The organism is Photobacterium sp. HL06 (genome assembly GCF_059552575.1).
This window is the reverse complement of the sequence record NZ_JCANWL010000003.1, coordinates 115343-280207: the sequence shown is the minus strand read 5'-3', so window position 1 is coordinate 280207 and position 164865 is coordinate 115343. Positions and strand designations below refer to the sequence as shown.

Below are 164865 nucleotides of genomic sequence, written 5' to 3'. Positions count from 1 at the left end.
GAATCTAGCTACTCAATGACCAACCCCGAATATAAATGGAAACACTTCGCATCGGAGATCATTCTTTGGTGCCTTCGTTGGTATGGTTCGACATCAATGAGTTACGCAAACCTCAGTGACATGCTGGCAGAGCAGGGGATCTCGGTAAATCGTTCGACTATTTATCGTTGGTTCATTGAATATGCCCCGGCATTACGCAAGAAGTTTCGTTGCCATCAATTCATCCGGACAGACTCTTCGTGGCAGCTTGATGAACCTTTACCTTTTTACTGTCTCCCAACGAATACCTAAATGTTGAGAGACCGCATGAATGCTCATATATCGGCATAACTTTGCGACAGAAACCCAAATGGAGAGAAGTGGCTGGTTTCCATAAGGTTGTTTGCCAGTCCCATGGTTTCAGCTTTTGTAAAAGAGTCGGAAATAACCAGTTTTTTACACTCGGTGAGCTTTTCGGTAAGGTCAAACCAAATGGTCTGGATGCTTTCATTACTGATGAAGTAGTAGCGCAGGTTTTTTGAATCGCTAACGTTAGTCCACAAAGTGTAAGAGTTGAGTGAATAATCGTATTTCTTCTTAACTCTATCCACAAGACTTAATGGATGCATTTCTTCAAAGGATGGTGGCACATTACAGGTTGCAACCATTGATCGTACCTGGGCAACAGGATCAGTTCCCTCAGCCAGCGGGTTTTGCATATATCGATAGAAGCAACCTCGCTCAAATCGTTGCACCGGATCATAACCACCAGGAACAGTAAATGCTGGATGAAAATTTGTAACTTCCGATTTATTCCACTGATAAAACCAGTAGTCCATTAATTTAAGTTGGGTGTTGTAATCTGGCTGGTTTGTCATAACAGTGAAGTTTTGACTGCTGTGGACCTTAACTAAGCCATCTTCTACTTCCAATATTGCTGACATTCCTTTCTTATCAGAGACAGATACATGTAGTACAGCATCGGAGTTGACGTCTCCTGGAATATCTCCACCATACAGGCGAATGTTGTTATCAGAGAAGTGACGGACCACATCAGCAACATCTGTAAAGCAATCGAGCAGGTACTGGCCCCATCTTAAAACGCTGAGAGCTTTTTGACCTTTACTAAGAGGCAATTCACTGAAAGAGCAGCTTGTATCATAAAGTGCATTAACAACTAAACCATGATTATTGATACCATCACAAAAACCATAGCCAAGTATCTCATCACCAATCATTGTGGAAATTGACGAATACTTTACATCCCATGTAAGAGCTTCAGATACATCTAAATTTTCGTCCTTACAGTCATTTTTGCTCATTCCAATGCGAAGACCTTCTGCAGGGTTCATAAAGATAGTTGCTTCAAGTGAAAACTCCCAATCCATATTACGACCAACAGTAACGTGTTCCTTGTTGATGTTATTCAAAATACGTGTACACATGACGTTACCCTTTTTGTGTTGCAAAGATTAAGTTGTATTACGATGCAAGCCATTCAATATTCAACATTCTTTTGATTATTAAAACAATGTTCATTGTGTTAATATTGACTGGTAACAAAAGTCCGCTTATACACCTAAAATTTTAATGGAATTATTCTGAGAAAAAAACTTCTATATAAAAATATTTCCATAAAGTATTTCTCACACAAGATTTATCAATTTCATGTTTCTTCCTGATACAAGAAGTACGATGCGTTAAAATTTTCATTATGCGCACCAAATCTTATATCAAGAGTGCAAGGTTCAAAACTTCACCTTGCCTTTTTTTTCATATATTCTGGTTTGGTATCAAACAGCTGTATGAAAAAATCCTTTATAACACCATAACAGTATACCGTATATCCAGGTGAAATTATTAACATATCATCTTTGCCCAGTGTTAATTTTGAATGATTTTCAATATAAACTCTGAGTTCTTTGTTGTTTGGATTAATAACTCCGTCATCATGCAGAATTCTATTTCTTATTTGTTGGATAACTTTAATTTCCCGCCACAATACATTAGTTGAAAATTCGAAACCAACGACTTTTGTAAGATATTTACGCGATTTTTCAACGTGACCTGAAGAAGATAAATCTTTGATTTTGATAGGACTATTAATTATATTTTCGTAAGTATCACACAATGACTTCAGCCCTTGTTCTAAAATCATGTATGAGTTAACAATCTCAGTTTTTCGATAAATATTAAAAAAAGACTCATAAAGTTCCCAATATTCGTCTATTAGTGTGTTTGAATGCTTCTTGTTGTCGATTCTTTTTAACGATTTTGACTTTTTTAACGACTTTTCTATTTCACTAAAACTGGCCTCGAAACTTTTTTGCTCCTCATTCAAATCCTGTTCAGACTTAATAGCTAGACGTTCACAACTGTTTAAAGTTTCTAATGTCTTTTTTTGAATAATTTCAAATCTTAAACCTTGACTAAGTTCCATATAACTCCCTTAAAACATCACTTTAGACTTAAGGTGCACCCCAACAAATACACCAAGTCTCTTCCAAAATACACAGAGTTTAGAATGCCACCTTGATTGTTTTTTACTAATTTTGCAGAAACATGCTTTCAAATGACTTATTCAAGTCATTTACAAGTTTTAACGTTTTTTCCTTTTCATTATCAGAGATATTAATTATAATATTACACTTACTACACTCAATTTTTGTCCCTGAATGCAATTTTTTTACTTTCACAGTAAAATTTGCTTTACAATTCGAACAACTAATAGGAGCTTCAAACATTATTTTGCTTTTCCATTAACAGTTTATGTTTATTATTAATATAGGAATGTTTTTGGACCAATCAAAAACAACTCTAAATCATTAGTTTAACCACTAAATAATAACAAACCAAGAGTGTAGATATACTAAATCAAGATGATAGCTTTCCTATAACGTTTGTGCACCAAGGAACGAAAAACCAGCTATTAATATAAAAAACAACCATTGGAATAATTTTGTCAGTGGTTTCTTGATTGATGAACTAAGAGCTATCACTATTTGCCATACTGCAAATAAAGAGTAATTAGAGGCAATAAACAGACATAATGTTTTAGCACTTTCATCATTGAGATACCCAAAGCCGGATGCTAACAGCCCTAAAGCCGATAAAGTCAAAAATACTGATGCATAATGGAAAACACTATGCATAACCTTCTTAGCCACAAGATCAAATTCAGCTGCTAGAGTAGGGGAGAGAAACTGTTTCTGACCAACAGTACAATGACCAATCACTGCAATTGAAGCTAAAATTCCTGAAATTATTAAAAAAGTATTCATTTATCATTCTATTCAATTGTTGCGCCATAACACTGAGCATAAGATGCATCATGATATTCTAACCATTTTCATCAAAATCAATATCGATCTGGTCGTACATAAGGTATCACTATGATATTTGATTTTAGTCTTTTCTGTGAACAGTAAAATCCGTTACCAGCTTTGCCGTTTTATCAGATAGACTAATTGTAGTCTTATCGAATGGAAAGTTATTAACATATTCAGTATTGACTGGTGGTCTGTGCCTATTAATTATCGCAGCTTTACATCGAACACGATTCTCTGAAGGTACTTTTGCAACCGTATAACACAACATTTCACCTTCTTTAAGATGCTTTTCCCATTTAGGTTGCTTTTCATGATCAGATAAACGTTTTCTAACATTTTCAGATTCACCAGTATAAACGTGTTGTTTCAATCTCACGGCTTGCTTATATGCATTATAAACACAGGTATAAACACAATAAATTCCTGATTCGTCAGGTACGCCTTGTTTGTAAAACTCTCGCCAATAACCATCAAATTTGATATTAAATATTTCTACTTCCACTTGTATCTTCCTATACACAAGAAAAAATAACTCCTGCAAGTGGGTGTGACATGATGAACACCCCAAGCATATTGAACTCCATACCAAAAGTATCGAGTGTAAAACATCACCTTGGTGCTATGCATGCCTTGTGATATTAATCATCCTGAACGGTAAAGCTAAAATCATCAATTATTTCTATTCCATCTGGCGAATGAATACATTGCCAGTCATTAATATCCATACCGGTTAATCCTAGAGATACATCCACAACCCATTTAAAGGAACCATACTCTGTTTCTGCAAAAAAATAGTATAATTATGTAGTTTCATCACCTTTAAATGATGGTTCGGAATTTACATGCGTGCGTTCCTCATGAACAAAGGTCATTCAACAATATTTTCTTCTGATAAATTAACTGTACCAACCACTATTCTTAAAACTTGGCAGCATTTTCATGCCCTTCATTTAACACGGCTACGGCTTGCTTAAACTCATAGCAGGTCGCACTCCAATCAAATTTCTTCAGATCATTCTGGTACATCTGTTTTTGAAGTGGTCTTAAGTATGCTTATGCTAAGTTAATAACCATCATTCACTTAACAGTCTCATTGTGATGCTTAGGTAATGAGATAGTGTATACATTTACTCTAATTGCTAAATATAGAAGCTGTCCACAACTCGTGGGGTATTAGAGCACTTAATGTTTTATTAATCTACGAACATCTCTCCTACGCAAGGAAACATATAAAGGATATAAACCAACATAGAGCAAATGCTCATACTGCTGCAAATATAGCCTTTCTGTTAGCGCCTAAAAAACATACACCCAACATATATAATCACCATTCATGTACATGTTTAAATATACTACCAATAACATTTTGTTATGCAAATACAATTAGTGATAAGAATACTCAAAATGTGTATATGAAACTACGAGTTATGAGTTGGTGCGCGTACCTATCAGCTTATTTTGATCTGAAGTAGAGGTTCTGTCGCAAGCTGGAGCAGTAAGTTATGATCTCCGTCACCACTCACTACTTCTCTCACAATGACGCTCAATTTTTCAGGCTGCCACTTTCCTTCCGACATCATCCTCCAGGTTGTTCGTTATTACGTTTCTTATAAACTCAGCTTCAGTGAAATTGAAGAAATCTATGCAGAACGAGGCATCAATGTCAATCACTCAACATTAAACCGTTGGGTGATTAAGTATGTGCCATTACTGGAGCATCGAGCTCGCAAAAAGAAGAAGCCCACTAGCTTCTTCGTGGCGGATGGACTTCACCTATATCAACGTAAAAGGCCAATGGAAATACTACTACCGAGCCGTTGAAAAATATGGTGATGTGATTGATTATCTCCTGCGTGATAAGCGAGATGAAAAGGCAGCCAGAGCCTTTTTCAAAAAGCCATCGGCCAACATGGATTACCTGAAAAGGTGGTAATTGATGGCAGTCATTCCAACGCATTAGCATTGCACAATATCAATGTTAAGCTTTGGCATAGCGGGCACATGCTGAGTCTAATTGAAACCCTTTCAATTAAGTATCTGAACAATATTGTTAAGCAAAGCCACTGCAGAGTGAAAGGTAAAATGAACCAGGCACTGGGGTGGAAATCTGACGAAGGAGCAAAGGCCACATGAGCTGGTATAGAACTGTGGTCGATGATTAAAAATGGGCAGCTCGACAACCCTGAAGGCTCATCTGTTTGGGAGCAATTTTACGCGCTAGCAACCTAATTGTATCTGAAAATCAGTACATTTGTACTTCAACATAACTTTGCGACGCAACTGAAAATTCAAGCTCTGTAGATTTGGACGGGGCGGGATTTTTCGGAAGGCAATTGAGGGGGGAGGAAGTGAACTTAGATTTCTTATTCATATCAGCTCCTTATATTACTAAGTACTGATTTAATATATGGTTTAAGTTCACTTTTTTGCGGACAATACCTCTTCAACAAATAGAGGAAAGTTAGTTCAACAGCTCATCAATACTTAGCAGAAACAAAATCCCCGAGATCGTATTGATCTATTTGAAGTTCAAGAGATACCGACATTTGAGTTAGCGCCTCAACTTTTTCTTCTAGCTGAACAACACTATCAGCAGTCTTATAAGATTGCATACTAATTGAAGTGACATTCTGATTCATCTCCTCCGCGACACTGGATTGTTCTTCAGCCGCAGTTGCTATCTGCATATTCATGTCATTCACATCTACTACTGAATCAACAATTTCTGTAAACGCATCTTCTGTACTCTGGATCTGACTGACAGACGCAGAGACCTTTTCCATTCCTTCCTCTACAGCTTTCACGGCATTGCTACTTCCCTGTTGCAACTTTTCAATCATTGTATCAATTTCAACCGTTGACTCTTGCGTCCTTGATGCAAGTATTCTGACTTCATCAGCTACAACAGCAAACCCCCGACCAGCTTCACCTGCTCTAGCCGCTTCAATAGCAGCGTTCAGAGCCAGCAGATTTGTTTGATCGGAAATACCACTAATGGAATCCGTAATATCCCTTATTTGCTGACACTCGTTGGCAAGCTCCATGATTGAATTAGAGATCAAGTTAAGGGTCTCTGATAGTTCAAGAATGGTATTTCTAGTTGATGAAACTATTACTTTCCCATTTTGAGCAGCAGAATTAGCAGTCGCAGCAAGCTCTGAAGTCCTGGACGTATTTTGAGCAATCTCAGTTACCGTTGAACTCATCTCATTCATCGCTGTTGCTACCAGTTCGGTTTCAGTGTGTTGCAGGTTCATGCTTTCTTTGGTAGTACGGCTTGTATCCGCAAGTACATTGGTAGCAAGCACTAAATCCCGTGATGATTCGCCAAACCGCCCAATTACCGCCTTCAGCCTACCCTGAAGCATTTTGGCTGACATCACGGTCTCACCAATCTCATCATGCCTGATGATCTCAATTCTTTCAGTTAGATCACCCGCCGACAATTTCTTAAGAATGCGTGTCAGGTTGTTAATACGTTTTACTACATCCAAATTAATGACATACATCAGCAAAGCAAAAAGAAAAAGTATCCATAGATTACTGACAATATGAAAAAGGTCAGAACTAATTAATTGTCCCTCATTCCACTGCATCGATAGAAAGGTAACAAAAGCTAGGCCAACGATAGCATTCACCTTTGACGCTAGTGTCATTTTTGCGTAGAAGCTAGGCTTTGGTACTTTCTTATGAAGATTGTTGTTTAAGTCTCTGTACAATAATTGAGCATCATCAATTTGCTTTCTGGTTGGGCTGCTTCTTATCGACTGATATCCTACCTTCTTACCGTTTTCAAACACAGGGGTAACATAGGCATCAACCCAGTAATAATCACCGTTTTTACACCGATTCTTTACCATACCTTTCCATGGTTTATCGGACTTTACCGTAGTCCATAAATCTGCAAATGCGGCTTTTGGCATATCTTCATGGCGGACAATGTTGTGGTTTGAACCAATAAGCTCTTCTTCTGTATATCCACTGATTTCAATGAAGTCACGGTTGCAATATTTGATAACTCCATTTAAGTCCGTTACCGAAACCAGTGTTGCATTTTCACCAAATCTTCTTTCTTTGTCCGACATCAAGTTTTACCTTCCGGTTTTAAAAATTCGCGCTAATCAACCATTTTATAACGATAGAGTGTAAAACCTTAAGAACAGTCTGTTACACCTAATACCACTACAGTCCAACGCATTAGCACTGCACAATATCAACGTTAAGCTTTGGCATAGCGGACGCATGCTGAGCCTTATTGAGTCCGTTGAACCGTTGAAGGATTCACGCCAACCTCTTCGGCTACCTTACGAACGCTCAAGCCTAAAGTTAGTAACTCGATAATTTTCACGGTCTTTTCTTCATCACGTTTGCGACCTGTAAATTTCTTCGCCCATTCTTCAGGATTTTTGCGTTCTGCCGCAGCCATGGCGGTGATCATGGTCACCTGAATAAAATCACCTAATTAATTTAGGTGATACCAATGGAGAATATTTAAATTAAAACATGAAATCTAAAGCCTTCGTGGCATAATTAAAGAAAGCTACCAAAAGTAAAGGTTTTATAATTTTACTTACAAATATCACGGTAAAAAACATAACCATTTAATATTGCTTTTTGTTAATCTATTTAAATGATTAGGCTTACTTATCTGTTTTTAACAATTCAGAAAAACAATACCAAGCTGCTGAAAACACGATCAGGCTATAAGCTAGTAGTTCAACACCTTCCTCTGCCAAGTTTTTTACTGAACGCATATAACCTTCCTTCATAATTCCTTGCCATACATCGCCCATTCCATAAATACGAGAAAAAACCAATAGTATCAATATACCAGCCAACATCAGACCATAGCTTTCATGATTGACGTATTTAGTTAGTGGTTCAATTGACGTTTTCTTGTTTAAGAACGCATACCCAATAGCACTCGTTGCTAACAGCCATGCCGGGTACTTCCAAAAGCCATGGTTGATTTGATCGAGTAAACCGTCAAGTTCTCGAATTAACATAATGTAAAACAATGTACTGGCTAGAAATGCAAACCCCCGTTGTTCACTGCGTATGATAGCCACTGCAGTGAAAAGACTCCCGGCAATGAAGAGATAGCTTTCCTGTAAATATTCCACTAGTGAATTTTCACCAATATTTCCACTGAGCTGGGTAACTTCAAAACGAATAACCAGGGCTGAAGCTGCCAGTAGCAATGCCAGCCCCCAAAAGTATACCGTTGAAATAATAAGTGGGTGTAATGATCGCACCTTAATTTGAGTGTTCTTACTTTTAATAAGAGTAATTTGCATAATATAAACAAACCAGTAAAAAATTAATGGACATACAAAAATTACAAAAAATGAACTTGAAACACTGCTATTTATTAATCATCGGTGATTGCGATAGTGACCATTTGCATCATAGATTGAAGCATTATGAGAAAAGTCATAACCACCCGTTTGCCCTAATCGAGCCAAATCAAAAGAACTATCTTTAAAAGCTCTTAAGCGTAACTCCGTGGCACGCAGCGTTGATACTGACAGTCGTGAATAAACTTTTGCTTGATAGCTAGGTTCACCTTCAAAAGCTTTTAGCCGAAGTGCTTTCGTATGGCGATCGCTGATGTTGTCATCACGGTCATGTTTGAGATCAGCCATCGCAGTTGAAGCCGTAACCAGTAGAATTGTAGATAGTACAGCTGTTCGAATAGACATATAACACCTCACAAGTAAACTGAACGTTTTAGTTTTGATGTAGATCAATCATAACGGAAAAAAACCATGCGTCAACACTTTTAATACGAAACCGTTTAGTTTACATTTGGGGTGTTAAATGTCGGAGGATGACGCATGAACAACAAGCAGGATAAGAAGCTGAAAATCATCGAGGTGACAGCAGAACACTGCATTAGAAACGGTTACCAAGGTACCAGTATGGATGAAATTACTGCGGCAACAGGGATGTCTAAAGCGACAATTTATCGGTATTTTAAGTCAAAAGAGCACCTGATATCCGAGACACTTAATCATTATGCCAATACATACACCGATTCACTGACTGAGATAGTGAATGACAAAAAACTGTCTTTAATACAAAAAGTAGAAGCCCGATTTGAAGGACTTCGTCAGTTGGTGATCAATGACCAATTTAATGGCTGCTACTTCCAGCAGGCCTATAGTGAGTTCTGTAATAAGGATAAAGATATAACTTCAATTTGTACTCAGCAGAGCCAGGACAAAGTTGATTTGATCACCGACCTGTTAATCAGACACCAGGTTGATGATGCCCCGGCAAAAGCTATGAAAGCAGAGCTGATTTTCAGTGGCCTGATCGCTGCGTTACATATAACCAAGAACGCAGCGCTCATCGACATCACTAAAGAGATGTATTTAAAAGAGATCTTGGATAGCAACCACCAGTGACATACCTAGCAGGTTCAAATATCACATTTAAATCCAGCCTCTGGTGCGTTGAGCACCCATTACATTAAAGCAGGTATAGGGCCTGCGTGATGTTAGGGCAAAAAAGCCGCTATAAGAAACGGCCTGATCAAAAACATCAATGAAAGAAATGATGGTTGACTAACCATCGTGGCTAAAACAGTCGAAGACACATCAAATAATGCATCAGTAAGCGGCTTTCCTTATAAGGCAATTTCCAACTGCTCAAAGTACATCTGCTGGGCAAGATCAATGAGTGAACGATCAGAGTTCACAAGCAGCGAAGCCAATAGTCCATTGAAGACCAGCTCAGCCCTTTTTGCTTTTTCCTTTGCATTGACAATATCATGTGCGAGCAACAGCTCCGCGATCATCTGAGTCCGTTCAATCTTGTATAGAGAACAAACCCCAGAAATAGCTGGATCCTCATTACAATATTCATTATGTGCTTTTTGAAAGTAGCAACCTTGAAACTCCTGGCTATCAAATGACTCTTTTAGCATAACAAATCGGGCTGACAGCTTTTCCTGTAATGATAAAGCTGGATCCTGGAACAATGTCGTTAAAACTTCAGTCGATTGCTGGCGATAAAACTCCAAGGCTTCAGCAATGAGCTTTTCTTTGGAATCAAAATGCCGATAAATCGTTGCTTTAGACATCCCTGTTGCCGCAGTAATGGAGTCCATACTGGTACCGTGAAAGCTGTGTTTCAGACACAAAGCTAATGTCGCATCAATGGCTTTTTGCCTATTAACCTCTTTACGGCTCATGTTAGCCCCCTGACTTAAGTATTACCCTTCCTCAATAATAATCGAAACTAATTAGTTTTAAAAGCTTGACAGCGCCAGTTTGGCTGCTATCATTCAAAATATCAAAACGAAACAGTTTCGTTTAGTTGGCGCGAAAAAGGATATCTCCATGATGATTAAGACTATTGCTCTATCCACACTGCTTCTTGTTGCTTCTTTGCCTACAATGGCTGGCGTTCAACTAAAATTGATCGACTCGGCAAATGGAGTGTATGTTAAAGCGACCGAGCTCTCACGCCCTGTGTCAGGCCTCGATATTAAGGTTAAAAATGTACCACAGCTCAATGGGGTATCATTTTCTACAGATAAACGTGGTCGTGTTTTCATTCCACTGTCACTCAACGCAAGCCGTAGTGTAAAAGTTGAGGCCATTGATATGGGCGAAAAGGTTGTATCACGTAATATTTTCCTTTCACATAGCCACTAAAAAAATTAACATTTTGGGCTAGGAATAAAGGTCAAATTTGTCCCGATAAGATATGGAAAGGGCCATCTAAACGATGGCCTTTTCTTTGTTTGCCCAGCAAAGCTGGCAAACCCGTCAGGTTGAAAGAAACCTGAATCGCCCCGACTAAGGGGAAGATAATCCGAATGGCAAGGGCGCTGCTGGCCAACAGCAGGGTCTGAAGGAAGCCATAGGAAGTAAGGTGTACACAACTAACCGTAACCTGTTTCGGCACTGTTGGTGGGTAAGCGTGCAAAATATCGCGAAGCCCGATACTTAGTCAGACTAATGGTGTGCTTGAGGGTGGAATACCTTACAGGGAGCCAGTGCAATAACTGGGGAAGCCTGGCACCAAGTCCAAGGTAACTTGGAAGCATCATCTCAAGAAGTGATTCAAGAATGATGTTGGTGTGAGGTGGCAGATGAATCCGTAGTAGTGAGTAAAGCCCGGCCAGTGAAGCCCAGTAATGGTGTGGAGGACAAAACCAGGCTGACCATCAGCATCATGTCTGGTGGAACGCAGCGTTGCCAAAAGCGCACTGCGTTGCGAAGGGAGGAAGTACATTTTAAGTCTGTGATGAACAGATGTTTTTTTTTCATGGTACACAAGCCGGCTAGCTACCGGGGTATTCCCATTTGGTAAATTGGGAACAGGGCACTGAGTTGTGAAACCGTACAAGGGAGTAATCAGGCTTACAGTAGTAGATTGCCGCTGAGCTAGAACGCTACAACACCTGATGAAACAGACCGACATGAAAACGAAGCATACTGTCCCCACACAGCACACGACCCAAGGGGAAAAGTTGAGAGTTTATTACAGTCTGTATGGTCACCTGCTCAGCAAAGAGCGACTGTACAATGGATTTAAAAAGGTGAAGAAAGCAAAAGGCGCGGCAGGAACAGATATGCAGAGCCTGAGCGACTTCGCCTTAAATCTGAGTAATAACCTTGACCAACTCCTTCTCGAACTGAAAACCCGTCAATACCGGCCTCAGCCAGTCAAGAGGGTAGAAATCCCGAAAGACGATGGTGGAGTCAGACTGCTGGGCGTCCCGAGTGTTCGGGACAGAGTAGTCCAACAAACCCTGAATGACCTATTAACCCCCATCTTCGAAGAGCAGTTCCATCCATCAAGTTTTGGATACCGACCTCAGAGAAGTTGTCACGACGCTATCAACAAAGCGACCATGTTCATCCGCAGGTACGGCCTGCAACATGTCGTCGATATGGACTTGTCCAAGTGCTTCGATAAGCTCGACCACGAGCTCATCCTGACAAGCATACGAAAACGGGTCACAGATAGCAGTGTGCTGGAACTGATAAAACAGTTCCTGAAAAGTGGGGTAATGGAGAATGGGCATTGGCATGAGACAGAGATAGGGAGCCCACAAGGCGGCGTGATCAGCCCCTTGATAGCGAATATCTATCTGGATGCGTTCGATCAGGAAATGAGAAGGCGTGGCCACCGGATAGTGCGCTATGCGGATGACATCCTGATCCTCTGTCGAAGCCGGTCAGGAGCGGAAAATGCGCTCAGGCAGGCAACTAAGATACTGGAAAAAGATCTGAAACTAACGGTGAACCAGAGCAAATCCCATATCGCTCACAGTGACGAAGGGGTGAAGTTCTTGGGTGTGGAAATAGGGAGTCAATACACCCGACTCCAGGCCAAGAAAGTGCAAAAGTTCAAAGAAAAGCTCAAAAAGCTGACAAAACGCAACGGAGGGAAACCTCTGTGTAGAGTCATCAAAGAGCTGAATCCGGTAGTGAGGGGCTATAGCCAGTACTTCAGGATAGCGAATGCCAGCAGGGAGTTCAGAAGAATAGCCGCTTGGCTGCGAAGGAGGCTGCGAAGTCTTCAACTCAAACTCTGGAAGAAGCCGAAAAGGCTCCATAGGAGGCTGAAACAGCTGGGGTATAAACCTCCGTTCAGCCACATCCGGATGGCATGTTGGAGAAGTTCAGCCAGCCCGTTAGCCAGCTATGCTATGCCGAACCAATGGTTCAACGATCTTGGTCTGGTGAATCTTGAACATGTAAGGACAGGGTATGTGTTCAGCAATTACGCTGAATGGAAACGTGCATGAGCCGTATACGAGGTCCGTACGTACGGTTCTGTAAGAGGGATGAGGCGGCAACGCCTCACCCTACTTTATGTTTTTTTACTGCCGTTTATTTATCTCACTTTTAAAAGTCCAGCCATTTTGCCAGTAAGAAGTGTCACATCGGCACCAAAAACGCAGTATAATCTGAACCAGCAGTTTTAGACACCTCGTTAAGCGAGTAAAATCACTTAACGGGGTAAACAATGACAAACACTAAAACACGTATCAAGCATACCGAAGAGTTTAAAGATCAGGCGCTTAAGCTTGCTGGAAGAACATCGGTTTCAGAGGCAGCACGATAACCCAATCTACATGCATCCCAAATATACGGCTGGCGTAAGAACGCAAGGAAGGACTCCGCCAGTGAACGCGAGGCTGATCTTGCAGCCAAAAACGCTCGTCTGAAGCGCCTCCTCGCCGAGCAAGTGGAGGTGTTTGAATTAGTTAAAATAGCCGCCATCTACTTCGCAAAGCATCTAAAATAGCGAGCTTTGAGTTCATGCAAGTGCACCTTGAGCAGTTCTACGTAATGAGAATGGCCATGATTCTTGCTGCATCGCGTAGTGGGTTTTACTATTGGTTAAAGCATCGTCAAGAAATTAGTCGACGGGATAAAGCACGTACGCTGCGTGACATAACGGTCAAAAAGGCGTTCGATGCTAGCAAAGGTCGTGACGGTGGTGAGCTTACGGCAGCATAGCTCAACTTAACCAAACTACTCTGGTTTACTTAGTGCATACCCAATATGAGGAAGAGCACTATGCAGAACCAGGAAAAGCTGAACCAAGTCAACTCCTCTTTCGAGAACTGGCGACAAACCCGCACCTGTAAACACGTCAACATCCCTGATAAACTACGCCAGCAGGCTGTTAAGCTACTTGAGGATTATCGAATCGGTCAGATCACCAAGGCATTACGGATCTGTACCTCTCAACTCAATACTTGGCGCAAGCAATTTCCAGTCGAACAGGCCACCACACCAGACTTTATACCATTGCAGGTTGAGCCTGATTTACAACACAAGCCAGGCCTGAACCTGCAGCTGATCTTGCCCAATTCAAGTCAAATCCGTATTTGTGGGAATATGTGCCCAGACTTACTGCGGGTCTTGATACAGGAAGCCGGAGTGCGGCCATGATCCACCTGACCGCTGATACCAAAATTCTGCTTGCCACTAAACCAGCTGATTTCCGTTGTGGCATTGATGGATTTACCGCCTTGTGTCGTCAGCAGCTAAAACAGGAGCCACGTAACGGAACCTTGTTTGTGTTTACCAACCGCCGTCGAACTATGCTGAGAGCGCTTTGTTACGACGGCTCCGGCTTCTGGCTAATGAGTAAGCGCCTGTCCAAAGGTCGCTCGTCATCATCAGGATGTGGTTTCTCCTTTGGCCGCTAAGCAACTCAAAACCCTGCTGACGGGTCGGTCTGGATGGCAAAGACTATGACCATGTGCACACTCTTCTTAATCGGGTTATCGATCCTCACGATCAATTTGACCGGTCATGTGGAGCTGGAATAATGAACGCATCAACAAGTCACTCTACAGGAAATGAGATGACTCAAGAGTTTACCGATATCGACGGCGAGGAGCTGGATGGTCTGAGTAAAGGTGACCTCTGCCCCGAATGTCAGCAAGGTAAGCTATATAAGTATGAGTCTGCAACCATGCTGCGGATCTCCGGCCAAAGTCCGTTCGTGCCAGAGCAACATGTCATGGAGCGGTTGCGCTGCAACGCTTGTGGCCAGTACTTCACTGCCAAGCTGCCTTCAGAGGTGCTTGAGGATGGTGAGCCGGGGCAGAAGTATGGCTACAGTGCCCGTAGCCTGATGGCACTGCACAAGTTTTTTGCCGGCGCTCCTTACTATCGCCAGGAGAGTATCCAGGCATTGATGGGAGTAAAGCTGACAGCCTCCACCGTATTCGACCAGACAGAGCTGGTTGCCAATAGTCTGCAACCGGTCTACAAAGTGTTGGCACAAAATGCGGCTAACGCTGTGCACTATTATCTGGATGACACTGGTAACCGGATTTTAGACCTAGTTCCGGTTGAAAAGCCCCAGCGTAACAGCGATAAGCACCGCCTGCGAAGCGGTGTCTACAGCTCAGGCCCTGGTTGCCAGCCTGGCTGATGGCCACAATATCATGCTGTATCAAACTAATATCGGGCATGCCGGAGAGTTTATTGATGAAACCCTGAGTCAACGAGGATCCTGTCATCCGCCTCCGTTGCTGATGAGTGATGTGTTATCCAGTAATCGTCCGTCACTTGGGTATGAGGTGCAGCACTGCTTGTGTAATAGTCATGGCCGACGCCAGTTCGCAGAAATTCTGAACCAGTTCCCGGAGGAAGTGGAGCTGGTATTAAAGTGGTACGGGGAAATCTGGCGGTACGATGATGAAGCCAGAAAGCTTAGACTGAACGCAGAACAGAGACTAGCCAGGCATGAAAAACACTCACTTCCGATGATGAAGCAGATCCGTGACTGGGGTGAGGCTGAGCTGGCAAATGGTAACGAGGAAGAAAACAGCGGTCTTGGTAAAGCGGTTAGTTACTTCAATAAGCACTATGAAGGGCTGATGGCGTTCTGCCGTATTGAAGGCGCACAGTTGGACAATAACCGGGCGGAGCAGGCGCTTAAACTGGTTGCGCGAAACCGTAAAAATGCCATGTTCCACAAGACGCAGGTAGGAGCGAGCATTGCTGATGTAGTGATGTCGATGATAGCGACTTCAGCCGAAGCAGGCATCAATGTGCTGGATTACTTTAATACATTGCAGCGGCTGCAAAGCGAAGCCAGGGCCGCCCCCGAACGCTTCCTCCCCTGGAACTACCAATCTCATATCTGATCAACAGGTTCCGGCTGGAACCGCCCATACCTCTAAATCAAGCTACCTTCCCGTAAGCTCACTGACGGTGCAAGACGTATCCAGGTAGAACTCGCAGAGCAAGGGAACAAGAACAACTTAAAGACGATATCAGACAGCATGAAAGGGCAGAGCCTAGTTGCAAAAGCTGCACGTAAATTTAAGGTCACAACAGATAGTAAGCATTCCTTACCCGTTGCGCCTAACCTTCTGGAACAAGATTTTACTGCTGATGCACCGAATCAGAAGTGGGCTGGCAATATCACCTACTTGATGATAAGTGAGGACTGGCTTTATCTTGCTGTAATTATTGACTTGTACTCTCGACAGGTAGTCGGCTGGTCGATGGATAACCGTATGACAGCAAACTTAGTCGGAGATGCGTTGAAGATGGTACTGTTCCGTCGTGGACTGTCAAAAGAGGTCATCGTTCACAGTGATCGTGGCAGCCAATACTGCTCAAAAAGTTACCGCGAGATAATCAACTCTCATAATTTAGAACAAAGCATGAGTCGAAAAGGAAATTGCTGGGATACTTGTGTAGAAAGCTTCTTCCGCTCGCTAAAAGTTGAAGCTATCCAATACGAACCGATTATGACCAAAGAAATGATGCGGCAAACGGTATTTGAACAGAAGAATGTCGCTTAACTTGATGTCCAATCTTGTTGGGGTAGATCAGTGCACCTTTCGCCAGCTGCGTTTTGCATTAACCTTATGTATTTCCTGGTGCCACTCATCCATACCGAACGGCTTGAGTCCCGTTGGAACAATTGCTATCGCTGCAATGTTGTCGTCTTATTTATCATATTTTCTAAAGCGTGGTGCCGTGAGATTGAAGTGCTTCAGCCGCTTTGATAATAACGTATAATCAGGGCATTGAAGGTTGTCCACGCCGAGCTTCATCAGTAGATTTTCAATCAACCCCTGAGCTTGTCGTAGAGGAAGTTTATACACCAATTGGATGTAATGGCAGGCTTCGATGATGCTGTCAGGATACTTAACGGAAGAGCAGGTACCGTCATAAACGCGATCGTCATGTTGCCAGTTATTCAATATATCTTCGGATATCCAAATGTCGAACCGGCCACGTTGTCTGAGATCCAGATTGTACTCACTATAGTTATTTAATGCGTAGGTATGCTTCTTAAAATGATGCCGTTTGGCGTCATTGTGTTTGTAAGGCATGTGTTAAATAGCCAACCTGTATAATAGGTTAGCCATGATAACTGAACTCAGTGTTAATGGAATAATTGAGCACTATATGAGCGCTTCAACATAGCCGTGGTTAAGTGAAATAAGGAAATACGAACCTGCTGAGCCGGTCATGCTTAACCCAGAGAAACCAGATACAAACGAGCAGTTGGAACAAGCTTCTTAGACATGATTAGACGACAACTACCTTGAAAAACGCCGGAATTCAACTGCCGAAAAGTCCATGGTAAATAAGTGGGTATTTTACTCTAGTGCGATTTGATATTTCTCTGGCCAATCGTTGAAGCTCAAACTTTTGTTTTTTACTCATTTTATAATTATTAGCCATGGTTAGAAGGTACGCTCTCTTTTCTCAAAAATACACATATTCATATGCTATCATAATGTCCTTTTTAGTGTTAATCATAGTTGAAAGTGCCTTATTACTGCTATCAGAAGAAAAATAATATTCTCACTTGGTTTGGTTACACCAACGTTTCCATTAATCATCATTGCTGAAGCTTCTGACCACAGAAAATGTATCTTCACGACTAATTAATACACTCAGTGCGTTAATTAAGTGCCTGTTACGTTAAATTTTCCACGAACAAACATGACCGTGTAACAAAAGAAGTCAAAAAGGCCTGGGACGACCTTCCTTATATTCGGTTTACGAACATTACGTTCAATTAACAAAGTTGTTTTTATGCAGATAGTTCCATCTTTCATAAACATTAACTGCAATTTCGTCAACGCTGTCAGAGCGTAACCACCTAATACCTTGAAGGTATTCAACAGCTGCTGCATAGATTTTATTACTATGACTAAATGCATACTCTTTAGCCTCCAAGTAAAGGCGCATTTGCTCATTAGGGGTAGGTTTGCGTTTCAATATCCCTTTCGACATTTTCGCTCCTTGTGTTTACGAATCTATTTTCTGATTATTAGACCTTAAAGCCCGCCTTTTGAAGATCAGCGGTGATTGCGGTAGCAGTCATTCGCATCATAAATTGAAGAATGTTGAGAAAAATCATAACCACCCGTTTGACCTAATCGAGCCAAATCAAAGGAACTATCTTTAAAGGCTATTAAGCGTAACTCTGTGGCACGCAGCGTTGATACTGGCTCGTCACGATCCCGTTGTACGAGTATCTCAACATTATTACGTACAGACTCACCCAATGCTTGCTTACGTAATTCAGTGGCATGATATGGTTCAATCATAACCCAAAGAAATCGCATGTCAACATTTTTGAAACAAAACCGTTTAGTTTATATTTGGGCGTTGAATGTCGGAGGATGACGTATGAACAAAAAACAGGATAAGAAGCTAAAAACTATCGAGTTGACAGCGGAGCACTGCATTAGAAATGGTTACCAGGGTACCAGTATGGATGAAATTACTGTAGCAACAGGAATGTCTAAAGCGACAATTTATCGATATTTCAAGTCAAAAGAGCACTTGATATCTGAAACACTTAACCATTATGCCAATACATACACCGATTCACTGGCTGAAATAGTGAATGACAAAAAACTGTCTTTAATACAAAAAGTGGAAGCCAGATTTAAAAGGCTCCGTCAGCTGGTGATCAAGAGTCAGTTTAATGGCTGTTACTTTCAGTTGGCTTATAGTGAATTTTGTAATAAAAATATTACTTCAATTTGTACTCAGCAGAGCCAGGACAAAGTTGATTTGCTCACCGACCTGTGGCATTGATTAGCAATACTAAACCCACGTGGTCTTTTGATACGGTTAGGCGGCCCGGTCGCTATTGGGCATACCGAGGTGAGTGAAGCGATTTAGAATGGAACAACCGATTAACATTTCCTGGCGCTGATTTTTAAAATCTCTACTGTGTAACTTGTTTCCGATGATTTTTTTATAACGCAGCATCGCTGTTTCTGAGACATTCCGCCGTCCGTACTGACGTTGCTTCTGCCACCCGAGATCTCCCAGGGCAAAGAACGCAACCAGGTTGCTCATCCGCTTAGGGTGATGTACCTCATCGGCAAAGGTATTGTCTTTGGGCGGGATCACGATATCGGCGTCCGGGAAGTGGTCCTCAATCGTTTGAAACACCGCATTGGTATCATACATCTTATCGGCCGTGATATGGGTGACACGTTCTGTGATCTGGTCGCAAATAGCGTCGACAACCTGATCATCCATGGTGTTTTTGTCGTAAGCGCGCAGTTAACCAGTGAGGCCTTATTCGGCCTCGCTAAAGTCAACATTCCACGGCAGTAGATCTGATAGGTCTGCGCCAGGTACTCTCGTTGGCAGTACTCGGAACAGCTGCAAGAAGTAGTAGTAAGGATTGATGTCGTTGGCTCTGCATGTCATCACGATGCTATATAAATTCGCACTCGCCTCTGCGCCAGCAACTGATTTTGAGAACAACCAGTTTTTCCGGCCAGTGGTGAACGGCCTGATATCTCGCTCTGTCACATTGTTGTCGATGCTAATATTGCCATCTTCAAGGTAAGTGGTCAGCTTATCCCATTGGTTAAGCGTGTAGTTGATGGCTTTGCCTATCAGACTTTTTGGTAGCACTTTTTCTTGGCTCTCTTTCAGCCAAGTATGGAACTCAGCCAATATCGGTTTGGCCTTTTCTTGTCTATGTTGATGACGCTTATCTGCGCCCTGTGTTTTGCTCTGACTCTCCACGCCGTACAGTTTGCCGATGTACCCTAGGGCTTTTTCAGCACGCCCTGATTTCCCTTTCGGTTGTGCCTTTTGGGCATCTGTGAACTTGCGTCTGGCATGGGCCATACAGCCTGCCAAGGTGACTTGCTTTAGCCCTTCGTAAGCTTTATAGCCATCACATAATAAGTAGCCAGAGTAATCACCAAGAAAGCCTTTTGGACAAGTTTGAGCTCGACTCGGTTGGTAGTCATAGATAACCACTGGATTTGATGCGAACTCGCCACTGCGATAAACCCACATATACGATTTGCTTGTCGCTGCTCGATCTGGCTCATCAAGTACCTGTACGGTGGTTTCGTCGGCGCAGACAAGTGATTCATCCAGGAGATGCTGTTTCATCGCATCGACCAACACATTCACTTTGGCACCGAGCTGTACGCACCAGTTAGCGAGTGTTCCTCGGCTAATATCGATATCGGCACGTTTAAGAATATCGACCTGACGATAGAGTGGCAGTGCATCCACATATTTGGCGGTTGCCACTGCGGCCAGGGTTTCCGGGCTAGCGATACTTCTCGGTATCATACTGGCGGGTTTAGGCGCGGTGATTATCTGGCTTTGTAACGCTGTTTTCTCACATGTTCGACAGGCATATTTTGTCCGCTGATGACTGATCACACTGACTTTCTGTGGAATGATTTTCAGCTCTTCTGAAGTCTCGCTACCACTTTCATGCATAGCACCACCGCAACAGTCACAGTGCGGTGCATTCAGGGTATGAACGCGCGTTTCTCGCTCTAGTGTATCCGGCAGGGGTTTTCTGCCCTTTTTGTGGTGCTTGGGAGCTGGGTTGTTTTGTTGCTCCGCCTCATTGAAGGTGCCTTTGGGGTACTTCTCACTTTGAGATGCAAAGCGTTTGGATTTGCTAAGGTTGAGTTGTTCCGTGAGCAGTTGAACGGTGCTTTTTAGCTCAATGATTTCTTCAGCCTGCGCTTGTTTTTCTTGCTGAAGCTGTAGCAACATGGCTTTCAGTTGTTCTACATCATCAGGAAGTTCAGTCATTTTTCGTCACACTTATTTCAGTTGATGACGATAGAATGCCAGCTTTAAAAGATCACTCAACAGCAATGAGGCGATCAGTGACGATCACCTCACTTGTTTGCCGATTATCGGTTGGTGTGCCTTGGGGTTTTCAATGGTTAAGCCTGATAACAACCAGTTAAGTTGCTGTCGGGAGAGTTGAATATGGCCAGCGTAATTCGGTTTTGGCCATTTAAATCGCCCCTTTTCCAAGCGACGATAGTAGAGCCAGAACCCGTTGGTATCCCAGAATAAGATTTTGAGTTTGTCACGACCACGATTACAGAAAATGAACCAGGCTTCACTGAGCGGATCCATTTCCAGTACATCAGCGACAATGATTGAGAGGCCATCGATAGACTTGCGCATATCTGTAACGCCCGAGACGAGATAAATAGCGCCGCTGGGGATCATTGCAGTACCTGCAACCAGGTTTTGATTTGTGTCTGGGTTAGGTTCGCAGGCAGCTCCGCCTTAATACCATTAGGGAAATGCAAAGCGACAGTATCAGTGCCTATATCATCATTAATCACAATGGTGTGCGCGTGTTGCGATTCGTCGTTTTGTTCTGTTAGCTTCTTCAGCCAGTAATGAAAAGTCGGATAGCTAAGGTCGTTCACCTTGCAAAAAGCAGGAATAGAAAGTCCGCTTGCTGTTTGTTTTTCAATGACGCTCGTCCAATATTGTCGTTTTTCAGGTTGGTTCATAGTTCCTCCTTTGTTGTTGAGAAAACTATGAACGAGATCTAGTGATGTGGGAATGTGGGTTTAATTCGACGCTTACTTTTTGTCGGTTAATACGGCGCTCTGAATCAGGTGGCGGCTATCGACAGCAAAATGCGCCTTTCTCCAGCTCCGTTTAGCATTAACCTTATGTTTCTCCTGATGCCATTCATCCTTACCAAACCGTTTCAGCCCCGTGGAATCAATAGCGATAGCCACGACGTCAGTATCGGGTTTAGCACCTTTTTTAAATCGTGGCGTTGAAAAACCAAGCTGACTGAGCCGCTTTGACTGCAAGGTATAATCCGGGCATTGGAGATGCGTCATACCTAACATTTCTAGCAGATTCTCGATGAACCCCTGCGCTTGTCGCAGGGGCAACTGAAACACCATTCTTAGATAGTGGCAGGCTTCAATCGTGCTGTCAGGATATTTTACCGTCGAGCCTGCACCATCGTGGATCCGCTCTTCATCCTGCCAGTTATCTAGGATGTCATCGGTCAGCCAGACATCAATTCGCCCCCCGGTTTTTGAGGGCCTGGTTGTAGTCAGAATGGTTGGTCAGCCGATAGGTATGCTTCTTAAAATGATGGCGTTTGGGGTCGTTGTGTTTGTAAGGCATTTGTTATCAGGCCAACCAATTTCAATAGGATGGCCATGATAACGGAATTCGGAAGCAATACCATAATTGAGCATTATTTGCGCGCTTCAACAAAGTCGCAACAAGCCGTGGAACACTGCCCGCAAAATACCATATAAAGAACTACTGATTAGGTAGTACCGGCGGTCATTACCTTTGGTATTGTTTCAATAACTGTAATTGTCTTTTTCTAATTTGACCTATTATTTCTGATGATGATTAACATAACATCTATGAGTGAGAGGTCTTGGAAGCTGCTGTATCCATCAAAAGCCTCTCGTTCTTAATTTACACTATTCGAGATAGTTCATGTTATAGAAGGAAGAACCTATGTCCGATCAAGAGCATAAAGATGGTTGTTGCGTAACGAAGGAACAAGTTGACCAGGCGCGCCGACGGTTGCTGAAAACGTCCGGTGCAGTGGCCGCCGTTGGTGTTGCCGGTGCCACATTTGCATCGCAAGCCACCGCTGCAACTGATGACGCCAAAAATAAGTATGCAGATCCGAAAAAACCAGGCCTTCCCCAGCTGGACATGGAAATCGATTTCGACCGTACTGCACTTGTCGTCACCGACCCGCAGATTGATTTTCTGTCGGAAAAAGGGGTGACCTGGGGTGTTGTCGGTGAAAGTGTAACCGAACAGGGTACTGTTGATAATATTGAACGATTGTTTAAGGCCGCCAAAGCGGCGGACCTTCCGGTCTTCATATCACCACACTATTACTACCCGCACGATCACCAATGGAAGTTTGAGGGGGTGCTAGAAAAAACCATGCATAACATTGGTATGTTCGACCGTCCTGGCGCCCTGACGCTCGAAGGCTTCGAAGGCTCCGGCGCCGACTGGATGCCGCAGTACAAGAAGTACATCAACGATGGCAAGACCGTCGTTTGTTCCCCACACAAGGTCTATAGCCCGGCCCAAAACGATCTCAACCTGCAGCTCAGAAAGCGTGGTATTGACAAGGTGATCCTGGCCGGCATGTCGGCAAACCTATGTACCCAGGCGCATCTTTATGAGCTACTCGAGCTTGGCTATGAAGTTGCTGTCGTCCGCGACGCGACTGCCGGTGCCAAGGTTCCCGAAGGGGATGGTTACCAGGCTGCGATTATCAACTTCCGCATGGTTGCCAATGCTGTTTGGTGGACCGATGATGCCGTCAAACGAATGACTGTAAAGGCGTAAAAGATCTGGTGGGCTCCGTCGTTATTTAAAAGGATTTCGGAGCTGCGGACAGCGCATCCAATACAAACCAGAATAGTAGGTGGGGCCGAATGATCGTTCGGTCCCATGTTTTTCTGAACTGTTATTAGAAAGCGACGATGGCCCGCATTGAAATTAATTCAAACCCTAAACCTGAAGCACTTGCTCATCTTTCTACATACTCTTTTACTAATTGTCAGATGGATGGTTTGCTAGCCTGGATGGAAGATAATCAGGCCGATGGTGAAATAGCAACGAAGGAGTTTCTGATTAAGAATGAAGTGGCTTGATTGAAATGGGTTACCCTTGAAACCGTTCAGAAAATGAAGAAGGCGTTATCTGAACTGTAAACCTATTTAATGTCCAACAATTGTACGTTTTTTGCATTATTAGGATAGAAAATTGTTATGTCAGATCAATCATGGTTAATGGAAATTCCACAGCTTGATCGTCACCAGTTATTAGAAATTCGAAAAACACTTGATGGTGCATACCGAAGTTTCTCTCGTGAATTCGGAGACAACATTGAAGCGTTTTTTGAACCGTTACTTTCATTTCTTATCTGGTTTGAAAAACTATTATTGGGTACACCCTGGTGGCTGGTACTCGGCGTGCTGGCAGCACTTGCTTACATTGCCACTCGTTCATGGAAGTTAACAGCCGGTGTTGTTATTACATTTACGCTGATTGGAGTGTTCGGCATGTGGGATGATACTATGCGAACCATGAGTATTATTCTGGTTTCAACTATGGGTGCAATTGGATTGGGGGTGCCGATAGGGATTGCGATGGCCCGTTCAAATTGGGTGCAATCAATTGTGACTCCAATGTTGGATGTGATGCAAACTATGCCGGCGTTTGTATACCTTATTCCCGTCGTGATGTTATTAGGCATTGGTAAAATAGCTGGGGTGATTGCCGTGGTTATTTATGCGATCCCACCTGCTATTCGCCTTACTAATCTCGGGATCCGGCTAGTTGATAAAGAAGTGCTAGAAGCAGCTACCGCCTATGGAGCCAGCCCGGTGCAACGACTTTTCGGTGTTCAGATCCCGTTAGCAATGCCAAATATTATGGCTGGCATAAACCAGACTATTATGATGGCACTGGCGATGGTGGTGATTGCGTCAATGATTGGTGTAAAAGGTTTAGGTCAACCTGTATTAAAGTCGATTACTAATCAATATTTCACTTTAGGATTACTCAATGGTCTAGCAATTGTCTCCCTGGCAATTATTTTTGACCGAATTTCACAAGGCTATGCGAAGCGTACTCTGCAGCATCTTGGAGGCCGAGATAATGGCTAACAAACGAAAAAAGAAGCCATTGATCCAAGTGAAAAATTTGTACAAGGTGTTTGGTCCCAATGCCAGAAAGGTACTTGAACAGGTTAAAACCGGTAAATCGAAAGATGAGATCCTTGCTGAAACCAACCACACTGTGGGTTTAAGTAATATTAGTATTGATATTTATCCGGGTGAAATATTTGTAATAATGGGTTTGTCTGGCTCGGGTAAATCAACACTCATTCGTCACTTTAACCGACTCATTGACCCTACCGAAGGAGTGATTGAAGTTGACGGAACCGATGTTATACGTCTCAATCCAAAAAGGTTGCAGGACTTTCGTCGCCATAAAATGTCAATGGTTTTTCAGCATTTTGGTTTGATGCCTCACCGAACAGTAATACAAAACATTGGCTATGGTTTGCAAGTTCAAGGGATCAGTACTCAAGAACGTGAAAAGCGGGCGTGTCACTGGTTAGAGACAGTTGGCCTTGATGGTTACGAGAAGCAATATCCATCTCAACTGTCTGGTGGGCAACAGCAACGTGTCGGACTGGCTAGGGCCTTGTGTACTGATGCTGACATTTTGTTAATGGATGAAGCTTTTTCCGCACTGGATCCTCTGAACCGTAGAGAAATGCAGGATCAATTGATAAGGCTGCAGGATAAATTACAAAAAACCATTATTTTTATCACTCATGATTTAGATGAAGCTTTACGACTAGGTAACAGAATTGCCATCTTACGTGACGGCGTATTGGTTCAGCAGGGAGAACCTGTTGATATATTGCTCAATCCAGCAGATGACTATGTTGAATCTTTCGTTAAAGATGTCAACCGAGCCCGTGTGTTGAAGGTGGAAACAGTAATGAAACCTCAAGTATTCCGCATTTCATCAGAGACCATTGGTGAAGCGGCAACAGCAATGAGAGAAGCTCAAAACAATTACGGCTACTACATCAACGATGACGGTTATCAGGGAGTTATTACCCTGAAAACCCTGGAAAATATCGAAAAAACGAATTATAGCAAAGCCATTGTTCCTTCTTTAATAGAAAACGTACCAGCGGTTCAAAGCGATGCGTTACTTGAAGCGGTTATTTCTGAAACGCTTGATAGCGAACACCCACTCGCAGTGCTTAACGCTGACGGTGATGTCGAAGGTCGATTATCCCGCTCAACACTGGCTAAAGTACTGAGTGTTCAGTCTTCTTTCTTGGTGGATAATGAGAGATAAAAAAGGATTTGGCCGCAAAATTACTCAATGCTTTATGATTACAGAGCTTTTTCTAATTGTGTCGCAAACTCGGGTGCTGAGTGATGACTTTTTCAGCACTCATTACCTTTAGCACTATGACCATCCATTTTTCAGCCCAACATTTTCCATCAGAAATCATTCTCCTGTCCGTTCGATACTACCTTGTTTATAGAGTTAGTTATCGTGAAATCGAAGCCCTTTCAATTAAGTATCTGAACAATATTGTCGGGCAAAGCCACCGCAGAGTGAAAAGCAATATGTATCAGTGCCTGGGTGAAAATCGGAAAAAGGAGCCCAAGCTAAAATCGCTGGCGTGGAGTTGTGGTCGATAATTAAAAATGAACAACTCAACAACGCTGATGGTTTATCTGATTGGGATGAATTCTACGCGCTTGCAGCCTAATTGTACCCGGGGATCAGTACGTTTGTACTTCTGCATTACTTAGCGACAAATCCGGTTGAAGTTTAATGTAAAGCAAAAGTACATTGCTACCTTTGATGAGGCAAAAATGAAACTCGCACCCAATAAATACCATTGATGAAATCTTTCAACCTATTGTTCAATTACCAGGCACACATGCAACATGCAAAAATATGTACTTATATGTTGCGCAAGTGTGATTTTAGTACGTTGTAATCTCAAACCATAGTTGCCTGACAAGGGTATTGCCTTGTCCTGCGTATTTACCAAGGACTCATAACTGGACACCTCTCTATTTTCCAGTCATTACAAATTTGCATACATAGATATTCTTGCTAAACAAGTGTCTCAAAGCTAGACGGATACCATGAACTTTCAAACCACAACAAGGGAAACAAGTCACATGAAAATGACACCTTCCATACCTTCTGTTTTACTGTTGTCTGCTTTTTCCGCGCATTCGAGTGCTAACGAATGCGGAGAATTTACCATTGCAGATATGAACTGGAACTCGGCCAGTTTAATCGCTCATATTGACCAATTCATTCTCAACTATGGGTACGAGTGTGATGCGGAATTGATACCAGGTGTTAGTATGCCAACCGTCACCTCAATGATCGAAAAAGGACAGCCTGATGTTGCCCCAGAACTATGGGATAATGGCATTAAGGAAGCCTTAAACAAAGGTGTGACAGACAAGCGTATTCGTATTGGGGGTAAATCACTGATCGATGGTGGGGAAGAAGGGTTCTGGGTTCCTGCTTACCTGGTTGAGCAATATCCCGAAATGGCCACGATCGAAGGGGTTATCAAACACGTCAAATTGTTTGAACACCCTGAAGATGATGAAGTATCTGCCTTTTATAGCTGTCCCGCTGGCTGGATGTGTCAAATCACAGCAGGACATCTTTTTGATGCAATGCAGCTTAAATTGCATGGTTTTGAAGTAATTGACCCAGGTTCTGGCGCATCGCTGGCAGCGAGCATTTCCAAAGCCTATGAGCGCAAAGATGCTTGGTTTGGCTACTACTGGTCTCCAACACCGGTACTGGGTAAATATGAAATGGTTAAGGTTGATTTTGGCAGTGATTCTGATATCGATGAATTTCGCAATTGCACCACTCAGCCCGATTGTGATTCACCTAAGGTAACCATGTATCCACCTTCTCCTGTGCACACCGTCACCACTGAGTCTTTTGCCCAAAACGAGCCTCAGGCCTTCACTTACTTTCAAAGACGTGGCTATACCAACCAGCAAATGAGTGAGTTGCTCGCATGGATGGAAGACAATCAAGCGGATGCTGAAGAGACTATGTATTACTTCTTAGATGCCTATCCTCAACTTTGGAAATCATGGGTTCCCGTTGACATTGCAGTAAAAGTCGAAAAAGCAATCTAATTATTGGGATATGTAGACATGCGCGGCGCAGTTAACGCTGCCCGCGTTTTACTTATAAAGGATATTTTTGTAGAAAACTTGAGTTGTGAGGTGTGATTTTTAGATTGTGTCGTAAACTCGGGGGGCTTAGTTATGATTTTCTCAACACTCATTACCTCTAGCTCTGGAGGATCCCCACAAAATCTATGCACGATAACTCCTCCTTGCCATCATGATGAGCTCTTGTTGTGCCCAGCGTATTGTTGATTCACTGATGTGATATTCCAGCCTACGAAATACCTCTTTTTCAAGTCTGACAAAGGATAGAACGCGGTGCTTTTTTATTGTATTTGCCTGGAAGTGCCGGTGCCAACCATTGTGTTCAGCAGCAATACCGAACCACCAATAAATTAAGAATGTCAGTAGACCAATGACTAAGAGTATGTCGAGTCGCTTAGGGTCATGAGTACAGCTTTGGCGTAAGCCAAAGCCGTATTGAGGGCTCTTCAAGTCACGGAAGGTTTCTTCAATCTGCATACGTTTGGTATATAGCCGTACAATACAACGTGGTGAGAAGATCTTAGTTGGAATGTTTGTTGCCAAGATCCAGGGCTCACTTTCTGACTTTTTATGGACAGCTTGCGCACTAAAATGCTTACGTCCCTTGGGACGGTCATGTCGCTTTTTGGATGTATTCTTTTTATAAAGGTGTAAGTGGCAAGAGAGAGGCTTCCGTTTGGCTAATTGTGTATAGCCGATGTATTTAGGTTTAGAGGTTGCCGTATTAAACAATGATTTAATGTGAGTCCATTGTTTTCTATCTAAGAAATTAACATTTCCTCGAACCCGTCCAATATAGCACCATTCCATAGCTTCAATCTGTCGAAACCAGGTATTACGAAAACCGGTATCGGTAACTAAGATAGGTAAGACGTGAGAAGGTAAAACGGCTTTAAAGTTATCGAGAAATTGTTGGTGACTTCGAGGTGAGTTGTACTCACTGAAAGCGAATGTTTGCTCATAGAGTGCCACCGAACGACCGTCCACTGCCACCGATGCTCTGAGTACCATGATGCGTTCATATTCACGGACATCGGCCCAGTCAACAAGTACAATGGGCTGTGGGTTAACGGAGCATATTTGATGGTAGTGCCACCGATAAATATCGAGCCTGTCACGGTGTAAGTGGGTGTTACCTAATAAACGGTCAATGCGCTTAATACAATGCTTAGTTTTTGCCTTTGAAAGGAGCGTTCGGCCAAGCGAGGTAAGCGTCAATGCGTCTTCCTTAAGTAGTGCCTGTACCGCATTTAAGTCGCTTTTTATGAATGTTAGAGCACTGATTATCAAGCGACTCGTGTAGTATTTTAATATTACGCATCTTGTTTTCATTCATTTGTTTTTGTGGTGAATCCATTAGATCAGAAGGCAGGGTGCGTGTCTACTTATTGAACAGTAAAGGAGTTTTGTGGGGATTCCTTAGCCTCTAGCATTATAACCATCCATTTTTCAGCCCGACATTTTCCATCAGAAGTCATTAACATGTCCGCTCGCTACTACCTTGCTTATAAACTTAGCTATCGTGAAATCGAAGAGATCATGGCAGAGCGAAGTATCCATGTTGATCGCTCAACCATCAATCGGTGGGTCATCAAATACGCTTCCTTACTGGAGCATCGAGCATGTCGAAGAAAGCCGCCGCAGAGTGAAAGGCAAAATGCATCGGTGCCTGGGGTGGAAATCGAAGGAAGGAGCCCAAGCCATACTCGCTGGCGTGGAGCTGTGATTGATGATTAAACATAAACAGCTCGACAACCCTGATGGTTTATCGGATTGGAATGAATTCTACGCACTTACAGCCTAATTGTATCCTGAAATCAGTACGCTTGTACTCCTGCATTACTTTGCGACAAATCCGAAAGATCAGCCTACGTAAACAGTTTGTTCCATGTTGAGGTTGTTTACTGGTAATCATTGAGCCCATCTGGGTAGTTCGGCCTTATCTGATTATTTGCCTCCCCTTAGAAGGAAAGTATCGGCCTGAAAATCAATATCTATTGTACGATAAATGGTAAGTTGTGACGGTGAGCATAACTTATTACTACTGCTTGTGACAGAACCAAATATATGATTGGTAATTTTCGGAATAATCAATTAAAAGATAGTAATAATGGAGCTGGCAATGCTGGTAGGAAAAGAATGGATAAACTAGAAACGATGCGAGTTTTCATAGAAGCGGCAGAATGCCAGAGCTTTGTGGAAGCCGGCCACAAGCTCAATTTGTCAGCGCCCACGGTGACCCGCTCGATAGCTCAGCTCGAACACACACTGGGTGTTCGCCTTTTCAACCGGACCACCCGTCGCGTTCGCCTGACTGACTCCGGTGCACGCTACTATGGCGATGCTAAACGAATCCTGGAAGAGGTCGAGCAGGCTGAGGCGACAGCTGCAGGCATCTACACCGAGCCCAAAGGGGTTTTATCTGTGACCGCACCGGTACTGTTTGGACAAAAGTACATTATGCCCATCATGGATGAATATCTGCAGCAAAACCCATCCGTGAATGTGAAGGCAATATTTTACGATCGGGTGGGGAACCTGCTCGATGAAGGATTGGACGTCGCCATACGCATCGGCCACTTGAAAGATTCGAGTCTATTTGCAACCCAGGTCGGCAGCATTCGACGGGTCGTCTGTGGTTCACCCGATTATTTCGACAAATACGGTACACCGAAATCTCCATCTGAACTTGCTAATCATAAAATCATTTTGGCCTCCACGGTTGAGCCCTCGACAACTTGGCGATTTAGATCACCAAACGGCAAATTGACCGTTAAGGTTTCTCCGCGCCTGTATTGCAATCAGAACGGTGCTGCCATTTGTGCTGCCAAGGGCGGGTTGGGTATTACATGTCTGCTGTCCTACCAGGCTAGTGAAGAATTTCAGGACGGGTCATTAATGCGTATCTTACAGGACTACGAAACCAAACCGCTACCGGTCAATATTATCCACCAGGAAGGACGACAGGCCAATGCCAAGATCCGAACCTTTATCGATCTGGCGGTCAAACGACTAAGGGCCAACCCTTTTATCAATCACTAAATAGGGGGGGTGCGTCGCAGAGTTATGTTGAAGTACAAATACATTGATTTTCAGATACAATTAGACTGCTAGTGCGTAAAACTGATCCCAAACAAACAACCCTGATGGTTTAACTGTCTGGGATGAATTCTATGCGCTTGCAGCTTAATTACGTCAGGAAATAAGTATGTATACACTTCAGCCTAACTTTGCGACAAATCCCAGGATGCCCAATAGCTACCGGGGCGCCTAACCGTATCAAAATATCAGGTAGCTTTAGTGTTGCAACAAAGCCGTACGTTATGGAGTGGGATGGTTTATTACATTAGAACTCAGAATTTTACTGGCACCTTCATCGAGCAGTAAATACAATTCGTCAGCTTCTTCCAGTAATATTTCAGGATCAAATACATTGACATCTTCAACCTGCATATACGGTTGTTCAGACCAATTTTCACGTTTAAGTTCCGGTTCAGGTATAGAGTCAGCCCAAATCGCGCGATCTTCTTCTGATATAACAATATTGGCATCCATCTTGTCATTATAATCGATAGGCTCTTCAAGCAATAAATATTCACGTTCACTTAAGTTTAAACCTTGCTCATCGGGCAGACGTAAGCCCTCTTTAACATCAGGTTCCGATACTTGCGTTTTAGTTTCAAACATTGAGTTAGGTTCAGTCAACAAAGTCACCATGTCCAGCCCCGCAAACTCCACTAGGGTTTCATCGAACATGTCAGCTGGCACTGGCTGTGGTTGAGCTACTTGCGGTTGGACGGAGTACTGTTCTTTCAGCCCTTGTTCAAGCACATACTGTTCCAGCTTATGTTGTTCTTTAAAGGAAGCTTGCAGCGCTTCATCTTCACTGAACTCTGGCAAGGTTGCTGGATCGATGGGTGTAAACTCAAATTTCGGTACATTTAACACTTCAGGCTCAGTCGTTTTTTCTATGACAAGATCTATAACGGGCTTATCGAAGGCCGGATTGTTTACGGTTTCAAGCAGTTCATCAACATTGTGCTCTAAATCCTGAATATCATCACTCTCAGGCTCATCAAGCGAGCTATCAACATCAGCAACCAGAAAATCGATACTCTTTTTCTCTTCAGACATAAAGCCAAGCTCAGGGGGGGGGGCCACTGATTGCACATCAGGTTCATCGACGCCTATAGATTCTGTATTTTGTGCTTTTTGTTCTGAATTTAATGGTTGCTGTGTCAACTCATCATAATGTTGAGTTTCTAGTGTTTCACTGATAATAGTGTCGAAGGTTGCCGCAGGATCCTCTTGCAAGGGATAATCAATATCCATTTCATTGGCGCTGCTTTCTTTTTCGTCAACTACAGTTTCTAGGTTGTTCTTTGTACTATTTAGAACTGCACATCTTACTACATGGCGTTCTTCAAGAATATCGTCGAGCAAATTAGTATTTTTTTTATTAATCACCAGAGCATCTATGTCTTTGTTATTACCTACCATACGGCTTAGTTCATTATCGAGCTCTGTTGCAACATTTAGCTCTGACACTTCATCATCAAAAGCACTGCTAGCCTCATTAGATGAGAGAACCAGACCGTGGGCACCATTTGCTGCGTACCCTATTTTCATTCCTAAACTCGAAGCAAATAAACTATCTTCCGCATCACAAAACAAGGAGCTATCATCACTGGTAAATAAATCGTCAATGTCGTTATCTTTACTCAGTGTCAGATCCGGGGTTTCATCCCAACCAGCTTCTTTTTTCTTACGGCTAAACCTAGAAAATGTAATGGCTCCGGAAATTAGTACTAATGCCGCTAAAATCGATGGGTTAGCGATCACACTATCAACCCAGGATGGCTTTTCAATCACAGGTTGTTGCTGCCGTTTTTTTTGCTGTTCAAGGAAACCAATGATTTTACCTTGTAACTCTTTATCATCGGCAATATGACCTTTTAGTGTGGTTATCTCATGTCGTATTTTTGCCAAACGACCCCGTAGCAAGTGATTGCTTTCCAGTAACTTCGCCACCTGAATGTCATACGCATCTGGTTGCAATAATGACTCTGTTGGAATTAATTTCAACGGATTAGCCGGAATAATTCCCTTTGGTGTCGCTGTAACCTCATCTGAAATAGCCGTCCTCTCAACTGGTGTGACTGTTTCTTCATTCGATTTCTTTGGTTTTACTAACGGAGTTACAACAATCGGAGATTTCGTTTTCGCTAACTTTGGGGGTGACTGATTCACTGAAACCTTTGGAGATAGCAGTGAGGGTACGGGACTCCGACGGGTCTGACGACGTTGATCGATCTCCAAACGACGCTTAACACTCGTAATGTTTTCTCGCTGAATTTGTGCCATGGTCGGCATTCTCAGCTGGCTTCCCGGGATCAAGCCATGAATATTATTATTCTCAAACGCTCGTGTGTTAGCTCGATGAATTGCACCGATAACCTGATAAACAGAGACCGATTGATTAGGGCGATAACGGGATGAAATTGACCACAAGGTTTCATTTTTTCCGGTTGGGCCATATTGACTAACTGAACCTATGTTGGATACAGCCTCGACTTGGTTAGTATCTCTGTAGCGGTCAGAAATGGCAAAATGCTGATAATCAGCCGGTCCGGCAGTATTAGCATGAACCAGCATTGATACCAGGAAGGTTGCAGACGTGAAAATCACTGATAAAATTAAATCTTTCATTATATTTTAACACCTTGAAAGCGCTTTCTAATCAGGGTGTGAATTAAACATAAGATTGTCAAGGCTTTGTTGCAACACTAAAGTGATCCGCATCAGCAGTTTTGGACACCGAGTTAAGTGAGTAAAATCACTAGTGAGGTGAACCATGATAAACAAGAAAAAACGTATTATCCATTCCCCTGAATTTAAAGCGGAAACCCTGAAGTTGGCCGAGAATGTTGGTGTTGCTGCCGCTGCAAGACAACTCTATGCAAGTATGAAGCGGCAGATCTTGGTAGCAAAAGCTGCCCGTAAATTAAAGTGCACAACGGACAGCAACCATAAAATGTCTGTTGCCCCTAATTTGCTGGCTCAGGACTTTACTGCTAGCGCTCCGAACCAGAAGTGGGCGGGTGATATCACCTGCATCGCGACAAGTGATTGGCTGGTCGATGGGAAAGCGGATGACAGCGACTCTGGTTTGTGATGCTCTGTCGATGGCCTTATTCCGTCGCAGGTTCCCAGAGGATGTCATTATTCACAGTGACCGAGGTAGCCAATATTTCTCAAAGGATTACCGAAAACTCATAACAGCCTATAAGTTACAGCAAAGTATGAGTCGGAAAGGAAATTGCTGGGACAACGCTTGTGTTGAAAGCTTCTTCCACCCAATGAAAGTTGAAGCTACCCAATATGAGTCGATCATGACGAGGGATGCAATGCGTCAAGCGCTCTTTGAATATATCGAGGTTGATTATAATCGTATGAGAAGGCACAGTGCTCTTGGGTATTTAAGTCCTGTTAACTTTGAACAACAAAATGTCGCTTAATCGCGTGTCCAGTCTTGCTGGAGCAGATCAGATGTCTGAACCGACCAGCCACCACTATCGAGCTCCTCCTAGAGGAAGCAAAACACTATATTACTATCAAAAACACTAAATTCACTAATGTTAAGTTATGTTTTACTATATTCGTGGGTATAAAATTAATGTTTTGACTGTTTGAAGTACTAGAAATTAGTATAATTTCAGAAAATATAATGAAATCTGCTAGGGCGGTGCGATGAAAGAGAATCCGATTGGTTATGAGTGGTTGCGCGAACACTATAAGTTAGCTGTTGTAGAGCTACATCTGAAATCGTACACCGGCGGGTTGATAGGAACACGCGGTGCAGATATTCGCATAACTCACAATACCGTATTGCAAAACTTCAAAGTTGAAAGACCTAAAGATGAGTCTCCAGCTTTACATGCGTTTTTTGCACTTAAGAAAGAAGGAGTCTCAACTACCTACTTTCGAGCATTGAGCAACATTGATGACTTCAGGAAGAGCGTAGAGCAAGCTGTTAACGAAAAGCCCACCTCGAAATGGCTCCGTATCATTTGGTTCTTATGTGAGTGGTTATCTGGTCAACAACTTAATTTGGAAGACTGTAAACCTGTTCCATATGTTGAAATTTTAAATGACGACGAATACTACACTTGCCCTTCTGTTAACAGCACTCGTCATCGCCTTAAAAACAACATCATAGGTACAAGTAACTACACTGTGATCGTTCGTAAAACTCCGGAGCTAATCGCGACAACTCCAGAGTTACTGATTGAAAAAACGAATGCAGTAATTAACACATGGGATGCAGAAACCATAGCTCGAGCCTCTCGATACCTTGTTTCTCGAGAGACGCGAGCCTCAGGCGAGATTGAAAAAGAGTCATTCTCCAAAAGTAAGTTTATTCGATTTAATGAAGCGTTGTTGCGAGCAGGTAAGTCATCTCTTACGAAAGATAATTTAGTGGCTATGCAAGCCATTATTAAAGAACGTCGACCTGAAACAAACTATCGATTAGAGCAAAATTGGATCGGAGGCAGTCAGGCAAGTGTTGAATTACCAACAGCTCGTCCAGAATTTGTACAAGATTTGATGGATGGTTGGTTTGAGATATATGGTCGCATATCCGAATCAGATTTACCTGCAACTGTCCAAGCTGGAATTTTAAGTTCTTCGTTCGTCTATATACACCCATTCATGGATGGTAACGGCCGCTTGTCTCGCTACATCATTCAAGAATCGTTAGCCAGAAACAAAATTTTACCAGAAGGTTTGGTTTTACCTGTTTCAAATGGCATTCTTACTGAGATCAGTAGCTATTACGACACCTTAAACCTAATCTCATCAAAAATTGAAAGTATTACTGAGTACATAATTGAAAATCATCAGTTGTATATAGAAACTGATAATATGGACTTCTTTCGAGATCTTGATGTTACAGAGTACACCGCCTGGCTTACCAACATTATCAATCGTGTCACAACTGACATACTGCCTAAAGAGATCGACACACTCCAACTAGCAGACAAGTTATACAAATGTCTTGATGAAGACCTTGATTTAAGCTCGAATGAGTTGCGGTCAATAGTCACATTCATTTTCCAAAATAACGGTGTATTAAGCAAACGAAAAGGTAAGAAGCTCGAGTTAACAAGTGATGAGATAGAATGCATTAATGAAATCGCTGAAGAGGTTCTTGATGAGAGTTCGAAATAATTCAATCAAGTTGGAACATTAAAGCCGAAAAAGGGGGGTTGCAACCAATCAGAGAATGCAGAACTACCCAGTAATGGGCTTAACGATTACTGGTAAACCACCTCAACATTGAATAGACGATTCATGAAGACGGATCTTTCCCGCACAAGGGTTTTACGTTCATCATGACGTAATCAGAAATCACACTGGCCTTTGTTGGTTTTGTCGCAAGCTGGAGTGGTAAGTTATGATCTCCATCAACACTCATCACTTCCAACATTATGACCATTAAATTCACAGGCCGTCATTCCAACTTGAATACACCTACAATGCCTATCATCCTGGTGTGAAAAAACAAATTGTAGATATGGCCATGAACAACGCTGGGCTACGTGATACTGCCAGAGTACTTAAAGTTGGATTTAATACCGTTCTGAGAACACTAAAAAACTCCAACCAAGACAAGTAACTTCAGTCCCATTCGATAATGCTGAAATCGAGCTTATCTGTGAAGTCGATGAGCAATGGTCATTTGTTCAGAACAAAAAGAACCAACGTTGGCTTTGGTATGCTTGGGAGCCAAGGTTTAAGAGGATCATCCCCATACTTTTGGACGTCGCAGTGAAGAAACATTTAAGGCTCTATTGAAGCTCCTTAAACCATTTTCAATCAATTTCTTCTGTACTGATGACTTCAGAGTTTACTCATCAAACCTTCCAGCAGAAAAGCACATTACAGGGAAGCGATTTACCCAACGTATAGAACGGCAGAACCTCACATTGGTAAGCGCCCATTTCCACCCGCATTCTCTTTAAGATAAAAGCTTGATATTGATATAGCTCCTCAACAATGGAGCTAAATCATGACACGCGAAGACAAGTGGAACTTATGGAATGAACGCTTGCAACAACAGGCTGAAAGCGGACAGACAGTAACAATCTGGTGCGAGGAAAATTAGATTGCTCAATCGCAATTTTATTACTGGCAAAAGAAAATCACTAATCCGCCACAAGAAGCCGATAATGTCATCATTCCTATTTCAATGTCGTCACCTTCTGTTGCTGTTGTCATCGAGACGCCAAGTGGTTACCGGATCTCCGTCAATGACACATCGGCAATGGCACTTTTGCCGCAAATTATGAAAGCCTTACCATGATCCCGGCACCCTCTGGTAACGTCTATCTGGCGACGGGAGTGACCGACATGCGTAAGTCGATTAATACGCTCGGCTTACTGGTTGAAGACGTCTTAGAACTCAACCCGGTAAGCCCTCATTGGTTTGTGTTCTGCAACCGCAATCGTGACAAACTCAAAATCTTGCAGTGGGATACCAACGGATTTTGGCTTCATTACCGCCGCCTAGAGAAAGGAAAATTCAGTTGGCCCAGACACCCGCAAGATACCATGGCGATGGAAATTACTGCTCGCCAGCTACGGTGGTTACTCGATGGCTTGAACTGGCAAAATGCAGTGGCACACCAACCATTATCAAGCCTAAAAATGTCATAAAAACAGCCAATTTAATTGGTTAAGGTGCTGTTTTACTATACTTTTTGTATGCAAAAGGAACTTGAAAAGCCCACGGGCATCACCCCAGAAATCCAAGCCTACATCGATAGTTTGGTTCAAAACTACGAAACCCGCATTGCTGAAATGTGGGAGTAATTTTGGCTGACTCAAGCCAAGCGTTTCTTGCCACAAAGCGAGAAGTTCCCAGCTCAAGGCTGTCTGTTCAACGAAGCGGAATCGCTGATAGATAACGAGCAACTTGACGATAAGCCGGAAATGGAAACCGTCACCTACACGCGTAAACGCGGTCGCAAGTCCATTAACCCAGATTTACCACGAGAGGTTATCGAATACGATTTACTTGAGGATGAGAAAACCTGCCCATGCTGCCAGGGTGAACTTCATAGCATCGGTGTCGAGACCTCAGAGCAACTCGACATCATCCCCAAGCAAGTGAAAGTTCTGCGCCACGAACGTAAGAAATATGCGTGCCGTCACTGTGAAAATCTCGGGGAAGGCAGCAAAATTATCACCGCGACCATGCCTCGACAACCCCTTCCCGGCAGTATCGCCACGGCGGGAACCTTAGCAACCGTCGCGGTCAGTAAGTATGCTGATGGTCTGCCGCTGTATCGTATTGAAAAAGAGCTGGCACGTGTGGGCGTTGATATCCAACGTACAACATTGGCAAACTGGATGATAAAGACCGCCAAACTGCTCTCACCGATTTACAAAGCTATGCACAAAACGCTGCACAAAGAGCCGGTTGTTCATGGTGACGAGACAACACTTCAAGTCCTGAAAGAGCCAGGGAAAAAAGCCCAAAGTAAATCTTATCTTTGGGCATATTCCAGCCCAGAGCAGAGTCAAACACCGGTGGTACTGTTCGAGTACCAACCGGGCCGTGCGCATACTTATCCCAAAAAGTTTCTTGAGGGGTATGATGGTACTGTCATGACCGATGGCTATGCCGCGTGGCGCATGCTTGATAAGGTGACACACCTTGGATGTTGGGCGCATGCCGGGCGTAAGTTCAATGATGCTCTCAACTTAAGTCCCAAGAAGGCGGGTCGCCCTAAACAAGCGCTGAGTTATATCCAAAAGCTGTATGGCATCGAAAAAAAGGCTGAAAGACAAGCCATCGTCAGAAAAATACACGGTACGTCAAAAAGAAAGTATCCCCATACTTAATGCGTTCAAAGCCTGGCTTGAAAAAGCCGCTTCACAACTACTTCCTGAAAGTCCGATGGGAAAAGCTGTCAGTTATACGCTTAAGCAATGGTGTTACCTTGAAAAGTATGTCGATGATGGTGCTTACCCGATAGATAACAATCGTGTTGAGCGAGATATCCGTCCGGTTGCGACCGGTCGAAAAGCCTGGTTGTTCGCGGATACCCAAAGTGGGGCGAATGCGAGTGCGACCTTGTTCAGTATTATGCTGAGTTGCCGGGCAAATGGCGTTGAACCCTACGCCTATCTGCGCCATGTACTGACAGAACTACCACAGCGAGAAGAAGGCAATGATCTCTTGCCCTATAGCAATACGCCCGTTCAATAGCTAGATGGGTGAAAACACCCGCTTACTCACATTGAGAACGCGATTAAAGCGGCTCAATCGCAAAACCATTGGTTTCTCTAAATCAGAAGATATGCATGACAAGGTAATAGGCACATTCATTGAACGTGAGTTCTACAGATGCTAGCTCAACAAGTTGGCGTCACGACCCGAAATATTAACCATTTTACAATATTGGTATTAGCAAGCGCTCCATAGAAAGCTTCATCATCAGGCGATATATATCTTGAGCACTGGTTATCAATAGTGTCGCTCAAAGAGCAAACCCAATTTTAAAGCTCTTCAATACGGCCAGTATTTTAACCATTACTGGACTATTATCACAGATTTTCCCCTAATGGTCTCTATTTTTACAAAAAAAACTGGTAATTTAAATTGTGACAATATAGCTTCTATATTAGTAGTGCCACGCTAGCAGCAAAGTAACTTCTGCTTACTTATTGTCATTATTTGCTTTAACAAAACTGAATAACAATTTGCACGAACCCACTCATATATCGTTCAATTGTTTTTTCAACAGTGAAACATTCTAGCTTCTTGATTGTTTCTGTTTACTTATAACAATGAACAGTCATAAACAAACAGAATATAACATATGGTATATGTCTGACTAATTATTGGTGAAGAAAAGTTAAACCTTGTTCGAGTTCCTACTCATACACAAAGAGGGAATGAAAGTTCTGTACATTTTTATATCCCCATGATTACAATTGTGGATTACGTAACGTTCGAGATATTAATTAGTATGAACGTCAGCATTTTGGTGCGTGATGATGACCTTTTGTATGTAATGTTGTATGTTATTCATAACGTCAATAGATACTTATGAGACTGCTAAGTTGTTAAAACGTGAAATGGAAAAATGGCTCAATCAAAGTCATTCAAATAAAGGGTTCAGGGATAACTCTTTCGTATTTATTTCACTGACAGTTTTGACAGTGACACTCTCATTTTTTCTTTACTACAACATTTATGTTGTCCCTATACCTATACTTGTTTTAATCCACTCTGTTGGCATTTTATCCTGTTTAGTTGGTTATTTTTTTCTAATGAACAGTAGAAATCCTTGTGCTGCGGCCATTATTATGGTCTCTGTGATGTCTGTTATATCTTTGCTGTTTATTAGTGGTACAGAAAACCGTGAATTTGCCTTGGCTTTCGTTTTTTTAACCCCGGTAATTTCTGTTTTTGTTCTTGGCTTTAAAATAGGCTCACTTTTTAGTGTAATCAATATTGTCTCTGTTGCATATTATTGTTTAATGAATATGCACAGCTGGAAACCAGCTCCGTTTGAAACTATTAGCTTAATACATATAACCATAATCTATATGTTTATATTTTTAGTATCGTTTTTCTACGATGTCGACCGGAGGCGAACTCTGAAGCAATTAAAAGAGTCTAATAAACAGTTAAGAGTTCTCTCAACTACAGATACACTTACCTTGTTATCAAATCGTAGACATATAGAAAATTTACTACTTAACTCAGACAAAGTTAAATGGGTAGTACTGATCGATGTTGATGATTTTAAAAGTATAAATGATAACTTTGGGCACAATGTTGGAGATCAAGTGCTAATTACCATAGCCCAAATATTAAAAGACTCTGTTGATAATGACGGGTTGGTAGGGCGTTGGGGGGGGGAAGAGTTTATGATTGCGTGTTACTTATTTGATTTTGATATGGTTCAGAGGAAAATCAGTGAGTTTCAAAAAAAAATAGAGAACTATGACTTCGGGTTAAATCGAAAGGTTACAGTTAGTTGTGGTGGAGCGCTTCATCAGAAAGACGCACACAAAATGTCATTTCAGAAGGCAGATAAAGCGCTGTATCAGGCTAAAACATCAGGAAAGAATTGCTATAAATTAGAGACTTCATAACTAAATGGCGTTGTTGAAGCGCTCAGATAATACTCAATAATGGCATTGGTCCAGTATTCCGTTATCATGGCCAGCCTATTGAAACTGGTTGGTCTGATAACAAGTGCCTTACAAATATAACCACGCCAAACGCCATCATTTTAAGAAGCATACCTACCGGATGACCAACTATTCAGAATACAACCAGGCCCTGAAAAATCGAGGAAGAATCGATGTCTGGCTGTCCGATGACATCCTCGACAACTGACAACATGAAGACCGGATCTACGATGGTACAGGATCTTCTGTTAAGTATCCTGACAGCACTATCGAAGCCTGTCATTACCTGAGAATGGTGTTTAAGTTGCCCCTGCGGCAAACGCAGGGGTTCATCGAGAATCTGCTAGAAATGTTGGGCATGAAGCACCTTCAATGCCCGGATTATACCTTGCAGTCAAAGCGGCTCAGTCAGCTTGGCTTTTCAACGCCACGATTTAAAAAGAATGAAAAACTCGATGACAGCATCGTGGCCATCGCCATTGACTCCACGGGATTGAAGCGGTTTGGTAAGGATGAATGGCACCAGAAAAAACATAAGGTTAATGCCAAGCGTAGCTGGCGAAAAGCGCATTTTGCGGTCGATAGCTGCCATCTTATTCAAAGCGCCGTATTAACGGACAAAAACACTATGGATGATCAGGTTGGCGAAGACATTTGCGACCAAATCACAGAGCGTGTCATGCATGTCACGGCAGATAAGATGTATGATACCAATGCGGTGTTTCAGACGGTTGAAGATCACTTTCCGGACACCGATATCGTGATCCCGCCGAAAGACAATACCTTTACCGACGAGGTCCATCACCCGAAGAGGATGAGCAACCTGGTTGCGTTCTTTGCCCTGGGAGATATCGGGTGGAAAAGCATCGGCACTACGGTCGGCGAAATGTTTCAGAAACGGCGATGCAACGGTATAAAAAGATCATTGGCAATAAATTACACAGTAGAAAGTGTACCAATCAGCGCCAGGAAATGTTAGTCGGTTGTTCCATTCTAAATCGATTCACCCTGCTCGGGATGCCCAATAGCTACCGAGTCGCCTAACCGTATCAAAAGACCACGTAGCTTTAGTGCTGCAACATAGCCCCATGATAACGGAATACTGGACCAATGCCATTATTGAGTATTAACTGAGCGCTTCAACAACGCCTTGTCTAACTGATAACCGTCAATATAGTACTCATCAAACCATGCCTTAAACTCGCTCAATCTATGCCAACATGGATCCATTGAATAACCCATATTCACATGTTTTTGTTGGTGTTTTTTTCTCTATAACAACGCTCTATCATACTTCGCCATGATAGATAAAATCTTTTTTTCAGATACTTGCCTTCGGAGTTTTGATAACTACACTGGCCTCTCATATCATTAATTCCGATACCAAGTACTAAATTAATCATGGCTAAGTTTCCTTCTGACCCTCTTTTCGCTCATATCATCAACAGTGCATGAAACTTGTTATCTTGCCTGCTTACGTACTACCTTTTCAGTCAAACCATTATCTTTCAGTTCTTGAAAGAACGATCTGCCGTATTTAAGGTGCTCACATAGCAATATAATGAAGTCATCTTCCATCAGCACCTCAGACTCACATGGTCATTAAGAAGCAAGAGGCTCCCTTCCTAATTGCGAGCAGCGTCGCATTTATTATCATTTGTTTACAACCACAATGAAAGCGCTTTCTTGCTGACGGTGTATAAAGATAGTGTTCAAATGAATACGCCACAACTTTTGTGTCTATTTTTCAATACCCTAAGTTACAGTAACGTTTGGTTTACAGTATCTGAAATGCGGGGTAGATAAGTTCTTTAAAGAGGCAATCTTATTAACAAAAAGAGTCAAAATAGATTGAATTAGCTAACTTGCAAACAATATGTAACAATAGTATAAGAAAGCGCTTTCACAGCGCGAAGTATAGCAAGATAAATCGGTATTCATCTTGTTTCTGGTTGTCGAATAATTGGAGTTGGAGCGCTAAGTAGTTACATTCTCTATGTCAGAACAACAACTACTGTGTGTTTAGTGCTTGTATTGTCAAATCAATACAGAACGGACGTGATAATGTACAGCACAGAGACGAGAAAGACGGCCCTGATACGACTGACACTTAGCGATGTTAACATATTGAAGAAACCATTTTACTCATATACCATCCATGTTAAGAAAATACGCACTCTTTGTTCAAAAACACACAAATGCACACAGGTGCATAACTTCACTTCTAATATTACTCATAATAACAAGTGCCTTTTTACTACTGTCTGAAGAAAAACTAATATTCTCACTTGGTTTAGTCCTACCAATATTCCCACTCATCTTTGTCGCAAAAGCTTCTGATTACAGAAAAAAGTACCTTCATGGCTAGCCTCAAAATTAAGCTTACAAAACTTGTTTAATCTCATGAGCATGATAATGCCATGATCAAAATATCTAGGATATGTTAATGAAAAGCAAAGCGAATCAGTCCCAAGGGATGCTTCTGTTTAAGTTGTCACTTCAGCAACAGAGTTTTGCTATTGGAACGCTCAAAGTGCGTGAAATCGTACCTTACATGCCAACCACGCAAATTCCATATTCTCACCATCATGTTATTGGCGTAGTTACGTTTCGTGATTTAACAGTCCCTGTTATTGACATGGCGGCGACGATTGGATTTAGACCGATAGCTGAAGAAGAGTATGAAAGCTGTTACCTTATCGTAACTGACTGCCTGCGCACCGTGGTCGCCTTTATGGTTCGCACCATAGATAGAATCATTGAATGTGACTGGCATTCAATTGAAGCATCACCAGAAACAGCGGGGAGAAATGTATTTGTTACAGGTATCACTCGTCATGAAGACGACATTGTGCAGATGTTAGATGTCGAGTTACTCCTTTCTAAGATTTACCCTCAAGCTGCATCAGCCAAATTCCCTATTCTTACAGACGTAGAGCGCGAGTGTTTAAAACCATTGAATATTTTGTTGGTTGATGATTCCAGCGTTGCTAGAAAACAACTCTCTGATGCATTAGATAGTATTAACATCCCATATTCGGTCTGTAAAAACGGGCTAGATGCACTGGAAACAATGCGGAATTTTACCGCTGAAGGAAAACCTGTCGATATTTTAGTTAGTGACATAGAAATGCCAGGGCTAGATGGATATGAGCTAGCGTTTGAAGTACAAAATGACTCCAATCTTAGCCATGCCTACCGAATCCTACATACCTCATTATCCAGCGAAATGAGTGCTGACAAAGCCCATCAAGTAGGGGCGCATGAAGCATTGACTAAGTTCGATGCAACTCAACTAGTGCAGGCAATGCTACGCGGTGCTGAGAAAATTCAATCAGTACAACTAAGCAACTAAACAACTAAATTATTTCAAGTTCCTTAATGCAAAAACAGCCCTGAGCAGATGCCCAGGGCCGTTACCTGTTCCGTAATATCCTGTGTTCCAAGCAGGATTTAACCAAGCTTCATTCGCCGCTTGGTTAAACTAACCTTAGGGTTGGCCTAGACATATTACGCGTGCAGTAACGCCATAGATTGGCTTTAATGCCATTAGGGAAATGCAAAGCGACAGTATCAGTGCCTATATCATCATTAATCACAATGGAGTGCGCGTGTTGCGATTCGTCATTTTGCTCTGTTAGCTTCTTCAGCCAGTAATGAAAAGTCGGATAGCTAAGGTCGTTCGCCTTGAAAAAACAGGAATAGAAAGTCCGCTTATTGTTTGCTTTTCAATGACGCTTGTCCAATATTGCCGTTTTTCAGGTTGGTTCATAGTTCCTCCTTTGTTGTTGAGAAACTATGAACGAGATCTAGTGATAGGGATATGTGGGTTTAATTCGACGCTTAGTACGCTAGGCAAATGTTGAAACTGATCATTAAGTGGCTGAAAGTAGGCTTCTTGAATGAAGACGGGCAACGAGTCAGGTCGCAAATAGGTACACCCCAAGGCGCAGTGATCTCACCGCTACTTGCAAATATTTATCTGCACTATTCATTTGACCTGTGGGTAAATCAACAAAGAAACAGAGTGGCTGCTGGTGATGTCACTGTTGTTCGTTTTGCTGACGATGCGGTATTAGGTTTCCAATATAGGAGTGATGCAGAAGCTTTTCTGGCGGGTATGATAAGTAGACTTGAGAAGTTTGGCCTAACTGTCCACCCAGAAAAGACAAAGGTTTTGCTTTCGAAGACTACCAACGAGGTAAGTCCCGCAAACCTAAAACGTTTGATTTTCTAGGCTTTACCCATTATTGGGATCTTACTAGAAACCGTAAGAGCATAATTTTAAAGCGGAAAACCATTAAGAAAAGACTATTAAGTAAATTGAAATGGATCAGAGCAGAGTTGCGTAAGAGGCTTCATGATAAGCCATACAACGTTGGTAGATGGCTGAGGAGAATCATCCAAGGGCACTTTAACTACTACGGTGTACCAATGAACTCAAAATCACTTAATACCTTCGTTAAAGAAGTCACGGATGCGTGGCTAAAACAACTTCGGAGACGAAGTCAAAGACACGCAATGACATGGCAAAAGTTTCGACGCTTGGTTAATTATTGGATCCTGAAAGTTCAAATTACACACCCTTATCCAGAGAAACGTTTTGACGCTCGACCCAAGGTAGGAGCCGTATGCGTTAGTAGCGCACGTACGGATCTGTGCGGGGGGTAACCGCTATTCCTACCGCGACCTGATCAAAACATCAATGAAAGAAATGATGGTCACTAACCATCGTGGCTGAAACAATCGACGACACATCAAATAATGCATCAGTAAGCGGCTTTCCTTATAAGGCGATTTCCAACTGCTCAAAGTACATCTGCTGGGCAAGATCAATGAGTGAACGATCAGAATTCACCAGGAGCGAAGCCAATAGTCCATTGAAGACCAGCTCAGCCCTTTTTGCTTTTTCCTTTGCATTGATAATATCATGTGCGAGCAACAGCTCCGCGATCATCTGAGTCCGTTCAATCTTGTATTGAGAACAAACCCCAGTAATAGCTGGCTCCTCATTACAATATTCATTATGTGCTTTTTGAAAGTAGCAACCTTGAAACTCCTGGCTATCAAATGACTCTTTTAGCATAACAAATCGGGCTGACAGTTTTTCTTGTAATGATAAAGCTGGATCCTGGAACAATGTTGTTAATACTTCAGTCGATTGCTGGCGATAAAACTCCAAGGCTTCAGCTATGAGCTTTTCTTTGGAATCAAAATGCCGATAAATCGTCGCTTTAGACATCCCTGTTGCCGCAGTAATGGAGTCCATACTGGTACCGTGAAAGCTGTGTTTCAGACACAAAGCTAATGTCGCATCAATGGCTTTTTGCCTATTAACCTCTTTACGGCTCATGTTAGCCCCCTGACTTAAGTATTACCCTTCCTCAATAATAATCGAAACTAATTAGTTTTAAAAGCTTGACAGCGCCAGTTTGGCTGCTATCATTCAAAATATCAAAACGAAACAGTTTCGTTCAGTTGGCGCAAAAAAAGGATATTCTCATGATGATTAAGACTATTGCTCTATCCACACTGCTTCTTGCTTCTCTGTCTGCAATGGCTGGCGTTCAACTAAAATTGATCGACTCGGCAAATGGAGTGTATGTTAAAGCGACCGAGCTCTCACGCCCTGTGTCAGGCCTCGATATTAAGGTTAAAAATGTACCACAGCTCAATGGGGCATCATTTACTACAGACAAACGTGGTCGTGTTTTCATTCCACTGTCACTCAACGCAAGCCGTAGTGTAAAAGTTGAAGCCATTGATATGGGCGAAAAGATTGCATCGCGAAATATTTTCCTTTCACATAGCCACTAGAAAAACCAACTTTTTGAGCTGGGCATAAAGGTCAAGTTTTTCCGATGAAGTCTGGCTTTCCTACACAAATCCTTCGATGAAAATCGAGGGATTTTTTGAACCTTTGCCCGCCTGATTGATCATTAATAAGAAATGGCGAATGGTTATGTCGCAAACTGAAGTACTGAGTTATGATCTCCATCAATATAACGGTGGTCTGACGCCAAATGAGTCAGAACGATTGTTCTGGAATGACTTTTAATCCGTGGCTAATTTAACTTGACCATATCTGGGTGCCTCTACGTAATTTTAATGCACTATAACTTAATATTTAACAAAAAAATCAACAAATATTTATACATAATCTATATGCTTTATAGCGTGTTATTATCATAATGCACATAGCGGCTATGATTTATTTTCGATAGTTGATATAACAAACTTCTTTTCTTAGCTACAGTTTCTCCTAACAATGGTGCGTCGCAATGCTTCTTCACCACGCTGATCATAGCGTTGAGTCGTGGACAGCGAACTATGACCTAGCACCGTGCTGACTGACAATAAATCATATTGCTGGCTAAGCAAGTTGGTTGCTAGGGAATGGCGGAAGTCATGAGGCGATATTGGCCGATGAAATCCCTTTTGCATCACCCATTTACAAATATCGTTAAGCGTCTGGGTACTAATTGATAGACCAGTCGGTACCCTGGATTTTGAGATCCTGCAAAATAACGGCTCTTTGGCCAGGTTAGTGTCTTTCGAAATGATACTGTGACGTACCGATAACCAAGCCTGTAGTTTTCCAATCATTTCACCAACTGGGTCAAAATACACATTACGCTGTTTGTTACCTTTACCAATAATGTTGAAACAACATTCCCCCCAATCGATGTCGGCCAGCGACAATGAGACGATTTCGGATCGGCGAAGACCGCAGTTGTATAACAGGGTAAAAATAGCCTGGTCGCGAATCCGACGAAGTGAGTTGGGGTGGGTGTTGGCAATGGCAAGGATATTATCGAGTTCTTGGTAGCTGATATACCTTCCCGCAGATTTTCGTGACCCATGAGGAAGCTTAATGGCCTTGATCCGCTGCAGTCGCTCAACACTGATATTCTCTGCTAGCCAGTGATGTTCGGCGACACCTCGGATCATTCGGTACAAATTATCTGCCGTTGCAGGACTGTAGCCTCGTTCTTTTTCTCCATTTAAAACAACCCCTTGAGCAAGGTATTCACTCATTGTTGCCTTCACGACAGGTGCAGTTAATAGGCTATTCCAGTCAAATCGGTGGATACAAGATTTGATACAAAATGCACTAAATCCTTCTAAGGCTTGGCGAGCCGTAAGACTGATTTCATTATCGGGAATGGACGGTATAAAAGCTGGCAGTGACTCTTTGAGCCAGCCATATTCCAGAGGGGGAACATTGGCCAGCTCTGATTTTGATAGCCGACTTAGCCATAAATTTTTTTGAATTTCACTTATATGTCCGGCCTCAACCGCGACTCTCGCTACTCCTGAAATTCCCTCAATAATGGGAGTCAGGTGCATATTTAAGTAAGGTTGATTTGGATCAACCTTGGTGCCCTTATAGTAGGCTTTCTGTTGGGCCTTGTAGTTTAGGAAGCCGGACAGAGCGCGCTCGGTTAGTTCCGAGTTAGACAACAATAACAACCAGTCAACTTTACTCATTGAGTCACCGATCAGGAACCGACAAAACCTTTCAAGCATAAACCGGGCATTTGCACGGCCACCGGTAGTATTTGTCGCAGACAGTGAGTTGATATAGCCAAGCGCCGGATTAGTTACATTGTCACGAATGCGATTTGCTTGGTGACTGATGCCTGTCATTCTTGAATTTAGCAATGCTGGAAGATGAGAACCTTTATCAATAGCTGACATAGCACCTTGAATTTCCGTTTTTATCTGTTATAAGAGCTATTATATAAGATAATATTTGTTAAGAACAGAGTGCCTGTGTGACACTGTAACAGTTTATTTCTTGTTGCATTGGTGGTGATGATTACTTCTTCGATAACCCTAGGAAATTTAGTACGTTCTAACTTTAGCTTGCCGCGACTCTACCACGTTTATACGCTTGGTAAACATTGCAGCGTTAACAATAACGTTCCAGACAATCTTCACTTGATCGAATCAGATTTTTCTTCAGCCGCATTACAAATAGCCACTAGGTCAATGTGATGGAAAGCCAAACGAATTACGATCTAGCCTTTCGGCGATTTCATTCTTTGCATGCCATTCACGCACTAGTCGGTAGATCTTTTCACCTCTCATGGGTTTACAACGACTAGTTTTCAAAAGGGACTCATGAATAATCTAAAAGGGGGCGCGAGGGAAAACGGAAAATATTGCACGTTAGTATAAATCACCATTGTGAATTAGCGAGCGTCGTCAGATTTACAATGACAGATTACTACATGCAAAAATGACGACTGCTTATGCACTTCCACACTACCACCAATGGCTCTAAGTTGCTTATAGACAAAAGTTTGCCAGCGCCTTTTTTAATTAGCAAATGATGAATTAGTACAAGATAGGACACCTAGGGTGTCAGCATTCACGCTGTAACCTCATAATTTACATAAAGAATAGTGAGCGCTATAATTCCTCACCATGTACACTCCTCGTACCTTAAAACTGCTCTACCTAAGAAACAAAGCCTAGTACCAATAACAATATCGGGGTGTCGTCATGGGAAACGTCACGAAGATGCTAGCGTGTGGCACGCTGGTCATGGGAAGTCGTACTTACCCCCGCAGCAATGGTCGCTGTTTGCACACAAAAACACGGGGTAACACGACGATTTGGAAAATATTGTACGCTAAGGTAGTAATCTATTGATTGTATTAATGTTATGTAAACTTTGTTTAGAAGTTAATTGTAATAAAAGGAGTGAGTTGAAAATACTGCAATGACCACTAGGGTACTTTTTGTCCCCTCGGTAGTTAATGTAATGACAAAGTCGCTTGGTAATTAAGGTACGACAGAATCGCTTGGTGATCACAGCAAAACTTGGGGCCTTGTAACACGTTTCTGGACATTTTTGTGTTAGATCATTAGCTCCATTTTTTGCCTTCAGATAAGTTATTGTATTGCAAAGTACCAGAACTCGTTGCTGAGACTGAGATCTTTTTCTCGCTATTTCGAACATGGAATTTCTTGTCCTCCTATGCTCGCAAACAGGAATAAGTTCTATGCTAAAGCCTTAAGACTACCTGATTACCATCGAGCCTCAGCTAACTTGAGAAGACGTTGAGGCATCGGTGCCGTTTGAATACTTGAAAATATTAACTGTTCAAGCATCTTCTCTAAATTAAACCGCCTATTAAACTTAAAACAGAACTCTGCCAGATAGCGCGGCAGGTGCTTTTTGTTGATTGAATGATATGTTCCATGCATTGCGTTTTTTACATTACCGATCATTGTGTTAACCCATTTAAAATACGGCAACTCTACACAATCAGCACCCCCGCCGGTCACTATTGAATGGTGAAAACGTTCTGCATCCTCAACACCACGAAAACAAGCAAGGCCATCAGATATAACCAGTGATTTAGGGCATAAATGAGCTTTTGCCCAACGAGTAAGTTCTTCTTTTTTAAAGCCTTTAACTGCGCTGAAACGCATTCTTATTGGATGACCTTCTTTATTCATCGAGACAGCTGCAACAAAAGGACGCTTTCCCTTAGCACCGCGTCCTCGAACACCACGGTGGACACCGCCCCAGTAAACATCGTCTAGTTGTACATAACCATCCAAAGGTGTTTCATCATCACGCTCTTTCATCGCTTGCATTAGCTTTTGTTTCACTCGCCAAGCCGTGTTGTATGAGACACCGAGCTGCCTTGAAAGCTCAAGAGCAGAGATGCCATTCTTTTCTTGTGTGATTAGATAAATAGCTAGAAACCAGATAGTTAAAGGTAGTTTAGAATGGGCAAAAAGAGTGCCTGATATCAATGAAGCTTGATGATGACACTGGTTACATTGATATAAGGCGCGTGACTTTAGCTGACAATATTTTTCATGATGACAGTTAGGGCAGCGATAACACGATGGCCAGCGCATATTAAACAAGCGTTTTTGGCATTGTTCTTCAGTTCCATACTCTTCAATAAAGCGATGAATAGAAATGCCTTTTTGGAATTGAACCTAATTTTTAGCCATGCTCATATCCTCATTATCCACCTAATCTAAATGTAGTTTATGATAGCTGAGCATTAGTGGTAATCAGATAAGACTATGTTTATTTAACTTCTTCTTTCCTTGATTAGCGCCCCGCCTATTGTCTTCAACACCATAAAAAGTACGTCTGATGTTATTCATAATGCACTTAACCCGTTACCTGAAATGTTGGCCAGACTTATCATTGCGGTAACGATTCCGAATACTGTTCAAATTTCTTAATGATCCAATTTTTAAACGCTAATATACTATTGCTCTGAACATTATGTTCAGGAACTAACAAATAATAACTCAATCCTTTAGCTTCATGATTCACCGCAACTGTTTTGTAATCAACTAGCCAGTGTTGAGTGATTGCATTTTCAACAAGAAGCGAACTAACTAAAGCAATTCCCTGTCCAGCTAAAGCAGCCTGGATTACATGGTGTTCCTGATCAAATTGTCGTACGTTTAATGTTTCAGTAGCACCAAGTTTACCACTTACAAAGGTTTCCCACGAAATTGAAGGAAGTTTTTCGTTATGCCATCTTGTTTCTAATAGGTGAGCGTCGGCTATAGAGTTGATACTTTCAATATAGTTGGGTGTAGCGTACATACCTACTTTTTCAGTGACTAATTTTGTTGAGTTCTTTTGCGAATCATCATGGACACCATATCTTATAGCTAAATCAATCCTCCTATCTTTTTCAATATCATCAACTTGTTCTCCAGTTTTAACAGCGACTTCAATACCTGGGTGCAGTTTATAAAATTCATCCAGATTTGGTACCAACCACATTGCTGCAAAAGATGACGTTGTACTAATGGTGATGATATTTTTGGTATTAGATATTTCATTGATCACATTTGTTAATTGCTGCAAAACGCTATAAGCAGTTTCAGCAAGCAGTTCGCCATCCCTAGTTAATTGAACCGCACGAGTTTTTCTTTCGAACAATAATGTATCGAGAGCTTCTTCAAGGACCTTAATTTGATGTGAAACGGCTGTTGGTGTTACGTGAAGTTCCTCCGCAGCCTTTTTAAAGCTTTTTAGTCTTGCTGCTGCATCAAAAACCTTGATGCTATTCAGAGGCGGTAGTTTCGAGTACATAACTAAACTCTATAGATAACTTTAATTCATCTATAGGTTAGTATTGATCGTTTGTCTATGCAATAGAAAAGTAACAAAATAGATTATGAACATTAAATGAAACAACTGAGGGATTGACATGAAAACCATACTCCACATTGATAGTAGCGCTAGAAGAACTGATAACGAGGTTCAAGAATACAATTCAATTTCAAAAACACTTGCAGCAACCTTTATGGATAAATGGATGACAGTGAACAATGAAGATAAAGTTATCTATAGGGATTTAGGATTAAACCCTCCAGAGTTTATTAGTCGAGATTGGATAGCTGCTGTTTTTACTCCTGATGATAAGAAGACAAATGAACAAAAACAACTTCTAACTTTGTCTGACACCTTAATCGAAGAGTTGGATCAGGCTGATATTATTCTGATTTCTTCGCCAATGTATAACTACGGTATGCCAGCGGTACTTAAAGCATGGTTCGATCAAGTGATACGAATTAATAAGACATTCTCTTTTGATTTGGCACGAGGCGATTTTCCTTTAGAACCCATAATGTCGGAAAAAACACTTGTTCTGATTTCATCAAGTGGTGAGTTTGGGTTTGAAATTGGTGGAATTAGAGAAAAAATGAATCACCTAGGAACACACATTGAAGTGTTAGGAAGATACCTAGGGGTAGAGAAGTTCTATGAAATTAAATCAGAATATCAAGAGTTTGGGGATGAAAGACATGAAAAGTCTTTTAGAGATGCTCTCGTCGCTATTGAAGAACTTGTAACACAGCTTTTATAATTTTTATGTCTAGCCACTAGGAGATAAGCGATGACTTTACAGCAAGTAAAAAGGTTCTGTTGCAAATTGGAGTGCTGAGTTATGATCTCCTCTGCACTCATTACCTTTAGCATTATGACTATCAACTTTTCTGGTCGCCACTTTCCTTCCAACATCATCCTCCAGATTGTTCGCTATTACGTTTCTTATAAGCTTAGCTACCGTGAAATCGAAGAGATCATGGCTGAGCGGAGTATCAATGTTGATCACTCAACCATCAATCGGTGGGTCATCAAATACGTCCCCCTTATTGGAACATCGAGCTCGACAAATGAAAAAACCAGTTGCTTCTTCGTGGCGGATGGACGAGACCTATCTCAACGTAAAAGGTCAGTGGAAATATTACTACCGGGCCGTTGATAAACACGGTTGCGTCATTGATTTTTTACTGTGTGATCTCCGTAACGAAAAAGCAGCTCGCGCCTTCTTTAACAAGGTGATAGGTCATAACGGCTTACCTGAAAAGGTGGTGATCGATAAGAGTGGTGCGAATGCGTTAGCGCTACACAATATCAATGTCTAACTCTGGTTGATGGGGAAGATGCTCAACCTCATTGAAGTCCTTCAAGTGAAATACCTGAACAATATTGTCGAGCAAAGCCACCGCAGAGTGAAAGGTAAGATGCACCAGTGCCTGGGATGGAGGAGCCAAAGCCACACTCGCAGGCGTGGAGCTGTGGTCGATGATTAAAAATGGACAGCTCGACAACCCTGGCGGTTCATCTGTTTGGGATGAATTTTACGCGCTTGCAGCCTAATTGTATCTGAAAATCAGTACGCTTGTACTTCTACAGAACTTTGCGACAGAGCCCTATTTAGTGGGTTAAGCTCAGTTTTACGCTTTTAGTTCACGATTCTGAGTATAACCATTAGAGAGGTATTTCTACTTTGCTTCGGCTATTGCATGAATATCAAAAACAATATCTTGTCTCAATTACAAGTTCACAAGAACAAACTGTCAATTGTTCAAAGGGTGAGATGGTTGGTGACTCAAGGTTAGCTATGCTTATAAACATAAAAAATAACAATAAAGCACAATAATCTATTGGTGGAGCGCTAAAAAATGAACAAGCATACGTTGAATTTGACTATCGTAATTACAAGCGTACTAGTCTCTTCATCCGTCACGGCAGACGTTGATTTTCACGGTTATATGCGTGCAGGTATTGGGGTTAGTGGTGAAAACGGCCAGCAGGTGCGTTTCCAATCAAATAAAGTCGGCCGCCTCGGCAACGAAGATGATCTCTATGCCGAAATCTTATTGGGCAAAGAGCTTTACAACCAAAATGGAAAATCCTTTTATGTCGACTCAATGGTCGCCTTGCTCTCTGATGGAAGCAACGACTTCGAAGGCACAAATACATCATGTGAGTTGATCAATAATTCGACGGGTGACGATGAAGTTTCCTGTAACAATGATGCACAGTTTGCTCTTCGCCAGTTCAATATTCAGTCTAAAGGGCTCATTCCGCGCGATCCGGAGGCGGTGGCCTGGGCTGGCAAGCGTTACTATCAGCGCCATGATATTCATATTTCTGATTTTTACTACTGGGATACATCAGGATCCGGCGCAGGGGTGGAGAACTTATCTGCCGGTACAGGAAAACTATCGTTAGCAGTACTCCGCCAAGACAGTGGTGACGTCAATGTGAATAATTTCGATATCCGCTACGCTGAAATCAAGCTTTGGCAAGAGGCCAATCTAGAACTTGGCTTTAACTATGGTCTCATCAACGAAACAGATGCACAGAAAGCAGGCATTGGCGACGATCCGCTCATGCTGACCGCCGAAATAACCATGGCTAATGTTATCGGGGGCTTGAACAAAACTATATTCCAATATGCGACTGAAAGTTACGGAGAACAAATGGCTGGACTGGGGGCAGGTAACAACCCCGATGCAACCTCTAAAGATGGTGTCGAGGGCTACCGAATCATTAATTGGGGGGTCATGGCTCCAGCAAAAAATTGGGAAATCGGATATCAGCTCGTATATGCCAACTCAAGTTTTGACAGTAAGGACGATCACTCTATTTTTAATATAGTTGCCCGCCCAATGTATAAGTGGGATGAGAACATGCGAACCGTGTTTGAGGCTGGCTGGTTTACAGAAGAGGATGATAACGTCGATAGCTCCGGAAGTAAGCTAACTTTGGCGCAAGCTTGGGCTGCCGGCACCAGCTTCTGGGCCCGCCCTGAACTTCGAGTATATGCCAGTTACCTGAGTGATTATGAAAATGATGATGCTTTTGGGACCGGAAACGACTCAGAATACAACCTGGGTATCCAGGTAGAAGCATGGTGGTAAACCAGATAGAGATCAGGGAATGATAAAGTCAAAAATCAGATCATTATGCCTATCGGTCGTTTTTGCTGCAGGCTGTATATCAACAGCTAAAGTAAGCACTCAAGCAAAGAATCCTGCCAGTAGTAACGTCGCTGCTCCGGCAGGGCTTTGTTGAAGTGCTCAGATAATACCCAGTTATTCCATTAGCACTGAGTTCAGTTATCATGACCAACCTATTGAAACTGGCTGGCCTGATAACAAATACAATAATGGTAAACGTCATCACTTTAAGCCTCACACCTATCGACTGACTAACCACTCACAATACAATCAGGCACTCAAAAAGCGAGGAAGAATTGATATCTGGCTGTCCGATGACATCCTGGGTAGTTGGCAAGATGAAGAGCGTATTAATGATGGTACCGGCTCTACGGCTAAGTATCCTGACAGCACTATCGAAGCCTGTCATTACCTGAGAGCGGTGTTTAAGTTGCCCCTGTGGCAAGCCCAAGGATTCATTGAAAATCTGCTTGAAATGTTAGGTATGGCGCATCTCCAATGCCCGGATTATACGCTGCTGTCAAAGCGGCTAAGTCAGCTTAGGTTGTTAACGCCACGATTTAAGCAAAGCGACAAACTCGATGGCGACGTCGCTGCCATCGCTATTGACTCCACGGGTCTGAAACGGTTTGGCAAGGATGAATGGCATCAAGAGAAACATAAAGTTAATGCTAAACGGAGCTGGCGAAAGGCGCACTTTGCGGTGGATAGCAATCACCTTATACAGGGCGCCGAACTCACTGGCAAAGACATCATGGATGATCAGGTCGTTGAAGCCATTTGTGACCAGGTAACTGAGAATATCACGCATGTTACCGCCGACAAGATGTATGATACAAATGCGGTATTTCAAACCGTCGAGAACCACTTTCCGGACGCCGATATCGTGATCCCGCCCAAAGGCAACACATTACACAGCAGAGTGTTTAAAAATCAGCGCCAGGAAATGTTAATCGGTTGTTCTATTTTAAATCGCTTCAACCACCTCGGGATGCCCAATAGCTACCGGGTCACTTAGCCGTATCAAAAGACCACGTAGCTTTAGTGCTGCAACATAGCCCGTCGCACGCCCCAAGGTTTATATGGGCTCCACGTTTTTACAAATTGACGAAACATTTTTTGGTTAAGATGCGTGCTTATATTCGGCTTCTCATGAGATAGCTACTCTCTAGCCTTCGATGTTTGCGCACCCACTTTCCTTTGCTTGTTATCAGCTTTTACGTTCAAGCTTCAACTTTGGTCAGGTTTTAAATGGGTTGGTCTTACCGTTTATGCATCATCATTTTGTAAATCAGTTATTCTAAATATTAAACAGTTAACGGTGTTTTTATGTATTCCTTATTATAGCGGAGCATTGCCCATGCCGTACGAACGGTCTTATTAGCAAAGGCAATACACGCTTTTTTAAAACCTACACGTTTAACTAAACCAATCATCCAAGCCTGTTTTTGATCTTGGGGAGACTCTGGAAGTCGGCCTATATAGGACATTGCTCCTAGGTAGAGTAATGACCGCAAATCTTTGACCCCTCCAAATTTGTCTATTCCCATCATCACGGTTTTTCCTCCAGAACTGTGCTGTTTCGGGGTTAACCCTACAAATGCTGAAGCTTGTTGCCCGTTTTTGAATTGTTGACCATTCCCTAAAGTGACATAAAGCATAGCTGCTGTTTTCTCTGCTACTCCTTCAATTTCCATAAGCTTTCGGCAAGGCTCAATTTGTTGAGTTAAAGAGTCTTTGGTTTTTTCGATTTGTTTTAGATCATCACTTAACTTGTTGTACTGATCCCATAGTGTCGAGATTGTAAGATGTAAATGCTCTGGAAGGATTTTGTTGTCGAAAGCAATAGCTACAGATTGGCGCAGTCCTTTTATACCTTTGGCTTGAACGACACCGTATTCAAAAAGAGTTGAGCGAATATGGTTCCCTAACGACACTAGCATTCGAGATAAGAATTGCCGACTAGTTTCAAGAGAATGCATGGATTGGCGTTCCATGCTTTTCGGTCGACTGAATTTTAAACCGATTTGCATAGATGCATTGGCAACAGCTAAAGCGTCATTGGCATCCGTTTTATGTCCAGCCAAGTATGCTTTCACTTTCTTCGCTCCAATTATTCGAACGTCATGGCCATGTCGTTCAGCATACCTTCCCCAATAGTGGCAGCTGGCACAGCCTTCCATAGCGACTACTGATGGCTTGGCTTTAGCTATGAGCTCTTTCAGTTTTTCACGGCTAACGGCTTTGTTGCTTAGCAATTCACCATGCTTGCTGATATGACAGGCTTGGAGAGTATTCTTGGCTAAATCAATCCCGATGATATTAGATTTCAACATGGTTGTGGCCTCTTCACTTAACTGAAATACCTTTACTGAAGGTTATCTCAGGAGAGTGGAGCCCACACATCTTGTTAGTGAGTTTAAGTCTAAGTTGCATCAATGGCATTTTTGACTTAGCTTTACTAATGGCTGTACCAAAACGCAAATTAAAGAGTATTCATACAGGGGTATACTATTGTTAGCAAACCAACGAAAGCATTAAGAAAGACGAAGTGCTTTTTATATAAGGCTTCTGTGACCTTTTAATTTAACTCGATTGTTTTATAGCACCTATCAACAGATTCAACTCATCCTGCACATCTTTCGTTAGCTCAAATCCGATATTTATCCTTAAACAGTTATTGTAGAGTGACAAAGTACTAAATAGCTGGCCCAAACGAATATCGAGATTATTATTTTCGATAAGCGCAGTGAACTTGGCTAAATTGAGCTCAGGAACCTGCAGCCAGAGAACCATCCCTCCCTGTGGATGGCTAATGTTGACTTTATCAGGCAAGCGTTCAGATAAAAAACTGAGATATGATTGCCTTAAGTTAAGCAACTTGTTGCGACGGCGTTTCAGTTGCTTGGCATAGTTACCTGATTCAATAAAATCAGCCACTGCTAGCTGAATAGGGAGTGAAACACCAAAGCAAGAAGCCGTATGTTGTTGACGATAGCGTTCTGTGTATCGACCCGGCAAACACCACCCCAGACGATAGCTGGGTGATAAGCTTTTAGATACAGAACCACACCAGAGAATGTAACCGCTTTGGTCGTAATACTTCGCGGGTAACGGGGTGTGTTCTGAATAGGAGAGCTCTAGGTAGACGTCATCTTCTATCATCGGAACTTGGTAGCGATTTGCGATCTCAGCCAGTTTCTGCTTTTGCTGAACAGACATAGTGATACCTTGAGGATTCATGTGCGACGTACAGAAAATGCCGGCCTTAACGATCCCTTGTTGTAAGTGCAGTTCCAATTGAGGGAGGTCTATTCCGTCGTCTAGAGACGGGATCTCTACAATGTTACGCCCCATTTGCCCAAGTAAATCTAAAATGCCATTAAAGCAAGGTGAGCTAATTGCAATTGCGTCGCCCACTTGAGTACAGGACTCAAGTGCTGCTTTGATGGCAGGCATACACCCTGACGTGATGACCAACTCATCTGGGTTTATATGTAGCCCAAGCTTTGCAAAATGAACACTTAATGCATTACGTAGTAAAGGCTCGCCTTGAGTATTTGGGTATTGATTGAGTCGACTGCCTAGCCGCTTGCTTGCTCTACGAAAACTACGGTCAAGTTCATTAAGCGCCATCTCGTCGATATCTGTACTTGAAACCCCAAGTGGCCCGTTATGTTGTGAGTTAATGGAGAAGCTTTGATTCACCTTAGAAACCTTACTAACAAAGCGCGCCCACTCAGGTGTATTATGTTTACTTCTGAGTGGAGAAACGTAATACCCTGCTTGAGGGCGCGCATGGATCCATCCTTGGGATTCAAGCTCTTGATAGCAACTGACAGCTGTCGACATACTCACTGCTTGCTGCTTTGACAGCTGTCGTAATGAAGGCATACGGCTTCCTTCAGTCAGCTTACCCGCTTCAATCTCACGTATAAATTGACTAGCCATCGTCTTGTACATACTCATAGGCTATAACTGTACTGCTTTTTGTATGAAAGATTGTATCTGTACCGGTAACTGTACTCAGGTAATACTATTTTTCAAGCAAAAGGGAGGACAGTTATGATAAGAAACGATTTATTTTTAGCGATTTTTGTTATGGCCATTTGGGGCTTCAATTTCTCGATGATTAAACTGGGGATTACTGAAGTGCACCCATTATTGGCGACAGCAGCCCGATTTACTTTGGCAGTGGTACCAGCAATATTCTTTATACGAAGGCCGAATGTTGCTTGGCGCTATTTGTTTGGATACGGCTTAGTGTTTGGCGTAGGGATATGGGGTATGGCTTCTTGGTCAATTACCGCAGGCCTCTCTTCAGGCATATCTTCTGTACTGCTTTCATCTAACGCGCTAATTAGCATGGCAGTAGGGGTATTTATCCATAAGGAACTCGCTTCAAAGCGCAAAGTCATTGGAGCAGTGACGGCACTCGTTGCTCTTTTGGTATTGGTGTCTGCGACCAATGGCAATATTACCGTGCAGGGTTTGATGTTTATCATGATCGCCGCTGCTTGCTGGACAGTCATGGGCATGATCGTAAAAGCGTCGAAAACTACTCAGGCATTCGCGTTTAACGTGTGGGGAATGTTATTTGCGCCTATTCCTTTGGCTCTTTTTGCCATAAGTATTTACGGGCCAAATATAGTATTGCATGCATTCGATACTTGGGATGTGAACACGACAATAGCGGTTGTCTTTCAGGCATATCCAACCACATTGTTTGGCTATTGGGTGTGGAATCGACTACTGATTCGTTATCCGCTGAGTACAACGGCACCGTTGACTTTGCTGGTCCCTTTGTTTGCCTTGATTTCCGGCTACTTTATGTATGATGAAGTGTTGAGTGTTGCGCAAGTTGTTGCTTGTGTACTGTTTCTCGTCGGGATTGGTCTAATCGTTAAGCCTGCAGCAAACGTAAGCCGAGTGACTACCAAGCCGCTAGCAAATTAAGGGAGTTGATAATAACGTAATAGACTTGAAGTTTAATAACATCATGGCTGAATCATGATAGAAAAAGTCCAGAACTTAGCAGACTGCCACCTTTTGAAATGGTGGCATTCTGCTCTTTGGGATACGAGAAGTTATCCGAAGGCTGGAAACTGTCTGCTTCTGCTAAATTGGAAATGTCCAACAATGAGCCAGCAGAACATCGCTGGCTCTGTCATACTTCGAAACTCCCCCCAGGCAGCTATCAACAGCACAGCCCACACACTACCGTTTCCCGTCGTGTTTGGCCGTTCCCTTAAGAAGGCAAAGATCCCTTCAATGATCACTGAATTTGATGTGACGCTAAAACCGTTAAACAATACGTTACCTTTGTACTATGTACATACTAAGATGTGTACATAGTACAAGGGGAGCGGATGTTTACATTCATAGAACTTAGAGGTTTCGCAAGTCGACGCGCTGATTTTTTGGATGATGACTCATTTAGATAAATGCAGGAACACTTGATCGAGAACCCAGAAGTGGGCGCAACAATCGCAAATACCGGTGGATTTCGAAAACTGCGCTGGGCGCGAAAAGGGATGGAAAAAAGCGGCGGCGTCAGAGTAATTTACTATAACTTGTCAATCCGTACTGGCCGTTTATATCTGGCCTTGATCTACCCCAAGAATGAGCAAGACAACTTGACCCATGACCAAGAAAAAGCCCTAAGAAATGTCGCGGCCAAGCTAGATAAATAATGAGGTGTAGCATGAGAGAAGATTTGTTTGCTGATCTGCTGGAAAGCGCAGAGGAAATGGTCGAGATTGAGCAGGGTAAGCGCACCCCAAATCCGGCACACGTTCACAGTTACCGCACCCTTGATGTGAAGGCAATCCGTGAATCGTCGGGGGTATCCCGTCAAGAGCTGGCCGATCTGCTGTGTGTGTCTTATGATTCGGTATCGAGCTGGGAGAACAAACGCCGTAACCCAAGAGGGTTAGCCCGTAAGGTGTTATCCATGATTGAGCACAACCCGGTCAAGATGATCAAAGAGTTGACCATGACCAAAGCCTAACCTCTCGCCGCCCATAAACACTCCCGCCAGGGAGTGTTTTTTTATCGTTGCACCCAATCCTTTCAATAAACCTGGCGCTTTTGCCGTTCCCCGGAAAATACCAAATCGGCTCCCCCCTTGAATCTGGTGCAATACGCCTCATATATAGAGTGTCAGGGATCTAGGATTAGTTACTTTGGAAAATAGCACCTATCATCAGCAACTCACCCAAGTCATTGAAAACAGCTTGCTTCATTTGTATTGCAACGTAGCTGCTTCACCGCGCTTTACACCCAAATCCCAACGAAACGCGATCCTAGTTAAGTGGCTTAAGCCCAAAATCAAACAACCGGCATACAAACCAATAAAAAGTGAGCTGAAGCGCTTGGTAATGGTCACCAAGCGTAAGGACGGAGATTTAGAGAGCCAGCTAAACGAACTTCACCAAATGACCGCCCAGTACGCGGAAAAGATGAGTGATGCCCAGAAACTATATGATTTGCTAAATATGCTGTATGACCAGCATGGTATTGCATCCAAGCTATTCGATGAAATCGATGGACCAGGTACAGACACGAATACGATATATGTGTTACCCGACCATATAGAGCACTGCTACAACGAGGCTGGCAAACAAATAGCACCGATTTCACTCTTTATCCGAGAAGGGGCTTATCAAGAATTACCTGCGCTAATTAAGGACACAGGATTATTTGACGTAACGGTCAAGGAGCTCTGTGATTCGAATGAGCAGACCCATATTCAAATCCATCCAGCTGAGTAAATGAATTTTGACTATGTGCTCTCGGCTGGCTAGGTTGTGCCCCTTTTCCACTTAGGGTAAAAGCTCGTTCACATGTTGTTCATCCAGTTTTGCCATACTAGACCGGCTCTTCTCCGGTTAGGTGAGCTTGATTTCTGGATAAAATATTGAATGCGTTTCTTTGGTCGATGTTTGCCTAATTTTTAACTTAAAGTATTCGGTATCTCTAACTCCGCGAGCTCTCCGCCTCAGAAGGCCAATTGACACGTTGCCAGCTTCCACGCGGGCATTCGTTAGCCTATATTTTGCGTAATTGCAGATGCCGATTCTTCTCTCCCAGAGAGAGTCAGCAAAATTGATGAGTGATAAGATCCTTGTCTTTTTAGCAAGCTGACACCACGCTTCAAGCGCTGTAATCATCGAGTCAAAATCACGTTCATCCCATAAAGCTTGCAGTTGCTCTTTCAGCATATAAATTGTGCAAAGTGTCTTATTACTTTCAAGTAAATCATCCAATCTATCTGACTGTTTATCATTTAATTTTGGTGCATTCTTAAGGAGTAAAAATAACGTCCCCCTCAGCATCTTCTTCTCTTGATGTGTCCCATATCCATTGATACTGCTTGAATCCCTTCCCTTGTTTTAATTGAGAGTTGCTCTAAAAAGTGGATAAGTACATTGGCTGTTCTTCCATGTCCTACCCATATTAAATGCCCAGATATAAGGTCATAAACCACCGTCATATAGTCGTGTCCTTTGGCTCTGGCAACTTCATCAACGCCAATATGAACGAGGTTGGTGAGTTTCTCAGGTTCTAATGCTGGTAAGGTGGAAAGTAGAAATGCTTTATCGATGTTTTTCACTGTTTCCCAGCGGATGCCGAGGTGTTTAGAAACAGCATGAATACTCATATAACGGCATAATCCACTGATGAAATGGCAAAACCTCGCAGTATAGCGGCCACCTTTAACAACAAAATCAGTTGCTTCAATCAATCTTCTGCCAAGTCCATCACGAGTCTGAGCAAGCTCAATATCTATGAAGCAAGAACGACCACTCACAGGTAAATCAGATAGGCGACGGCGAACATAGTGATCGACTGTACGCGGTGCACCTGTCTCAGGGTCAATCACTTTGAATCGTCTATCACGCTTACATTTGACGAGTACAGAATGAGTGTCCGCCTCGATGGATACAGACTGGACACATTGGCCTTTAAAGTTAAACAGAGCAGATGATAATAACGACAAACTACAACACTAACGAACAAGCAAAAGAGCCGTTATAAATCATGTGGTTATCGAATATTTACTGGTTATACAGACTCATGTAAGCGGAGAAGAGCCCTAGACCTAATAGCTTGGCGTAAGATCTTTAGATAGATTCTATCCGTAATCCATCTCTTATACATACAACAATCACATAACCTATTTTGTATTGAGGCGCTTATTTGGGGTGAGTAAAATAGTACGAATGCGAAGGTGTATCTTTTTATGGTTTTGTCGCAAAATTATGCTGAAGTACAAGCTCACTGATTTTCAGATACAATTAGTCTGCCAGTGCGTAAAACTGCTCCCAAGCAGATAAGCCTTCAGGTTTGTCGGGCTGTCCATTTTTTATCATCACCCAAAGTTCTACACAGGCTAATGTGGCCACCGCGCCTTCGTCAGGTTTCCAGCCTAGTACCTGGTTCATCTTTCCTTTCACTCTGCGGTGGCTTTGCTCGACAATATTGTTCAGGTATTTCATTTGAAAGACTTCAATGAGGTTGAGCATCAGGCCATTCTACCAAAGCTCAACATTGATATGATGCAGAGTCAACGCATTGGAATATCTTCCATCAATCACCACCTTTTCAAATAGTCCGTGTTGGCCGATGGCTTTTTTGGAAAAAGCTCTCGCTGCCTTTTTATCTCGCGTATCACGCAGTAGAAAATCGATCACATCCCATATTTATCAACGGCTCGGTAGTAATACTCCCATTGGCCTTTTACGTTAATATACGTTCGTCCATCCGCTACGAAAAAGCTACTGGCTTCTTCTTTTTGCTAGCTCGCTGTTCCAGCAATGGTGCATACTTTATCAACCAGTGGTTCAATGTTGAGTGGTCAACAATGATGCCACGCTCTGCCAATATCTCTTCAATTTCACGGTAGCTCAGCTTGTAGGAAAGATAGTAACGAACGGACTGCAGAATGATCTCCGAGGGAAAATGACGGTCTGTGAATTTAATGGTCATGCGGTCGCAACATAGGAAAATGTACCATAACTATAAAGCATTAGGTATGCTTCGCGACAAAACCAGATAAATCAATGTTCTAAGTGCGTAATAGGTAAAGTTGGTTAACTGCATACTGGTTTCCTCTCTCACATCAATGTATAGAACTTTTCTTGATCTAAAGATACATTTGAGATACAACATTAAACATACATTATAAATACATGTTAAAGGGGAGTCATCATGCTCAAAGCTAAAACCATTGAAATCGTCAAAACTACTGCTCCACTGCTGGAGGAAACCGGGCCAAAACTCACCGCACATTTTTACGAGCGCATGTTCATCCACAACCCCGAGCTCAAGAATATTTTTAACATGAGTAACCAGCGAAACGGTGATCAGCGCGAAGCTTTATTCAATGCCATCATCACGTATGCCAAAAATATAGATAACTTGCCTGCCTTACTCGAAGCAGTAGAAAAAATCGCACACAAGCACACCAGTTTTCAGATCACCAAAGACCAGTACCAAATTGTTGGCCGACATCTTTTGGCCTCTATCGACGACTTCTTTTCTCCTGGACAGGAAGTCATCGATGCCTGGAAAGAAGCATACGGTGTGTTAGCAAATATTTTTATCGAACGGGAAGAACAGCTCTATCAGGAGAACGAAAATCTTGCAGGGGGCTGGCGTGGCCTTCGTGAATTTGAATTAATTGAAAAGCGCTCGGAAAGCGAAAATATTTGTAGTTTTGTATTTAAGCCAGTTGATGGTGAACCTGTTTCTGCTTTCAAACCTGGTCAGTATCTTGGCATTTACATTCAGAGCGACAAACTTGAGTTTCAAGAAATCCGTCAGTACAGCCTGTCATCATCTGTACAGGACAGTACTTACCGAATCTCTGTAAAGCGTGAATCTGGAGGTCTGGTTTCAAACTATCTGCACGATGAACTGAACCTTGGTGATACTGTTAAACTCACCTCACCAGCGGGTGACTTCTTTATGGAAGTCGAAGAAAGCACACCGGTTGTTCTTGTCTCTGCTGGCGTCGGCCTAACCCCCACCTTTTCTATGCTGGAAACTCTTAAAGATCATAAAGCCCCGGTAACCTGGGTACATGCGACCGAAAATGGTAAACAACACGCATTCAAACAACACGTCAACCAGATAGTGGACGCCAATGCCAACATGAATTCTCTGGTTTGGTACAACAAACCAACTGAAGAAGATTGCATAGGTGATGATTATCACTTCTCAGGTTTTGTGGATCTGAATGAATTCGAAGACGCCGTTAAAAGAGACATGGTACAAATTTACTTCTGCGGCCCAGTGGGATTTATGCAACACATCGCAAGGCAGTTAGCAGAACTCGGAGTTCCCAGAGAGCAGTTCCACTACGAATGCTTTGGACCTCACAAAGTCGTTTAGCCAAAAGCAAGAAATCAGCCCCCAGCAGGCAGGATACGCAGGATCACATATGACGTTTGAACATTCTCACTATCTACCGGAAACATTTTCGGAAAAACTGGCACTTTTTGTTACTCGGGTACTTAAAAAAACACTTAACTTTTTTTATGGCAAACATTTAGCTAAACGAGCAATGCTTCTGGAAACAGTCGCTGCCGTACCAGGGATGGTTGCCGGGATCTTTAATCATTTAAAAGCTTTAAGACGAATGAAAGATGACGGCGGATGGATCAAGGAATTACTGGACGAAGCTGACAACGAGAGAATGCATCTGATGATTTTCCTTAAAGTCACCAAACCTTCGATCATTGAACGCATATTAGTCATGGCCTTGCAGTTTATTTTTATTCTGGTTTACGGACTGATTTATCTGTTTTCATCAAAAACAGCTCATCGAATTGTCGGGTATTTTGAAGAAGAGGCCTGCAACAGCTATTCCGAGTATATTTCTCAGATTCAAGCTGGTTTGTTACCTAACCCACTAGCCCCGACCATCGCGATTAAATATTACGATTTACCAGACTCAGCAAGTTTTTTGGACGTATTGGTATGTATTCGCGATGACGAAGCCAAACACCGTGACAAAAACCATGACATAGCAGATTTATACAAAAACAATCAGTTACCTGAACACCAAAGCTAAAAACAGCATGTCAAAAAAGGAGAAAGAAATGACTTTTGATGCTCAACCTAAAGAAAAAAAAGTAGTATTCATTACAGGGGCAAACTCTGGAATGGGCCTTGAAACAGCAATACTGTTCGCCAGAAATAACTATCAGGTTTACGGTAGTGTTCGCAGCTTAGAAAAAGCAGCCGAGTTAAAAGTAGTGTTTGAACAACATGATCTGCCGATTACACCGGTTGTGTGTGATGTCACTAAAACTCAGGACGTAGAAGATGCAATAAACTTTATTATCCAGCATGCAGGCACACTGGACATTTTAGTTAACAACGCGGGTTATGGTCTGGTGGCAAGTGTCGAAGAAGGTACGGACGAAGAGTTTATGCAACAGTTTGATGTAAATGTTTTCGGCATTTTAAGAACGTGCAGAGCCGTTATTCCTTTTATGCGCGAGCAAAAATCTGGGATCATTGTGAACGTGAGTTCCTTCCTGGGTAAAATGGGCTTACCCTTGCTCACTCATTATAACTCCAGTAAATATGCGGTTGAAGGTATCACTGATTCTCTTCGATACGAACTGGCTCCGTTTGGTATTAAGGTTCACACTGTAGCGCCAGGGTTATTTAAAACTGGCTTTGTTAAAAATGGCCTCCAAGCTAATTCTGTTACAACCAGTCAGGAGTCGCCATATGCCAGTCAGGCAAATACTCTGTTACCACAGGTGGTAGATAAAATTAATAACGGCCCTTCACCAGCCTCTGTCGCAAAATCCGTCTTATCCATTGTTGAGGGGCAGGAACTGAAGGCGCGAGTACCAGCAGGAGAAGATTCTGTTTACTTTGACAAATTAAGCAGGGAGCTTTGTCAGGAGGATTTTGAGCTGGCAGTTTCAAAAGCTTTGTCATTGTAAGATGTATTGCCTAAATAGATTCCGGCAACGTGTATGCTTTGCATGTTGGTTCCTTTTTTATCTACACGACATAGTCAAGCATATTGGAGAAATAGAGCATACCGTCTAATTACTTAGCACCTGATTTTAATCTTACTGTTCTTCATCTGAAGTTAAAAAGCTCTGCATAGAATATATCGGCACAACCCTGTGCTGTGCCGATATAAGTTCCATAGGAAAGAGGTTTTGCCGCAAAGCATTAGGTAGTTTTGCGACAAAACCCCAATGGACTGATCTTGTACGACTACCTGGTTCAGTGCATGAAAGAGCTGGACTAAGCCAGAGCCAGATATCGAATTACTTCTTCCCTGGAACTTCTCTCACTGAGGCTGCGCCCGTGGGATCGTGGGGCGTTCACGTTACAGCTCGATTAAGCCTACAAAAAGTAATCCATACAATACTAATTTTGCAAAACCCCTAACTTATTTCTGTCCGTGCGACCTGAAGTCGTATGAAGCGTTGTTCACCACGATAAGAGTGAACCATCTGTATCACCAGATGACCCTAGGATCCTGAATAAAGCAGCGGATCTGACAATGTAACGAAACTTGTCCGTTAGGCTGAGTGGGAACAGAGTCGTGAGAGGACGTTCCTCCTGAAAACCACAGTTCGGGTAAGTGCTAGGGAGTCAGTATGATGAACAGAAGTGAATCCACGTCAGATGCGTAATTTCACAAGCAGCGGAAGTGGTTTAGACGCTGTAGCTAAATAAGCAACGAGAGTAGGAAAGAAGTTTGCGTGTATTCTTTCGTGATCGAAATACTCTCCGCATTATAGTGGGCATCTCCCCTGACATTGCGAGACATACGGAACATGGTAAGCCTGTATCGCTCCCTCTGGGAAAGCCTCTGTGGCCGATATGGTCTCCCGTTGCGAGAGAGTTTGAAGAACTTTATTAAGGAAGAAAAGCAAATGATGATTTCGAACGAGATTAGTGCATCTTCTGACAGTGCACAATGGCAATCCATCAACTGGAAGGCTGTGGAGGCGCGTGTATTAAAGCTTCAAATGCGTATCGCAAAGGCAACTAGAGAAGGTAAACACGGTAAAGTAAAAGCCTTACAGTGGATACTAACCCATTCTCGTTCAGCAAAACTTCTTGCTGTTAAGCGAGTATCTCAAAACAAAGGGGCTATGTTACAGCACTAAAGCTACGTGGTCTTTTGATACGGTTAGGCGACTCGGTAGCTATTGGGCATCCCGAGCTGGGTGAATCGATTTAGAATGGAACAACCGACTAACATTTCCTGGCGCTGATTGGTACACTTTCTACTGTGTAATTTATTGCCAATGATCTTTTTATACCGTTGCATCGCCGTTTCTGAAACATTTCGCCGACCGTAGTGCCGATGCTTTTGCCACCCGATATCTCCCAGGGCAAAGAACGCAACCAGGTTGCTCATCCTCTTCGGGTGATGGGCCTCGTCGGCAAAGGTATTGTCTTTCGGCGGGATCACGATATCGGTGTCCGGAAAGTGATCTTCAACCGTCTGAAACACCGCATTGGTATCATACATCTTATCTGCCGTGACATGCATGACACGCTCTGTGATTTGGTCGCAAATGTCTTCGCCAACCTGATCATCCATAGTGTTTTTGTCCGTTAATACGGCGCTTTGAATAAGATGGCAGCTATCGACCGCAAAATGCGCTTTTCGCCAGCTACGCTTGGCATTAACCTTATGTTTTTCCTGGTGCCATTCATCCTTACCAAACCGCTTCAATCCCGTGGAGTCAATGGCGATGGCCACGATGCTGTCATCGCGTTTTTCATTCTTTTTAAATCGTGGCGTTGAAAAGCCAAGCTGACTGAGCCGCTTTGACTGCAAGGTATAATCCGGGCATTGAAGGTGCTTCATGCCCAACATTTCTAGCAGATTCTCGATGAACCCCTGCGTTTGCCGCAGGGGCAACTTAAACACCATTCTCAGGTAATGACAGGCTTCGATAGTGCTGTCAGGATACTTAACAGAAGATCCTGTACCATCGTAGATCCGGTCTTCATGTTGTCAGTTGTCGAGGATGTCATCGGACAGCCAGACATCGATTCTTCCTCGATTTTTCAGGGCCTGGTTGTATTCTGAATAGTTGGTCATCCGGTAGGTATGCTTCTTAAAATGATGGCGTTTGGCGTGGTTATATTTGTAAGGCACTTGTTATCAGACCAACCAGTTTCAATAGGCTGGCCATGATAACGGAATACTGGACCAATGCCATTATTGAGTATTATCTGAGCGCTTCAACAACGCCCTTAAAAATCCCGTTCAATATAATAAAATGCTAACAGATAGCATGAAACGCTAATATCTATCCTGTAGACAGACTTTTCCTTAACTCTGAGGTAATCCAATCCACAAAAACTTTGACTCGTGTTGACATCAATTTCGCATGAGAATATACCACGCTAACGGGTATTGGGGCCGGCTCATATTCAGGCAGCACAACCTGTAATTCGCCAGAAGCAATTTCCTTTTCAACTTGATAAGAAAGAAACATGCCTAAGCCAAGCCCATCGCAAACCGCCCTGCGAGATGCTTCAATTTGATTACAAATTATTGGCCCTTTAACAGCAATGTCATGCAACTTTTGTTTATCATAAAGGTGCCAACGATTTCCGTGGCTTAGCCCAGTGAATCGGATACATGGAATATCTACAAGATCTTTCGGATGCGTAATTGTCGAGTAAGCATTGATAAACTCGGGTGTACCACATATCACTCTTCTCAAGTACCCAACATTTTTTGCAACCATGGAAGAGTCTTCTAATGCTCCAATTCTAATAGCAACATCGGCTTCCTCCTCAAGTAAATTGACGTTACGATCAAGCAATAAAAGATCAACTTCAACCAACTTGTTTACACTTAAAAACTTTGATATCAGCGGCATGATATGCATAGAGCCAAACATTATCGATGCTGTAACCCGCAGCTTACCTCTGGGTTTACTCTGTTGCGCACTTAACTCAAGTTCAGCATCTTCAATTGCAAACAGAATTTTGCGACAGTTTTCAAGATAACTTTGCCCTTCAACCGTGAGGGTTATTTTTCGTGTCGTCCTATTTAGTAGCCGAGTATTTAGATGCTCTTCCAATCTGGCTAACGTCCTGACGACCGTTGGCAACGAGGTATCAAGTGTTTCAGCAGCCTTCGTTAAACTCCCAGCATCCACTATATGCACAAAGGTTTCCATAGCAACAAGTTTATTCATCACTCATTCCCGCATCATCTATTAATTCAATATATGAAATAGTTTAATCCATTCCCCCCCATTTATTGTAATTATCAAAAATACCATACTCAACTCCAGTCGCTAGCTCGTTTAATCAATCACGATTTAGCTGTATCTAACCCAAAAGAGGAAACTATCATGAAAACAGCAATTCTAGTTTTGTCCGACCCTGACCACGGTAAAGAGGAAGCTCTAGGTCGAGTTTTCAACGCTCTGGCTACAGCATTTGACTATAAGGAAAGCGGTGCAGAAGTTCAGGTTCTATTTAATGGTACAGGCACTCGTTGGATCGCGGAATTAAGCAATCCTGAAAACCCAGTCCATGGCTTGTTTGAAGCAGTTAAAGATAAAATTGCTGGCGTTTCTTGTGGTTGCGCAGATGTATTTGGTGCAGCTGATGACGTCGAAAAATCAGGTTTTGATTACCTGACCGAAAACGCAATTCCAGGTACGCGAGGTCTACCAAGCATCCACCGTCTGGCATCAGAAGGTTATACCATTTTAACATTCTAATCTTTGAGGGCTCACCATCCACCTCACAGCTAACGGTGAGTCCTTTTTCGTCGGGAAAGAAGGAACCATGACTATGAATGCTCATCCCCCCTTCCACAAAGGTGAACTTAAAGTCCAACAGCTAGCGAATGAAGCCGCTATCGGGCAGCGCAACGGTGAAGTGATCAGCAACTTGATTATCCCAGGCGCGATTCCATTTATTGCACAACAAAATATGGTGGTCATAAGTAGCCTTGATCAACAGGGTAAAGTTTGGACTTCAGTTTTGGTTGGAGATTCCGGTTTTATCAGCGCACCTGATGCCAGTTCAATGTTACTCGATACCAACAAAGTCATCAGCAATCCCGGAGATCCGTTTTGGAACAATATAAAAGCTAACCCCCATATTGGTGTGTTAGTAATAGAGCTAAGCACTCGTCGGCGTTTACGTGTGAACGGTCGCATTCAACAAGTAAGTGACACTAAATATGAGGTTCTCGTTGAACAAGCTTTTCCGAATTGTCCCAAATATATTCAAAGACGCAGTATCAACATTGATAACGCAAAGTCTACTCGTGACTATATCGAACCCTTATCGGGAAAGATATTAAATGAGCATCACAAAAAGCTAATTGAAAACGCCGATTCTTTTTTTGTTGGCAGCGCTAGTCCCGTTGATTTACATAGTGTAGATAGCAACAACCCAAACGATATCATGCGGCATGGCGGCGATACTTCTCACAGGGGGGGCTTTCCTGGGTTTATTGATATTGACGGTCAAAAACTACGTATACCTGATTACAAAGGTAATAGTATGTTTAATACTCTGGGCAATATTGAGGTGTACCCTTTTGCTGGTGTTATTTTTATCGACTTTGAGCGTAACTCGTTTTTACAGATTTCCGGTAAAGCTCAAAATCTATGGGATCAAGATGACCCAACTGATAAATCTGCAGGTACAAAGCGATTTTGGGAGCTGACAGTAGAAAGTTGGAAAGAAACACAAATGCCAGAAAACATTAGCTGGAGTTTTTATGATTATTCTCCTCATAATCCACGTGAGATGAAGATCGAAGCAACTGTTACCGATACTCTGACTTTAGTCATTGAGAGCATAATTAAGAAAAGTGAACATATAAAACAATTACGATTGGTTCCAAAAGAAGGTAGTCTCCTTCCTGCTTTCGAACCAGGTGCACACCTGCCCATTAATTTGACATTACCAAACGGCAAATTTATTCAACGTCACTACTCTTTGTTGTCATCGTCAAGTAGCAACAGTTTTTATGATATTGCAGTACAACGCGAGATAAACGGTCGCGGGGGATCCAACTATATCCACGAACATTTCAGGAAAGGTACTGTTATTGAAGCACAATCACCGCGTAACGACTTCCCATTATCGCCAATTAGCGAGCATAGCATTCTGATAGCAGGAGGAATCGGTATTACACCTATTTTGTCTATGGTGCGTAAGTTAATCGATAAAAATGCTTCTTTTGAAATTCATTATACCGCGCGTTCTAAAGCCGAAATGGGCTATTTAAGTGAAATTAAACAATTAGCAGCTGATAAAGCAAATGTGTATTTTTCGAAACAAGATGAATCAGAAAAATTGGATCTCAAAGCCGTCATGAGTAGTGCTGCCCCACACACTCACTTGTTTGTTTGTGGCCCATACAGAATGATAGAAACTGTAAGGGAGTTAGGTGACGAGCTGGGTTGGGAATCGTCGAGAATACACTTTGAAAGTTTTGGTGCATTAAGTACATCGAACAACAAACCGATAGAGGTCAAATTAGCAAAATCTGATGTAGTTGTGACAGTAAACCCCACACAATCTATTTTAGATGTACTCATTGACGCAAAAATCTCTGTGCCTTTTGATTGCAAACGCGGTGAGTGCGGTATATGTGCTATTCAAGTCCTTGAGGGTGAAGCCGTGCATCGTGACGTTTTTCTTAATCAGGAAGAGCGAAAACAACAGATGTGTGTATGTGTATCACGCACCAAAAGTGACAAGTTAACGTTAGATATTTAATCAAAACCCGATGGTATAGCAGGGATTCTAATTGCTCTAAAAACAACGAACTATCAGGCTTTAATGTAATGAACCATCCCACTCCATAACGTACCGCGAGGCTATGATGATGGTGAAAATAAAATCAGATATTATCATAATGCTCAGTAGGATTTTGAGCATTACGCTTTTTTAAGAAGGAATCATGTCAAGGATTAGTCAAATGACAATAAGAAACATCATTAATATTTCAATATTGTTGGTTTTTTCAACTATTTTAATATCTGCACTAATGTATAAAACAACAAACGACCGCTTACTAGACACAAAATTGAGCCTTTTCTCACTGCAGAGAGAAATTGTAACACCGTTATCTCGAATAGATGGCGCGTTGAAAAATGCACGGTTCCATGCTTACGCAGGATTTATGCATGACAAAAAACTGTTTGTTTCAAAATTTCATAATCATCCTTATCAATTGCACTTAGATGTTGTAAACAATGAGCTGTCATTAGCAGATGTAAACTGGAAAATCATTTCAAATTCAGAATACTATAACAGCTTACTTTATGGTAAAAAACTTAAGGGCTTGAAAAAAAATTACGACTCATATCTCACATTTGGATATGGACCAATGATTAAGGCACTGAATGAAAAAACGTGGGAAAAAATTGTAAGCTCGACAACTAACTCTATTCCTCAATACGCACTTTTTTCAGGAACGATTAAAAGTTTAATCATCGAAATAGAAGAAAAATTAAAGAAGGAGTATATTGGTTCTGTTGAGGAAAGTAAGAAACTTGAAATTATTACTTATATTTTATATATATCTTTTATGGCGGCTTTTGTTATCTTAGCATTTGTTTTAAAAAGACGAATAAATGGTCCGCTTGATAAGATGTTGTTGCTGGCTGATAAAATTTGCAAAGGTGACTTGACTGAAAATGAACGATTTGAACAAAACGATGAGTTTGGAAAATTATATCAGTCACTTGAAAGCATGAGAAAGACGTTAGTGCAATTGATTGGCGATATAGTTAAAGATTCATCGTTTTTGTTGGAATGTAGTAGTCAGTTAAAAGGCACAAGTGACAGCGTGTCTGGTAGTATTAATGAACAGATAAGTAGTCTTAGCAATGCGGCTTCTGCTTTAGAACAATTGGTTGTAAGTGTAAGTGAAATTGGTAACAATGCCAGAGAAGCAACGGATAAAGCCCATCAAGCGGAATCTAAGTCGACTGAGTGCAATAACTTAGTAAGAAAAACCGAAGATGGTATTAATAATATGGCTGATAATCTCGAGTCTACTAGTATACAAACGAATCAGCTATCAGCACATGTTGAACAAATTACAACCATTACTAGTGTAATACAAGATGTGGCTGAACAGACAAATTTGCTGGCTCTGAATGCAGCTATTGAGGCCGCGCGAGCAGGAGAACAAGGCCGCGGTTTTGCTGTCGTTGCCGATGAAGTCCGCGATTTGGCCGAGCGTACGACTCAGTCAGTCGAGAAAATATCGGGTATGATTTCTACAATTCAAGTAAATTCGTCAGTGACGGTTGAAAGTATGAATAACAACTGCGAGGTGGCAAGAGTAGTAGTTGAAAACACCAAAGGTACCAAGGAGTCAATTGAACAAATTAGTGAATACACTAGCGTAGTTCAAGACCTCATTGGTGACATTTCCAATGCTTTATCTGAACACAATAATGCCTCACAGGATGTATCAAAGAGTGTTGAGATGGTGTCTAGCTTATCACAAGCAAACGCTGACAAAATGTTTGAAATCAGTATTGCTTCTAACACGTTAACAGATGTGGCGAAGAGGTTGAAAGCTAACTCATCCGGCTTTGTACTTTAACTTGTACTAATTCAAACCTGATCTAACAGTTACCCACTTTTTATCGATGGCTGTTAGATTAAATCTGGGTTAGATTCTTTTCGGCCCAGATTGACTTCCCATTTTCAGTTTCGTCGAAAATAGAGCGGCGGCGTTACTACCACTCTTATCAATGACCACCTTCTCAGGTAAACCATGCTGCCCTATTGCCTTATTAAGGCTTTGTTGAAACGCTCAGATAATGCTCAATTATTCGTAAGCGCCCATTTCGCCCCGCATTCTTTTTAAAAGAAAAGATTGGTATTGATAAAGCTCCTTTATAAATGGAGCTAAATCATGACACGCGAAGACAAGTGGAACTTATGGAATCAACGTTTGCAACAGCAAGCCGAGAGCGACCAGACAGTCACAACCTGGTGTGAGGAAAATCAGATTGCTCAATCGCAGTTTTATTACTGGCAGAAGAAAATTACTAACCCGCCGCAAGATGCCGATAATGTCATCATTCCTATTTCGATGTCGTCACCTTCTGTTGCTGTTGTCATCGAGACGCCCAGTGGTTACCGGATCTCCGTCAATGACACTACAGTTATGGGTTACTGCCAGACATCATCAAGGCTTTACCATGATCCCGGCACCTGCTGGCAATGTCTATCTGGCAACGGGAGTGACCGATATGAGAAAGTCCATCAATACACTTGGTCTGTTGGTTGAAGAGGTTTTGGAGCTTAATCCAGTCAGCCCTCACTGGTTCGTGTTCTGCAACCGCAGCCGTGACAAACTCAAAATCTTGCAGTGGGATACCAACGGGTTTTGGCTTCATTACCGCCGCCTCGAGAAAGGTAAATTCAGCTGGCCCAGACACCCGCAAGATATCATAGCTATGGAAATTACCGCTCGTCAGCTACGGTGGTTGCTTGATGGCTTGAACTGGCAAAATGCAGTGGCACACCAACCCTTATCAAGCTTAAAAATATCATAAAAACAGCCAATTAAACTGGTCAAAGCGGCTGTTTTTACTATACTTTTTCATATGCAAAAGGAACTTGAAAAGCCCACGGGCATCACCCCAGAAATCCAAGCCTACATCGATAGTTTGGTTCAAAATGTCAGCCAAGAATACGAAACCCGCATTGCTGAAATGTGGGAGCAATTTCGGCTGACTCAAGCCAAGCGTTTCTTGCCACAAAGCGAGAAGTTCCCAGCTCAAGGCTGTTTGTTCAACGAAGCGGAATCGCTGGTAGATAACGAGCAACTTGACGATAAGCCGGAAATGGAAACCGTCACCTATACGCGTAAACGCGGTCGCAAGCCCATCAACCCAAATTTACCACGGGAGGTTATCGAGTACGATTTGCCAGAGGGTGAGAAAACCTGCCCGTGCTGCCAGGGAGAACTTCATCGCATCGGTGTCGAGACTTCTGAGCAACTCGACATCATCCCCAAGCAAGTGAAAGTCCTGCGTCACGAACGTAAAAAATATGCGTGCCGTCGCTGTGAAAATCACGGGGAAGGCAGCAAAATTATCACCGCGACCATGCCTCGACACCCCCTTCCCGGCAGTATTGCCACAGCGGGAACATTAGCAACCGTCGCGGTAAGCAAGTATGCCGATGGTCTGCCGCTGTACCGCATCGAAAAAGAGCTGGTACGCGTGGGTGTTGATATCCAACGTACAACATTAGCGAACTGGATGATAAAAGCAGCCGCATTACTCTCTCCGATTTATCAGGCTATGCACAAAACACTCCTGAAGGAGCGCGTGGTTCATGGTGATGAAACAACATTGCAGGTGCTCAAGGAGCCGAACCGAAAAGCGCAAGCAAAATCCTACCTGTGGGCATACTCCAGCCCAGAGCAGAGTCAAACACCGGTAGTGCTGTTCGAATACCAACCGGGCCGTGCACATACTTACCCCAAAGCATTCCTTGACGGCTATGATGGCACCATCATGACCGATGGCTATGCCGCGTGGCGCATGCTTGATAAGGTGACACAGCTTGGATGTTGGGCGCATGCCAGGCGTAAGTTCAACGATGCTCTCAACTTAAGCCCCAAGAAAGCGGGTCGTCCTAAACAAGCGCTGAGTTATATCCAAAAGCTTTATGCCATCGAAAAAAGGCTTAAAGACAAGCCTGCGCCAGAAAGGTACACGGTACGTCAAAAAGAAAGCATCCCCATACTCAACGCACTCAAAGCCTGGCTTGAAAAAGCCGTTTCACAACTGCTTCCTGAAAGCCCGATGGGAAAGGCGGTCAATTATACGCTCAAGCAATGGACCTACCTTGAAAAGTACGTCGCGGATGGCGATTACCCGATAGACAATAACCGTGTCGAGCGAGATATCCGTCCGGTTGAGACCGGTCGGAAAGCCTGGTTGTTCGCGGATACCCAAAGTGGGGCGAATGCCAGTGCGACCCTGTTCAGTATTATGCTGAGTTGCCGGGCAAATGGCGTTGAACCCTACGCCTATCTGCGTCACGTCCTGACAGAATTATCTCAACGTGGTGAAGGCTGTGATGTCGGTGATCTGCTGCCTTTTACCTTCAAGCACTCTCAATAGCTAGATGGGTAGGAATACCCGCTTACAATTATTCCATTAGCATTGAGTTCAGTTATCATGGCCAACCTATTTATACAGGTTGACCTGATAACAAATGCCTTACAAATACAACGACAAAAAGCGCCATCATTTTAAGAAGCATACCTACCGGCTGACCAACCATTCAGAATACAACCAGGCCCTCAAAAACCGGGGGCGCATTGATGTCTGGCTATCCGCTGAAATCCTCGAAAACTGGCAGGATGATGAGCGGATCTACAATGGGACCGGCTCTTCGGCAAAGTATCCTGACAGCACTCTCGAGGCCTGCCATTACCTGAGAATGGTGTTTAAGTTGCCCCTGCGACAAGCGCAGGGGGTCATCGAAAGTTTGCTAGAAATGTTAGGGATGAAGCACCTTCAATGCCCGGATTATAGCTTACTGTCAAAGCGGCTTAGCCAGCTGGGCTTTTCAACGCCACGATTCAAAAAAAGTGATAAACCTAATGCCGACGTTGTGGCTATCGCCATTGATTCCACGGGATTGAAACGGTTTGGAAAGGATGAATGGCACCAGGAGAAACATAAGTTTAATGCCAAACGGAGCTGGCGAAAAGCGCATTTTGCAGTCGATAACAGCCACTTGATCCAGAGCGCCGTATTAACCGACAAAAACACCATGGATGATCAGGTTGTCGAAAACATTTGCAACCAGATCACCGAGGGTGTCACGCATGTGACCGCCGATAAGATGTATGATACCAATGCGGTGTTTCAGACGGTTGAGGACCACTTCCCGAATGCCGATATCGTGATCCCGCCGAAAAACAATACCTTTGCCGACGAGGTCCATCATCCGAAGCGGATGAGCAACCTGGTTGCCTATTTTTCCCTCGGAGAGTTAGGTTGGCAGAAGCAACGCCAGTACGGTCGGCGGAATGTTTCAGAAACAGCCATGCAACGGTATAAAAAGATTATCGGCAACACATTACACAGTAGAAAGTTTACCAATCAGCGCCAGGAAATGTTAATTGGTTGTTCCATTCTGAATCGCTTCACCCAGCTCGGGATGCCCAACAGCTACCGGGTCGCCTAACCGTATCAAAAGACCACATAGTTTTAGTGCTGCAACAAAGCCCCTTTTAGGCCACAAAACTACTGAGAAATCGGGCTTTCATTAAACTTTGCAACGGAGCCGTTCTGACGGAGATCATAACTCAGCACTCCAGTTTGCGACACAACCCCTTAATTGATATCCTCAGCTTCCTATTGATTTTTTCATAGGAACAAATCCCTCAAGATTTTCTATTCGTTCCAACCACGCAATTATGTTGGGGTATGATTCAAGCTGTATACCACCTTCAGGTGCATGAGCAATGTATGTATAGTTGGCAATATCGGCAATTGTGGCATTCTCAGAAGCAAGCCACTGGCGACCACACAAATGCTTATTTATCGTGCTAAGTATGTCCTGTGAAATTGCCAGAGCCTTATCGTAATCATGTGGTGCATTAAACAATTTAACTAATCTTGCATAAGCTGGCCCTTCAACAATTTTTCCAGCTGCTAAAGTAAGGAATCGCTGCACCTCTGCCGCATTAACTGCATCCGTTGGCAACCATTTGTTACTTTTGTCATATTTAATCGCCAAATACACTAAGATGGCATTCGAATCCGAGATACTTATGTTGCCGTCATCTAGCACAGGTACTTGACCGAAAATGTTCTTACTTAAAAACTCTGGCGACTTATGTGCCCCGCCGGTAAGATTTTCCAAACTATAACTCAATCCTAGCAGTGACAGCATCAACTCCACTCGGTGAGAGTGTCCAGAAAGTGCAAATCGATAAAGCTTCAATGTATTCATTTTCTATAGCCTTCTAATTTATATTAATTTACTTTGACCTATTGAATAGTTAGCATTTGCACTAACCGCTCAGTAAAACCTCTGCTGAAATTGCTATCAATAGATCTAAGAGAACGTCAAGTTGCTGATCACTTCACCGTTGCGCTGCCCGATAGCGGCTTCATTCGCTAGCTGTTGGACTTTAAGTTCACCTTTGTGGAAGGGGGGATGAGCATTCATAGTCATGGTTCCTTCTTTCCCGACGAAAAAGGACTCACCGTTAGCTGTGAGGTGGATGGTGAGCCCTCAAAGATTAGAATGTTAAAATGGTATAACCTTCTGATGCCAGACGGTGGATGCTTGGTAGACCTCGCGTACCTGGAATTGCATTTTCGGTCAGGTAATCAAAACCTGATTTTTCGACGTCATCAGCTGCACCAAATACATCTGCGCAACCACAAGAAACGCCAGCAATTTTATCTTTAACTGCTTCAAACAAGCCATGGACTGGGTTTTCAGGATTGCTTAATTCCGCGATCCAACGAGTGCCTGTACCATTAAATAGAACCTGAACTTCTGCACCGCTTTCCTTATAGTCAAATGCTGTAGCCAGAGCGTTGAAAACTCGACCTAGAGCTTCCTCTTTACCGTGGTCAGGGTCGGACAAAACTAGAATTGCTGTTTTCATGATAGTTTCCTCTTTTGGGTTAGATACAGCTAAATCGTGATTGATTAAACGAGCTAGCGACTGGAGTTGAGTATGGTATTTTTGATAATTACAATAAATGGGGGGGAATGGATTAAACTATTTCATATATTGAATTAATAGATGATGCGGGAATGAGTGATGAATAAACTTGTTGCTATGGCTTTGCTGATCACACATTGCTGTTAGCCAATGGCCTTTTTGGGGTTCTGTCGCATCTTGATGCTCAACTAATAGCAATTCTTACTATTATCACCCCTTTTGACGAACGGATGACAAATTAACAGGCTTATCAGTGATGATAGGCCTGTTTCTTTATCTGACCTTGAGATCCCCGATGCCCCTGAATTTCGCCAACAAACAGTTTCCTTCCGCCACTATTCTAATGGCGGTCCGCTGGTATGTAGCCTACAAGCTCAGTTACCGGGATATCGAGGAGTTATTGGCAGAGCGCGGAGTTCAAGTTGACCACGCAACTATCCATCGTTGGGTGTTGGAGTATGCCCCTCAGCTGGAAGCCGTGTTCCGTAATGGCAAGAAGCGTGCTGTCTCTGGTTCGTGGCGAATGGATGAGATCTACATCAAAGTCAAAGGACGCTGGTTCTACCTCTATCGCGCTGTCGATAAGTTCGGTGACACCATCGATTTCATGTTAACTGAAAAACGGGATGAAGCCGCCGCCAGAAGCTTCTTTAATAAGGCAATAGGGCAGCATGGTTTACCTGAGAAGGTGGTCATTGATAAGAGTGGTAGTAACGCCGCCGCTCTAGATACCTTGAATTGGCAGATTTGGTTTACCGGCATAATCGGCGGATTTGTTGAGGTACTCCAAGTGAAGTATCTTAACAATATCGTGGAGCAAAGCCACCGAGCGGTAAAATGGAAGATGCGTACCGCGCTAGGATTCAAATCTATTGAGGGGGCTGAAGCGAGTATCGCCGGTGTTGAGTTATGGCAGATGCTTCGCAAAGGTCAGATGAAAAATGCTGGAGATATGCCGATTTGGGAGCAATTTTACTCCCTAGCGGCCTAACTGTATCTGGGGATAGGTGTTTCTACATTCTAATTTCAAGATGCGACAGAACCTTTTAGCGTCAGTCGTTGCCAACTACACATGAGAAAAATGTATGGATAAATCATGTGAACACTATGCGAATGAGCAATTAATCTAAATGGAAAAGGTCGGATAGGCGACACTTGTTACCAAGTGCCGCCCTCCTAAGAACCGTACATGCAACTTTCACTACATACGGCTCAAGCCTCCACTAAGGCGCACAAAGTGCACCCACCTACCATAAAGGCAGATTTTGCAATGCCTCAAGATACAAGCATCTTGAAGTGGTTTGATTGATAATTTATAAAGTAAAGCGTTTGGTTATTTCAGTAAGATCACTGGTAATTGTATTTAAATCCGATGCTGTCTGCACAGACAGCTCCGACTCTGAGGTAACTGAGATGGAAGAATGGTTAATCGCTGTAATATTATTATTTAACTCTTTAGTGACAAGATTCTGCTCTTCTGCTGCACTGGCAATTTGGATATTCATCTTATTCGTTTCTTCAATTGCACTATTTACTTGCTCAATAGATGAGCCTACCTGATTGGAAACTTCAACTGCGCGGCTGATTAACTGCGCGCTTTCTCCAATCGCATTCGTCAAATCATCACTTCGGTTCTGAATGGTTTTTATCATAATATTGATTTCTGCAGATGAAGCCTGTGTTTTTTGGGCTAATTGACGAACCTCATCGGCAACAACTGCAAAACCTCGACCATATTCTCCAGCTCGAGCCGCTTCAATGGCTGCATTTAAGGCAAGCAAATTGGTCTGTTCTGAAATATTCATAATAACATCTAAAATACTGCTGATTTGATTACTATCTTCTTTTAGCGCTGCAATCTTCTCTTTAATACCATCATTTTCCTGTTCTACAAGACGGATAGAGTGAATTGATTGTTCAACCAAAGCACTTGATTCTTGAGATATATCTGTTGCACCTTGAGTCACCGTCTGCGTTTCAGCTGCACTTTCAGAGATATCATTAACACTGGCCTGCATCTGCTCCATTGAGGCTGCAAGGGCTGAAATTTCTTGTTGTTGGCTGTTCATATTTTGAGCATTTTGTTGTGAGGCGCTATAAAGTACCGTTGATGATTTTTCAAGCTGGCCTGCTGAATGATCGATTTGGTGAATGGTCTGGCTCAAGTAATTCTGCATCCGACTAAATGAATACGCCAATACACCAATTTCATCCCCGTTGTAACGTTGCAAATCAATTTCAATATTTAACTTACCATCGGAGATATCCTTGGCATGCTCAGTAATTTGAAGCAAAGGTAAATTGAGTGTATGTCGTAAAAAATAAGCCGCAAATAACAACGTAACCACAACAATAGCTAAAGCTGCACCCACAGATATAAAGGCTGCATTATTAGCTTCCGCTAAAATATAGCGACTTGAAACATGTAATGTAACAGTTAGCTTAGCCCTAGACGCTTTTCTGGTATAACTATACACTCCCTCTTTTTCCTGCATCTGATCAGTGACTTCATTGCGGCTGATATCCGTTTTATCAAAAACATTAGATCCGATAAGCGATTGATCTGACGCACCCACAATAAAGCCATCATCACGATAAACAAACGCTGCAACTTCCTTATTAATCATTACTTCCTGTACTTTTTCAGAAAGATCATGCATTGGTTTATTAATATTTAACATACCAATTATCTGACCGTTGCGTTTTACAGGCTGAGACCAGGCGATAACCGAGTTACCATTAATTGATTTATAAGGGGTACTAATGCAGAAACGTCCAGTTTGCATAACACATTGATACCATTCGCGCTTAGTCAGATCGAGCTTTGCAGGCGGTATCAGCTTACCTTTAAAATCCACAATGCCTTTACCAATTAATCCAATATAAGCAGCAATTGCATTGGTAGACTTTTTCAGATGAGTAAAAAATATCCCCTGCTCCTCCATACTTGCTCGCGGTTGATAAACCTGAGCGGAGAAATCAAGTGATTGTTGAATAGAAGATGCGTAAGTATCAATAAGAGAGGCTAATTCGCGGCTATTTATTTCAACGACTTGAAGATGAGTAGATGTAGATATTCCCTTGATCTTGCTGTAGCCAATCGTCCCTGTGACCCCTGCAATGAGTATTGAGCTAACAAATAGCAGAAAATACAATTTAGCACGAAGTGAAAGTGATTTTTTGTTCATGTTTTTAAAATCCTTTTTGTATTTTAACAATTTTCCATGGGCTATCTGTTTTGAAATGGTTATTTAAAAACAGATTGTACACGTAACTTCATTAAACGCATGAATCACGGGTGACGACATGAGAGTCTAGTTTCTCATCACTTGGAAAAACCTGCGCTTAACACAACCGTATGTGCCCCATAAACCCATAGGATGTATACTGAGCAATGGATGGTAGAAATCGATTATTCTATAATTCATAAGAGGCCAATAAAACTGGCCTCTTATGTACTAATTTACAAATGCAAAGTTATTGATTGATAAAATTCAATAATTATTAAACCTTGAACAAATTTGCCATTTCTTTCAGTTCTGAGGATAGGTTGGCAATGTGGTGGCAGGACTGTTTCATTTCATTGGTGCTGGCTGATGTTTTCTCTGATGCTTGATGAATATTAATAACGTTTTTATTCAACTCTTCAGTGACAACACTATGCTCCTTGGATGCTGAGGCTATTTTTTGGTTCATGTCAGATATTATTCCAATTGTGTGAATAATATTGTCAAGCGCACTTCCAGCCTCACCAACCTGATTAACACATGTTATAGATTGACTGTGCCCAGCACCCATAGACTTAACGGACTCTCTTGTCCCTTCTTGCAAACGAACAAGCATTTTCTGAATTTTATCTGTAGAACTTTGTGTTCTTTGTGCCAGAGAGCGCACCTCATCGGCAACTACAGCAAAACCTCTACCTTGATCGCCTGCCCGTGCTGCCTCAATGGCGGCATTAAGTGCAAGAAGGTTAGTTTGATCAGCAATTCCGCAAATATCGTCAAGAATAACACTGATTTCATTTGTCTCACTTTCCAGTTGCTTTATAACTCCTGTGCTATCCCCAATCTTGTCTGCCAGAGAACCGATTTCCACAATAGTTCCAGAAACTACTTGCCCTGCATTTGAAGCTATATCATTGGCCTCCATTGCTGAATTGGCTGCATTGGTGATGTTACCAGTAACCCCTTGTACAGTAGTACTCATCTCATCCATCGCAGTAGCAATTTGCTCTGTTTCTTTTTGTTGCTGTTGCATCAGCTGATTTGTGTTTACTGACAAAGTTGAAAGCTGAGAAACCGCCACAGCAATCTCATTAGATGATTCTGAAAACAATGAAATTGCTTGTTGCGTGGCCGACATCAAGTCATTGAATGCTTTTGCAGTATCTGCAACTTCATCACTGCCATTGAGGTTCACACGTATACTTAGATCGCGATCCTTGTTAGAACGCACAATGGCATTTTTCAAACGGTTTATACGTAGAACTGAAAACGCATATATGCGAATACTTCCAACTATGATTAGCAGAATCAGCAACAATCCACCTACTGCTGTTATCCACATAGAATTAACTATCGCGCTTCCCAATCGTTCTGTCTTAAAGGCAGCCATCTGTTGGTAGCGATTATTAAGAACGTCAAAAGACTCTAATGCTGGCCCATCATCAATCTTTACAATCGCATCAATAGATTTGGTTGATTCACCACGTTCAACCATCGGGATAACGACGTGCAACATATCTTGATATTGGTTTGCTACAGCCATAATTTTATTGAGAGCTTCGTGCTCATTTTTATTTAGAAATGGTAATGCACGATATCCATCTATTCTTTGAGATATTGCTTGATATCGCTTTAATGTACGCTCTGCGTATTTTGGTGTAGCACGGAGAACGTAGTTTTTAAAGTTATGGATTAAACCTCCATAACCAAAATTTTCTTTGATCTCCATAAGTAGCTCTTGTCGTTTTGCAACATCATCATTGTACGAATGCCAATCATTATTAATATCACTTAACATCCTGTATGAGAAAACACCCGAAATTGACAACAAGATAACAGCCATTCCAGCCAAAATGACAAAACGGTTTTTTATAGTATTTAACTTAATCATTTCGTTTACATCTCGCTATATATGATTACCAACTACTATTATTTCGTACGACTCTGCTTAGATGTTAGTTGGTTCACTAGATACAATACTTTCATTAACATTTGTGGAAGCGCTTTCTTAATTTTACTGTATTTAAAACGCATCAAATAGAGTTATTGCTCAAACGAATACTCCATTTATGGAAACTATGATTTCACTAACGGCTTATTCGTCAAGGTAGGGTTAGCTCGGAGAGGTGGTCGTGTGAATTGACCACCTAATTACTATTTTGAGTCTAGCTGTTCATACATAGCACATAGAAACGTACCAAGATCATCATTGATTGCTAACCCAATTTTGATATTTGGCTTGTGCTTACCAAAGGACTTAGATAGGTCTTCACCCCAAATACAACAGCAACAATGCTTTAGCCAAAACTGCCAACGAAAGATCTCGGATTACACCACTACTTCTTCGACATATCCCGGATCAAAGTCAATTTTTATTATGTTTGGAAAAGTAGAGCTTATTATGTTAGCAAGTTCTTCAAGTTTGTGTTTCGTTGATTCAATTACTGGGTTATTGAAAATAATTGTAATGTCTAAATCCGAGCAGTTAGGAACCGCGAGCCCTCTACCAACACTACCGTAAAGATAAATACTGTGGATTTCTCCTGAAAATGCTTCCACAAGTTTATTTACTGTTTCTGTTACTAAAGGCTTGAAGTTATCTTGTATATTCATGGGAGAGCAAAGGTTTAGAATGAAGCCTTCACTATCCAATCCGGCAGCTTGTAAATCATTTGTATTTCTTACAGATAGACTCATGTTCTTCCTTGAGATATAACGCTGAGAACATGTGTCCCATACCACTACACCCAGCGCAAATACTAATATTAATACCGTAAAAACGGTAGCCAATTCATACCAAAACTTCAGAGTGTAAGGGGTCGGCATAGTGCGTTTTGTCAAACACAATGTATCTCTCCAATTCCAAGATTCACAGAACCGTCGAGGCTTTGAGGTTAGTTTCCGGTTAAGGACGTCTTGTTAAAATAGTGGCAAAACAGTTGATAGAAACGGTTAACATGTATTGGTTTATCTTTTTGGTACTGATGTAAAAAATAGAAATGCCATGCTCTTCCTTGAACCTCTGGTAACACCCTAACTAACTGCTCACGCAGTAATGCTTGCTGTGCCAGAAACTCTGGGTAAAGCACGATACCCATGTCACAGAGTGCCATTTCTAACGCTGTGGAAAGGGAGTTGGTTTTGGCGCAATGATCGACAGCGAAAAGTTGCTTGTTTTGTTGATTGTTATCAAAGAGCTGTAACTCACGATTTTGCCACGGAGTGGCAATAAAACAGTGAGCGGATAGCTGGTCAATGTCCTGTAATAGACCATTTCGTTTGATATAGCGTGGGGAAGCACAAAAGATTTCCGCCACTTTACCTATTGATAGTGCACGGTAATTACAATCTTTAAGGTCACCGCCAAAAATCGCCACGTCCAAACTGTGTTCGATTAAGTCTTGCCACCCTCCTGTAACCACAACTTCAGGTTGAATCTTAGGAAACTCTAAACACAACTGCCGAATGGCTGGAATAACGATGTCTTTTTCAAAAAACGGCGGTATGGATACCTTAAACACACCGCTGGGCTGCTCTTTGGCACTATCAAGCTCAGTTAACGTAAGACTGAGCTGCTCACTTAGTAATTCACTGCGCGATAGTAACGCCTCTCCGATAGTAGTCAACACCACGCCTCGCGTATTGCGTACAAGCAACTGATGCCCCGTCGCTTCCTCTAAGCGTTTTATCTGCTGACTGATGGCAGACTTACTCAACCCAAGTTTTTTCGCGGCTGCAGTAAAAGAGCGCTTTTGGGCAACCTCAACGAAAATTAGCAGTAGCGGTGCTAGCTTTACACTGTTCATATTATTAAACAATCTGTTTATTTACTGGTTATTGTTAAATGTTTATTAAGTTTTATTCTATGTCAACACCACCAACCAAAGGAATCGTTTACATGACTTGTTTAGTAATTGTTGACTTAACACCGACGGACAAAACACAGCTGTCAAATTACAGTGCGCAAGCGGCTGAGACCGTGGCGGCGTATAACGGTAAATTTATTGCCAAGGGTGAAATAGAGACGCTACATGGCGATGCCGCTCATCCGGTCAAAGTAGTTATTGAGTTCCCAGATAAAGAGAGTGCACGGAATTGGTATAACAGCGCGTCCTACCAAGCCCTAATCCCCTTGCGTAATAAAGGAATGAACAGTCAGTTCCACTTAATTTAAGTCCAATACGGGGCTAACCATTCTTGGATAGCCCCTTTGAGGCACGCTCTACTCTTCTGAAGTAACACATGCAGAGCGGTAGGCCATTCCCAAAACCCCACCTCGGTTACACATCCAAAATGATCACTCAGCAACGCTCATTGAACGTTATAAAACTCACTTATAAGCTTGAGTATTTGAACAATAACTATGTGTATCCGCCCCATAAACCTCACATTCAATTAAGCTGACACCAAACTTATGATGTTGTTTTCATTCAAATGGAGACAGCATCATGGCCCAGCAGCGACGCAGCAACCAGGAGTGGTTGGCAATCTTCCGGAAATTTGAAAACAGCGCCCTGACCCAGAGGGAGTTTTGCCATCGGCATGACATCAGCACCTCAACTTTCTTTGCAAAACGGCGTCTGCTGGAATGTGCCGGTGGAAATCAACAGAGCGGATTTGTCCGCGCAGAAGTGGTTGAGTAGACAACCCATTACCAAGTCGCCAAGCCTATCGTGTCTAATATGACGCTCAGCGTTAACGACTCCCCTGGAGCCCCTTGAAACTCATTTTTCCCCACACTGTACTCCCTATACAAACCAAAATACTGAATCATTCAATTATTCGCAGACACTATCAGTCATTACAAAAACTTGGTCAACAGCTAAGAATTGCTATCAACTTTGGGGCATAAACGTGCCAGATGAAGAGTGCCATGATGAAGAGTGCCATGATGAAGAGGCTGGCACGAAGTTGGACATAAGTTTGTTAGATCGACTCTATATGCAAGAATGAACTTTTCGGGGAAATGTGCGCAAAACCCCTAGGTGGGTGAAGCGATTTAAAACAGAACAACCGAGCAACATTTCCTTTGACTGATTTTCAAACTTTCTGCTGTGTAACGTATAACCGACAATCTTCTTGTAACGTTGCATGGCAGTTTCTGAGATGTTCCTTTTTCCATATTGCCGCACCTTCTGCCAGCCTATAATGCCAAGGGCGAAGCAACCTATCAGGTTACTCATCCGCTTTGGGTGATGAACCTCATCGGCAAACGTATTGCCTTTCGGCGGAATAACAATCTCAGCATTCGGAAAGTTCTCTTCGAGCGTTTGGTATACCGCATTGGTGTCATACATTTTGTCGGCGGTAATATGCTCGGGATCCTCTGGGATGGACCCGCACAGAGCCCCGACAACCTAATCATCCATGGTGTTTTTATCCGTGAGGACTGCGCTTTGAATAAAGCGAGCTTCATCAACAGTGAAATGCGCCTTTCGCCAGCTTCGTTTTGCATTAACCTTATGTTTTTCCTGGTGCCATTCATCCCTCCCAAACCGCTTTAGTCCCGTTGAATCGATGGCTATAGCTGCAATTCTGTCGTCTGGTCTTTCATTCTGTCTAAAGCGTGGCGCCGTGAGATTGAGCTGCTTCAGCCGCTTTGATAACAACGTATAATCAGGGCATTGAAGGTTGTCCATACCAAGCTTCGTCAGTAAGTTTTCTATAAGCCCCTGAGCTTGACGCAGGGGAAGCTTATACACCAACCGGATGTAATGGCAGGCTTCGATGGTGCTGTTAGGATACTTAACAGAAGAGCCGGTACCGTCATAAACGCGCTCATTGTGTTTGTAGGGCATGTGTTAAATAGTCAGCCGGTATAGTAGGTTGGCCATGATAACTGAACTCTCTGTTAATGGAATAATGGAGTATTATCTGAGCGATTCATCAAAGCCGTAGCACAGTTAACTTGGGAGCTTCATCGCTATAAAACATCTACTCAGCAGCAATCGACAAATGTTAGAGATCTCAAAGTATAAGGACATCGTGTACCATCACACACCGCATCAACTCACTAAAACTTTAGATTGATCACAAGGTTTAGATCTTCAACTCTAAATGGTTTCTGCCCCTTTTCAATTTAACGCAAGTACTCAGTGGCAGATCGTGCCACTGGAATCGCAGTACTTTTCCGGCTCTTCTCCGCTTGCATGAGTCGGCATATATAGACCAACTATAATTAAGATATTGATTTACAATGATTCTTTGTCTTGTGAGCCAGTAATATACCTTGTCATCATTATCTTCCACCCTGTTTAGCTTCAAAGGCCAATGTGTACAGGCTTTTTCTATAGAAGAAAGCACCCGGTCTGTTTTAATTCAGTGCCGTCGAGACAGGCGGTTTAAAGTTAAGGAATCAAGAACTGGAGAATCGTGCACCGTCGATCATTACGTCCGAAGACGTCTGCATGATCTCCCTGTTAGTGGTCGCCGTTGTAGTGTGGAAGTTGAATTAGCTCAGACAAGAGACAAAGAAGGCCGAAGACTGATTGAAGCGACGGATTATGTTGCTAAAGGTGGTCGTTATACCGCTCGTTTTTGCAAATTCATAAGTGGGCTATGCCGATATATGAGCATTCATGCGGTCTCTCAACATTTAGGTATTCGCTGGGAGACCGTTAAAAATATTGATAGAGAATTCCTGCTTTCGACCTTACCAGCGCTAGAACCAAGCAAGCTTACCGACCTAATCCATATAGGTGTTGATGAAGTCGCTCGAGCTAAAAGGCATGACTATATGACGGTTGTTTATGACCTGGTTTCTGGCCATTTAATTTGGGTTGAGCACGGCAGAAGAGCGGAGGTTCTCATTTCATTTTTCGAGCAGTTATCAGCAGCCACAAGAGAAGGAATCAAGGTGGTTTCAATGGATATGGGGCTGCCTTATCAAGCGGCAGTAAGGATAATGTTCCCTAATGCAGATATCGTTTTCGACCGTTTCCATGTGATGCAAAACTACTGTCTGTTAATCAAAAAAAGAAAGAGCCAAAGCCTTTAGAAATGGTTCTCACGAAGAAAAAAGAATGCTCAAGGGAACACTATTTCTCCTGCTCAAAAATGCCCATAAGTTGGATGAGAAACAGTCAGACAAGCTCGATGACTTGCTCGAAAGTAATAAGACTCTCTGCATCATTTATATGCTGAAAGAGCAGCTACAAGCGATATGGGATGAGCCATGCTACGAGACAATGGTTAACGCACTGGAAGCTTGGTGTCGCCTTGCCAAATCAACCCGAATTCTTTCCTTATGTAATTTCGCCGACGCGCTGCTAGATAGAAAAGTTGGTGTCTGTAACTACGCAAAATACAAGTTAACCAACGCTCGAGTTGAAGCAGGAAATGTCTCTATTGGTTTACTCAGACGAAGAGCTCGTGTAGTGAGAGATACGGAATACTTCAAACTGAAGATTAGGCAAACATCTGTTCCTGATACTCACTCTACTTTTTATCCAAATATCAAGCTCAACTAAGCGGAAAAGAACCCTTTTCCTCATGGCTGACGGTTGAGGGGCTGTGCAAGAAAACTCCCAAAACCGTTTGATTCTAATATTTGGACTCTAACATTGAATTTGAATATTTATGCAGGCGCTTCTGGAGCAGTGAAGTAAATGTTAAGGTTGTAAGCCCGGACTCGTGTTGTCAAAGCTCAACTCGGTGTTTTGAAAGTTTCCTCAGGTGCAAATTATTGAGGTGAATAAACCTTTAGTAACTAAACTAAAACTCAAAACTTTCAGTATAAATTTGTCCAGCTGGGACACCTATTGAAACTAAATACTCAGTCATATCCCTCATAAATTGAGTTGGCCCGCATATATAGGCCTCCTGGCTAGCCGCATTAGGAACCATTCTTTTCAATGTTTCTTTTGTTAACCGCCCCTCTAGGCCACTAATGATATTTGTGTAATTGAAATTAGGGTAATTTCTTGCTCGGCGTAATAATTCTGATTGACTAATGAGGTGCTTTTCATGTCTTTCTATATGGATCATGGTGATGTCGGTTTGAGCTTGTAATGAAAATGCGCCAATACCACGAACCATCGCAAGATTAGGAGTAATACCAATACCAGCACTCAGTAAAAGCAAATGTTTAGGAACAGTCGGTTTTTGTGTTTCTATGTCCAACCGCACCGCAGTCATTTCGCCTTGAATACCCAGCAAGCTAGCTTGCATACCTATTTCCGCATGGTCATGCAGCCAATTTGTTACCAACCCATTTGGGACACGTTTCACTGTAATATCTAATGTATTGTCGCCATTAATACTGTTAGGTGTTTCCGATAGGGTCCAAGTACGTACCTCTCGAGATTCACCATCGGGAAGATCAGCAAATTCAAAAGTAGCGTATTGCCCAGGAAGAAAAGCAATACACCGCGGTATCACAAAGCGGAAAGTCTTAACATGCTCGCTCTCGTCCACAATTTTTGCCAATGTTGCCACTTGCGGATAGTCACTTTCAGAGTCTAAGATTTCTGCACCAGCCACTACCGGATTATAGGGAGAGTAATCTAAGCGTTGCCAACGATGGTTGGTAACATTGTCTGTTCGGATAAGACTTGTTATCTGAAATACTATTTTCCTTGAAGCGCCTTCATAACTGCCATCGTGTGCCCAATCTACAGTTGCTCGACCTGTCATTTGAATCATACTACCTGATTCAAAATCTACCAGAGTAACCCCAGCTCTATCACAGGATTCCAAATTGCCCGAGGTAAAAAACATGCCATTACCACGATACTCCGGCCACTCTATTATGGATGGTGATATGACCCGAATAAAACCTGGTTGTCCACCTCTATGATTGCAATCAGTACCCACACTAGGTGCGTAACTACCAATCCACAAAGTATCCATTTTTCGAACAAATGCTTGATCACCAGGAGTTAACTGAGTGCGGATTTCCGCTTTTGCACCTTTATTTAACGCAGGTGATGTATTTGATGCATGAATAATTTGTCTGCGGTTAATGTATTTAGGGCAGTTGGGGCTATATTCCTCAACTTGTAAACTCAACCCACGACTCTCTCGATTCATTGAAGTCAGAGAAGTGCCGTTAATGCGATGTCTTATTCTTTTATTTAAATCTATACCTAACAGTGAGAGAGGCGTGCCAGGCTCAATAAATTCAAGTATTTCAGAATTTGGGATGCAACTTGTGGAGACTGCAATTTCGTGTTCTGAAATAGCCGTGAGATCACCAGCTTTGCCAAACAAAGGGGTCACCCACACAGATTGACTCCTTAAATCAACACTTGCTAACGCGGCAAATGATTGAGCTGCCAAAAACGCATCATGACTAGAAGAAAAGCTAAGGGCACCACGCTTGCCGACAGCGAGTTCAGCGGCTGCGCCTCTTGTCCCCGCTTTGTCTTGGGCAACTAACTCCCCCGGATGATAAGATAAAACAGACATAGTGTCCCCTTGTTTTTGTCGTTGTCTAATTTGTATGCTTCATAGCTTTAAAAACATCAAAGCTTTCTACCGCTAAGAGCCATTTTTTATAGCTGAATAGGTATCAACCATGAATGGTAATTAATTAAAAAATGGGCGGTGCTGTTCTGGCATGTAAGGGTGAATAGCCTGACTAGCAAAATTCTCGATAGCTTCTCGCTTACCTACTCGAGACTGCAGCGTTCCTCTCCCATATGAAAGGGAGAGGTGTCACTTTTCAACTCTTGTAACTGCTTATACATTGTTGTCTCTCTTAACGGTTCTAATACGAGATGACTCTGTTAGGCATAGAGCCCAACAGCGGTACGAGGCATCGCTTTGAAACCATCAAGATTCTCAATGTTGCTTAGCAGGCGTAGTACATTCGGGTACTTGTCTAGCGAAACGTTGCCTTCGGGGGCGTGAGCCACATATGAGTAGACGGCAATATCCGCAATGGTTGGTCGGCCACCAACCAAGAAGTCTTTGTTTGCCATTAGAGTATCGAGTTTGGTAAGTGCCTTTTCAGCAACAACCTGGCAATACTGAGCATCTAATGGAGCGTTAAAAACTGTGATCAGACGAGCTGCAGCGGGACCAAAAGCTATTTCACCAGCAGCCAGTGTTAAGTACTTTTGCACTTCAGCTTCTAACACAGGATCCGAAGGAAGAAAGTCTTGAGCATATCGACGCGCTAAGTAAACAAGGATGGCATTTGAATCGCTGATGACAATGTCACTGTCTTCAATGACCGGAACTTGTCCTAAAGGGTTTAACGTTAGGAATGGTTCTTTTTTGTGCTCTCCTGATGGAAGGTCAACATGAACAATTTCGTGTTTAATATTGGCAATACTTGCAAATAGTTCCACACGGTGTGCGTGGCCTGATAATGGAAAACTGTGGATTCGAATACCATGTGACATTGTAGACTCCTAAACTGACTGGTTTGATTGTGTATGTTAGAAGTATATAAAGCATTTAATGGGTTGTAATCTACCCATATACACAATGATAATGTACATTTTGTAGATAATTGTAATTCTGAGGTCAGCAGGGAAAAGAGAGTTTTATGGACACTATTGAAGCGATGCGTGTTTTTGTTAATGTGGCGCGTCAAAAATCCTTTACTCAAGGGGCAAAGCAATCTGGCCTGAGTACGAAGCTAGCAAGCAAGTATGTCCGGCAACTTGAAGCGAGATTGGATGCACAACTTTTTTATCGAACTACACGCAGCGTGACATTAACCGAAACAGGACGCGCTTACTATGAGCGCTGTCTACCTATGCTAGAGCAATTTGATGAACTCGAAGATCTGGTACAAGACCGCCAAAAAGAGCTTTCCGGGACTATCCGGTTAACAGCATCAACGGGTTTTGGAAGCAAAGAGTTGATAGAACCGCTGCTAAGCTACCAAAAGCAGCATCCCGAAGTAAAAGTTGAGCTCCACTTGTCAGACAGCCATATTGCGGTAGTGGAAGAGGGCGTCGATATTGCAATAAGGTTTGGTAAGCTGCAAGATTCGAATTTAATGGCACGAAAATTAAAAGATATGCGGGTGGTATTTTTTGCATCCCCAGACTATTTAAGTGTCAATGGTCGGCCTTCTCATCCTGAAGAACTTATCGGTCATAACTGCCTGCTTTTCCGTAGCTCCACTGATTCGAAAAACTGGCATTTTAATCTCAATGGTCAAATTGTTTCTTACCCAGTATCCGGGACTTTTAATGCAGACTCGCCAAGGGCAATTACCAATATGTCACGTGGTGGTTTAGGTATTGGAATTGGACCGTATTACGCCGTCGAAACCCATGTCAAATCAGGTGAGCTAGAGTTGCTTTTCGAAGAGATGGAGGTTGCCCCAATGGGGTTATACGCCGTATATCCTGAGAACCGACATTTAACGGCAAGAATTAGAGCCTTAATAGATCATCTTGTTGCTTGGTTTAACGACTAAGCACTGGCTAGAAATAGGGGGCAGAAGATACAAGAAATGGTCTCCGATTTTCAGTTTTGCATTTTCTTCAACAAATAATGCATAAAGCAAACTTCGCAAAGCAATCCCCTTGTGCAAACTAATGTCCAGTTCCGCGCAAATCGGCCACCTCTGACAATGGTGGCCTTTGACGTTTTGGGTGACGAAAAGTTATTCAAGGATAGCTAAATTAGAAGAGTCACTAACAGATAAGAATAGCTGTCGCGCAGCCGACAGCTTTATTCAGAGTTGAACAAGCCCGAGCAACTTCTTTATAGTAAATTCCAGTTTTGATTGTTGGGTGAGGACGGGGTTAACCTTTTTTTAAGGACGAACAGAGTCATGGCGTGATTCAAAGCAGCATCACTCCACCGTAACGTAATGACTTTTAAAGCATATTTTGGTACACCTCCTAGGTTTCAGATTGAGGCCATTATCCTTATTATGCCTGCCTTTCGGCTAACTCGGTCGGCTGATCCCCACGCAAGCCATATCGTGTTGGCAGCAAGGGCACGGCCGCACTGTTTTTCGTTTCACAGTTTTCCCCATTGACGGGGTGAGATATAGCCCAGATAAAAAGAGTAACTGGATCTGGATGCGCAGTTGCCTGGCGTTTCCTCTCAGGAAGCCATAGTCTCTCACTCGCTGCATGCCTTTAGGGAGGACATGTTGCAGGATAAGCCACAGGAACTTCAGTATCGGCAGTGTCCGTGTCTTTCTTTCATTGGTTCGACCGTCAAGGTAAAGGAAGGTGACATCACTATCGCTGATTCAGATGATGTCCTTGTCTGGTAGGACGCCACGGTAGAGATAACGGGACAGGTACTGAAGCGCATGGAGACCGTACCCGACACACCGGCAGTCAACCACCCACTTTTCAGGTAAGTTCCGAGGCAGCGCCATTTGTGTATCTTGATTGATCACTTCCAACAACCTGGCCCGCCAGACCTTAGCCAGCGCGAAGGCATTGAACAGGTAACGCTTCTTCCCTTTATGCCATTGATATCTTTTTGAGTCGTATTGTCCTCCTGCAACGATAACATGGAGATGAGGATGAAGGTTCCGTTGCCGGCTATGGGTATGGAGAACCATGGTAAACCCCAGTTCCCCTTTGCGCTAAGGGTGAACATCACCATGTAATATTGAACGGGCAGGAGTTTCTGCTGTTGCCTGTCTAGCCAGTCGGATGTAGTGCGGTACTGGCATTGAGGACAGTGCCGGTTGCCGCAGGATAAGGCCAGCCTGTCATGATGACGGCAGTGTAAACAATACCACTGGGAGAGTCCTCGCTTCTCTGTTTTGCACTGCAGCATGGCGGTGATAGCCCGACGGATATCATTATTAAAGCGACTGCCGTATTGCACTTCGAGCTCATGGCGGTATTGGCGGAGTAGCTCAATGAAGGTGCTCATAGTGTCAGCTCCCAGTCCAGATGGAGCCTGTCAGCCAACTGGTTGAGGGCCTGCCTGGCATCGTTCACTTTAAGCTGGGTCATTTGTGTATAGCGGGCTGTGGTATTCAGGCCACTATGTCCAAGCAAGATTTGCAGGGAGCGGAGATCAAGCCCCTGCTCAAGCAGGTGGGTGGCAAAACAATATCGCAGCGAATGTGGGGTGATTCTCTTATAAATCCCACACTCTAGGAGGACTTGCTTTAAAGCTTTCTGGGGGCCATGTCATTCATGACGTTATCGCAGCACTTCCCTTTGCTGGGGAAGATGAGTGTCGGGTGCCGGTGGGTGCACCAATAACGGCGAAGTGCATGAAGAGTTCGTGTTGGTAGCGGCACCAGTCGACCTTTACCTCCCTTTGCATGACGGATATGAACTTGCATCGTATGGCTATCAATATCTGAAATGGTGATATTGAGCGCTTCATTAATCCTGAGTCCCATGGTGTAAATGGTCAGGAATAAAACCCGATAGCGTGGTTCACGCGTGTGGTTAATCACACTGGCGACTTGCTCTGGGGATATGATGTTAGGTAGCCGTATGACTTTAGGTGGTTTGATAGTACTCCAGGAGACAGTACCGATGAGTTGGCTGAAGTAGCGTCTTAAATCGTCAATAGTCAATTTGTCGGGGCAGCGATCAAAGTACTCGGTGATGCGCCGGACAGCCAGTGAATAGGCAGCGATAGTCTTCGGGCGTTTGCCCTGTAGTTTTAGCTGTGTGATGTTGCTGGTATAAGTCATTAAATCGTTGTCTTTCGGAATGGGTCATAATGTACTCTCCAGTTAATCACCGTTGGAGTAGCGGTGTTACTGAAGAGTAAGTTTTTTTTAGCGGCCATTGATTCTGCCGCGTAGCGGCTTCGTTCAACACGTCTTTGTCCAAAGGCGAGTCAGGTTGGTGCTTGATAGCTAATCCAGCTCACTACGGGTAAACTTTATTGTCTAATTTGCTCTCTTACGGGCAAGCTTTATTGTCGCTACACACCTGTCCATGGTGCAAAAATGCCCTTCCGACTCGTAGATGTGCTTGTGCGGTTCTTTACCAGGTCAAATGATCTCATTGTCGATCCGTTTGGGGGCACATTTACGGTGGGGGGAGGCTGCGGAGAAAAATGGACGTAGACACGTAAATATTGAATGCATGTACGAGTACATTCAGCAAAGCTTTATTCGATTTGCTTCATTGACGGGAGTGAAAGGAAAGATGAGCCAAGCACTGGGATGGAATCCAACGAAGGCGCGGAGGCGACATTAGCTGGCGTTGAACTTTGGTCGATGATTAAAAATGGACAGCTCGACAACCCTGAAGGCTTGTCTGTTTGGGATGAATTTTACGCGCTGGCAGCCTAATTGCGTCTGAAGATCTGTGCACTTGTACTTCAGCATAACTTTGCGACATAGCCCTATTTCTCTACCTCTCCTCACCGAACCGCACGTGCAGTAGGGTAGGCAACCAGCGAGTTACCAACGACACTTTTCCAATTGCCCCCCACCGAACCCCGCGTGACCGATTTCCGTGTCACGAGGCTCTCCAGTAATTGATTACATTAGAGCTTTCCCATCATATCTACCCGTATGAATGTTTTGGTGGCAGCTTTCACAAACGACTAATGTTTTACGCCGACGCGCTGCCATTATTTTCATCCATTCGGGACGAACTTTGCAGCCCTTTTTCTCCAAGTCAGCCAGTTTGCGTATATGGTGTACTTCAACGCGATCTGTGGATTCACAGAGTTCACATTTTTGAGCTAATAAGCGCTCAACCACTTCACTTCTCTGGTTCCATATATTCACTATTACAGAGTCATTTAACGATGCCCATCTATTCCACTTTAAAGAGACCGCACCAAAGTGCGCCTTTAATGGTGGTTTATCTGGGCGAGGAACAACAACTTCTAATGCCTTGAAAGTTCCATTTTCAGTTTCCAGCGTTGTGCCGTACTTCTTGTAAATTTTAGGGCAAGTTGTTTTGTACTTCTTTGCCAGAGTCTTCACGAGTGACAACTCTGCATTCCTCTTTAAGTAACCCATAGTGTGGAGGTTGTATGCCATCTGATAGTATTGCACTATCCCGCAATACTCTGCTTGATACTGTCTAACAATACTGTACGGATGATCATTGACCCGTTGAGTTAAGTGAATCGCATTACCTCTGCGCCGGTATTTGGCACTTTGGTTTTTAACTACTGTTTTTGGCACCCGAAGACCTACACTACCGTTGATGTTGCGTTGACCTCTGTGGTCATGTTTTTCGTCAGCATGTAGGATGTGGATCTCATAACCTAAAAATTTTGCTCTTTCATTGCGCGCATGAGTGATTAAGGTTTTCTCGTCACTAAGCTGAAATTTCAGATCATGCTCTAAATAGTGAGCAATTTTTTGCTTGATTTCCATTGATTCGGATTTGGGACCACTTAGTCCCAACAACCAGTCATCCGCGTATCGGACATACCAAAGGCGTCGATAGTCTGGATCATTTGGATCTTTAGACGGCAATTTCTGAGCCTGTTGGTTCAGTGTTTTTGCCAGATCCCTATCACCATTTTTTCGAGCTTTGGATGCCGCCAGAGTGATGGCGCGATATTTTGGGTTTGTTTTTCTTCGTTGCCCACAGGTATATGCCGGTACGATTTGGTCTTCGATATATTGGTCCAGTTTTCCGAGAATGATATTTGAAAGTATCGGCCCAACCAGTGATCCTTGCGGTACACCGCTGAATGTGGCGTTGAACTTCCAATTCTCCAAATACCCCGCTTCCAACAGATTTTCGATTAGACGAATTAAACGATTATCGTGAATCTTTTCACGCAGAATATTCAATAATATGGCATGATCTATTGAATCATAGCAGGCGCTAATGTCTCCCTCGATAAACCATTTTGTTCCTCTGCCTTTCTGCATAACACGTCGTAATGCAGTATGACAGCCACGCCTTGGGCGAAAACCATGTGAACAATCAGAAAACTGTGGCTCGTAGTACGCTTCCAAAATTGATCGAATAACTTCTTGAAGTAATTTATCCGACCAACTTGGTAAACCTAACGGCCTAGATTTTCCATTCTTCTTTGGAATATAGACTCTTCTAACAGGTGTCCATCTATATCGTTCTTGCCTCAGAGTATCAATAATACAATCGATTTTCTCTAGAGACATTCCGTCTACTGTTTCTTCCGTACTACCCGAAGTCATGGCACCATCATTTCGATAGATTTTGCCATAGGCTTTTAGGTAAAAGTCCCGATTATACAGTAGCCGATATACCTTCTGTAACGGTAAGGCCTGTTGGCCACGCTTATGTATGATATCTAGTATTACTTCGGCGCTTCGCATCACGCGTACCTCATAATGCCTCTTTATCCAATTACCTGTTCCACTTTGCCCTGTAAACAGCTTTCCTGTTCTCCCCGGAGGGGCGTTACTCCCTCGACTACTATTGAAACTCCGTCACCATAGGGCTCTCGCCCGTTAGGCAATCCCGTGTTCCGTCACCAATAAACGTCTCTAGAATGACTTAGGTTCCCCACTCATAGCCTTAAATGAATTCATTATTCATCGTTTATCAACCAGAGGGTATCACCAGCGTAAGGTGAACTGATGACTGTTGATAACTTCGGCGTACAAGTGTGCTACCGAAGAGTGTGCGCACCACCACTGGCTATTAGGGTTCAGGCAGTTTAGCTTTAACCATATCATTCAGGCGTTGCAGGGCCACAACATACACACTTTCTGTTATTCCCCGCTTTACAAACATGCTCTTGTCCCTTCATTCTTTCGAATTCGGGTAAGTTGTTCACCTCGGAGACATTTCCTCTGACCTCCGGCCAACTTAGTTGGCTATTTATTTAGTGCGTACCACGGCGCACCCTTTCAGCACATACGGCTCTCCACTTAACCGTGGCCAACGGCCATCGCAATATCAGTGTAACTAGACATCGAAGTCCATATTGTTAATTCATGTTGCATTTCGCTGATTATCAGAGGTCTTCACCTCATTAAGGTCAGGTGATCTGCTCACATAAATCGGTTAAGCTGCGCCCCTTCGCCATGTAATGGGCTTTCCCCGTCTCAGACTACTACAAGCGCTCCGCCAACCTGTTTGTCGGTCATGCCCCTTAACATCCAAATAGGCCCCGGTTTACCTATCTGAACTCAAACATATTGGGTGGATACCGATCGCAGTCTTTAACCTTATCGTTCGGTAAGGTGATAATGCCTAAACGTAGAATTGTGGTATTACGTTTAACCGTTATTGAGCACTTACATTTTCCTCAACAAGTCGGTATCTCTTTATAAACTGTGAGATACAGCATTATACCGCCTGTTAATTCGTGTAGGCAGTGGCGACGATTCAGCCCATAGATACGAGTTAATCGGTTCATGTTCTTTATCCGTCCAATACTTAGTCTTGAAAAGCATCTTGGCTTAACAAATTCGCCTCACTTTCCGTTGTCAGCGGGTTACATCACCTTACCAGCATACGGTAAGTCACTGCCGCTCAGACTTATATGCCTGCACAACCAGACATAGCCACAAACACAAATTAGCTCCTGCTACCGCGCTTGTGTATTTCAGATAGACTCGTGGTTCATTTAAGCTTCCATGCTAGCCCTGAACTCCGGGCATACCATAAGTCTCGTCAACCAGCCAACTGGTGCTCCATCCGGGTTTCCAGCACCAGCGTAACCGTCTTTCTATTTCTGGCGCATAACGCTGAACCCATCGATATAAGGTAGTGTGGTTGACGGTGACACCTCGCTCTAACAACATTTCGGCTAACTCTCGGTAGCAGATACCGTATTTGCAGTACCAGCGCACAGCCAAAGAATGATGTCGGTAGTGAAATGGCGGCCTTTGAAATCCGACATGCGACTAATTCCATTTAGGTATTTATGCCTAGCGTGCCTGAATTCTCAAACTTTGCAACGGAGCCCAAAATGTCGCTTAATGAAGTATCCAGTCTGGCTGGAGCAGATTAAACTCGAACACCCAAAGCTACATACAAGCTATAACGATCGTTTAAGAATTATTTTGAACATTTGTTCGAAATAATTTGGTTGCCGCAAAATATAAAATAACAGCCTACAAACACTGTAGACTGTTTTCAGACTCTTAGAGAGTTTTGGCGCTGCTTAACCTCTCATTGTGACCCACTCTTCAGACCCTGTTGGGTGAATCGCTACCACTGAATCGAAGTCGGCTTTTGTTGCCCCCATCTTCATGGCAACACCGAAACCTTGGATTATTTCATCAACGGTGTAACCAATACCATGTAAGCCAACGACCTTTTCTTCTTCGCCAGCACAAACTAACTTCATACGACATGGTTGGCGGTGTTTAGTTACTGCGGTGTACATAGCAGTAAAGCTTGAGGTGTACACTTTTATATTATTTTTGCCGTATTTCTCTTCTGCTTGCGGCTCCGTTAAACCAATTGTACCTATTGGAGGATGGCTAAATACCACTGTCGGGACAAGTTCATAGTCCATCTTGGCATTTGGCTTGTTGTTAAATAAGCGCTCTGACAATTGGCGACCAGCTTTAACCGCAACTGGGGTTAGCTCAATGCCTCCTTCCATAATGTCACCAACACAGTATATGCCAGGCACATTCGTCTCTTGGCATTCGTCAACCTTAATGTAGGCACGCTCGTTAATTTCTACACCCGTTACATCAAGATTAATCGCATCGGTTGCAGGGTGACGACCTATTGCCCAAATCAGTTGATCAACATTTTGGCTCTCACCATTTTCTAAATGAAGTGTCAGGCTGCCATCCGCCTCTTTTACCACCTCTTTTGGTGTTGAGTATGTATGTAGAGTTGGACCTTCTGATTGCATTACCTCTACTAACGTATCAACGATCATTGGATCAAAGCTACGCAATGGTGACTCTTTACGAACAAACAAATGGGTATCTGTCCCAAGCGCACTTAGCACGCCTGCAATTTCTACTGCAATATACCCAGCACCAACAATTGCTACTCGCTTAGGTTGCGCCTCTAGGTTAAAGAAACCATTTGAATCAATGCCGTGTTCAGCACCTGGAATATTAGGAATGGTAGGACGACCGCCAACTGCAATCAAAATATGATCAGCAGTGTAGAGTTGACCATTAACTTCAACAGTTTTCTCATCAACAAATTTAGCGAAGCCTTTAATAACGTGAACTTTATTTGTATCAAGAACACGGTTGTAAGACTGATGGATACGCTCAATATAAGCTTGACGGCTTTCTACCAGTTTTCCCCAGTCAAAGCCTTTCACATCCACATCAAAGCCATAGTCTTCAGCATACAAGTTCATTGCTTCCGCAACTTGTGCGCCGTGCCACATGATCTTTTTAGGTACACACCCAACGTTAACGCAAGTACCACCGAGGTCTTTGGCTTCAATTAGCGCAACTTTAGCGCCATACATTGCCGCTCGGTTTGTCGATGCAATACCACCGCTACCACCACCGATACAGATATAGTCAAAATGAGTTGTCATGACTTTCTCCAAATACATTCAGTTATACAGATTTATACTGTCTAAATCGGACACGCCTACCTTTAGGCGAGTCATTTCGTTCCAATTAATGCGATGCCTCAATCCCTTAAGTAGGCAAAGTAATGTGCTAAAAATGCTTCGAAGCTTTGGTTATCTTCAGATTCTGATTGTACTTGCGCCGCTATCGAACGAACGACCTCTCGACCCATCAAATCTTCGTTATAGATGCGGTACTGATGATTAAGGTGAACTTGTTGGTATTGCTCACCAAGCTCACTTCCAACTCTTTCCAAACCACCTAAACGCTGAATGTCAGTCATCAACTGACCCGAAATAGTTTGCTCTGGGTTATCAATCCACGAAGAGAGTTTGTGGCACAAAGTCAGGTATTCACCTTCCTGGTTTGCACCGTCCATGACTTTAGCAATTTGTGTCAGCTCAACAAATACTTGCTTCGCCCAACTTTGGAGATTTAATACCTCCCCGCGGCACCCAATCTGAAGCGCTAAGTTAGGTTTACGTCCTTGCAGTACCACCTTATTCCAGTTCTCATGGCAACAAGATTGTTCACAGTGACTCATTGGTTTAGATTCAGAAAGTACGCACCAAGTTAGAAAAAGATCCAGAAAGCGGATCTGATCTTCACTGATCCCCACTGGGCTGTATGGGTTTACATCTAAAGAGCGAACCTCAATGTACTCAACGCCCCCATTGGCTAGTACCTCTGAAGGCTTCTCCCCAGATCTAGCAACACGCTTAGGTCTGATCGGTGCATAAAGCTCGTTTTCAATTTGAAGCACATTGCTATTCAATTGACGATATTCGTCATTCTCTTTGATGCCAATTTGAGCAAACTTTGCAGACGGAGTGTGGATAGCTTCGTTTAAACCGTCTAAATACTCATCAATACTGTTAAACCCTATTTTTAGAGCGCTTTGTTCACTGTTGGTATATCCGAGATCACTAAGCCTCAATGAGGTGGCATCAGGCAAAAACAGAGTGTCACCGAGTTCCTCAAATGCTAAAGAGGCTTGCTTACCTTTAAGAAAGGATTTACTAAGTGCAGGCGAAGCACCAAAGAAATAGGGAATCATCCAACCACATCGGTAGTAGTTTCGAATCAAGGCAAAATAAGCATCTGATTTTGCGGATTGTCGATGTTGCTCGTTTTGCTCGCCAAATAGCTGATCCCAAAAACTTTCTGGAAAAGAAAAATTAAAATGAACACCAGAAATAATCTGCATCTTACTGCCGTAGCGATGTTTTAAACCCTCTCGATAAAGGGTTTTCATCTTGCCTGCATTCGATGTCCCATACTGCGCTAGTGGAATGTCTTCTTCGTTTTCCACGTAGCACGGCATTGATAGCGGCCATAGCTTCTCATTGCCAATCTTTGTTTGAGTAAAATGATAAATATCTTCCAGCTCCCCCATTAACTGATGGATGCTGTGGGATACAGGTGTAATAAACTCAAGCAGTGATTCTGAAAAGTCAGTAGTAATCCATTTGTTGGTAAGTGCAGAACCTAGCTCACGAGGATGTGGTGTAAGGGCAAGTTGACCGTCTTGAAGGTAACGAAGCGTTTCACGCTCAACACCACGACCAAAGGATTTAAATAGTTCAGGACGTTGTGCGACCTTTTGAAGTTTTTGTGTAAATGTAGTCAAAATGCGACTCGCTAATTGTATTGGCTGGACAGTCCGTTATTGATGTCGAGCATGACTTAGGTTTTAAAACCCATTGAAAACCAGATAACTCTACACAAAATATAACGACCGTTCAAGTTATCTAAACATTCGTTCAGATCAGGTGTATTCATCATAGTCCAGTTGTTTTAATTCAAAAATAGACAACCTTGAGAGCCAATCATTCATAAATGTACCTGATTACCATCGAGCCTCAGCTAACTTGAGAAGACGTTGAGGCATCGGTGCCGTTTGAATACTTGAAAATATTAACTGTTCAAGCATCTTCTCTAAATTAAACCGCCTATTAAACTTAAAACAGAACTCTGCCAGATAGCGCGGCAGGTGCTTTTTGTTGATTGAATGATATGTTCCATGCATTGCGTTTTTTACATTACCGATCATTGTGTTAACCCATTTAAAATACGGCAACTCTACACAATCAGCACCCCCGCCGGTCACTATTGAATGGTGAAAACGTTCTGCATCCTCAACACCACGAAAACAAGCAAGGCCATCAGATATAACCAGTGATTTAGGGCATAAATGAGCTTTTGCCCAACGAGTAAGTTCTTCTTTTTTAAAGCCTTTAACTGCGCTGAAACGCATTCTTATTGGATGACCTTCTTTATTCATCGAGACAGCTGCAACAAAAGGACGCTTTCCCTTAGCACCGCGTCCTCGAACACCACGGTGGACACCGCCCCAGTAAACATCGTCTAGTTGTACATAACCATCCAAAGGTGTTTCATCATCACGCTCTTTGCTTTTGTTTCACTCGCCAAGCCGTGTTGTATGAGACACCGAGCTGCCTTGAAAGCTCAAGAGCAGAGATGCCATTCTTTTCTTGTGTGATTAGATAAATAGCTAGAAACCAGATAGTTAAAGGTAATTTAGAATGGGCAAAAAGAGTGCCTGATATCAATGAAGCTTGATGATGACACTGGTTACATTGATATAAGGCGCGTGACTTTAGCTGACAATATTTTTCATGATGACAGTTAGGGCAGCGATAACACGATGGCCAGCGCATATTAAACAAGCGTTTTTGGCATTGTTCTTCAGTTCCATACTCTTCAATAAAGCGATGAATAGAAATGCCTTTTTGGAATTGAACCTGATTTTTAGCCATGCTCATATCCTCATTATCCACCTAATCTAAATGTAGTTTATGATAGCTGAGCATTAGTGGTAATCAGATAAATGTAAGATTAATTAGAGAAAAAACAAATGATATTTAGGTCACATTTACACTTTCCTTTTGCATCTAACAGTGACAATATACATACAACATGAACACTTGTTCAAGAAGTTAAACTAATATATTAGGTAACGTGACATGAGAAATATATTAAAACTAGAAATCATCTCTGATGTGGTATGCCCTTGGTGCATCATTGGTTATAACAATCTACAAGCAGCGATAAAAGAACTTGATATTGAAGATAAAATTGACATCCAATGGCTTCCATTTGAGCTAAACCCAGATATGCCAGTAAAAGGTGAAAACCTGCAAGATCATGTAAAAAGAAAATACGGCTCTACACCTGAAGACAGCGTTCAAGCTCGTATTCACATCGCACAAGCAGGTGCTGAACACGGTTTCAAATTTAACTACTTCGATGATATGCGCATGGTAAATACACTAGAAGTACACGTGCTTTTGGATTATGCAAAACAGATGGGCAAACAAACCGAACTGAAAATGCGCTTATTTAAAGCGTTCTTCAGTGAGCAGAAAAACATTTCCGATCATAACGTATTAAGAAATGAGCTTGTTGCGGTTGGTTTGGATGCAGAAGAGGGTATGTCATGGTTGGACAAACCAGAACGAAAAGAAGACGTTCGCATGCAAGAGGTTGTATGGCAGCAACATGGTGTAAGTGGCGTTCCAACTGTTGTATTTAACCGTGAATCTGCCGTCACTGGCGCTCACCCAGTAGAAACCTACAAACAGATTTTGTCTGAACTCGTGACTAAGCTCGACTAATCTTGAACGAGTGTTAATTAATTCGCTATAATCCACGCATTCAGACCCTGGCCAACTAGGTATAGCCATGAGTAAAAGAGCACAATTTGATCGTGAAAATGTGATCATCAAAGCGAAGGATCTCTATTGGGCTAAGGGATATCATGGTACATCTATGCGAGCACTTCAGGATGCGCTTGATATGCGCCCTGGAAGCATTTATGCGACATTCGGCAGTAAGGACAACCTGTTCAAAGAAGCGATTGAGCGCTACGGGCAAGACAGTGATCTATTGCTAGAAGCTAGTTTAGCAGAAGCACCAACTAAGATAGATGGCTTGAAAGGCTTCATTCGTAAAATAATCTTAGATGGTCGAGATACTGCGCCTAGCGGCATGTGTATGGTTGTGAAGGCTGTCGCTGAATTGACTGAAGAAGACAATCCAGATCTGCTAGAAACAGCAAAACGTCTTCTTGGTGGCATTGAAAAGACATTTACTATCATTCTAACCACTGCTATTGAAGATGGCGAAATCAGTACAGATAAAGACCCTGTTGAACTCGCACGATTTGTTCAGGTTCAGATTATCGGTCTGCGAACCTTTGCTCGTGCAACTGAAGAGCTGGATGTCGTAGAGAAGTTTATCGATAACATCTTCGTGAGTGGTCCCTTTAAGTAACACACTACGCAATTAGCGCTAGTTTTCTTTATTTATGATATAAAACACCTAGCTAAGAAATATGGGCTAGGTGTTTTATTTTATATTATTTGACAGGCATTAAAGCTAAGATCTTGTCTATATCTTCAGCACTATGTCTTTCCAACACTTGTTCCCACTCTTCCCCAAATGGGCGGTTAACGATACGACCACGCTGAACCGCTTCACGAGACTCAATTTGTTTAGCCCAACGTACAACATTTTCGTAGGTATGCACCTGCAAGAACTCAGCAGCATCGTATAACTTACCTAGTACCAAATTGCCGTACCAAGGCCAAATAGCCATATCAGCAATGGTGTACTCATTACCAGCTATAAAGCTATTTTGAGCTAATTGCTTGTCCAAAACGTCTAGTTGACGTTTGGCTTCCATTGCAAATCGGTTAATAGGGTATTCTTGCTTCTCATCAGCATAAGCATAGAAATGACCAAACCCACCACCAAGGAAAGGTGCTGAGCCTTGCGCCCAGAATAGCCAGTTAAAAATTTGAGTTCTCGCAATGCCACTTTCAGGTAAGAACTTACCAAACTTCTCAGCAAGATGAACCAGTATCGAAGCTGACTCAAAAACATTGATAGGTTCATCACCCAATTGATCGACTAATGCAGGGATTTTTGAGTTTGGATTTACACCAACGAACCCTGAAGAAAACTGATCTGACTCACCAATCTTGATAAGATGAGCGTCATATTCTGCTTCTTTAATACCTAGTGCTAGGAGTTCTTCAAAAAGGATAGTGACTTTCTGACCGTTGGGTGTGCCTAGTGAGTATAGTTGGAAAGGATGCTCACCAACAGGTAAGTCTTTATTAAATCTTGCACCTGCTTCTGGACGGTTAATGTCCGCCCATTGATTGCCTGAACTTGGTTCATTCTTCCAGATTTTAGGTGGTACGTATTTGTTTTCGCTCATCTAATTTTCCCTTCTCATTTAGCAGTTTTAGCGAGTCGAGTGACTGAACCTTAACTATACAAAATATCACTCTATTATTTTGTATAGTGCTTACCTGGGTTTAAGCTATTGAAATACAAGCAAATTATTTCAATGCGCGTGGTTTAACTTTGGGTGGGGATATTGACAAACGCAGAAGTAACCAAAAACATCACCTAGGTATGGCGCAAAGCCGTGAAGCAAAAATAACCAATTCATCACCTTAACTTTCGCTTGAGCATCTTTTGGTAAGAATGCATCAAATTTTTCTGTCAAGTATAGACGCTAACTGAAACACATTAGTTGGTGTTTCAGTTGAGTTATCAACCAATGCAGGGATCTTTGAGTTAGGGTTAACATCAACAAAACCTGACGAGAACTGATCACCTTCTCTAATCTTAATTAGGCGCGTATCGTATTCTGCGTCTTACCTGCCGCCAATGCCTCTTCTAGCATGATCGTTGCCTTCTGAGCATTTGGTGTCGAAATTGAGTAAAGTTGCAGTGAATACTTACCTACTGGTAACTCGACATCGTGAGTCGTACCTGAAACTGGGCGGTTGATCTTTACCCATTCTCCGCCGTTTTCACTATCGTGAGTCCAAACTTTTGGTGGTTGATATTCGTTAGTCATCTCTTTATTCCTTCAAATAAGCAAGCTTGCATGAGCTTGCTTTGTTCTATTCGTTTACAATTACGTTTTTGGGTAGTTTGATGGGAAGAATGCACGGCGTGCTTTTTCATCAAAATCATTCTTAAATTCAACATCTTTTGCGATGTCACGAGCACAAATTGCTGCTGGACGGCTGTTAACCGCTTCAAACCAACGGCTTAGGTTTGGATATGGTTTTAAACCTTCTTCGCCAAGAACAACAGTTGCTTTGTCAATCCAGCCCCAAGCTGCTATGTCAACAAGCGTAAACTCATTGCCCACGATGAACTCGCGACCTTCCATATGCTTTTCTAGCACTTCGTAGTGACGCAGTGCTTCACGTAGGTAACGGTTAACAGCGTAATCCAGACCTTCTGGTGCGGCGTGACGGAAGTGAACAGACTGACCAGAGTAAGGGCCTAGACCTGTTGCGATGAACATAAGCCATGATAGAAGCTCTGCACGGTCTTCAGGTTGACCACCTAGCTTGCCAGTCTTTTCTGATAGGTAAAGTAGGATAGCGTTTGAATCGAATACACGCTGGCCGTCATCTTCAATCGCAGGAGTTTTACCGTTTGGGTTAATCAGACGGTATTCAGGGGTGTGCTGATCACCCTTTAATGTGTCAACTGGTACCAGTTGGAAGTCAAGACCTGTTTCTTCTAGGAACAGTGCGATTTTCATGGGGTTTGGCGTTTGGTGGAAATAAAACTTTAGCATAACACTCTCCTTTATCTTGAACACTCATTCAATCACAACCGTAACGATCGTTCAAATGGTTTTTGCATTAAACTATCACGCTGTTGTTGTATTGACCAAGCGCTAATACTAGAAGCGGAATTTAATAACACTTGAAAACTGAACGATCGTTACGGTTTAGTTGCTATACTGACTTCTGAAATAAAGAGATGATGTAATGCAGTAAAATGCAATAGGTAACTTTACTTAGAGGCAATGTTAGGAACGCTTCCAGACTGAATCTTTGTTATATCTGCCGAGATCGTTTTTCTGAAAATGTATGAGGGTACGGATACCAACATTGAATACGTAAACGAAAAGCTGATTGGAATAAGCTTTTTCGACTTGTTTTCAGATGACCTCCCCCGTGAGAAGTACCGCAATGTCCTTCAAAAAACAGTTGAAACTAGGAAACCCCAAAGTTCATGTATGAATTGGGACCTGGGTTAATGCCAGATACTCCTACAAGGCAAGAGCCTTCTTGCCAAGAACGGTTTAAAGGTAGAATTCAGCGTCTACCTGATGATATCAATGGCGAACCTGCCGTGGTATGGATTGTTAGCGTCCCTAACGTTAGCCTGTTTTAGGGTACTATGTTATTCTTCATCATTGGTGCCAATAGCCTAGTTACTCCTGAAGCTGAAAGACCAATAGAGTCATAATGTTCCTCCGTAAGATGTATACAACTTATGCATAATCGTAAACTCGGTAAAGCTTATACCGTGTGGACTCAAGCTTGAGTTCATTTTTTTGTTTAAAAATGTACTTGATTGGTCAAGCATATTTCAAGTGGTTGGGTTGTTAACTAGATATTGACGTGGAAGGTAATCATTTAAAAACACTTAAGATTATGTGATAACTCACTACCGACAGGAGGGAAGGTTATATCTCGTTCAACCCTCGCAAACTATACCTTAGATGAAGTGAAACTGCCCTCTAATGTTCGCAAAGTGATCGGTTTGTCAAGTAAATAGGGCTAGAATCTCATATACATGGGTTTTCGCTTGTATTGAATAGTTTATAGAAACTTTACGTGATGCTTACGCAAATCTTTTCCAGTTCCGTTCACGAACGATCACTGCTCCAGCTTACGACAGAATCCAATATTGCTCTAACATTACTCTTGCACTGTCTGTACGTTAAATCCGCAACAAACAGACGTGATGTTGTGACGAAAAAAAAGCCGCAAGAAAACGGCTTGATCGAAAACCACTAAAACAAGGAGGTTTGACTTGTTAGTTATGATGGCTATGGAAATCAAATTGACTTTACGAAACTAGTTTAACACAAAAAACAGAAAGCGCTTTCATTTAAGCTAATCCACTTGAAATGGGTGTAATAGCTTAAAAGCTTGAAACAACAAAAGTCGTCCATGACGACAAAGTGAACAAGCTGCTCGAATAAATACAACTAAAAGTTAGATACATCCCGCAACAAGACACTATCAACATCACACAACAACCACCACAAAACAACCACAAAATTAAAACGGTTATTGTAAAACAAGGCAGTAATTAACACCTCTAAGGGTGACTAAATTTTTGAGACTTTGTTGCAAAGTCACTCTATGAGTTATGATCACCGAAGCTTTCCACTCAATGTAATCGCATGACCATCCATTTTTCTGCCCGACACTTTCCTTCAGAAATTATTCTCCTGACTGTTCGTTACTACCTTGCTTATAAGCTGAGTTATCGTGAAATCAAAGAGATCATGGTTAAGCGAGGTATCCATGTTGCAAAAAATTCAGCCGAGGCTCAGAATTCCTTTTCTTCCCCACCAAATTTAGCGACTCAATGACCAACCACGAATTTAAATGGAAACACTTTGCTCCTGATGCCTTCGTTAGTATAGTTCGCCCCCAATGAGCTACGCGGACCTCAGCGGCATGTTAGCAGAACGCGGGATTTCGGTTAATCGCTCGACCATTAATCGTTGGTTCATTGAATATGCGCCGGTATTACGCAAGAAGTTACGTCGCCATCAATTCATCTGGACAGACACTTCGTGGCTGCTGGTTGTTATCAGGCTTGACCATTTAAATTCCCAAAGCACACCAACCGATAATTGGCAAACAAGTGAGGTGATCGTCACTAATCACCTCATTGCTGTTGAGTGATCTTTTCAAGCTGGCATTCTATCGTTACCAACTGAAATAAGGGTTGTGTTGCAAAGTTACTCTTGTAGTTCAACTGGATTAATATGCTAAGTGCGCCAGGAAAGACCACCACACCTTAGTGGTGCCTAATTTATTGAAAAGCGAAGCATTTTTTCTGGAAGTTTTTCAATGGTTTCAGCAATAACTTGCTGTATCAATTCTCGGTCATGGCCTTTCTGAGCATTAAAAGGAAGGACGAACGAACTTACAGGTTCAACATAATACCCTTGTTCCGAGTATTTCAGAACTGCCTTAGACGAACAAACAGAACAAGTTAATATATCCCCGCCCACATTGGTTCGATACCTGACAATTGTTGGCCCACACATCGGACAGTTGTGTAACGGGATCCCCTTGTCTGTATGAAGAATAATACCATCGAATTGACCAGACCTTCCCAGTTCAATAAACTTCTGGCCAAATTTTAAGTCAAACTGAGTTCCTAAATTGGCTTCAATGATATCTAGAGCTTTTTCCTTCTTCATAGGCGATCGATAAGGACGCTGACTGGTCATTGCATCGAACGCATCACAAATAGAAACTATTCTTGCGTCGTCAGAAATATGTTCTTCGGTTAAACCATAGGGATATCCTTTTCCATCGATGCGTTCATGATGAAGAATAATACAGTCAGATACCAAATGTGCTAATGGGTGATCGCTAACTAACTCATACCCAGCAATAGGATGCGACTTTATTACATCAAACTCTTCCTTGGTCAACGGTTCCTTTTTATTTAAAATTTCCTTTGGAACATTGATTTTTCCTAAATCATGTAAAAAAGCTCCGAGTGTAATACGTGCAACCGATACTGAATCGAACTCCAAACTTGAAGAGAGCATGTTTGAATATTTAGATACTCTCCATAAATGCCCGCCAGTATATGGATCTCTAGCTTCAACATCCCATGCAAGTATAAGCAGACTTTCGTACAGTTTCTCTGCATCTGAAACTATCTTGTGCTCACCCATTCAGCCTCCTTTAGCATTCAAATCACTGGATACGATAGTGACACGGATAGACAACCCTGTCTACCAGTACTCAATAATATTGTCAACAAAACGGCACGAGCAACCAACACTTATATATGCTTTCGTCACAAAGTTACTTAATGTTTTACTTGATTACCATTGAGCCTCAGCTAACTTGAGAAGACGTTGAGGTATCGGTGCCGTTTGAATACTTGAAAATATTAACTGTTCAAGCATATTCTCTAAATTAAGGTGATCTGTACCAATCAGACTGGACGCTTTGCTAAGCGACATTTTGATTTTCAAAGTTAACTGGGCTTAGATACTCAAGAGCACCGTGCCTTCTTGTACTATTATAATCAATCTCAGTGTCCCAACAATTCCATTCTCTACTCATACTTTGCTTTAGGTTATAAGTAGTTATAAATTCTCGATAGTCTTCTGAGCAATAATGGCCACCACGGTCACTATGAACGATGAGGTTCTCAGGAAAGCCTCGGCGGAACAAGGCCATCGACCAGCCGACGACTTGTCATAAATGGAGGTTAATGATTACGGCTAAATACAACCAGCCCTCACTGGTCGCGATATAAGTGATATCTCCAGCCTACTTCTGATTAGGGGCTGTTGCAATGAAGTCTTGCTCCAGTATGATCGGAGCGATTGACAATTTATGATTGTTGTCCGTGGTGCATTTAAACTTATGAGCAGTTCTCACCACTAAGTTTTACGATATCTAGCTCTTTTGCTTGCTCCGCTAATTGCCTTTTGAGCTTAGCAGCTTCGGTTACTAACTCTTTTTCTCATTGGCTTGTACCTGAATTTTTACTTGCGGCCTTACGCCAACAATAGATTTGTGATTCGTGGAGTGATAGTTGTTCAGCGGCAGCCGCTACTCCTACTTTTTTCTGCAAGCTTCAGAGCTTCTGCTTTGAACTCGGGAGAATGGATAATACGTTTCTTCTTGTTTGTCATGGTTCACCTCGATAGTGATTTTACTCAGTGTCTAAAAATGCTGATGCTAATCATATATCATTAAATTGCCCTCTATGAATTATTATATAGGCCATTGGTTCATATGTGAACCAGATGTATATGATAGCTCCATTTTCTGTATCAACGCATTTAAATATTAATATGGGATTTTTACTTGAAATTTTCTTAATTCAGGAGGTTATCATATATTTCTTTATATCTGTAGTAATAAGAGTAAGTAAACAATGGAAATGAAACAATTAACAAATGGTGTTACAAATGAATAGAAAATAGTTAGGAGAACAGTCTATTTAAACAATAATCGTGAGTAAAAGTGGCGATAACCAAATTTACCCACTAATCAGTAACTAACAGTGGAGTGTTAGCTAATGACTAATTGCGATCCTAGTGTTTGCACTAGTAAGAATCAACGAAATACATGTGATATCGCTCAAATTGAACTAACAATATCAACTGGACGCATAGGTATTAATTCGTTGTTGTATTCTTTTTGTTCGCTAGGCTTGGTGTTTAATGAACAATTAATTAAATTTTTATCAAGGCTTCCTATCCCAGCCGGAGTCAAAGATTTAAGCTCTCGTCATTTATATTGCAATGATAGATACCTTGAAATTTGTAATATCAGTAAAAGCTATTACTATCTTGGAAAAAATGACGGTGATTTACCTACGCAATTCTCTCATTTCGGTGAAGATTTTTATCTGCAAGATCAACAAGTGATCAAAAACGGTCAGTCGATCAAAGTGCTAGACGTTCATCTTTATGGAAAAGAACAGCTCATTAAACCGTTACTGTTTCATAAATCCCCTTGCTTTAATTCGAGCAATATCTGCGTGGGTACCATATATGTCGGTGAAGATATAAGCAATTATATAGTGATGGCTGATAATATTCGCAAGTACATTTTGAATGAAGGACAGTCAACCAATACGGTTTTATTGGGCCGACCGACAGATTTGCTTAGTGACACTGAATGGGAAGTTGTTTATTTGTTGGTAAATGGTTCAACGCTAAAAGAAATTTCATCAGTGTTAAATAGGAGTTATTCCACCGTTCGAACTCATCAACAAAATGCCATAAGCAAGCTTAATGTTTTTGGCGTTTTTAATATCAAACAACTTAATGAGTTGGTATTAGATCTTGGCTGGAAGCAGTACATTCCTTATCGCTTACTGACTGAAAAAAGCATCATTATACCTACCTGCCTATCATAAACCTCAAAAAAAATCACTCGTCATTTTGACGAGTGATTACTCTTTTTTTTGCGCGTAACATGCTCTCCGTGCACAGCACAAATACAGAATGTTTTTTCACAAGCTGATGATGAAGCTTGTCTCTTAAGTAATACAACACAAGAACTTCAAACCTATGAAGCTGATGGACGTATGGGGGCCACCAGTTAGTGTCACAGTCAAATTAGATGGCTATGATATTATTTAGTTTCAAAAGAAATTGTCGAAACGGGTGGTAACAAACATTCGGTCTGTACTTCGTTGATTGATAACGAGACTAAGTGGGAAATTTAATTCTCCTTAGTCATTGAATGATTCTAACATTTCCTGAAAGGGCTATGAACAGCGCAGGCAGGTTAACCTAAAAAATGTGAACGCCATATGCTGGGCGTTGACCATTACCGTTAGGGATGGGAATACAGCATGAAACGACCACTAATATTGAAGCCATCTTTATATTGGTTCATGAATCGATAAATTCTGTTGTCTTGGTCAGATCGTATGACTCACTCTCGATCATACTTAAACAGTGAGAGAGTTATTAAAAAGAGCTAACTATTATTTAGCTCTTTTTAATAAAATTGTACGTCATAGTTACACTGTGACAAACCGCCTAGTTAGTCTCCCTGAACGGAGCAGGGTATATCTCCGAACCTAGCCACTTAAATACACAACTTGTGTCGCCCTCGTATGTTGAGGGCGTATTTTTTTATCCCTTCCCACTAATACCTAAACATCATCACGATGTCTTTTTGGTATTTCCAGGACAGCTTGAAATGAGTGGATATGGATTATTCGTTGCTGACACTCCCTTTTTGAGAAGAGCAATATCATCAATAGGTGCCCAGTGACGGCTACAACCGAACTGTTGTAGCGGGCTTATAGACAAGGTCGCCATAACTCGACGGATATTAAGTTATCCGTCATTCCTATCTCATCAGCCAGCGGCTGATATCGAGAGACTCATCGCTTCAGTCCATCTATATGGGTATGGAGTGAACACGCTTACCCTCTATCAACAAGAAAAAGGAAAAAACAATGTCTAATAAGTTAGGTTCTCTCTTTGTTGCCGGTGTTGTTGTACTGGCAGCCACCGAGCCAGCCCTGGCCGCTGATTTATTTGCCGGTGCCAAGACGACCATTAAGGAAAATGCCGGTAATGGTTCCGGTTTGTACCAGGCCATGACCGTCGCCGGTCTGGGCTCGGCGGGTGTCGGTGGTTACATGACCAAGAACTGGACCGGTGCTGTCGGTGGCTTTGCGACCGGGATGATCTTCACCAACATCGCGATGACCATGCTAGGTATCTAAGAGATGGAAGATCCTGCCCGTTTTTTTAAGATCCCAAAGCAGCTATCGAAGGGCAAGACAACGCTCGGATTCCCGAGTGATGAATTGCTCCCGGCACTGGTTATCTTCGGGGTCTGTCTGGTTGGGCGGCATGAAGCGGTGGGGCTCGTCCTCGCCGCCGTTTGGTTTATCGGGTTGCACTCCCTTAAGAAAAAGTATGGCGATAACGTTATTCGCCTGACGTTGTACTGGTATGCCCCCGATAGCTTCAGTGCCCCTCTATTTTCCACCACTCCCAGCGCTGAAAAGCGCTACTGGATCCACTAAAGAGTTCACCGATGATTGATCCCAATAAGTTCGGCTTTTTGGCTATCTCTAAGGGACTCAATGCGTTTTTGTTGTTCGCCGCGTTGGGGCTACTCGCCACCAACATGGTATTAGGCGGCCTGCTTTGGCAGGCCGTCGGCAACAAGAGCCGCACCTTAGTCCCCCCGACGACCAGCCAGGCCTTTACCGTCTCCGACGGGGCCGTCGATGCCTCCTACCTGCAGCAGATGGCAGAATATTTTGTTTATCTGAAGCTTAACGTAACCCCCAAAACCGTCGAGCGAAAATATGGCCTGTTGCTCGATTATGTTGACAGTAACGCTTGGTCAGCTATCCAGCCGACCCTCATGGGCGATGCCCTGAGCGTGATCGACGAGAACGTCAGCAGTCGCTTTGATATCGAGGGCGTTCAGGTGGCCGAAGAGACGATGCAAGTGAAGGTGTCCGGCACCTTGCAAAAATACGTCGGCAACCGACCGCTGCCCCCCGAGGCAGCCAGCTACATCGTTGATATGGACTACCCCTACGGCGAGTTGACCCTGCTGGCCATCAGAAAAATAACGGAGGATGCATGACCCGATGGTTACGCGTCGCGGCCCTGGCCGTCGGCTGCCTCGCCCCCGCGGCGATGGCCAAAAACACCCCGCCCCAGACCTATACCTTCAATGATAACGACACCGTGCCGGTGGTGCTCTCCAGTGTCGATATCAATCGTCTGGTTGTCAAAGATGACAAAATTATCGGCATTGACTGCCCGGCCGGGTTTTGTGTCGGGGGAGGTTCAAAGAAAGACCCCTCTGGCGCCGCCCGCTTGAAGCTCAATATTGCCGCGCCGTTCGTGGCCTATGTCAGTACCCAGAAGGGGCGCCAGTTCGGCCTGCTTATCACCTCCCGGGCCCGCCCGGCGGTTACCACGGAATTTATCGGGCTGCAAAGCAGCCGGGACGCCCCGTCGGTGTTTGACAAGCAGGCCCCCTATACCACTCAGTTGGCCGAGTTTACCGCCCAGATGATCCGCTGGACGGAGACCGGGGCGATGATGGGAGGATTTAGCCTCCATCCCGTTGACCCGGACACTGTCACCAGTACCCTCAATGATCCGCTGGCGGTCATTCCCGATACGATCTTCGTTGGCAAGTTGTTCTCGGGTATTCGCTACCGGCTCAAGAACAATACCGCCGTGGTTAAACACTTAAAAACCGCCCAGTTCTATTCGTTGTCGGCCCGCTCGGCGGCCCTGTCGGTCGAGCAGCTGGCCCCCGGCGAAAGTGGCTGGTTGTATCTCATTACCGGAGGGGCATACCGATGAAAAAATTCTTCGACCGATTTAAATCCGACCCCGAGGGCGATTTTGATAACGGGGGCGAACTCAATGACCGTAACCACCGTCGTAATGTCCAGGCCGCTGCAGGCCTTATCCTTATCCTGCTCGTCGTGGGCGGTGCCGGGGCGATGGTTCTCCAGGCCAGAAATGCCCCGGCGGACGAGGGTGCCGAGGCCGCCAAGCCCATCGACTTCGGTGCCGTGGTTGACCCGGAGTTTACCGCCAAAGACAACCAGTCGGCCCTGTCTGCCCAGCAGGTGACCATCACCAAGCTGGAAAAAATGGTGGCCGACCTGACTAAGACTATCGAGGTGCAAAGCGAGAGTAACGAGTTATTCCGCAAGAGGTTAAAGCAAGAACAGGAAGCGATGTCAGCCAGCCTGGCCCAGCAGGGTGTCGCTATTGAGGAAACGCTGGCGGAGAAATTGCAGGCCGCCACCGTGGAAAAGCCATCGGAGTCCAAAGCAGAGCCTGTTACGAAAGGGGGGCGTTATTTCGGAGAAACGTTTGGTCCTGCCTCTCAGCCTCAAAGTTATAGTGCGTTAGGAGATGGCGGAAGCTACCCGACACAGCGCCTATCGCCGACTCCGGGACAGAAAAGCGGCATTGACCATATTGCTTTCACCTGGGCCGATGACACCACCGAACAACGCAAGCGCACACCTGAAAACTACGTCCCATCAGGGACGGTCATCACTGCCATGGTCACCGGCGGCGCCGATGCCAATGCCGGGGTCAACGGCCAGGGCGATACCACCCCGGTCGTACTCCAGACCATGGACAACGGCCTGTTGCCCAACGGCAAGCCTTCGCGGTTAAAGGACTGCACCTTCACCGCGGCCGCCTACGGCGAGGTTTCCACAAGCCGCGGCATTGTCCGTACCAACCGTATGAGCTGTATCTTGGACGACGAGATGATCGACATTCCGGTCGAAGCCACCGTGTTTAACTTCGGCCGCAACGGGATCCGCGGCAATACCGTCATCCGTAACGGCGATATCGTCCAAATGGCCGGTGTGGCCAGCCTGCTCAAAGGCACCGGGGACGCAGCCAGTAACCTGAGCCAAACCACCTCGACCTCAGCCCTGGGCACGACCTCATCAGTAAAGCCCGAAGATGCCCTACTTAATATCCTCGGGGAAGCTGGAAAAGGGGCCGGGCAGACTTTGGCCGACTACTACATTCAGCTGGCCGAACAGTACCATCCCTTTATCGAGATGAACCCCGGCAACGTGGTCAACATTGTGATCTTAAAAGGCTTCCCGCTCGATGCGGTCGGCATCGCCGAGTATGAGGCCGAGCTGGCCCAACAGCAAAGCGGCATCCCGTCGCCGGCGGCCCAAATCATCGAAACCATCACCAACCCGCTGCTCAAGCAACTGCCGGCAGGTGCTCAACCAGCCGCGGGCCAGGCAGCCCCCCAAACGGCCAGCCCCTTTGGCTTACCGCAATAAGGAACAACAATGATGCGTCTTCTTACCCTGTGTGCCGCCGCCCTGCTGCTGGGCGGGTGTTCGGCCGGCATGAAAAGCGACTTCACCTGTGACAAAATCGGCGGCCTGGAAGGCTGCAGCTCGATGACAGACATTCGCGCCGCCATGAACCGCGGCGAGTTCACTGCCGGGGGCCAGTCAGCCAGTACCCAGGCGCCGACGCCAGCCCCGTCTGCCGACTTCATCCCCCTGCCACGCCGTGACCGGTTCGGCACCCCGCAGCGCACCGCCGAGCGGCTGCAGAAGGTGACGATTTTCCCGTTTGAGACCCCCGAGAAACTCTACGTCGATACCACCGATGTCTACATCGTGCTCTATGACAGTTCCTGGACCGGCCGCCCGGTCCAGGCTATTCGCGAGGACTAAGCCATGAAACAACAGTTTACCGACCTTAGCGGCCTGGTGAAGGCTACCCAGACCGCTAACTACCACTTCCACCACGAGCTGCCCTACCGCACCTATGATGATGAGACCGGCATTTTCGACAATCACAAAAGCCGCGGTTTCGGATTGTCGTTGTCCGTACTCGGGGGGGCCAATGACGACCTGGTGTCCTCCCTCAATGCCATTGTTTGCAACCTGCCCGAGGGCAGCCAGTGGGACTACCAGTATGTACTTGTCGGCAACAACCAAGTCGCTGACCTGATTGAACAAAACACCAAAACCATGGGGGCGCGCGGCGGGGTCTGCGACCAGTTTGCCACCAATGAGGGGATTTATGCCCGCCACAGTGCCCAGCAGGGTTTCAGCACCCGCCTGAACAAAGCCTATCACTACGATTTGAAAGACTATAATGCCAGCCTGTTCGTCTCGACCACGGCATCGAAAGAGGCCCTGCAGGAAGTCCGGGACTTGCTTGACGCTGAACTGACCCAGTGCGGTATCAACCACACGCCGGTTGCCCCGGTAGCGCTGATGACCCACGTTCGCGAGCACCTGAACTTCAATCGTCACCAGGACCGGCCAATACCGGCTAACTATAACGAATTCGAGCCGATCAACAGTCAAATCCTCAGCCCGGACAGCGAGTTTCTGGTTAACCGCACATTCCTCGATACCCGGCATACCCCGATGGACAGCGAGGACGACACCCCGGTCCGCACCCGGATTGTCAACCTGGGGCTGGCTATCCTGCCCGGCGACTTTCGCCTGTACGGCTTTTCGAACTGCCTGGCCTCGTTACGCCGCACGGCCAACAGCCTGCAGTGCCCGCACCGCATCAGCGTCAACTTTCGGGTCGAGCCGACCGGGGAGCAAACCACCCAAAATGACGGCAAAATCCAATCATTGATGAAGGTGGTCAACTCACCCATGCGCCTGCTGGTCCCCACCGCGGAGGATGAACTCGAAGAGCGAAAAGAATTGCAAAAAGGGCTGATGCACCAGGAATACAAGATTGCCAGCATGGTGATGACCGTCAGCCTCTACACCACGACGGAGCAGGCCAGGACCCATACCACGGTGGCCACCTCCACGTTCCGTGAAGCCGGGCTAAAAGTGATCCCGACCAGCATGCTGCAGGGACAGAGCACCCTGTGCACCCTGCCGTTTGCCATGTCCGAGGGCTACTTCGAGGACTGCCAGAAAGCGGCCAGGGTACGGACCATGAAGTCCTCCAACGTGGTGAACTTCTTCCCCATTGTCGCCGAATACAAAAACTTCTCCGGCGGGGTCATGGTCCCAACCATGCGCCACCAAATCAGCTATTTCGACCCGTTCAACTGCGGCAGCGACAATTATAATATTGCACTTACTGGGGGCTCGGGCGCCGGAAAAAGTTTCTTCACCCAGCAGATTGCCAAGGCCATCTATGCCCGGTTCGGTAAGGTTTGGATCCTCGACAAGGGCTCAAGCTACAAGAAATTGACCCAGACGCTCGGCGGGGTCTACATGACCCATGAGAGTATCTTTCTCAACCCCTTTACCCACCTTGACAAGGTCGAGGCCGTCCGCGATGCCGGCACCTTCGGCGAGATCCTGGATGACGACGGCAGCAAGGTCGATCCTATCGCTGAAGTGCTCGGCAACATCACGGCGCTGATTGGCTCGATGGCCTCACCGCGTGAGGCACTCAACCCGTTTCAAGAGGCCATGCTTGGCGATGCCATCTTGATGGCCTGGAAGAGAAAACGGACCGCCACGCTGATTGACGATGTCCAGGAAGCCTTATATGAACTGGCCAGGGAAAAGGATAATGACCGGCGGATCAGCGACATTGCCGCCCAGCTCAACAAATACTGCAGCAACGGTATTTACGGTGATGTCTTTAACAAGCCGTCGCAGCTGGATCCGGCTATTCACATTACCACCCTGGAACTTGACGGGTTCCCCGAAGCCGTGCTCAGGCCGGTCATTTTCGCCCTGATGGTGGCCATCAACCAGCAGATGTACCTGGCCGGCAACCGCTCAACGCCTAAAATGTGCATCATCGAGGAAGCCTGGTCGCTAATGAGCGGGGCTAATGCCCAGACCCGGGAATTTATTAACACCGGCTACCGCACCGTGCGTAAATTCGGCGGCAGTTTTTGCACCGTCACCCAGGGTATTGAAGATTTCTTCTCTAACGAGGAGGCCCGGGCGGCGTTCAACAACTCCGATATCCATATCACCCTGCGCCAGGGCGAGGGATTCGAGCAGTTCCTCAAGGAAAACCCGAAACACTTCTCGCCGTTCGAGCAGACCATGATCAAGAACTTCCCGCGAGCCCAGGATGCCGGTCATTCCTGCGCCATGATCAAGGCCGGTTCTTACACCTCGTTCCACCGTATCTTTGCCGACCCGTGGGCACGGGCCATGCTCTCCACCGAGGCGAATGAATACGAATATTGCGAGACCCTGATGAAGCGCGGCGTCCCGCTGATGGACGCCATCGAGCAGACCGCCATGCACTTCAACGGCGCGGCGATGGAAGAGTTTGCCGCCATCCTGGCACGATACCAACCCGACATGGAGCAAGCCGCATGACCCCAATTCGAACCATCCTCTTAAGCGTGACGCTGTCACTGTTTATTTTTAGTGGTGTGGCGTGGCTGACTGTCACGCCGGCGCCCGTCCTGGTCCAGATGGACATGAAAGGCACCCTGGCCGCTTTCGAGCGGGATATTGCCAAATTGAACCTGCCCCCGGCCCAGCAAAAGACCCAGGCCGCCCTGTTCTCGGCCACCCTGGAAGGCGTGCTCTATGCCTACAGCGTTGAGAAAAACGTGGTGATTGTCGTCAGCCCGGCCGTCGTCACCGGGGCAATTGACATCACCCATGATATCCAGCGGCGGACCGTGACCGCCATGACCTCAAAGGAATAGCCCATGACCCAGACTTGCTTTCCCCTCACCACAGAGACGCCAACACAGACCCGGGACGAGGTCGAGATGCTCATTCATTTCGTCAGAAGCCTCCAGCCGCTCGGGTTTGGCCTGGTCAGCTGGCATGACACCCATGAATCACTCCACCTGACACTCAGGCCGGAATACGAAGCGCAGGTCGCTACCCGGATGAAGCGCTGCATTGACCACTGCCTGGCCCAACACCTGACACTCGAAGAAGCCCAGTATATCGCCAGCGTACTCATTGGCAGTGCCTACCACGTATCAGAACACCTCAAACCCGCTCAGCACATCCTGTGTGTCCCTGACCTGCTCGATGCCTTGCTCCCCCAGGGATTGAATGAGTTCAACGCCCTGCTCGATACTGGCAGTTAGTGAGCCGCGCCGCCGGCTATCCACACACTTTCAACAAACCGGTAACAACGTCGCCCAAGGGATCCCACCATGACAACAACCGCCAGGGGGCGGCAGACAGGATTGCTGATACTCTTGTTTGCCAGCCTCTCTTTTTCAACCCACGGCAAAAACCTCGGCGTGATGGGACATGTTTTCCCTATCGGGGAAATCGACATGCTCGACTGGATTGACCAGCGCCTGCGCACCTTTGAGAAAACCGGGGAGCTGGCCGCGATGAAAAATAAGATGCAGGCGCAGGTCAAGGAAAGCGTTCGCCGCCCGCCGCCGGTGGCCGGGCTGAGCACCACCACGGCGCCGCAGACCTACTTTGTTGATCCCACCCTGACCTTGGCCCGGGCGGTGAAAGACAGCCGGGGCAACGAGCTCTACCCCGCCGGGCTCCTTATCAACCCGTTTGACAGTAAGACCTGGCCACAGGCTGAGCGCCGGGCCCTGCCGCAGTTTAGTTATTCCAAACAACTGGTGCTGTTTGACGGTGATGATCCCCGCCAGCGTCAATGGGCGCAGGACTACCACCCGGACCAACCGGTCAAGTGGATCCTGACCCAGGGCGAACACGCCAAGATGGGCGAGCTGCTGGGCAGCAAGGTGTACTTTGACCAGCGCGGCAACCTCACCCGACATTTTCAGATCCAGCATGTGCCGGTGATCATTCGCCAGGCCGGCACCCGCTGGCAAGTCACCGAAATCGATGTTTCGACCCGAGAGGAGCACTAACCTATGCGCCTGATGATAATGCCAGGGGTAGGGCTGGCCCTGCTGCTGTTGGCCAGTCCGGTGCGCGCCGGCGGCCCGTCTTGTACCGGCACCTTTGTTAACCCGCTCACCGACATTTGCTGGTCGTGTTTGTTTCCGATGACCATCGGCAGTGTGCCGATAGTCCCGTCCCAGTATCCCGATACTTCAAACCCCAGCATGCCCATTTCGTTTTGCCCGAAGCCGCCGCCCATCTTCATGCAAATTGGCCTCAATATCGGCTACTGGGAGCCCTATTCCCTGGTCGATGTCACCCGCACGCCCTACTGCATGGTCAATATGGGGATGCAGCTCGGCGGGGGCCAGCAAATCGGCGGCCGGACGACCAGCCGGGACAACGATTCCTCTGACGGCGGGTTCTACCATGCCCACTGGTACAAGTACCCGGTGGTCTACTGGCTGCAAATCATGCAAAGCGCCGCCTGCATGGCCACCGACACGTTTGATGTCGCCTACCTGACCGAAATCGACCCGATGTGGGATGACGACGAGCTGGCGTTTATCCTCAATCCCGAGGCCATTTTATTCGGCAACCCCATTGCCCAATTGGCCTGCATTCCCGAGGCGATGGCCACCACCATCAACGTGGTGCTGCCGTTCGATGTGCTGTTCTGGTGCCTGGGCTCGCAAGGCTCGGCCTACCCGCTGACCGGCACCACCAACTACCGCGACACCCCCATCCAGGCCGGCACCCTCATCATGGAGCGGCTCAACTTCAAGCTGCACCGGGAGGGGATAGTGTGGGAGACCCGCGGCGCCGACGGGGCGATTTGCTACCAGTGGCCGGAGCCTATCCTGCCCAAGTCCCGCTACCGCTACCAGATGACCAACAGTATTCCCGATGCCCCCTGGTGCCATCCCTATACCACCACCACCGCGATTTGGGAGACCGGCCACGACAACCCCGTCACCGGCGACAACTTCGGTTTTGTGAATTTCCGAAAACGAAACTGCGTCTTTTTGTAACCCCCCTAGTCTACTTGGCTATTTTCTCCCACCAGACACTGGACGGCGGGCGAGCGCTTCAAGCCTGTGCGAGAGGCCATTGCCCGTTGTTCTGTGCCCGACAAACGCAGTGCGTCAGGCTTCTTGCTCCCCGGTTATGACAGACCACGTCAACTGTAAAGGAATGAAAAATGAAATATCTCAACGTCTGTTTAATGGCAACAGCGGTATTCATCATCTTCTCTAGCCCCATGACCAACGCGGCCCAGGGCGGTTATACCCAGGATGAACTACACGCCCTGCAACAACGGGAACGGCAAGAGCAAGCCGCCGGCTACAGCGACCAGGAGCTGCGCGCCCTGCAGCAACGGGAAATACAGGTCCAGGCAGCAGAAAACGCCCCGACATTCGACCTCGATACCCTGTGGCAGAAGGCCCGCCAGTTCGAAACCGAGATGAAGGCGATGCAGCAGGACGCGCTATCCCCGGTATTGCAACAGGCCGATATCAGCGACAACCCCAACAGCACGGCCAAAGGCGTGATTATCTTTGCTTCGCTGACCATGCCCGAGGCCGCCTTGCGCCAGCTGATGGTCCAAAGCGCCGAGCTCCAGGTGCCCATTGTCATTCGCGGTGTCCTGCCCGCAGGCTTTGCCGCCACCGTGGCGGCTATCCAGCGCCTGGTCCAGCCGAACAAGAGAACGGCCATCAACAGCGGCATGGCCATCAACCCGTTGTGGTTCAAGCAACTCAATATCCAGCATGTCCCGGCCTTTGCCGCTATCCGCCCGGGCACCTGCCTACCCAAACAACCCTGCCGTGACAGTGACTTCGATGTCATTGTCGGCAACCTGTCCCTGTATGACGCCCTGGCCACCCTCGCCCGTGACGGCGAAGTGCCCGACGTTGCCAGGCAGGTACTAGCAAGGAGACAGTAAAATGCGATGGCCGATCATGACAATGGCTGCGCTGATGGCGATGACACCCGTTGTCATGGCCGACCAGGGGCAACACTACCAAGATAACGTCAACTGGGCCAAGCAGGCCGACAGCCAGGTCCGCTACCAGTCGGGCTACAACAATTTTGACGCTGACGAGCTGTGCAAGGATGCCGCCTGCCGCCAGGGCGTGGCCAACCCCGAGCAGTCCCGCTACCGCAAGGATGCGGCGGCGATGGAAAGTGCCAAGACCGCGGCCATGGCCACCGACGATAGCGCCCAGGCCGTTACCACCAGTTTTAACAATGGCCGGCCGACCATTGACCCCACTGACACCACCTGGGCGGTGGCCGCCGGGATCCAGGACAACGCCTATAACATCAGCCACGGTATCACTGACACCTACACCGACTGCTCAGGCAGCGGCAAGCGCTGCGCCACCGACATCACGCACCACAGCTGCCAGACCCTGCGCACCGAGCCTCTGACGTGTTTTCAGACGGCGACCTACGACGGCCACTACGACCGCGCCGTCTCGCGCACCTACGGCCCCGCTTACGTGCAAAACCGCGCCAGCGTGAACCTGCCTGCGCTCCCGGCCAACACCGTCACGCTCAGCAGCATTACCTTCACGGCGTATATTATGAAGGCTGATCGATCTTACCGGGAATCGTGTCTGAGCGGGCAGCTGGGATATAAAAGAACGGTCGCGCTCACACTGACCGTCGAAGGACGCAACTACCCCATGACAGGCAGCCAAACCTGCGTCAACTACCGGGACGGTAAAGATCGCAAGAAAGGATGGAGTCCTGTCACGATGTTGGCCCAGACCGTCGCGATAAACCGCAAACCGTCGGGCAGCATCTCGATTTCGTATCCGTTCAAAACCTACAAGACAACATCCTCCTCCATCCGCCTGAATTACGTCGAGCGGATTGTAAGAATGAAGTGGACCAACAGTTGCGCCGAGAACCCTGAAACGGCGTCATGTGGCCTGAAAACCGATACCTGTATCGAGGGGGCGGCCACCCGGACCGTCGCCGGGATCCCGGTTTACCAATCGTGTTGGAAATACAAGAAAACGTATCAATGCGGTCAGGGCCAGGTCGATACCTGCGAGCAGTATGCGTCCTGCCAGCAGACCGACAACCAATGCAGCGAGACCGTCAACGGCCAGTGTATCAAGTGGAACAAAAACTACACCTGCGAGTCTCAGACCTGCGACGACACCACCCTGATTTGCGGCGAGCAGTCCTACTGCCTCGACGGTGAGTGCTTCGCCCCAACCGGCACCCAGAACAACGAATTCAACCAGGCCGCCTCGTCGATGGCCGCCGTCAGCGAGGCGGCCAAGGGACTCGGCGATCCGCCGAAAATCTTCAGCGGCACGGTCCAGCACTGCACCAAGAAACGCGTTGGCTTTAGCGACTGCTGCAAGGATGGCGGTTGGGGTAATGATATCGGCCTGGCCGACTGCAGCGCCGAAGAGAAGGCCCTGGGTGACGCCAAGGAAGACCTGCTCACCATCTACGTCGGACAGTATTGTGCCGACAAAGTACTGGGCACCTGCCTGCGCTACAAAAAAACCTACTGCGTGTTTGACAGCAAGCTGGCCCGTATCATCCAGGAGCAGGGACGGCCACAAATCGGCCTGAGCTTTGGCAGCGCCAAAACCCCCGACTGCGCCGCCATTACCCCCGAGCAGATGCAGCAGATGGACTTCAGTCATATCGATTTCTCGGATTTCTATTCCGACCTGCACAGCACCATGACCCTGCCTGACACCGGGCAAATTCAGCAACGTATCCAACAAGCCATGGAGAACAAATAATGCACCGGATAACCGCAGCGCTTCCCGGGTACCTGGCCGTCCTGCTGGCGGCCGCCCTCCTGGCCCAGGCGGGCCAACCTGCCGGATGGAAATGGTACAACGACCCCATTATCGTCAAGAAAAAGGCCCTCACCCCGCCGCCGCCCGCCCCGGCGGTGACCGTGACCCGCACCCTGTCGCCGACCGAGCAGATGGCGTGGTTTCATGACTATCACCGGGACGCCAAAAATGATGCCTTCATCAACAGCAAAGATACCCACAAAGCCGAAAAGCTGATGCTACTTAACCAGTTTGCCTATAACAAATCATCAGAGTTTGGCATGACGTTTCAAAAGACCCTGTTGATCAATCCGGACCTGTCCTACACCAAAGACCGGCCGACCGAGCAGGCGGCGCGCTCGACCTACCTGCAGCTGGAGCGGGAAAAGAAAATCCGCGCTGTGCGCGGGCTGGCTGATGCCGGTTGGGGCCTGTTCTTCGTCTACGAGGGCAAATCGCCCATCGCCCAGAAGCTGGCGCCGTCAGTGCAGCAGTTTGCCGACACCCACGGCATCGAGGTGCTGGGTGTGAGCCTGGACGGCCAGCCGCTGACCAGCATTCACCAAAACCGTCACAATGACAACCGGATCACGGTGCCGTTCAGCCCGGCCCTGGTCCTGGTTCACCCGCAGACCGGGGAAATGAAGCCCCTCGCCTACGGCTTCATTGCCCAGGAAGACTTGCTCGGCCGCTTCCTGAACGTGGCCACCGATTTTGCCCCCGACTCTTAAGGACGCCGCTATGCACCGCTTACTCACCATTGCCCTGTTACTTATCGCTTCCTTGTTCAGCCCGGCTCAGGCGACCACGCTGGAGAGCCATCCCAGCTATAACCCGAGCGAGTACGCCGTCGTTTTCTTCTTTCGCTCCGACTGCAACTACTGCCACCTGTTTGCCCCGACCCTCAAGCAGTTCGAGCAGCAGACGGGCCTGTTTACCTATGCGTTTTCCCTCGACAACAAAGGGATGGCCGGCTTTGAGGTGCCAATCCCCATCACCCAGGACATTGCCAACACCTTTTTTGACAACCCGCGCAGCGTTACCGTGCCGGCGACATTTCTTATCAACGTCAATAGCCGCAAGTTTGCCCGCATGACCCAGGGCAATGTTTCCCTGCAGGGGCTGCACGAGACCTATACCCAAATCCGCCGCGACCCGGCCGTCATCGAGGCGCTGCGACCATGAAAAGAACCCTGCTCGCCACGGCGCTGCTCGTGGCCACCTTTGCCAGCCGGGCCGATGTCAACGGCTCGCTGAACAGCTTCTTTAACGGCCTCGGCTATAGCAATGTCACCAACCCGTCGTCATTCAAGGGCCAGACGGCCAATTACTACAGCGCCGGCAACCTGTTTGTGCGCACCCCGGTCACCAACGCCCAATTGGTCAGTGTCACCCTGCCCTCAATCAGTGCCGGCTGTGGCGGGATTGACCTGTTTTTGGGGGGATTTTCGCACATCAATTCCAGTGCTCTGACCCAGTTCGGCAAAAGCATCGTCGCCAATGCCGCCCCGTTTGCCGTGGATTTAGCCCTGCAGACCTGGGCACCGCAAATCAAGCAAATTCGCGACAACCTCCAGGCGATTGCCGACAAGTACCTCAACCAGTCCATCAACTCGTGTGAAACTGCCCAGGCCGGTGTCTCTGCCCTGGCCGGGTTTGCCGGGGTCGGCAGCCAGAAATACATCTGTGCCACCATGGGCACCCAGAACAACGCCTTTGCCGACTGGGTCGCCGGGCAGCAGGAATGCGGTGCCGGCGGCCAGGCAAATACCCAGTTGACCAAAGCCAAGGCCGATCCGGCGCTCAAGGACATGGTCCGCAAGAGCCATAACATCGTTTGGTCGGCCATCTTGAAAAATGCCTTTCTGGCGGCCGATACTGACCTGGCACAATTTCTGATGTCGATATCGGGCACCTACATCTATGATGCCAATGGCAAACCGAAATATTACGGCTCGTTGCTGGCCCACAATAACAACCTGATCCAGTCGCTGCTGATGGGGGGAAAAGCCAAGACCTATACCTGTACCAACAAGGCCGCTGACCAATGCCTGGGACCATCCAGCACGGATATCACCATCAGCCAGGCTAAGAGTCTGCAGAACCGGATCTATCTCATCCTGGAAGGGATGGCCAGCAAGCTCATCAGCGATACCGCACTCACGACCGACGAGCAGTCGTTCTTGGAATACACCACCATGCCGGTGCTGAGCTTCATCCGCGACGCCATCGAAGCCGGCCAGTCGCCGAATATCGCCGCCTACTCCACCGCCATCAGCGTGCAGTTCGTCACCATCTACCTGCGCAATATGCTGACCATTGTCAAAGAATCCCTGGCGGCAACCAGCACGGATCCCCAAGATATCGAGAAAATCGAGAGCGGGATTGTTGAGGCCAACCGCTATCTCGACGGGCTGGAGAGCAAGGCCATGGCGGCCATCGCCGCCGAGCAGCAGCTTATTGAGCAACACCGTGAACTCCGTCGCCAGGTCGAGGGGCAACTGTCGGCCCAGGCGCGGGCTAACCTTCAGTTCGGGAGCTAACCATGACACTTGAAGTCTACACCTACAGCAACGGTGACGTGGCCAAGACGGTACTCAACGCCATCGCCACCTTCTTTGGCACCAGCAGCTTTTCCAGCATGCTGTATATCTGCGCGGTATTCGCCGTCTTCTCAACGGCGTTTCATTTTTTTATGACCCGCGATGTCAATGCCATCCCCAAATGGGCCGCGGTCTACCTGTTGGTGCCCCTGCTGCTGGTCAACACCAAGACCGGCATCCAGATCATTGACCTGACCGATCCCACCGGCAACTACGCGGTGGCTAACGTCCCAATGGTGGTGGCTATCCCGACTCACCTGTCCTCGGTCTATATGTACGGGGTAACCAAAAGCGTGGAAGACATTTTCCACGCCCCGAGCGATGAGCAATACAGCAGTACCGGGATGGTGTTCGGGGCCAAGCTGTACCAGATGTCACGACAGAGCCAGCTGGAAGACTCGCAGCTCAAGGGCCACTGGCTGCAGTACATGCAAAGCTGTATCCGCGGCGATATCAACCTCAACCAGAAATACACCTGGGAGGAGCTGGCCAACGCGGATGATATCTTCGCGTTCCTGACCGGTAAAAACCCCTCGCCACTGCGGCGCATCAAAATGGGGCCGAATGACTTCCCGACCTGCAAGGACGCCCTGCCCCGGCTCAAGGCCGGGTTTGATGCCGACGCCCAGAAAGCCCTATCCCTGATGGCCAACAAACTCTATGCCAACAAGGTCGCCAGCAACCAGACCCGCTTTACTGCCGGGCTGCAGGGCAGCTATGCCAAATACGCCAACATCAGCCGCACCGCCTCGCAAATCACCACCCAGAACATGGCCATCAATGCCATTCGCAACGGGCTGGAAGACGGCGCCGCCACCAACAACAATACCGCGGCGGCCTTGAACTATGCCTACACCCAGAACAAACTGCAGACGACATCGATGTGGGCGGGGATGGCCTTGCAGGCCCGTGAATACCTGCCGATGATGCAATCCATCCTGTTCCTGCTGTTTGGTTGCGTATCGTTTTTGGTGGTGGCGTTGGCGATGTTGCCCAGCATGACCAAGCTGGTACTGGCCAACTACGCGAAAGGGTTTGTGTACCTGGGCACCTGGCCGGTCTTGTTTGCGCTGATCAACTTCATCATGACCACCCGTATCTCACTGAGCACCACGGCGGTGGCCAATATCTACACCGGCATCACCCTGAGCAACGTCGATGCCATGGCCGAAATGCACTCGCGCTACGCAGTCATGACCGGCATGTTGATGATGAGTGTGCCCATTATCGTGACCTTTATTGTCAAAGGCGGCGCCTCAGTGATGGGCAGTATGTCGCACCAGGTCGCGGGCATGATGAACAGCGTCAACAGCCGGACCTCAGCCGCAGCAGCCAGCGGTGATATCAACCTCGGCAACGGCCAGGTCGATAACTTCTCGTTCAACAACATGAACGGCAACAAGACCGATACTTCGGCCCTGCAGCGTACCCACGGCGTCACGGTGCAAAATCCCAACGGCGGCATGACCACCACCTACGCCGGCGGCGGCGGTCAGAGGTTTGATGGCAGCGGCATGATTTCAAGCGGGCTAGGATTCGATCTAAACAGCCGCGAGGGGGTCAGTCGGAGCCTGCGCGACACGGCCCGGGACACCCACAGCCAGGCCGAGGCCCACCGCACCCAGTACAACCAAAGTACCGACAAGACCTTCGACCAGATGGCCCAGTTCGGCCAGAACACCAACAAGACCCTGAACTATGCCGATATCACCTCTAACAAGGAGGGCGCATCGGCGGCGCGGGCGGTCAGCACCATGAACAGCACCGTCGATGAGTACGCCAAACTGCATAACATTTCTCATGAAGAGGCTGAGTCACAGCTGACCTCTGGATGGGTTGGGGGATCATTATCAGTAGGGGGAAGTACACCAAAGCTCTTTGGAATCGGTCTAAGTGGCCAAGTTGAAACTGGTGGTAGAATTACCGATGACACCAGAACCAGCGACTCCACCACCGAATCAGAAAGTGACCGCCAATCACGGGCGCTGCAGGAGCAGTTCAACAAGTCGGCCAACGTGGTCAAGAACTATGATTTGACCGACAGCGCCAGCGATACCCGCACCAAGGCCGATACCGCGCTGGCCCACATCGGTGATAGCTTGCGGGATACCGAGTCGCTAGCCGTGACCGCTTCGACCGAATACAACCATGCCCGGGCACTCGACCGCCAGGCCGACAAGATCGAGGACATGAGCAACAGTGTCTCGTTCAACTTAATGCCAGACTTCCAAGCCTATATGAAAGAGCAGAACCCGGACCATTACCAGGGGATCATGTACGGCAGCACTGAAGACCTGCGCGAGCAACGGGCCGGTTACATCCAGCAGTTCCTCAACGAGCCGGAAATACTGGCCAAGCTTGACCGATACACTGATAACACTCTTCCGCAAAGTGCCAAAGAATTACGCCAGGCCAATGAGCAACAAGCCGGCGAACTCGAACTGACGGATGCTCAACTCGAAGCCCAACAAAAGACAAGGACTGGGTTACAAGAGCGCCATGATGATGGCGTCGAAGCGATTATCGAGGCGAAGGGAGTACGCAATTACTTTGACGAGAATGCATTTAACACTATCAACCGGGAAACCAACGAAGCGATATTCAGCACAAAGGATGAAGTGAAAAGTGGCGAAAATCGAGTCACAGCGGTGCCAGAAGAAACACCGCCAGTAACTGAAACGCCCACGCCGCCAGAAACACCCACGGAATCAACCAAACAACCATTAGACCTGCAATATGGTGTTCGTGGCTATCCGAAAAAAGATATCCCTTCATAACGGGGGGTAGAAGAACACTTAGCGCTTGAGGAAATACTCAGCTTTCTTAAAACCAAAAGGAATATTTCGAATAACGATGAATACAAAACACATAGCCATCCATGCGATGGCTCTAGGAACAGAATCAACAATTTTAACTGAAGGCCAAAACATTATGGCTAAGAAACCTAACGCCATTATCACCATCAACCCTGTATGAACCTTGGCATGATTAATGGCTTCATCCACCTGCTGATTGTACTCGGCCGTGTCGGTGGCAGTTGGCGTTGAACCCTCAGCTTCAACCGCAATGATCCGGTCGATTTCAGCATCGGTAAATCCCGCCTTGCTCAAGGCTTTTACTTTAGCTGTCACCGACAACCCTTTGCCCTGGTCAATCGCATTTTTCTTGGCCCGCATGGCCGCCGCCGCCAACAGTGCCTTGTCTGAGTCACTCATAATCGCCACCTGTATTCTTCTGGTTGATAACTATAGCGACATTATACCACAGGGTGAATAACCCGACTTCAAAATACTGTTTTTATGATCAGTTAACCACAAAAATTTAAGGCTTTTTCATGAACAAATACCTTGCCCCGGCCATCATGGTCACCGCTCCGGCCCAAGCGGCCGATATAGGTTCCCATTTCAAGGCTATGAACTCCCATAACCTCGCATCCCGTGATGTCGCTTACGCCTACCTCAACGGGATCCTCGAAAGCGGCATGTACTTCAATGCCGCCGTGAAGCAAACAGGCCAACGACCGATCTTCTGCCTGCCGGACAATGCCCCACTCAACCGGGACATCCTTGCCGATATCATTGAGCGTACCTACCAAAAGCTCCCCGATAAAGACAGAAACCTGACGCTCAACACCGGCATGGTTGCCGTCATCGGCCTGAAGCAAGCCTACCCATGCGGAGAAAATCAATGACCAGCAAACGTCCCAAGAACAGCAACTACACCCGCGGTGGCCAAATCACCTTTCACAACCTGACCATGTTCCTGCAAATCAATAGCCGGCTGGTCTGCTGGATGTGCTATGCCATCTTCGCCATAACCGCCCTGCTATGCTATATCAATCTCGACATGGCCACCCTCAAAGGCGCCTATTACTACTGGCAGTACCATGCCTTTGCCACATTTAAGCCGGCTGATCATGTGGTCTACACCCTCTGGGAAGGCGTCACCTACAAAAGCACCCTCGGCGAGCAGCTCAACAACCCGTTCATTATCGAGGCCCATCAAAAATTCTGGTTCTCGCTGCAGGTGTATTTCGCCGCCAGTATGCTCGGCGGTTTGGTTCTGCTCAGCCTGGCGATGAAATTTTTCAAGAATAAGGGGGATGAGCAGACCGAGGACCATTTCATTCGCGGGGTACAAATCGCTGAGCCCAAGGAGCTGGCCCGGCAACTGAAAAAAGCCAAGAAGCAGTCAAGCTTTGCCATGGACAACCTGCCGGTGTTTAAACACAATTTTGAGGTTCAGCACATGCTTATCGACGGCACCACCGGGGCCGGTAAATCGGTCGCACTGCGCAAGCTGCTGCGGTGGGTCAAGGCCCGCGGGGACAAGGCCATCATCTACGACAAGGGCTGTACCTTTGTCAGCAAGTTTTACAACCCCGACACCGATGTGCTCCTGAACCCGTTTGACGAGCGCTGTGCGTACTGGGATGCCTGGTGTGACGCCAAAGACGCCACCGACTTTGAGAATATGGCCTCGGCCCTTATTCCGATGCACGGTGACGGCGATCCGTTCTGGGTGCAGGCCGCCCGCGGTATCTTCACCTCGACCGCCTACAAGATGGTCAACGAGCCCAACCGCACCACCGAGCGTTTGCTTGAGTTGATGCTGACTTCGGAACTGGAGTCGTTGAGCGAATACCTAAAAGGCACCGAATCGGCGTCCCTGGTTTCCGACAAAATCCAAAAAACGGCCATTTCCATCAAGTCGGTCTTGGCTGCCTACATCAAATCCCTCCGCTTTTTGGAAGGGCTCGACTGGAAAGATGATCAAGGCAATCTCATGCGTCCGCGATTTTCCATTCGCGACTGGGTCAAGGACGACGAGCAGAACGGGTTTCTGTTCCTGTCGAGCAACGCCCAGCAACATGCCTCGCTACGTCCGCTGATCTCCATGTGGCTCTCGATTGCCTCGACGGCCATCCTGGAGCAGCAGGAAAATCCCGATCGTCGGATCTGGGTCATCATGGACGAGGCCCCGAGCCTGCATAAGCTGCCCGAGCTGGCCGAAACCATTGCCGAAGTTCGCAAGTTCGGTGGCTGCTATGTTATCGGGATCCAGTCCTTTGCCCAGCTCAAAAAGGTCTACGGCATGAACGCGGCACAGGAAATGTTCGATCTGCTCAATACCCGGCTGTTCTTCCGCGCCCCGTCCAACGAAATGGCCAAAATTTCCTCTCAGGACCTGGGCGAGCAGGAAATCGATGTTTCCCGGGAAAACTACAGCTACGGTGCCCATGCGATGCGTGACGGGATTTCACTAGGACACGATACCAAGACCCGCCCGGCGGTCACACCGTCCGAAATCATGCAACTTGACGACTTGCAGTGCTGGTTACGTACCCCTGGCAACTTTCCCATTACCAAGCTCGACCTGAAGTTCGACAAGATGCCCTCTCGCTGTGCGCCGTTTATCAAACGGGAATACGCCACCTCTGAAAAGATGCAATCCATCGAGCAAATGCTGACCTACTGCCAAATCAGTGCCCTTAACCAGCTGGACCAGGCCCAGCAGCATCAGCTGATGGGTATCCACACCGCCCAATTCGAGGATGACACCGAGCGAAATGCCGAAGAGGACCGCATGAGAGCCAGTATTGATAAGGCTAAGGCGGTCAAGAAGAAAACAGAACAGGAACAAGACCCAGCCAGCACTGCAACCAAAGGCGAAGCCAGCGAAAATGAACAAAACACAAATCATGATCCCGAGGTGACAAGAAAAGCTCAGGAACAACACAATGCAAAAGAAGCTACGGAAGATCGCTTTCGCGAAGACCAACTCGTCGCCGACTTTAATATGTACGACTAACAAAAATAACCGATGACTTACGCCCGATATCTTTATCGGGCGCCCTACCAAGTCCAACCTAACGCCTCACCGCTTATTAACTCGGTGTTTCGACCTTTTGTGTAGATAAGAGTGCGTACTCAATGAAAATAAAAAATAAATTATTTTGCCTGACAGGCTTGTCTGTCCTGGCCTTGCTGTTAGTGCTAACGGTCGCGAACCTCGCTAATGGTCGAATTATAAAGCTAGACACGACAGTGACAGACGTGAAGTCATTGGAGGTGTTGCTGCTTAACTTACGTCGCTATGAGAAAGACTTTTTAACCCGTCTGGACCTCAAATACCGACAGGTATTTGTAGACAGCTATTCCGCCTTTGAAGACAAGGCGCAAAAACTGACGACAGAATTGAATGCGCTGTCAGTGAATGTGCCGGAACTGAAAGAGTTACAGCATGAGATGCAAACCTATCGAACGGGTTATCTTGAACTGGTGCAAAACTATCAGACTCTGGGATTAACGCATTCTGAGGGATTGTATAAAAACCTGTTTGACCAGGCTGAACGCCTGACGGAGCACGGCAACGAGAACACGCTTTATCCCCTGCTGCTCAAGGCTGAGCTGTTAGCGTTATCGAATAACCCAAAATACATTGAGCAATACCAGGCATTGCGCGAGCAGCTATACCGCACTCAAGGCCAGGACTTCAAAACGGCGCTGGCACCGTTTAATCACACCATTGAGCAAATAATTAAACAAAAAAAGCGCATTGGGCTTACCTACCGTGAAGGGCTACGAGGTCAAATTCGAGCGGCGTCCCATCAGGTCGAGACGATATTTTCCAGTACGGAGACGCAACTAGAGAGTGAGCTTGCCGCGGCCAAAAGCCAGGTAATGACGGTCATTACTGCCTCAGTGGTACTCGTAGTGGTGATTCTGACCGCCGTGTCACTGCTCATCAGCAAGAGCATCCTAAGCAGCATTAACGCCCTTAACCGCCTGATGTCAGAGATCTCCCTCAACCATGACTTAACCCTGGAAGCCGATGAACGAGGCAACGATGAACTGGCCGACATGGCGTCAAGCTTTAATGGCTTGCTGGCCAGTATGCGCCAGCTCATTGGCAATGTGCAATCGACCATCACAGAACTCAGCGCCGCATCCCAGCAGCTACAGCATAACAGCCAGTCAACAGAAGCGGCACTGTCTCAGCAGCAGTCAGAGAGCGATTCGGTCGCAACGGCGGTCACTGAAATGGGGGAAACAATCAAAGACATCGCGGCCACAACCGAAGGGGCCGCGGCCAACGCCGAAACGAGTCACCAGGGCGCCAAAGCCGGCCTGGATGAGATCAGCGCCACCAAAGAGCGGATTGACTCACTGTCTGATGAGCTGGCCAAAGCCAGGGAAGACATCACGAACTTATCAGGCTTATCAAACAACATTGGAACGGTATTGGATGTGATCCGCGAAATTGCTGAACAGACCAACCTCCTGGCACTGAATGCGGCCATTGAAGCCGCCCGGGCGGGGGAGCAAGGGCGGGGATTTGCGGTGGTGGCCGATGAAGTCCGTACCCTGGCAGGACGCACCCAGCAATCGACCGAAGAAATCGCCTCGATGATCACGGCCGTTCAGCAGCAAACCGGCGTAGTTGTAGAACAAATGAATCACTGCCATCGCCAGGGGGAGCACAGTGTTGAGCAGGCCAATAATGCTGAAATGAACATTGCGCACATCATGAGTGATATGCAGCAGGTACTGGACAGCAGTACGCAAATTGCCGCCGCCGTTGAGCAACAAAGTATTGTCGCAGCCGCAATTAGCCAAAATGTGACGTCTATTCGTGACATCACGACGGACAACGCCAATGCGGTGCATGAGAATTCACAGGCTGCCCGGGCCATTGCCATACAAGCCAAGGAACTGGATCAGGCTATTACCAGCTTTAATGTCTAAATCTTTCTAACAGCAGTTCCACGGACATCAAGCACCATTCAAAGACACTACTGAAAGCGCCTCTCCGGCGCTTTTTTACTTTTCGACTGACAACCTTTTCATAGGGAGCACCCGATGCTGTCCATCAGCCCCATGTCACAAAGCGCCGGCGATGCGGCCGGCTATTACCTCAACGAAGAAAAACACCACGATCTGCCCGACGTCTCGTTAGAGGTCGATACTCAATCCCCCGACAAGGCCAACAACTACTACCTCAAAGAGCAGAGCAGCGAACCCAATACCCAATGGTTTGGCAAGATTGCCGAACAAGAAGGCATGTTAGGCAAGCCCGTCGAAGAAAAACAACTCGAAGCGGTGTTATCTGGCCACCTCAACGGCACCACCGCGCATGGCAAGCGGGAAAACCACCGCAACGGGTTTGATTTCACCTTTTCGGTACCGAAGTCAGTCAGCGCCCTGGCCCTGGTCGGCGGGGACAAACGCCTGATAAAAGCCCATGACGACGCGGTCAAATTCACCCTGTCACACATGGAAAAAGACGCGGCCCAGGCCAGGTACACCGATAAGCACGGCAAGACTGCTTTCGCCAATACCGGCAACCTGCTCTTTGCCATGGTGCGCCACAAAACCAGCCGCGAAGATGAGCCGCAAATGCACACCCATGTCCTGACCAGCAACATGACCAAAGACGAACAAGACACCCTGCGAGCATTGGCCTCATGTTTCAAGCAACAAGGAGGGGTGATTAACGGCACCGCCGAACGGGTATATAACCATCAGCTTTACTACGGCATGCTGTATCAAAGTCATTTGAGTAAGCAAGTTGAGTCTCTCGGTTATGACATCCGAAGCACTGGCAAGGGCCAATTCGAGGTTGCCGATGTGCCAGAGCCCTACCTGCAGAGCCAGTCAACCCGCAGCCAACAAATTGATACGCATACGCGCAGTGTCGGCATGGATTCAGCCGCCGCCCGCGACATGGCGGCTAAGGGCACCCGCAAAGGCAAATCCTACGCCAGCGACTCGGTCCTGATGCAAAAATGGCAAGGCGATGCCCAGGCCAACGGTTTTGACATCAAGGCTTTTGTCGCCAACAGCTACACCCGCGCTAGCGAGGCACCCAGCCAGACCTTAAAGCCCGCCGCCATGGAGGCGGCCCACCGCGCCATCAACCACCACGGCCAGACCCGCAACCAACTGGGCTATGAAAAGCTCATCGAATCCGCCGCGACCCAATTTACCCGGGGGGAAAAACTCGATGTCATCGACATCAAGCTGGCCGTCGATACCCTGATCCAACAAGGTCACCTCATCGGCCTGAATGACAGCCAATCGCAATTTACCACCCAGACCATGATCGACAACGAGCAAAAGCTGATCGCCAGTACCCAGGGACAAACGCGGCATTTGCGCACCCGGGTGAACAGCCAAAGCCTTGAGCAGCAGGGACTCAGTGCCGACAATCAAGATAAGATCAATGCCCTGTTTACCAGCCGCAAACAAACCAACATCGTTAATGTGTTTGGCCAAAGCCAACAGATCGCCCGCGCCCTGCTCCATGTCGGCAGCGAAAGCGGGCAGCGGGTCCACATCATCACCCCGGACACCTTGAGCAAACAAACGACCCGCGCCAACGTGCCGCGTGAAGCATTCACCGCCACCCAATGGGTTAAAAACCTGTTTCGCCCTGAACACACCCACACCGTTCAGCGCCTGCTGCATGACAAAGACACCCCGTACGGCAACCGCGATCTGTTTGTGGTAGAGGCGGCCAACAAGCTCGGCGTCAATGAGGTGCAAGGCTTGCTTGATAAAGCAAAAGACAGTAACAGCAAGCTCATTTTTCTTAATCATGCAAAGTCTCGACAAGGCATGAAAGCCGGGAGCGTGATAGAAACCCTGAAAAAAGGCAACGTCACCGAACACAGCTGGGTCGATACCAAGGACAATAGCGCTCAGTTGTTTGTCCATGAGAAACACGACAGCGAGCGTATTGACGCCATGGCCCGGGCTTACACTGATCTCGGTGACAGCTCTCAGGTCCAGGTACTGGGCACCACCCAAAAAGACGTTCAGGCACTGAACACCACGATACGCCGCACCCTGCAGCAGCGTGGAGACATCAACCGCCACGGAGTCACCGTTAAAACGCTGAACCCGGTTTTCTTGTCCGATGCCCAGCGTGAAGTCGTCAGCCATTACAAAAAGGGCATGGTGCTCAGCGAATGGCAGAAGAAACATGGCCGCAACGTCAACAATGTCTTCACGGTCACCGGCATCAACCGCAAAACCAACACCCTGACCCTGACTGACAGCAAAGGGAAAACCCAGGCTATCAACCCCAACAGCCGCGAAGCCAAAGCCCGTCAATTTTCCATTAGCCGCCCGGATAGCATTGAGATCGCCACCGGCGATAAACTGCGGGTCAATGGCAACCACTTTGCCAGCAAGCTCAAACAGCATCAGACCTTAACAGTCAGCAGCAGCAATGCCCTGTTCATTAATCTCAAAGACAATGACGGCAAGCATCACCTGCTCGCAAAGAGCCAGCTAAACGACGCGCCGCTGAGCTATAACTTTGCCCAGCCCCTCGGCAAGGCAGACAACACCAAAGCGCATACCCTGATCGGTCTCAAGTCCTATGCCGCGTCGAAAGAGTTATTGCATGATCTCAGCCTCAACCAGGCCAGCCGCATCGATGTGTTTACCGACAACGGCGGAAAACTCGATAAGCAGCTGGAGAAAAGCACACTTCAACCCAGTGCTATTCACCGGGTCATGCAGGCAGGTGGCGCCCCAGAGAAATTTGTGAATAACCAGACCTTCGACGTCCTGCACCAGGATGTCAGCGCCACGCTGGCCACACTAAAAGACCAGGCACTCGATAAAGGGCTCATCGACAGCGCCGTGCGTTATGCCGTCGGGACCGTATCGGAAAAAGAAGCCGGCTTTTCGCAAAAAGACCTGGTCAAGGCCGCTATCCAATATGCTTTTGAGGAGAAAGGACAGGCCATCAAGGAAACAGACATTGTTGGCCACCTACAGCAGGCAGAGAAAGACGGCAATCTATTGTCAGCCGAATACCATGACGGCACCCGCTGGACCACCACAACAGCCATTGCCACCGAGGAACGTATTCTCAGCCGACTAGCAGCCGGCAGGAATACCCAGACACCACTCGCCACCCCGGAGCAGGCAAACCAGTTCCTTGACCAGCATCCACGCATGACTGACGGTCAACAAAGTGCCGTTCACCTGGTCACCACGACCCCCGACCGCTTTGTCGGCGTCCAGGGCCTGGCCGGTACGGGTAAATCAACCATGCTGGAAACCGGTATTGCCCTGGCTGAATACAGCCAGGCCAACCAAGACGATAAAACAAAATTCATTGGTCTGGCACCGACCCATGCCGCCGTTAATGAACTCAAGGATAAAGGGGTCGAAAGCCAGACGGCCCAGTCGTTGCTGACGGATTTCCTGAGCGAAAAACATACCCCGAACCAGTACCGCAATACCGTGTTCCTGCTTGATGAAAGCTCAATGACCAGCAACCGCCAAATTGACCAGTTTACCGAGCTGGTTGAAACCACCGGCGCTCGGGCCGTCAAGCTCGGGGATATTTACCAGCAAACCTCTCAGGAAGCGGGTAAACCCTTCGAGCTGGCCATCCGCCATAACATCATCGATAGCGTGACAATGAAAGATATCGTGCGACAGCAGGACGACACCTTGCTCGGCGCCGTCCATAACATCGTTGATCGGCAGGGTGAAAGCGCCCTGGATAAAATCAAGCAGCAGCCTCTGTTCGATGAATATCAGGCACTGCCCGAGCCAAAGAACCAGGCGCAGGCAAAACAACAAGAGCAGGCCAGTATCAACCAAAGTCACAACGTGGTGTCGACCTTCCAGTCAACCGGCAACGCCAAACTGGATCAGGAAAATGCCACCCAAGCCCTGCCTGATGCCGTGGCGTTGGAATACCTGTCACGGACACCGGCATCGAGAGAGAACACGCTAATCATTGCCTATACCAACCGGGAACGTGACAACATTTCGCACCGTATTCGCCAGGGCCTACAGCAACAGGGAGAATTAGACAAACAGCAGTTTACTGCCCCCCGCCTGCGCAGTATCGGGGGAACCAATGAAACCATGGCCACCATGATGCCCTACCAGTCCGGGTTGATATTGCGCACCGGCAAGGATAACTATGCCGCCATCACCCACGTTGACCGCCAGAATAAAATTGTCACCGTGGCCGACACGAAAACCGGCGAAGAGCGTCCGTTTTACCCGCTCAACCATGATCACAAGTACACTCAGCTATGGGGGTTATCCGAGCAACCGCTGGCCAAAAACGACAAAATCATGCTCCGGCAAACCGACAAGGTACGCGGCTGGGAAGGGAACAAGGAATACCGCGTCGGCCACATCGATCAGGGCCAGATGACCCTGGTCGATAAGGACCAGAAAACCCTGCAGCTATCAACGAATGAGATGAAAGATGCCCACTGGGACTACGCCTATACCCGCACCGCGGATATGGCCCAGGGCGCCACCTATAAAAATGTCATTACAGCCATTCAAGGCAAGGGAGTCTTAACCAATATCCGGCGCGCCTATATCGACATCACCCGGGCCAGCCAACACGTCAAACTGTTCACGGACAACCCCCAAGCAATGATGAAATCGTGGGTCAACAATGAGGTCAATAAACCTTCAGCGCTTGAAACCCGCGACAAAATATACCCTGAACACCCGACATTATTTAACGACAAGCCGGTGCCAAAAGATAACCCGAACTACCAGGATATTAACGGTCGATTAGATTTAAGAGCCATGGGGAAAATAATTAACCAGCAATTACCCGCCTATACCGAATCACTGGCCATCCAATTGTTAGGGCAACCCGACCCGAAAAAATCAGACCGGGACACCCTGACATTCAATCAACCGAAAGGAGAATTAAAAGTCACACTCACCGGCGAATATCGCGGCTATTTTAAAGATTGGGGAACCGGTGAAAAAGGCTCGTTAATATCACTAATGATGAACAAGGAAGGGCTCAGTTACAAAGAGGCTTTATTTAAAGCCGATACATTATTAACCGAACCAGATAAACATCAGCTAACCATTAACCCACACCATGACCAATTAAAAGCCACCGTACCACTAAAACAGAGCCAGTTAGAATCACGCGCCCAGCAATATTTCAATGACGGCATTCCTGTCACCAACACCCTGGCACAGACCTATTTAGAGTCGAATACCAACCGCCCATTTAAAGACAATGACAGTATTCGATTTCACCCTCGGGTCTATTCATCGGAATCGCGCTCAACCCACCCTGCCCTGATTGCTAAACTGGAGACACCGGAGAATCAAATTAAGGGTATTGAGGTCACCTACTTAAACGAATCGACAGGAGACATTAGTGACCTAAAAATTAACAAGCGGATACTGGGCACTAAATCCGGTAACCGTATTCCGATTAATGACGGCATACAGGCCGACTACAGTATTTTGGTAGTAGGTATTGAGCAGGCATTACTGATTAATGATAACAACCCAACTAATGCTGATATTATTGCCGTCTCTAACAATAACGACTGTCGCACAGTTAATACTGACATGCTACGCGACAATATCATCATCGTATTGAACCAGGAAAATACGACCATCAGTGACAAACTGATTGATGATATTACAGAAAAACTTGAACGGGAGGGAAAACACACGACCATTATTGAACAGAGCGATATAAGCAAAACCACTGAGTCAACGTTACTTGATGATATTAAAACGGCCATCAATGATATCACCACCAAAGATGAAAACATTCCTCAAAGTCTTCATCAGCTGAACGATGACATTGGCCGCCAAGCCAATAACATTGATTCATCAATTCACAATAGCGTTGCTGACGAAGCGAAAACTTTAAAGACAACGAGGCAGATAAGTATCAATCTTTGGCAGATAGAGTGACACGCGAACACCACGAACCAGCCATTGAGAATCAACCATCCTTTGATATAGGAGAGAAGACACTTTAATTAAAAAGGGGGCTAGTCAGCCCCCTTTTTTTTCGTCTCCAGAAAGAAACCCTTCTACATATTCTTCTGCCTTACTGACAGCAACCTTTTTCCTTTCATTGGCTAACGCTGGGTTTACTGAATATTTCTCGTCATCATAAGTTTGGAAATAGACATTATTTTGCAGGTTCCATGTTTTCGCCTGTATCAGCAATAACTCCTCCAAAATCTCACGCGTTGTGACCGCATCATCCTCCGTCGCATGCTCCAGCACACGGAACGCAAATTCAATCAATGCCTTGCCAGTCTCTGACCGAGACTTCAGATTTTTCTCAGCCTGGTAGTCATCAATCTTCTTCCACAAATCAGTATCAATTCCACTAATCTGCAGCACATCAGGTCGCCCCATCACTCACCCCACCCATCAAAACACAGCCGCTAAGCCCTCAAGGTTAGCATCAGTCATTATACTATCGCGACAGAAAAAGTCAGTACAAATGTACTACATTAGAGCTTAAATTTATTAAAAATCAATGGATTAAGCAATGTACTACAACACCCCGATTTTGTAGTACACAAGACTTAAGCCATTGAATAAAATGACAATAGTACAATGTTAGTACACATTCAGTACATGTGTACTACATTTTTAGCAAAGTTGAGTTTAACTTTTTGAAAATTCGATAATTTCAAATCACATAAAATTTTTAAAATTATAGCCTTAAATTTCAACAGGTTACTAACCACAAACAACAACCATCTCGATTTATCGAGATAGCGTGGTGTGTAGAGGTATAAAGAAAGGAAAGTGCCAATTTCGAGTGACAGTTCTGTTCTTTGTCATCACACTTTAAAGCGCACTATATCAGGGTTTTAATCCCCATTAAAGGGGGCATCAGGGGGTAAAGATAACGTTGAACGCTAGACTAAAATCACGCAATAAATCGTCTAGAGTGGCATTGTTTACGCCATTTTACGCACCATAATGCCACGCAAAACTGGGATGCCATTAACCCATCAGCCGTTACCCCTTGTTTATTTAAGTTTGTGGCACAGCCTCAAAATAAAGATATTATTTTGAACCAGTCCAATATGATAAACCGTTCAAAAAAGGCCTCGAAATTCGACCTTTTAATCATTTCACATATCAAAGTTAAATAATTATAACAGAGATGGAGCGTTACGAATGTTTAGACCTGAAGAAGACTAACGAGCATGAGTAAGTACCATGAAATCAACCGTTCTTAATCATATTTTCATAAATGCGAGACAGGGCGTAATTCATTTCATTATGCTCATTGGGTAAATGAATCACTTCTCTTATTTCATCACGCATCTCTAGTTCCAAATCCATTTTTCCAATGTATTTAATTGCAGCCTCGAATGTACTTATTCCGCTTGACCAGACCTTCTCGATGTAATCATTCTCATTAACGATACCAATACAAACACCCACATAAAAAAGCATTAACCTTGCTATCCCATGGTCATTACTGGATATTTTTTTGTATTCAGCGATTGCTTTTTTAGCATCAGCTATTTTATACGTCGGTAAGTATGTATTTGTCGTAAATCTCGGTTGCATCGCTTTTTCTATATTGGCAACACTATAATTAAAAACATCATCATCGTTATTTAACAACGACGCTTGATAATATCTTTTGACTACGTCAAACTTTTTGTATAAATCTGCTATTTCATCAATCAGCTCTTTTTCAGATTTAGATCTTAAGAGAACACGTAATTTTTATAATGACATTTATCACACTCGCTAAAAACTGGTCTATTAATCATTGCCATGTAAAAGTATCACATTGACACTTTCATGTAATCACGAATTGTCCCCGAGACATCGAACAGGCTGATTTTAGCCACAGAATCTATGGATAAACATCAAAAATCTCGTTATTAACGGTGACTAAAAAACACGACCTTGTGAAATAGTCATCTTTCGGTATCAACTCGAAACAAAAATAAGAGCCTTTAGTTCGATTAGCCACACTATAAATACATATACGAGTTAGAGCCCCAACTCCAGCCGTATTGTTGGATGACAAAAAGTGTTTTAAGCCTTAAATGCCTATTCTGCCAGTTTCTTCAGTTCATCGATGAAGCTTTTCATTTCGTGAAAACCACCTATCGGAGCATCAGGAGACTCAGAAAACTTTACACCACATTACTCTTTTAATGTTCCTATGTATCTCGGCACACCCCATATATGGAAATATTCCACAGCGTCACCAAATACCCAAGTGTATACATGTTATACTCGATGATGTTTATAGAGAAGCTCATTGACTCGTTTTAATAGCAAACCCAACTTTGCCGACATATCATGATCAAGTTCTGACCAATTTTTAATGTGTCTACGAGGTTCAACAATTAAAGATCCGATGAAATTTGATTCATCAGAAGTTAGATCTGGGGCATGGGAAATAACAAAGTCCTCAATGCCATCAGAAACAAGTTCAAGATTAGGGTTTAGGTTTTTATGTTTTTTGCATACGAAACATTCCATGTTTACCTCCGATTGCGTCTCGTTATTCTCGTTCATCAATCGGCGTACTTTGCGCCAACAGTTCTTCAGATAGCTGCGCTAACAACGCTTCATCCGCCAGGTTCTCCTGGCGAATTAGCATAAGTTGAAGGGGAGCTATACTTCGACTGTGACCATCAAAAAGCGTGGCCATTTGCTTATTCGTGCTTTGAAGGTATTTATAGATAACTAAATACCTACCATGAGGGTGTTCAGACTCATCAGCTATTGTAACTTGAATTTCAGATAAAACATTGGAACAGAACGTTTCGATAGCCTTATCTTTCAGTTTCACAAAAACTTTCCAATCAGACTCTTTCATATCAACTTCACCTTCTGTTGATTCGTGCGCATAGCACCGCGTTAAGGTGTGCCACGCTGAACCAACCAAGCACACTGAACTCCATACCAAAAATACCGAGTAAAAGGCATCACCTTGATTGTTTATTAGGCATTGAGCAGTTTCTGCCAATAACCAACATCTATCCACGTGTCGAACTTACAACCAACTTCTTCGAAATGGGCAACTTTCTTCATACCTTGTTTTTCATGAAGTGCGACGCTTGCTGGATTTGGTAGCGAGATGCCTCCGATAACCGCATGAACAGAACACTTTCGGAGTTCGGATAGTAAAGAGTCGTACAGTTTTGTTCCCCACCCTTGACCGGTATCAGATCGGTCAAGATAAACTGTGGCTTCTACGGAATGCTTATAGGCGCAACGCTCCTTCCATTTACTAGCGTATGCATAACCGACTACTGTTCCATTGCTGTCCACTGCAACTAACCAAGGAAGCAATTGGTTCTTTACATCTGCAATACGCACAGTGATTTCGTGGGAAGTAACTTCATTTTCTTCAAATGTAATATTCGTTTCAGTCACGTAATAATTGTAGATGCGCGCAATCGCTTCTGCATCGGTTTCTTTTACTGTTCGAATCATAAAAACCTCATTAATACCAACGCCTGTAATAAGGTGCGCCCCATTGAACCAACAAAGCGCACGAACTTCATACCAAAACCGCCGAGTGTAACGCATCACCTTGATTGCCTTGTATGGCGCATTTTTTAGTCGAGCTCTATCGCTTCAAATTTTTTCATTTCTTCATAATGCTCTCTGCGTCTTTGCTCGATTAGTTCATGTTCGATTAGGGCTTTTTCTTTAATACTGGCCAAGTCCTGCTTTGCGAGGCATTGCTCAATAGCTTCTATGGTATCTACAACAGATATAACATCAGGAGTGGTCGGTTCTAGTCGACCATGCGCTGCCATATTCCTTAAGCGTCTACTTTCGTTCAATTTCGCTATCAAATCTTGAGGAATGTCCACACCAAGTGGTTCCCAACGGCCCGTAGCTAGATTTATCGCGGAAGGCGTTTTGCGTAAGAGATTTAACCCTGACTTTTCAGCAAAATCTGTTATCTCTTTCTCTAAATATGTCCATGCAGACAATAGCGCACCTAATGGATGAATTTTTGCTAAATCTTTTAACTTATCTAACTCTTGGTCATTAGAAGGCTCATTTAACCTATACTCTAATAAGTCAGACTCCTCTGCAAACTGAGTAATCACCTCGTCATACTCTTGCTCATAATGTGATTTGAGTACTTCACGAAAAAAGTTTTGAGCAATATTCATATAGAAGATACTAGTAAGTTCATTTGGAGAACCAAAACGATGCTGTAGTGCATTGCGTTCATCGACTAAAAGCTCAATACGATTGAGTAACGGAAGCTCTATCGATTTATCTTGCAATATTTTTAAGCAGCCTTGTATCGTAATTGTTTCTTTAGGCCCTTTATATATTGACTCACCGAGATCTAACACTAGATCTTTCAATATCAATTCAACTGCGTTTGCAAGGTGAAGGATCAGCAGCTTGCGGTCCAGCTCTTTTTTCCCGTTATAATGTGTTATTGAGTGTCCTAATAACTCCATTGCACTTTGGAATAATGGTGACTCTATTGCCAATAGTAACTCCTTAGTCATACCAACGCCTGCAATAAGGTGTGCCCCACAGAACCAGCAAAGCGCACCGAACTTCGCACCAAAACCGCCAAGTGTAACGCATCACCTTGATTGCCTTAGGTTACGCCTCAACTAGTTGATTAGCATATGCATTCCAATCAATGGCTGGGACAGTACCAAGAGATTGAAGTTTTTTTAAGAGACGGAATAGGAAAAATATCAGTGAATTCTCACTTGGACCAAAAACGAATTCACTGTCATCATCAAATGTATCGAATGAAGCACCAGATACAGCCAAGCCACAATCTAGACGTTGTATTGGACTAAGCTGCTGATATGCGCGGAGAAATGACTCACCCAGTCCATCAGTCCAGTTAACCTTAGTGGCAACTATACCCGCAATAATTTCAAAGTGCGGCTTAGGCTCATAAATCCCTCCTGCATGGGGTATAGCTACGCTGGTACGATGCAAAACTCTAACCGATTCAGCTTTCTTACCAGCATACTCGATATATGCTTTATCAATATGAGGCTTAACCTCTAGCACTGCATATACCGATTCAGCAGGTATAAAGCGATGTCCTTGCTGATCTAATAATGTAGGAGTGTACTGATTATCGTAGATAACAACATCAATCTGATCGCTAGTTTTACCATTTGAATCAATAACGATCCCAGTATCTACCGCATATCTATCAGGGAGGTATTTTCTAATGATAGTGATGAAATGATTTTCATTAACATCTCCCATTGTTGCGTTGTGTGTAATAGAGGCACTAGACATCTCCAGCTGAGTTTTTAGCAAAGCTTGCTGCATTGCGAATGATTGCTGTAAGAATTTTTTACCATCAGTTTCAGACTGTTCTTTTGCAACACAACTCATGACACAATGTTCTCCCAGTATTGTTCTTCCAAGCTATTAGCTGCTGCTTTAGATATTCGTCGTTTTTCAGCTAGGCTGATTTGATCGGAGATACAGTTATTTGTATTTGCTGGATCCATGTAAACCTTTGATTCGATCGAATCAGCAATGAAAGAAAGTACTTTTAGGAAGTTATTTGCCGTATCACCAATTTTGCAATTTTTCAGTGCATCTATAACCAGAAGCTCTAAATAGAATGATGGAAAATCTAGACCTCTCTGATTTCGCCATATTTTAGTGAGTTTGATTTCACTAAGGCGATTTGAACCGGCTACTTTAGTAGCATGAACGTCAATATTTGTTTTAGTCCATGTGTCTTTTTTGCTTACATATAGACTGTGGTCGTTCCCATACTGGCCTTGTCGCTTAGCAGGAACCAAATCAATTTGGTATGAATTATAATCCACACCGATAGATACATTTTGCTTCCTTACTTTGAACCCTTTACCTTGCATATAGCGATAAAGTGAATCATAAATTTCTTTCAGGGTGTTATTTGTCGTTGATGTTAGGGAGATAAATAAATCCACATCTGTACCACTAGATACTGCAGTGCCTTTTTTAGATGAACCAGATATTTTAAGATCAACCAGACAACCATTTGCCCAATCTTCGATATATGGCTTAAAAAAAGTGTGATACTGCGAAGCTAGCTGAGAGTTAACCGCATATTTCGCTAGCACATTTGTAACATACTGTTGTGGCATTAACTTACCCTCATTTAATCAGATAGTTATATAGTTTGGGCTAAAAACCACTTTTCAAGTGTGTGCTTTCATTTTTCTAGAATGCAGCAGAGCGTGCTGAAGTACCAACGCCAGTCATAAGGTGCGCCCCACCGAACTCACAAAGACAACTGAACTCCAAACCAAAACTGCCGAGTGTAACGCGTCACCTTGATGGCCTTATAGTTGGACAGTCCTTTCCTTGTAGACCATATAAAGAAGGGATATGCACTGGCCTGTGACGAATAAGATTGCCCGTCACTTGATGACTATAACAATCCTTCCGCGCAGGCCAGCTGCTCACTGTCGATGAATACTCAGGGCACTTTCAGTCTGAACACTATAATGCCTTCACACGTCAGTCAGCATGCACGTCACCACTTTTAATGTAGCAACTCGAGGTGATTATGTTAGTTTCTCAGCTCACAGATTCGTACATCCTCATTGGCCTTGATTGGGCCGATAAAAAGCATGATGTCTGCTACTATGACGGCGACAAATGTATCAATGATGTCATCAGCTCTAAGCCTGAACATATCCATGATTGGCTGCACCAACTTCACCAACATTTTGAGGGAAAAACACTCGTCATTGCCTATGAAAGTGGCAATGTGAGATTGCTTAACCAGCTCTGCCAATACAAGCTTGTCTGCCAGGTACCAATCCCACCCCAGCAGGTAAAACGCTATCGTGATACTTTCTCACCATTGGGAGCTAAAGACGATCCGACTGATGCAAAATTGATCCTCGATTTAATCCAGCGTCATGGCGATCATTTCAATGTGCTTAAACCAGAATCACCACAGGTCAGAGAGCTGACTGATCTTGTCGAGTTTAGACGCCGGCAAGTCAATCAAAGAGTGAAAATAACCAACAAAATCAGAACAGTATTAAAGCGACATTACCCTCAACCACTTGAGCTATTCGATGATATCGGCACGATCATTTTCTGTGACTTTCTGACTAAATGGCCTGAACCAGCCAAGGCAAAAACAACTCGCCGTGATGTACTGTTCCGCTTTTTTGAAAACCATAATTCTCGCTATCCGCAAGTCAATAAAGACCGTGTGGATGCTATAAAGTCATTGGTGCCACTCACTGATGACCAGGCGGTTATTCGTCCCTTGCGTATTCCGGCGAAGTTGAACACCGATTCCGGCTGAACGTGAACACTTAACTTTTCAACGTATCACGACAGTTGTTTTTTAGCTTAAGTGTTCATCTTCCGTCAACGTTCCGAGCTTTTTCCTCATTGATTCTCCCTTTAGTTGCAGCCTGTGAGCATTGTGCATCAGGCGATCCAAGATAGCGTCTGCCAGCGTGTTGTCACCGATTTGTGCGTACCATTGTTCAGTCGGTAACTGGCTGATTAGCACAGTTGAGGCCTGAGCATAACGATCATCCATGATTTCCATCAGGTCGTTACGGTGCGCGGCTTTCAGCGGTTCAAGTCCCCAGTCATCCAAGATCAGCAAGCGGACTTTGGCAAGCTGGGCCAGTAGCTTATGGTATGTGCCGTCAGCTTTTGACTGGGTCAGGGCCAGCAGTAGCCTTGAAGTCCGGTAATAACGAACGCTATAGCCTTGCAGGCAAGCGTTATGGCCAAGAGCGCAGCCGAGATAAGTCTTGCCACTGCCACATGGCCCGGTGATCAGCAGGTTCTGTCCTTGGTCAAGCCAGTCCCGTTGCGCCAGCCGCGCGATGCGTGAACGTTCGATATTGCGTGGGTGCTGGTAGTCGATCTCCTGAACGGTGGCATTAAGTTTGAACCTGGCTTGCCGGATCAGCCGGTCATGCTTGCGTTGCTGCCGGACTGACTGCTCTTGTTCGACCAACAAGCTCAGCCGCTCGGTGAACGAGAGTTCCTCATAAGTGCCAGGCTGTTCTTGCTGCCGCTCCAGTGCCTCTGCCATCCCGCTGAGCTTTAGCTCCCGTAACCGGTTGAGTGTTTGCTGTGTCATGGCATTCTCCTAGTGGAAGGTATGGGGCCCGCGGATATTCTCGTGATCCTGAGGCAAGCATGGGTTGCCATCTTCCTGCTCGGGTAGCTGATCACGGTTGCTCGCCAGGATTGACTTGATTTGCCGGAGCTTAACCAGGCCTTCCTGGTTGGCAAGTTTACAGCTGCTATTGAGCCTCTGGGCTGGATAATGCCGGCTCAGGCTGAGTAGCCCGAGGCACAGGCGGTAGGCTTGTTCCGGGTGGGCTTTTTCCTCCATACGTTCGCTGACCCATTGCAGGGTATCTGGCCCGATGGCGCTGGCCCACTGCTTGAGGCGGCCGGGCGTCCATTGCTGATGTTTCTGATGGCGTTTCGGCATGTGGCTTTCATCGGTTGTTATGCCGGGATAGCGTTTCCGGGGATGGGAAGCGACGAGCTGTTGGCGGTAATAGAGCTGGATTAACCGTTCTCCGGCATGCAGCTCCAGCCTCTCACCAACATACTGGTGCGGAACTGAGTAGTGGTGATGTTCATACTGGATATGATAGTCGATATTCACCTTTACCTGTTTGATCGCAACATAGCGGTAAGGCATGCACGGTAAGGGCTTGAGGGCTGGTCGGTCTAACTTTTCGAAGGCCTCTTTGCGGTTGCCGGGTAACTGTTTGAACGGCTTCTGGTTCAGCTCTTCAAGCAAAGCCCTGATGCACTGGTTTAACTCAGCCAGTGAGAAGAAGCTGTGGTGGCGCAGGCGTGCCAGGATCCAGCGTTCGACGACTTGCACACCCACTTCAGCCTTGGCTTTATCCTTGGGCTTATAAGGGCGAGCTGGCATGACGGCTACCTGATAATGTTCAGCAAGCTGCTGATAACTCGGGTTGAGTTCCGGATCATAACGACATGCTTTGCTGACGCCACTACGCAGGTTGTCGGGGATCAACATCTCCGGTGTACCACCGAAGAACTCGAATGCCCGAACATGGCTTTGCAGCCAGTCCGGTAATGACTGGGACTCTGTGGCTTCCGCATAGGTATAGTTGGATGCGCCAAGAACCGCAACGAACACCTGGGCATGCCGGACTTCACCGGTGCTCTGGCAGATAATGGGAACCGTCTGGCCGCAGTAGTCGATAAAGCACTTTTCCCCGGCCTTATGCAGCTGTCTCATGGAGCGTCTTTGCTGCTTATTCCAGTGAAGGTAACGGTCACAGAACTGCGAGTAGCTGTAGCAGCGGTTGGGGTATTGCTGGGTATATTCTTCCCACAGCAGTTGCTTGGTGATCCCCTTACGTTTCAGCTCTTGATGGACAGCAGCCCAGTCGGGAACCTGATATCGGCTCGAGGCCCGCGTATCGGCTTCGGGGTAAAACAGTTGGGCCAGTTGCTCATCTGTCAGTGAATCAGGAAGCGGCCAAGTCAAATTCAGTGCTTGTGCTTTCTGGAGCAGTTTCTGGATAGCACCAACGCTGACTTTTGTGCTTGCGCTGATTTGCCGAATCGACAACCTGGCATCCAGTTTCAGCCTGAGTACGTCTCGAATTTTACGCATTGCAATCCTCTTTGCTGGCATAGTCCTGCTCCAAATAGGAAACAGGTTACCAAATAAGTTGAAGATCAATACGTTGAAAGGGATTCCGGCGGAACGTGAACAGTGATTCCGGAAATGTGGGCAAAAGTGTTCATCTTGAGTCCGGAATGGGTGTTCACGTTAAACCAGAATAGGTGTTCACATTGAACCGGAATGAGTGTTCAGCATGGGCCGGAATACGCATCCCTGCCGGTTGCTTTTAGCGTCACTGATTGGTGAGCTTCGCAACCTGCTTACCTCCATCGAACTGTTTGAGCAACGCATTAAAGTACTCACACGCAGTATGACCGATTATAAGTTGTTCAAGTCACTGCCAGGTGCAGGAGAAATTAACACAGCAAGGCTATTGGCGGCCCTCGGTACCAACAAAGATAAATATGCCAATGCCACCGATATGCTCTGCCATGTCGGTGTTGCACCCGTGACCCAACGGTCAGGAAAATCATGCATTGTCCGCTGGCGCTTCCAATGCCCAACCTTCCTCAGGCAGACATTCGTTGAATGGGCTGGTCAAAGTATCCGTTCATCGGCATGGGCCAAAGCGTACTATCAAATACAGATAGAACGAGGCAAACATCACAATGCTGCGGTACGTGCATTGGCTTACAAATGGGGCCGCATTTTGTTCCGATGTTGGCAAGAAAACACCCTTTACGACGAAGCAAAGTACATCACGATGCTAGCAGAGAAAAAGTCACCAATAATCGGCTACTTAGCATCGAAATAAGGTGAATAAAATGTGGTCAATGGGACTTGACCGTCCACCTCAGGGCGTGTTGTTAAATGCTGGAAACTACAAATTTAACATCGTAACCAGAAAACACATGATCTGGCCACTCATCTCTGATTAATGACACCTGCTTATTCCCATAAACCTCAACCAAGTGTTCAGCACAAATAATTGCATTCTTCATATTCTCGGAAAGAGGTAATTTTAAGCTAGATTGACATAATAACTCTGCCATCTCAGATAACTCATTCAGCGCTATCACTTCCCTACTTTTGTCGTTGATATTCAGTTTTAACTTTAAGGTTATTGCTACATCCTGTGAACCTTCAACGTAATACGCAATATTATCAGGAATTAACCCATCTCCAAGCTCATGCATCGGTGATAATGCCACCCATTCATTACCGTATTGATTATTATAAAAACCTGTTTTCAACCCTTTGTTTGATAGATACTCTTTGGCTTCATATGGCGACCAACCATCTTCAGGAGAGATGTCCAGAGGGTGTTTTTCAGCACGTCTTACTTTATGTATATGTGCAAATGTTTTAAACATATCACCACATGAGTTGATATTATTTCTTGCCACATGACTAGACCATCTTTCTAATAACCTAGTACGGCAGTTAAACAACAAAAATGCACAAGTCAAAGCAGTATATCTAAGCCAATTGCTTTTGATTGAATATCTTAATCTGACAGAGACTTGCTCGTAAGTTGAATAGACCATCATTATAAAAATAAAAGGAAGGTAAAACAGTGTTAATAATGGTGGAACAATAAAATCATACAACGTTTTCTCTTTTGCAATTTCTCCGAAATTTGTAATTAACATGTATATAGTATAGCCTATTACAAATAAGCCAAAAGTAGACAGTAGGTATTCAAGCAACCGTTTAACTGCAACATATTTTTCGTCAGTACCAGTTATTGCTAACATCGCACCAATAAATGCTAATAAAGGAACTAAAACTATCTCCCCCAACAACGGAAAACTATAGACACTAACCACAAACTGAATAATTGCTAGTAACTTCAGATTACCAACTACTGAATGCTTGAAAAAATTCTCGTCAGTTTTAATCGTCTCAAGTTTAAAGAGTGACATCAAACCAACAGAAGCCCCCCAAAACAATGTGTTCTTTACTTGCTCTACATTCCATAAGCCCATCTCGGATAGCATATAGACAGTTGTGCCCATATAAATAATCATCAGCGATAGCACAGACATTATGGTTTTCACAAAAAAAGCTTCTATAACACGCTTAAATGATTTCCTGACATCCTTCATTTTTGGGGATTTTAGAACATAAAATGAAATAGCCACAACCCAAAGAGCTATAGCTAATTCTCTATTATTAAATATTTCCACGATACCTCCCTGAAGCATTTAACGCCAGCAATAAGGTGCGCCACGATGAACTCACCAAGCGCACCGAGCTCTATACCAAAACCGCCGAGCGTAACGCGTCACACTTAATTGCCTTGTTATACCTTGTTCAACTCTTTACTGGATAGCTGATTATCGCTTGATAATCTGCTAGTAAAAACATGGAGTTCCCTTTTAGTTCCACAAATGGAAAGTCAGCGTATTTGATATTGTGTGCTGACAAGTTGAGAACTAGGCGATCCATATTCAAATTATATTTCTGAGCATGTGCAGGATATATGCCTTCATTCTTCGGTGTAACAAGAAAAGCAATAGGAAAGAACGCTAACAAACTTAGTCCAGCCGAATGTCCGTTGTTACAAAAAAGGACATATTTAGCACTAACATGACGATTATTGGGGTAGAACCAAAAATAAATATCATGAGTATCATCTAAGGCATTATCGTTTCCCAATACAAATTCCTGTAACGGCGTAAAGTATGGTGAATACACATTAGGAGTACAACATTCAGTAACTGATGTAGCAGCAAGAATATGACCAACCATCGCTCGTGCATACTTCATCGCATTTAATTTAACAGTAACCGTATTGTATACACTAGTTCTGTTATAAAAATGCGATCTGATTTTTTCCGTTAGTTCTTTATTTACACGAGCAATTTCAGAATCAACGCTGCCTAATACTTCGCTATTACACTTATGGCAAATCGTTTTGAACTTGCTACCGTTTGGAGAGCGTATTCCCTTTATGGAACGAGCTTTTTGCCCCATCATTTCACAAATATGACGCTGCTCAACTTTCGTTATTGTCACCGCCCCTTGAGGTGGTACATGATCAATTGATAGCCTGCCATGTTCACCACAAATTAAACAATATCCACTCTGAATTTTCGTATGTTTAAATCTTTCTGAAATTTTAGTCATGGAACCTTCTTAAGGTATAACGCCACGCTAAGTGGCTAACAAACCTGCCACGCTACTCAACTGGCCACCTTAAACACCCAACTCAACTAAACCAAAAATGCCACGCGTTTGTTAGTCCGTCTTAAGCGTTTTGTTAGGTGATTACTCCTCGAATTTTGCATGCTCTAGAGGCAAAAATTTTCTAGCAAGTTCGGACGTTGGCACTTGATTTAAGTAGTTATCTGCACAAAAGCAATGCCCACATTCGCGCCAAACTAACTTACCTCCGAGTTCTCCATTGCGTCCAACTGCTTTTTTTAAAGCTTTTCTAGATTCTTTTCGAAGACTGACATCTTCGTGTATCAAAACTTTTGGATTGTCTAAAGATATCTCTTCTAGGTAATCAAATAAAATTGGCTTATCAGGTGTTTTAACAGTTAGCATTTTCCTTTGCTTCTCATAAACACTCCACTTCTCTGATAGTTCTTTTACATTTTCAAAGTAATTATCAGTGTGTTCTGAGTCTTTATCCCAGTATATTGGGTTATCTTTTGTCACCCAAAACTCTAGTTTCTCATCAAGTAACAGCTCTAAACTAAATTGGAAGAGAACTGGCCCATAATGATTTTGCCTTGAGAAGTATTTATGTAGATCTTCTGTATCTAGAAAAATGTCATCAAAAACGTCAAATAACTTGTCAACCTCATCCGAAGATTGTGTTGTTTGATATAAATCATTACGCTCAATCCAATCTCTAGAAAGCAATCCACCTTCCTCTAGAAAAGTTATTGAAGTTGCAACAGTATTTGCATGAAAAAGGTGTTTTACTCCTTTTTCTTTGAATAATTTGTACAACTTTTTATTGTTTAATTTCACTTGAGACCTCCTTTGTCACCTAGACATAATGACTCCCATGAAGTGCTAGCCTCCACTTCGTGGGTTAGCTGTAACAGCCAGAGCCATAATATATGTGACTAATTTACATATACGGGAGGCTAACATGACTAAACATAGCATACTTTTCATCGGCTTAGACACGCATAAAGAATCAACTGATGTCGCCTATATTAATGAAGGGCGAACAAGTCAGCCACAGCATCTAGGGAAAATTCAAACCAACAAACAAGCATTTACTAAACTTGTCCGGCAGTTTCAATCTAAATACCCTGACTCAACACTCTATTTCGTTTATGAAGCAGGCCCTTGTGGTTACTGGATTTATCGCCATCTCTACAAGTTAGGGCAGGACTGTTTTATTGTCGCACCTTCACTCATCCCGAAGAAACCAGGCAACCGTGTCAAAACCGATAAACGCGATGCCATTATGCTCGCTAAGCTATTAAAAAATGGGGATGCCGACCCTATTTTTGTCCCCGAACCTGAAGACGAAGCTGTCCGTGATTTATCTCGATGCAGGGAAAGTGCCATGCATGATCTCAACGATGCTAAATACCGATTAAAAGCCTTTCTGCTTCGTAACCATGTTCATTATCAGGGCACCGATAACTGGTCGCTAAAGCACTTACGTTGGCTCACGCAAATCATTCTTCCTCACCCGGCCCAACAAATTGCTTTACAGGAAATGATTCAAACTATTTCAGAACGCATGGCAAGGCTCACTCGTATCGATAATGAATTAACCCATGAGATAAAAACATGGCGATACTATCCCGTGGTGAAAGCAATTCAAGCTATGCGCGGCATCCGATTACTGGTCGCTGCTGGAGTCATTGCTGAACTCGGAGATCTCAATCGATTCGACCATCCCAGTAAACTCATGAGCTATTTGGGTCTCATACCCAGTGAACACTCCAGTGGTAATTCTCGGCGGCTGGGCGCTATCACCAAATGTGGCAATCACCGAGCTCGGCGATTACTCGTTGAAGGGGCACATAGCTATCGGCATCCCGCTAAAATCTCTGCTGAAATGCAGCAAAGGCAAGAAGGTCTCAGTAAAAAAATCATTGATATTGCTTGGAAAGCACAACTGAGACTCTGCCGACGATATCAGCGATTACTTCAACGGGGAAAAAATCATAATCTTATTGTTACCGCCATCGCCCGAGAAATGATTGCATTCATTTGGTCGATCACGCACGAGGTTGTCTTATCCCCCGTCGATCCTAAACAACGATTGGTAAGGATACCTAAATGACAAAAATTGAGTTGGCGTATCAGGTCAGGCCGCGATTAGTGGTGCAACCTCCGACAGGCGTTGGCTGGCTATTACGATAAGTAATAGATCCACGAGCATAGACTGAAGACCGGCACCACGACGTAATAAGTAAGGTAGGCAAGGCTGATTGCTACAATCAGTAACCCACGAATACCAGCATGTTAATCGTCGAAATTACTGGCTTCATCTGATGCGTTAACTCATCTCTTTCACAGACATTATGGCTCTGGCTTTGCTCGAGTTAGATTTTGCACTCGCTGCTTGACATAGGGAGTCATACCAACGCCTGCCATAATACGCCACAACGTATTACGATAATGTTGATAGACCACCGAAAACACTAAAGCCAATTCAAACCTAGAATGCCGAGCGTTGGTGGTCGTATTAATGGCTTTGTTAAATGGCTTACAACATCTGGTTTAGGTGAAGCATTGGTAGAAAACCTCTGACTTTACCGACTAAGTCTTTGTGCAAACTATTTTGCAGCTGTTCTATTTCAGTTGCATTCCAGCAAATAACATAGATACCAGGTAAGTTCTTGAGGTTAAAATTTCCCTTTTTCCGCCACTCTCGCTCGAACGTCCAGTCCACTGAACCATATTCATAACGAACATGACGCCATTTTTCAGAATCTGGTATCCATTTAGCCTCGCTATCAGGTAGATAGATAACGGGTCTAGCATCTTCACCGAAAGCTGCGTGTTTACTAATCGCAACTCCGTAGTACCGATAACGAAATTCATTATTTTCTAGGTCATTGGAAGCAAAATGTTTAAGTGCCGATAATGGTGTTTCCGAAAAACAAACAGCTGGATTATTGCCTTTGATAAAGCCTGATTTTGTACTTCCTAATATTTCACCATCATTTAAAATTTCACACAAAACATCTAAGGCAGCATACTGTTTGTCCTGCCCCTTTCCATCTTGTAACCTTCGACCTGCTCTTTCTTTTGTAAGATGAACAAGTGCATTGGTGATATCACCTCTATTTTCGATCATACGCCCTGCCATTTAACGCCTGCCATAAGGTGTGCCCCACCGAACCAGCAAAGCGCACCGAACTTCATACCAAAAATGCCGAGTGTAACGCATCACCTTGATGGCCTTGTTATACACGAACCACATGAGTTGCTAGTTTTTTTAGATTTCCAAAATTTGCTGGGTGCTGATATACATCAGAAAACAACTGATACGCTACTCTGTCATTATCTTTGAGGAAATTGAGACTTTTTTTAGGCCCGAAGAACCAAAGTCCACGTAATTGAAAATAGATTTCTAACAGCTCAAATTGCAGCCAACAACGACGATGCCTACCTTCTAAATCATCGGTTTCTATTCGTTGCAGCATTTTTGAAATCCACTCAACCGTATGCAAGTAATCTGACTCAGTTAGTTTTATAGGACCAGAAGATATTTTACCTTGTATTTTTGAAAGAAAATCTCCACCTAGTCCTCTTTGATCGAGTAAACAGCAACCATCACCAAAACGCAAAGAGTCATCAGAAACATGGTTCATTATTTCTGTTGGATAAACCCAAGCATCAAGGTACACACCGTGAAATAATCGAGCATCTTTATGTTCAGGAGAATTGTCCGAAAAACAAGCAACGTCAATATCACTTGATTCCGTAGCTTCATTTCTAGCCCTAGAACCATAGAGAATGATCGTATGTGGATCGTACTTTTCTTGAAGATCACGTACAACTAAATCGATTAAATCATCCATGTTAACTATTTCCTAGTAGTGTATAACGCCAGCAATAAGGTGCGCCACGCTAAACTAACCAAGCGCACCGAATTCCATACCAAAACCGCCGAGTGTAACGCGTCACCCTTGATTGCCTTGTTATATTGCTGATTGATGAACCACATGAAATTGCTCTAAAACCAGCATCATATCTTCACTTGGTTCGATATTAAGTTCTACACATTCTTGGGCAAAGAAATCCCAGTGAGCTTTTCGCCACCATTCAAGTGAACGATCGCCTTCACCTTCCAGATACGCAAACTCCGCTGAAACATCGGAATACTTACACTCTTCAACTGAGTCAATTTCAACAATACAAATTGGCTTACCATTCCAATCAGTAACAACCTGTAAGTGGCCAATTGTAGGCATTGGTTCATCATCTGATTCGTACCAATATTTAAGGCTACAGGTCGCTGTTTTTTGACCAATACGAATTAATTCAGCACACAAATTGGCATTATGTTCATCCGCACAAAAGTAGTCTGCACTAAATGATTGATACTTCTCACGTTCAGAATCACTTAATGATTCAAGATATTGATTTAGATAAATTTTAGCTTGTTCTTCCATGATATCCACTTAATTATTTTTGCAATATAACGCCTAAGCACATGCGCCCGTGACCGCAGGTGCCAATTTAACCACCGTAAACACCACTGCCAATTCATACCAAAACCGCCGAGTAAAACGGGTCGCATGGTGCTTTTTGTTATGAAACTCCGTCCGCGAACGCGATCTGAACTTGGGCGCAAGCCTGTCAGCGCCAGCTGTCTGTGTGACGAAGTCTCAACGAAATCTGTCCCGGAAGCTCCCGAGGTCTATCTACAACTTGGAGCCAGGGAAACTATCATTTTTCCGGATGGCCAGGCCGATTGGCTGCCCTACCCTGAAGCTGACAGCCAAAGGGATCGTCCTTCTGAAACCACGGAACCATCGGGTGAGTAAATCGAAAGCCCGAGGCTTGGCTACTCAAAGACAGGTGACCGATTTCCAGCGAACTTTACCCGATAACCAATGGCAGCCTTACGCTAAACGAATGGCCAGAGAGATCGTGTTCTTGAGCGACGATTTTTCGGGCAGAACCTAAACTTCGCTTAGATTCATAACGCCTAACATAAGTTGCGCCCCACTAAACCCGCCAAGCGCACCACACTCCATACCAAAAATGCGCAGTAAAAAGCGTCAACTTGATGTTTTTGTTAGGCATTGTCACCAAACTCGGCCAATAATAGCTCATGCGCACTGGATCCAGCTATCTTTGTAAGCTCGGTACATTGAAACACATATAGTTGGTACTCTTTTGATGAATCAGCTTTCCATGTCGCTAGGTCAATTAATCGACTTCTTATTTTAAGTGCTAAGTCATTCGCTCTTTGCTGAGTTTCACTGTCAATATAACCACTTTCAATTCGTGACATGATTGATTCGTAATCGTCTTTTAAATCCGAACTTGGTTTTCTATATGACAATTTAATCTCCTTGATGCCTTTTCTAGGCCTTTTTCAACTAATGTACTTGTTTTCAGTTACACCATGCGGACTCAGCCAACCAGCGGATAAATAGGAACTCAAGTACTCATCAAATTCGGATTCATCTTCAGATGAATATCCTCGATTGTCTATGTTATCTAGTAGCTCTGTTGAAATTTCAATCTTAGAGCCAGCCTCACGATAAAGCACTTCAGTGACTTTGAATGAAAAGTAGTCTCCGACAACATCATTTCTAAATTTCATATACTCGCCGAAACGAGGAACGGTTTGCATCTCAATAGTTTTCGTCAGATGAACCCAACGAGTTTTACTTGCAAGCCATATACTGAATTCAATTTTTATCATTTGTCCCTACACATAATAATTACCAACATAGCTTCGATTACTATTTAATGCCTAACGCCTGCAATATGCGGCAGCTTATGTACTGCACATACAGAAAAGCACCGTAATCACAGTGCTTTTGGTATTGAAAATGCCGAGTGTAAGCTGTCCGTATGATTGCTTTATAGTTGGACAGTCCTTTCCTTGTAGACCATATAAAGAAGGGATATGCACTGGCCTGTGACGAATAAGATTGCCCGTCACTTGATGACTATAACAATCCTTCCGCGCAGGCCAGCTGCTCACTGTCGATGAATACTCAGGGCACTTTCAGTCTGAACACTATAATGCCTTCACACGTCAGTCAGCATGCACATCACCACTTTTAATGTAGCAACTCGAGGTGATTATGTTAGTTTCTCAGCTCACAGATTCGTACATCCTCATTGGCCTTGATTGGGCCGATAAAAAGCATGATGTCTGCTACTATGACGGCGACAAATGTATCAATGATGTCATCAGCTCTAAGCCTGAACATATCCATGATTGGCTGCACCAACTTCACCAACATTTTGAGGAAAAAACACTCGTCATTGCCTATGAAAGTGGCAATGTGAGATTGCTTAACCAGCTCTGCCAATACAAGTTTGTCTGCCAGGTACCAATCCCACCCCAGCAGGTAAAACGCTATCGTGATACTTTCTCACCATCGGGAGCTAAAGACGATCCGACTGATGCAAAATTGATCCTCGATTTAATCCAGCGTCATGGCGATCATTTCAATGTGCTTAAACCAGAATCACCACAGGTCAGAGAGCTGACTGATCTTGTCGAGTTTAGACGCCGGCAAGTCAATCAAAGAGTGAAAATAACCAACAAAATCAGAACAGTATTAAAGCGATATTACCCTCAACCACTTGAGCTATTCGATGATATCGGCACGATCATTTTCTGTGACTTTCTGACTAAATGGCCTGAACCAGCCAAGGCAAAAACAACTCGCCGTGATGTACTGTTCCGCTTTTTTGAAAACCATAATTCTCGCTATCCGCAAGTCAATAAAGACCGTGTGGATGCCATAAAGTCATTGGTGCCACTCACTGATGACCAGGCGGTTATTCGTCCCTGCCGGTTGCTTTTAGCGTCACTGATTGGTGAGCTTCGCAACCTGCTTACCTCCATCGAACTGTTTGAGCAACGCATTAAAGTACTCACACGCAGTATGACCGATTATAAGTTGTTCAAGTCACTGCCAGGTGCAGGAGAAATTAACACAGCAAGGCTATTGGCGGCCCTCGGTACCAACAAAGATAAATATGCCAATGCCACCGAAATGCTCTGCCATGTCGGTGTTGCACCCGTGACCCAACGGTCAGGAAAATCATGCATTGTCCGCTGGCGCTTCCAATGCCCAACCTTCCTCAGGCAGACATTCGTTGAATGGGCTGGTCAAAGTATCCGTTCATCGGCATGGGCCAAAGCGTACTATCAAATACAGATAGAACGAGGCAAACATCACAATGCTGCGGTACGTGCATTGGCTTACAAATGGGGCCGCATTTTGTTCCGATGTTGGCAAGAAAACACCCTTTACGACGAAGCAAAGTACATCACGATGCTAGCAGAGAAAAAGTCACCAATAATCGGCTACTTAGCATCGAAATAAGGTGAATAAAATGTGGTCTATGGGACTTGACCGTCCACCTCAGGGCGTGTTGTTATGTGCTTTTCAAATTAAGCCATAACTGATTTTACATTCTTCTTTTTCTGGCCGCTTACTTCAGGGGCTGAAGTTTTGAATTGAGATGACATCAAGACATTCGCATTTTTAAGCAGCATTTTCCGCATTTCTTGCGGTGTCATACGTTTTGTTTGAATATTTTTCATAGCATGCTCCTTAGTAATCCCTTAACTAGGTTAATTATAGCGTAAACAACAAGATATACACACCACTAAATTACCTTATAAATCAGAAGCTAACCTAGATTGAACATCTTCCAGCGCTTCAACTGAAGCATACATTGCAGGTTTATCACCACTAACTTGTACGAAGCCGAATCGTTCATAATGTTCAACTAAATCAGGATGCGGCTCAACTACAAAAGCTCCTTTGCTATCAGGAAACAAAGAAAGAAAATATGTTGCTGCAATTACAACTAAAGTTGTCAGTCTACCAGCTAACGGATGAGACCCTGACTGACGAACAAACGATTCTAATAGAAGTATATGAAGGTGACCGTCAGTAGTTGCATAAACACCCAACATTGCGCCATCAAGATTATCAGCATAATCCAATCGAAAACCAAGATGAAAGCTGTCATCATGCAAGAAATACTGGTACTTTCCCCTCCAGTTCAAGACTGAATCATTAGAACGTGCCAATTTTTCAAAATCATCGTCACTAAGCTTGCTTATTGATAACCCAAGATCCACTTGCTCCACAAATTCTTGTAGAAAACTAACTGTCTCATCCAAATGCTGTTCTATGGTCATCTATCTCATCTCACAATCAATAAGCCCTGATTCTAACTGATTACCAACTACTTTTCAGCAGGATAGAGACAATTTTAGAGCACATAACGCCTGGGATAAGGTGCGCCACGACGAACCAACCAAGCCCACTGAACTCCATACCAAAAATGCCGAGTGTAATGCGTCACCTTGATACCTTTGTTATGGCGCACTCAA

General features: G+C 44.7%; 140 protein-coding genes and 26 pseudogenes. 90 read left to right on the top strand and 76 right to left on the bottom strand.

Annotated elements, in window-relative coordinates:
- Nucleotides 1-15: 15 nt before the first annotated feature.
- Nucleotides 16-255: pseudogene (locus AC51G0_RS31175) on the top strand (transposase domain-containing protein); the annotation flags it as partial.
- Between the two features lie 59 nt (nucleotides 256-314).
- On the opposite strand, the gene AC51G0_RS31170 reads toward AC51G0_RS31175, so the two are convergent.
- The 4 genes from AC51G0_RS31170 to AC51G0_RS31155 all read right to left on the bottom strand — a co-directional run bounded on the left by AC51G0_RS31170 (nucleotide 315) and on the right by AC51G0_RS31155 (nucleotide 3810).
- Nucleotides 315-1424, bottom strand: a complete 1110-nt coding sequence (locus AC51G0_RS31170; RefSeq protein WP_496304359.1) for a linear amide C-N hydrolase — start codon at nucleotides 1422-1424, stop codon at nucleotides 315-317.
- 311 nt (nucleotides 1425-1735) lie between these two features.
- On the bottom strand, nucleotides 1736-2419 hold the full coding sequence (locus tag AC51G0_RS31165) for a hypothetical protein (protein ID WP_496304357.1): 684 nt from the start codon (nucleotides 2417-2419) through the stop codon (nucleotides 1736-1738).
- Between the two features lie 451 nt (nucleotides 2420-2870).
- Nucleotides 2871-3260, bottom strand: a complete 390-nt coding sequence (locus AC51G0_RS31160; protein ID WP_496304355.1) for a hypothetical protein — start codon at nucleotides 3258-3260, stop codon at nucleotides 2871-2873.
- Nucleotides 3261-3384: 124 nt separating this feature from the next.
- On the bottom strand, nucleotides 3385-3810 hold the full coding sequence (locus AC51G0_RS31155) for a hypothetical protein (RefSeq protein ID WP_496304353.1): 426 nt from the start codon (nucleotides 3808-3810) through the stop codon (nucleotides 3385-3387).
- A 1034-nt stretch (nucleotides 3811-4844) separates the two neighbouring features.
- On the opposite strand from AC51G0_RS31155, the pseudogene AC51G0_RS31150 reads away from it, so the two are divergent.
- A pseudogene (locus AC51G0_RS31150) lies at nucleotides 4845-5441 on the top strand (IS6 family transposase).
- Nucleotides 5442-5785: 344 nt separating this feature from the next.
- On the opposite strand, the gene AC51G0_RS31145 reads toward AC51G0_RS31150, so the two are convergent.
- The 4 genes from AC51G0_RS31145 to AC51G0_RS31130 form a co-directional block, all read right to left on the bottom strand.
- On the bottom strand, nucleotides 5786-7393 hold the full coding sequence (locus AC51G0_RS31145) for a methyl-accepting chemotaxis protein (RefSeq protein WP_496304352.1): 1608 nt from the start codon (nucleotides 7391-7393) through the stop codon (nucleotides 5786-5788).
- 167 nt (nucleotides 7394-7560) lie between these two features.
- The gene (locus AC51G0_RS31140; protein ID WP_496304351.1) at nucleotides 7561-7746 is read right to left on the bottom strand and encodes a helix-turn-helix domain-containing protein; all 186 of its coding nucleotides are present in this window, start codon (nucleotides 7744-7746) and stop codon (nucleotides 7561-7563) included.
- A 202-nt stretch (nucleotides 7747-7948) separates the two neighbouring features.
- Nucleotides 7949-8605 carry a hypothetical protein gene (locus AC51G0_RS31135; RefSeq protein WP_496304350.1) on the bottom strand — a complete coding sequence of 219 codons (657 nt, stop codon included), beginning with the start codon at nucleotides 8603-8605 and terminating at the stop codon, nucleotides 7949-7951.
- 78 nt (nucleotides 8606-8683) lie between these two features.
- Entirely contained in the window at nucleotides 8684-9010 is a 327-nt protein-coding gene (locus AC51G0_RS31130) for a hypothetical protein (RefSeq protein WP_496304349.1), read from the bottom strand.
- A gap of 135 nt (nucleotides 9011-9145) precedes the next feature.
- Here AC51G0_RS31130 and AC51G0_RS31125 point away from each other — a divergent pair, with 135 nt between their 5' ends.
- On the top strand, nucleotides 9146-9718 hold the full coding sequence (locus AC51G0_RS31125; protein WP_496304348.1) for a TetR/AcrR family transcriptional regulator: 573 nt from the start codon (nucleotides 9146-9148) through the stop codon (nucleotides 9716-9718).
- Between the two features lie 221 nt (nucleotides 9719-9939).
- Here AC51G0_RS31125 and AC51G0_RS31120 read toward each other — a convergent pair whose 3' ends face one another.
- Entirely contained in the window at nucleotides 9940-10506 is a 567-nt protein-coding gene (locus AC51G0_RS31120) for a TetR/AcrR family transcriptional regulator (RefSeq protein ID WP_496304347.1), read from the bottom strand.
- Between the two features lie 148 nt (nucleotides 10507-10654).
- Here AC51G0_RS31120 and AC51G0_RS31115 point away from each other — a divergent pair, with 148 nt between their 5' ends.
- From AC51G0_RS31115 to AC51G0_RS31080, 8 genes and pseudogenes are all read left to right on the top strand, one after another.
- Entirely contained in the window at nucleotides 10655-10972 is a 318-nt protein-coding gene (locus AC51G0_RS31115; RefSeq protein WP_496304346.1) for a hypothetical protein, read from the top strand.
- A gap of 821 nt (nucleotides 10973-11793) precedes the next feature.
- Nucleotides 11794-13077, top strand: coding sequence for a group II intron reverse transcriptase/maturase (ltrA, locus tag AC51G0_RS31110; protein WP_496304460.1), 1284 nt, complete (start codon nucleotides 11794-11796; stop codon nucleotides 13075-13077).
- A gap of 517 nt (nucleotides 13078-13594) precedes the next feature.
- Nucleotides 13595-13795, top strand: a complete 201-nt coding sequence (locus tag AC51G0_RS31105) for a hypothetical protein (RefSeq protein WP_496304345.1) — start codon at nucleotides 13595-13597, stop codon at nucleotides 13793-13795.
- Between the two features lie 60 nt (nucleotides 13796-13855).
- Nucleotides 13856-14233: a hypothetical protein gene (locus AC51G0_RS31100; RefSeq protein WP_496304344.1), complete on the top strand. Its 378-nt coding sequence runs from the start codon at nucleotides 13856-13858 to the stop codon at nucleotides 14231-14233.
- Nucleotides 14230-14493, top strand: coding sequence for an IS66 family insertion sequence element accessory protein TnpB (gene tnpB, locus AC51G0_RS31095; RefSeq protein ID WP_496304343.1), 264 nt, complete (start codon nucleotides 14230-14232; stop codon nucleotides 14491-14493). The genes AC51G0_RS31100 and tnpB (AC51G0_RS31095) overlap by 4 nt, the downstream gene beginning before the upstream one ends.
- 122 nt (nucleotides 14494-14615) lie before the next feature.
- Nucleotides 14616-15227, top strand: a complete 612-nt coding sequence (locus AC51G0_RS31090; protein WP_496304342.1) for an IS66 family transposase — start codon at nucleotides 14616-14618, stop codon at nucleotides 15225-15227.
- A complete protein-coding gene (locus AC51G0_RS31085) occupies nucleotides 15190-15945 on the top strand; it encodes an IS66 family transposase (protein ID WP_496304341.1) in 756 nt (251 codons plus the stop codon). The genes AC51G0_RS31090 and AC51G0_RS31085 overlap by 38 nt, the downstream gene beginning before the upstream one ends.
- 54 nt (nucleotides 15946-15999) lie before the next feature.
- A pseudogene (locus tag AC51G0_RS31080) lies at nucleotides 16000-16593 on the top strand (IS3 family transposase); the annotation flags it as partial.
- Between the two features lie 165 nt (nucleotides 16594-16758).
- Here AC51G0_RS31080 and AC51G0_RS31075 read toward each other — a convergent pair.
- The 3 genes from AC51G0_RS31075 to AC51G0_RS31065 all read right to left on the bottom strand — a co-directional run bounded on the left by AC51G0_RS31075 (nucleotide 16759) and on the right by AC51G0_RS31065 (nucleotide 18378).
- Nucleotides 16759-17148, bottom strand: coding sequence for a transposase (locus AC51G0_RS31075; RefSeq protein WP_496304340.1), 390 nt, complete (start codon nucleotides 17146-17148; stop codon nucleotides 16759-16761).
- A gap of 691 nt (nucleotides 17149-17839) precedes the next feature.
- Nucleotides 17840-18061: a hypothetical protein gene (locus tag AC51G0_RS31070; RefSeq protein ID WP_496304339.1), complete on the bottom strand. Its 222-nt coding sequence runs from the start codon at nucleotides 18059-18061 to the stop codon at nucleotides 17840-17842.
- A gap of 65 nt (nucleotides 18062-18126) precedes the next feature.
- Nucleotides 18127-18378, bottom strand: coding sequence for a hypothetical protein (locus AC51G0_RS31065; RefSeq protein ID WP_496304338.1), 252 nt, complete (start codon nucleotides 18376-18378; stop codon nucleotides 18127-18129).
- 82 nt (nucleotides 18379-18460) lie between these two features.
- Here AC51G0_RS31065 and AC51G0_RS31060 point away from each other — a divergent pair, with 82 nt between their 5' ends.
- Nucleotides 18461-18874: a TetR/AcrR family transcriptional regulator gene (locus tag AC51G0_RS31060; protein WP_496304337.1), complete on the top strand. Its 414-nt coding sequence runs from the start codon at nucleotides 18461-18463 to the stop codon at nucleotides 18872-18874.
- A gap of 36 nt (nucleotides 18875-18910) precedes the next feature.
- On the opposite strand, the gene AC51G0_RS31055 is transcribed toward AC51G0_RS31060, so the two are convergent.
- The 5 genes from AC51G0_RS31055 to AC51G0_RS31035 all read right to left on the bottom strand — a co-directional run bounded on the left by AC51G0_RS31055 (nucleotide 18911) and on the right by AC51G0_RS31035 (nucleotide 22068).
- A complete protein-coding gene (locus AC51G0_RS31055) occupies nucleotides 18911-19327 on the bottom strand; it encodes a transposase (RefSeq protein WP_496304336.1) in 417 nt (138 codons plus the stop codon).
- A 39-nt stretch (nucleotides 19328-19366) separates the two neighbouring features.
- On the bottom strand, nucleotides 19367-20866 hold the full coding sequence (tnpC, locus tag AC51G0_RS31050) for an IS66 family transposase (protein WP_496301045.1): 1500 nt from the start codon (nucleotides 20864-20866) through the stop codon (nucleotides 19367-19369).
- Between the two features lie 84 nt (nucleotides 20867-20950).
- Nucleotides 20951-21298, bottom strand: coding sequence for an IS66 family insertion sequence element accessory protein TnpB (gene tnpB, locus AC51G0_RS31045; RefSeq protein ID WP_128786309.1), 348 nt, complete (start codon nucleotides 21296-21298; stop codon nucleotides 20951-20953).
- Nucleotides 21295-21591 carry an IS66 family insertion sequence element accessory protein TnpA gene (gene tnpA / locus AC51G0_RS31040; protein ID WP_496301046.1) on the bottom strand — a complete coding sequence of 99 codons (297 nt, stop codon included), beginning with the start codon at nucleotides 21589-21591 and terminating at the stop codon, nucleotides 21295-21297. Before tnpA (AC51G0_RS31040) ends, tnpB (AC51G0_RS31045) begins: the two co-directional genes overlap by 4 nt.
- Nucleotides 21592-21663: 72 nt before the next feature.
- Nucleotides 21664-22068, bottom strand: a complete 405-nt coding sequence (locus AC51G0_RS31035) for a transposase (protein ID WP_496304459.1) — start codon at nucleotides 22066-22068, stop codon at nucleotides 21664-21666.
- A 508-nt stretch (nucleotides 22069-22576) separates the two neighbouring features.
- Here AC51G0_RS31035 and AC51G0_RS31030 point away from each other — a divergent pair.
- From AC51G0_RS31030 to AC51G0_RS31010, 5 genes are all read left to right on the top strand, one after another.
- Nucleotides 22577-23434: a cysteine hydrolase family protein gene (locus tag AC51G0_RS31030; RefSeq protein WP_496304335.1), complete on the top strand. Its 858-nt coding sequence runs from the start codon at nucleotides 22577-22579 to the stop codon at nucleotides 23432-23434.
- 137 nt (nucleotides 23435-23571) lie between these two features.
- Nucleotides 23572-23742 carry a hypothetical protein gene (locus tag AC51G0_RS31025; protein WP_496304334.1) on the top strand — a complete coding sequence of 57 codons (171 nt, stop codon included), beginning with the start codon at nucleotides 23572-23574 and terminating at the stop codon, nucleotides 23740-23742.
- Between the two features lie 117 nt (nucleotides 23743-23859).
- On the top strand, nucleotides 23860-24759 hold the full coding sequence (locus AC51G0_RS31020; protein ID WP_496304333.1) for an ABC transporter permease: 900 nt from the start codon (nucleotides 23860-23862) through the stop codon (nucleotides 24757-24759).
- Entirely contained in the window at nucleotides 24752-25975 is a 1224-nt protein-coding gene (locus AC51G0_RS31015; protein WP_496304332.1) for a quaternary amine ABC transporter ATP-binding protein, read from the top strand. The genes AC51G0_RS31020 and AC51G0_RS31015 overlap by 8 nt, the downstream gene beginning before the upstream one ends.
- A gap of 845 nt (nucleotides 25976-26820) precedes the next feature.
- A complete protein-coding gene (locus tag AC51G0_RS31010) occupies nucleotides 26821-27816 on the top strand; it encodes an ABC transporter substrate-binding protein (protein WP_496304331.1) in 996 nt (331 codons plus the stop codon).
- Between the two features lie 183 nt (nucleotides 27817-27999).
- Here the strand turns inward: AC51G0_RS31010 and AC51G0_RS31005 are convergent.
- Nucleotides 28000-29176, bottom strand: a pseudogene (locus AC51G0_RS31005) (IS4 family transposase).
- A 161-nt stretch (nucleotides 29177-29337) separates the two neighbouring features.
- Here AC51G0_RS31005 and AC51G0_RS31000 point away from each other — a divergent pair.
- Together AC51G0_RS31000 and AC51G0_RS30995 are read left to right on the top strand one after the other, a co-directional pair.
- A pseudogene (locus AC51G0_RS31000) lies at nucleotides 29338-29473 on the top strand (IS6 family transposase); the annotation flags it as partial.
- Nucleotides 29474-29994: 521 nt separating this feature from the next.
- Entirely contained in the window at nucleotides 29995-30897 is a 903-nt protein-coding gene (locus AC51G0_RS30995; protein ID WP_496304330.1) for a LysR family transcriptional regulator, read from the top strand.
- A gap of 279 nt (nucleotides 30898-31176) precedes the next feature.
- Here AC51G0_RS30995 and AC51G0_RS30990 read toward each other — a convergent pair whose 3' ends face one another.
- Nucleotides 31177-33564 (bottom strand): FimV/HubP family polar landmark protein, encoded by a 2388-nt coding sequence (locus AC51G0_RS30990; protein WP_496304329.1) that lies wholly within the window; start codon nucleotides 33562-33564, stop codon nucleotides 31177-31179.
- A 202-nt stretch (nucleotides 33565-33766) separates the two neighbouring features.
- On the opposite strand from AC51G0_RS30990, the pseudogene AC51G0_RS30985 reads away from it, so the two are divergent.
- Both AC51G0_RS30985 and AC51G0_RS30980 read left to right on the top strand, forming a co-directional pair.
- Nucleotides 33767-34373, top strand: a pseudogene (locus AC51G0_RS30985) (IS3 family transposase); the annotation flags it as partial.
- Between the two features lie 232 nt (nucleotides 34374-34605).
- Nucleotides 34606-36087: a Fic family protein gene (locus AC51G0_RS30980; RefSeq protein ID WP_496304328.1), complete on the top strand. Its 1482-nt coding sequence runs from the start codon at nucleotides 34606-34608 to the stop codon at nucleotides 36085-36087.
- A gap of 86 nt (nucleotides 36088-36173) precedes the next feature.
- On the opposite strand, the pseudogene AC51G0_RS30975 reads toward AC51G0_RS30980, so the two are convergent.
- Nucleotides 36174-36284 (bottom strand): annotated as a pseudogene (locus tag AC51G0_RS30975) (IS6 family transposase); the annotation flags it as partial.
- An 86-nt stretch (nucleotides 36285-36370) separates the two neighbouring features.
- Here AC51G0_RS30975 and AC51G0_RS30970 point away from each other — a divergent pair.
- From AC51G0_RS30970 to AC51G0_RS30930, 9 genes and pseudogenes are all read left to right on the top strand, one after another.
- A pseudogene (locus tag AC51G0_RS30970) lies at nucleotides 36371-36854 on the top strand (IS1 family transposase); the annotation flags it as partial.
- Between the two features lie 170 nt (nucleotides 36855-37024).
- On the top strand, nucleotides 37025-37222 hold the full coding sequence (gene tnpA / locus AC51G0_RS30965) for an IS66 family insertion sequence element accessory protein TnpA (RefSeq protein WP_496304458.1): 198 nt from the start codon (nucleotides 37025-37027) through the stop codon (nucleotides 37220-37222).
- Complete coding sequence (tnpB, locus tag AC51G0_RS30960; RefSeq protein WP_496304327.1) at nucleotides 37219-37575, top strand: IS66 family insertion sequence element accessory protein TnpB; 357 nt, start codon at nucleotides 37219-37221, stop codon at nucleotides 37573-37575. The genes tnpA (AC51G0_RS30965) and tnpB (AC51G0_RS30960) overlap by 4 nt, the downstream gene beginning before the upstream one ends.
- 183 nt (nucleotides 37576-37758) lie before the next feature.
- A complete protein-coding gene (tnpC, locus tag AC51G0_RS30955; RefSeq protein WP_496304326.1) occupies nucleotides 37759-38766 on the top strand; it encodes an IS66 family transposase in 1008 nt (335 codons plus the stop codon).
- Nucleotides 38684-39133, top strand: coding sequence for an IS66 family transposase (locus AC51G0_RS30950; protein WP_496304325.1), 450 nt, complete (start codon nucleotides 38684-38686; stop codon nucleotides 39131-39133). The genes tnpC (AC51G0_RS30955) and AC51G0_RS30950 overlap by 83 nt, the downstream gene beginning before the upstream one ends.
- A 25-nt stretch (nucleotides 39134-39158) precedes the next feature.
- Nucleotides 39159-39278: pseudogene (locus AC51G0_RS30945) on the top strand (IS1 family transposase); the annotation flags it as partial.
- A gap of 712 nt (nucleotides 39279-39990) precedes the next feature.
- Nucleotides 39991-41031: a GGDEF domain-containing protein gene (locus AC51G0_RS30940; RefSeq protein ID WP_496304324.1), complete on the top strand. Its 1041-nt coding sequence runs from the start codon at nucleotides 39991-39993 to the stop codon at nucleotides 41029-41031.
- Nucleotides 41032-41362: 331 nt separating this feature from the next.
- The gene (locus AC51G0_RS30935) at nucleotides 41363-42049 is read left to right on the top strand and encodes a transposase (RefSeq protein ID WP_496304323.1); all 687 of its coding nucleotides are present in this window, start codon (nucleotides 41363-41365) and stop codon (nucleotides 42047-42049) included.
- A gap of 1467 nt (nucleotides 42050-43516) precedes the next feature.
- Complete coding sequence (locus AC51G0_RS30930; RefSeq protein WP_496304322.1) at nucleotides 43517-44425, top strand: chemotaxis protein; 909 nt, start codon at nucleotides 43517-43519, stop codon at nucleotides 44423-44425.
- 124 nt (nucleotides 44426-44549) lie between these two features.
- On the opposite strand, the gene AC51G0_RS30925 is transcribed toward AC51G0_RS30930, so the two are convergent.
- Nucleotides 44550-44720: a hypothetical protein gene (locus AC51G0_RS30925; RefSeq protein WP_496304457.1), complete on the bottom strand. Its 171-nt coding sequence runs from the start codon at nucleotides 44718-44720 to the stop codon at nucleotides 44550-44552.
- A complete protein-coding gene (locus tag AC51G0_RS30920; RefSeq protein ID WP_496304321.1) occupies nucleotides 44717-44842 on the bottom strand; it encodes a hypothetical protein in 126 nt (41 codons plus the stop codon). Before AC51G0_RS30920 ends, AC51G0_RS30925 begins: the two co-directional genes overlap by 4 nt.
- 87 nt (nucleotides 44843-44929) lie before the next feature.
- Between AC51G0_RS30920 and AC51G0_RS30915 the strand changes: the two genes are divergently transcribed.
- Nucleotides 44930-45307, top strand: coding sequence for a reverse transcriptase domain-containing protein (locus AC51G0_RS30915; RefSeq protein ID WP_496304320.1), 378 nt, complete (start codon nucleotides 44930-44932; stop codon nucleotides 45305-45307).
- Nucleotides 45308-45856: 549 nt separating this feature from the next.
- On the opposite strand, the gene AC51G0_RS30910 is transcribed toward AC51G0_RS30915, so the two are convergent.
- Nucleotides 45857-46423: a TetR/AcrR family transcriptional regulator gene (locus AC51G0_RS30910; protein WP_496304319.1), complete on the bottom strand. Its 567-nt coding sequence runs from the start codon at nucleotides 46421-46423 to the stop codon at nucleotides 45857-45859.
- Nucleotides 46424-46572: 149 nt separating this feature from the next.
- On the opposite strand from AC51G0_RS30910, the gene AC51G0_RS30905 reads away from it, so the two are divergent.
- Nucleotides 46573-46887 carry a hypothetical protein gene (locus AC51G0_RS30905; protein WP_496304318.1) on the top strand — a complete coding sequence of 105 codons (315 nt, stop codon included), beginning with the start codon at nucleotides 46573-46575 and terminating at the stop codon, nucleotides 46885-46887.
- A gap of 429 nt (nucleotides 46888-47316) precedes the next feature.
- On the opposite strand, the gene AC51G0_RS30900 is transcribed toward AC51G0_RS30905, so the two are convergent.
- From AC51G0_RS30900 to AC51G0_RS30890, 3 genes are all read right to left on the bottom strand, one after another.
- Nucleotides 47317-48771: a tyrosine-type recombinase/integrase gene (locus AC51G0_RS30900; RefSeq protein ID WP_496304317.1), complete on the bottom strand. Its 1455-nt coding sequence runs from the start codon at nucleotides 48769-48771 to the stop codon at nucleotides 47317-47319.
- Between the two features lie 1338 nt (nucleotides 48772-50109).
- Nucleotides 50110-51021, bottom strand: a complete 912-nt coding sequence (locus AC51G0_RS30895; protein ID WP_496304456.1) for an IS1595 family transposase — start codon at nucleotides 51019-51021, stop codon at nucleotides 50110-50112.
- A gap of 232 nt (nucleotides 51022-51253) precedes the next feature.
- On the bottom strand, nucleotides 51254-52162 hold the full coding sequence (locus tag AC51G0_RS30890; RefSeq protein WP_496304316.1) for a LysR substrate-binding domain-containing protein: 909 nt from the start codon (nucleotides 52160-52162) through the stop codon (nucleotides 51254-51256).
- Between the two features lie 118 nt (nucleotides 52163-52280).
- Here AC51G0_RS30890 and AC51G0_RS30885 point away from each other — a divergent pair, with 118 nt between their 5' ends.
- From AC51G0_RS30885 to AC51G0_RS30870, 4 genes and pseudogenes are all read left to right on the top strand, one after another.
- The gene (locus AC51G0_RS30885) at nucleotides 52281-52940 is read left to right on the top strand and encodes an FMN-dependent NADH-azoreductase (protein ID WP_496304315.1); all 660 of its coding nucleotides are present in this window, start codon (nucleotides 52281-52283) and stop codon (nucleotides 52938-52940) included.
- Between the two features lie 114 nt (nucleotides 52941-53054).
- Nucleotides 53055-53737 (top strand): annotated as a pseudogene (locus tag AC51G0_RS30880) (IS6 family transposase).
- A gap of 305 nt (nucleotides 53738-54042) precedes the next feature.
- Complete coding sequence (locus AC51G0_RS30875; protein ID WP_496304314.1) at nucleotides 54043-55287, top strand: maltoporin; 1245 nt, start codon at nucleotides 54043-54045, stop codon at nucleotides 55285-55287.
- Nucleotides 55288-55450: 163 nt separating this feature from the next.
- Nucleotides 55451-56344 (top strand): IS5 family transposase, encoded by an 894-nt coding sequence (locus AC51G0_RS30870; protein ID WP_496304455.1) that lies wholly within the window; start codon nucleotides 55451-55453, stop codon nucleotides 56342-56344.
- A 289-nt stretch (nucleotides 56345-56633) separates the two neighbouring features.
- On the opposite strand, the gene AC51G0_RS30865 is transcribed toward AC51G0_RS30870, so the two are convergent.
- Both AC51G0_RS30865 and AC51G0_RS30860 read right to left on the bottom strand, forming a co-directional pair.
- Nucleotides 56634-57662 carry an IS110 family RNA-guided transposase gene (locus tag AC51G0_RS30865; protein ID WP_496304313.1) on the bottom strand — a complete coding sequence of 343 codons (1029 nt, stop codon included), beginning with the start codon at nucleotides 57660-57662 and terminating at the stop codon, nucleotides 56634-56636.
- 250 nt (nucleotides 57663-57912) lie between these two features.
- The gene (locus AC51G0_RS30860) at nucleotides 57913-59295 is read right to left on the bottom strand and encodes an aminotransferase-like domain-containing protein (RefSeq protein ID WP_496304311.1); all 1383 of its coding nucleotides are present in this window, start codon (nucleotides 59293-59295) and stop codon (nucleotides 57913-57915) included.
- Nucleotides 59296-59391: 96 nt separating this feature from the next.
- Between AC51G0_RS30860 and AC51G0_RS30855 the strand changes: the two genes are divergently transcribed.
- The 5 genes and pseudogenes from AC51G0_RS30855 to AC51G0_RS30835 all read left to right on the top strand — a co-directional run bounded on the left by AC51G0_RS30855 (nucleotide 59392) and on the right by AC51G0_RS30835 (nucleotide 62099).
- A complete protein-coding gene (locus AC51G0_RS30855; RefSeq protein ID WP_496304310.1) occupies nucleotides 59392-60282 on the top strand; it encodes an EamA family transporter in 891 nt (296 codons plus the stop codon).
- A 183-nt stretch (nucleotides 60283-60465) separates the two neighbouring features.
- On the top strand, nucleotides 60466-60681 hold the full coding sequence (locus AC51G0_RS30850; protein ID WP_496304309.1) for a hypothetical protein: 216 nt from the start codon (nucleotides 60466-60468) through the stop codon (nucleotides 60679-60681).
- 14 nt (nucleotides 60682-60695) lie between these two features.
- A pseudogene (locus AC51G0_RS30845) lies at nucleotides 60696-61019 on the top strand (type II toxin-antitoxin system RelE/ParE family toxin).
- 11 nt (nucleotides 61020-61030) lie between these two features.
- Nucleotides 61031-61336 (top strand): NadS family protein, encoded by a 306-nt coding sequence (gene nadS / locus AC51G0_RS30840; protein WP_496304308.1) that lies wholly within the window; start codon nucleotides 61031-61033, stop codon nucleotides 61334-61336.
- A 175-nt stretch (nucleotides 61337-61511) separates the two neighbouring features.
- Nucleotides 61512-62099, top strand: coding sequence for a DUF2913 family protein (locus AC51G0_RS30835; RefSeq protein ID WP_496304307.1), 588 nt, complete (start codon nucleotides 61512-61514; stop codon nucleotides 62097-62099).
- A 117-nt stretch (nucleotides 62100-62216) separates the two neighbouring features.
- On the opposite strand, the pseudogene AC51G0_RS30830 reads toward AC51G0_RS30835, so the two are convergent.
- Together AC51G0_RS30830 and AC51G0_RS30825 are read right to left on the bottom strand one after the other, a co-directional pair.
- A pseudogene (locus AC51G0_RS30830) lies at nucleotides 62217-63328 on the bottom strand (transposase).
- Between the two features lie 439 nt (nucleotides 63329-63767).
- Nucleotides 63768-64317 (bottom strand): annotated as a pseudogene (locus AC51G0_RS30825) (IS6 family transposase); the annotation flags it as partial.
- 222 nt (nucleotides 64318-64539) lie between these two features.
- On the opposite strand from AC51G0_RS30825, the gene hmpA reads away from it, so the two are divergent.
- The 4 genes and pseudogenes from hmpA to AC51G0_RS30805 form a co-directional block, all read left to right on the top strand.
- Nucleotides 64540-65724 carry an NO-inducible flavohemoprotein gene (gene hmpA / locus AC51G0_RS30820; protein WP_496302920.1) on the top strand — a complete coding sequence of 395 codons (1185 nt, stop codon included), beginning with the start codon at nucleotides 64540-64542 and terminating at the stop codon, nucleotides 65722-65724.
- A 49-nt stretch (nucleotides 65725-65773) separates the two neighbouring features.
- Nucleotides 65774-66406 carry an alternative oxidase gene (locus AC51G0_RS30815; RefSeq protein WP_496302919.1) on the top strand — a complete coding sequence of 211 codons (633 nt, stop codon included), beginning with the start codon at nucleotides 65774-65776 and terminating at the stop codon, nucleotides 66404-66406.
- Nucleotides 66407-66434: 28 nt separating this feature from the next.
- Nucleotides 66435-67295 carry an SDR family oxidoreductase gene (locus AC51G0_RS30810; protein WP_496302918.1) on the top strand — a complete coding sequence of 287 codons (861 nt, stop codon included), beginning with the start codon at nucleotides 66435-66437 and terminating at the stop codon, nucleotides 67293-67295.
- A gap of 951 nt (nucleotides 67296-68246) precedes the next feature.
- A pseudogene (locus AC51G0_RS30805) lies at nucleotides 68247-68468 on the top strand (reverse transcriptase N-terminal domain-containing protein); the annotation flags it as partial.
- 38 nt (nucleotides 68469-68506) lie between these two features.
- Here AC51G0_RS30805 and AC51G0_RS30800 read toward each other — a convergent pair.
- Complete coding sequence (locus tag AC51G0_RS30800; RefSeq protein ID WP_496304454.1) at nucleotides 68507-69328, bottom strand: IS5 family transposase; 822 nt, start codon at nucleotides 69326-69328, stop codon at nucleotides 68507-68509.
- Between the two features lie 313 nt (nucleotides 69329-69641).
- The gene (locus tag AC51G0_RS30795) at nucleotides 69642-70541 is read right to left on the bottom strand and encodes a LysR family transcriptional regulator (protein WP_496304306.1); all 900 of its coding nucleotides are present in this window, start codon (nucleotides 70539-70541) and stop codon (nucleotides 69642-69644) included.
- 159 nt (nucleotides 70542-70700) lie between these two features.
- Here AC51G0_RS30795 and AC51G0_RS30790 point away from each other — a divergent pair, with 159 nt between their 5' ends.
- From AC51G0_RS30790 to AC51G0_RS30780, 3 genes are all read left to right on the top strand, one after another.
- Nucleotides 70701-71075: a DsrE family protein gene (locus AC51G0_RS30790; protein WP_496304298.1), complete on the top strand. Its 375-nt coding sequence runs from the start codon at nucleotides 70701-70703 to the stop codon at nucleotides 71073-71075.
- A 67-nt stretch (nucleotides 71076-71142) separates the two neighbouring features.
- Complete coding sequence (locus AC51G0_RS30785) at nucleotides 71143-73095, top strand: pyridoxamine 5'-phosphate oxidase family protein (protein ID WP_496304305.1); 1953 nt, start codon at nucleotides 71143-71145, stop codon at nucleotides 73093-73095.
- A gap of 202 nt (nucleotides 73096-73297) precedes the next feature.
- Nucleotides 73298-74938: a methyl-accepting chemotaxis protein gene (locus AC51G0_RS30780; RefSeq protein ID WP_496304304.1), complete on the top strand. Its 1641-nt coding sequence runs from the start codon at nucleotides 73298-73300 to the stop codon at nucleotides 74936-74938.
- Nucleotides 74939-75037: 99 nt separating this feature from the next.
- On the opposite strand, the pseudogene AC51G0_RS30775 reads toward AC51G0_RS30780, so the two are convergent.
- Nucleotides 75038-75133 (bottom strand): annotated as a pseudogene (locus tag AC51G0_RS30775) (IS6 family transposase); the annotation flags it as partial.
- Between the two features lie 120 nt (nucleotides 75134-75253).
- On the opposite strand from AC51G0_RS30775, the gene tnpA (AC51G0_RS30770) reads away from it, so the two are divergent.
- From tnpA (AC51G0_RS30770) to AC51G0_RS30755, 4 genes are all read left to right on the top strand, one after another.
- Nucleotides 75254-75631 (top strand): IS66 family insertion sequence element accessory protein TnpA, encoded by a 378-nt coding sequence (gene tnpA, locus AC51G0_RS30770; protein WP_496304303.1) that lies wholly within the window; start codon nucleotides 75254-75256, stop codon nucleotides 75629-75631.
- A complete protein-coding gene (gene tnpB, locus AC51G0_RS30765) occupies nucleotides 75594-75899 on the top strand; it encodes an IS66 family insertion sequence element accessory protein TnpB (RefSeq protein ID WP_496304302.1) in 306 nt (101 codons plus the stop codon). The genes tnpA (AC51G0_RS30770) and tnpB (AC51G0_RS30765) overlap by 38 nt, the downstream gene beginning before the upstream one ends.
- A 51-nt stretch (nucleotides 75900-75950) precedes the next feature.
- Complete coding sequence (tnpC, locus tag AC51G0_RS30760; RefSeq protein WP_496304301.1) at nucleotides 75951-77480, top strand: IS66 family transposase; 1530 nt, start codon at nucleotides 75951-75953, stop codon at nucleotides 77478-77480.
- A gap of 94 nt (nucleotides 77481-77574) precedes the next feature.
- A complete protein-coding gene (locus tag AC51G0_RS30755; protein WP_496304300.1) occupies nucleotides 77575-78555 on the top strand; it encodes an IS5 family transposase in 981 nt (326 codons plus the stop codon).
- A 162-nt stretch (nucleotides 78556-78717) separates the two neighbouring features.
- Here the strand turns inward: AC51G0_RS30755 and AC51G0_RS30750 are convergent, their stop codons facing one another.
- Together AC51G0_RS30750 and AC51G0_RS30745 are read right to left on the bottom strand one after the other, a co-directional pair.
- Nucleotides 78718-79326, bottom strand: coding sequence for a glutathione S-transferase (locus tag AC51G0_RS30750; protein WP_496304299.1), 609 nt, complete (start codon nucleotides 79324-79326; stop codon nucleotides 78718-78720).
- Between the two features lie 292 nt (nucleotides 79327-79618).
- Nucleotides 79619-79993 (bottom strand): DsrE family protein, encoded by a 375-nt coding sequence (locus tag AC51G0_RS30745; protein ID WP_496304298.1) that lies wholly within the window; start codon nucleotides 79991-79993, stop codon nucleotides 79619-79621.
- 355 nt (nucleotides 79994-80348) lie between these two features.
- Between AC51G0_RS30745 and AC51G0_RS30740 the strand changes: the two genes are divergently transcribed.
- Nucleotides 80349-81044 carry an IS6 family transposase gene (locus AC51G0_RS30740; protein ID WP_496304297.1) on the top strand — a complete coding sequence of 232 codons (696 nt, stop codon included), beginning with the start codon at nucleotides 80349-80351 and terminating at the stop codon, nucleotides 81042-81044.
- Nucleotides 81045-81366: 322 nt separating this feature from the next.
- On the opposite strand, the gene AC51G0_RS30735 is transcribed toward AC51G0_RS30740, so the two are convergent.
- The 4 genes from AC51G0_RS30735 to AC51G0_RS30720 all read right to left on the bottom strand — a co-directional run bounded on the left by AC51G0_RS30735 (nucleotide 81367) and on the right by AC51G0_RS30720 (nucleotide 87086).
- Nucleotides 81367-83241, bottom strand: a complete 1875-nt coding sequence (locus AC51G0_RS30735; RefSeq protein WP_496304296.1) for a methyl-accepting chemotaxis protein — start codon at nucleotides 83239-83241, stop codon at nucleotides 81367-81369.
- A gap of 316 nt (nucleotides 83242-83557) precedes the next feature.
- The gene (locus tag AC51G0_RS30730) at nucleotides 83558-85171 is read right to left on the bottom strand and encodes a methyl-accepting chemotaxis protein (protein ID WP_496304295.1); all 1614 of its coding nucleotides are present in this window, start codon (nucleotides 85169-85171) and stop codon (nucleotides 83558-83560) included.
- Nucleotides 85172-85608: 437 nt separating this feature from the next.
- Nucleotides 85609-85977 (bottom strand): nucleotidyltransferase domain-containing protein, encoded by a 369-nt coding sequence (locus AC51G0_RS30725; RefSeq protein WP_496304294.1) that lies wholly within the window; start codon nucleotides 85975-85977, stop codon nucleotides 85609-85611.
- A 197-nt stretch (nucleotides 85978-86174) separates the two neighbouring features.
- Nucleotides 86175-87086 (bottom strand): LysR family transcriptional regulator, encoded by a 912-nt coding sequence (locus AC51G0_RS30720; RefSeq protein ID WP_496304293.1) that lies wholly within the window; start codon nucleotides 87084-87086, stop codon nucleotides 86175-86177.
- Between the two features lie 92 nt (nucleotides 87087-87178).
- Between AC51G0_RS30720 and AC51G0_RS30715 the strand changes: the two genes are divergently transcribed.
- Nucleotides 87179-87454 (top strand): DUF1330 domain-containing protein, encoded by a 276-nt coding sequence (locus AC51G0_RS30715; protein WP_496304292.1) that lies wholly within the window; start codon nucleotides 87179-87181, stop codon nucleotides 87452-87454.
- 274 nt (nucleotides 87455-87728) lie between these two features.
- Nucleotides 87729-87923: an IS66 family insertion sequence element accessory protein TnpA gene (gene tnpA / locus AC51G0_RS30710; protein WP_496304291.1), complete on the top strand. Its 195-nt coding sequence runs from the start codon at nucleotides 87729-87731 to the stop codon at nucleotides 87921-87923.
- A gap of 294 nt (nucleotides 87924-88217) precedes the next feature.
- On the opposite strand, the gene AC51G0_RS30705 is transcribed toward tnpA (AC51G0_RS30710), so the two are convergent.
- On the bottom strand, nucleotides 88218-88577 hold the full coding sequence (locus tag AC51G0_RS30705) for a hypothetical protein (protein WP_496304290.1): 360 nt from the start codon (nucleotides 88575-88577) through the stop codon (nucleotides 88218-88220).
- Between the two features lie 60 nt (nucleotides 88578-88637).
- Nucleotides 88638-89078 carry a transposase gene (locus AC51G0_RS30700; protein ID WP_496304289.1) on the bottom strand — a complete coding sequence of 147 codons (441 nt, stop codon included), beginning with the start codon at nucleotides 89076-89078 and terminating at the stop codon, nucleotides 88638-88640.
- Between the two features lie 431 nt (nucleotides 89079-89509).
- Here AC51G0_RS30700 and AC51G0_RS30695 point away from each other — a divergent pair.
- Nucleotides 89510-90749: pseudogene (locus tag AC51G0_RS30695) on the top strand (ISL3 family transposase).
- Nucleotides 90750-90993: 244 nt separating this feature from the next.
- On the opposite strand, the gene AC51G0_RS30690 reads toward AC51G0_RS30695, so the two are convergent.
- Both AC51G0_RS30690 and AC51G0_RS30685 read right to left on the bottom strand, forming a co-directional pair.
- Nucleotides 90994-92688, bottom strand: a complete 1695-nt coding sequence (locus AC51G0_RS30690; RefSeq protein WP_496304288.1) for an FAD-binding oxidoreductase — start codon at nucleotides 92686-92688, stop codon at nucleotides 90994-90996.
- 320 nt (nucleotides 92689-93008) lie between these two features.
- Entirely contained in the window at nucleotides 93009-93629 is a 621-nt protein-coding gene (locus tag AC51G0_RS30685; RefSeq protein ID WP_496304287.1) for a glutathione S-transferase family protein, read from the bottom strand.
- Between the two features lie 146 nt (nucleotides 93630-93775).
- Between AC51G0_RS30685 and AC51G0_RS30680 the strand changes: the two genes are divergently transcribed.
- On the top strand, nucleotides 93776-94660 hold the full coding sequence (locus AC51G0_RS30680) for a LysR family transcriptional regulator (RefSeq protein WP_496304286.1): 885 nt from the start codon (nucleotides 93776-93778) through the stop codon (nucleotides 94658-94660).
- A gap of 477 nt (nucleotides 94661-95137) precedes the next feature.
- Here the strand turns inward: AC51G0_RS30680 and AC51G0_RS30675 are convergent.
- A pseudogene (locus AC51G0_RS30675) lies at nucleotides 95138-96090 on the bottom strand (IS91 family transposase).
- Nucleotides 96087-96899 (bottom strand): annotated as a pseudogene (locus AC51G0_RS30670) (tyrosine-type recombinase/integrase). The pseudogenes AC51G0_RS30675 and AC51G0_RS30670 overlap by 4 nt, the downstream one beginning before the upstream one ends.
- Nucleotides 96900-97042: 143 nt before the next feature.
- On the opposite strand from AC51G0_RS30670, the gene AC51G0_RS30665 reads away from it, so the two are divergent.
- The gene (locus AC51G0_RS30665) at nucleotides 97043-97252 is read left to right on the top strand and encodes a DNA methyltransferase (RefSeq protein ID WP_496304453.1); all 210 of its coding nucleotides are present in this window, start codon (nucleotides 97043-97045) and stop codon (nucleotides 97250-97252) included.
- Between the two features lie 70 nt (nucleotides 97253-97322).
- Nucleotides 97323-97480, top strand: a pseudogene (locus tag AC51G0_RS30660) (IS6 family transposase); the annotation flags it as partial.
- 192 nt (nucleotides 97481-97672) lie between these two features.
- On the opposite strand, the gene AC51G0_RS30655 reads toward AC51G0_RS30660, so the two are convergent.
- The 5 genes and pseudogenes from AC51G0_RS30655 to AC51G0_RS30635 all read right to left on the bottom strand — a co-directional run bounded on the left by AC51G0_RS30655 (nucleotide 97673) and on the right by AC51G0_RS30635 (nucleotide 105435).
- Nucleotides 97673-99460: a reverse transcriptase/maturase family protein gene (locus tag AC51G0_RS30655; RefSeq protein ID WP_496302168.1), complete on the bottom strand. Its 1788-nt coding sequence runs from the start codon at nucleotides 99458-99460 to the stop codon at nucleotides 97673-97675.
- Nucleotides 99461-100756: 1296 nt separating this feature from the next.
- Nucleotides 100757-100995 (bottom strand): annotated as a pseudogene (locus AC51G0_RS30650) (IS6 family transposase); the annotation flags it as partial.
- A gap of 264 nt (nucleotides 100996-101259) precedes the next feature.
- A complete protein-coding gene (gorA, locus tag AC51G0_RS30645) occupies nucleotides 101260-102618 on the bottom strand; it encodes a glutathione-disulfide reductase (RefSeq protein WP_496304285.1) in 1359 nt (452 codons plus the stop codon).
- Between the two features lie 98 nt (nucleotides 102619-102716).
- Nucleotides 102717-104285, bottom strand: a complete 1569-nt coding sequence (gene gshA, locus AC51G0_RS30640) for a glutamate--cysteine ligase (protein ID WP_496304284.1) — start codon at nucleotides 104283-104285, stop codon at nucleotides 102717-102719.
- 219 nt (nucleotides 104286-104504) lie between these two features.
- Nucleotides 104505-105435, bottom strand: a pseudogene (locus tag AC51G0_RS30635) (IS1595 family transposase).
- A gap of 207 nt (nucleotides 105436-105642) precedes the next feature.
- Between AC51G0_RS30635 and AC51G0_RS30630 the strand changes: the two are divergent.
- Nucleotides 105643-106293, top strand: a complete 651-nt coding sequence (locus tag AC51G0_RS30630; protein WP_496304283.1) for a DsbA family oxidoreductase — start codon at nucleotides 105643-105645, stop codon at nucleotides 106291-106293.
- A gap of 67 nt (nucleotides 106294-106360) precedes the next feature.
- A complete protein-coding gene (locus tag AC51G0_RS30625; protein ID WP_496304281.1) occupies nucleotides 106361-106951 on the top strand; it encodes a TetR/AcrR family transcriptional regulator in 591 nt (196 codons plus the stop codon).
- Nucleotides 106952-107036: 85 nt separating this feature from the next.
- Here AC51G0_RS30625 and yghU read toward each other — a convergent pair whose 3' ends face one another.
- From yghU to AC51G0_RS30610, 3 genes and pseudogenes are all read right to left on the bottom strand, one after another.
- On the bottom strand, nucleotides 107037-107903 hold the full coding sequence (gene yghU, locus AC51G0_RS30620; RefSeq protein WP_496304280.1) for a glutathione-dependent disulfide-bond oxidoreductase: 867 nt from the start codon (nucleotides 107901-107903) through the stop codon (nucleotides 107037-107039).
- 174 nt (nucleotides 107904-108077) lie between these two features.
- Nucleotides 108078-108554, bottom strand: a pseudogene (locus AC51G0_RS30615) (glutathione S-transferase family protein); the annotation flags it as partial.
- 60 nt (nucleotides 108555-108614) lie between these two features.
- Nucleotides 108615-109292 (bottom strand): glutathione S-transferase family protein, encoded by a 678-nt coding sequence (locus AC51G0_RS30610; protein WP_496304279.1) that lies wholly within the window; start codon nucleotides 109290-109292, stop codon nucleotides 108615-108617.
- A 1626-nt stretch (nucleotides 109293-110918) separates the two neighbouring features.
- Here AC51G0_RS30610 and AC51G0_RS30605 point away from each other — a divergent pair.
- Together AC51G0_RS30605 and AC51G0_RS30600 are read left to right on the top strand one after the other, a co-directional pair.
- Nucleotides 110919-111044: pseudogene (locus tag AC51G0_RS30605) on the top strand (IS6 family transposase); the annotation flags it as partial.
- 62 nt (nucleotides 111045-111106) lie between these two features.
- Nucleotides 111107-111327, top strand: a pseudogene (locus AC51G0_RS30600) (IS6 family transposase); the annotation flags it as partial.
- Nucleotides 111328-111554: 227 nt separating this feature from the next.
- Here AC51G0_RS30600 and AC51G0_RS30595 read toward each other — a convergent pair.
- Together AC51G0_RS30595 and AC51G0_RS30590 are read right to left on the bottom strand one after the other, a co-directional pair.
- Nucleotides 111555-112439, bottom strand: coding sequence for an HD-GYP domain-containing protein (locus AC51G0_RS30595; RefSeq protein WP_496304278.1), 885 nt, complete (start codon nucleotides 112437-112439; stop codon nucleotides 111555-111557).
- Nucleotides 112440-112722: 283 nt separating this feature from the next.
- Nucleotides 112723-113414, bottom strand: a pseudogene (locus AC51G0_RS30590) (transposase).
- A 389-nt stretch (nucleotides 113415-113803) separates the two neighbouring features.
- Here AC51G0_RS30590 and AC51G0_RS30585 point away from each other — a divergent pair.
- The 18 genes from AC51G0_RS30585 (at nucleotide 113804) to traG (ending at nucleotide 132730) form a co-directional block, all read left to right on the top strand.
- Nucleotides 113804-114649 (top strand): LuxR C-terminal-related transcriptional regulator, encoded by an 846-nt coding sequence (locus tag AC51G0_RS30585; protein WP_496304277.1) that lies wholly within the window; start codon nucleotides 113804-113806, stop codon nucleotides 114647-114649.
- 1056 nt (nucleotides 114650-115705) lie between these two features.
- Nucleotides 115706-115978, top strand: coding sequence for a type IV conjugative transfer system pilin TraA (traA, locus tag AC51G0_RS30580; protein WP_496304276.1), 273 nt, complete (start codon nucleotides 115706-115708; stop codon nucleotides 115976-115978).
- A 3-nt stretch (nucleotides 115979-115981) separates the two neighbouring features.
- Nucleotides 115982-116284, top strand: coding sequence for a type IV conjugative transfer system protein TraL (traL, locus tag AC51G0_RS30575; protein ID WP_496304275.1), 303 nt, complete (start codon nucleotides 115982-115984; stop codon nucleotides 116282-116284).
- An 11-nt stretch (nucleotides 116285-116295) separates the two neighbouring features.
- Nucleotides 116296-116859, top strand: a complete 564-nt coding sequence (gene traE / locus AC51G0_RS30570) for a type IV conjugative transfer system protein TraE (protein WP_496304274.1) — start codon at nucleotides 116296-116298, stop codon at nucleotides 116857-116859.
- Entirely contained in the window at nucleotides 116856-117593 is a 738-nt protein-coding gene (traK, locus tag AC51G0_RS30565; protein WP_496304273.1) for a type-F conjugative transfer system secretin TraK, read from the top strand. The genes traE and traK overlap by 4 nt, the downstream gene beginning before the upstream one ends.
- Nucleotides 117590-119062, top strand: a complete 1473-nt coding sequence (locus AC51G0_RS30560) for a TrbI/VirB10 family protein (RefSeq protein ID WP_496304272.1) — start codon at nucleotides 117590-117592, stop codon at nucleotides 119060-119062. Before traK ends, AC51G0_RS30560 begins: the two co-directional genes overlap by 4 nt.
- 9 nt (nucleotides 119063-119071) lie before the next feature.
- Nucleotides 119072-119467 carry a type IV conjugative transfer system lipoprotein TraV gene (traV, locus tag AC51G0_RS30555; RefSeq protein ID WP_496304271.1) on the top strand — a complete coding sequence of 132 codons (396 nt, stop codon included), beginning with the start codon at nucleotides 119072-119074 and terminating at the stop codon, nucleotides 119465-119467.
- A 3-nt stretch (nucleotides 119468-119470) separates the two neighbouring features.
- Complete coding sequence (gene traC / locus AC51G0_RS30550; protein ID WP_496304270.1) at nucleotides 119471-122065, top strand: type IV secretion system protein TraC; 2595 nt, start codon at nucleotides 119471-119473, stop codon at nucleotides 122063-122065.
- Nucleotides 122062-122403, top strand: coding sequence for a TrbI F-type domain-containing protein (locus AC51G0_RS30545; RefSeq protein ID WP_496304269.1), 342 nt, complete (start codon nucleotides 122062-122064; stop codon nucleotides 122401-122403). Before traC ends, AC51G0_RS30545 begins: the two co-directional genes overlap by 4 nt.
- Nucleotides 122404-122406: 3 nt before the next feature.
- Nucleotides 122407-122799, top strand: a complete 393-nt coding sequence (locus tag AC51G0_RS30540) for a hypothetical protein (protein ID WP_496304268.1) — start codon at nucleotides 122407-122409, stop codon at nucleotides 122797-122799.
- 69 nt (nucleotides 122800-122868) lie between these two features.
- Nucleotides 122869-123558 carry a type-F conjugative transfer system protein TraW gene (gene traW, locus AC51G0_RS30535; protein WP_496304267.1) on the top strand — a complete coding sequence of 230 codons (690 nt, stop codon included), beginning with the start codon at nucleotides 122869-122871 and terminating at the stop codon, nucleotides 123556-123558.
- Between the two features lie 3 nt (nucleotides 123559-123561).
- Nucleotides 123562-124563, top strand: a complete 1002-nt coding sequence (gene traU / locus AC51G0_RS30530; RefSeq protein ID WP_496304265.1) for a conjugal transfer pilus assembly protein TraU — start codon at nucleotides 123562-123564, stop codon at nucleotides 124561-124563.
- 170 nt (nucleotides 124564-124733) lie between these two features.
- Complete coding sequence (trbC, locus tag AC51G0_RS30525; RefSeq protein ID WP_496304264.1) at nucleotides 124734-125480, top strand: type-F conjugative transfer system pilin assembly protein TrbC; 747 nt, start codon at nucleotides 124734-124736, stop codon at nucleotides 125478-125480.
- Nucleotide 125481: 1 nt separating this feature from the next.
- Complete coding sequence (traN, locus tag AC51G0_RS30520; protein ID WP_496304262.1) at nucleotides 125482-127311, top strand: type-F conjugative transfer system mating-pair stabilization protein TraN; 1830 nt, start codon at nucleotides 125482-125484, stop codon at nucleotides 127309-127311.
- The gene (gene traF, locus AC51G0_RS30515; protein WP_496304261.1) at nucleotides 127311-128081 is read left to right on the top strand and encodes a type-F conjugative transfer system pilin assembly protein TraF; all 771 of its coding nucleotides are present in this window, start codon (nucleotides 127311-127313) and stop codon (nucleotides 128079-128081) included. The genes traN and traF overlap by 1 nt, the downstream gene beginning before the upstream one ends.
- Before the next feature lie 10 nt (nucleotides 128082-128091).
- Complete coding sequence (trbB, locus tag AC51G0_RS30510; protein ID WP_496304259.1) at nucleotides 128092-128535, top strand: type-F conjugative transfer system pilin assembly thiol-disulfide isomerase TrbB; 444 nt, start codon at nucleotides 128092-128094, stop codon at nucleotides 128533-128535.
- Entirely contained in the window at nucleotides 128532-129893 is a 1362-nt protein-coding gene (locus tag AC51G0_RS30505) for a conjugal transfer protein TraH (RefSeq protein ID WP_496304258.1), read from the top strand. The genes trbB and AC51G0_RS30505 overlap by 4 nt, the downstream gene beginning before the upstream one ends.
- A 2-nt stretch (nucleotides 129894-129895) precedes the next feature.
- The gene (gene traG, locus AC51G0_RS30500) at nucleotides 129896-132730 is read left to right on the top strand and encodes a conjugal transfer mating-pair stabilization protein TraG (RefSeq protein WP_496304257.1); all 2835 of its coding nucleotides are present in this window, start codon (nucleotides 129896-129898) and stop codon (nucleotides 132728-132730) included.
- An 18-nt stretch (nucleotides 132731-132748) separates the two neighbouring features.
- Here traG and AC51G0_RS30495 read toward each other — a convergent pair whose 3' ends face one another.
- Nucleotides 132749-133168, bottom strand: coding sequence for a hypothetical protein (locus tag AC51G0_RS30495; RefSeq protein ID WP_496304256.1), 420 nt, complete (start codon nucleotides 133166-133168; stop codon nucleotides 132749-132751).
- A 119-nt stretch (nucleotides 133169-133287) separates the two neighbouring features.
- Between AC51G0_RS30495 and AC51G0_RS30490 the strand changes: the two genes are divergently transcribed.
- From AC51G0_RS30490 to traI, 4 genes are all read left to right on the top strand, one after another.
- Nucleotides 133288-133644, top strand: coding sequence for a Rap1a/Tai family immunity protein (locus AC51G0_RS30490; protein WP_496304255.1), 357 nt, complete (start codon nucleotides 133288-133290; stop codon nucleotides 133642-133644).
- Nucleotides 133641-135764, top strand: a complete 2124-nt coding sequence (gene traD, locus AC51G0_RS30485; protein ID WP_496304254.1) for a type IV conjugative transfer system coupling protein TraD — start codon at nucleotides 133641-133643, stop codon at nucleotides 135762-135764. Before AC51G0_RS30490 ends, traD begins: the two co-directional genes overlap by 4 nt.
- Before the next feature lie 122 nt (nucleotides 135765-135886).
- Entirely contained in the window at nucleotides 135887-137701 is a 1815-nt protein-coding gene (locus AC51G0_RS30480) for a methyl-accepting chemotaxis protein (RefSeq protein WP_496304253.1), read from the top strand.
- A gap of 114 nt (nucleotides 137702-137815) precedes the next feature.
- Nucleotides 137816-143686, top strand: a complete 5871-nt coding sequence (gene traI / locus AC51G0_RS30475) for a conjugative transfer relaxase/helicase TraI (RefSeq protein ID WP_496304447.1) — start codon at nucleotides 137816-137818, stop codon at nucleotides 143684-143686.
- A gap of 84 nt (nucleotides 143687-143770) precedes the next feature.
- Here the strand turns inward: traI and AC51G0_RS30470 are convergent, their stop codons facing one another.
- The 8 genes and pseudogenes from AC51G0_RS30470 to AC51G0_RS30435 all read right to left on the bottom strand — a co-directional run bounded on the left by AC51G0_RS30470 (nucleotide 143771) and on the right by AC51G0_RS30435 (nucleotide 149865).
- Nucleotides 143771-144142 (bottom strand): hypothetical protein, encoded by a 372-nt coding sequence (locus AC51G0_RS30470; RefSeq protein ID WP_496304446.1) that lies wholly within the window; start codon nucleotides 144140-144142, stop codon nucleotides 143771-143773.
- Nucleotides 144143-144967: 825 nt separating this feature from the next.
- Nucleotides 144968-145459 (bottom strand): annotated as a pseudogene (locus AC51G0_RS30465) (DUF6155 family protein); the annotation flags it as partial.
- A gap of 537 nt (nucleotides 145460-145996) precedes the next feature.
- Nucleotides 145997-146251 carry a hypothetical protein gene (locus tag AC51G0_RS30460; RefSeq protein WP_496304445.1) on the bottom strand — a complete coding sequence of 85 codons (255 nt, stop codon included), beginning with the start codon at nucleotides 146249-146251 and terminating at the stop codon, nucleotides 145997-145999.
- A 22-nt stretch (nucleotides 146252-146273) separates the two neighbouring features.
- Complete coding sequence (locus tag AC51G0_RS30455; RefSeq protein ID WP_496304444.1) at nucleotides 146274-146591, bottom strand: hypothetical protein; 318 nt, start codon at nucleotides 146589-146591, stop codon at nucleotides 146274-146276.
- Nucleotides 146592-146716: 125 nt separating this feature from the next.
- Nucleotides 146717-147307: an arsinothricin resistance N-acetyltransferase ArsN1 family B gene (locus tag AC51G0_RS30450; RefSeq protein ID WP_496304452.1), complete on the bottom strand. Its 591-nt coding sequence runs from the start codon at nucleotides 147305-147307 to the stop codon at nucleotides 146717-146719.
- A 29-nt stretch (nucleotides 147308-147336) separates the two neighbouring features.
- Nucleotides 147337-148257, bottom strand: coding sequence for a hypothetical protein (locus tag AC51G0_RS30445; RefSeq protein WP_496304443.1), 921 nt, complete (start codon nucleotides 148255-148257; stop codon nucleotides 147337-147339).
- 100 nt (nucleotides 148258-148357) lie between these two features.
- The gene (locus AC51G0_RS30440; RefSeq protein WP_496304442.1) at nucleotides 148358-149119 is read right to left on the bottom strand and encodes a DUF6602 domain-containing protein; all 762 of its coding nucleotides are present in this window, start codon (nucleotides 149117-149119) and stop codon (nucleotides 148358-148360) included.
- Nucleotides 149116-149865: a nucleotidyltransferase family protein gene (locus AC51G0_RS30435; protein WP_496304441.1), complete on the bottom strand. Its 750-nt coding sequence runs from the start codon at nucleotides 149863-149865 to the stop codon at nucleotides 149116-149118. The genes AC51G0_RS30440 and AC51G0_RS30435 overlap by 4 nt, the downstream gene beginning before the upstream one ends.
- A gap of 425 nt (nucleotides 149866-150290) precedes the next feature.
- Here AC51G0_RS30435 and AC51G0_RS30430 point away from each other — a divergent pair, with 425 nt between their 5' ends.
- Nucleotides 150291-151046, top strand: a complete 756-nt coding sequence (locus AC51G0_RS30430) for an IS110 family transposase (RefSeq protein ID WP_496304440.1) — start codon at nucleotides 150291-150293, stop codon at nucleotides 151044-151046.
- Between the two features lie 42 nt (nucleotides 151047-151088).
- On the opposite strand, the gene istB is transcribed toward AC51G0_RS30430, so the two are convergent.
- Complete coding sequence (istB, locus tag AC51G0_RS30425) at nucleotides 151089-151844, bottom strand: IS21-like element helper ATPase IstB (RefSeq protein WP_496304439.1); 756 nt, start codon at nucleotides 151842-151844, stop codon at nucleotides 151089-151091.
- 9 nt (nucleotides 151845-151853) lie between these two features.
- Complete coding sequence (istA, locus tag AC51G0_RS30420; protein WP_299022770.1) at nucleotides 151854-153395, bottom strand: IS21 family transposase; 1542 nt, start codon at nucleotides 153393-153395, stop codon at nucleotides 151854-151856.
- A gap of 184 nt (nucleotides 153396-153579) precedes the next feature.
- Between istA and AC51G0_RS30415 the strand changes: the two genes are divergently transcribed.
- The gene (locus AC51G0_RS30415) at nucleotides 153580-154140 is read left to right on the top strand and encodes a transposase (protein WP_496304438.1); all 561 of its coding nucleotides are present in this window, start codon (nucleotides 153580-153582) and stop codon (nucleotides 154138-154140) included.
- A gap of 52 nt (nucleotides 154141-154192) precedes the next feature.
- Here the strand turns inward: AC51G0_RS30415 and AC51G0_RS30410 are convergent, their stop codons facing one another.
- The 3 genes from AC51G0_RS30410 to AC51G0_RS30400 form a co-directional block, all read right to left on the bottom strand.
- Complete coding sequence (locus tag AC51G0_RS30410) at nucleotides 154193-155515, bottom strand: hypothetical protein (protein WP_496304437.1); 1323 nt, start codon at nucleotides 155513-155515, stop codon at nucleotides 154193-154195.
- A 127-nt stretch (nucleotides 155516-155642) separates the two neighbouring features.
- Complete coding sequence (locus AC51G0_RS30405) at nucleotides 155643-156458, bottom strand: metal-binding protein (RefSeq protein WP_496304436.1); 816 nt, start codon at nucleotides 156456-156458, stop codon at nucleotides 155643-155645.
- 141 nt (nucleotides 156459-156599) lie between these two features.
- Nucleotides 156600-157313 (bottom strand): hypothetical protein, encoded by a 714-nt coding sequence (locus AC51G0_RS30400; RefSeq protein WP_496304435.1) that lies wholly within the window; start codon nucleotides 157311-157313, stop codon nucleotides 156600-156602.
- A gap of 124 nt (nucleotides 157314-157437) precedes the next feature.
- On the opposite strand from AC51G0_RS30400, the gene AC51G0_RS30395 reads away from it, so the two are divergent.
- Complete coding sequence (locus tag AC51G0_RS30395; RefSeq protein ID WP_496304434.1) at nucleotides 157438-158592, top strand: IS110 family RNA-guided transposase; 1155 nt, start codon at nucleotides 157438-157440, stop codon at nucleotides 158590-158592.
- A 426-nt stretch (nucleotides 158593-159018) separates the two neighbouring features.
- On the opposite strand, the gene AC51G0_RS30390 is transcribed toward AC51G0_RS30395, so the two are convergent.
- From AC51G0_RS30390 to AC51G0_RS30380, 3 genes are all read right to left on the bottom strand, one after another.
- The gene (locus AC51G0_RS30390) at nucleotides 159019-159612 is read right to left on the bottom strand and encodes a hypothetical protein (protein ID WP_496304433.1); all 594 of its coding nucleotides are present in this window, start codon (nucleotides 159610-159612) and stop codon (nucleotides 159019-159021) included.
- A gap of 109 nt (nucleotides 159613-159721) precedes the next feature.
- Nucleotides 159722-160339: a nucleotidyltransferase domain-containing protein gene (locus tag AC51G0_RS30385; protein WP_496304432.1), complete on the bottom strand. Its 618-nt coding sequence runs from the start codon at nucleotides 160337-160339 to the stop codon at nucleotides 159722-159724.
- 120 nt (nucleotides 160340-160459) lie between these two features.
- Nucleotides 160460-160933, bottom strand: a complete 474-nt coding sequence (locus tag AC51G0_RS30380; protein ID WP_496304431.1) for an ASCH domain-containing protein — start codon at nucleotides 160931-160933, stop codon at nucleotides 160460-160462.
- A gap of 141 nt (nucleotides 160934-161074) precedes the next feature.
- Here AC51G0_RS30380 and AC51G0_RS30375 point away from each other — a divergent pair, with 141 nt between their 5' ends.
- Entirely contained in the window at nucleotides 161075-161308 is a 234-nt protein-coding gene (locus tag AC51G0_RS30375) for a hypothetical protein (RefSeq protein ID WP_496304430.1), read from the top strand.
- A gap of 254 nt (nucleotides 161309-161562) precedes the next feature.
- On the opposite strand, the gene AC51G0_RS30370 is transcribed toward AC51G0_RS30375, so the two are convergent.
- Together AC51G0_RS30370 and AC51G0_RS30365 are read right to left on the bottom strand one after the other, a co-directional pair.
- Nucleotides 161563-161832, bottom strand: coding sequence for a hypothetical protein (locus tag AC51G0_RS30370; protein WP_496304429.1), 270 nt, complete (start codon nucleotides 161830-161832; stop codon nucleotides 161563-161565).
- 33 nt (nucleotides 161833-161865) lie between these two features.
- A complete protein-coding gene (locus AC51G0_RS30365; RefSeq protein WP_496304428.1) occupies nucleotides 161866-162198 on the bottom strand; it encodes a hypothetical protein in 333 nt (110 codons plus the stop codon).
- 388 nt (nucleotides 162199-162586) lie between these two features.
- Here AC51G0_RS30365 and AC51G0_RS30360 point away from each other — a divergent pair, with 388 nt between their 5' ends.
- A complete protein-coding gene (locus AC51G0_RS30360) occupies nucleotides 162587-163843 on the top strand; it encodes an IS110 family RNA-guided transposase (protein WP_496302786.1) in 1257 nt (418 codons plus the stop codon).
- A 68-nt stretch (nucleotides 163844-163911) separates the two neighbouring features.
- Here AC51G0_RS30360 and AC51G0_RS30355 read toward each other — a convergent pair whose 3' ends face one another.
- Nucleotides 163912-164064 carry a hypothetical protein gene (locus tag AC51G0_RS30355; RefSeq protein ID WP_496304427.1) on the bottom strand — a complete coding sequence of 51 codons (153 nt, stop codon included), beginning with the start codon at nucleotides 164062-164064 and terminating at the stop codon, nucleotides 163912-163914.
- Nucleotides 164065-164139: 75 nt separating this feature from the next.
- Complete coding sequence (locus AC51G0_RS30350; RefSeq protein WP_496304426.1) at nucleotides 164140-164670, bottom strand: hypothetical protein; 531 nt, start codon at nucleotides 164668-164670, stop codon at nucleotides 164140-164142.
- Nucleotides 164671-164865 lie beyond the last annotated feature (195 nt).

Coding starts and splice junctions, on each gene's coding strand:
- AC51G0_RS30725 (WP_496304294.1), bottom strand. CDS start 85,977: ATGAGTCTATCTGTAAGAAATACAAATGATTTACAAGCTGCCGGATTG.
- traU (WP_496304265.1), top strand. CDS start 123,562: ATGCGCCTGATGATAATGCCAGGGGTAGGGCTGGCCCTGCTGCTGTTG.
- AC51G0_RS30920 (WP_496304321.1), bottom strand. CDS start 44,842: ATGAACCAACCTGAAAAACGGCAATATTGGACAAGCGTCATTGAAAAG.
- tnpB (WP_496304327.1), top strand. CDS start 37,219: ATGATCCCGGCACCCTCTGGTAACGTCTATCTGGCGACGGGAGTGACC.
- AC51G0_RS30750 (WP_496304299.1), bottom strand. CDS start 79,326: ATGAATACATTGAAGCTTTATCGATTTGCACTTTCTGGACACTCTCAC.
- AC51G0_RS31065 (WP_496304338.1), bottom strand. CDS start 18,378: ATGATTGAACCATATCATGCCACTGAATTACGTAAGCAAGCATTGGGT.
- traE (WP_496304274.1), top strand. CDS start 116,296: ATGATTGATCCCAATAAGTTCGGCTTTTTGGCTATCTCTAAGGGACTC.
- traI (WP_496304447.1), top strand. CDS start 137,816: ATGCTGTCCATCAGCCCCATGTCACAAAGCGCCGGCGATGCGGCCGGC.
- AC51G0_RS30875 (WP_496304314.1), top strand. CDS start 54,043: ATGAACAAGCATACGTTGAATTTGACTATCGTAATTACAAGCGTACTA.
- AC51G0_RS31170 (WP_496304359.1), bottom strand. CDS start 1,424: ATGTGTACACGTATTTTGAATAACATCAACAAGGAACACGTTACTGTT.
- AC51G0_RS30545 (WP_496304269.1), top strand. CDS start 122,062: ATGACCCCAATTCGAACCATCCTCTTAAGCGTGACGCTGTCACTGTTT.
- AC51G0_RS31020 (WP_496304333.1), top strand. CDS start 23,860: ATGTCAGATCAATCATGGTTAATGGAAATTCCACAGCTTGATCGTCAC.
- AC51G0_RS30360 (WP_496302786.1), top strand. CDS start 162,587: ATGTTAGTTTCTCAGCTCACAGATTCGTACATCCTCATTGGCCTTGAT.
- AC51G0_RS31125 (WP_496304348.1), top strand. CDS start 9,146: ATGAACAACAAGCAGGATAAGAAGCTGAAAATCATCGAGGTGACAGCA.
- hmpA (WP_496302920.1), top strand. CDS start 64,540: ATGCTCAAAGCTAAAACCATTGAAATCGTCAAAACTACTGCTCCACTG.
- nadS (WP_496304308.1), top strand. CDS start 61,031: ATGAGAGAAGATTTGTTTGCTGATCTGCTGGAAAGCGCAGAGGAAATG.
- AC51G0_RS30610 (WP_496304279.1), bottom strand. CDS start 109,292: ATGCTAAAGTTTTATTTCCACCAAACGCCAAACCCCATGAAAATCGCA.
- tnpB (WP_128786309.1), bottom strand. CDS start 21,298: ATGATCCCCAGCGGCGCTATTTATCTCGTCTCGGGCGTTACAGATATG.
- AC51G0_RS30490 (WP_496304255.1), top strand. CDS start 133,288: ATGAACAAATACCTTGCCCCGGCCATCATGGTCACCGCTCCGGCCCAA.
- AC51G0_RS30700 (WP_496304289.1), bottom strand. CDS start 89,078: ATGCCCTACAAACACAATGAGCGCGTTTATGACGGTACCGGCTCTTCT.
- AC51G0_RS30435 (WP_496304441.1), bottom strand. CDS start 149,865: ATGCCACAACAGTATGTTACAAATGTGCTAGCGAAATATGCGGTTAAC.
- gorA (WP_496304285.1), bottom strand. CDS start 102,618: ATGACAACTCATTTTGACTATATCTGTATCGGTGGTGGTAGCGGTGGT.
- AC51G0_RS31010 (WP_496304331.1), top strand. CDS start 26,821: ATGAAAATGACACCTTCCATACCTTCTGTTTTACTGTTGTCTGCTTTT.
- AC51G0_RS30910 (WP_496304319.1), bottom strand. CDS start 46,423: ATGAGCCGTAAAGAGGTTAATAGGCAAAAAGCCATTGATGCGACATTA.
- istA (WP_299022770.1), bottom strand. CDS start 153,395: ATGCCAGCAAAGAGGATTGCAATGCGTAAAATTCGAGACGTACTCAGG.
- AC51G0_RS30900 (WP_496304317.1), bottom strand. CDS start 48,771: ATGTCAGCTATTGATAAAGGTTCTCATCTTCCAGCATTGCTAAATTCA.
- AC51G0_RS30460 (WP_496304445.1), bottom strand. CDS start 146,251: ATGGAATGTTTCGTATGCAAAAAACATAAAAACCTAAACCCTAATCTT.
- AC51G0_RS30405 (WP_496304436.1), bottom strand. CDS start 156,458: ATGACTAAAATTTCAGAAAGATTTAAACATACGAAAATTCAGAGTGGA.
- tnpA (WP_496304303.1), top strand. CDS start 75,254: ATGACACGCGAAGACAAGTGGAACTTATGGAATCAACGTTTGCAACAG.
- AC51G0_RS30715 (WP_496304292.1), top strand. CDS start 87,179: ATGACTTGTTTAGTAATTGTTGACTTAACACCGACGGACAAAACACAG.
- AC51G0_RS30980 (WP_496304328.1), top strand. CDS start 34,606: ATGAAAGAGAATCCGATTGGTTATGAGTGGTTGCGCGAACACTATAAG.
- AC51G0_RS30740 (WP_496304297.1), top strand. CDS start 80,349: ATGCCCCTGAATTTCGCCAACAAACAGTTTCCTTCCGCCACTATTCTA.
- AC51G0_RS30865 (WP_496304313.1), bottom strand. CDS start 57,662: ATGTTGAAATCTAATATCATCGGGATTGATTTAGCCAAGAATACTCTC.
- AC51G0_RS30885 (WP_496304315.1), top strand. CDS start 52,281: ATGAAAACCATACTCCACATTGATAGTAGCGCTAGAAGAACTGATAAC.
- tnpC (WP_496304301.1), top strand. CDS start 75,951: ATGCAAAAGGAACTTGAAAAGCCCACGGGCATCACCCCAGAAATCCAA.
- AC51G0_RS30505 (WP_496304258.1), top strand. CDS start 128,532: ATGAAAAGAACCCTGCTCGCCACGGCGCTGCTCGTGGCCACCTTTGCC.
- AC51G0_RS31055 (WP_496304336.1), bottom strand. CDS start 19,327: ATGGATGATCAGGTTGTCGACGCTATTTGCGACCAGATCACAGAACGT.
- AC51G0_RS31090 (WP_496304342.1), top strand. CDS start 14,616: ATGAACGCATCAACAAGTCACTCTACAGGAAATGAGATGACTCAAGAG.
- AC51G0_RS30350 (WP_496304426.1), bottom strand. CDS start 164,670: ATGACCATAGAACAGCATTTGGATGAGACAGTTAGTTTTCTACAAGAA.
- AC51G0_RS30470 (WP_496304446.1), bottom strand. CDS start 144,142: ATGGGGCGACCTGATGTGCTGCAGATTAGTGGAATTGATACTGATTTG.
- traF (WP_496304261.1), top strand. CDS start 127,311: ATGCACCGGATAACCGCAGCGCTTCCCGGGTACCTGGCCGTCCTGCTG.
- AC51G0_RS30595 (WP_496304278.1), bottom strand. CDS start 112,439: ATGGGTGAGCACAAGATAGTTTCAGATGCAGAGAAACTGTACGAAAGT.
- AC51G0_RS30860 (WP_496304311.1), bottom strand. CDS start 59,295: ATGAGTATGTACAAGACGATGGCTAGTCAATTTATACGTGAGATTGAA.
- traG (WP_496304257.1), top strand. CDS start 129,896: ATGACACTTGAAGTCTACACCTACAGCAACGGTGACGTGGCCAAGACG.
- AC51G0_RS30730 (WP_496304295.1), bottom strand. CDS start 85,171: ATGATTAAGTTAAATACTATAAAAAACCGTTTTGTCATTTTGGCTGGA.
- AC51G0_RS30745 (WP_496304298.1), bottom strand. CDS start 79,993: ATGAAAACAGCAATTCTAGTTTTGTCCGACCCTGACCACGGTAAAGAG.
- AC51G0_RS30495 (WP_496304256.1), bottom strand. CDS start 133,168: ATGAGTGACTCAGACAAGGCACTGTTGGCGGCGGCGGCCATGCGGGCC.
- AC51G0_RS30415 (WP_496304438.1), top strand. CDS start 153,580: ATGGGCCGGAATACGCATCCCTGCCGGTTGCTTTTAGCGTCACTGATT.
- AC51G0_RS30625 (WP_496304281.1), top strand. CDS start 106,361: ATGAGTAAAAGAGCACAATTTGATCGTGAAAATGTGATCATCAAAGCG.
- AC51G0_RS30375 (WP_496304430.1), top strand. CDS start 161,075: ATGAAACTCCGTCCGCGAACGCGATCTGAACTTGGGCGCAAGCCTGTC.
- yghU (WP_496304280.1), bottom strand. CDS start 107,903: ATGAGCGAAAACAAATACGTACCACCTAAAATCTGGAAGAATGAACCA.
- tnpA (WP_496301046.1), bottom strand. CDS start 21,591: ATGAACCAACCTGAAAAACGACAATATTGGACGAGCGTCATTGAAAAA.
- traN (WP_496304262.1), top strand. CDS start 125,482: ATGCGATGGCCGATCATGACAATGGCTGCGCTGATGGCGATGACACCC.
- AC51G0_RS30815 (WP_496302919.1), top strand. CDS start 65,774: ATGACGTTTGAACATTCTCACTATCTACCGGAAACATTTTCGGAAAAA.
- AC51G0_RS31060 (WP_496304337.1), top strand. CDS start 18,461: ATGAACAAAAAACAGGATAAGAAGCTAAAAACTATCGAGTTGACAGCG.
- AC51G0_RS30690 (WP_496304288.1), bottom strand. CDS start 92,688: ATGTCTGTTTTATCTTATCATCCGGGGGAGTTAGTTGCCCAAGACAAA.
- AC51G0_RS31130 (WP_496304349.1), bottom strand. CDS start 9,010: ATGTCTATTCGAACAGCTGTACTATCTACAATTCTACTGGTTACGGCT.
- AC51G0_RS30655 (WP_496302168.1), bottom strand. CDS start 99,460: ATGCGAAGCGCCGAAGTAATACTAGATATCATACATAAGCGTGGCCAA.
- traK (WP_496304273.1), top strand. CDS start 116,856: ATGACCCGATGGTTACGCGTCGCGGCCCTGGCCGTCGGCTGCCTCGCC.
- trbC (WP_496304264.1), top strand. CDS start 124,734: ATGAAATATCTCAACGTCTGTTTAATGGCAACAGCGGTATTCATCATC.
- AC51G0_RS30440 (WP_496304442.1), bottom strand. CDS start 149,119: ATGAGTTGTGTTGCAAAAGAACAGTCTGAAACTGATGGTAAAAAATTC.
- AC51G0_RS30915 (WP_496304320.1), top strand. CDS start 44,930: ATGTTGAAACTGATCATTAAGTGGCTGAAAGTAGGCTTCTTGAATGAA.
- AC51G0_RS30455 (WP_496304444.1), bottom strand. CDS start 146,591: ATGAAAGAGTCTGATTGGAAAGTTTTTGTGAAACTGAAAGATAAGGCT.
- AC51G0_RS30390 (WP_496304433.1), bottom strand. CDS start 159,612: ATGATCGAAAATAGAGGTGATATCACCAATGCACTTGTTCATCTTACA.
- AC51G0_RS31025 (WP_496304334.1), top strand. CDS start 23,572: ATGGCCCGCATTGAAATTAATTCAAACCCTAAACCTGAAGCACTTGCT.
- AC51G0_RS31105 (WP_496304345.1), top strand. CDS start 13,595: ATGCAAGTGCACCTTGAGCAGTTCTACGTAATGAGAATGGCCATGATT.
- AC51G0_RS30930 (WP_496304322.1), top strand. CDS start 43,517: ATGAAAAGCAAAGCGAATCAGTCCCAAGGGATGCTTCTGTTTAAGTTG.
- AC51G0_RS31135 (WP_496304350.1), bottom strand. CDS start 8,605: ATGCAAATTACTCTTATTAAAAGTAAGAACACTCAAATTAAGGTGCGA.
- AC51G0_RS30810 (WP_496302918.1), top strand. CDS start 66,435: ATGACTTTTGATGCTCAACCTAAAGAAAAAAAAGTAGTATTCATTACA.
- AC51G0_RS31075 (WP_496304340.1), bottom strand. CDS start 17,148: ATGCCTTACAAACACAATGACGCCAAACGGCATCATTTTAAGAAGCAT.
- AC51G0_RS30585 (WP_496304277.1), top strand. CDS start 113,804: ATGACTAATTGCGATCCTAGTGTTTGCACTAGTAAGAATCAACGAAAT.
- AC51G0_RS30380 (WP_496304431.1), bottom strand. CDS start 160,933: ATGGAAGAACAAGCTAAAATTTATCTAAATCAATATCTTGAATCATTA.
- AC51G0_RS30780 (WP_496304304.1), top strand. CDS start 73,298: ATGACAATAAGAAACATCATTAATATTTCAATATTGTTGGTTTTTTCA.
- traC (WP_496304270.1), top strand. CDS start 119,471: ATGAAACAACAGTTTACCGACCTTAGCGGCCTGGTGAAGGCTACCCAG.
- AC51G0_RS31115 (WP_496304346.1), top strand. CDS start 10,655: ATGATGATTAAGACTATTGCTCTATCCACACTGCTTCTTGTTGCTTCT.
- AC51G0_RS30990 (WP_496304329.1), bottom strand. CDS start 33,564: ATGAAAGATTTAATTTTATCAGTGATTTTCACGTCTGCAACCTTCCTG.
- AC51G0_RS31145 (WP_496304352.1), bottom strand. CDS start 7,393: ATGTCGGACAAAGAAAGAAGATTTGGTGAAAATGCAACACTGGTTTCG.
- AC51G0_RS30445 (WP_496304443.1), bottom strand. CDS start 148,257: ATGACTAAGGAGTTACTATTGGCAATAGAGTCACCATTATTCCAAAGT.
- traV (WP_496304271.1), top strand. CDS start 119,072: ATGATGCGTCTTCTTACCCTGTGTGCCGCCGCCCTGCTGCTGGGCGGG.
- trbB (WP_496304259.1), top strand. CDS start 128,092: ATGCACCGCTTACTCACCATTGCCCTGTTACTTATCGCTTCCTTGTTC.
- AC51G0_RS30365 (WP_496304428.1), bottom strand. CDS start 162,198: ATGATAAAAATTGAATTCAGTATATGGCTTGCAAGTAAAACTCGTTGG.
- AC51G0_RS30995 (WP_496304330.1), top strand. CDS start 29,995: ATGGATAAACTAGAAACGATGCGAGTTTTCATAGAAGCGGCAGAATGC.
- AC51G0_RS31100 (WP_496304344.1), top strand. CDS start 13,856: ATGCAGAACCAGGAAAAGCTGAACCAAGTCAACTCCTCTTTCGAGAAC.
- AC51G0_RS30785 (WP_496304305.1), top strand. CDS start 71,143: ATGACTATGAATGCTCATCCCCCCTTCCACAAAGGTGAACTTAAAGTC.
- AC51G0_RS30755 (WP_496304300.1), top strand. CDS start 77,575: ATGCCTTACAAATACAACGACAAAAAGCGCCATCATTTTAAGAAGCAT.
- tnpB (WP_496304302.1), top strand. CDS start 75,594: ATGAGAAAGTCCATCAATACACTTGGTCTGTTGGTTGAAGAGGTTTTG.
- AC51G0_RS30855 (WP_496304310.1), top strand. CDS start 59,392: ATGATAAGAAACGATTTATTTTTAGCGATTTTTGTTATGGCCATTTGG.
- AC51G0_RS31165 (WP_496304357.1), bottom strand. CDS start 2,419: ATGGAACTTAGTCAAGGTTTAAGATTTGAAATTATTCAAAAAAAGACA.
- AC51G0_RS30685 (WP_496304287.1), bottom strand. CDS start 93,629: ATGTCACATGGTATTCGAATCCACAGTTTTCCATTATCAGGCCACGCA.
- AC51G0_RS30540 (WP_496304268.1), top strand. CDS start 122,407: ATGACCCAGACTTGCTTTCCCCTCACCACAGAGACGCCAACACAGACC.
- tnpA (WP_496304291.1), top strand. CDS start 87,729: ATGGCCCAGCAGCGACGCAGCAACCAGGAGTGGTTGGCAATCTTCCGG.
- AC51G0_RS31015 (WP_496304332.1), top strand. CDS start 24,752: ATGGCTAACAAACGAAAAAAGAAGCCATTGATCCAAGTGAAAAATTTG.
- AC51G0_RS30720 (WP_496304293.1), bottom strand. CDS start 87,086: ATGAACAGTGTAAAGCTAGCACCGCTACTGCTAATTTTCGTTGAGGTT.
- traW (WP_496304267.1), top strand. CDS start 122,869: ATGACAACAACCGCCAGGGGGCGGCAGACAGGATTGCTGATACTCTTG.
- AC51G0_RS30735 (WP_496304296.1), bottom strand. CDS start 83,241: ATGAACAAAAAATCACTTTCACTTCGTGCTAAATTGTATTTTCTGCTA.
- AC51G0_RS30355 (WP_496304427.1), bottom strand. CDS start 164,064: ATGAAAAATATTCAAACAAAACGTATGACACCGCAAGAAATGCGGAAA.
- istB (WP_496304439.1), bottom strand. CDS start 151,844: ATGACACAGCAAACACTCAACCGGTTACGGGAGCTAAAGCTCAGCGGG.
- AC51G0_RS30790 (WP_496304298.1), top strand. CDS start 70,701: ATGAAAACAGCAATTCTAGTTTTGTCCGACCCTGACCACGGTAAAGAG.
- AC51G0_RS30630 (WP_496304283.1), top strand. CDS start 105,643: ATGAGAAATATATTAAAACTAGAAATCATCTCTGATGTGGTATGCCCT.
- AC51G0_RS31070 (WP_496304339.1), bottom strand. CDS start 18,061: ATGTCGAAAGGGATATTGAAACGCAAACCTACCCCTAATGAGCAAATG.
- tnpB (WP_496304343.1), top strand. CDS start 14,230: ATGATCCACCTGACCGCTGATACCAAAATTCTGCTTGCCACTAAACCA.
- AC51G0_RS30680 (WP_496304286.1), top strand. CDS start 93,776: ATGGACACTATTGAAGCGATGCGTGTTTTTGTTAATGTGGCGCGTCAA.
- AC51G0_RS30795 (WP_496304306.1), bottom strand. CDS start 70,541: ATGAATAAACTTGTTGCTATGGAAACCTTTGTGCATATAGTGGATGCT.
- AC51G0_RS30850 (WP_496304309.1), top strand. CDS start 60,466: ATGAGCCAGCAGAACATCGCTGGCTCTGTCATACTTCGAAACTCCCCC.
- traL (WP_496304275.1), top strand. CDS start 115,982: ATGGAAGATCCTGCCCGTTTTTTTAAGATCCCAAAGCAGCTATCGAAG.
- AC51G0_RS30430 (WP_496304440.1), top strand. CDS start 150,291: ATGTTAGTTTCTCAGCTCACAGATTCGTACATCCTCATTGGCCTTGAT.
- AC51G0_RS30935 (WP_496304323.1), top strand. CDS start 41,363: ATGGTGTTTAAGTTGCCCCTGCGGCAAACGCAGGGGTTCATCGAGAAT.
- AC51G0_RS30950 (WP_496304325.1), top strand. CDS start 38,684: ATGGCATCGAAAAAAAGGCTGAAAGACAAGCCATCGTCAGAAAAATAC.
- AC51G0_RS31160 (WP_496304355.1), bottom strand. CDS start 3,260: ATGAATACTTTTTTAATAATTTCAGGAATTTTAGCTTCAATTGCAGTG.
- traD (WP_496304254.1), top strand. CDS start 133,641: ATGACCAGCAAACGTCCCAAGAACAGCAACTACACCCGCGGTGGCCAA.
- AC51G0_RS30450 (WP_496304452.1), bottom strand. CDS start 147,307: ATGCGTTACACTCGGCGGTTTTGGTATGAAGTTCGTGCGCTTTGTTGG.
- AC51G0_RS31140 (WP_496304351.1), bottom strand. CDS start 7,746: ATGATCACCGCCATGGCTGCGGCAGAACGCAAAAATCCTGAAGAATGG.
- AC51G0_RS30705 (WP_496304290.1), bottom strand. CDS start 88,577: ATGTATGACACCAATGCGGTATACCAAACGCTCGAAGAGAACTTTCCG.
- AC51G0_RS31030 (WP_496304335.1), top strand. CDS start 22,577: ATGTCCGATCAAGAGCATAAAGATGGTTGTTGCGTAACGAAGGAACAA.
- AC51G0_RS30560 (WP_496304272.1), top strand. CDS start 117,590: ATGAAAAAATTCTTCGACCGATTTAAATCCGACCCCGAGGGCGATTTT.
- AC51G0_RS30905 (WP_496304318.1), top strand. CDS start 46,573: ATGATGATTAAGACTATTGCTCTATCCACACTGCTTCTTGCTTCTCTG.
- AC51G0_RS31120 (WP_496304347.1), bottom strand. CDS start 10,506: ATGAGCCGTAAAGAGGTTAATAGGCAAAAAGCCATTGATGCGACATTA.
- AC51G0_RS30385 (WP_496304432.1), bottom strand. CDS start 160,339: ATGGATGATTTAATCGATTTAGTTGTACGTGATCTTCAAGAAAAGTAC.
- traA (WP_496304276.1), top strand. CDS start 115,706: ATGTCTAATAAGTTAGGTTCTCTCTTTGTTGCCGGTGTTGTTGTACTG.
- AC51G0_RS30480 (WP_496304253.1), top strand. CDS start 135,887: ATGAAAATAAAAAATAAATTATTTTGCCTGACAGGCTTGTCTGTCCTG.
- tnpC (WP_496301045.1), bottom strand. CDS start 20,866: ATGACTGAACTTCCTGATGATGTAGAACAACTGAAAGCCATGTTGCTA.
- AC51G0_RS30890 (WP_496304316.1), bottom strand. CDS start 52,162: ATGTACTCGAAACTACCGCCTCTGAATAGCATCAAGGTTTTTGATGCA.
- AC51G0_RS30395 (WP_496304434.1), top strand. CDS start 157,438: ATGACTAAACATAGCATACTTTTCATCGGCTTAGACACGCATAAAGAA.